This window comes from Parasedimentitalea maritima (assembly GCF_005771405.1).
In the GTDB taxonomy this organism is placed as follows: Bacteria; Pseudomonadota; Alphaproteobacteria; order Rhodobacterales; family Rhodobacteraceae; genus Parasedimentitalea; species Parasedimentitalea maritima.
Map to the genome: position 1 here is coordinate 114,974 of NZ_VAUA01000001.1, position 222,720 is coordinate 337,693.

General features: G+C 55.3%; 224 protein-coding genes and 2 tRNA genes (2 of these 226 only partly in view). 118 read left to right on the forward strand and 108 right to left on the reverse strand.

Annotation, left to right across the window (positions count from 1 at the left end):
- The 3 genes in view from FEE96_RS00530 to FEE96_RS00540 are tightly spaced (each overlapping or abutting the next) and all read right to left on the reverse strand, a layout consistent with a single transcriptional unit that may run on beyond the window.
- Positions 1-2,733: the 5' portion of a DUF4159 domain-containing protein gene (locus FEE96_RS00530; RefSeq protein WP_138161040.1), read on the reverse strand. Its footprint begins 39 nt before the window's first position; only the first 2,733 of its 2,772 coding nucleotides appear in the window; the start codon lies at positions 2,731-2,733; its stop codon lies off the left edge, out of view.
- Complete coding sequence (locus tag FEE96_RS00535; RefSeq protein ID WP_138161041.1) at positions 2,730-3,620, reverse strand: DUF58 domain-containing protein; 891 nt, start codon at positions 3,618-3,620, stop codon at positions 2,730-2,732. The genes FEE96_RS00530 and FEE96_RS00535 overlap by 4 nt, the downstream gene beginning before the upstream one ends.
- Positions 3,617-4,624 carry an AAA family ATPase gene (locus tag FEE96_RS00540; protein WP_138161042.1) on the reverse strand — a complete coding sequence of 336 codons (1,008 nt, stop codon included), beginning with the start codon at positions 4,622-4,624 and terminating at the stop codon, positions 3,617-3,619. The genes FEE96_RS00535 and FEE96_RS00540 overlap by 4 nt, the downstream gene beginning before the upstream one ends.
- Before the next feature lie 64 nt (positions 4,625-4,688).
- Between FEE96_RS00540 and FEE96_RS00545 the strand changes: the two genes are divergently transcribed.
- The 3 genes from FEE96_RS00545 (at position 4,689) to FEE96_RS00555 (ending at position 6,479) form a co-directional block, all read left to right on the forward strand.
- Entirely contained in the window at positions 4,689-5,270 is a 582-nt protein-coding gene (locus tag FEE96_RS00545) for a DUF1285 domain-containing protein (RefSeq protein ID WP_138161043.1), read from the forward strand.
- A 126-nt stretch (positions 5,271-5,396) separates the two neighbouring features.
- Positions 5,397-6,149 carry a hydroxypyruvate isomerase family protein gene (locus tag FEE96_RS00550; RefSeq protein WP_138161044.1) on the forward strand — a complete coding sequence of 251 codons (753 nt, stop codon included), beginning with the start codon at positions 5,397-5,399 and terminating at the stop codon, positions 6,147-6,149.
- A gap of 93 nt (positions 6,150-6,242) precedes the next feature.
- The gene (locus tag FEE96_RS00555; RefSeq protein WP_138161045.1) at positions 6,243-6,479 is read left to right on the forward strand and encodes a DUF2798 domain-containing protein; all 237 of its coding nucleotides are present in this window, start codon (positions 6,243-6,245) and stop codon (positions 6,477-6,479) included.
- Between the two features lie 32 nt (positions 6,480-6,511).
- Here the strand turns inward: FEE96_RS00555 and FEE96_RS00560 are convergent, their stop codons facing one another.
- Both FEE96_RS00560 and polA read right to left on the reverse strand, forming a co-directional pair.
- Positions 6,512-6,883 (reverse strand): hypothetical protein, encoded by a 372-nt coding sequence (locus FEE96_RS00560; RefSeq protein ID WP_138161046.1) that lies wholly within the window; start codon positions 6,881-6,883, stop codon positions 6,512-6,514.
- 570 nt (positions 6,884-7,453) lie between these two features.
- On the reverse strand, positions 7,454-10,258 hold the full coding sequence (polA, locus tag FEE96_RS00565) for a DNA polymerase I (protein WP_138161047.1): 2,805 nt from the start codon (positions 10,256-10,258) through the stop codon (positions 7,454-7,456).
- On the opposite strand from polA, the gene FEE96_RS23650 reads away from it, so the two are divergent.
- On the forward strand, positions 10,226-10,795 hold the full coding sequence (locus FEE96_RS23650) for a hypothetical protein (protein WP_212744719.1): 570 nt from the start codon (positions 10,226-10,228) through the stop codon (positions 10,793-10,795). The genes polA and FEE96_RS23650 overlap by 33 nt on opposite strands.
- A 225-nt stretch (positions 10,796-11,020) precedes the next feature.
- Here the strand turns inward: FEE96_RS23650 and FEE96_RS00570 are convergent, their stop codons facing one another.
- Both FEE96_RS00570 and FEE96_RS00575 read right to left on the reverse strand, forming a co-directional pair.
- The gene (locus FEE96_RS00570; protein ID WP_246079237.1) at positions 11,021-11,698 is read right to left on the reverse strand and encodes a TIGR02117 family protein; all 678 of its coding nucleotides are present in this window, start codon (positions 11,696-11,698) and stop codon (positions 11,021-11,023) included.
- Positions 11,695-11,871: a zinc-finger domain-containing protein gene (locus tag FEE96_RS00575; RefSeq protein WP_138161048.1), complete on the reverse strand. Its 177-nt coding sequence runs from the start codon at positions 11,869-11,871 to the stop codon at positions 11,695-11,697. Before FEE96_RS00575 ends, FEE96_RS00570 begins: the two co-directional genes overlap by 4 nt.
- Before the next feature lie 71 nt (positions 11,872-11,942).
- On the opposite strand from FEE96_RS00575, the gene FEE96_RS00580 reads away from it, so the two are divergent.
- On the forward strand, positions 11,943-12,872 hold the full coding sequence (locus tag FEE96_RS00580) for an ABC transporter ATP-binding protein (RefSeq protein ID WP_138161049.1): 930 nt from the start codon (positions 11,943-11,945) through the stop codon (positions 12,870-12,872).
- Positions 12,873-12,909: 37 nt separating this feature from the next.
- On the opposite strand, the gene FEE96_RS00585 is transcribed toward FEE96_RS00580, so the two are convergent.
- Positions 12,910-13,236: an ArsR/SmtB family transcription factor gene (locus tag FEE96_RS00585; RefSeq protein ID WP_138161050.1), complete on the reverse strand. Its 327-nt coding sequence runs from the start codon at positions 13,234-13,236 to the stop codon at positions 12,910-12,912.
- An 84-nt stretch (positions 13,237-13,320) separates the two neighbouring features.
- Between FEE96_RS00585 and FEE96_RS00590 the strand changes: the two genes are divergently transcribed.
- Entirely contained in the window at positions 13,321-13,812 is a 492-nt protein-coding gene (locus FEE96_RS00590) for a DUF6428 family protein (RefSeq protein WP_138161051.1), read from the forward strand.
- 900 nt (positions 13,813-14,712) lie between these two features.
- On the opposite strand, the gene FEE96_RS00595 is transcribed toward FEE96_RS00590, so the two are convergent.
- Positions 14,713-15,177: a DUF1203 domain-containing protein gene (locus FEE96_RS00595; protein ID WP_138161052.1), complete on the reverse strand. Its 465-nt coding sequence runs from the start codon at positions 15,175-15,177 to the stop codon at positions 14,713-14,715.
- 269 nt (positions 15,178-15,446) lie between these two features.
- Between FEE96_RS00595 and gpmI the strand changes: the two genes are divergently transcribed.
- The 5 genes from gpmI (at position 15,447) to FEE96_RS00620 (ending at position 21,381) form a co-directional block, all read left to right on the forward strand.
- On the forward strand, positions 15,447-16,964 hold the full coding sequence (gene gpmI / locus FEE96_RS00600; RefSeq protein WP_138161053.1) for a 2,3-bisphosphoglycerate-independent phosphoglycerate mutase: 1,518 nt from the start codon (positions 15,447-15,449) through the stop codon (positions 16,962-16,964).
- On the forward strand, positions 16,961-18,094 hold the full coding sequence (locus FEE96_RS00605) for a murein hydrolase activator EnvC family protein (protein WP_138161054.1): 1,134 nt from the start codon (positions 16,961-16,963) through the stop codon (positions 18,092-18,094). The genes gpmI and FEE96_RS00605 overlap by 4 nt, the downstream gene beginning before the upstream one ends.
- A gap of 6 nt (positions 18,095-18,100) precedes the next feature.
- Positions 18,101-19,432, forward strand: a complete 1,332-nt coding sequence (locus tag FEE96_RS00610) for a S41 family peptidase (protein WP_138161055.1) — start codon at positions 18,101-18,103, stop codon at positions 19,430-19,432.
- A 141-nt stretch (positions 19,433-19,573) separates the two neighbouring features.
- Positions 19,574-20,632, forward strand: a complete 1,059-nt coding sequence (locus tag FEE96_RS00615) for a bifunctional transcriptional activator/DNA repair enzyme AdaA (RefSeq protein WP_138161056.1) — start codon at positions 19,574-19,576, stop codon at positions 20,630-20,632.
- Positions 20,629-21,381, forward strand: a complete 753-nt coding sequence (locus tag FEE96_RS00620) for an isocitrate lyase/PEP mutase family protein (RefSeq protein WP_138161057.1) — start codon at positions 20,629-20,631, stop codon at positions 21,379-21,381. The genes FEE96_RS00615 and FEE96_RS00620 overlap by 4 nt, the downstream gene beginning before the upstream one ends.
- Before the next feature lie 86 nt (positions 21,382-21,467).
- Here FEE96_RS00620 and FEE96_RS00625 read toward each other — a convergent pair whose 3' ends face one another.
- The gene (locus FEE96_RS00625; RefSeq protein ID WP_138161058.1) at positions 21,468-21,845 is read right to left on the reverse strand and encodes a hypothetical protein; all 378 of its coding nucleotides are present in this window, start codon (positions 21,843-21,845) and stop codon (positions 21,468-21,470) included.
- An 11-nt stretch (positions 21,846-21,856) separates the two neighbouring features.
- Positions 21,857-22,618: a DUF6478 family protein gene (locus FEE96_RS00630; protein ID WP_138161059.1), complete on the reverse strand. Its 762-nt coding sequence runs from the start codon at positions 22,616-22,618 to the stop codon at positions 21,857-21,859.
- Between the two features lie 314 nt (positions 22,619-22,932).
- Between FEE96_RS00630 and FEE96_RS00635 the strand changes: the two genes are divergently transcribed.
- The 4 genes from FEE96_RS00635 to FEE96_RS00650 all read left to right on the forward strand — a co-directional run bounded on the left by FEE96_RS00635 (position 22,933) and on the right by FEE96_RS00650 (position 26,963).
- Complete coding sequence (locus FEE96_RS00635; protein WP_138161060.1) at positions 22,933-23,823, forward strand: CPBP family intramembrane glutamic endopeptidase; 891 nt, start codon at positions 22,933-22,935, stop codon at positions 23,821-23,823.
- A gap of 62 nt (positions 23,824-23,885) precedes the next feature.
- The gene (gene accD / locus FEE96_RS00640; protein WP_138161061.1) at positions 23,886-24,842 is read left to right on the forward strand and encodes an acetyl-CoA carboxylase, carboxyltransferase subunit beta; all 957 of its coding nucleotides are present in this window, start codon (positions 23,886-23,888) and stop codon (positions 24,840-24,842) included.
- 106 nt (positions 24,843-24,948) lie between these two features.
- On the forward strand, positions 24,949-26,223 hold the full coding sequence (locus tag FEE96_RS00645) for a bifunctional folylpolyglutamate synthase/dihydrofolate synthase (protein WP_138161062.1): 1,275 nt from the start codon (positions 24,949-24,951) through the stop codon (positions 26,221-26,223).
- 56 nt (positions 26,224-26,279) lie between these two features.
- A complete protein-coding gene (locus FEE96_RS00650; RefSeq protein ID WP_281278348.1) occupies positions 26,280-26,963 on the forward strand; it encodes a peptidoglycan-binding domain-containing protein in 684 nt (227 codons plus the stop codon).
- A gap of 5 nt (positions 26,964-26,968) precedes the next feature.
- Here FEE96_RS00650 and zapE read toward each other — a convergent pair whose 3' ends face one another.
- The gene (zapE, locus tag FEE96_RS00655; RefSeq protein ID WP_138161638.1) at positions 26,969-28,036 is read right to left on the reverse strand and encodes a cell division protein ZapE; all 1,068 of its coding nucleotides are present in this window, start codon (positions 28,034-28,036) and stop codon (positions 26,969-26,971) included.
- A gap of 158 nt (positions 28,037-28,194) precedes the next feature.
- On the opposite strand from zapE, the gene FEE96_RS00660 reads away from it, so the two are divergent.
- Positions 28,195-29,442, forward strand: a complete 1,248-nt coding sequence (locus FEE96_RS00660; RefSeq protein WP_138161064.1) for an MFS transporter — start codon at positions 28,195-28,197, stop codon at positions 29,440-29,442.
- Between the two features lie 117 nt (positions 29,443-29,559).
- Here FEE96_RS00660 and FEE96_RS00665 read toward each other — a convergent pair whose 3' ends face one another.
- Genes FEE96_RS00665 through FEE96_RS00675 form a run of 3 tightly spaced genes read right to left on the reverse strand, consistent with a single transcriptional unit; the run spans position 29,560 to position 32,071 of the window.
- Positions 29,560-30,477 carry an ornithine cyclodeaminase family protein gene (locus FEE96_RS00665; protein WP_138161065.1) on the reverse strand — a complete coding sequence of 306 codons (918 nt, stop codon included), beginning with the start codon at positions 30,475-30,477 and terminating at the stop codon, positions 29,560-29,562.
- Positions 30,474-31,094, reverse strand: coding sequence for an HAD family hydrolase (locus FEE96_RS00670; RefSeq protein ID WP_138161066.1), 621 nt, complete (start codon positions 31,092-31,094; stop codon positions 30,474-30,476). Before FEE96_RS00670 ends, FEE96_RS00665 begins: the two co-directional genes overlap by 4 nt.
- 14 nt (positions 31,095-31,108) lie before the next feature.
- Entirely contained in the window at positions 31,109-32,071 is a 963-nt protein-coding gene (locus FEE96_RS00675) for a DMT family transporter (RefSeq protein ID WP_138161067.1), read from the reverse strand.
- A 194-nt stretch (positions 32,072-32,265) separates the two neighbouring features.
- Between FEE96_RS00675 and FEE96_RS00680 the strand changes: the two genes are divergently transcribed.
- A complete protein-coding gene (locus FEE96_RS00680; RefSeq protein WP_138161068.1) occupies positions 32,266-33,504 on the forward strand; it encodes a lytic murein transglycosylase in 1,239 nt (412 codons plus the stop codon).
- An 89-nt stretch (positions 33,505-33,593) separates the two neighbouring features.
- Here FEE96_RS00680 and FEE96_RS00685 read toward each other — a convergent pair whose 3' ends face one another.
- From FEE96_RS00685 to mbfA, 6 genes are all read right to left on the reverse strand, one after another.
- Positions 33,594-33,992, reverse strand: coding sequence for a RidA family protein (locus FEE96_RS00685; protein ID WP_138161069.1), 399 nt, complete (start codon positions 33,990-33,992; stop codon positions 33,594-33,596).
- 88 nt (positions 33,993-34,080) lie between these two features.
- On the reverse strand, positions 34,081-34,536 hold the full coding sequence (locus FEE96_RS00690) for a YaiI/YqxD family protein (protein WP_138161070.1): 456 nt from the start codon (positions 34,534-34,536) through the stop codon (positions 34,081-34,083).
- A complete protein-coding gene (gene sthA / locus FEE96_RS00695; protein WP_138161071.1) occupies positions 34,536-36,005 on the reverse strand; it encodes a Si-specific NAD(P)(+) transhydrogenase in 1,470 nt (489 codons plus the stop codon). Before sthA ends, FEE96_RS00690 begins: the two co-directional genes overlap by 1 nt.
- A 3-nt stretch (positions 36,006-36,008) precedes the next feature.
- The gene (gene fghA / locus FEE96_RS00700) at positions 36,009-36,842 is read right to left on the reverse strand and encodes an S-formylglutathione hydrolase (RefSeq protein ID WP_138161072.1); all 834 of its coding nucleotides are present in this window, start codon (positions 36,840-36,842) and stop codon (positions 36,009-36,011) included.
- A 100-nt stretch (positions 36,843-36,942) separates the two neighbouring features.
- A complete protein-coding gene (locus tag FEE96_RS00705) occupies positions 36,943-37,884 on the reverse strand; it encodes an AEC family transporter (protein WP_138161073.1) in 942 nt (313 codons plus the stop codon).
- A gap of 65 nt (positions 37,885-37,949) precedes the next feature.
- Positions 37,950-38,924 carry an iron exporter MbfA gene (gene mbfA / locus FEE96_RS00710; RefSeq protein WP_138161074.1) on the reverse strand — a complete coding sequence of 325 codons (975 nt, stop codon included), beginning with the start codon at positions 38,922-38,924 and terminating at the stop codon, positions 37,950-37,952.
- A gap of 140 nt (positions 38,925-39,064) precedes the next feature.
- On the opposite strand from mbfA, the gene FEE96_RS00715 reads away from it, so the two are divergent.
- The gene (locus FEE96_RS00715; protein ID WP_138161076.1) at positions 39,065-39,682 is read left to right on the forward strand and encodes a TetR/AcrR family transcriptional regulator; all 618 of its coding nucleotides are present in this window, start codon (positions 39,065-39,067) and stop codon (positions 39,680-39,682) included.
- A 75-nt stretch (positions 39,683-39,757) separates the two neighbouring features.
- Here FEE96_RS00715 and FEE96_RS00720 read toward each other — a convergent pair whose 3' ends face one another.
- Positions 39,758-40,234, reverse strand: coding sequence for a c-type cytochrome (locus FEE96_RS00720; RefSeq protein WP_138161077.1), 477 nt, complete (start codon positions 40,232-40,234; stop codon positions 39,758-39,760).
- 250 nt (positions 40,235-40,484) lie between these two features.
- Here FEE96_RS00720 and FEE96_RS00725 point away from each other — a divergent pair, with 250 nt between their 5' ends.
- On the forward strand, positions 40,485-41,174 hold the full coding sequence (locus tag FEE96_RS00725) for an ArsR/SmtB family transcription factor (protein WP_138161078.1): 690 nt from the start codon (positions 40,485-40,487) through the stop codon (positions 41,172-41,174).
- Between the two features lie 133 nt (positions 41,175-41,307).
- Positions 41,308-41,652 (forward strand): DUF2794 domain-containing protein, encoded by a 345-nt coding sequence (locus FEE96_RS00730; protein WP_138161079.1) that lies wholly within the window; start codon positions 41,308-41,310, stop codon positions 41,650-41,652.
- Positions 41,653-41,723: 71 nt separating this feature from the next.
- On the opposite strand, the gene FEE96_RS00735 is transcribed toward FEE96_RS00730, so the two are convergent.
- The 3 genes from FEE96_RS00735 to FEE96_RS00745 form a co-directional block, all read right to left on the reverse strand.
- On the reverse strand, positions 41,724-42,464 hold the full coding sequence (locus FEE96_RS00735) for a C40 family peptidase (protein WP_138161081.1): 741 nt from the start codon (positions 42,462-42,464) through the stop codon (positions 41,724-41,726).
- Positions 42,461-43,843: a leucyl aminopeptidase family protein gene (locus FEE96_RS00740; RefSeq protein ID WP_138161082.1), complete on the reverse strand. Its 1,383-nt coding sequence runs from the start codon at positions 43,841-43,843 to the stop codon at positions 42,461-42,463. The genes FEE96_RS00735 and FEE96_RS00740 overlap by 4 nt, the downstream gene beginning before the upstream one ends.
- Before the next feature lie 93 nt (positions 43,844-43,936).
- On the reverse strand, positions 43,937-44,317 hold the full coding sequence (locus FEE96_RS00745) for a hypothetical protein (protein WP_245226965.1): 381 nt from the start codon (positions 44,315-44,317) through the stop codon (positions 43,937-43,939).
- 154 nt (positions 44,318-44,471) lie between these two features.
- Between FEE96_RS00745 and FEE96_RS00750 the strand changes: the two genes are divergently transcribed.
- Complete coding sequence (locus FEE96_RS00750) at positions 44,472-45,122, forward strand: carbonic anhydrase (RefSeq protein ID WP_138161084.1); 651 nt, start codon at positions 44,472-44,474, stop codon at positions 45,120-45,122.
- Here the strand turns inward: FEE96_RS00750 and FEE96_RS00755 are convergent.
- A complete protein-coding gene (locus FEE96_RS00755) occupies positions 45,112-46,266 on the reverse strand; it encodes a DUF3095 domain-containing protein (RefSeq protein WP_138161085.1) in 1,155 nt (384 codons plus the stop codon). The genes FEE96_RS00750 and FEE96_RS00755 overlap by 11 nt on opposite strands.
- A 224-nt stretch (positions 46,267-46,490) precedes the next feature.
- On the opposite strand from FEE96_RS00755, the gene FEE96_RS00760 reads away from it, so the two are divergent.
- Positions 46,491-47,513 carry an aspartate-semialdehyde dehydrogenase gene (locus tag FEE96_RS00760; RefSeq protein ID WP_138161086.1) on the forward strand — a complete coding sequence of 341 codons (1,023 nt, stop codon included), beginning with the start codon at positions 46,491-46,493 and terminating at the stop codon, positions 47,511-47,513.
- Between the two features lie 828 nt (positions 47,514-48,341).
- Positions 48,342-49,970: a DUF4139 domain-containing protein gene (locus tag FEE96_RS00770; RefSeq protein ID WP_138161088.1), complete on the forward strand. Its 1,629-nt coding sequence runs from the start codon at positions 48,342-48,344 to the stop codon at positions 49,968-49,970.
- A 43-nt stretch (positions 49,971-50,013) separates the two neighbouring features.
- Here FEE96_RS00770 and FEE96_RS00775 read toward each other — a convergent pair whose 3' ends face one another.
- The 7 genes from FEE96_RS00775 to FEE96_RS00805 form a co-directional block, all read right to left on the reverse strand.
- The gene (locus FEE96_RS00775; protein WP_138161089.1) at positions 50,014-50,784 is read right to left on the reverse strand and encodes an aldolase/citrate lyase family protein; all 771 of its coding nucleotides are present in this window, start codon (positions 50,782-50,784) and stop codon (positions 50,014-50,016) included.
- Between the two features lie 11 nt (positions 50,785-50,795).
- On the reverse strand, positions 50,796-51,596 hold the full coding sequence (gene hpaH, locus FEE96_RS00780; protein WP_138161090.1) for a 2-oxo-hept-4-ene-1,7-dioate hydratase: 801 nt from the start codon (positions 51,594-51,596) through the stop codon (positions 50,796-50,798).
- The gene (locus tag FEE96_RS00785) at positions 51,593-52,450 is read right to left on the reverse strand and encodes a fumarylacetoacetate hydrolase family protein (protein ID WP_138161091.1); all 858 of its coding nucleotides are present in this window, start codon (positions 52,448-52,450) and stop codon (positions 51,593-51,595) included. The genes hpaH and FEE96_RS00785 overlap by 4 nt, the downstream gene beginning before the upstream one ends.
- Before the next feature lie 2 nt (positions 52,451-52,452).
- Positions 52,453-53,862: a pyridoxal phosphate-dependent decarboxylase family protein gene (locus FEE96_RS00790; protein ID WP_138161092.1), complete on the reverse strand. Its 1,410-nt coding sequence runs from the start codon at positions 53,860-53,862 to the stop codon at positions 52,453-52,455.
- A 107-nt stretch (positions 53,863-53,969) separates the two neighbouring features.
- Positions 53,970-54,950, reverse strand: coding sequence for a 3,4-dihydroxyphenylacetate 2,3-dioxygenase (hpaD, locus tag FEE96_RS00795; protein WP_138161093.1), 981 nt, complete (start codon positions 54,948-54,950; stop codon positions 53,970-53,972).
- A 38-nt stretch (positions 54,951-54,988) separates the two neighbouring features.
- Complete coding sequence (gene hpaE, locus FEE96_RS00800) at positions 54,989-56,500, reverse strand: 5-carboxymethyl-2-hydroxymuconate semialdehyde dehydrogenase (protein ID WP_138161094.1); 1,512 nt, start codon at positions 56,498-56,500, stop codon at positions 54,989-54,991.
- Complete coding sequence (locus FEE96_RS00805) at positions 56,493-56,891, reverse strand: 5-carboxymethyl-2-hydroxymuconate Delta-isomerase (RefSeq protein WP_138161095.1); 399 nt, start codon at positions 56,889-56,891, stop codon at positions 56,493-56,495. The genes hpaE and FEE96_RS00805 overlap by 8 nt, the downstream gene beginning before the upstream one ends.
- Before the next feature lie 127 nt (positions 56,892-57,018).
- Between FEE96_RS00805 and hpaR the strand changes: the two genes are divergently transcribed.
- A complete protein-coding gene (gene hpaR / locus FEE96_RS00810) occupies positions 57,019-57,453 on the forward strand; it encodes a homoprotocatechuate degradation operon regulator HpaR (RefSeq protein ID WP_138161096.1) in 435 nt (144 codons plus the stop codon).
- A 144-nt stretch (positions 57,454-57,597) separates the two neighbouring features.
- Here hpaR and FEE96_RS00815 read toward each other — a convergent pair whose 3' ends face one another.
- Together FEE96_RS00815 and FEE96_RS00820 are read right to left on the reverse strand one after the other, a co-directional pair.
- Positions 57,598-58,857: a glycerate kinase type-2 family protein gene (locus FEE96_RS00815; protein ID WP_138161097.1), complete on the reverse strand. Its 1,260-nt coding sequence runs from the start codon at positions 58,855-58,857 to the stop codon at positions 57,598-57,600.
- Between the two features lie 151 nt (positions 58,858-59,008).
- A complete protein-coding gene (locus tag FEE96_RS00820) occupies positions 59,009-60,544 on the reverse strand; it encodes a sulfatase-like hydrolase/transferase (RefSeq protein WP_138161098.1) in 1,536 nt (511 codons plus the stop codon).
- A gap of 183 nt (positions 60,545-60,727) precedes the next feature.
- Here FEE96_RS00820 and FEE96_RS00825 point away from each other — a divergent pair, with 183 nt between their 5' ends.
- The 7 genes from FEE96_RS00825 to FEE96_RS00855 all read left to right on the forward strand — a co-directional run bounded on the left by FEE96_RS00825 (position 60,728) and on the right by FEE96_RS00855 (position 69,196).
- A complete protein-coding gene (locus FEE96_RS00825; protein ID WP_138161099.1) occupies positions 60,728-61,528 on the forward strand; it encodes a DeoR/GlpR family DNA-binding transcription regulator in 801 nt (266 codons plus the stop codon).
- Between the two features lie 48 nt (positions 61,529-61,576).
- Positions 61,577-63,262 (forward strand): Na/Pi cotransporter family protein, encoded by a 1,686-nt coding sequence (locus FEE96_RS00830; protein ID WP_138161100.1) that lies wholly within the window; start codon positions 61,577-61,579, stop codon positions 63,260-63,262.
- A 318-nt stretch (positions 63,263-63,580) separates the two neighbouring features.
- Positions 63,581-64,705: an extracellular solute-binding protein gene (locus FEE96_RS00835; RefSeq protein WP_138161101.1), complete on the forward strand. Its 1,125-nt coding sequence runs from the start codon at positions 63,581-63,583 to the stop codon at positions 64,703-64,705.
- A 145-nt stretch (positions 64,706-64,850) separates the two neighbouring features.
- The gene (locus tag FEE96_RS00840; RefSeq protein ID WP_138161102.1) at positions 64,851-65,963 is read left to right on the forward strand and encodes an ABC transporter ATP-binding protein; all 1,113 of its coding nucleotides are present in this window, start codon (positions 64,851-64,853) and stop codon (positions 65,961-65,963) included.
- Positions 65,964-65,977: 14 nt separating this feature from the next.
- A complete protein-coding gene (locus FEE96_RS00845) occupies positions 65,978-66,898 on the forward strand; it encodes an ABC transporter permease (protein WP_138161103.1) in 921 nt (306 codons plus the stop codon).
- Positions 66,895-68,160 (forward strand): ABC transporter permease, encoded by a 1,266-nt coding sequence (locus FEE96_RS00850; protein WP_138161104.1) that lies wholly within the window; start codon positions 66,895-66,897, stop codon positions 68,158-68,160. The genes FEE96_RS00845 and FEE96_RS00850 overlap by 4 nt, the downstream gene beginning before the upstream one ends.
- A 493-nt stretch (positions 68,161-68,653) precedes the next feature.
- Entirely contained in the window at positions 68,654-69,196 is a 543-nt protein-coding gene (locus tag FEE96_RS00855; RefSeq protein WP_138161105.1) for an Imm26 family immunity protein, read from the forward strand.
- Between the two features lie 41 nt (positions 69,197-69,237).
- Here FEE96_RS00855 and FEE96_RS00860 read toward each other — a convergent pair whose 3' ends face one another.
- The 7 genes from FEE96_RS00860 to ugpB all read right to left on the reverse strand — a co-directional run bounded on the left by FEE96_RS00860 (position 69,238) and on the right by ugpB (position 76,073).
- Entirely contained in the window at positions 69,238-70,017 is a 780-nt protein-coding gene (locus tag FEE96_RS00860; RefSeq protein WP_138161106.1) for a DeoR/GlpR family DNA-binding transcription regulator, read from the reverse strand.
- Between the two features lie 30 nt (positions 70,018-70,047).
- Positions 70,048-70,941 carry an HAD-IIA family hydrolase gene (locus FEE96_RS00865; RefSeq protein ID WP_138161107.1) on the reverse strand — a complete coding sequence of 298 codons (894 nt, stop codon included), beginning with the start codon at positions 70,939-70,941 and terminating at the stop codon, positions 70,048-70,050.
- The gene (locus FEE96_RS00870) at positions 70,938-71,864 is read right to left on the reverse strand and encodes a glycerophosphodiester phosphodiesterase family protein (protein WP_138161108.1); all 927 of its coding nucleotides are present in this window, start codon (positions 71,862-71,864) and stop codon (positions 70,938-70,940) included. The genes FEE96_RS00865 and FEE96_RS00870 overlap by 4 nt, the downstream gene beginning before the upstream one ends.
- Positions 71,861-72,952, reverse strand: a complete 1,092-nt coding sequence (locus FEE96_RS00875) for an ABC transporter ATP-binding protein (protein WP_138161109.1) — start codon at positions 72,950-72,952, stop codon at positions 71,861-71,863. The genes FEE96_RS00870 and FEE96_RS00875 overlap by 4 nt, the downstream gene beginning before the upstream one ends.
- Positions 72,953-73,801 carry a sn-glycerol-3-phosphate ABC transporter permease UgpE gene (ugpE, locus tag FEE96_RS00880; protein ID WP_138161110.1) on the reverse strand — a complete coding sequence of 283 codons (849 nt, stop codon included), beginning with the start codon at positions 73,799-73,801 and terminating at the stop codon, positions 72,953-72,955.
- Entirely contained in the window at positions 73,801-74,682 is an 882-nt protein-coding gene (gene ugpA, locus FEE96_RS00885) for a sn-glycerol-3-phosphate ABC transporter permease UgpA (RefSeq protein WP_138161111.1), read from the reverse strand. Before ugpA ends, ugpE begins: the two co-directional genes overlap by 1 nt.
- A 77-nt stretch (positions 74,683-74,759) precedes the next feature.
- Positions 74,760-76,073 carry a sn-glycerol-3-phosphate ABC transporter substrate-binding protein UgpB gene (ugpB, locus tag FEE96_RS00890; RefSeq protein ID WP_138161112.1) on the reverse strand — a complete coding sequence of 438 codons (1,314 nt, stop codon included), beginning with the start codon at positions 76,071-76,073 and terminating at the stop codon, positions 74,760-74,762.
- Between the two features lie 489 nt (positions 76,074-76,562).
- Between ugpB and dctP the strand changes: the two genes are divergently transcribed.
- From dctP to FEE96_RS00910, 4 genes are all read left to right on the forward strand, one after another.
- On the forward strand, positions 76,563-77,552 hold the full coding sequence (gene dctP / locus FEE96_RS00895; protein WP_138161113.1) for a TRAP transporter substrate-binding protein DctP: 990 nt from the start codon (positions 76,563-76,565) through the stop codon (positions 77,550-77,552).
- 76 nt (positions 77,553-77,628) lie between these two features.
- Positions 77,629-78,117: a TRAP transporter small permease gene (locus tag FEE96_RS00900; RefSeq protein WP_138161114.1), complete on the forward strand. Its 489-nt coding sequence runs from the start codon at positions 77,629-77,631 to the stop codon at positions 78,115-78,117.
- Positions 78,117-79,388: a TRAP transporter large permease gene (locus FEE96_RS00905; RefSeq protein ID WP_138161640.1), complete on the forward strand. Its 1,272-nt coding sequence runs from the start codon at positions 78,117-78,119 to the stop codon at positions 79,386-79,388. The genes FEE96_RS00900 and FEE96_RS00905 overlap by 1 nt, the downstream gene beginning before the upstream one ends.
- Positions 79,389-79,393: 5 nt before the next feature.
- Positions 79,394-80,278, forward strand: coding sequence for an isocitrate lyase/PEP mutase family protein (locus FEE96_RS00910; RefSeq protein ID WP_138161115.1), 885 nt, complete (start codon positions 79,394-79,396; stop codon positions 80,276-80,278).
- A 167-nt stretch (positions 80,279-80,445) separates the two neighbouring features.
- Here FEE96_RS00910 and FEE96_RS00915 read toward each other — a convergent pair.
- The 4 genes from FEE96_RS00915 to FEE96_RS00930 all read right to left on the reverse strand — a co-directional run bounded on the left by FEE96_RS00915 (position 80,446) and on the right by FEE96_RS00930 (position 84,208).
- Positions 80,446-80,522 (reverse strand) — tRNA-Pro (locus FEE96_RS00915).
- A 56-nt stretch (positions 80,523-80,578) separates the two neighbouring features.
- Positions 80,579-81,523, reverse strand: a complete 945-nt coding sequence (locus FEE96_RS00920; protein WP_138161116.1) for a DMT family transporter — start codon at positions 81,521-81,523, stop codon at positions 80,579-80,581.
- A gap of 595 nt (positions 81,524-82,118) precedes the next feature.
- Positions 82,119-83,222 (reverse strand): 3-isopropylmalate dehydrogenase, encoded by a 1,104-nt coding sequence (gene leuB, locus FEE96_RS00925; RefSeq protein ID WP_138161117.1) that lies wholly within the window; start codon positions 83,220-83,222, stop codon positions 82,119-82,121.
- Between the two features lie 83 nt (positions 83,223-83,305).
- On the reverse strand, positions 83,306-84,208 hold the full coding sequence (locus tag FEE96_RS00930) for a LysR family transcriptional regulator (RefSeq protein ID WP_138161118.1): 903 nt from the start codon (positions 84,206-84,208) through the stop codon (positions 83,306-83,308).
- 93 nt (positions 84,209-84,301) lie between these two features.
- On the opposite strand from FEE96_RS00930, the gene FEE96_RS00935 reads away from it, so the two are divergent.
- Positions 84,302-85,225, forward strand: a complete 924-nt coding sequence (locus tag FEE96_RS00935) for a sugar nucleotide-binding protein (RefSeq protein ID WP_138161119.1) — start codon at positions 84,302-84,304, stop codon at positions 85,223-85,225.
- Here FEE96_RS00935 and FEE96_RS00940 read toward each other — a convergent pair.
- From FEE96_RS00940 to FEE96_RS00950, 3 genes are all read right to left on the reverse strand, one after another.
- Positions 85,154-86,194: an endonuclease/exonuclease/phosphatase family protein gene (locus tag FEE96_RS00940; RefSeq protein WP_138161120.1), complete on the reverse strand. Its 1,041-nt coding sequence runs from the start codon at positions 86,192-86,194 to the stop codon at positions 85,154-85,156. The two genes, FEE96_RS00935 and FEE96_RS00940, sit on opposite strands and share 72 nt — an antisense overlap.
- A complete protein-coding gene (locus tag FEE96_RS00945) occupies positions 86,191-87,024 on the reverse strand; it encodes a hypothetical protein (protein ID WP_138161121.1) in 834 nt (277 codons plus the stop codon). Before FEE96_RS00945 ends, FEE96_RS00940 begins: the two co-directional genes overlap by 4 nt.
- Before the next feature lie 332 nt (positions 87,025-87,356).
- Complete coding sequence (locus FEE96_RS00950; RefSeq protein WP_138161122.1) at positions 87,357-87,878, reverse strand: HdeD family acid-resistance protein; 522 nt, start codon at positions 87,876-87,878, stop codon at positions 87,357-87,359.
- 225 nt (positions 87,879-88,103) lie between these two features.
- Between FEE96_RS00950 and FEE96_RS00955 the strand changes: the two genes are divergently transcribed.
- Positions 88,104-88,388: a hypothetical protein gene (locus tag FEE96_RS00955; protein WP_138161123.1), complete on the forward strand. Its 285-nt coding sequence runs from the start codon at positions 88,104-88,106 to the stop codon at positions 88,386-88,388.
- Between the two features lie 73 nt (positions 88,389-88,461).
- Here the strand turns inward: FEE96_RS00955 and leuD are convergent, their stop codons facing one another.
- Together leuD and leuC are read right to left on the reverse strand one after the other, a co-directional pair.
- Positions 88,462-89,067, reverse strand: coding sequence for a 3-isopropylmalate dehydratase small subunit (gene leuD / locus FEE96_RS00960; RefSeq protein ID WP_138161124.1), 606 nt, complete (start codon positions 89,065-89,067; stop codon positions 88,462-88,464).
- An 11-nt stretch (positions 89,068-89,078) separates the two neighbouring features.
- Positions 89,079-90,482: a 3-isopropylmalate dehydratase large subunit gene (leuC, locus tag FEE96_RS00965; RefSeq protein WP_138161125.1), complete on the reverse strand. Its 1,404-nt coding sequence runs from the start codon at positions 90,480-90,482 to the stop codon at positions 89,079-89,081.
- Between the two features lie 481 nt (positions 90,483-90,963).
- Here leuC and rsfS point away from each other — a divergent pair, with 481 nt between their 5' ends.
- Both rsfS and rlmH read left to right on the forward strand, forming a co-directional pair.
- Complete coding sequence (gene rsfS, locus FEE96_RS00975) at positions 90,964-91,311, forward strand: ribosome silencing factor (RefSeq protein ID WP_138161126.1); 348 nt, start codon at positions 90,964-90,966, stop codon at positions 91,309-91,311.
- Positions 91,312-91,375: 64 nt separating this feature from the next.
- The gene (rlmH, locus tag FEE96_RS00980) at positions 91,376-91,846 is read left to right on the forward strand and encodes a 23S rRNA (pseudouridine(1915)-N(3))-methyltransferase RlmH (protein WP_138161127.1); all 471 of its coding nucleotides are present in this window, start codon (positions 91,376-91,378) and stop codon (positions 91,844-91,846) included.
- Between the two features lie 47 nt (positions 91,847-91,893).
- Here the strand turns inward: rlmH and FEE96_RS00985 are convergent, their stop codons facing one another.
- Positions 91,894-92,247, reverse strand: coding sequence for a hypothetical protein (locus FEE96_RS00985; protein WP_138161128.1), 354 nt, complete (start codon positions 92,245-92,247; stop codon positions 91,894-91,896).
- A gap of 35 nt (positions 92,248-92,282) precedes the next feature.
- Positions 92,283-92,993, reverse strand: a complete 711-nt coding sequence (locus FEE96_RS00990; protein ID WP_138161129.1) for a DUF599 domain-containing protein — start codon at positions 92,991-92,993, stop codon at positions 92,283-92,285.
- 79 nt (positions 92,994-93,072) lie between these two features.
- On the opposite strand from FEE96_RS00990, the gene FEE96_RS00995 reads away from it, so the two are divergent.
- The 5 genes from FEE96_RS00995 (at position 93,073) to FEE96_RS01015 (ending at position 98,547) form a co-directional block, all read left to right on the forward strand.
- Positions 93,073-94,518 (forward strand): FAD-linked oxidase C-terminal domain-containing protein, encoded by a 1,446-nt coding sequence (locus FEE96_RS00995; protein WP_138161130.1) that lies wholly within the window; start codon positions 93,073-93,075, stop codon positions 94,516-94,518.
- A 41-nt stretch (positions 94,519-94,559) separates the two neighbouring features.
- A complete protein-coding gene (locus tag FEE96_RS01000) occupies positions 94,560-95,672 on the forward strand; it encodes an FAD-binding protein (RefSeq protein ID WP_138161131.1) in 1,113 nt (370 codons plus the stop codon).
- A gap of 4 nt (positions 95,673-95,676) precedes the next feature.
- Positions 95,677-96,999, forward strand: coding sequence for a glycolate oxidase subunit GlcF (glcF, locus tag FEE96_RS01005; RefSeq protein WP_138161132.1), 1,323 nt, complete (start codon positions 95,677-95,679; stop codon positions 96,997-96,999).
- Between the two features lie 136 nt (positions 97,000-97,135).
- A complete protein-coding gene (locus FEE96_RS01010; protein WP_138161133.1) occupies positions 97,136-97,918 on the forward strand; it encodes a trypsin-like serine peptidase in 783 nt (260 codons plus the stop codon).
- 164 nt (positions 97,919-98,082) lie between these two features.
- On the forward strand, positions 98,083-98,547 hold the full coding sequence (locus FEE96_RS01015) for an Hsp20 family protein (RefSeq protein ID WP_138161134.1): 465 nt from the start codon (positions 98,083-98,085) through the stop codon (positions 98,545-98,547).
- 121 nt (positions 98,548-98,668) lie between these two features.
- On the opposite strand, the gene FEE96_RS01020 is transcribed toward FEE96_RS01015, so the two are convergent.
- The 3 genes from FEE96_RS01020 to FEE96_RS01030 all read right to left on the reverse strand — a co-directional run bounded on the left by FEE96_RS01020 (position 98,669) and on the right by FEE96_RS01030 (position 103,504).
- Complete coding sequence (locus tag FEE96_RS01020) at positions 98,669-100,597, reverse strand: vWA domain-containing protein (protein WP_425467293.1); 1,929 nt, start codon at positions 100,595-100,597, stop codon at positions 98,669-98,671.
- A gap of 38 nt (positions 100,598-100,635) precedes the next feature.
- Positions 100,636-101,172, reverse strand: coding sequence for an RNA polymerase sigma factor (locus FEE96_RS01025; RefSeq protein WP_138161641.1), 537 nt, complete (start codon positions 101,170-101,172; stop codon positions 100,636-100,638).
- A gap of 148 nt (positions 101,173-101,320) precedes the next feature.
- Positions 101,321-103,504, reverse strand: coding sequence for an esterase-like activity of phytase family protein (locus FEE96_RS01030; RefSeq protein WP_138161136.1), 2,184 nt, complete (start codon positions 103,502-103,504; stop codon positions 101,321-101,323).
- Positions 103,505-103,700: 196 nt separating this feature from the next.
- Here FEE96_RS01030 and FEE96_RS01035 point away from each other — a divergent pair, with 196 nt between their 5' ends.
- The gene (locus tag FEE96_RS01035; RefSeq protein WP_138161137.1) at positions 103,701-104,105 is read left to right on the forward strand and encodes a globin; all 405 of its coding nucleotides are present in this window, start codon (positions 103,701-103,703) and stop codon (positions 104,103-104,105) included.
- A gap of 19 nt (positions 104,106-104,124) precedes the next feature.
- On the opposite strand, the gene FEE96_RS01040 is transcribed toward FEE96_RS01035, so the two are convergent.
- Positions 104,125-105,597 (reverse strand): NAD-dependent succinate-semialdehyde dehydrogenase, encoded by a 1,473-nt coding sequence (locus tag FEE96_RS01040; protein WP_138161138.1) that lies wholly within the window; start codon positions 105,595-105,597, stop codon positions 104,125-104,127.
- A 186-nt stretch (positions 105,598-105,783) separates the two neighbouring features.
- Here FEE96_RS01040 and FEE96_RS01045 point away from each other — a divergent pair, with 186 nt between their 5' ends.
- From FEE96_RS01045 to FEE96_RS01060, 4 genes are all read left to right on the forward strand, one after another.
- Positions 105,784-106,569 (forward strand): alpha/beta hydrolase, encoded by a 786-nt coding sequence (locus tag FEE96_RS01045; RefSeq protein WP_138161139.1) that lies wholly within the window; start codon positions 105,784-105,786, stop codon positions 106,567-106,569.
- Positions 106,570-106,709: 140 nt separating this feature from the next.
- Positions 106,710-107,918, forward strand: coding sequence for an aminopeptidase P family protein (locus tag FEE96_RS01050; RefSeq protein ID WP_138161140.1), 1,209 nt, complete (start codon positions 106,710-106,712; stop codon positions 107,916-107,918).
- Positions 107,919-108,236: 318 nt separating this feature from the next.
- Entirely contained in the window at positions 108,237-108,614 is a 378-nt protein-coding gene (locus FEE96_RS01055; protein ID WP_138161141.1) for a DUF6258 family protein, read from the forward strand.
- 98 nt (positions 108,615-108,712) lie between these two features.
- Positions 108,713-109,477 (forward strand): nuclear transport factor 2 family protein, encoded by a 765-nt coding sequence (locus tag FEE96_RS01060; protein WP_138161142.1) that lies wholly within the window; start codon positions 108,713-108,715, stop codon positions 109,475-109,477.
- A 42-nt stretch (positions 109,478-109,519) separates the two neighbouring features.
- Here FEE96_RS01060 and FEE96_RS01065 read toward each other — a convergent pair whose 3' ends face one another.
- Complete coding sequence (locus FEE96_RS01065) at positions 109,520-109,888, reverse strand: winged helix-turn-helix transcriptional regulator (RefSeq protein WP_138161143.1); 369 nt, start codon at positions 109,886-109,888, stop codon at positions 109,520-109,522.
- A gap of 120 nt (positions 109,889-110,008) precedes the next feature.
- Here FEE96_RS01065 and FEE96_RS01070 point away from each other — a divergent pair, with 120 nt between their 5' ends.
- From FEE96_RS01070 to FEE96_RS01115, 10 genes are all read left to right on the forward strand, one after another.
- Complete coding sequence (locus FEE96_RS01070) at positions 110,009-110,626, forward strand: NAD(P)-dependent oxidoreductase (RefSeq protein WP_138161144.1); 618 nt, start codon at positions 110,009-110,011, stop codon at positions 110,624-110,626.
- Positions 110,627-110,851: 225 nt separating this feature from the next.
- A complete protein-coding gene (locus tag FEE96_RS01075; protein ID WP_138161145.1) occupies positions 110,852-111,934 on the forward strand; it encodes a coiled-coil domain-containing protein in 1,083 nt (360 codons plus the stop codon).
- A 614-nt stretch (positions 111,935-112,548) separates the two neighbouring features.
- Positions 112,549-113,670 carry a hypothetical protein gene (locus FEE96_RS01080; protein ID WP_138161146.1) on the forward strand — a complete coding sequence of 374 codons (1,122 nt, stop codon included), beginning with the start codon at positions 112,549-112,551 and terminating at the stop codon, positions 113,668-113,670.
- A gap of 479 nt (positions 113,671-114,149) precedes the next feature.
- Complete coding sequence (locus FEE96_RS01085; protein WP_138161147.1) at positions 114,150-116,087, forward strand: AAA family ATPase; 1,938 nt, start codon at positions 114,150-114,152, stop codon at positions 116,085-116,087.
- Positions 116,084-116,434, forward strand: a complete 351-nt coding sequence (locus FEE96_RS01090) for a hypothetical protein (protein WP_138161148.1) — start codon at positions 116,084-116,086, stop codon at positions 116,432-116,434. The genes FEE96_RS01085 and FEE96_RS01090 overlap by 4 nt, the downstream gene beginning before the upstream one ends.
- 139 nt (positions 116,435-116,573) lie before the next feature.
- The gene (locus FEE96_RS01095; protein ID WP_138161149.1) at positions 116,574-116,939 is read left to right on the forward strand and encodes a hypothetical protein; all 366 of its coding nucleotides are present in this window, start codon (positions 116,574-116,576) and stop codon (positions 116,937-116,939) included.
- A 549-nt stretch (positions 116,940-117,488) separates the two neighbouring features.
- On the forward strand, positions 117,489-118,871 hold the full coding sequence (locus tag FEE96_RS01100) for a DUF6638 family protein (protein ID WP_138161150.1): 1,383 nt from the start codon (positions 117,489-117,491) through the stop codon (positions 118,869-118,871).
- Complete coding sequence (locus tag FEE96_RS01105) at positions 118,872-119,138, forward strand: hypothetical protein (protein ID WP_138161151.1); 267 nt, start codon at positions 118,872-118,874, stop codon at positions 119,136-119,138.
- Positions 119,139-119,148: 10 nt separating this feature from the next.
- Positions 119,149-119,796 (forward strand): DUF1523 family protein, encoded by a 648-nt coding sequence (locus FEE96_RS01110; RefSeq protein WP_138161152.1) that lies wholly within the window; start codon positions 119,149-119,151, stop codon positions 119,794-119,796.
- Between the two features lie 149 nt (positions 119,797-119,945).
- Positions 119,946-120,311 (forward strand): hypothetical protein, encoded by a 366-nt coding sequence (locus tag FEE96_RS01115; RefSeq protein ID WP_138161153.1) that lies wholly within the window; start codon positions 119,946-119,948, stop codon positions 120,309-120,311.
- 73 nt (positions 120,312-120,384) lie between these two features.
- Here FEE96_RS01115 and FEE96_RS01120 read toward each other — a convergent pair whose 3' ends face one another.
- On the reverse strand, positions 120,385-121,962 hold the full coding sequence (locus tag FEE96_RS01120; RefSeq protein WP_138161154.1) for a DUF5928 domain-containing protein: 1,578 nt from the start codon (positions 121,960-121,962) through the stop codon (positions 120,385-120,387).
- Positions 121,963-122,113: 151 nt separating this feature from the next.
- Between FEE96_RS01120 and FEE96_RS01125 the strand changes: the two genes are divergently transcribed.
- The 3 genes from FEE96_RS01125 to FEE96_RS23945 are packed head-to-tail and all read left to right on the forward strand — an operon-like array spanning position 122,114 to position 123,724.
- Positions 122,114-122,932, forward strand: a complete 819-nt coding sequence (locus tag FEE96_RS01125; protein WP_138161155.1) for a sulfotransferase family protein — start codon at positions 122,114-122,116, stop codon at positions 122,930-122,932.
- A 40-nt stretch (positions 122,933-122,972) separates the two neighbouring features.
- Positions 122,973-123,443, forward strand: coding sequence for a TSUP family transporter (locus FEE96_RS23940; RefSeq protein WP_212744721.1), 471 nt, complete (start codon positions 122,973-122,975; stop codon positions 123,441-123,443).
- Positions 123,425-123,724, forward strand: coding sequence for a TSUP family transporter (locus tag FEE96_RS23945; RefSeq protein WP_212744728.1), 300 nt, complete (start codon positions 123,425-123,427; stop codon positions 123,722-123,724). Before FEE96_RS23940 ends, FEE96_RS23945 begins: the two co-directional genes overlap by 19 nt.
- Here the strand turns inward: FEE96_RS23945 and FEE96_RS01135 are convergent.
- The 4 genes from FEE96_RS01135 to FEE96_RS01150 form a co-directional block, all read right to left on the reverse strand.
- On the reverse strand, positions 123,705-124,181 hold the full coding sequence (locus FEE96_RS01135) for an NUDIX hydrolase (protein ID WP_138161156.1): 477 nt from the start codon (positions 124,179-124,181) through the stop codon (positions 123,705-123,707). The two genes, FEE96_RS23945 and FEE96_RS01135, sit on opposite strands and share 20 nt — an antisense overlap.
- A complete protein-coding gene (locus FEE96_RS01140) occupies positions 124,178-125,107 on the reverse strand; it encodes a DMT family transporter (protein ID WP_246079238.1) in 930 nt (309 codons plus the stop codon). The genes FEE96_RS01135 and FEE96_RS01140 overlap by 4 nt, the downstream gene beginning before the upstream one ends.
- 69 nt (positions 125,108-125,176) lie before the next feature.
- The gene (gene ilvD, locus FEE96_RS01145) at positions 125,177-127,009 is read right to left on the reverse strand and encodes a dihydroxy-acid dehydratase (protein ID WP_138161157.1); all 1,833 of its coding nucleotides are present in this window, start codon (positions 127,007-127,009) and stop codon (positions 125,177-125,179) included.
- Positions 127,010-127,107: 98 nt separating this feature from the next.
- A complete protein-coding gene (locus FEE96_RS01150; RefSeq protein WP_138161158.1) occupies positions 127,108-128,304 on the reverse strand; it encodes a benzoate/H(+) symporter BenE family transporter in 1,197 nt (398 codons plus the stop codon).
- Positions 128,305-128,406: 102 nt separating this feature from the next.
- Between FEE96_RS01150 and FEE96_RS01155 the strand changes: the two genes are divergently transcribed.
- The 6 genes from FEE96_RS01155 (at position 128,407) to FEE96_RS01180 (ending at position 133,517) form a co-directional block, all read left to right on the forward strand.
- On the forward strand, positions 128,407-128,973 hold the full coding sequence (locus FEE96_RS01155; RefSeq protein ID WP_138161159.1) for a helix-turn-helix domain-containing protein: 567 nt from the start codon (positions 128,407-128,409) through the stop codon (positions 128,971-128,973).
- An 83-nt stretch (positions 128,974-129,056) separates the two neighbouring features.
- Complete coding sequence (locus FEE96_RS01160) at positions 129,057-129,914, forward strand: DMT family transporter (protein WP_138161160.1); 858 nt, start codon at positions 129,057-129,059, stop codon at positions 129,912-129,914.
- A 446-nt stretch (positions 129,915-130,360) separates the two neighbouring features.
- Positions 130,361-130,837 (forward strand): SsrA-binding protein SmpB, encoded by a 477-nt coding sequence (smpB, locus tag FEE96_RS01165; protein ID WP_138161161.1) that lies wholly within the window; start codon positions 130,361-130,363, stop codon positions 130,835-130,837.
- Positions 130,838-130,874: 37 nt separating this feature from the next.
- The gene (locus FEE96_RS01170) at positions 130,875-131,363 is read left to right on the forward strand and encodes a GNAT family N-acetyltransferase (protein WP_138161162.1); all 489 of its coding nucleotides are present in this window, start codon (positions 130,875-130,877) and stop codon (positions 131,361-131,363) included.
- A gap of 115 nt (positions 131,364-131,478) precedes the next feature.
- Positions 131,479-132,333, forward strand: coding sequence for a 3-mercaptopyruvate sulfurtransferase (sseA, locus tag FEE96_RS01175; RefSeq protein WP_138161163.1), 855 nt, complete (start codon positions 131,479-131,481; stop codon positions 132,331-132,333).
- Positions 132,333-133,517 (forward strand): amino acid aminotransferase, encoded by a 1,185-nt coding sequence (locus FEE96_RS01180; RefSeq protein WP_138161164.1) that lies wholly within the window; start codon positions 132,333-132,335, stop codon positions 133,515-133,517. The genes sseA and FEE96_RS01180 overlap by 1 nt, the downstream gene beginning before the upstream one ends.
- A 196-nt stretch (positions 133,518-133,713) precedes the next feature.
- On the opposite strand, the gene FEE96_RS01185 is transcribed toward FEE96_RS01180, so the two are convergent.
- Both FEE96_RS01185 and FEE96_RS01190 read right to left on the reverse strand, forming a co-directional pair.
- Positions 133,714-135,036 (reverse strand): ammonium transporter family protein, encoded by a 1,323-nt coding sequence (locus FEE96_RS01185; protein ID WP_138161165.1) that lies wholly within the window; start codon positions 135,034-135,036, stop codon positions 133,714-133,716.
- A 25-nt stretch (positions 135,037-135,061) separates the two neighbouring features.
- Positions 135,062-135,400, reverse strand: a complete 339-nt coding sequence (locus FEE96_RS01190; protein ID WP_138161166.1) for a P-II family nitrogen regulator — start codon at positions 135,398-135,400, stop codon at positions 135,062-135,064.
- 257 nt (positions 135,401-135,657) lie between these two features.
- On the opposite strand from FEE96_RS01190, the gene FEE96_RS01195 reads away from it, so the two are divergent.
- Complete coding sequence (locus FEE96_RS01195; protein WP_138161167.1) at positions 135,658-137,931, forward strand: transglycosylase domain-containing protein; 2,274 nt, start codon at positions 135,658-135,660, stop codon at positions 137,929-137,931.
- Positions 137,932-138,127: 196 nt separating this feature from the next.
- Here FEE96_RS01195 and FEE96_RS01200 read toward each other — a convergent pair whose 3' ends face one another.
- Positions 138,128-138,736, reverse strand: coding sequence for an MlaC/ttg2D family ABC transporter substrate-binding protein (locus tag FEE96_RS01200; protein WP_138161168.1), 609 nt, complete (start codon positions 138,734-138,736; stop codon positions 138,128-138,130).
- Positions 138,726-139,499, reverse strand: a complete 774-nt coding sequence (locus FEE96_RS01205) for an MlaA family lipoprotein (RefSeq protein ID WP_138161169.1) — start codon at positions 139,497-139,499, stop codon at positions 138,726-138,728. The genes FEE96_RS01200 and FEE96_RS01205 overlap by 11 nt, the downstream gene beginning before the upstream one ends.
- A 198-nt stretch (positions 139,500-139,697) precedes the next feature.
- On the opposite strand from FEE96_RS01205, the gene FEE96_RS01210 reads away from it, so the two are divergent.
- The 6 genes from FEE96_RS01210 (at position 139,698) to FEE96_RS01235 (ending at position 145,566) form a co-directional block, all read left to right on the forward strand.
- Positions 139,698-141,431: a type I secretion system permease/ATPase gene (locus FEE96_RS01210; protein WP_138161170.1), complete on the forward strand. Its 1,734-nt coding sequence runs from the start codon at positions 139,698-139,700 to the stop codon at positions 141,429-141,431.
- The gene (locus FEE96_RS01215; protein ID WP_171021576.1) at positions 141,428-142,732 is read left to right on the forward strand and encodes an HlyD family type I secretion periplasmic adaptor subunit; all 1,305 of its coding nucleotides are present in this window, start codon (positions 141,428-141,430) and stop codon (positions 142,730-142,732) included. The genes FEE96_RS01210 and FEE96_RS01215 overlap by 4 nt, the downstream gene beginning before the upstream one ends.
- Before the next feature lie 83 nt (positions 142,733-142,815).
- Positions 142,816-143,274 (forward strand): RidA family protein, encoded by a 459-nt coding sequence (locus FEE96_RS01220; RefSeq protein WP_138161172.1) that lies wholly within the window; start codon positions 142,816-142,818, stop codon positions 143,272-143,274.
- On the forward strand, positions 143,271-144,044 hold the full coding sequence (locus FEE96_RS01225) for a glycerophosphodiester phosphodiesterase family protein (protein WP_138161173.1): 774 nt from the start codon (positions 143,271-143,273) through the stop codon (positions 144,042-144,044). The genes FEE96_RS01220 and FEE96_RS01225 overlap by 4 nt, the downstream gene beginning before the upstream one ends.
- 44 nt (positions 144,045-144,088) lie before the next feature.
- Positions 144,089-145,276 (forward strand): GNAT family N-acetyltransferase, encoded by a 1,188-nt coding sequence (locus FEE96_RS01230; RefSeq protein WP_138161174.1) that lies wholly within the window; start codon positions 144,089-144,091, stop codon positions 145,274-145,276.
- Positions 145,273-145,566, forward strand: coding sequence for a 4a-hydroxytetrahydrobiopterin dehydratase (locus tag FEE96_RS01235; protein WP_138161175.1), 294 nt, complete (start codon positions 145,273-145,275; stop codon positions 145,564-145,566). Before FEE96_RS01230 ends, FEE96_RS01235 begins: the two co-directional genes overlap by 4 nt.
- Here the strand turns inward: FEE96_RS01235 and FEE96_RS01240 are convergent.
- On the reverse strand, positions 145,563-146,051 hold the full coding sequence (locus FEE96_RS01240; RefSeq protein ID WP_138161176.1) for a peroxiredoxin: 489 nt from the start codon (positions 146,049-146,051) through the stop codon (positions 145,563-145,565). The two genes, FEE96_RS01235 and FEE96_RS01240, sit on opposite strands and share 4 nt — an antisense overlap.
- Before the next feature lie 95 nt (positions 146,052-146,146).
- Between FEE96_RS01240 and FEE96_RS01245 the strand changes: the two genes are divergently transcribed.
- The 3 genes from FEE96_RS01245 to FEE96_RS01255 are packed head-to-tail and all read left to right on the forward strand — an operon-like array spanning position 146,147 to position 148,637.
- Complete coding sequence (locus FEE96_RS01245; RefSeq protein ID WP_138161177.1) at positions 146,147-147,358, forward strand: NAD(P)/FAD-dependent oxidoreductase; 1,212 nt, start codon at positions 146,147-146,149, stop codon at positions 147,356-147,358.
- Positions 147,355-147,909: a 16S rRNA (guanine(966)-N(2))-methyltransferase RsmD gene (rsmD, locus tag FEE96_RS01250; RefSeq protein WP_138161178.1), complete on the forward strand. Its 555-nt coding sequence runs from the start codon at positions 147,355-147,357 to the stop codon at positions 147,907-147,909. The genes FEE96_RS01245 and rsmD overlap by 4 nt, the downstream gene beginning before the upstream one ends.
- Before the next feature lie 56 nt (positions 147,910-147,965).
- Positions 147,966-148,637, forward strand: a complete 672-nt coding sequence (locus tag FEE96_RS01255; protein WP_138161179.1) for an HAD family hydrolase — start codon at positions 147,966-147,968, stop codon at positions 148,635-148,637.
- A 123-nt stretch (positions 148,638-148,760) separates the two neighbouring features.
- On the opposite strand, the gene FEE96_RS01260 is transcribed toward FEE96_RS01255, so the two are convergent.
- The 4 genes from FEE96_RS01260 to FEE96_RS01275 form a co-directional block, all read right to left on the reverse strand.
- Positions 148,761-149,435 carry a hypothetical protein gene (locus FEE96_RS01260; protein WP_138161180.1) on the reverse strand — a complete coding sequence of 225 codons (675 nt, stop codon included), beginning with the start codon at positions 149,433-149,435 and terminating at the stop codon, positions 148,761-148,763.
- 115 nt (positions 149,436-149,550) lie between these two features.
- Complete coding sequence (gene map / locus FEE96_RS01265; RefSeq protein WP_138161181.1) at positions 149,551-150,360, reverse strand: type I methionyl aminopeptidase; 810 nt, start codon at positions 150,358-150,360, stop codon at positions 149,551-149,553.
- Between the two features lie 84 nt (positions 150,361-150,444).
- Entirely contained in the window at positions 150,445-151,146 is a 702-nt protein-coding gene (gene sfsA, locus FEE96_RS01270) for a DNA/RNA nuclease SfsA (RefSeq protein ID WP_138161182.1), read from the reverse strand.
- A 38-nt stretch (positions 151,147-151,184) separates the two neighbouring features.
- Complete coding sequence (locus FEE96_RS01275; RefSeq protein ID WP_138161183.1) at positions 151,185-151,940, reverse strand: SDR family NAD(P)-dependent oxidoreductase; 756 nt, start codon at positions 151,938-151,940, stop codon at positions 151,185-151,187.
- 102 nt (positions 151,941-152,042) lie between these two features.
- On the opposite strand from FEE96_RS01275, the gene FEE96_RS01280 reads away from it, so the two are divergent.
- The 5 genes from FEE96_RS01280 to FEE96_RS01300 all read left to right on the forward strand — a co-directional run bounded on the left by FEE96_RS01280 (position 152,043) and on the right by FEE96_RS01300 (position 155,608).
- A complete protein-coding gene (locus tag FEE96_RS01280) occupies positions 152,043-152,579 on the forward strand; it encodes a TetR/AcrR family transcriptional regulator (RefSeq protein ID WP_138161184.1) in 537 nt (178 codons plus the stop codon).
- A gap of 73 nt (positions 152,580-152,652) precedes the next feature.
- A complete protein-coding gene (locus FEE96_RS01285; RefSeq protein ID WP_138161185.1) occupies positions 152,653-153,375 on the forward strand; it encodes a competence/damage-inducible protein A in 723 nt (240 codons plus the stop codon).
- Positions 153,372-154,097: a GNAT family N-acetyltransferase gene (locus FEE96_RS01290; protein WP_138161186.1), complete on the forward strand. Its 726-nt coding sequence runs from the start codon at positions 153,372-153,374 to the stop codon at positions 154,095-154,097. Before FEE96_RS01285 ends, FEE96_RS01290 begins: the two co-directional genes overlap by 4 nt.
- Positions 154,098-154,103: 6 nt before the next feature.
- Positions 154,104-154,676 (forward strand): peroxidase-related enzyme, encoded by a 573-nt coding sequence (locus FEE96_RS01295; protein WP_138161187.1) that lies wholly within the window; start codon positions 154,104-154,106, stop codon positions 154,674-154,676.
- Entirely contained in the window at positions 154,673-155,608 is a 936-nt protein-coding gene (locus tag FEE96_RS01300) for an OmpA family protein (RefSeq protein ID WP_138161188.1), read from the forward strand. The genes FEE96_RS01295 and FEE96_RS01300 overlap by 4 nt, the downstream gene beginning before the upstream one ends.
- Before the next feature lie 17 nt (positions 155,609-155,625).
- On the opposite strand, the gene FEE96_RS01305 is transcribed toward FEE96_RS01300, so the two are convergent.
- Positions 155,626-157,191 carry a hypothetical protein gene (locus FEE96_RS01305; RefSeq protein ID WP_138161189.1) on the reverse strand — a complete coding sequence of 522 codons (1,566 nt, stop codon included), beginning with the start codon at positions 157,189-157,191 and terminating at the stop codon, positions 155,626-155,628.
- A gap of 154 nt (positions 157,192-157,345) precedes the next feature.
- Positions 157,346-158,251: a LysR family transcriptional regulator gene (locus FEE96_RS01310; RefSeq protein WP_138161190.1), complete on the reverse strand. Its 906-nt coding sequence runs from the start codon at positions 158,249-158,251 to the stop codon at positions 157,346-157,348.
- Positions 158,252-158,536: 285 nt separating this feature from the next.
- On the opposite strand from FEE96_RS01310, the gene FEE96_RS01315 reads away from it, so the two are divergent.
- The 3 genes from FEE96_RS01315 (at position 158,537) to FEE96_RS01325 (ending at position 159,762) form a co-directional block, all read left to right on the forward strand.
- Positions 158,537-158,977, forward strand: coding sequence for a DUF4399 domain-containing protein (locus tag FEE96_RS01315; RefSeq protein ID WP_138161191.1), 441 nt, complete (start codon positions 158,537-158,539; stop codon positions 158,975-158,977).
- Between the two features lie 120 nt (positions 158,978-159,097).
- The gene (locus FEE96_RS01320) at positions 159,098-159,421 is read left to right on the forward strand and encodes an NIPSNAP family protein (protein ID WP_138161192.1); all 324 of its coding nucleotides are present in this window, start codon (positions 159,098-159,100) and stop codon (positions 159,419-159,421) included.
- Positions 159,418-159,762: an antibiotic biosynthesis monooxygenase family protein gene (locus FEE96_RS01325; RefSeq protein ID WP_138161193.1), complete on the forward strand. Its 345-nt coding sequence runs from the start codon at positions 159,418-159,420 to the stop codon at positions 159,760-159,762. The genes FEE96_RS01320 and FEE96_RS01325 overlap by 4 nt, the downstream gene beginning before the upstream one ends.
- A gap of 51 nt (positions 159,763-159,813) precedes the next feature.
- Here FEE96_RS01325 and FEE96_RS01330 read toward each other — a convergent pair whose 3' ends face one another.
- Positions 159,814-161,841 carry an NADPH-dependent 2,4-dienoyl-CoA reductase gene (locus tag FEE96_RS01330; RefSeq protein ID WP_138161194.1) on the reverse strand — a complete coding sequence of 676 codons (2,028 nt, stop codon included), beginning with the start codon at positions 161,839-161,841 and terminating at the stop codon, positions 159,814-159,816.
- Positions 161,842-161,971: 130 nt separating this feature from the next.
- On the opposite strand from FEE96_RS01330, the gene FEE96_RS01335 reads away from it, so the two are divergent.
- Positions 161,972-162,454, forward strand: coding sequence for an RNA pyrophosphohydrolase (locus tag FEE96_RS01335; protein WP_138161195.1), 483 nt, complete (start codon positions 161,972-161,974; stop codon positions 162,452-162,454).
- 88 nt (positions 162,455-162,542) lie between these two features.
- Complete coding sequence (locus tag FEE96_RS01340; RefSeq protein ID WP_138161196.1) at positions 162,543-162,935, forward strand: hypothetical protein; 393 nt, start codon at positions 162,543-162,545, stop codon at positions 162,933-162,935.
- Between the two features lie 111 nt (positions 162,936-163,046).
- Here FEE96_RS01340 and FEE96_RS01345 read toward each other — a convergent pair whose 3' ends face one another.
- The gene (locus FEE96_RS01345) at positions 163,047-163,931 is read right to left on the reverse strand and encodes an EamA family transporter (protein WP_138161197.1); all 885 of its coding nucleotides are present in this window, start codon (positions 163,929-163,931) and stop codon (positions 163,047-163,049) included.
- 76 nt (positions 163,932-164,007) lie between these two features.
- Here FEE96_RS01345 and FEE96_RS01350 point away from each other — a divergent pair, with 76 nt between their 5' ends.
- A complete protein-coding gene (locus FEE96_RS01350; protein WP_138161643.1) occupies positions 164,008-164,496 on the forward strand; it encodes a MarR family winged helix-turn-helix transcriptional regulator in 489 nt (162 codons plus the stop codon).
- Positions 164,497-164,570: 74 nt separating this feature from the next.
- Here FEE96_RS01350 and FEE96_RS01355 read toward each other — a convergent pair whose 3' ends face one another.
- The 3 genes from FEE96_RS01355 to FEE96_RS01365 all read right to left on the reverse strand — a co-directional run bounded on the left by FEE96_RS01355 (position 164,571) and on the right by FEE96_RS01365 (position 166,790).
- Positions 164,571-165,560: an adenosine kinase gene (locus tag FEE96_RS01355; RefSeq protein ID WP_138161198.1), complete on the reverse strand. Its 990-nt coding sequence runs from the start codon at positions 165,558-165,560 to the stop codon at positions 164,571-164,573.
- A complete protein-coding gene (nth, locus tag FEE96_RS01360; RefSeq protein WP_138161199.1) occupies positions 165,557-166,201 on the reverse strand; it encodes an endonuclease III in 645 nt (214 codons plus the stop codon). The genes FEE96_RS01355 and nth overlap by 4 nt, the downstream gene beginning before the upstream one ends.
- A 211-nt stretch (positions 166,202-166,412) precedes the next feature.
- Positions 166,413-166,790 (reverse strand): VOC family protein, encoded by a 378-nt coding sequence (locus tag FEE96_RS01365; RefSeq protein ID WP_138161200.1) that lies wholly within the window; start codon positions 166,788-166,790, stop codon positions 166,413-166,415.
- Positions 166,791-166,829: 39 nt separating this feature from the next.
- Between FEE96_RS01365 and FEE96_RS01370 the strand changes: the two genes are divergently transcribed.
- From FEE96_RS01370 to FEE96_RS01380, 3 genes are all read left to right on the forward strand, one after another.
- On the forward strand, positions 166,830-167,372 hold the full coding sequence (locus FEE96_RS01370; protein ID WP_138161201.1) for a winged helix-turn-helix transcriptional regulator: 543 nt from the start codon (positions 166,830-166,832) through the stop codon (positions 167,370-167,372).
- Between the two features lie 131 nt (positions 167,373-167,503).
- Positions 167,504-168,343: a methylated-DNA--[protein]-cysteine S-methyltransferase gene (locus FEE96_RS01375; RefSeq protein ID WP_138161202.1), complete on the forward strand. Its 840-nt coding sequence runs from the start codon at positions 167,504-167,506 to the stop codon at positions 168,341-168,343.
- 126 nt (positions 168,344-168,469) lie between these two features.
- Positions 168,470-169,141, forward strand: coding sequence for a YiaD family glycine zipper/OmpA-like lipoprotein (locus tag FEE96_RS01380; RefSeq protein WP_138161644.1), 672 nt, complete (start codon positions 168,470-168,472; stop codon positions 169,139-169,141).
- A gap of 33 nt (positions 169,142-169,174) precedes the next feature.
- On the opposite strand, the gene FEE96_RS01385 is transcribed toward FEE96_RS01380, so the two are convergent.
- Complete coding sequence (locus FEE96_RS01385; RefSeq protein WP_171021577.1) at positions 169,175-169,696, reverse strand: YkgJ family cysteine cluster protein; 522 nt, start codon at positions 169,694-169,696, stop codon at positions 169,175-169,177.
- A 180-nt stretch (positions 169,697-169,876) separates the two neighbouring features.
- Here FEE96_RS01385 and FEE96_RS01390 point away from each other — a divergent pair, with 180 nt between their 5' ends.
- On the forward strand, positions 169,877-170,419 hold the full coding sequence (locus tag FEE96_RS01390; RefSeq protein ID WP_138161204.1) for an NADPH-dependent FMN reductase: 543 nt from the start codon (positions 169,877-169,879) through the stop codon (positions 170,417-170,419).
- 8 nt (positions 170,420-170,427) lie between these two features.
- On the forward strand, positions 170,428-171,237 hold the full coding sequence (locus tag FEE96_RS01395; RefSeq protein ID WP_138161205.1) for an HTD2 family dehydratase: 810 nt from the start codon (positions 170,428-170,430) through the stop codon (positions 171,235-171,237).
- Between the two features lie 9 nt (positions 171,238-171,246).
- On the opposite strand, the gene FEE96_RS01400 is transcribed toward FEE96_RS01395, so the two are convergent.
- Positions 171,247-172,287, reverse strand: coding sequence for an NAD(P)/FAD-dependent oxidoreductase (locus tag FEE96_RS01400; protein ID WP_138161206.1), 1,041 nt, complete (start codon positions 172,285-172,287; stop codon positions 171,247-171,249).
- A 58-nt stretch (positions 172,288-172,345) separates the two neighbouring features.
- On the opposite strand from FEE96_RS01400, the gene mnmC2 reads away from it, so the two are divergent.
- Both mnmC2 and FEE96_RS01410 read left to right on the forward strand, forming a co-directional pair.
- Positions 172,346-173,014, forward strand: coding sequence for a tRNA (5-methylaminomethyl-2-thiouridine)(34)-methyltransferase MnmC2 (gene mnmC2 / locus FEE96_RS01405; protein WP_138161207.1), 669 nt, complete (start codon positions 172,346-172,348; stop codon positions 173,012-173,014).
- Entirely contained in the window at positions 173,011-173,901 is an 891-nt protein-coding gene (locus FEE96_RS01410; RefSeq protein ID WP_138161208.1) for a DMT family transporter, read from the forward strand. The genes mnmC2 and FEE96_RS01410 overlap by 4 nt, the downstream gene beginning before the upstream one ends.
- Here FEE96_RS01410 and FEE96_RS01415 read toward each other — a convergent pair.
- Positions 173,875-175,839 (reverse strand): lytic transglycosylase domain-containing protein, encoded by a 1,965-nt coding sequence (locus FEE96_RS01415; RefSeq protein ID WP_138161209.1) that lies wholly within the window; start codon positions 175,837-175,839, stop codon positions 173,875-173,877. The genes FEE96_RS01410 and FEE96_RS01415 overlap by 27 nt on opposite strands.
- 140 nt (positions 175,840-175,979) lie before the next feature.
- On the opposite strand from FEE96_RS01415, the gene dapA reads away from it, so the two are divergent.
- Both dapA and FEE96_RS01425 read left to right on the forward strand, forming a co-directional pair.
- Entirely contained in the window at positions 175,980-176,852 is an 873-nt protein-coding gene (dapA, locus tag FEE96_RS01420) for a 4-hydroxy-tetrahydrodipicolinate synthase (protein WP_138161210.1), read from the forward strand.
- A 169-nt stretch (positions 176,853-177,021) separates the two neighbouring features.
- A complete protein-coding gene (locus FEE96_RS01425; RefSeq protein ID WP_212744722.1) occupies positions 177,022-177,462 on the forward strand; it encodes an SRPBCC family protein in 441 nt (146 codons plus the stop codon).
- A 112-nt stretch (positions 177,463-177,574) separates the two neighbouring features.
- On the opposite strand, the gene FEE96_RS01430 is transcribed toward FEE96_RS01425, so the two are convergent.
- The 3 genes from FEE96_RS01430 to FEE96_RS01440 are packed head-to-tail and all read right to left on the reverse strand — an operon-like array spanning position 177,575 to position 178,969.
- Positions 177,575-178,168, reverse strand: a complete 594-nt coding sequence (locus tag FEE96_RS01430; protein ID WP_138161212.1) for an outer membrane beta-barrel protein — start codon at positions 178,166-178,168, stop codon at positions 177,575-177,577.
- A gap of 41 nt (positions 178,169-178,209) precedes the next feature.
- The gene (locus FEE96_RS01435) at positions 178,210-178,428 is read right to left on the reverse strand and encodes a helix-turn-helix domain-containing protein (protein ID WP_138161213.1); all 219 of its coding nucleotides are present in this window, start codon (positions 178,426-178,428) and stop codon (positions 178,210-178,212) included.
- Between the two features lie 16 nt (positions 178,429-178,444).
- On the reverse strand, positions 178,445-178,969 hold the full coding sequence (locus FEE96_RS01440; RefSeq protein WP_138161214.1) for a DUF2975 domain-containing protein: 525 nt from the start codon (positions 178,967-178,969) through the stop codon (positions 178,445-178,447).
- A gap of 511 nt (positions 178,970-179,480) precedes the next feature.
- Here FEE96_RS01440 and FEE96_RS01445 point away from each other — a divergent pair.
- Positions 179,481-180,659, forward strand: coding sequence for an ammonium transporter (locus FEE96_RS01445; RefSeq protein ID WP_138161215.1), 1,179 nt, complete (start codon positions 179,481-179,483; stop codon positions 180,657-180,659).
- A gap of 15 nt (positions 180,660-180,674) precedes the next feature.
- On the opposite strand, the gene FEE96_RS01450 is transcribed toward FEE96_RS01445, so the two are convergent.
- The 9 genes from FEE96_RS01450 to pdxR all read right to left on the reverse strand — a co-directional run bounded on the left by FEE96_RS01450 (position 180,675) and on the right by pdxR (position 191,947).
- Positions 180,675-181,565 carry a sigma-70 family RNA polymerase sigma factor gene (locus FEE96_RS01450; protein WP_138161645.1) on the reverse strand — a complete coding sequence of 297 codons (891 nt, stop codon included), beginning with the start codon at positions 181,563-181,565 and terminating at the stop codon, positions 180,675-180,677.
- Between the two features lie 5 nt (positions 181,566-181,570).
- Positions 181,571-182,032: a carboxymuconolactone decarboxylase family protein gene (locus tag FEE96_RS01455; RefSeq protein WP_138161216.1), complete on the reverse strand. Its 462-nt coding sequence runs from the start codon at positions 182,030-182,032 to the stop codon at positions 181,571-181,573.
- A gap of 106 nt (positions 182,033-182,138) precedes the next feature.
- Positions 182,139-183,026, reverse strand: a complete 888-nt coding sequence (locus FEE96_RS01460; protein ID WP_138161217.1) for a dimethyl sulfoxide reductase anchor subunit family protein — start codon at positions 183,024-183,026, stop codon at positions 182,139-182,141.
- The gene (locus FEE96_RS01465; protein ID WP_138161218.1) at positions 183,026-183,820 is read right to left on the reverse strand and encodes a 4Fe-4S dicluster domain-containing protein; all 795 of its coding nucleotides are present in this window, start codon (positions 183,818-183,820) and stop codon (positions 183,026-183,028) included. Before FEE96_RS01465 ends, FEE96_RS01460 begins: the two co-directional genes overlap by 1 nt.
- An 85-nt stretch (positions 183,821-183,905) precedes the next feature.
- Entirely contained in the window at positions 183,906-186,731 is a 2,826-nt protein-coding gene (locus tag FEE96_RS01470; RefSeq protein ID WP_138161219.1) for a molybdopterin oxidoreductase family protein, read from the reverse strand.
- A gap of 88 nt (positions 186,732-186,819) precedes the next feature.
- Complete coding sequence (gene pta / locus FEE96_RS01475) at positions 186,820-187,845, reverse strand: phosphate acetyltransferase (RefSeq protein ID WP_138161220.1); 1,026 nt, start codon at positions 187,843-187,845, stop codon at positions 186,820-186,822.
- The gene (locus FEE96_RS01480; RefSeq protein ID WP_138161221.1) at positions 187,842-188,588 is read right to left on the reverse strand and encodes a TSUP family transporter; all 747 of its coding nucleotides are present in this window, start codon (positions 188,586-188,588) and stop codon (positions 187,842-187,844) included. The genes pta and FEE96_RS01480 overlap by 4 nt, the downstream gene beginning before the upstream one ends.
- 4 nt (positions 188,589-188,592) lie before the next feature.
- A complete protein-coding gene (gene xsc / locus FEE96_RS01485; RefSeq protein ID WP_138161222.1) occupies positions 188,593-190,368 on the reverse strand; it encodes a sulfoacetaldehyde acetyltransferase in 1,776 nt (591 codons plus the stop codon).
- Between the two features lie 118 nt (positions 190,369-190,486).
- A complete protein-coding gene (pdxR, locus tag FEE96_RS01490; RefSeq protein ID WP_138161223.1) occupies positions 190,487-191,947 on the reverse strand; it encodes a MocR-like pyridoxine biosynthesis transcription factor PdxR in 1,461 nt (486 codons plus the stop codon).
- A 130-nt stretch (positions 191,948-192,077) separates the two neighbouring features.
- Here pdxR and FEE96_RS01495 point away from each other — a divergent pair, with 130 nt between their 5' ends.
- Positions 192,078-192,389, forward strand: a complete 312-nt coding sequence (locus FEE96_RS01495) for an ArsR/SmtB family transcription factor (protein ID WP_138161646.1) — start codon at positions 192,078-192,080, stop codon at positions 192,387-192,389.
- Positions 192,382-193,410, forward strand: coding sequence for a permease (locus FEE96_RS01500; protein WP_138161224.1), 1,029 nt, complete (start codon positions 192,382-192,384; stop codon positions 193,408-193,410). The genes FEE96_RS01495 and FEE96_RS01500 overlap by 8 nt, the downstream gene beginning before the upstream one ends.
- A 96-nt stretch (positions 193,411-193,506) precedes the next feature.
- Here the strand turns inward: FEE96_RS01500 and FEE96_RS01505 are convergent, their stop codons facing one another.
- The 3 genes from FEE96_RS01505 to FEE96_RS01515 all read right to left on the reverse strand — a co-directional run bounded on the left by FEE96_RS01505 (position 193,507) and on the right by FEE96_RS01515 (position 197,380).
- Positions 193,507-194,100 carry a GNAT family N-acetyltransferase gene (locus FEE96_RS01505; RefSeq protein ID WP_138161225.1) on the reverse strand — a complete coding sequence of 198 codons (594 nt, stop codon included), beginning with the start codon at positions 194,098-194,100 and terminating at the stop codon, positions 193,507-193,509.
- 95 nt (positions 194,101-194,195) lie between these two features.
- The gene (locus FEE96_RS01510) at positions 194,196-195,788 is read right to left on the reverse strand and encodes a methyltransferase regulatory domain-containing protein (RefSeq protein WP_138161226.1); all 1,593 of its coding nucleotides are present in this window, start codon (positions 195,786-195,788) and stop codon (positions 194,196-194,198) included.
- Positions 195,789-195,982: 194 nt separating this feature from the next.
- Positions 195,983-197,380, reverse strand: coding sequence for an aminotransferase family protein (locus FEE96_RS01515; protein WP_138161227.1), 1,398 nt, complete (start codon positions 197,378-197,380; stop codon positions 195,983-195,985).
- Positions 197,381-197,683: 303 nt separating this feature from the next.
- On the opposite strand from FEE96_RS01515, the gene FEE96_RS01520 reads away from it, so the two are divergent.
- Positions 197,684-198,460: a beta-keto acid cleavage family enzyme gene (locus FEE96_RS01520; RefSeq protein ID WP_138161228.1), complete on the forward strand. Its 777-nt coding sequence runs from the start codon at positions 197,684-197,686 to the stop codon at positions 198,458-198,460.
- A gap of 2 nt (positions 198,461-198,462) precedes the next feature.
- The gene (locus tag FEE96_RS01525) at positions 198,463-199,785 is read left to right on the forward strand and encodes an aspartate aminotransferase family protein (protein ID WP_138161229.1); all 1,323 of its coding nucleotides are present in this window, start codon (positions 198,463-198,465) and stop codon (positions 199,783-199,785) included.
- Positions 199,786-199,787: 2 nt separating this feature from the next.
- On the opposite strand, the gene FEE96_RS01530 is transcribed toward FEE96_RS01525, so the two are convergent.
- From FEE96_RS01530 to FEE96_RS01540, 3 genes are all read right to left on the reverse strand, one after another.
- Positions 199,788-200,696 (reverse strand): PhzF family phenazine biosynthesis isomerase, encoded by a 909-nt coding sequence (locus FEE96_RS01530; RefSeq protein WP_138161230.1) that lies wholly within the window; start codon positions 200,694-200,696, stop codon positions 199,788-199,790.
- A gap of 138 nt (positions 200,697-200,834) precedes the next feature.
- Positions 200,835-200,910, reverse strand: a tRNA-Ala gene (locus FEE96_RS01535).
- Positions 200,911-201,072: 162 nt separating this feature from the next.
- Positions 201,073-201,399 carry a TIGR02300 family protein gene (locus tag FEE96_RS01540; protein ID WP_138161231.1) on the reverse strand — a complete coding sequence of 109 codons (327 nt, stop codon included), beginning with the start codon at positions 201,397-201,399 and terminating at the stop codon, positions 201,073-201,075.
- 100 nt (positions 201,400-201,499) lie between these two features.
- On the opposite strand from FEE96_RS01540, the gene FEE96_RS01545 reads away from it, so the two are divergent.
- The 4 genes from FEE96_RS01545 to FEE96_RS01560 all read left to right on the forward strand — a co-directional run bounded on the left by FEE96_RS01545 (position 201,500) and on the right by FEE96_RS01560 (position 206,047).
- On the forward strand, positions 201,500-202,183 hold the full coding sequence (locus tag FEE96_RS01545) for a M48 family metallopeptidase (RefSeq protein ID WP_138161232.1): 684 nt from the start codon (positions 201,500-201,502) through the stop codon (positions 202,181-202,183).
- Positions 202,184-202,325: 142 nt separating this feature from the next.
- Positions 202,326-204,173, forward strand: coding sequence for an adenylate/guanylate cyclase domain-containing protein (locus tag FEE96_RS01550; protein ID WP_138161233.1), 1,848 nt, complete (start codon positions 202,326-202,328; stop codon positions 204,171-204,173).
- Between the two features lie 47 nt (positions 204,174-204,220).
- Positions 204,221-204,868, forward strand: a complete 648-nt coding sequence (locus FEE96_RS01555) for a GntR family transcriptional regulator (RefSeq protein WP_425467294.1) — start codon at positions 204,221-204,223, stop codon at positions 204,866-204,868.
- Between the two features lie 441 nt (positions 204,869-205,309).
- Positions 205,310-206,047 carry a helix-turn-helix transcriptional regulator gene (locus FEE96_RS01560; protein WP_138161235.1) on the forward strand — a complete coding sequence of 246 codons (738 nt, stop codon included), beginning with the start codon at positions 205,310-205,312 and terminating at the stop codon, positions 206,045-206,047.
- A gap of 97 nt (positions 206,048-206,144) precedes the next feature.
- On the opposite strand, the gene FEE96_RS01565 is transcribed toward FEE96_RS01560, so the two are convergent.
- The 4 genes from FEE96_RS01565 to FEE96_RS01580 all read right to left on the reverse strand — a co-directional run bounded on the left by FEE96_RS01565 (position 206,145) and on the right by FEE96_RS01580 (position 210,033).
- The gene (locus FEE96_RS01565) at positions 206,145-206,633 is read right to left on the reverse strand and encodes a PAAR-like domain-containing protein (RefSeq protein WP_138161236.1); all 489 of its coding nucleotides are present in this window, start codon (positions 206,631-206,633) and stop codon (positions 206,145-206,147) included.
- A 193-nt stretch (positions 206,634-206,826) separates the two neighbouring features.
- The gene (locus tag FEE96_RS01570; RefSeq protein WP_138161237.1) at positions 206,827-208,299 is read right to left on the reverse strand and encodes an NAD-dependent succinate-semialdehyde dehydrogenase; all 1,473 of its coding nucleotides are present in this window, start codon (positions 208,297-208,299) and stop codon (positions 206,827-206,829) included.
- A 107-nt stretch (positions 208,300-208,406) separates the two neighbouring features.
- On the reverse strand, positions 208,407-208,892 hold the full coding sequence (locus tag FEE96_RS01575; RefSeq protein WP_138161238.1) for an Lrp/AsnC family transcriptional regulator: 486 nt from the start codon (positions 208,890-208,892) through the stop codon (positions 208,407-208,409).
- A gap of 178 nt (positions 208,893-209,070) precedes the next feature.
- Positions 209,071-210,033, reverse strand: coding sequence for an acetyl-CoA carboxylase carboxyltransferase subunit alpha (locus FEE96_RS01580; RefSeq protein WP_138161239.1), 963 nt, complete (start codon positions 210,031-210,033; stop codon positions 209,071-209,073).
- Between the two features lie 200 nt (positions 210,034-210,233).
- Between FEE96_RS01580 and FEE96_RS01585 the strand changes: the two genes are divergently transcribed.
- Together FEE96_RS01585 and FEE96_RS01590 are read left to right on the forward strand one after the other, a co-directional pair.
- Positions 210,234-211,076 carry an AraC family transcriptional regulator gene (locus tag FEE96_RS01585; RefSeq protein ID WP_138161240.1) on the forward strand — a complete coding sequence of 281 codons (843 nt, stop codon included), beginning with the start codon at positions 210,234-210,236 and terminating at the stop codon, positions 211,074-211,076.
- Positions 211,073-211,711 carry a GyrI-like domain-containing protein gene (locus tag FEE96_RS01590; protein ID WP_212744723.1) on the forward strand — a complete coding sequence of 213 codons (639 nt, stop codon included), beginning with the start codon at positions 211,073-211,075 and terminating at the stop codon, positions 211,709-211,711. Before FEE96_RS01585 ends, FEE96_RS01590 begins: the two co-directional genes overlap by 4 nt.
- Before the next feature lie 55 nt (positions 211,712-211,766).
- Here the strand turns inward: FEE96_RS01590 and FEE96_RS01595 are convergent, their stop codons facing one another.
- A complete protein-coding gene (locus tag FEE96_RS01595) occupies positions 211,767-212,363 on the reverse strand; it encodes a LysE family translocator (protein ID WP_138161241.1) in 597 nt (198 codons plus the stop codon).
- A gap of 72 nt (positions 212,364-212,435) precedes the next feature.
- Here FEE96_RS01595 and FEE96_RS01600 point away from each other — a divergent pair, with 72 nt between their 5' ends.
- Positions 212,436-212,888, forward strand: a complete 453-nt coding sequence (locus FEE96_RS01600; RefSeq protein WP_138161648.1) for an Lrp/AsnC family transcriptional regulator — start codon at positions 212,436-212,438, stop codon at positions 212,886-212,888.
- A gap of 424 nt (positions 212,889-213,312) precedes the next feature.
- On the opposite strand, the gene FEE96_RS01605 is transcribed toward FEE96_RS01600, so the two are convergent.
- From FEE96_RS01605 to FEE96_RS01615, 3 genes are all read right to left on the reverse strand, one after another.
- Entirely contained in the window at positions 213,313-213,726 is a 414-nt protein-coding gene (locus tag FEE96_RS01605) for a hypothetical protein (RefSeq protein WP_138161242.1), read from the reverse strand.
- Positions 213,727-213,879: 153 nt separating this feature from the next.
- Positions 213,880-214,482: a hypothetical protein gene (locus tag FEE96_RS01610; protein WP_138161243.1), complete on the reverse strand. Its 603-nt coding sequence runs from the start codon at positions 214,480-214,482 to the stop codon at positions 213,880-213,882.
- A 64-nt stretch (positions 214,483-214,546) separates the two neighbouring features.
- Positions 214,547-215,506: an L-malyl-CoA/beta-methylmalyl-CoA lyase gene (locus FEE96_RS01615; RefSeq protein ID WP_138161244.1), complete on the reverse strand. Its 960-nt coding sequence runs from the start codon at positions 215,504-215,506 to the stop codon at positions 214,547-214,549.
- 306 nt (positions 215,507-215,812) lie between these two features.
- Between FEE96_RS01615 and dgcN the strand changes: the two genes are divergently transcribed.
- The 8 genes from dgcN to FEE96_RS01655 form a co-directional block, all read left to right on the forward strand.
- Positions 215,813-216,814, forward strand: a complete 1,002-nt coding sequence (gene dgcN, locus FEE96_RS01620) for an N-acetyltransferase DgcN (RefSeq protein WP_138161245.1) — start codon at positions 215,813-215,815, stop codon at positions 216,812-216,814.
- A gap of 54 nt (positions 216,815-216,868) precedes the next feature.
- Positions 216,869-217,834 carry an N-acetyl-D-Glu racemase DgcA gene (gene dgcA / locus FEE96_RS01625; RefSeq protein WP_138161246.1) on the forward strand — a complete coding sequence of 322 codons (966 nt, stop codon included), beginning with the start codon at positions 216,869-216,871 and terminating at the stop codon, positions 217,832-217,834.
- Positions 217,835-217,896: 62 nt separating this feature from the next.
- On the forward strand, positions 217,897-218,577 hold the full coding sequence (locus FEE96_RS01630) for a hypothetical protein (RefSeq protein WP_138161247.1): 681 nt from the start codon (positions 217,897-217,899) through the stop codon (positions 218,575-218,577).
- A gap of 51 nt (positions 218,578-218,628) precedes the next feature.
- Positions 218,629-219,489 (forward strand): D-amino-acid transaminase, encoded by an 861-nt coding sequence (locus FEE96_RS01635; RefSeq protein ID WP_138161248.1) that lies wholly within the window; start codon positions 218,629-218,631, stop codon positions 219,487-219,489.
- Between the two features lie 46 nt (positions 219,490-219,535).
- Positions 219,536-220,693 (forward strand): MFS transporter, encoded by a 1,158-nt coding sequence (locus FEE96_RS01640; protein WP_171021580.1) that lies wholly within the window; start codon positions 219,536-219,538, stop codon positions 220,691-220,693.
- Positions 220,694-220,902: 209 nt separating this feature from the next.
- Complete coding sequence (locus tag FEE96_RS01645; RefSeq protein ID WP_138161249.1) at positions 220,903-221,538, forward strand: MarC family protein; 636 nt, start codon at positions 220,903-220,905, stop codon at positions 221,536-221,538.
- Positions 221,539-221,670: 132 nt separating this feature from the next.
- Positions 221,671-222,486, forward strand: a complete 816-nt coding sequence (locus tag FEE96_RS01650) for an RNA polymerase sigma factor (protein ID WP_138161250.1) — start codon at positions 221,671-221,673, stop codon at positions 222,484-222,486.
- A 37-nt stretch (positions 222,487-222,523) separates the two neighbouring features.
- A protein-coding gene (locus FEE96_RS01655) for a YybH family protein (protein ID WP_138161251.1) crosses the window boundary here: on the forward strand, positions 222,524-222,720 show its 5' portion. The gene runs 280 nt beyond the window's last position; the window shows 197 of its 477 coding nt (coding positions 1-197); it begins with the start codon at positions 222,524-222,526; its stop codon lies beyond the right edge, outside the window.

Genomic DNA, 222,720 nt, shown 5'->3' on the forward strand with positions numbered 1-222,720 from the left:
CTGATCGGATTTATAGTTGCCGGTCAGCACATGCATCACCAGATTGACACCAAAGCGATAGGCCAGCTCGCGCTGACGTTCACCGGCAAAACCACGTCCCACCGGCAACAGTGGTCGCCCGTTACCGTCTACCGCCCAGGCCGCACCCCAGTCATTGCCGCCGATCACTACCGGTGTCACCCCGTCGTTAAGATTGCGAAATGGCATGCCTTCTATCTGTTCCGCATCAGCTGGTGCAGCTTCGACCCAAAGCTCGCCCCGCTGGTGACGGCCGGGAAAGTCCTGCAGTAGATAAAAGGCGCGGGTCAGCACATGATCTGCCGGCAAAGGTTCCAGAGGCGGAATATCCAATGGGCGTGCCAGTTGTTGCAGTTTGCGGGCGTTGGGGCTGTTGGCACCTGATCCGGCAAGGTTTGCATCCCGCGTGTCGAACAACACCATACCGCCGGCGCGAAGGTAAGCGTTCAGCTTGGCATAGGCCTCGACGGAGGGGATTGGCTGATCGGTAGTGATTGGCCAATACAGTAACGGATAGTAGGCAAGCTCGTCGCGTTCCAGATTTACCCCTACCGGTTCTGAAGGTTCGATTGATGTCCGAAATCTCAATGTGCTGGACAGCCCGCGTAACCCGTCGTGGGCAATTCCATCCACCTGATCAACTCCGGTCAACACATGTGCCAGTGCAAGCTCAGAGCTGAGGCCTAGCAGACCCTGATCCTGTTGTGCCTGTGCCTGATACGCTGGAAGGCCCAGTCCGCCAGCTAGGACAAGGACTAAGATCATGGCGGCGCTGCGCGATCGATGCAACAGGCCGGAAACCAACAATGATGCCGCCACATCCAGCGCCAGAAAAACCAATGCCAAGCTTAGCAATATTCCACCCAAAGCCCGTTCCGGAGCCGCAACTGTTCCGATAACCGGCACACCTGCGGGCCAGGCCGAAGGACGCAAAACATCATCGGATCGTAGCACATTCCGCGCCAGTTTCCGGCTACCGCTGTCATAAAGCCCTGGACGCAGATCAGGACCGACAAGCTCAGTCATCAATTTTGGTCCGTCCACCCCTGACAGGGTACCTGCGTCGCTGAGACGGCCAAATCCATCCAGAATACCAATTGGCGTCCAGGTTGTTCCTTCCATCTCAGCAAGGCTTGGGGGTTTCGCAGCGGTTGAAACAGCCAGCCGTTCCAACATGTCAACAAATAAGCCTGAGAGAGGCAGGGTGGTCCATTCGGCATTGGCCGTGACGTGGAACAGGACAATCTGACCTTGTCCCAGTGTCTTGCGGGTGACCAACGGGGTGCCATCACCCAATTCGGCAATCACCCGTGCTGCCAGATTCGGGTCCGGTTGGGCCATGACCTGAGCGCTGACTGTAACTTCGTCGGGGATGGCCAAACCATGAAAAGGAGAATCCTCGACGAAGGGAGCCAAGGTTTTGGGTTCGCCCCAACTCATTGCGCCACCGAGGCTGCGGCCACCGCTACGCAGCCGTACGGGCATCAGAGGGTGCTCTTCCGAGCGAGAAATGTCGCTGGCCGCAAGCCGAGGTCCGGCAAACCGCAACAGCATGCCGCCCTGTTCAACCCAGTCAGTGAGTTTTTGTTCTTCATCCGACGCCAGCTGTGCCACATCTGCTAATATGATTACATCAGGGTTGGCGGGCAGCAGATCGCCCAATGCGCCTTCGTACAGTTCAGAAGTGGGGGCCAGAGCCTGACGCAGGTAATGCAGCGGTGACAGTAATACCAATCCCTCGTTGTCAGTCTGCGACGAAATCAGTGCAACTTCGCGTCGGCGCAGGCTGTCGTCGGTCAGGGCGACCATACCAGCGGATCGCGCGCCTTTCAGTTCAAACCGGGTAATGCGGGCGCGTAGCTCTGAGGGCAGGATCAACTTGGCCGAGGCAGTTTCTGCGTCCGGGGAAAACTCTGCGGTGGCAGAGGCGAGTACTCTCTTGGTTCCGCCGGGATCACGCCCCTGAGCTAGAACCGTGATTTGCTCAGCCGAGCCGGGTGTACTGCGGATAACCTGCAATTCGATGGCGCCATCGGCAAATTTTGCAGGCAGCAGCCCCAGTGTATTTATGGCGGTTTGATATATCTTCAGCTCGCCACGATCGCGCAGGGTTGCTGTCAGTTGGTCGCGATTGGAGTAGTCTAACCCGTCGCTAAACCACAGGGTGTCAAATTCAACCTCGCTCGCGACGATGTAATCCAGTGTAGCAGTGATCTGGTCTGGACTTGGCTGCCAGGGTTGCGGCAACAGACCTGCCACCTGCTTGCGCCAGACATCAGCTGACAGGAACTGCAGCGGCTCAGGCATCGTCAGCCGTATCACTGCCACGGTGCGCCCGGCACGGCCTGCTTCGTTTAGCTGCGCAGTAATCTGGTCACTGGTCTGGGTCCAGTGATCGGCGCCTGCCCAGCTGGCATCTAACACCAGCAACAGTGGTCCGTTACCCGTATTGCCCTGTGTGGGGTTCAACACAGGTCCTGACAACCCGATGATAGCTGCCGCAACCGCCAGCAAACGCAAAAGTAACAACCACCAGGGAGTGCGGTCTGACAGGCTGTCGTCATCATTCAGCCCCAACAAAAGCGTCACAGCCGGGAATACCCGACGCACTGGTGTAGGTGGCACGGCCCGTAGCAACAACCACAAGATAGGCAGTGCTAGCAATCCCAGCAAAAGCCAGGGCGTGGTAAATCCAATGCCTGCCAATGTGGTCATGAGGTTGAGTTCTCCAGTGCATGATACAGCCATAGCAGCGCTGTCTGAGCGCTGTCGCCGGTGTGATGCAGCCCCATCCGCCATCCAGTAGCCCGGCACAGTTGATCGAGTGCATCGCGACGTTCTGCCAGGCGTTCAAGATAACGATCCCGCAATGCCGAGGCCTTGAGCGTTTCATGTCGCAGCTGACCTGTGACGCTTTCAAAAACTGTGCGACCGGTGAAGGGAAACTGCTCTTCACTGGGGTCTAATATCTGCAGCAATACCCCGCGCAATCCGCGATCTGCTGCCTTGGTAAGGGCCAGTTGCAATTCGTCAAAGGGGCCAAGAAAATCAGAGATGAACAATCCGCGTGCATGTGGGATCATCGCGTGGTGCTCAGGCGGGGCGTAATCGGTACTGTCGTCGTGGCTTAGGGCCTCAGCCAGACGCAGGATCTGCATATTACCACTGCGCGGCGGCAGCGTGGTCCCCGTCAACCCAACCCGTTCACCTGCGCGCACCATCAGGATAGACGCGGCCAGCGCCAGCTTGCGGGCCCGGTCAATTTTCTGTGGCAGATCGGGGTTTGATGCAAAGCGCATTGAACCACCCTGATCCACCCAGATGTGTACGGTCTGGGCGATCTGCCATTCGCGTTCACGGATGAATTGCTGATCACCCCGTGCCGAACGGCGGTGGTCGACCAGACGACGGCTGTCGCCCGGCTGGGCTGGGCGGTATTGCCAGAAGTCATCACCCATTCCAGCGCGCCTGCGACCATGTTCGCCCAATAGCACCGATCCAGCCAACTGTTCAGCCTGCACCAACAAAGGTGGCAAGCTGTCGGCTTCGACCTCAGCGCGATGTCTGAGGTCGGTGGCGTTGGAGGCGGCGGTGGTGGTCACGCTGCCGCCTTGGCCCGGGTCAGTGAGGTGACAGTGTCTTTGATCAGGTCGGCCAAACTGTCACCGCGTGCACGGGCGGCAAAATTCAGCGCCATCCGATGGCTGAGAACGGGGTGTGCCATGTCAATTACATCTTCGGCGCTGGGCACCAGATGGCCCTGCAAAACAGCGCGTGCGCGCACTGCCAGCATCAACGCCTGTGCTGCGCGTGGTCCCGGCCCCCAAGCAACAGTCTGTGCGACCTGTTCCGAGGCGCCGGGTTCGTCCGGGCGGAAGGCACGAACAAGATCAAGGATCAGTTCAACAATTGACTCGCCCACAGGCATCCTGCGCAGCAGGGTTTGTGCGGCAATCAGTTCATCCCCTGTGAACACCTGCACCGCCTTGGTGTCGATGGTGCCGGTGGTAGCCAACAGGATTTCACGTTCGGTATCTCGGTTGGGGTAATCCACGTCGATCTTTAGCAAGAACCGGTCCAGCTGGGCCTCGGGCAGGGGATAGGTGCCCTCTTGTTCAATTGGGTTTTGGGTGGCCAACACATGGAAAGGTGCGCCAAGAGGCCGGTCTTCACCAGCGACAGTGACGGTTTTCTCCTGCATTGCCTGTAACAATGCCGACTGGGTGCGCGGGCTGGCGCGGTTAATCTCGTCCGCCATCAGCAACTGACAAAACACCGGGCCGGGCACAAATCGGAACGACCGGTGGCCATCTGTGTCGGTATCCAGCACCTCAGAGCCAAGGATGTCGGCGGGCATCAGGTCAGGTGTGAATTGAATGCGGTTGCCATCCAGACCCATCACTGTGGACAAAGTTTCCACCAGTAAAGTCTTGCCCAGACCGGGCAATCCGATCAGCAGGCCATGGCCACCGCAGAGCAATGTGCTGAGCGTCAGATCCACCACCCGTTCCTGGCCTATGAATTGCCGGGTGATCGAATCCCGTGCCTGTTGCAGCTTCTTTTGCAGAGCTTCAATTTCGATCAGCAGGTCATCGGGTTCGGACATGACATTCCCCTTGTCGCGGATATATGGTGTCACTGTATCGTGCTGAGGGGAAATGGCAAAAGTAATGAGCAAACAAAAAGACGTGAGTCCATCCGCCGAAGGCATCGCCGCATCGGTTAAAGCTGTCAAGAATGGTGGATTACCGCCTGTGCACCTGTGGAATCCGCCGTTTTGCGGCGATCTGGACATGCGGATTGCGCGCGATGGCACTTGGTTTTACCTTGGTACTCCGATCGGTCGCTTCGAATTGGTCAAACTGTTCTCGTCGATTCTAAAACGTGAAGACGGCAAATACTTCCTTGTCACTCCGGTTGAGAAGGTCGGCATCACCGTTGATGACGCCCCATTTGTAGCTGTGGATTTCGAAAGCAGTGGCAATGGTGATCAGCAGGTTTTGACATTCGAAACTCATGTTGGTGACAGAGCTGTCGCAGGGGCAGATCACCCGATCCGCGTAGTGCGTGATTCTGAAACTGGTGAACCGTCACCATATGTGTTGATCCGCGCAGACCTTGAGGCGTTGATAGATCGCAAAAGTTTTTACCGGTTGGTGGATCTAGGCGCACATCATGAAGGCTGGTTTGGGCTCTGGTCTTCAGGAGAGTTTTTCCCGGTGATTCCTTCAGCAGACCTGGAAGGCATTTAGCGGCCCGGTCAGATATGCAAAATTTGAACCAATACTCACACTACATTTTCACACTGGTATGGCAGTTATTGATCAATTCGGTCGCTGAATTCCGGATGAGCCAACCGTAACCGCGAAAGATTTCTGATGCCCAAATTCGCAGCCAACATCTCGCTCTTGTTTTCTGAATTGCCCTATCTGGATCGATTTCAGGCCGCCGCCGCCGCTGGGTTCGAAGCTGTAGAAATATTGTTTCCCTACGAAACTGCGGCGAAGGAGACACAGCGAGCACTGTTGGCCAATGGTTTGGAACTGCTGCTTATCAATGCGCCGCCTCCGAACTATACGGGTGGTGAACCGGGATACGCTGCCATTCCAGGTGGTGAAGATCGGTTCCAGCGCGATATTCGACGAGTGTTGCGGTACGCAGACGTCCTGCGGCCAGGAATTATCCATGTGATGGCAGGATATGAAAAGGGCGAAGCGGCCCAGCAGACTTTTGTCCGCAATCTGAAGTGGGCTGCGGATCAAGCCCCACAGCAGCAGTTCACCATCGAACCGCTAAATAGCGGGGACCAGCCTGGATATTTTCTGGATGACTATAATCTGGCGCGCGAAGTTTTAGCTGCTGTGGATCGGCCTAATGTGGGGCTGCAATATGATGCTTATCATGCCCAGTTGATCCACGGTGACGCGGCCAAGGTTTGGGACGAATTTTCTGCCAGCGCTGTACATGTGCAAATTGGCGCGGCCCCATCCCGAAGTGAGCCGGGCAGCGGTCCGGTTGATTTTGACGCGCTGTTCGCGGCTATCGACGCAAGTGCCTATGACGGATGGGTCAGTGCAGAATATAACCCATCAACGGCGCGCACCGAGGACAGTCTGGGCTGGATGTCGTAGCGGCATTCACATGGGCTGTGCAGCAACGCACTGGTCTTTTCATTCCATTTATCGCATATGAAAATACATCACAGATAACCATGAGACGTTGACATGATCCCAGCTCGTTTTGCTCCCATTCTGTTTGGCCTTATCCTGTCTGGAATTATGTCTTGTATCGTGACGCTGGTGGTTTCGATCAAGAATTTCGGTTTTGAGGCCCCGATGTTTTCATCTTGGGTCGCATCGTGGAGCTTTAGCTGGCCAATTGCATTTGCAGTGGTGTTGGTCGTGGCGCCACTGGTGCGGCGGCTGGTGGGGAAATTGGTGAAACAACCCATCGAAAGTTAGGTTTGCAGGTTATATGGGACTTGCACTCTTGATCACATAGCGCAGCGAAGACCATTATTGGCATCGATCTCCTGGCGTGGAAAACCAATTCTACCCGCGTCCAACTCCACAACAAAGCCGCCATTTGCCCAAGACCATGTCCCGCTACCAAGCACTTTGGCAAAGGCGTCACAATCGCGCCCAAGATACAGCGTTTCGATGCCAGTGATGACCTGTGTCATTGCCCCGGTGCCAGTAAAACGTGCCACCGGATACAGCGATTCCAGTACGACACCATCTGAGTTATTGCTGAATCTGTACTGATGACCTTCGGATGAAACATAGATCAGTTCCATCTGAGCCAATGCCATAATTGGTTGGTTTGTGGTCAGAATGACAGCGGCAACTGCAAACAGGTTTTTCATGATTCAAGCCCCCCAACTTTATAGTTTCGCAGCGGTTGTGTTCACGCAAGGTGTTTAAAATGGGACAACGGTGGTCTCCCGCCCGTCATCGACCTCTTGGCAGAGGCACTCTTTCCGTTGGGCGTAGCCTGTGCCGCCTACGGCACAGGTGGGTGAATCACGAAGGTCGAAACCCTTTCGTTAACGATAGTGCTTTTAAGGAATGCTGCAAAAAACTGGTTGCGAGACACGGTACCGCGCAGATGGGCTGGGCAGTGGGTAGTGTTTCTCGATAGCGCCCCGGTCCAATAGAGCCCTGATGCTTCTGAAGTCAGATCCAGCGGGGAATTGCGGTTAGGACCCACAATGGTAGGCAAATTGCAAACCTGGTGAACGGGTCGGGAACTGGCTGTGCAACAGGTCAGGAAATGGATCCCGAGCGAAGCGAAACACCAATGTGCTGGCCTGGTCTCGCAACAGCACCGCGCAAGGCGCGGTGCCTGGCCCAAGACTGTTTTGGTGTGAGCGGCGCAGTCGGTTCACCAATCAGGCGCGGGAGTGTTTGGTGGTCCCCGAGGGCCATGCCAGTGTCTAGTGCGCCTCGGCCCAGTTGGCCCCACGACCTGCGTCAACGATCAGCTTCACGTCCAGATGTACCGCTGGATCAGCGGCGTTCTCCATAACCGATTTTGCGGTGGCGATGGTGTCATCGACAGCATTCTCGGGAACTTCGAACAGCAGTTCATCATGTACCTGCAACAACATGCGAGCTGGTAGGTGGGCGATGGCATCCGGCATCCGGATCATCGCGCGGCGGATCACGTCAGCTGCAGTGCCCTGGATCGGTGCGTTGATCGCGGCGCGTTTGGCAAATCCGGCACGGGGACCTTTGGCGGCAATTTCCGGCGTGTGGATCTTGCGGCCAAACAGCGTTTGCACATAGCCGTGTTCTTTGGCGAACTCGACGGTGTTGTCCATGTATTTGCGGATGCCGGGGAAGCGTTCGAAATAACGGTCGATAAAGCCCTGCGCCTCGGCCCTTGGAATACGCAGGTTGCGGGCCAGACCAAAGCCCGAAATGCCGTAGATGACGCCAAAGTTGATACCCTTGGCTTGGCGACGAATGTCAGGTGTCATTTCGTCCAGTGGCACACCGAACATTTCCGAGGCGGTCATCGCGTGAATGTCTATACCATCCGCAAAGGCCTGTTTCAGCGCATCGATGCCTGCGATATGGGCCAGAATGCGCAATTCGATCTGGCTGTAGTCGAGCGACAACAGCACATTGCCGTCTTCGGGAATAAAGGCCTCACGGATGCGGCGCCCTTCCTCGGACCGCACCGGGATGTTTTGCAGGTTGGGATCGGACGAGGCCATGCGGCCGGTGTTGGCGCCGGTCTGAATGTACGAGGTATGCACACGACCAGTGTCGGCGTTGATGTGGTCCTGTAGCGCGTCTGTATAGGTCGACTTCAACTTCGACAGCTGCCTCCAGTCCAACACTCGCGCTGGCAAGTCGTGTTCGGTGGCCAGATCTTCCAAAATATCGGCCCCAGTGGCGTAGGCGCCAGTCTTACCTTTTTTACCACCGGGTAGCTCCAGCTTGCCAAACAGGATCTCACCCAACTGTTTGGGTGATCCGACGTTGAAGGTTTCGCCAGCCAGCTCATAGATCTCGGCCTCAAGCCCCGCCATCTTCTGGGCAAAGGCGTTGGACATGCGGCTCAGCGTATCGCGGTCGACTTTGATGCCGTCCATTTCCATCTTGGTCAGAACCGGAACAAGCGGACGTTCCAGCGTTTCATAAACGGTGGTGACTTTTTCCTGATGCAGCTGTGGTTTGAACAGTTGCCACAGGCGCAGGGTGATATCGGCATCCTCGGCCGCATAAGGCACTGCATCGCTGATCGGAACCTTGTCAAAGGTGATCGCGGACTTACCCGTGCCCAGCAGCGGTTTGATCGGGATTGGGGTGTGATCCAGATAGCGTTCAGACAGGGTGTCCATGCCGTGATTATGTTTGCCGCCGTTCAACGCGTAGGACATCAGCATGGTGTCATCAATCGGCGCTACTGCGATGTCTTGGCGAGCGAAAATCTTGGCGTCGTATTTCATGTTCTGGCCGATCTTCATGATCGCTGGATCTTCCAGAACGGGCTTTAACATCGCTAGAGCTTGCACAATTGGCATCTGATCCTTGGCCAGCTCGTCGCTGCCAAACAGATCATCTGCCGCAGCCTCGCGGTGCGTCAGCGGAATATAGCAGGCCTGGCCCGGTTCCACGCAAAGCGAGATGCCAACGAGATCCACAACCATTGAATCGAGACCTGTGGTTTCGGTATCTACAGCTACCCAGCCGCGCTGATGGATCTGGTCGATCCAAGGCTGCAACTCTTCGGCACTGGTCACGCAGGTGTATGCATCACGATCAAACGGAACCGCTTCGGGGGCTGCAACTTCGGCTGCCTGAGGTGAGGCTTCGGGGATGACCGGAGCCTCTTGCCCTAGCTGATCCGCCATCCGCTTGGTCAGAGTGCGGAATTCCATTTCCGCAAGGAAAGCCAGCAGCACCTCAGGGTCCGGGTCCAGAACCTCAAGATCTTCGATGGTGAAGTCCAGCTCCATGTTGCAGTCCAGCTGTACCAGCGTTTTGGACATTTCGATCTGCTCACGCTTGTCGATCAGGGTCTGTCGGCGCTTGGGCTGTTTGATCTCTTCGGCGCGATCCAACAGGCTTTCCAGATCACCAAATTCGTTGATCAGGAGAGCGGCAGTCTTGATACCAATTCCGGGCGCTCCGGGAACGTTGTCGACGCTATCGCCAGCCAGCGCTTGCACATCCACAACGCGTTCCGGGCCAACACCGAACTTTTCGATCACGCCGTCGCGGTCGATGCGTTTGTTCTTCATCGCATCCAGCATTTCAACGCCGCCGCCAACCAGCTGCATCAGGTCTTTGTCCGAACTGATGATGGTGCAGCGCCCACCGGCGTCCCGGGCCTGGCAGGCTAGCGTCGCCATGATGTCGTCGGCCTCAAACCCTTCGACCTCTTTGCAAGCGATGTTGAAGGCGCGGGTGGCGTCGCGGGTCAGCGGAAACTGCGGGCGCAGGTCTTCGGGCGCAGGGGGGCGGTTAGCCTTGTAGAGGTCATACAGGTCGTTGCGGAATGTCTTGCCCGAGTGGTCAAAAATCACCGCCACATGGGTTGGTGCATCTGGGCCAGTGTTGCCCTCGACATAGCGCTGCAGCATGTTGCAGAACCCCGCAACCGCGCCAATCGGCAACCCGTCGGATTTACGCGTCAGCGGCGGCAACGCGTGATAGGCGCGAAAGATAAAGGCAGAGCCGTCGATCAGATGCAGATGGCATCCCTTGCCGAATTCACTGTTGCTCATGTCATTTATCTCCAACCCGTTTCTGAAAGAGTTAGTGCCATGTTCCGATTTGTTCTTCCAGTCGCAGTTTGCCTATTTGGGCAATCTTCTGTTGCTCAAGAGGTTAGTGACGCGCCTTTGGTTGCGTCAGAAAACGTTGGATCTGAGTGTGTAAATATCGTTGGGTCTCAAAAAAACTGCGTGCGGGTCTTGGCCTGTATTGGCGAATCTGGGCTGTATTTTGATGGTGTCGCACTAGGTTGGGATGCTGGTCGGTTAAAGGGACTTACCAGCGCAGGTGCCCAGTGTGATGGATGGTGGACCACTGGAGGAATTCTTGGGACGGGCACCGCAAAACTGCGATGCACGGATGGTATGATTGCAGATGTCTTTTTTTACAGTCAAGATAATTTGACAGGTACCGTAATAGGCCGAGGCAAGGATAGTGAAAACCGAATCCTGCACGTTTGGTCTGGCAAAAACGTACTGCAGTTTTTGACGGGCCCAAATGGACAACCGCGTATGGAATGCGGAGCTGTCGAAGTATTGATTGGTTGACCGAAGATCAGGCAGCTTCTTCGAAGCTGTATCCACCGAATTTCGGGCATGGACGGGTCCCAATCTCGCGCGCTTCATAGGCTAAAAGAAGAGCGGTATCCAAACGTTTTGCGCACAGAGTGGTTAGGGTAACAGGCGTTTCCCACAGTGTTTCCCCTAGCTTGGCTACAATTAGGGACGGGGGGATCTTCCTGCCCCTTTTACGTGTTGGTGGTTCCACTGAATCTACCAGTGTAGCCATCTCGACAGGGTGACCGAATAGGGTAGCGGCGTCCAAGCGCCAAATCTGCGTCCGCTAGCGCGTAGCATTCGGCCCACCCATGTGTTGCAGGTGCGCAGGATGTTGAACCGGCCTTTGGCTTCGTAGAACTGATCGGTGTCATTGAAACCGGCAAAGTCGATAGGCTGGGGCTCTCCGTTTGGGTCTTGGCTAAAGCTATCGGCAATGGCATCTGTCAAAGCAGCGTATTCTCCGCTGTGCAGAGTGAACCCTGGCAGGTTCAGGTCGTCTCTAAGAGCGCCAATAACGTCCACCCTCATGACCGATCGATCACCAAAGATACCCTTGAGAACCGCCGTTGTGGAAATCTGATTATAACTTCCGACAGTTGTGTAGAAGTCGTATGCGCCCCAGCCGACAACCAGCCATCGCGCATTTGGGTGCTGCAAAGGCAGGCCTGTGTCGTTCAAAAATGAAAAACGCGCCCGGGTGGACGCGTTGAGTGGCAGCAGGAAATCATAGTGAATTGGGCCTGCGACCAGCAGGATCTCGGTGTCAGGCCCATCCTGTTGTGCTGCGGAGATCAAGGAGCCGGGAACAATCGCACCAATCAGAGCTGCCGACAAATAAAGTGCAACGGCAGCCAGCGGCCAGGTCAGCAGTCGCCTGACCCAGTGCCTCACTTTTCAGCGTGATCCTTGTGCACAAATTTGCAATCACAGTAGCCACATTCGACCCAACCCTGATCCTCGGGGATCTGGAGATAGACGCGGGGATGACCCAATGCGCCTTCGCTGCCGTCACAGACAACTTTATAGCTGTCGACGATTTTGGTTTCCGGCGCTTGGATGGTCATCGCTGGCAGTCCTCTTGCTAATCCATTAGGGGCTTTTATGAGCTAAGGCAAAACTGGGGGCAAGAGCTGCGATGACACAGGATGCAATCCGATTGACAGGTTTGAGCAAAACCTATCGCGGTAAACGTGGTCAGCCTGAAAAACACGCGTTGAAAAACGTCGATTTGACGGTGCCACGTGGGTCGGTGTTTGGATTGCTGGGCCCCAACGGTGCGGGCAAATCGACGATGATCAACATTCTGGCCGGTCTGGTGCTCAAGACCGCTGGCAAGGTTGATATATGGGGCTTTGATCAGGACACCAATCCGCGCCAATCACGGGCGGCTATCGGTGTAATGCCACAAGAGTTGAACCTTGACCCATTCTTCACACCCCGTGGGGCGCTGGAGGTGCAGGCCGGGTTGTATGGCGTGCCTAAATCGGAACGTCGCAGTGATGAGATTTTGGCGATGATCGGGTTAGAGGACAAAGCTGAGGCCTATGCTCGTACCCTGTCTGGCGGGATGCAGCGGCGGTTACTGCTGGGCAAGGCACTGGTGCATCGTCCTAATATTTTGGTGCTGGACGAACCAACCGCCGGTGTTGATATCGAGCTGCGGCAGATGTTGTGGACCAATATCCGCAAGCTGAATGAGCAGGGAATGACCATCATCCTGACCACTCATTACCTGGAAGAAGCCGAAGAGATGTGTGACGAGATCGCCATCATCAACCAAGGTGAAGTGGTTGTACGCGACAGCACGGCCAATCTATTGGGACGACTGGATGCCAAAGCCATGGTTGTGCACCCAGATTCACCTGTGTCTGCCTTGCCTGACGCAGAAGGGATCGCTGCTGAGCTGCGCGGCGATGGCGCCGTTGTACTGCGTTATCACACCAATTCCACCAGCGCCGAACAAGTTCTGGCGGCTGTTCGGTCAGCCGGGATCACCATTCGTGATGTCAAAACGGAAGAGGCCGATCTGGAAGATGTGTTCTTGTCGCTGACATCATCCCGTTAATGCATATTGCGAAGGCGCCACGGCACAGTTCGCCGGGTTAACACTTGTCGGGGGTTGGACAACACGCGATCACATCTTGATGATTGCCACAGCAATCATTGATCAGATAGCCAATCATGCTCCCCATAGCATCAAAATTGACGCGATAGATGATGTGGCGTGACTTACGCTCTGCCGTCACCAGCCCGGCATTGGCAAGGGTAGACAGGTGAAAAGAGGCCCGCGACGAGGCAGCATCAACGGCTTCGCCGATCTCTCCGGCTGAAGCGCCATCGCTGCCTTTGGTAACTAGAAACCTTAGAATGCGCAGCCGTGTTTCCTGCGCAAGCGCGCCTAACGCGTCTATCACTTGGCTCTCATCCATATTTCAACTCCTATTGAAGTACTCGTTGACTCTCTATTATTTCAATAATACTTGAAACGTTGAGATATCATGGAGAAGTACACGATGACACATGAAACAACAACGCTGAACAGCGTGGTGACTCTGCTTAAGCTACAGGATGCAGATGCGCCGCTGGTGTTTGAAACCAATGAGGGTGAGATAGGCGGTGGCTATCACGTGACCGAACTGAAACAGTCGTTCATCACGAGTATCGATTGTGGTGGAAACATCGATGACTGGCGTGAAACGCATGTCCAACTGTTAGATGGGCAAACCGGAGAGCATATGAATGTCGGTAAGTTTGCTGCCATAGCGGACAAAAGCATGGCCAAGGTACAACATCTGGGTGAGGCGCCTTTGTATTTTGAATTTGCACTAAAAAACAAAGGGCTTCGGCGCTACCAGATAGAGGCGCTGACACCCGACGCATCAAAGATCAAAGTTTTGCTTACTGAAGGGCAGGCTATGTGTAAGCCCGCTGCTGCGGGCAAAGCGGTGGAAACTGCCAACGGGTGTTGCAGTTCAAATAGCTCCAAATCGGCCTGCTGTACATAAACGGGTCATGCCTCCACTTGGCTGCGTCTTTTCGCCAAGTGGAGGCATTGGCTACCCTTAAAAGCGTGCAGGTGAGAGCCGCATACACTTAAATATGTTCTGCTGATGCTTGCTGGCAGGCAAATGTGCGGGCACATAGGGTGAGACGCATCCCATCAAGGGAGTCCGGCAGATCGGAGGCCACATGAAAGCACTTTGCATTGTTCCAGTATTCTTTGCCGTCGCAGCTTGCGACGTCCCAAACAATTCCACACGCGCAGACGCAAGCGGCAGTGCCCAAATCCAACTTCAGGATGGCCGGAATTGTTGGGACAACCAATGTATGCGGTTTAATTCGCGTAATGGGTCATTTTACATATCAGGACGTGTGCCGGTACGCCCTCCGGCGGGGTCTATTCAAAGCGGCGGCTATATATCTGTTGCGGCGTTCCAGCAGACATTTCACACAGCGATGCGAGCAGAATCACCTGGTGACCTGGACAGATAAGATCAAGCCTTTGGATCTGTGAGTCCTTAGATCCTGATCAGGGTGTCCATATGTGAAGCAATAATAGTGGCACATTCTTGAGCATGAGTTGAAATCAAGAAATGCCCGGCCTCTTTTACAACGTGTTGGAACCGCTATCTGGCGGCAGTACTATTGAACCTGCTCGGGCAAAGATTGAAAGAAACCGGGTTGGCTGGTCGAGATCAGGCGATAATTCCCCTTAAGTGAGTGGTGAACACCCTTCCAAGCCGCGAGTGTACTGTACCAACCTAGGAGAAAAAGCAGAACAGGTCCGGTGCCGGTGTCATCAAAATCAAAACTCAGGATGAGACGCGAGCACCGGAAAGAATGTAGCCAAAGAGAAATTCTCTCCAGCTAGATACCTGCGATTTGGGTCTGATAATGGCAGCGTTTTACGCTCGGTCGATCCGCGCTTGGTAGCAATTGTTCCGGGAAGACCGGATATGGATGTAGGCCACTCGATCATCGTTAAAAATGTCACCAGCTCGACTTAACATGTCTACCTTGGAAATCACGACACCCGTGCCATAAACGATGCGGTCCTCATGATTGTAACCTTTGATCAGGTAGTCAGGTGACCGTTCAAAAATCTCGGGGGTTTGGTCGCCCTGGTGCTTTTTGCACTGATCCGCACAGAGGAAAATAGGGCCAGTTTCTGCATAGGGTTGTTGGGTTGGAAAAGGGCGATGGGCCAGTATCAGCATCTCCGCATCCTTTGGGATATACTGAAGGCAGTGGCGACAGGGGTTGCCACCACCATCGGACAGGGTGCGCTCTGGTGTTTGTCCGTGGGCATCCGGCCCACCATTTTGCAGGGCGCGGACGAGCGATGTTGGCAAAGCGTTGAACTTGGTCATGATATGTCTCCTTTGGTTGCCCTGACACTGGCGCATTCGTGTGGTCCCAAGCGACCCGTTTGTTGCGCATCCGACAGAGGCTCCCGCCGGTTATCGGCCCCTGATGGGGGTCTGGCCCGTTGGGCATGGCACCTGGCTTGGGCCAGGTGTAGGTTGCGTTGAACCGCGAACGAAACACAGTGTGGAGGCGGGAGGCACATAAGGGCTGTTCACCATCCCGGGGATAGGTTGTAAAAGGCTGACAAACATCCAAACTCCGGAGCTTTGATATGCCCACGCCGAAACCTGTTGTCCTGTGTATTCTTGATGGCTGGGGCAGTGGTGAGCCGGGCGTCGCGAATGCACCGCATCTCGCCAAGACACCAACCTTTGATGCAATTATGGCCAGTGGACCACAGGCGCGGTTGATTACCCATGGGCCCGATGTCGGGTTGCCTAGCGGACAGATGGGCAACTCGGAAGTTGGACACACCAACATCGGCGCCGGCCGGGTTGTGGCGATGGATCTGGGGCAGATAGATCTGGCGATCGAGGATGGCTCTTTCTTCGAAAATGCTGCCTTGCAGGACTTTATCACCAAGCTGAAATCCACTGGCGGTGCAGCGCACTTGATGGGGCTGGTGTCCGATGGTGGAGTGCACGGGCACATCAACCATATTTTGGCTGCGGTGAAAGCAGTGACTGATGCCGGTGTGCCAGTCTGGTTGCATGCGATCACCGATGGGCGCGATGTGGCCCCAAAGTCAGCGTTGGAGTACTTTGAAACACTGCAAGCAGCGCTGCCAGACGGAGCAGATATCGCCAGTGTGACCGGCCGCTACTTTGCGATGGATCGCGACAACCGCTGGAACCGGGTTAGTCAGGCTTATACTGCAATGATCAACGGCGGAGGCCGCGTAGCGATGGACGCCAAGGCGGCGGTTGAACAAGCTTATGCACGATCGGAGACAGATGAATTCATCAGTGCCACGGTAATTGGTGAATATCCCGGGATGCGCGACAGTGACGGATTTTTCTGTCTGAACTTCCGCGCTGATCGCGCACGAGAGATCCTTGCGGCTATTGGTCAGCCGGGCTTTGAAGCGTTTGAAGTTGGGAAACGGCCAAAGCTGGCAGCTTTCCTTGGCATGGTTGGGTATTCGGACGACCACAACACTTATATGACGACCGCCTATCCCAAGGCTGAAATCGTCAATACGCTGGGCGCATGGGTTGCCAAACAGGGGTTGCGTCAGTTTCGACTAGCTGAGACTGAAAAATACCCACATGTGACGTTCTTCCTGAACGGTGGTAAAGAAGCACCCGAGGTGGGCGAAGACCGGTTTATGCCTAAATCACCGGATGTGGCGACTTATGACCTGCAGCCCGAAATGTCGGCACCCGAAGTGACTGCTAAGTTTGTTGAGGCGATTGAAGCGGGTTATGATCTTATTGTGACCAATTACGCTAACCCGGATATGGTGGGTCACACGGGTGATCTGGCGGCAGCTATGGCGGCGTGCGAGGCGGTGGATCAGGGATTGGCGCAGATCGTTGAGGCGCTGAACAAGGTGGGTGGTGCTATGTTGTTGACTGCGGATCATGGCAATTGCGAAGTGATGGTGGACCCGGTAACCGGTGAACCGCATACCGCGCATACGCTAAACTTGGTGCCTTTGGCCTTGGTTGGTGGACCTCAGGATGCAACACTGCGCGACGGTCGATTGGCTGACCTTGCTCCAACTTTGCTTGAACTCATGGGGCTGGAAAAACCTGTTGAGATGACTGGAAAGAGCCTGTTGGCATGATGAAACGCATTGCGGTCTTGCTTTTATGCCTGGCGAGCGGTGCTGCGGCTGCTGCCGAGGACCCGGCGAGCGCAGCTCGCGCTGCAAGTGATCAGTTGGAAGCGGCGACGGTACAGCTGCAAGCAGCCGAAAGTGCCCGTGACAGGGTCAAAGCGCTAACAGACACAGTACAGGCCTATGAGGCCGGGCTGGGTGCAATGCGCGATGGTTTGCGCCGAGTGGCGCGCCGCGAAACACAGCTGATTGCTCAGTTGCGGTCACGCGAGGATGAGGTGGCAGATCTGTTGGGTATCCTGCAGACCATTGAAACCTCAGCGCCGCCGGTTTTGTTGCTGCATCCTTCGGGGCCATTGGGATCGGCGCGCTCTGCAATGATGCTGGCCGAAGTGACTCCTGGGCTGCAGGCGCGGGTCGAAGCGTTGAAACGGGACCTGGAAGAAGTGCAGACACTGCGCTTGTTACAGCAAAACGCTGCTGGAACCTTGCATACTGGTCTGGCAGGTATTCAGCAGGCCCGTGCGGCATTATCTACTGCAATTGCTGACCGCACAGATTTGCCCCGTCGGTTTACCTACGATCCCGTACGCACATCAATTCTGATTTCTTCAATCGAAACATTGGAGGGGTTTGCCAGCGGGCTGGCGAACATTGTTGAAGGAGAGATTGCCCAGTCCAGTGCGGACATAACTGCCCAACGTGGAGAGATCGCCCTGCCGGTACAGGGTTTGGTACTGCGTGGGTACGGTGCACAGGACGCGGCCGGCATTTCGCGACCCGGTTTGCTCATTGCAGCACGACCGCGGGCAATGGTTGCGTCGCCCACTGCGGCAACGATTCGCTATCGCGGCCCCTTGCTGGATCTTGGCAATGTGGTGATTCTGGAGCCGCAGCCGGACATGCTGTTTGTACTGTCCGGGCTGGCTGAGGTGTTTGGCGAGGCAGGGCAGGTGATCCCAAAAGGCACTCCGGTGGGATTAATGGGCGGTGTAACCCCAGAAGTTGGTGCGATATTGTCACTAAGCGGTGAAGGGGCTGGAACTGACCGGACAGAAACGCTCTATATAGAAGTTAGATTGAATGACAGCCCCGTGGACCCGGAGATCTGGTTCCGCACCGACAAGGATGGATAGAGGCATATGAGAAAGTTTGCGATGGCAGCCGTCGGCGGAACGCTGGCGGGAATCCTTGCGACCACCTATGTGGCGGGACCACTTCTGGCGCAGGAAAACGCCCGCTCGGCGACGGTTTATGAACAGCTGGATCTGTTTGGTGATATTTTTGAGCGTATTCGCGTGCAATATGTTGAAGAGGTCGATGAAACCGATCTGATCGAAGCGGCCATTGGCGGCATGTTGGCTTCGCTTGATCCACACTCAAGCTATCTGTCACCTGATGATGCAACGCAGATGCGAGTGCAGACTCGTGGCGAGTTTGGCGGTCTGGGCATCGAGGTCACGCAGGAAGAAGGCTTTGTAAAAGTCGTCTCGCCAATGGATGGCACTCCTGCGGATGAAGCCGGCATGGAAGCGGGTGACTTCATCACCCACGTGGATGGTGAAAGCATGCTGGGCCTGTCGCTGGACGAAGCGGTTGATATGATGCGTGGGCCAGTGGGGTCTGAAATCATCATTACTGTTGTCCGCGAAGGTGAGGACGAGCCGTTTGACGTCTCGATTATCCGTGACACCATCAAACTGACTGCAGTGCGCGCTCGCACTGAAGGATCGTCTGTTGTTCTGCGGATTTCGACTTTTAATGATCAGACGACGCCGAACCTGATTTCAGGCCTGAAGGAACAGGTTGAAGCTGCAGGTGGCATAGAAAATGTTAATGGTGTGATCCTGGATCTGCGCAACAATCCGGGTGGGTTGCTGAATCAAGCAATCCGGGTTTCGGATGAATTCCTGGAAAGCGGCGAGATCGTTTCCACGCGTGGTCGTAACCCTGAGGATGGCGAGCGTTTCAACGCCACACCGGGCGATTTGGCCGAGGGCTTGCCAGTTGTGGTGCTGATCAACGGCGGTTCCGCGTCGGCCTCTGAAATTGTTGCTGGTGCGTTGCAGGATCATCGCCGGGCCATCGTGGTAGGAACCAAGAGCTTTGGTAAAGGCTTGGTGCAGACGGTAATGCCATTGCGCGGCGATGGTGCGATGCGCCTGACCACAGCGCGGTATTACACCCCGTCGGGTCGATCGATCCAAGCACTTGGTGTCTCGCCTGACATTATTGTCGAGCAGCCACGCCGTGTTGCCGCCAGCGAAGAGGACGAGGCCGAGAATGCTCGCCGTACCCGTTCAGAGGCGGATCTGCGTGGAAGCCTGAACAACGACAGCCTGTCCGAGGATGAGATTCGTCAGATCGAGGAAGATCGCGCCAAAGCAGAAGCCGCGGCTGATCTGCGCGAAGACGATTATCAGTTGGCCTACGCCATCGATATTTTGACCGGCATGTCTGCACTGGCCAAATAAGTAGGTTACGTTTTTACAATTAAGGGGTCGTCCTGATCGGGGCGGCCCTTTTTGTTTTTCTGGCCATCACAAACAATCACAATTTACATTCACGCCCGATTTCCGGCGACGGAGTGGGACTGCATTGGTTATCACTGTGTCATGATGTTTGATTTACCCGATGCCAACACCCTGTATGACGCGCTCGTGGCGCGCGATGCCCGTTATGATGGGCAGGCTTATGTGGGCGTGACCTCTACCGGAATTTTTTGCCGACTGACCTGTCCCGCGCGTAAGCCCAAATCAGAGAATTGCCAGTTCTATAGTTCGGTTGGGGCCTGCATTGATGCTGGGTTTAGGCCTTGCAAACGGTGCCACCCGCTGGCGCCTATGGCTGCAGCAGATCCCGTTGTCGACCTGTTGCTGCAAGCCCTCGAAGAACGTCCCGGCTATCGCTGGTCTGAAGGCGACATGGCGGCAATGGGGCTGGATGCTTCAACTGTGAGACGTAGTTTCAAACGCCATTTTGGCATGACCTTCCTAGAGATGGCGCGTCAGCGCCGTCTACGCGATGGCTTTACCGCGCTCAGTGCCGGGGATCCCGTGATTGCCGCGCAAATAGATGCTGGGTTTGAATCATCCAGTGCTTTTCGTGCGGCCTTTTCCCGTTTGATCGGAAAGCCACCGGGGCAATTTAGCCGTGATGCACTGTTACAGGCAGATTGGATCGAAACGCCGCTGGGATCCTTGATCGCAGTCAGTTGCCAACACGCGCTGCACCTGTTGGAGTTTATTGACCGCAAGGCATTGCCATGCGAGTTGGCAAAACTGCAAAAGAGTTCAAGCTGTGGCATTGGCTTTGGGCGTCCCGAACCAACTGAACAAGTTGCCGAGGAACTGGGTCAGTTTTTTGCAGGTAAGGACGCATCGTTTTCAACGCCACTGGCGCTACACGGAACTGAATTTGAACAGCAGGTTTGGCGGGCTTTGCAGGAAATTCCTGCAGGGGAGACACGGAGCTATTCGCAACTGGCACAAGACATCGGGCGGCCCTCGGCGGTGCGGGCGGTGGCGCGGGCCAATGGAACCAACCAATTGGCGCTGATCGTGCCCTGTCACAGGGTGCTGGGGGCCGATGGATCGCTGACCGGATATGGCGGCGGGCTGTGGCGCAAGCAACGGTTGATTGAGATAGAGCAGAGCTATAGGAGAGCAATATGACAACCCAATCGCAAAAGGCGCAGGATTTTGCCGCCCTACATGTATCAGGAAACCCTCTGGTTTTATACAATATTTGGGATGCAGGCAGTGCCATGGCTGTGGCCAAAGCGGGCGCAGCAGCGGTTGCCACAGGCAGTTGGTCAGTGGCCGGAGCGCAGGGCTATGGGGATGGCGAACAAATTCCACTGTCTCTGCTTGTGCAGATCGCCACGCGCATTTCACAAAGCGTCGATGTGCCACTAAGCGTAGATTTCGAAGGAGGCTATGCTGCCGGTGGCGCGGAACTCACGGCCAATGTTGCACAAGTGATTGGCACCGGCGCAGTTGGCATCAATTTCGAGGATCAGATTGTTGGTGGTGCAGGGTTGTACAGCATCGAAGAACAGTCCCAACGCTTGCGTGCCGTTCGTTCGGCTGGTGCGGATCTGTTTATTAACGCTCGCACCGATCTGTTTCTGAAAGAGCGTGACAGCAGCAGGCATGGAGGTTTGCTGGACGAGGCGGTGCAGCGATCACAGGCCTTTGCCGCAGCTGGCGCCAGTGGTTTCTTTGTGCCGGGGCTGTCGGATCTGGATCTGATCGCGCAGTTTTGTGAGGCCAGTCCGCTGCCGGTCAATGTGATGATGCGCGGTGATACAATGACACGGCAAGCAGTCGCAAAAGCAGGGGTTGCCCGTGCCAGCTATGGCCCACAGCCGTTTGTTGACGCAATGCAGGCGATCACAGACAGGTTTCAAGCGTTAGACTAAATTGGCCTGCGGGTCCGCCGATCTGCCTCGAGAGTACAGGGCAGATCGGCTGCCGTTAAAGAGGGGATGTTCTGCGAATTGTGCTGCTAAGTGGTTTCCAGACAATGGCGACGAAAGGCGCGTTTCAGCATATCGAGTTCGGCACGCAACAGCTCAACCTCGGCGAGCAAGTTGTCAGTAGCGGTTTCACCGGCAATCAAGGTGAAATTGCCCAGCTTCGTATCTGTTGCACCGTCTTGGATCAGAAAACTATGCACGCCGTCTGCCACAGCATGGCTAGGTACCGGTACTTGTAAATCCCATTCAGTACCGCTGCTACCTTCTTTAACAGTCACGCCCTCCACCAGTTGGTCCAGATATCGCACCTGAATGTCGGGCTTTGCGCCGGTGTCAGGCACATTGCTAATTTTGCCCTCCCACAGGCCATTGCCAAAGTGAATTTTAGTTAGGATCAGCTCACTCATATTTGGACTCCTCAGATGGCGGCGCGGAGATGACGCGAGAAGGTAAGGTCGCGCAGGATCACCTGATTCATATCGGGAGATTCAAAAATCAGATCGAGCCAGATTTTTTCGATCCGCTTTTCGTTGAGACGTGAATAGGCAAGATCGAACTCGACCATGACGCTTTGTTCGTTTAACGGCAATTCTCTAACCAGCTGTTCCGTGTTTGGTCCATGCTTGATGTTCAGGCGGGCAAATATTTCTTGCTTTTTTTCGGTCTCGATTATGGTGTCGATACGTAGCAGATGCTGGCGGGTCATGTCCGCAGCAGCTTCAGGCGGCAATTCGATGACCAGTGACAGAAACGATCCGTCAAATTGAAACACATCCATGCGCAGGCCGAAGGGGGCCAGATCTTGTTCGCGGGTGTTGCGCAACTGGCGCAGGGTTAGTTCGGAATAGGTGCAATCATGGAACAACTGCACCTCATCGCCCAACTTGGATTTAGAGGGAACAGATGAAATACCGGGTTCGGGCAATGGGCCTCGCCATAAGGCAGGCCGCCAGGACCAGTCAGTGCCTTGAGGCTTGGAAAAGTAAGATGATCCGATTTGTGGCAGCGCCAGCCGACCTTCGGCCACATGCAGCAGCTGATTTAGATGAGCACGCAATTGATGGGCGCGGTTGCGTTGATTTCGCAAGTCACTCAATGGGGCGTGATCGGCCAGATGTGCATCCCGACGCCAATGGCGCAAGGCACGTCGGTGTAACAGCCGGTCCAGTATCCTGCCCATGATGCCCTCAAATTGTTCAGCGGGCGATTTTGCCCTGCATTTACTTGCAATGTAACGTTTGTAACCCAAACCGGCAATTCGCTTTTGTTGCAATGTTTTGCTTCGCAATTGGGGCCCTCTATGTTTGTGGACAGGAAGAGGGGCACTGTCTTGAATTTGTACCTGTAGGTGCATACCGTCAACAAAACGGTCGCTGTTTCAATTGGACGACTTTTTCTACAGGGGTAGATCATGACTTCACTTCCGCGAGTGCATCAACCGAGATACCCGACTTTTTCGAAGATCGTACTGAGTCTAGTTCCGAGTGACCTGTAATGCGGCCTAGTCTTCGCTACGCAGCACATGAGGCTCTTGTTTTCAATGCGCGGACCCATCCACAACTGTGGCGGCTAATCGCAGGTTTGGTTGTGGTGGTGATCGTCGGGTATTTGCTGTCGTCAGCGATGTACTCGGTGCTGTTGGGGACTTTTTCAGGCGATTGGGTGACCGGCTTGCAAGATGGGTCCAACCCGGCTGCCATGTTAGCATTGCTGGGGGGATTTGGCTTTATCACTGTTGGAGTGGCGGTAGCGGCGCGATTGCTGCAATACCGTTCGTTGACGAGCATCACCGGAGTGCCGCGTCTGCTGATCTCTCAATTTGTTCGGGTTAGTCTTTTTCTCTTGGCGTTGTTTGTGGTCCTGATGCTGTTGCCGCCGTATCAAATGGATGCCCCTATGGTGTCCAACTTACCGACCTTGACCTGGCTTGCCCTGCTGCCCCTGTCATTGTTGGCATTACTAATCCAGACAAGTGCCGAAGAAATTTTGTTTCGAGGATATATCCAGCAAGCCGTGGCCGCGCGGTTTAGTCATCCTATGATTTGGCTGGTTCTGCCGTCGGCATTGTTTGCCTTAGGTCACTATTTGCCCGCCGAAGCAGGTGAAAATGCACTAATAATTGCAGTTTGGGCTGGGTTGTTTGGCCTCCTCATGGCTGATCTTACTGCTCGTTCCGGGACACTCGGACCGGCAATAGCCGTACATTTTTTCAATAACCTAACAGCTCTTGTCCTGTTTGCCTCGCCAACTAGCCTGAATGGGCTGGCCCTATACCTACTGCCCTACGAGATGTCAGATGTTCAGGCGCTCAGGCCTTGGATGGTCGTTGACTTTGCACTGATGCTCATTGGGTGGCTGGTTGCGCGACTTGCGATACGCCGCTGATTGCATTTACCGGCAAGGGGCCTTATCTGAGTGCACAAATCGTCCCAGCAGAGGCCTGGATCATGAACTGGATTACCAATTACGTCCGGCCGCGGATCAATTCGATCTTTTCGCGCCGTGAAGTCCCCGAGAACTTGTGGCAGAAATGCTCTGAGTGCGGCACCATGTTGTTTCACCGTGAGCTAAGCGACAATCTGAATGTCTGCACCAACTGCGATCATCACATGGCGATCACTCCGCGTGCGCGTTTTGATGCGTTGTTTGATGGCGGCATTTTTGTTGAAATTGATGTGCCCGAACCGGTGGCAGACCCGCTAAAGTTCCGCGACCAGAAACGCTATCCAGACCGGATGAAAGCGGCACAGAAAAAGACCGGCGAAAAAGAAGCCATGCTGGTGGTTGAAGGTGAAATTGGTCGCACTCCAATTGTTGCCGCAGCCCAGGATTTTTCGTTCATGGGTGGATCCATGAGCATGTACGTCGGAAACGCCATTCTGGCTGCTGCCGAACGCGCGGTGGAACTCAAACGCCCCTTAGTTCTGTTTTCTGCTGCAGGCGGAGCGCGAATGCAGGAAGGCATTCTGGGCCTGATGCAAATGCCACGTACCACCATTGCGGTGCAGATGCTGAAGCAGGCGGGCTTGCCGTATATCGTGGTGCTGACCCATCCGACCACCGGTGGTGTAACGGCGTCTTATGCGATGTTGGGCGATGTCCATATTGCCGAACCCAACGCTTTGATTGGTTTCGCCGGGGCACGTGTGATTGAACAGACCATCCGTGAAAAGCTGCCTGAAGGCTTCCAGCGCGCTGAATATCTGTTGGATCATGGTATCTTGGATCGGGTGACCAAACGCACCGAAATGCGCAAGGAACTGGTGACGATCATTCGCATGTTGATGGGGCAATCGCCGCAGGTTGTTGGCGACCTTCCGGCACCGGAACAGTTGGACGATGCGGTTGCAGATGCCGAAAATGATGTGCAGGACGCCGCAGAAGACAAAGCTGACGCAACCTAAATAGGTTAGCCAGCACTATCTGCGGGACATAGCACCTGCAATTGCCGCCTGCCTGAAATGGCGGGCGGTTTTTACATAAGTGACCTGTCTCAGGGAATAGACTCCGATGCCACATACTTCTTCCGACACCATCCTGACACGTATGATGGCGCTGCATCCCAAGCTGATGGATCTTACACTAGGTCGGGTTTGGCGGTTGCTAGAGGCATTGGATAATCCTCAGGAGAAGCTTCCTCCCGTCATTCATCTGGCAGGTACCAATGGCAAAGGCTCAACTCAGGCGATGATCCGCGCCGGGCTAGAGGGAAGCGGTAAATCTGTTCACGCCTATACCTCGCCGCATCTTGCACGGTTTCACGAGCGTATCCGTTTGGCAGGCGAGCTGATCAGCGAAGAGCACCTGACCGAAATATTAGATGAGTGTTATGAGAAGAACGGTGGTGAAACCATCACCTATTTTGAGATCACAACGGTTGCGGGGCTGTTGGCCTTCACCCGAACTCCAGCGGATTACACCCTGCTTGAAGTGGGGCTGGGCGGGCGGTTGGATGCCACCAATGTCATCGACAAACCCGAGCTGACCGTCATCACCCCGATCTCGTTCGATCATGAACAGTTCCTGGGTGATACGCTGGCCAAGATTGCCGCTGAAAAGGCGGGTATTATCAAGCGAGGAGTGCCCTGTGTGGTTGGCCCGCAACCCGAAGAAGTTATGGATGTCATCGAGGCCACGGCATCCCGTCTTGGCGCGCCATTGATTGCCCATGGTCAACACTGGCACGTATACGAAGAACACGGACGTCTGGTCTTCCAAGATGAAAACGGGTTACTGGATCTACCAATGCCTGCGTTGCTTGGGGCCCACCAGGTTCAGAACGCCGGCGCGGCACTGGCAGCCCTACGTCACCTAGGCGCGGACGAGGTGGCCTGTGAGGCCGCAATGACAGATGCCAATTGGCCCGCCCGTATGCAGCTGTTAAAATCCGGACCACTTGTCGAGTCAGCGCCACAGGCCGAGATTTGGCTTGACGGAGGCCATAACGCCGCCGCTGGTCTGGCGTTGGCAGAGGTGCTCGCCAACCTGCCCAAGCGTCCAACACATTTGATCTGCGGTATGCTGAACACCAAAGATGTGACCGGCTATATGCGCCCGCTTGCTGACCATGCTGACAGCCTCACAGCAATCACGATCCCGGATGAAGCTAACACATTGTCCGCAGAAGACACAGCCGCAGCCGCTGTGAAGGTTGGGCTGACAACAGCAACGGCTGAACACGCTGTCGCTGCGCTGGCCACCATCATCGCCAATGACCCACAAGCCCGAGTACTGATTTGTGGTTCGTTGTATCTGGCAGGCGCAATCTTGCGCGAAAATGGCTGACACATGGCGTTTCTTGAACGAATCGAGATCTCCCCGCACTCTCCCTCCAATTGAATTTGTGGTATTGGAGGGAAAATGGCCAGTTTGAAAAAGGCTCCAAGGGGAGTGGTGTTAAGGACTTACAGACCAACTTGAACAAGGCAGGCGCAAAGCCAAAGCTCGCGGTGGATGGGATATTTGGCCCCATCACAGAAAAAGCGGTCACGGTCTTTCAAAAGAAATATGGATTAAAGGCGGATGGGAAAGCTGGCAGCTATACGTTGGCTTCGATCAAATTCGGTGGAAAACTGCCCGAAATGACGGTTCCAGATTTCACCCAGAAAAAGAAACATTTCAAAGAGGTAACTGATCTAAACAGGCAAAATGTAGCCAGCTACGAAAAGATGCAGGAAGCTATCGCCAACTTGGCAAAAGTCGCATCGAAAGAGGTCGCCATTGCGAGTAAATCCATTCGTGACAACCGAAAACTTTGGGTTGAAATTGATGGTTACGTTGATGCGGTGATTGATCGGCAAGCAGAGTTCGACGCAGAGTTGCTTAAAAACCCAAAAAATGCAGCTAAACTAGTCAAGGAATGCGAGAAAATACACAAGCAAGTCATTTCCTTTGGTAGTTCCAACATTTCGCCAAATGTTCATAAGGCTCTTGCCAGTATGGATGCAGTCGAAAAAAAATTGAGTTCCACGACCGCGTTTCTAAAGTCAGAGCGGAAAGCGATCAACAAACGTAAAGAGGAATGATTGGTTTATGCCCCCCAGTCTTCTCCCTGCATTTCGCGCAATCGGCTGGCGGTGCGTTCAAATTCAAATGTACCTTCGCCTTCGACATAAAGTATTTCTGGCGCAGAGGCGGCTGAGCAGATCAGTCGCACCTGTGCCTCGTACAGTGCATCAATCAGGGTGACAAAGCGTTTGGCTTCGTTGAAATTGCTGCGCGAAAGGTTGGGAATGTCTTCCAGAATCAACACCTTCACCTCAGCCGCAATGGCCAGGTAGTCGCCAGGGCCAAGCATCTTGCCGCAGAGGTCATAAAATGTTGCCTTTGCTACGCCGTTGCGAAAGGCAGGGAGTACCAGATCGCGGCCTTTTACTTTTAGTACGAGTGGGCCCGCGGTTCCACCGCTCAAATCCTGCCAGATTGCCTGGATTGCGGTGCTGGCGTCAGGTCCGGTAGGGGTGAAATAGACCTGCGACCCCTGCAACCGGTCCTGCCTGTAGTCGGTCGGGCTGACCATTTCCCAGGGTTCCATCTTTTCGTTGATCAGTGCGATAAACGGAAGGAACAATTGGCGGTTCAATCCGTCCTTGTACAAATCATCCGGCACTCTGTTTGATGTGGTGACAACAACCACACCCGCGGCAAATAGTGCCTCGAACAGACGTCCAACAATCATTGCATCGGTGATGTCACTGATCTGCATTTCGTCAAAGGCCAGCACACGGACGCTGGCGACCACGTCAGCAGCAACTGGGGCCAAGGCATCTTCGACCCCGTTTTGGCGCGCTTCGTGCATAGCTGCATGAATTTCCTGCATGAAGGCATGGAAATGCACCCGCCGCACCGGAATGTCGCCCAGACTATCGACAAACAGATCCATCAGCATTGACTTGCCGCGACCTACGCCGCCCCACAGATACAGCCCTTTGGGAGGAGGGGGCGGTGTCGCACGTCGGAACAACCCGCGTTTGATCGGTTCCGCCTGTAGCCCGTCACTGATCCGGTCGAATTGTGGCAGCACAGCCTCTTGCGCGGGATCCGGGCGCAATTCACCCTTGGCAATCTTATCGGTATAGAGCGTGGTCAAATTTGTCATCAGCCAGCCATAGCGCGCCTCGGAAACCTTGAAAAGCACTGAGACTTTATCCACCACCTCTGTCACATCAGTTATTCTAATACATGACCGCAAAAAACCTGATTTGAGTAGACGGGCTGGCTTCGATAGGGTCGCCGGACGCTTAACAGGAGAATCCCATGCAGCGGCAGGCCCCTCTATTTACACCGGTTTTGATTGTCGGCTGCGTGATTATCATGGTCAGCTTTGCTGTGCGTGCGTCTTTTGGGGTGTTCCAGATTCCAATCGCCGAAGAATTCAACTGGGCGCGCAGTGAATTTTCGCTGGCAATTGCGATCCAAAACTTGGCTTGGGGGATTGGCCAACCGCTGTTTGGCGCTGTTGCCGAGAAAATCGGTGACCGGAAAGCCATCGTATTGGGTGCACTGATCTATGCCGCTGGTTTGGTGTTGAGTGCCGGGGCGACCACAGCCTTTGAAATGCAAAGCTATGAGTGGCTGGTTGGATTTGGCATTGCCGGTACGGGCTTTGGCGTGATTTTGGCAGTGGTGGGACGGGCCAGTTCTGACGATAATCGTTCGATGTCGCTGGCAATTGTTACCGCTGCAGGCTCGGCAGGGCAGATTTTTGGTGCGCCAACCGCCGAATGGCTGCTGGGGTTTATCAGCTGGCAGCAGGTGTTTTTGGTTTTCTCTGGGGTGATTTTGGCTTTGATCCTGACCTTGCCTTTGATGCGGGCGCCAGAGGTGGCGTCAAAGGCTGAACTGGAAGAAAGCATGGGGGCAATTCTGCTCAAGGCTTTTAAGGATCCTTCGTATACGATGATTTTTCTGGGTTTTTTCAGCTGCGGCTACCAACTGGCCTTTGTCACCGCGCATTTTCCCGCCTTTATCACTGAAATGTGCGGCCCAATCCTTCCCGGAGGGGCGCTTCACAGTCTGGGTATCACAACAACCTCTTCGCTGGGCGCGATTGCAATCTCGCTGATTGGTGCGGCCAATGTTGGTGGCACATTGTTGGCCGGCTGGGCTGGTAAACGTTACTCCAAGAAATACCTGTTGGCTGGGATTTACACTGGCCGGACGATTGCAGCCGCTGTTTTCATCATGATGCCTATCACGCCAATGTCGGTGATCATATTCTCGGTGGCAATGGGGGCGATGTGGTTGGCGACTGTGCCACTGACGTCAGGGCTGGTCGCGCATCTTTATGGGCTGCGTTACATGGGGACGTTGTATGGCATCGTGTTCTTCAGCCACCAGCTGGGCAGCTTTCTGGGTGTATGGTTGGGTGGCCGGATGTATGACATCTATGGTGATTATACTATGGTTTGGTGGATTGGCGTGGGTATCGGTGCATTCAGTGCGATCGTGCATTTGCCGATCCGGGAAAACCCAAAACAAGAGGTTGCGGCAGCGGCTGCCTGATTGGGTTGGATTGTTTCAATTTTTCGCGTCAGGCCGGGGCCAGCCCCGGACCCCGGGATATTTGTGGCTAGATGAAGAAACGGATCAGGTGTCGCGTAATTGGTCGCTGTTCCCAGATTACGCTTTGACCTTCCATTTTTGTAAAACATGATGGCTTGTCATCAGGTCAAGATGTGCACCACCGCCATTCTTGAACAGGGTAATCTGGGACGGATCGTAGGCTGAGAAGCGATCCAGCTGGTAAAAATCGGCCAGCACATCCTCTCGTTTGATCACGCCCGCGGCCAGCGGGATCATGAATTCACCTATATGGTCCAGAGTGGTGTCAAAACTGTCGGTATAGATCTGCGCACGGGTCAGGGCGACGTCGTCTGCTTCGCGCATGTCAGGGCGGTAGGCGCCGATCATGTTCAGGTGCTGGCCAGGCCTGAGCCAGTCGCCATTGATCACCGGAGATGACGACATGGTAGCAGTGACAATGATATCAGCAGCCCGTACTGCGGATTCCAAATCAGGGGCCGTCAGGGTGCCAGGCCGACTGGCAGCCAGGTCACTTGCTTTGGGGGAGGTCCGGTTCCAGACACGAATTTGGGCTTGAGGAAAGCCAGCGGCAAAAGCGTCAATCAGAGATCCGCCAACGGTTCCTGCCCCGACGATCAAAATTTCTACGGCATTGGGGTTCGCCAATCGCAGCGCGCCCAGCAGGCTGTCACCGGCGGTCTTCCATTTGGTGACCAGATGGAAATCGACCAAAGCCTCCAGTGAACCGTCACTGTCAGAATACAAACTGACCGACCCGTTGATCATCGGTTTACCAGCCTTGGGGTTGCCGGGGAAGATATTGGCGGTTTTAACGGCCAGTCCCATACCATCAATCCAGGCCGAACGGGTCAAGAGCGTGTCAGGCTTGCGGTATAAAAATGTGTCCCCAATTTCTGCCTTGGGCAGGCTGTGTCCTTTGGCCAGTGCCTCGGTGAACTCAACCCAATCCAGCAGGGCATTGCCTTCGTCGAAAGAAATGATGGGGATATTCATGCGGCCTGTTCCTTGGTTAGTAACCCCTCAGAGACAAGCCGTTCGGCCCAACCCTCTGGTGAGGTGAAAAGATGTGTCTGCCAGCCGCGATCAGATGCGGTTTCGACATTTTCTGGCCTGTCATCGGCAAACAGCAAATGAGCAGCGGGGATGCCGCAATCAGATTCCAGTTGGGCATAAATTTCTGTGTCGGGTTTGATCACCTGCATATAGCCCGAGACATAGCTGCGGTCGAATTCAGTCAGGACCGGATAGGCCTTGCACGCCAGTTCAAAAGTCCCAACACCAAAGTTGCTGAGTGCAAACACCGGGTGACCGTTGGACTTCAGGGCTCGCAGTAACCGGGTGGAATGTGGGATTTCAGGTGTTGCCATGGCGAGCCAACTGTCGTGCCACAGCCGGATTTCATCCTGCCATTTTGGGTGTTGCTCGGCCAGACTGTAGACAGAGGTATAAAAGTCGTGGCCGCGGTCCACGTTCAGGTTCATGCCATGTAGGTCGACTTCGGCAAACAGGGCGCGACGGCGTTCAGCGCCGATCTGAGCGTCATAAAATCGCTCAGGGTGCCATTCTAGCAAGACATTTCCGATATCAAATACAATAGCTTGGATGGGCATAATTGATGTCCTCTTTATCCGTTGGAACGGGGTCTGGGGCGACTTGTAGGGCTATGGTTGCGGGTCTCGCGCCAAACCGAAACAAGGCCTGATCCAATGATTAAACCACTGCCGATCCAAACGGGCGTGTCGGGCCATTCATTGAAGACCAATACGCCCCATAAAACGGCCATTGGCATGGCGATATATTCAAACGGGGCGACCAATCCAGCCTCGCATAACCGATAAGCCTGACCCACAAGGTAACCACCAAAGGATCCTGCAATGCCGACACCAATGAACAGTGGCCAATCTTGTGGCGCGGGCCAGACCCAAGCCCGCAGGATGAAATCAATCGCTGGGCTGTTGCCGTCAGAAAACCGGCCATCGCCCAGTGTGAGCCCTACAAGCGCGCTGACAACCAGAAAACCCAACATCGGATAGAACGCCAGGGTCGAACCAGATTCAGAACCCCCAGCGCGGCGGGTCAGAACATGCAGGGTGGCATAGCCACAGGCCCCTAGAAACGGCAGCATTGCGATGGGCTGAAATGCGTCACTGCCGGGCCGGATAATCACCAGTACACCTAAGAACCCAACGGCTACGGCCCCCCAGCGCCACGGCCCAACGTGTTCCTTCAGGAAGATGACGGACAGGGTGGTGACAATCAACGGTGTGGCAAAGGCAATGGCCACGGCTTCCGCCAGCGGCATTAGCGCCAGACCGGTGAAAAAGCACAGGTTGGCAAATAGCACCGCCAGGCAACGCAACACATGCAGACGTGGTTGATGGGTGCGGAGTAGGTGAAAGCCACCTTCCAATGGAACGATCACCGCCAGTAAAACTGCCAGCGCAACGATCGATCGAAACAATACCACTTCGTAAAGCGGGTAGTCGCCGGACAGAAATTTGAAAATGGTATCGATAATCGAAAAGGCGACACCCGCCCCAAGGGCAGCCAAAATGCCCCAGATATTGACCTTTGCCTGTGCGCTCATCATCGGCCTCGCGTAGTGATTGGTTGATCAGTGGCGCAAACTTTGGGGCAGGGCAATGGGGGGTGAATCGAATGTGTGTTTTTCAACCGTTGATTTATGTTCTGCTCATACCTGAGTAACGGAACTGGTGTTGCAGTTACACATAAGCGTACAGTGGACATACCGGTGACAGTTCGATCAGGAGCCCATTTAATATGTTTCGCGCAATCTTCATTTTTGCCACGCTGGTTGTTCTCTCTGGGTCGGCTTTTGCGCAGGATCGCGCCAGTGTTGAACGGCAATTCCAAGGCTGGCTGAAGCAAACAATTTGGCCTCAGGCTAAGGCCAAAGGTGTTTCCCGCAGGACGTTCGATAAGGCGTTCAAAGGCGTAACATTAAACTGGAAATTGCCGGATCTGGTGCCCCCGGGGACCCAACCGCAGACACCAAAACGTCAGCGCCAGGCGGAGTTTGGCTCACCGGGTAAATACTTCAACCGAGGCTCAATCGACGGCGCGACTTCGGTTGGACGGCAGATGATGCAGCGTCACGCATCCGCGTTGGCTAAGGTTGAACAGGACACAGGTGTGCCGGGTCGGATCATTTTGGCGATTTGGGGACGTGAAAGCGGCTATGGGCGGGTCTCAATTCCGCATGATGTTTTTCAAGTTCTGGGCACCAAAGGCTTTATGAGCACGCGAGCGGACTATTTCACCAAGGAACTGGTGGCGGCGCTGATGATTGCGCAGGCGGGTCATGCGCCCGAGAGCGCCATGAAAAGCAGCTGGGCTGGGGCACTGGGACAACCGCAATTTATGCCGACAAATTTCTTGGAATATGCCGCGGATGGCGATGGCGATGGCCGTGCTGATATCTGGGGATCCGAGGACGATACAATTGCGTCAATCGGAACCTACCTTGACCGCCACGGCTGGGTCAGTGGCCGCGATTGGGGGTTTGAGGTCACTGTACCGTCCTCGGTGTCCTGTACGCTGGAAGGCCCGGATCAGGGGCAGTCCATTGCCAAATGGGAGAAGATGGGGATCACACGTGTGTCAGGGCGACCGTTTCCCAAGCATGAGTTGAAGGGTGAGGGGTACCTTTTGATGCCAGCAGGACGCAGCGGTCCAGCCTTTATCGTCACGCCAAATTTCTATGTTCTGAAAGAGTACAACAAAAGCGATCTGTATGCTTTGTTTGTGGGCCACGTTGGAGATCGCATCCAATACGGTGTCGGTGATTTCTCGGCTCGCTGGGGGGCTGTCGGTGGGTTGTACCGCTCGGATGTAGCCGTCATGCAGCGCGCACTTGAAGGGCAGGGACACGATGTTGGTGGGGCTGACGGCTTACCGGGCTTTAAAACCCGTCGGTCCATTGGCCGCTGGCAAGAGGGAACAGGCCGCGCCGCCACCTGTTTCCCTGAGGCCAGCATGAAATCCGCGTTGACACCGTAGGTTGCGCTATTGAAGAGAGCTAGGGCGAGAGAATTGCTGGAACCCATTCATGCCCCGTCCGAGTCGATATTGCCGTCCACAGAAAAGGGTTAGGGGTTGGCTTCAGTGCTCGCAATTATGCGTATTTCAATAACTGCACCTTCGCGACGTAAGCCGGCGACTTCTACGGCGGTCCAGGCTGGGTAGGGGGCGTCAAAACATTCCTGTCGAATCTTGTCGAATAGATCAAAGTGCGATCGTAGGCCGATGTGATACGTTGTCATTTCGACGACCGATTGAAAGGTCAAACCTTCCTCTCGCAAAATGAGTTCAATTTTGTCAAAGGCATTCCTGAACTGTGCTTCGGCGTCCGATGGCATCTTCCCATTCATATCCCCCCCGGTGGAGCCGGTGAGAAAAACGTGATTGCCGGAAACAATTGCGGGCGAGAATTTGAGCTGTTCAGTTGCTGTACGAAGCTTAGAGGGAATAACTGCACGTATAACCATGGAAATATCCTGTCAAAATAAACTACAGGAATACTGCCGCTTGGCCGACAAAGTCACAAGGTGCGGGCTTTAGTGCTGCCAGTTTGATCTAGATCTGCCGTGCCGCCGCCCGGATTTCCCGCTCCAGCGCCTCTAGGAACCGCGACCGGTCGGTCTTGGTGAACCCCTTGCCACTACCGCCAGCCCCCAGTGGGTTGGCAGCACGCAGGTCGGCCATCAGATCGCGCATTGCCAGTTGCTGGCCGATATTGGCCTCTGAAAACGCCTCGCCGTTGTGGCGCAGCACACGTGCACCAGTCGCGATGCATTTCGCAGCCAAGGGGATGTCCCCGGTGACCACCACATCGCCCTTACCGCAACGATCTGCAATCCACATGTCCGCCACATCGGCACCGGCATCCACAATGATATTTTCCACATATGGATTGCGCGAGGGGCGCAATCCACCGTTAGATACCACAAACATCTTCAGCTTATGGCGGGTGGTGACCCGTTCAGCCTCCTCCTTGACCGGGCAGGCATCCGCATCGATGTAGAGTACCATTACTTACTGGCCTTGGTTGATTTAGCCGCAGGCTTTTTACCAGTTTTCGGTTCTTTCGGTACTTTGAACTCCTCCGGGATTGGCATCCGGTTGAAGGCATCCAGACCAGCGATCTTGTAGGCTTCGGCCAGAGTTGGGTAATTGAAGGTGTTCTGGACAAAGTAGTCCACTGTGCCTTGCAGGTTCATCACCGCCTGACCAATGTGGATCAGCTCGGTGGCGCCTTCACCGACAATCTGAACGCCCAGAACCCGGCGGGTTTTCAGGCTGATCAGCATCTTCAGCATGCCGTGTTCCAGCCCCATGATATGCCCGCGCGAGGTTTCGCGGAACCGGGCCACACCAACCTCATAGGGAATGCCGCGCTCTTGCAGCTCTTCCTCGGACATGCCGCAGGTGGACATTTCTGGCACCGAATAAATACCGTAGGGGTACCAGGGGCTTTCTGGCAGGGTAGGGGTTTCCAGCGCATGGCAGGCGGCAACGCGGCCCTGCTGCAATGATGTCGAGGCCAGCGACGGGTGGCCGATCACGTCACCGGTGGCATAGATATGTGGCACAGCAGTTTGATAGGTTTTGCGCTCGACGCTCAACCGTCCGCGGTGGTCTGTTTCCAGTCCCACTGCCTTGAGGTTCAGGCCTCCGGTATTGCCCATGCGGCCCGCTGCAAACAACAGCATTTCGCTGCGTACGTGCCGACCGTTGTCCAGTGTGACCTCGACATGGCTGCCTGCATCTTCGACCGTTTCAATGGCCGCACCAAGGCGCAGATCAACGCCGTTTTCACGGATCTGGTGGGTGAATTCTTGAATCAGTGTGGTGTCGATGAAATCGAGGAAGGTATCACGTGGTTCGATCAGGGTGACACGTACATCCAGGGTCGAGAACATAGTGGCATATTCGACACCAATCACGCCCGCACCAACCACAATCAGGGAACGTGGAATTTCCGCCATTTCAATGAATTCGTCGCCATCGACAATGGTTTTGCCGTTGAACGGCACGGTGTCAGGGCGATAGGTGCGGGTGCCCGTGGCGATCAGGAAATTCTTGCCCGTTACCCGGCTGGTGTCGCCCGCTTCGGTTGCTACCTCTACCTCATTTGGTCCAACGAATTTTGCCAGCCCCGGCAGCCAGTCCACATGGTTGCGGTTGAACTGGTGCTCCAGCACATCCACCTCGTGATCCAACGTCATGTGCAGACGGGCCTTGAGGTCCTCGGCACCAATCTGATCTTTCACTCGGTAAGAACGGCCATAAAAACTACGCTCTCGCCAACCGCTAAGGTTCAGCACCGTTTCGCGTAGGGTTTTGGAAGGCACTGTGCCGGTGTGAACGGAAACACCGCCAAGACGATCCTGACGATCGATTACCAGCACCTTGCGTTTCAGCTTACCAGCTTGGATGGCGGCAGTCCGGCCGGAGGGGCCGGAGCCAATAATGACGAGGTCATAGTCGTATTCAGTCATGGCTTAGTCCCGGTAAAGCGCGTCAGCGTGAAAGGCGATATGCTCTTCTATAAAGGAGGAAACAAAGAAGTAGCTGTGGTCATAGCCTGGCTGCAAACGCAGGGTCGCTTCTTGGCGTTTTTTGGCAATAGCTTGGGCCAGTGCTTCGGGTTGCAGCAGGTCGATGAATTGATCGCTGGTTCCTGTGTCGATCAGGACTGGGCCATCAAACCCCGTTTCGCGCATCATAAGCGTCGCGTCGTGGGGCGCCCAAGCGGCTTCATCTTCGCCAAGATAGGCGGTCAGTTGTTTGCGACCCCAATCGCTGGCACTTGGGTTGCAAATCGGCGCAAAGGCCGAGACCGAGCGAAAGCGTCCCGGTAGCCCCATAGCAAGTGTCAGCGCGCCATGGCCGCCCATCGAATGCCCGGTGATCGCCTGGCGATCTAAATCTATAGCAAACTTTTCGCCCAGCAGTGCAGGCAGTTCCTCGGCCAGATAGTCCCACATTTTGAAATGAGGTGCCCATGGTGCCTGTGTTGCATTGACGTAGAACCCCGCGCCCTGACCCAGATCATAGACATCATCATCTGCAACGCCCTCGCCCCGTGGGCTTGTGTCAGGAAACACCAAAGCGATGCCTTGTTCGGCGGCCCAAGTCTGCGCACCGGCCTTGGTCATGGCATTATCGTGGGTGCAAGTCAGGCCGGACAGGTACCATAACACAGGCACAGGTCCATCGCGGGCTTCTTCGGGCAGGAACAGGCCAAAGGTCATATCGCATTGGGTTGTTGTGCTGGCGTGCTTATAAACACCTTGCGTGCCGCCAAAAGCTCGGTTTTCCGACAAAGTTTCCATCGATAGTCTCCAAAATGGTTATGCATCGCTACCCGGCGGCGGGCCAATCGTCCAGAGGATGCAATGTAGCAGAACTGTTTTTGTGGCATATCCACCCTTGCTAGGGGATGGTCACCAGCGCACCAACCCAGGTGATCACCAGTGGCACCGTTAATATTGAGGCCAGTGTTGAAAACAGGATCGTTGCCGAGACCCGCTGAGGCGCCACGCCATAGTGTTGCGCAAGCATATAGACATTGCCCGCTACGGGCAGCGCAGCGGCGGAAATCACTACGATGGCGGAATAGCCGTCCAATGGCAAAAGCAGCAAGACTGCGATCGCAACCAGCAACGGGTGGAGCACCAGTTTGGCAAAACTGAGCCAGAGAGCGACATGAACCCGCTCTGCGGCTTTGGTGGCCAGAGAGGCACCAATGGCAAACAGGGCCCCCGGTGTGGCAGCGCCACCCAAAATTGTTAGAAACTCGTTTGCGGGGGCCGGGATTGGCAGTGCCAGCGCGGACCAGATCAGCCCAGCACAGATAGACACGATCATTGGGTTCTTGATCAATCCGTTTGCCACCAATCGCAGGGTTGCCAGCCCCACTCCTGCACCGCGTCCGACGTTGATTAGAATGACGATCAGCGAAGAAAACACGACCAGATCAACGCTGAGCACCAGCATCATTGGGCCAATGGACGCTTCGCCAAATAGAATCACCATCATTGGTAGCCCAAGAAAGCCAACATTGCCGATGGCCGCACATTGCGCCTCAACAGCTGCGGTTTGCATGTCTAAGCCACGGCTGGCGGCGATCAGTGTCACCAGCAGATAAACAGCCATTGTGCCCGCCAGATACCCAAGGATCAGCCGCAGGTCGAAAATTTCGGCAAATGACAGATTGGCAGAAAACCGAAAAATCATTGCCGAAAGGGCAAAGAAGAAAACAAACTTGGTCAGATAAGCTGTGGCCTCGGCGCTAAAGAACCGCGTTCGTCCGGCCCAATAACCAAGGCCAATAATGGCGAAAAAGGGTAGCGTTCTGAGGAAGATATCAACCATGGATGACTTGCTACTCTGATCGGGCCTAAACGCAAAGACCTATTGAACAGCTTTTCTTTTTGTTCCTAGCCGCTGCCAATCAGAATGCCGGCACCCAACACCAACGCGCCCCCCAGAACGACTTGCATTGCGGCGCGCCAAAAGGGCGTCTCCATGTATCTGTTCTGTATCCATGCGATGGCCCATAGCTCGATAAACACCACAACCATGGCTAGGGCGGTGGCAGTCCAGAAGTCGGGAATCAGATAGGGCAATGCATGACCCAAACCGCCAACTGTAGTCATTACCCCAGACGCAATACCGCGTTTGATTGGTGATCCACGTCCAGAGAGCGCGCCATCATCCGACGCGGCTTCGGTAAAGCCCATCGATATTCCGGCACCAACGGAAGCGGCAATGCCAACCAGAAACGTCGTCCAGGTGTCTTGCGTGGCAAAGGCGGTGGCAAAGATTGGGGCCAGCGTTGATACTGATCCATCCATCAATCCCGCCAGCCCAGGTTGCACCCAGGTCAGGATAAATTGGCGCTGGGCGCTATCGTCCTCCTGCGCCAGGGTATCCTTAGTCAGGTGGGCCTGCTCCAACCCTTCGGCCGAAACCTGATGACCTGCTTCTTCAGCGGCGAGGTCCCCCAGCAATTTACGTGTGGCTGCGTCCGGGCTTTGGGCGGCGGCGGCCAGATAAAAGCGCTCGGCGTTGCGCTCCATCATCTTGGCCTCGCCACGAATTCGCTCAAGGCTCAATGTGTTTTGCAGCCAAACCGGACGGCGGGCATAAGATCCAGCAACATGCTCGCGGCGAATCAGGGGAATGGTGGGGCCAAATCTGCTCTGGTGTAACGCAATCAGCCTGGACCGGTGTTCATCCTCTTCATGAGCCATGCCATCCAGCACTTTGGCGGTTGCAGGAAACTCTCCGCGCAATCGCTCGGCAAAGCCACGATAGATACGCGCGTCGTCTTCTTCAGATGAAATGGCTAGTGCAATGACTTCCTGTTCACTCAGGTCTGAAAAATGCTTGCGGTGCGAAAAGAAGCGCATATTTGACCTCGATATTAGAATGATTCTAAGATAACTAAATTCGAGCAGTGTACAAGTCTTCGCGAGAATGGTTGTTGAAGATAGGGTTGGCACGCTAAGTTGACTCACACAGCAATTGCCAGTTTTTTGAAGGGATCTCGATGAACCAGCCAGCCACCATTCTGCGGACCGGCCGCAAATTTGATCAGGTGCTGGAAGGCGCACGCGACGTGTTTATGGCAGATGGGTTTGAGGGGGCGAGTGTCGATGACATTGCCCGCGCAGCTGGCGTGTCCAAGGCCACATTGTATAGCTATTTTCCCGACAAGCGCTTGTTGTTCATGGAAGTGGCCCGGAATGAATGCGCCCGCCAAGCCTGTGATGCCGTTGATATGGTCGAAACATGCTGTACGCCTCCAGAAGCTTTAACAGTGGCGGCGCGGCAGATCTTGTCGGTGATTCTTTCTGACTTTGGCCAGAAAATGTTCCGGATTTGTGTGGCCGAGGCCGACCGTTTTCCAGATTTGGGACGGCAGTTCTACGAAAGCGGCCCGATGGTTGTGCGCGCGCGGGTCAAAGAATATCTAGAGCAGGCAACCGCACGGGGCGAACTAAGGATTGAAGACTTTGACTTGGCCGCGGACCAACTGGCCGAACTGTGCAAAGCAGATCTGTTTCCACGGCTTGTGTTCAATATAGACATCGAATTCACCGAGGCTGAACGTGAACGGGTAATCAAGGGTGCTGTAGAAACTTTTCTGGCACGGTATGGGGCATGAACCCAAGGCTGCGTTCAGTTTTGAATTCGAGGCACCTTTAGGTTTTAGAAGGCATGCTGGGCAAACCACTGGATCCTAGTGCGTTGTAAATTCGTTGGGTTCGACCCGGTAGCTATCATGGCAGCTCAGACAACTTTGCAGCACATTAGGCAGGGTGCGGCGAAGCCCGGCTAAAGAATTTACGTTCAGCTGTCTGGCGGCGTCGTCCGCGACCTCTGCCTTGGCTTTGAAATCGCTCCAATAGGTCCAGATTTCAGGCCGGGCGTTCGACAATGGGTCGCTATGTGGTTTTTTGAACCGTTTGATAATGTTGCGGCTGGTTTGCATCAAAGTGCGCCGTGCCGCCCGGGCTCTGGCAGGGTGAAACACCACCCGTCCGGCCATCATATCGGTGAGCGTGGCAACGGAAGCTTGGGCCGTCAACATCAGGGCTACCCTCTTTTTTACGCCTTTGTTTGTAATTTGTTCCTGCGCCATCAAGTGAGGTGTCGATAGGGCAAGAGTCATGACAAGTAAGACAAGTACTGGAAGGCGATAAAGCGAGTAGGCCATATATTGGATCCCCGTTTGAGCAGCCACAATGGCCGAAATTTTGACTTAACATACATGGGTCGCACAGCGTCGTAGCTGCGGTCGTGATAGCGGAACTATCCAATAGGTAGGTTATTTCCGCGTTAAATGGCCTGTTCCTCTTCTGGAACTGTCTATTCGCTGGTTATTTTCGGACGCTTGGATCGACACTTCGCTCTATGACGAAGTGATTTTCGTAGGGCTTTGATAGCGTGCGCAGTATGCTTGAAGTATGACAACACCCCGTTTTGATATTCTAGGCCAGGCCATCAGCGATGCAAGTCGCACCCGTATGTTATGCGAACTGCTGGATGGCCGTGCCTTTACCAATAAAGAGCTGGCGAGCGCAGCTGGTGTCACACCGCAAACGGCCACGGCGCATTTACGTATTTTGAAAGAAGCCGGTCTGGTGCTGGCGGAAAAAAGCGGCCGCTGTGTCTATCACCGTCTCGCAGGTCCAGAAGTTGCGCAAGCGTTGGAACAGCTTGCAGCGATTGCCCCTGCTGACAGCCTATACCGTGCCCAGCAGCGCAAGGCTGGCGGGTTGGCGACGGTTCGCAGTTGCTATGACCACCTTGCGGGACCACTTGCGGTGGCCATGGCCAAAGCTTTTTTGTCCCGAGGGATGTTGATTGATGAGAACGGCGGGTATCGCGCTATACCGTCGGATCTATGGCAACGAATTGGGGTGTTGCTTCCCGACAGATTGGGTCGTCAGCCCTTTGTTCGGCCATGTTTGGATTGGACTGAACGTCAACCCCATGTGGCAGGGCCTTTGGGGCGGCAGATTTTAACCCATGGGTTAGATGTTGGATGGCTACAGCGCCACAAGCATAAGCGAGGATTGGTTGTGACGGCGCCGGGACGTGTAGCGTATGACCAAATTTTGGATGTAAGGCCCGAGGTGGCAGCCTCTGCATAACGTGATGCCGGACGTTTATGACCGAGGCTCGACCCGTGTTGCGCAGGAATTTATCGTATGACACGGTAGGTTCTATCGGCCCGATTGTGCAAAGAGACTTGATTTGTTGCAGGATTAGGGCGAGTCTTGCGTTATGAGCTTTCAAAACTCCCAATCGTTTCCAAGCCCATCTGCTCCTCTTCAGGTTGCTTTCAATAGATCTGAGCTTTCGCTAATTCTGGCCCTGTATGGCCGTATGGTCGCCGCAGGAGAGTGGCGCGATTATGGTATTTCCTGCCAGCGTGAACTGGCGGTGTTTTCGGTGTTCAAACGCACGGCAGAAACCCCGCTGTACCGGATAGAAAAGCGTCCCAAGTTAAGGCAACGCCAAGGGATGTATTCTGTGGTCAGCATGGATCAGCAAATCCTGAAGCGGGGCCATGAACTAAAAGCCGTTCTTCGCGTGCTGGAACGAAAACTGATCCGTGCAGTGAAATAGCTGCGCATATGTAAAGACCATGACGACAGCCCTGCATTCACCCATGTTTGGTTCATTGCAGTTGTGAAGCGTTAGGTCAGCCGTTTGTGCGCTGTCACCGGGCCATCGCCTTGGGCTTGAATCCGATCAATAGCAGCCTGCAGCGGTTCCAGAGCAACCGCCATATCATGTGCATTGGCATGAATTATGGTTTCAGGGTCGTAGACAAATGCAACATGGCCTTTCCAGAACAGTAGATCTCCACGCTGATAGGTGCTGCCAGGGGGAAGAGTATGGCCCACAGATGATTCTTGCGGACCGGTGTCGCCAGGGCAGGGGATACCGCAAGCCAGCAAGGCAGCTTGAACCAAACCAGAGCAATCAATGCCAAAACGGCTGTTGCCACCCCATAGATAAGGCGTGCCCAAAAACAGCCCTGCAAGTGCAACAGGATCTGCGTCTGTAGTGTCAGCAGGTTTCAAATGTGGTGTAGGGATAAAGCCATTTGGGGTTTCGCAGAAACGATCACCATGCGTCAGCACCTGAACGCGACTGCCAAAACTGAGGCTGCAAAGATCACGGGATTTAAAATCCGGTTGCACATAGATGTGGGACGAGGCGGCGGAGATTCTATGGGTCGCCTTGGTTTGAGCGCCCAGCGCGATACTGGGCAAATACCCCTGATACCCATCTTTGATTGACAGTATCTGTGCCCACCCGTTTTCCTCGGCCTCAACGGTGATTAGGTCGCCATAGATCATTTGGCGATCACGCGCGCCATAAGGTGAGCGCAACAAATCAGTGACGGGCTGGATGATTTGTTTAGTTTTCATAGGTTCAACAGTTCAGGCAGGGCGGCAAAGAGGGCACGGGTTCCTTGGCCCGCACCACCCTTGGGGCGGGCCGCGGCGGGCGTCGGGTTCCAGCCGTAAATGTCGAAATGCACATAGCGGCTGTCCCCGGCAAAGCGGCGGAGGAACAGCGCTGCGGTGATCGATCCGGCAAACCCTCCTGCAGGCGCATTGTCGAGATCTGCAATGCCAGGTTCGATCTTGGTCTCGTAGGGCGTGTGAAACGGCAGCCGCCAAACAGGGTCAGCGCTGGGCCCCGCGTTTGTCGCAAGTGCAGTTGCGACCTGTTCGTCGTCGGTAAAGAACGGCGCCAGATCCGGCCCGACCGCCACCCGCGCCGCACCGGTTAATGTGGCAATCGAAATTAGCAAATCCGGCTTGTCTTCATCTGCCAATGCCAAAGCATCAGCCAGCACAAGCCGACCTTCGGCGTCAGTATTGTTGATCTCGACGGTCAGCCCTTTGCGTGATGTTAGGATGTCGCCAGGACGAAACGCCGACCCAGATACCGAGTTTTCGACCGCAGGGATCAGTACCCGCAGTTGCAGAGGGAGATTGGCGGCCATGATGGCCTTAGCCAACCCCAGCACTGCAGCTGCGCCCCCCATATCCTTTTTCATCAACCCCATACTGGCGCCGGGTTTTAGATTCAGCCCTCCGGTGTCGAAACAGACACCTTTGCCGACCAGTGTTAACTTGGGGCCGGAAGCCCCCCAGTTCATATCGATCAAGCGCGGGCGGCGGTCTGAGGCACGGCCAACTGCATGGATCATTGGAAGATTTTGCGCCAAAAGCGCATCATCCTGAATTGTTGTAATCGAGGCGTCGAACGCTTCTGCCAAAGTTTCAGCGGCACGTTGTAATTCATCCGGGCCCATGTCCGACGCAGGTGTGTTGATCAAATCACGGGTCAGGCTTTCGGCAGCAACCAATGATTCGATTGCTGCAGCATCAACCCCCGCAGGGGCAATAAGATTTGCTTTGAATGCGCTTTGCTCGCGATAACGATCAAAGCGATACCCGCAAAGAAGCCAGCCAAAACACTCGATGTTCAGCGCGTCATGAGACAATCCTGATGCAATGGCGTATGTGCCTTGCGGCAGTTTTTCAGCGGCTGCGGCTAGCACATACCGGCGCCGAGCCCGTTGGGCCCCTGTTCCATATCCAGCCAGCGCCAGCGCTGGTTTTCCGTCAGTATTTGGAATCAACAGCGCCTGACCGCAAGCACCGGTAAACCCGTTTGCCTGCGCCCAGTGAGAAATGTGTTGCGGTTGTTGCTCTAGCCAATCGGCGCAGCTGTCCTGATCTAGAACATGCAGCGGTACAGCGGCATCGTTAGGCAGGGCAAAGACAGGCGGCATCAGGATACTCCGGATGTGGGGACAATATTGTCCCAGAGTATCCGGCACCGCGCTATCTGCAAGCCCTGCTTAAAGGTGTGTGCTTGTCAGCGATCAAACCGATAGGTCTTGCTGATCCCAAACTGCAGTTAAGGAGCGTTCACCTACGCGCAGCAGTCGAAACAACGTCGCTGCTGTTGCGGCGTGATCTTCGTCATCAATCACGCAGGTTACATCGCGTGCAATACCAGCCATGGCACTCATGCCAATCTGGTCAGCAATAGCGATCAATGACCGTGCGCTCTTGCGCAAATTCGGCATATCGTTTTGCCGCCAGAGCCGCTCGCAATGTGACAATCGTACCGCAAGCTCTTCAATCGCGCGACAGATCACATCTTCGGCGCCGACCTCGCCCAGTTGGGCATAGAGCTCGCTGAGTTTTCCCGGATCAAGCCGGACCGTTTCGTTGTGTATAACGTTAAGAATATTAGCCACCACATATCACCCTAAATTTCAGTGCCCCCACGGCACGGGACCAACATTGGCTGTTAGTGGTTTTCAAAAGGTTTCTTCGGGATGATCATATCTCTCGAATTTGCTATCAATGCATTGTATCAGCCCAGCGAACTGTCAACACAGGGATCGACAAATGGAATTTGCCAAGCCTCTGCCTAATTATCTGGTGACCCGTTATCACGGATGGAAAGCCACTTCTTATCAGGAAAATAAGGGGTGGTATCGACGTTTGGCCACCGAAGGACAACGCCCACGTGCGATGGTTATCTCCTGTTGTGACAGCCGGGTTCATGTAACTTCGATCTTCGGCGCCGACCAAGGCGAGTTCTTTATACATAGAAATATCGCTAATTTGGTTCCACCTTATCAGCCCGATGGCGACCACCATGGCACCAGTGCAACAGTCGAATACGCTGTTACAGCGTTACAGGTCTCGCATCTGATCGTTTTAGGGCACTCGCAATGTGGTGGCGTTCAGGGCTGCATCGATATGTGCAAAGGTCATGCACCGCAGTTGGAAGAAAAAACCAGCTTCGTTGGTCGCTGGATGGATATTCTGAAGCCAAAGTACCAACTGGTGCAAGATATCGAAGATGAAGAACAGCAAGCGCGTCAGCTGGAGCGACAGTCTGTTGTTGCCTCTCTGGAAAACCTGATGACCTTTCCTTTTGTTGACGAAAAGGTACGGGATGGTTCGCTGAGCCTGCATGGGTTGTGGACTGATATCGGTGAAGGTGGATTGGAATGTTATGATCCAAAGCTGGAGCTTTTTACTAAGGTGTGATCGCTTCCTCAGCTTTTATGCGTGCGGCGGCGCTGGTATAACCACCCGCCGCGCCATCGACAAAGTGAACATGGTCATCGCGTAAAGCAGATGGAACAATGCAGGTGACCATGGCCTCGTCCTGTTCATGTAGCCCGTAACGGATGTGGCCAGCTGTTTTTGCGCTTTGCAGCAGTTCGGTCAGCTGATTGCGGGTGTCGGTGTCACAGTCCAGTGTCATCTTTAGTCCATCGTCGAACTTTTGAAAGTCGGCATTGGCGCTTAGGGTTCTACGGTAGTGATTGGGATCAAATCCGCCAAAGGTCCGACCACTCCAAAACATCAATCCAGCCACTGCCGTGTTTAACAGTAAGCGAAGTTTACGCAGTACCAATGGCACGCTGCCGCGTGAAACCTGGGCTTCAAGTGTCAAACCCGGTGGCGGGTAGCCCAGTGGCGGGCCGTTCTGTGGCACTGGGTGGCCGTTGCGCTCCAACTTTGCTGCAAGCACCAAGATTTTGCTGATAACATCTGTGTAGGCACGGCTTTCGCCGCCCTTGGCCGGTAGTAAGACCAAAGAAACAATGGTGCCGTTTCTCGCTTTGATGTTGCTCCAGCGGCAGGACAACCCTGTCAGATCTGGTGGAATGACGTGTTCAGCCGGGGACACAGAAAAGCCGCCCAGCTTCATTTGTTTGTCGACCCAGGCCAGACCTCCGCCGCTAAACATTGCGTAATCCACGCCAGCAGAGACGGCGTGGCGGGCTACTCTTACGTCCAGATCCTCGGCACGGACCCACTGCAACGGCAACAAGGCAGCGCGCAACTCGACGTCAAATTCGATAGCAACCCAGCTGCGCAGGTTGGCTAGAACCGTTTGGCAGGACTCCTTTTCGGAGGGGGGGATGGCAAAGGACGCGCCGTCGCCTCCAAATACATAGGGGAAGGCACGTCCCTGCATCGCATTGGTTAGCGCCGAAATCACCGAGGCACCGATCATGTTGACGGTCTTGTAGCGACCCGCTGCAATCAGTCCGGTTGAGTCGACAATGTCGCAGCACCCAATAAACCAATCATCGGGCAATGGGGTGAAATTTTCAGCTCGGGCAAGGTCCGAAAAGTTAGTTGTGCGTGGTAAGCTGTCATAGAAGTTGAGTTTTACCATTGCTGACCCATGCGACCTGATACCGTACCAGACTAGCTGAAAACACTGGCTGGTCCATAACTTGCTGACAGGAGCCGATCGGGAACTGCGCAATTATTAGGCATAAATGCACATATCTGCACCATAGCGGTACCCTGCGACGGTTCTGACCTTTCCGGCGGGGCCGTTTCCAGATATGAGACCGCAGCCGGTCATAGGATCGGCATTATTTTTGGAGAGACACTATGGGTTATCGCGTCGCCGTCGTCGGCGCCACGGGCAACGTGGGCCGTGAAATGCTAAATATCCTGGCTGAACGCCAGTTTCCAGTTGATGAACTTGCCGTATTGGCAAGCCGCCGATCATTGGGAACTGAAGTCAGCTTTGGTGAGCGAACTTTGAAAACCCTGGATCTGGATACGTTTGATTTCACGGGCTGGGATATTGCATTGTTTGCTGTTGGCTCGGATGCGACCAAGATCTATGCTCCTAAGGCTGCAAAAGTCGGCTGTGTGGTGATCGATAACTCGTCACTATACCGTTATGATCCGGACATTCCGTTGATCGTGCCCGAGGTGAACCCCGAGGCCGTGCACGACTATGCCAAGAAAAACATCATCGCTAACCCCAACTGTTCGACTGCCCAGATGGTTGTAGCGCTGAAGCCATTGCATGACCGTGCCAAGGTTAAGCGGGTGGTGGTTTCAACTTATCAGTCGGTATCCGGTTCCGGAGCCAAAGGCATAGATGAGTTGTGGGATCAAACCAAAGCGATCTACAATCCAACCGACGATAAGCCACCTAAGACATTCACCAAGCAAATCGCGTTCAACGTGATTCCGCATATTGATGTGTTCCTGGATGATGGCTCCACCAAAGAAGAGTGGAAGATGGTCGCCGAGACGAAGAAAATCGTCGACAAAAGCATCAAGGTCACTGCGACCTGTGTGCGTGTTCCGGTCTTTGTGGGCCATGCGGAATCGATCAATATCGAGTTCGAAGATTTCCTGGACGAAGACGAAGCCCGCGACATCCTGCGTGAGTCGCCCGGCATCATGGTGATCGATAAACGTGAAGACGGTGGCTATGTAACACCAGTGGAATGTGTCGGCGATTTTGCGACCTTTATCAGCCGGATTCGTCAGGACAGCACAATCGATAACGGTTTGAATCTATGGTGTGTTTCCGACAATTTGCGCAAAGGCGCTGCGTTGAATGCGGTACAGATTGCTGAATTGCTAGGGCGCGAAATTCTGAAAAAGGGCTAAGCCGTACTAACCTTTAGGATAGGGGGTATCTCGAAAGAGGTGCCCCCTTTTCTTTTGCACCAATAGACAGCCTGTGGATAAAATGCGTAATCTAAATACACAATATCAACAGGCAGACGGGCAAATAGAAACACAAATACGGAGGCCGGGACAGTGTTCGCCAGACACAGCATAGAGCAGGAAAAGCAAGACGTAGCATTCAGGCAATCCGCATGGGCCAGCGCTCGGGAGACCAACCGCTGGGACACAGAAATGGCAGTTTCTTTGCGGACCTACGTTTATGACGAGTTTTCAAAAGCACGCAGCTGGCTAGATCTGCGTCGACGCCTTATCAGCAAAGGCTTCTACCTCAAGCAAGGCAAAGATAGCGTCCGCCTAAGAGACGCCTACAGCAACGTAGATATCTGTTCTTGCCGCTTCCTTGGGTTTCCTTCGGCCCAACTTACGACCAGGTTTGCAGAAATGCGGGCAGCATCAGCAGGCTAACTAACTTCCTAAGTCGAACACGCAAAAATGCGGTAGGCAATAGGAAATGGGACAGACCAATTCTTGAACGAGCCGATCAAAAAAGCAGGCTAATAAAAACAATGAGCAGGTAGGCTAAGTTCAAGCTATCAAGCCCAAGGAAGCTTTCGGGTTGCTTCCTTGGGCTTAAACTTGTGCGGTTATAGGTTTTTGTTTCAAACCAGTTCTTTTGTGGCCAATGACCGCTCGAGCAATTGGACCGCCACGTAAGTCCTCAATTGCCTCAGGCGCACGCCTCTCCGGTTCTTGCCATTTACCGATCTATTCAGCAGATTAGACCCAATGTCATTTGAGGTCATATTTATGCGTTTTTGCTTTTCACTGCTCGCCCTACTGTCTGCTTCCGCAGCCTGGGCCGATACCATCCCCGTTTCCTGCAAGGTGACCGAGGTTACCATGTACCCAGACAGCGCAGCCATTACGCGGACCGCTGAATTCCAGATCCCGGCGGGCAAACACCGGTTGGTGCTGCAGGGGGTGCCGGATACCGTCTTGTTAGAAACGTTGCGATTCGATCTGACCGGAGCGCGCCAGATCGGCACTGTGTTTCGCGATGAATACGCGCCACCGCGCGAATTCAATGATCCCAGAATCGAAGAGGCGGAGGCGCGTATTGACGAAATCGAACAGCGCATTCAGGCGGTCAAGGATGATGCCAGGCGGGCAGGCCTAAAAGGTGCGGCCGCCGAGGTCTCGATCGGGTTCCTGCAACAATTGGGTGAGAACGAAGGCTTGGCCGATGCCACCCCCGACACCCTGCGTGACATTGCCCGGATGATTTCTCAAGAAGCCGAGACCGCAGGGCAAACTGCATTGGACGCCGAGATCGAAGCACGCCGAATCGAGCGCCAGTTGCAAGAGTTAGAGGATGAATTGGAGACAGGTGAACAGGCGCTTGAAGCAATCGACCTAGAGAGCGAAGAGCGCCTTTATATCGCGGTCGAGGTGGAGGCCGATGAAGCGGGGAACGGGCAAATCATTCTAAACTACCTTGACGAGGATGGTAGCTCTTGGTCGCCGGTCTATGATTTCAAATTGGCAACAGGTGACAGCCCGACCCTGACGATTGAACGTGGTGTATTTCTGCAGCAAGAAACGGGCGAGAATTGGGAAAATGTTACCCTGCATCTGTCAACATTAAAACCGATTGGGCGCGTGGAGCCTCTACCGCTATATACGTCTCACCGACAAATTGCGGAGCCCGAGCCAGTTGACCCGTTATTTGATGAGTCCAGGGCAGGCGGTTATGGCGAGCCGGTCGTCGAACCACCAGTAATAATGGGAGCTGCAGGAATGTGGGGTGTCCGGTCGGACGGTCCGGGCGTGACGTATTCTTTTGCCAAACCTATGTCTATTGCCTCTGGGGCGGATTTACTGCGCCTTGAGTTGGATGTCTTGACTGAACCAGTCAAGCTTATGGCTCGCGCTGTGCCCATGCGAAATAGTACAGCTTTTCGAATCGCGAGTTTTACCAACACATCCGGGGAAGAGCTGCTGCAGTCGACTTTTGCTGCGCGTTATGTAGACGGAGAGTTGGTCGGAGCAGAGACTTTCAAGGGTATTTCCGCAGGTGAAGAGGGTGAAATCGGCTTTGGCCCCATCGAAGGATTGCAAATTCGCCGGGATACGCTGGACCAAAGCGAAGGCGGTCGCGGTCTTATCTCGCGCAGCAACCAGCAGGTCCAACAGGTCGAGATTGAAATCGAAAACCTGACCGGAGAAACTTGGCCGCTGCAACTCCGGGATCGGGTGCCCTATTCCGAGCAGGAGGATCTGCAAATCACTTGGACGGCCACGCCGCGCCCCAGTGTAGAAGATCTCGACAAACGCCGCGGTATTCTGGCCTGGGATCTGGAAATCTCTTCCGGAGAAAGCCGTAAGATTGAGCTAGAAACCAGCCTCAGTTGGCCCGAAGGCATGGAGTTACGGTAACTTACACCTAAGTCGCGCCCGGCAGATCCGCCGGGCGCGGCTCTTACTTAGCTTTCCAGTGTTTTGCCAGTGCGCGGGCGGTTTGGGCCAGAATCAGCACATCAATTCCCACCGCCAGAAACTGCGCGCCCATATCCAGATAGCCCTGCGTGGCCTGTTCAGTGACACCCAGAATGCCGGGTGCCTTACCTGCTGCTTTGATTCGGGCCAGCGCATCTGCAATCACTGCCTGTACTTCAGGGGCGCCGGCGTTGCCTCCGTATCCCAGATCGGCGGCCAGATCTGCCGGGCCAATGAAGACACCATCCACACCATCGATCGCAAGAATATCGTCCAAGGCCGCAATGCCAGCCCGGTTTTCCACCTGCACCAATAGGCAGATCTGAGCGTCGGCAGTGGGAATATAATCGCTGACGGATGAATACTGCGTCGCCCGGGCCAACGCCGCCCCAACACCGCGCGTTCCGTGTGGGGGATAAGTGCAGGCGCGCACCAGTTCGGTGGCTTGTTCGGCGCTTTCTACCATAGGCACAAGAATGGTCTGGGCACCGATATCCAGTGCTTGTTTGACCATCCAGGTTTCACCCACGGGCAGGCGGATAACCGGGTGGCTGTCGCTTGCCTGTAGTGCAATCAATTGGTCGCGCAGGGATCGGATATCGTTGGGTGCGTGTTCCCCGTCGATCACCAGCCAGTCAAACCCAGCGGTGCCCATGATTTCAGCGGCGTACCCGTCTGCCAGACCGACCCAGCAGCCAATCTGGCGTTCTCCGTCTGCAAGAGCCTGCTTGAACGAATTGTGTGGTGTAGCCATGGGGGTACCTCTTAGGCAAAAGAAATGTCTACCGACCCAAATGGGCCAAAATCAGCGGTTATTTTGCTGCCCGATGGGCATTCAATGGGTCGGATGAATGACCCCGACAGAACGATATCTCCGGCTTCGATCTGTTGTCCATAGCTGGCCATACGTTGCGCCAACCATAGAACAGAGGTGACCGGATCATTGAGGACGCCAGCGCCAAGGCCGGTTTCCTCTACGGTGTCATTCCGGCTTACAATGGCGCCAGTCCAACGCAGGTCGTGGGTATCAATGCTATGGCGCTCAGCCCCCAGAACGATGCCGGCATTGGCTGCGTTGTCGCTGATGGTATCTGTGATGATCCGGGCCTGTCCGGTGGCAGCGTCCGCCCGCTGGATGCGGGTATCTAGGATCTCCAGCGATGGCGCCACATAGTCGGTTGCCATCAAAACATCCGCGCGCGTGCAGTCTTCTCCAGCCAGCGGAGCTTTCATGACAAAGGCGATTTCGGCCTCGATCCGCGGTTGGATGAACCTCCCCGCAGGCACGGTTGCGCCGCTTTCAAACAGCATATCATCCAGCAACACACCGCTGTCTGGGGTGTCAATTTTCAGCGCATCCTGCATGGCACGACTGGTCAGGCCGATCTTCCAGCCAATTTTCTGTCGTCCCGAGGCCAATTTGAGGGACACCAGTGCTTTTTGTACAGCATAGGCGTCGTCCAGTGTCATGCCGGGATATTGCAGAGACAACAATCCACATTGCTGACCTGTCTCTTCCGCCCGAAACAGAGATTCGGCAGCTTCAGTATGTTGGTCGGGGGTCATGCCTCGTCCTCAACTGTGTTGCGCAGGGTACCGATCCCTTCGACTTCGACCTCTACGATGTCGCCGGGTACCAGGTATTTCGGCGGGTCAAACCGCGCGCCTGCGCCGGTGGGGGTGCCGGTGATGATAATGTCGCCGGGTTCCAACGTGGTGAAGGTCGAGATATAGGCAATCTCTTCGCGGATTGGGAACATCATACGGTGCAGGGTATCGTCTTGGCGGATTTCACCATTTACGCGCGTGATAATCCTGGCGCTGTCCAACTGTGCAGCGTGGGTAAAGGGCACGAGCCAAGGGCCAATGGAGCCAGAGTTGTCCCAATTCTTACCCTGGGTCACATTGAACTTGGCATGGCGGACCCAGTCGCGAATGGTCCCTTCGTTGCACAGGGACAGGGCCGCAATGTGATCATAGGCGTCTTCGGCTTTGATGCGGCGTCCACCCTTGCCAATGACCACCACCACTTCACCTTCGTAGTCCAGCGTGTGGTTTTCAGGCGGGCGGATCAATGGCGTTTCAGCGCCGGTAAAGGAGGACGGAAATCGCGGGAACAGTGACATGTGTTTTGGCTGATTGGAGCCGTCTTTGTATTCGGCGTTGCGGTCCGGAAAATTCACCCCCACGCAGAGGATGCGCTGCGGGTTGGGGACCGGGATTTGATAGGTGAAGCTACCGTTGGGGTGGGTCACTTCCTGACCTTTGGCGGCAACTGCCAGTTGGTGCAAGCCGTCGGCTGCGATGACCTCGCGCAGCGTTGGCCAATCTGGAAACTGTGGTGACAGGGCAATCATGCCTGCATCGGTGGCGGCCCCATAAAATGTTTCACCGTCTGCTGTGTAAGTGGCAAAGCGCATAGTCACAGGCCTTTCGCAATCTCGGTGATGACATCATAGGCAGCCATCACGTCGGTTTCGGTTGTTTCAAACTGTCCGGCCTGGAACCGGATCACCAGGTCGCCATCCACGCGGGTCTGGGTCAGATAGATGCGGCCATCGTCGTTGATGGCATTGACCAAGCGCAGGTTTAAATCATCCAAATTGCTGGCCCCGGCAGGCGCATAGCGGAACGTCCAGAGTGACCACATCGGCGCAGTGATGATTTCAAACGCATCTGTTTCAGCCAGCTTGTCATGCAGCTGGTTTGACCAGTTGACGTGATTGCGCAGCCGTTGCCGCAATCCTTCCAGCCCATAGGTTCGGATTACAAACCAGATCTTGAGCGCGCGGAACCGTCGGCCCAGCGGCACTGACCATTCCGAGTAGTTGATGATGCCATCCTTACCGTGTGTCTTCAGGTATTCGGGGCTGATCGCCAGCGTCTGCACCAGATCATCCGGATTCTTCAGGAAATGCGCCGAGCAGTCAAACTGCACGCCCAGCCATTTATGTGGGTTGAACACGATGCTGTCGGCACGCTCAACACCCGGCCAGTAATGGCGGTATTCGGGGCAGATCATTGCCGACCCTGCCCAGGCCGCGTCGATATGCGAATACAATTCGTATTTTTCAGCGATATCAAGGCATTGCTCTACCGGATCAGTTGCGCCTGTTCCGGTGCCACCAACACAAAGGATTAGGCCTGCTGGTTGCAATCCGGCTGCAATATCAGCCTCGATCGCGGCCTCTAATGCGTCCGGATCCATGCCGCGCCAATCACCTTTGACCGGGATGCGGACAAGGTTCTGTTGGCCAATACCCGACACCCAGATTGCTCGATCGATCGAGGTATGCACTTCGGATGAACAGTAAACTCGCAGCGGTTTTTGCTTGAACAACCCTTGTTGATTGCCCTGCCAATTCAGCGCCTTTTCCCGCATGGTCAACACCGCGGCGAGCGTTGCTGATGACGCGCTATCCTGAATGACGCCTTGAAACGGTTCGGGCAAATCTAGTGCCTGCCGCAGCCAGTCCATCATCCGGGTTTCCATCTCGGTTGCGGCGGGCGAAGTCTGCCACAGCATGCATTGCGGCGCGATGGCGCTGCTCAGGAATTCAGCCAGCACCGATGGGGCTGAGGCGTTTGAGGTGAAATAGGCAAAGAACCGGGGATGCTGCCAATGGGTGATGCCGGGCATCACAATGTCTTCGAAATCGCTGAAGATCGCCTCCATCCCTTCGCCGGTTTCTGGCGGGGTGGCGGGCAGGGCGTTCAGCACATCTCCCGGTTCAGTCATCGCCCGGACCGGTTTATCCCCCACGGTTTGGTGGTAGTCTTGTGTCCAGTCAGCGACCCGGCGGCCCCATTCGGAAAATTCATCCCATTTCATCATCTTATCCTTTGGTCCGCGCCTATGGCACGGGCCGCGCCCAGACCTTCCTACGGGGAGGGCGCTCTACGCCCACCCGCCGGTCCGGGCACTGCCCTTATGTTTCGCTACGGTGCAATAATCGGCTGTGCGGTCAAGGCACTTGGTTTCGTTTCAGCCCCGGCAAAGGTCGACCCCTCCTCGAACCAGCTGCGCGGTGCGGCTGCGCCCCACAGGGTTTGCCGTTGCGGATCGGTCAGCGACCATTTGATTGGCTCAAGATCCGGGTCACAGGTTTGGTAATCCGAGCAGTAAATCTCAATCCGGTGGCCATCCGGGTCACGCACATACAGAAAGAAAGCGTTAGAAATCCCGTGTCGACCGGGGCCGCGCTCGATGTTGTCGATGTAACCAGTCGTCGACATCAGATCCAACAGGTCGATGATGTTCAGCGGTGTTGGCACCCAGAATGCCGTGTGATGCAGCCGGGGACCTAACCCATTGGTAAAGGCCACGTCATGGACGCCACCCTTGCGGTGCATCCATGCCGCCCAGGTTTTCCCGCTCTCGTCGTCCGCCGTGTACTCGGTCACCCGGAACCCGATGTCGTTGTAAAACGCAACAGAAGCATCCACATCGGCACTGAACATGTTGAAGTGATCAATACGCAGCGGTTTCACGCCATTGTATAGTTTGTATTTTTGGTGGATGGGGTCCAGCCGGTCCATTTTGACGTAGAATTCTAATGGAATACCCCAAGGATCACGGGTGCGCAGACAGCGACCCATGTGCGGGCGGTCGACCCATTCAACCGGCAGATCACGCGAGGCAAAGAAGTCAGCAGCTTTGTCCAGATCAGGCTCGTCGTACAGCTTGAACCCCAACACACCGACCTCGGCCTTGTCAGCCTGGACCAGCACGATGCAGTGATGGCCGCGCTCTTCCATGGCGCGCAGGTAGATGCGCTGGTCATCCTCGTGGGTCACTTGCAGCCCAAGTGTATCTACATAAAAGGCGCGCGAGGCAGAAAGGTCGGTGACCATGTATTCAACATGGGACAGCCGTACGATGTTGAACGGCGGATATAGGTTAGCGGCGGGAATAGGCATGAAAGTCTCCTCCAGAGGTGCGCGTTTCCGGGAAAGGGTCAGGCGCCAAGGCGCGGGATGTTGTGGTGACCAAGAGCAAAGCCGATGTGCTTTTGCTCCATGTAAAAATCGAAACTCCAGTCGCCGCCATCACGACCAATGCCGCTGGCTTTGACGCCGCCAAACGGGGTTGGCAGGTGACGCACGTTTTCCGAGTTCACCCAGATCATCCCGGCTTCCAGATGATTGGTGAACCGCAACGCGCGGCTCAGGTCGTTGGTCCAGACATAGCCGGTCAACCCGTATTGGGTGTCATTGGCCATTTCCAGCGCCTCTTCTTCGGTTTCAAAAGTGATCGCCGTCAGCACTGGCCCAAAGATTTCTTCTTGCGCGATGCGCATCTTGTTGTTGGCATTGGTGAATAGGGTGGGGCGTACGAAATAGCCTTCGTCACCCACTACCTCACCACCGGCGGCAATAGTGGCGCCGTCCTGTTTGGCGATCTCAAAATACGAGGTCACCTTGTCGAAATGTTCCTGTGCAACCAGCGGCCCAACCTCGGTTTTGGGGTCCAGCGGATGGCCGACGCGGATATTGTTGACCCGCTCCACCAGCTTTGCCTGAAACTCTTCGGCGATGCTGTCTTGTACCAATAGACGCGAGGACGAGGTGCAGCGCTCGCCGTTGATCGAATAGATCATGAAGATCACCGCATCCAGCGCGCGGTCCAGATCAGCGTCATCAAAGACCACCACCGGGTTCTTGCCGCCCAGCTCCAGATGCATCCGTTTCAGGGTATCGGCACCCTGTTTGGTGATCAGGGAACCTGTGCGGCTTTCACCAACAAAGGCAATCGCCTTGATTGCGGGATGTTCGGTCAACCGTTTGCCGGCCTCTTCGCCAAAGCCGTTTACCAGGTTCCACACCCCGGCAGGCAATCCGGCCTCATGGGCGATCTCGGCCAGTATGCGCGCGGTTAGCGGGCTCAGTTCGGCCGGCTTGTGCACCACTGTGCAGCCTGAGGCCAGCGCCGGCGCGATCTTCCAGGTGGACAACATAAATGGCGTATTCCACGGGGTGATCACCCCAACCGGACCAATCGGCACCCGCGTGGTGACATTCATCAGGGTGGGCGATTGCAGGTTTTTACCATCGCGGGCCGCTGTCACCTGATCGGCGAAATAGCGGAAGTTCTCGGCTCCGCGCAGCGCCGCCTTGGACATAAAACGCAGCGCCTGACCCGTGTCCCAGCATTCGCAAAACGCGATCTCTTCGGCGCGCGCCTCGATACCTTCGGCAATGCGGATCAGGATTTTCTTGCGCTGCAGCGCCGGCATGTCGCGCCAAGCCGGAAAGGCATCCTTGGCGGCTTGGGCGGCGGCGTCAATATCAGCGGCGCCGCCATGCGACACCTGGCAGATCACGCTCTTGTCGGTGGGTGAGACCGTCTCAAATGTCTTACCTGACAGCGCAGCCCTGCTTTCGCCGCCAATCAGGTTTTGAATGCCATTTTTGCGAAACCGCTCAAGATAACCATTCAGCTTTGCGATATTGGAGGTGAGTTCAGTCATTGGTGTCAACCTTTGTCAGGTGATCGCGGATGGTGCCGCATTTTGGCGAAAGCTCGGGGTCGATGTCGCGCATTTCAAATGACAGCGCGAGAGAGAGGGTTTGCATAGTCGGTTCAAGGTATCTTCTTGCCGCTTCAAATATGTGAGCTGTGGCCCGTTTGCGGGTGTCCAGATCCCGCCCCGCACGCAGGCGAACCGATATGTCGATATAACTGTGATTGTCAGAGCCATCTGCGATAGATACGTGCGTGGCGGCAAAAGCGCGGACCCGGACGCCGGCCAGCGGCAATACGCCGGTGTCGATCGCTGCTCGGCGAAGGGTGTCGCACAAGTCAGCGATATCGACATGCGGCTCTAGATTAGCCGAATAGTCCAGGGTGATGTGTGGCATGGCTTGTGATCCGATAATTACTTAACTTGTGTAGCAATTTGAGGATTTGGGGTCAAGTTTTGAATTGGCCCTGAACTTCCTTCATTCGGGCAATTGCCTTTGCGGGCATGTAAGGTGATAATTAGCCATGACAAAAGCTCTTCCCACCACCGACCGATCCTTGCCTATTGCACTGCTGCGTGCCCGTGAGAGGGTGATGGGACCTATTCGAGCCCTTCTCAGCGACGTGGATCTGACTGAGCAGCAGTGGCGGGTTTTGCGGGTGGTGCAGGAAAGCGGGTCCATCGATCCGACACAGATCGCTGAACAGGCTTGTTTGTTGCTGCCCAGCTTGACGCGCATTCTGCAAAAACTGGAAGACAAGCAGATGATTGGTCGCGCGCGAGATCAACAGGATCGCCGTAAGCAGGTGATTACCATCACAGCCGCAGGAGAGGCTGTGATTGCTGCCAATTTGGAAGCAAGTCTGGCACTGGTCGCTGAAACCCGCGCAAAAATGGGCGTAGACCGCTATGAGGCGCTCTTGGATCTCCTGAACGAGCTGGACCGGATCGAGTTGTAGTACGCCCGTCTTGCAGTCGTAACGTGAAAACTCTCGGTTGACGCCCTGCGTGTCAGTGTTGAAATGGGTACCATTCAGCAAATGAATCCTGGTCCCGCTTACCGTTGAGCGCGACTTGGCAAGGCAGGTACTACGCGGATCGTTTTATGATGGGCGTCGCAAGAAAATTTGCACATCTGCCACATTGGTGCCGGTAGCGCCGGTGACCAGCAAGGCGTCAGCCGCTGCGAGGGCTGCGTTGCTGTCGTTATTGGCCAGTAAGGCATCAGGGTTGGCACCGCTCTTGCGAATTTGGTTCCAGGTTTTGGCAGTGACTATCCCGCCGGCGGCCTGTGTCGGGCCGTCGCGGCCATCGGTTCCGCCAGACAGGAAAAGCCAGTCTCCGGTGAGGTGCTCGGCACCCAGTTTCGCCAGCCAAAGCGCCAGTTCTTGATTGCGACCACCCAAGCCTGTTCCCTTGATTTGCACCGTTGTCTCTCCGCCAAAGATCAAGGCTACTGGCCTGTCGGTTGGGGCCGCGAGCGCAGCATCAAGAATGGTTTGCGTGGCGGCTTCGACATCTCCGGTTAGATGGTCGCTGATCAGTTGGGCATCCCAGTCTGACGCCGCATCGAGCATAGATTGCAGGCTATGGCGGTTTGATCCAATCAGGGTGTTGGATGCCTCAGGAAGAGAGGCGTATTGGTTGGGTGTTGCGTCAAGGTGTGCTTGGACCGATGCAGGAGCTGCGTCCCATATTTCGGCCTGTTGCATGACATCGCGCGCCTGTGCCGGAGTCCCAATGGGGGCTACGCTGGGGCCAGAGGCGATGGCCCGCAGATCATCGCCGATTACGTCGGATAGAATGTAAGCGGTGACCGGGGCTGGGGCAGCATGACGCAGTAAACCGCCACCTTTGATTGCGGACAGTTGTTGGCGGATCAGGTTCATGTCGTTGATTTCAAGACCTGAGGCCAGCAGCAGTTCATTGACGGCTGCCTTGTCGTCCAGCGTCAGGCCGACAGCTGGAGCAACCACGAGAGCGGATCCGCCGCCCGAGATCAGGGCGATGACCCGATCGTTGTCAGTAGCGGAGGCCAGCAGGTCAATAACTGCACGTCCTGCAGCGGCACTGGCTTCGTCCGGAACCGGGTGTGAACCGCTGAGAGTGGTGGCGCCGGGAATGTCGCACAGGTTTTCTGGGTTGGTCACCGACAATGCAACACGTGGTTCTGGGATCAGATCCAAGGCTTCTTTCATCATTGGAGAAGCGGCCTTGCCAATGGCGATTACAATATTGCGACCGCCATCTTGTAGGGCAGGCAGCGGTTGATCGGCCAACTGCCTGCGAAGAGCCGCGGCGGGATCTGCGCGTTTCACTGCTGCGTCAAAGAGAGAAAGAGCAGTGGTGCGAAGATCTGACATAAAAGTCCCGTCCGTGAATTATACCCAATCCTGACGCCCACTGTGCTGGAGCACCTTACCTGATGGCAGGGATGGGAATGTTAACGCTAAATGCTGGGCAGGTTGTGCCCGAAAAAGGTCGGGCAGGTCAATCCGTAGCTCAGGGGTTGGGTCAAGAACGCCGTTTATACATTTGCGGGCCATCTGCGGTGATCGAATGTAAAGAGAGAGTGTGATCCATATTTTGCATCCGATGTTTCAGCATTCCCCGCAAAAGCCGGGTTAGGTCTTTCTGGTATTCGGGCTTTTCTGCGACGTTTTCGAATTCACCCGCGGCTCGGTGATCGAGCAGCATCGGGGCCAGATCAGCAGCAAATTCCACCAGTGTAAATCGTTCATCACGTAAGATGCCAAGCGATGAATTACTGGGGGTGGTGCCCAAGGCTTGCTCCCATTCTGAGGGCGAGCCTGGTTTGGCAAAGTCGAGTTCGGAGAAAGAGTATTGCCGCCAATCCGCTGGGGTCTCACCATGCAGCAAAGGCAGCAGCGAACGCCCATCCATAGCATTTGGAATGTCTTGCCCGACCCAGTCCAGAATTGTTGGTGTCAAATCGATGGATTCGGTGATTTGGGTCACGACAGATCCGGCGCGAGCCTCATTGCCCGGTTGGCGAATGATCAGTGGAGTGTGATAGGCTGCGTCATAAACCGAGAACTTGCCCCAGCTGTGGCGGTCACCCAGCATCTCACCGTGATCTGCTGAAATAACCACCAGTGTGTCATCCTCCTGACCGCTGTCTTTCAGAAACTGCAGGACGCGTCCAATATGGTTGTCGACTTCTGTTGCCAGCCCAAGGTAGAGCGCGCGCAAGGTTTGGATGTTGTCATCCGTCGGCTGCAAGTCGGGAAAGCCCATGACGAAATCTGCAGGCGTGTAGGCTTGTTGGGTTGGGGCAAAGAACGGGTGGAGTGCGGTTTCTGCATCTGGTGTATCAAGGCGTTCCGGTAGCGGGAGCGCGGCGGGATCATACATATCGTTATAGGGCGCCGGTGCCACCAGTGGTGGGTGAGGGCGTATATAGGTGAGATGCGCAAACCAACTTTGATCCGCATAGGCGGGCATGGTGGCCAGAAAACGGTCGGTTAGAAATGCGGTGTCACTGTGTTCAGCGCTGTAAAGAGCAGGATCGTTCAGTCGGGGCGTGCCACCTGTCGGTGAAACAGGTTTGTAAACGTCCGGGTAGTGGTCAAACTGATACCCTTGATTGAGCAAGTGCGAGCGCCACGGATAAGACATCTCCATCCGCATCTCCAGCATCTCCTGAAAACCATTCATTTGGTATTCATAGGAGCGAACGGCAGGGTCATTGGCATGATGAGCACGCGGATCTTGCGAGGTATCGGTATAGCCAAATAGCATCGGCAGGTATCCGGCCTTACGCATTTCTGTCGCTATGTTTGGCGTGTCGTGGCGCAAAGGGGTCCCATTGCGAACCGAACGATGGTTCATCGCATATTGCCCGGTTAGCAATGATGCGCGCGACGGGCCGCAGGGGTTTACCACTGTATAATTGCGTTCAAATGTCACTGCTTGCTGCATAAAGGAGCGCAGGTTTGGCAGTTCTACATGGTCTGCCATGGCGCCAAACAGGCAGTCAGCCCGCATTTGATCGATCAGGATGAACAAAACATTTTTGGGATTGGCCATGGTGCATCTCCTTCACCGAGTCTGAATGCCAGATAAACGTGGAATGCGGTCGGAGAAAAGAGGATATTTGTGGGTAATGTAGGAAATTTTGGAGTAATGTGGGTATTGTGAGGAAATTTCCTTGATGGTTGTGGGTTTTTGTGTATTTTTGAGGCTAACTTTGACTGCGCGAGAGAGCCACCTTTGTCTGGCACACAATCCCTTTCCCACCGTGAACTGGAACTACTAGGGGCTTTGCGCCGCTTGGGTGGGTCTGCTCGAAGTGCAGATTTGGCCAAAGCGCTGGATGTATCTGAGGAAACTGTACGCCGCACCGTTAAGGCCTTGTCCAAGGCTGGAGCAGTGTTGCGGGTGCATGGCGGTGCACATTTGGTTGGTGCGCAAAGTGAGCCCAGTTTTTATCACCGGTTTGGTCAGGATTCCGCAGTTAAGCAACGGATCGCAGCGCAGGTGTCTCGGATCGTTCGGGATGGAATGACGGTTTTTCTGGATGTTGGCTCTACCACCGCCTACGTCGCCGAGGCATTGCAGCGAAAATCCAACTTAACCGTTGTTACCAATTCGATAGGCGTGGCCCAGGCGCTGGCCAGTCACAACGGCAACCGCGTGCATTTGTTGGGCGGGGAAATGCAAAGCAATGAACGCGGGACATTTGGCTATGTGGCGGAACACCAGGCGCGCAGATTTGTGTTTGATGTTGCGGTGTTGTCAGCGGATGCCCTGACCGCCAAGCACGGTGTTCTGTATCAGAACGCCGGCGAGGCCCAGTTGGCGACTGTGGTCGCAGACTGCGCTGAATGTACCGTGTTGGCGCTGGCCCATCCCAAGTTTGATGAGACTGCTCCGCATCGTGGACCCTTGCTCGGAAATCTGGATCGAGTTGTCAGCGATAAGGCGCCGGGAAAGAAGTTGACGGCGGCATTGGCGGGCCACGGGATCGGCATTGATATTGCCAAAGACGGAAGCGGCGAAGATGGCAAGTAGTATTGGCAAAGGCTGTTGGTATCAGGTCGCCGCAAAGAGGAGCCTAACATGGCGATCGTAAGCTTTTTAGTCAGTTTGATGGGGGCCACCATGTTATTGCTGTTCGCGGTGCGGATGGTGCGAACGGGAATCGAACGGAGCTATGGCGCCTCATTTCAACGGGTGCTGACCGGGCAGCGCAGCCTGTCCCAGGCAAGCCTGGTTGGTGTGGCACTGGCAATCGTGCTGCAGAGTTCGGCTGCGGTGGCGCTACTGACCTCGGGATTTGCCGCCAGTGGAATGCTTAGCTTTCCAATCGGGCTGGCGATTGTGCTGGGCGGCGACTTGGGTTCAGCGCTGATCATTCAGATACTGTCCTTCAAGCTGGATTGGCTGGTGCCGCTGCTGTTGGCTGTGGGCGGTTACATGTTTGTCAAAACCGAAGCTAGAAAAGTACGACAGTTGGGTCGAATCCTAATGGGCGTGGCGTTTATCCTGATTTCGCTGCGTTTCCTACGCGAGGCGATGGATCCGATTCGTGACAGTGCTTTTTTGCCTGCGGTCGCCGAATACCTTGCGCGGGACTATATGACAGCCTTTTTGGTAGGCGCGGCGCTGGCCTTTGTGATGCACTCATCGGTGGCGGCGATTTTGATGTGCGTGACCCTCGTTCAGATTGATGCGATTCCTTTCGCGGCGGGCCTGTCACTGGTGCTGGGCGCGAATTTTGGATCGGCATTTATCCCGGTCTGGTTAAGCCGGGGTATGACATTATCGGCGCGCCGAATTCCTTTTGCCAATTTGATCCTGCGCGGAACTTGGGCTGTAATCACGCTGTTTGCCGCCAATCTGGCGTTACGATCCGGTGCACTGGGAGATCCGCAAGGTGGACAGATGTTGGTCTACGCCCATCTTGCATTTAATGCGTCGCTATTGGTGTTGGCGCTGCCTGTGTGCATGTCCTTTCAGCGCATTATGGAAGGCCTGATGCCCGATCCGGCCATTAAGGAAAATGCCGAGGTAGCAACCGGCCTGCCCGCAAGCACGTTAGATCTCGCTAACATTGGCCCACCAACGCAGGCTCTTTCTAGTCTCAAGCGCGAATTGTTGCGAATGTCGGGATTGGTCGAGGCAATGTTTCGACCCGTGCTGGGGCTGTATAAATCGGGCGACAAAGACCAGATTAGGGCGATCCAGGATCTTGATGTTGAGGTCAACGCCTGCCTGTCTGGTATTCGTTCATTTGTCGCGGCTATTCCGCCCGAAGAATTTGGCAAGGCCAACGCCAAAGTGGCGCGGGATATGGTCGAATATGCGATTCGATTAGAAACCGCGGGCGATGTTGTGGCCAAGAGACTAAGTGTGCTGGCCGGTGAAATGGGTGCAAATGGGGCTGATTTCTCAAATGAAGGTTGGATGGAGCTGACGCGCATGCATGAAAGCATTCTGGCCAACCTGTGTCTGGCATCGAATGTTCTAATTTCAGATGACTTGGAAAGCGCCCGCTTGCTCAGCTTGGAAAAGACAGAGCTGAAACGTGCCGAACGTGACAGTCGCAAACGCCATCTGAAACGGTTGCAGAGTGGCAGTACCGACAGTTTTGAAACCTCAGATATCCATCTGGAAACCCTAAGAGCCCTGCGTGAATTTAACAGCCATATTGCCGCTATTGCTTACCCGATCCTGTATTTGAATGGGCAGCTGCTTGAGACACGCCTGATCGAGGATATGCCGCAGGAACAATTAGAAACTTGAAAAGTTTTTGTTTTCGTTTGGAATTGAACGTCTCAGAGACTGGGCGCTTAATTTGTGAACGTCATACTGAAGTTACGCCGTTGACGTAGGGCTGCATGCAAGCGCAAGCTGCAAGGTAGGTTATAATGCCGCAGGCCTTTACCTAGGTTTCCCAACCCTGAGGCATTGCGCAAACTGGACCGATTTGAGTTTGGAATATTCGATTCTGGTCTTATCAATTATTGAAACTGTCACTGTAGGAGAGCCGCAACCATCCGCAAAACTACCGAGTAATAAACAGCAAGAAAAACAATACAATCTTCCAACGGGGAAAACACTATGACTATCAAAACATCTGTAACCCGCCGCTCGCTGCTGAAAACAGCAGGCGCAGCAGCACTGGCAGCACCACTTTATTCCAAGAGTGCGCTGGCATCGTCGGGTGAAATCAACATCCTGATGTGGTCGGACTATCTGCCACCAGCATTCCTTGAGGCCTTTGAGTTCGAGACCGGCATCAAAGTGAACTACACTGGTATTGGTTCAAACGAAGAAATCATCAACAAGATGAAGGCCACCAAAGGCCAGGGCTTCGACATCGTATCGCCAACCAACAACCGTTCGCTACAGTGGGGTCCGCTGGAGCTGCTTCAGCCGTTTGATCTGAACAAGGTGAACATGGACGCAGTGAACCCATCGATGGCCAAAATCGGCACCGATGCGTGGAACTTTGGCGAAGCAGGCGCACATTGGCTGCCGCACATCTGGGGCACCGAAGGTATCGCATACCGTACCGACAAATGGCTGCCAGCTGGTGATGCACCATCTTATGGTGACGTTTGGTCCGAAGAAAATGCAGGCAAGACCATGGGTCGCGCACACTCGATGATGCTGGGTGCCGGTCTGTACATGGAAGCCTCCGGTGAAATGGATGCTGGCTCTGTTTGGGCTGCCTACAACGACGAAGACACCATGCGAAAAGTCTGGGGTCAGATCGCTGACTGGTGTGTTGAGCGCAAGTCGCGCATCAAACTGATCTGGAACGATGCTGATACTCAGAAAAACGGTCTTCTGAACGAAGGTGTTGTTGTTGGCCAGACTTGGGATGGTCCACCGCTGGCCCTGAAATCTGCTGGTGAGCCTGTTCACTACCAGGCACCTGTCGAAGGTGCGATGGCTTGGGTTGACGGCATGTCCATGCCTGTTGGCGCGAAAAACATCGAACAGATCTACGCCTTTATCGACTTTGCTTATGGCAAAGAAGCTGCTGGCGTTGCGATTGATAGCCATGGCTACAACTCGCCAGTTCTGGGCGCGGACACCTTCTCGGGTGACGTCTACAAGAAGAACTTTGCCGAAGCTTATCCTGGCAGCAGCTTGGCCAATCTGAACCCATGGCCTGCTGAAGCTCCATGGTATGCAGACGTACGGACCGAGTTCGTGAACAAATTCAAGAGCGCCTAAGCTTTTGAACGTTTGGCCCCCTCTGACTAGAGGGGGCCATTTTCGCGCCAATGGCGCAAAATCAAATATGTGAAACTGGATGCAGCCTGATTAGACCGGTGGAAACCGCCGGGTCTGTGCTGTGCTGCACCGAGGGGGAAGCCACATGAGTGCTGGGGTTGGCGTAAATCTTGAAAATCTCTGGATCCGATTTGGAGATTTTGTCGCGGTTCGCGACGCAAACGTGAACATTAACGGGGGCGATTTCTTTTCGTTCCTAGGTCCGTCGGGTTGCGGGAAAACAACCATTCTGAGAGCTGTTTCAGGCTTTCTTGAGCCCAGCGAAGGCAACGTGCTGATCGGTGGCAATAACATGAAGGGCATTGGCCCGAACAAACGCCCCACTGCGCTGATCTTTCAGAACCTGGCGTTGTTTCCCTTGATGAAAGTCTGGGAAAACATCACCTTCTCGATGGAGATCAAAGGTGCCTCGGCCAAAGAGCGCCGCAAGCGTGCGGATGAGCTGCTGGATATGATCGCATTGACTGGTCAGGGCGACAAGCTGCCGGCCGAACTGTCTGGTGGTCAAAAGCAACGTGTTGCCATTGCCCGCGCGCTTTGTGCTGAACCAGACGTTTTGTTGTTGGATGAACCGCTGTCAGCGCTCGATCTTAAGCTGCGCCAACACATGCGGTCTGAATTGCGTGAAATTCAGAAACGGGTTGGCATTACCTTTATTTATATCACCCACGACCAAGGCGAAGCCTTGACCATGTCGGACAACGTTGCCGTGATGCGCGCAGGGGTGATTGACCAGATTGGCGATGGCAAAACCATCTACAACGATCCAAACACCGCCTTTGCAGCCTCGTTTGTTGGTGAAAACAACGTTTTCCGCGGCACAGTCAAAAAGGTCATCGGCAACGAAGTTATGGTCAGCACCAACCGGTCTGGTGACCTGATGGCGCGGATCTCATCCAACAATGTGGGCAAAATGAAAGAGGGCGACGACGCCATGCTCTTCATTCGCCCAGAGGCCTTTGCTCTGGCTCCGGTTGGGACGCAGGGCGACCACTTTGTGACGGCGCAGGTCACCAAAGAAGAGTTTGAAGGCAATGTCTTCAACATCTTCATGGAAGGCGAAGGCGGCAAGGAAATGAAGGTGTCACTGCCTAACCTTGGTCAGTCATTCGAGAGCCACAAGGGTGAACCAATGACCCTTGAGTATGATGTTCATAACGCTGTAGCACTGCCTGCCGGCGTGCTGGCAACGGAATAGGGGGGCTTGGACAGATGCCCCGTTTCCTAAGGGAATACTTTAACCGCAACGGCGTTGGGCTTGGCTCGGTCATGTTGGGTCTGGTCCTGTTCTGGACCATTGGCCTGATCATCCTGCCCCAGCTGTCGATGCTCGACTTTTCATTCCGGCCGAACCTGCCGCCGCCTGAGATCGGTGGTCCAAAGGATCTGTATACGCTGGAGAACTATAAGTACCTGATTTTTGGCCCCGAAGGTGGCAGTCAGGACTATAACGCGGTTGATCTGAAAGTGTTTTACCGCACTCTGATTGCAGCGGTTCTTGTGACGCTGTTCAATCTGATGCTGTGCTATCCAATCGCCTACTATCTGGCGCAGACCAACGGCAATCACATCCGCATTCTGGCGCTGATGTTGATCATCCCCTACTGGATCAACGAAATTCTGCGGGCCTTTGCTTTGCGGATTATCTTTGGCGAAAGTGGTGTGCTGAACAACCTATTGGTGGGCGCGGGAGTGTTTGACACGCCGTTCGACTTTATCCGCAATGACATCGCGCTGTATGCAGGTCTGGGCTATGCCTATATCCTGCTGATGATCTTCCCGATCTACAACGTGATCGAAAGCCTGGATCGTAACCAGATTGAGGCCGCACGAGATATGGGCGCCAGCTGGACCCGTATTCACCGTCGGGTGGTTATTCCTTATGCCAAGCCTGGGATCAGTTCGGGTTGTACCATGGTGTTTATGTTGTCAGCCGGCGCGCTGGCTGCGCCACAAATTCTGGGCGGCCCAAGCAGCCTGTGGTTTACGCAGCTGATTTACCAGCAATTCAATGACAACAGCGACTGGCCACAGGGCGCTGCCTATGCGGTTGTTCTGCTTGTCACCTGTATCTTGCTGGTTCTGGCATTGATGCGCGTGTTCAAGGTGAACATGGGGGATATTGGCAAATGAAGAACTTCTCCTTTATGCGCCTAAGCATCTGGTTCTATCTGGTGATCTTCTTCGCCTATTTGCTGGGACCACTGGTGATCATGTCGATCACCGCCTTCAACTCGCCCGGCTTTCCGCGGGCGGCTCCGTGGGAATGTCTGACCTTTGAATGGTTCTCGGCTCTGTTTCAGGACGAACGTATCCTGAACGGGATCTGGAACTCGGTCTTGGTTGGCACGGGTACGGTGATCCTGTCGGTGGCGATGGGTCTGGCTGGGGCGCTGATGCTGACTCAGATCTGGCCCAAGCTGCGAGCGACCTATTACACCATCATCATTGCGCCCATCCTGGTGCCCGGTGTTGTCATTGGTATCTCGACACTGGTGTTCTGGGATCGCGTCAATCGGATGCTGGGCTTGGATGCTGACAGCTTCCTGAGCAGTGGTTTGTTCCTGACCATCATCGGCCAGTCCACCTTTATTGCCAGTTACTGCATGCTGGTGCTGGTGGCGCGTCTGCAGCGGTATGACAATGCCCTGACCGAAGCGGCACTGGATCTGGGCGCAAGCCATGCTCAGACCTTCCGCAAGGTTCTGCTGCCGTTCATGCGTCCGGCGATTGCTTCAGCTGCGGTGCTGGCGTTCTTGGCTTCGTTCGAGAACTATAACACCACTACCTTTACCTTTGGCGAATACCCAACTCTGACCATCGAGCTGGCACAAAAGGTACGTTACGGCATCACACCAGCGATTTCGGCCTTGGCCTTTATCATCGTGTTGCTGACAGTGTTTGCAGCCCTGTTCAACGAGGCGAAAATTCGTCGTCAGGAACTGGTTGCAGCGGCTCGTAAAACCGCCACCGTGGAAGAGCTGGAAACTGGTAAGTTCCGTCTGCCTGGGTTCCTGAGCTCAAACACAGCGGCAGTGTTGCTGGTTGTTGTTGCTATGGCCACGATCGCGGTTGTGGGCACAGCAACGGTTTACAGCCCGGCACAGTGTATCGCGGATGTTAAAGAGACGAAGCGATTGGAAACTGAGCTGCGTATTCAGGAGTTGCTTCAGCGTCGTGCTGACGAAGCCGCCCGTCGGGCAGCCGAAGAAGGCGAACAGTCTGATCAGGCCCCTGCTACAGATGCGACACCAAAGCCGTCCAACGATTCCGGTTTTGGCAATGTCTTCAATCCTGGCACATTGCAGGATGGCGGCACCGAGACACCAGAAGAGGAGCCAGAGAACTCAGGGTCTGGCGGTGTCTTTGATCCCGGAAATCTGCAAAGCAACTAAAACACCGGAGGCGGCCTTAGGGCCGCCTCTTTTCTTTCCGGCATACGAAAACCCCGCCCTGGGGTTCTCCCCAACCGGTTGCGATCTTTCCAATACTGTTTGTCGTCTGTGCAGTGATAAGAGAGGCGGTACCGCCAAAGCGGATGCGGACGGGGTTCAAACCCCGCGTGCTAAACGTTGTCTCTGCGCGCCCCTATCGTGATGGGGCCCTGTTCCAAGTGCCGGGGTTGATAGGCCCAGCGGTATTCGCGAATGGCTGCACTCTGCAACACCTGTTCTGATAAGTGGTAACCAGACTGAACGCTGGATGCGCAACACCTTTGGGGTGAGGCGGGTGGGAATGAAAAGGAGGTGCACGGTGTAGAGCTATACAATAGAATCTGCATGCCATCGGACAGCAGTCTGATTGGGAGCGCCACACCTGAAGTGAAAGTCAGTTTTTGGCCACTCGTTCAACATTGAGAAAACTTGTTCCACATGCGATGCATAAGGTATGGATAAGAAAATAAATTTAAGGGCTCAAAGAGGGCTACCCACCAAGCGACAGCGATGGCAGGCTGGTGCGCTGGTTGAGATTCCACTAGGTGAAAATTGCTGGGCCTATGGGCAATTAGGCGAAGAGTATGTCGTTGCGGTTTTTGAAGGATGCTTCTCGGTCCCCCCATCAATAGAGGACATCATTCACCTGCCGATTTTGTTCAAATCCTTTGTCTATCAAGATGTTATTAGCAAAGGGTACTGGCTGAAAATCGGCCGGGTTGAGCCTCGGAGCGATGTGCTCCATGAAGAATACCGTTTTATGCAGGACACAATTACCGGTGCTCTATCTCTTTATCATTCAGAATTTGAGGATCAGAACTGGAAACAGCCAGCGCTTTTAAGTGAGTGTCTTGGATTGGAATGCGTAGCTGTTTGGGAGGCAGGTCACGTTGAAGACCGGATCATCGCAACGCGTGATGGTCGGAAATGTAAGTGGGCAAGTTCTTTAGCAATAGATTTGTTTAGAGTCCCTGCGCACCAGAATAACGTTCACTAGAGGTGATTGCGCGACCGAAGGCTTCTTTTGGCCTAAAATACTCAAAATCCAGACGGAGCGAGGTGGAGTTCGACATTGGGAGCAGTGCGGGCCAGATCGAAGTCTTCCGGGAGTCTGTCAGTGACAAACTCATCGATCTGCGAAAACGTGGCCACCCGATGTGATGCTCCGCGGTTCCACTTGCTGTGATCAGCGACGCATATCACTTGGCGAGCGTTGGTTTGAATTACATTACTAACCTCGGCATCGAACTGCTTGAAGTCCAGCAAACCAAACTCTGCATCGAGAGAGCCCGCGCCAATTACACCATAATCCGCAGCAAAACGGCTATAGCCGTTCAAAACCGAGCTACCAACAAGGTCGCGATCCTCTGGGCGCAGCATCCCGGCAACCATATGCACCTCGCAGGAGGGGGCGTTGCAGAGTAGACGGGTCACCTCGAGGTTATTAGTGACAATGGTGGTATCTGGCGTCTGTGCCAGAGCCTCGGCCACATATTGTATGGTTGTGCCAATGCCCAACAATACGGTTGATCCAGGTGGTATCCGGTCGGCCGCGGTGCGTGCGATGGCGCGTTTGGTCTGTTCATTCAGGATTGCACGTGACCGAAAGTTGAGATTCACAGGGTTTGACGGAGGGGCAACGCCACCGTGAACGCGCCGCGCCAGCCCCTGATCGCAAAGATCATTGATATCGCGCCGAATGGTTTGAGTAGCGACCGAAAAAAACTCGGCCAGGTCATTAATCGACAGCAAGCCTTCGCCACGCAATTGTTCAACGATTTGGCGCTGACGGTCGTTAAGATCGGTAAGAGTGTCCATGACTTTGCATTGCCTAGATAAAATGTCTTGTCAAATGGAGGGCGCAATCCAATCCGGTGAAATTCCGCTGGAGGTGATGAACTTTTTCACATCCAGACCTGCAAACAGCCCGTGATCGCTAATAAGAGCCGCACTCCAACCACGCGCCCGCGCACCTAAGACATCGGTGTGCAAAGTGTCGCCAACCATTGCGATACGCTTGCGTTCGATTGTTGGAAGGCGCCGTTCAATGGTCTCGTAAACTGAGGCAAAGGGCTTGCCGTGGAAAATCACCTCGACGCCTAAACGGTCCTGCAAATCATGGGCGAAATAACCGGGTTCAAGCGACAGGCCATTTTCGCGAGGGGCCACCAAGTCAGGGTTTGCAACAACTAAGGGTCGTGGCGTCCGGCGCAAGCTGTCATGAAGTAAGGCCTGACGTTCAGCGCTCCAATCAGCGGCGCTGAGCATCAGGAAGGCCTGAACGCGATCGTAAGCGCGCGGGTCATCCAACAGCGCTTGTGCGTCGACGTTCAGATCTTCGGCTTTGAAGGCCGCTGGGGCGATCACGCCCCAAGGCCCATGAGGGTTGACGATGTTGAGATGTGCCTCGCAAACATCACGGCTCGAGATGATCTCTTCTGGTGCAAAATCAAACCCCAACCGGACAAATTTGGCCTGAGTTTGGGCACGGGTATAACTGGCAGCATTGGTCAGCACCAACACCTGTTTTCCCATGTCGCGCAACTGCTGCACCCGATCATGGGCGCCTGCAATGGGGGTTTCTCCAACGTTTAGAACACCAAATGCATCAAACACAAAAACGTCTACTTGATCATCCAACTCATGCAGGCCTGCGATCTTCTTACAGGCCCCGGCGTTTGACGCGGCGGGTAAGCGGCAGCGAATTTCCTCGTAGCGATCAAAAGCCTGATCCGGTGTCATTGCAACTGGTCCTCAAGAGTGTGGGTGTGACCCTGTGCTGACGTCACTTCGTCGCGCAATGCCAGCGCCAGTTTGGGGTCGTCAGTGATGATGCCATCAACGCCCGACTGTAGCTCAGCACGCAGGAGATCCATGTCGTTGATCGTCCATGTCATTACTTTTAGCCCCTGTTCCTGCGCTTGCACTAGGCATTCGCGGTCAAGGTCTCGAAAGTGAGGGCTCCAGATCGCCGCGCCTGATTGGCTCAGAAGCTCTGGAAGAGCTGCAAACTCAGGATCAAGACCATCCAGCCAGGGTGAGCCGGGGAACAGGGTACCATCCGCGTGCGTGCTGCGGTTGAGAGACAGATGAGAACGGCGCAGCTGCGGATAGTTGCGCGCGGCGGCTGACAGAATCTGCCAGTTAAAGGCATGCAGATAGCTTTGTTCGACCATGTCATGGCGCTGCAATTCATCAGCAACAATCTGGACAAAGGTATCCGCAGAGACTTGGTCACTCGCAGTGGGGCTGTGTTTCAGCTCAACCAGCAACTCGACCTCAGGAGAGTGGTCTTTCACAAGCAACAGGAATTCGGTCAGGGTTGGAATGCGGCAGTTGGGTAGGACCGCCTGATGTGGAGTCTTTCGGGCGCTATCACTGCCGGGGCGAATGCCGCCCACATCAAACTGTCGCAATTCCTCAAGCGTGAGCGCGCTGATAGCCGGGCCCTCATCCTGCAGCCATTCACCTGCACTGTTGCGGGTGGTGTCACCTGACAGGCGAGGGTTGTGAGTGACCACTGGAATGCCGTCACGGGTCAGCAGCAAATCAAGCTCCAGACCATCGGCCCCTGTGTCTATTGCATACTGAAAACCTTCTAGGGTGTTTTCGGGCAGGGCAACCGGGGCACCTCGGTGACCAAAAACTTTTGGCATTGCGGTCATTGGTTGTCCCAGTTCAATCGCTGACCGGTGGTGCCGTCAAATAGATGGATCTGATCCCGACCACAGCTAAGTGCAATACTGTCGCCGCTGTCACGTGCCTGCACGCCGTTTAGGCGAACTGCCAGTGGTGATTGCGAACCGGCAAGGGTTCCATGAACCACAGTATCAGCCCCTAATTGTTCGATGAACCCAACCGAGAGTTCAATCCGTGTCTCTCCGGCTGTGTTTTGATGCAGATGCTCGGGGCGGATGCCGATGGCGATTTGGTTGCCCGCTGCAGCAGGCAATTCGGCCCCAAAGTCAATCTGGTGACTGCCATTCAGCTGCAAACTGCGGCGGTCAGAGCTGACGGTGCCATCCAAAACGTTCATTGATGGGCTGCCGATGAAGTCCGCAACAAAGCGAGAGGCGGGGCGCAGGTAAAGATCCATCGGCGTGCCGATTTGTTCAACCTTGCCGTTGCTCATGATGATAATCCGATCCGCCAGGCTCATGGCTTCGACTTGATCATGCGTAACGTAAACAAACGTGGCGCCCAGTCGTTTGTGCAGTGCTTTTAGTTCGGCGCGTAGCTGGGTGCGGAGTTTTGCATCAAGGTTCGACAGAGGTTCGTCGAACAGAAAAACCTTAGGATCGCGAACAATGGCACGACCCATGGCAACCCGCTGGCGTTGGCCACCAGACAGATTGGCGGGCTTACGATCCAGAAATTCTTCAAGTCGCAGGGTGCGGGCTGCTTCAGCAATGCGTTCTGCGATTTGCGCTTTGGGTAGGCCTTCGTTTTTCAGGCCATATTCCATGTTTCCGCGGACCGACATATGCGGGTAAAGCGCGTAGTTCTGGAACACCATGGCGATGTCACGTTCGCCGGGTTCCAGGTCATTTACGCGACGGTCGTCGATTTGTAGATCGCCCGAAGTGATGCCTTCCAGACCGGCGATCATGCGCAGGATTGTGGACTTGCCACAACCGGATGGACCGACCAGTACGATGAACTCGCCATCGGCAATATCGACGTTGACGTCGGAAACTGCAGTCACACCGCCCGGGTACACTTTGCCCAGAGAATTGATGCTTAGAGTGGCCATTTATTTCTCACTTTCCACCAGCCCTTTGACAAAGAGCTTTTGCATTGCAACGACAACGATAACCGGGGGGATCATGGCCAGCACGGCGGTGCCCATGATGTAATGCCAGACCGGCAGGCTTTCGCCCGAGTTCACCATGCGCTGGATGCCCATGACGACGGTATAAAGGCTTTCGTCGGTTGTGATCAGAAGGGGCCAGAGGTATTGATTCCAGCCGTAGATAAACAGAATGATGAACAAAGCCGCGATATTAGTACGGCTGAGTGGTAGCAGGATATCCCAGAAAAACCGCAAAGGGCCTGCACGGTCGATACGCGCAGCCTCGACCAGCTCATCCGGGATCGTCAGGAAAAACTGACGGAACAGGAAGGTGGCGGTTGCCGACGCGATCAGTGGTACGGTTAGACCTGCATAGGTGTTCAGCATCCCCATTTTCACCACCACATCAAATGTCGGCAGAATGCGGACCTCAACCGGCAGCATCAAAGTGATGAAGATCATCCAGAAGAAACCCATGCGGAATGGGAACTGAAAATACACGATGGCATAGGCCGAGATGATAGAGATGGCGATTTTACCGAATGTGATGACCAGCGCCATAATCAGGCTGTTGAACATCATCGAACCGATCGGTACACCGCCGGCTTCGGGCAGGCCTCCAACCAAGAGTTGGCTGTAGTTTTCCCAAGCACGATCACCAAACCACAGCGGGATCGGAGAACTGCTCAATGCCTCGGGGCCATGGGTTGATGCAACCAATGCCATCCAGACGGGGAAGCACAGGAACAAGACGCCAATGATCAGCACCGCATGGGTGAGAAAGGTCAGGAAGGGGCGATTTTCAACCATCAGTACTGCACCTTACGTTCGACAAATCGGAATTGGACAAAGGTCATCATGATCACCAGACCCATCAGGATGACCGACTGAGCAGCTGAAGAGCCGTAATCCTGGCCGATAAAGCCTGTGTTGTAGACCCGGAACACCAGGATCGATGTTGCATCAACTGGGCCGCCTTCGGTGGTGGCGTGGACCAGCGCAAAAGTGTCAAAGAATGCGTAAACCAAATTGACCACCAGCAAGAAAAACGTGGTTGGCGTTAGCAGCGGGAAAACAATGGTCCAGAACCGGCGTACAGGTCCGGCACGGTCAATGGCTGCGGCCTCAATCAAGGATTTTGGGATCGATTGCAGCCCGGCGAGGAAGAACAGGAAGTTATAGCTCACCTGCTTCCATGCGGCGGCGACGATCACCAGCAATAGCGCCTGATCCCCATTCAAGTAGTGGTTCCAGTCGACACCAACATTTTTCAGCCAATAGGCCACAATGCCCAAGGACGGATTCATCAGGAAGTACCAGATCACACCAGCCAGGGCAGGGGCCACCGCATAGGGCCAGATCAGCATGGTCCGGTATCCGGTCGCGGCCTTAACCACCCGGTTTGCCGCCACGGCCAGCCCTAGTGAAATCGACATCGCCATCACGGCAACCGAGACACCAAAGATCAGTGTGGTTTTGAACGAGCGAAGATAGCTAGGGTCCTCGAACAGTTCGACATAGTTCTGCATCGCAACCCATTGACGTGAAAAGCCAAACGCATCTTCGATGAAGAAGGAGCTTTCCAGCGCCTGATAGGCTGGCCAGAAGAAGAAAATGAGGGTGATCGCGATCTGCGGCAGGACCAGTAGATAGGGCAGCAGCCGAGAGCGAAAGACGACACGCTTTTGCATGCGGGGGAACCTTTGGGGGAAGTCTTGAAAAATGGGAGGCCCTGCGTGGGGCCTCCCGAGCCTGATAATTTAGGCTATCACTTGTTGGCAGCTTCGAACTTGCGCAGTAGCTTATTGCCACGCGCAACCGCTTCGTCCAACGCAGTCTGAGCGTCTTTCTGACCCGACCAGACAGCCTCCAACTCTTCATTGATGATGTCACGGACCTGCACAAAGTTACCAAAGCGCACACCCTTTGACGCTGGGGTCGGGGTGTTCAGGCTTAGCTGCTTGATGGCTGTGTCAGTCATAGGATCTGATTCATAGAACTTCTGTTCTTGAGACAGGTCATAGGCAGCGTTGGTGATCGGCACATAACCGGTTTCCTGGTGCCAATATGCCTGCTGCTCGGCAGCGGACACAAACTGGAAGAAGTCAGCAACGCAGGCGTATTCGGGTGACTCGTGACCTTGCAGAACCCACAGGGTTGCGCCGCCAATGATCGAGTTTTGCGGTGCGTCTGCTACAGCTGTATCCAGTGGCAACATGGCCTGACCAAATTCAAACTCGGTGATGTCTTTCTTGAAGCCACCATAATAGGCCGAGGAGTTGATCCACAGGGCTGTTTCACCGTTCACAAACTGGGCGCGGCTGTCACCACGGCGTCCGCCGTAGACAAATGTGCCTTCTTCACCCATGTCAGCAATACGCTGAATGTGGTTTACAACAGCTTCGTTGTTGAAGGTGAATTCGGTTTTCAACGAGGCAAAACCGTTCTCTTCGGACCCAACCGGAAGGTTGTGCCAGGCCGAGTAGTTTTCGATGTTGGACCAGGACTGCCAGCCAAACGAGAATGGCTTGGTTACGCCGCTTTCTTTTAGTGCGCGGGCCGCAACTTCGACTTCATCCCATGTGGTAGGAACGGCAACACCAGCAGCGTCCAGGGCGGTTTTGTTGTACCACAGAACCGGAGTTGACGAGTTGAACGGCATCGACAGAAGCTTGTTATCAGTGTCGGTATAGTAGGACACAACGGCGGGCAGGTAGGCCGACTGGTCAAAGTCAACGCCGGCGTCTGCCATCAGTTCGTGGACAGGATAAATCGCGCCCTTTTCACCAGCGGCCATCATAGTCGCTGTGCCAACTTCGAACACCTGCACGATGTGCGGCTGTTCACCGGCGCGGAAGGCCGCGATGGCAGCTGTCATGTTTTCTGTGTAGTTGCCTTTGTAGACAGCGTTGATCTGGCAGCTATCGGAGCCACCGTTATAGTCTGCAGCAAATTTATCGACGATCTCACCCAGTTGGCCGCCCATGGCATGCCAGAACTGTACTTCGGCCTTGTCAGCCGCAGCAGTGGTAGCAGCCATGGCAAGAACCGTGGTTGCCGAAAGAATTGATTTCAGTTTCATTTCGATCTCCTACGACCGGTACCACGTTCATCTGAACCGCGGTCTGGTCCCCTGAATTGTAATATGTGTGGGTTCATGTGCCCACTTAAAGCAGCATAGAGCGCTTATGTAACGCTCATATGAATTCACATTGCGTTCAAATGAACTTTTGAGTCAACAACGAAGGTGAGGGAGGTCTTGTTTTTTGGTTTGGACTTTTACGGTAAATTGATATTGGTTAATGGCTGTACTTTGATTTGATTCGGTACAATCTACGGATGAGTTGACTCAATAGAGTTACCATGCAGAGCAATGTATTCGTCATATGCGGTACAAGTGCGCCCCTTCTTGATACAATGATGACTGATACATTGGTACAATGTGTACCTGTATGGAAAAAGGCTTGGAAGAAACCAATTTTGCGTGCGCTATTCGACCGTTTTGTCAGGGTGCTTGACGGCTAATAGACGATTGATAATCATGCCTCCTAATTTACGGGGAGGAAATTTTATGAAACTGACATCAACACTTACGGGTATCGCGCTGGCATTGGGCACTGCGGTGCCAGGTTTTGCAGCGGATGTGACCGCACGCATTTCACTGCAGCTGCCGCTGAAAAGTCATTTGGGTCAAAACCTTGCGCTGTTCAAGTCCGAGGTCGAAGCAAATTCCAATGGTGAAATCGCGGTCGAGATTTATGACAGTGCGCAACTATACAAAGACAAAGAAGTTCCGGCCGCTGTTGGATCTGGTGCAATTGAAATGGGCGTTGCCTCACTGACTCGTTACGTTGGCGATGTACCTGCAGTGGACGTGTTTTACATGCCGTTCCTGTTCAATTCTGAAGAAAAAGTACGCAAAGCCACCGCGCCGGGTAGTGATGTGCGTGGGCCAATTGATGCAGCCATTGCAGAAACAGGGTCTACAGTGATGTGGTGGCAGGCCTATGGTGGGGCGATTATGTTGTCCAAGGATGGCCCAGTCAAAACACCCGCTGACATGGTTGGAAAGAAAGCGCGCGTATTTGGCAAAACCTTAGGTGATTTTGTCACCTCAACTGGTGGCGCACCGACGCTGATTTCGGGTTCAGAGCAGTACCTCGCCTATCAGCGCGGTACAGTCGACATTGGTATGACAGGTGTATCTGGTGTTAAATCCCGCAAGCTGTGGGAGGTTATGGGCACTATCACCGTGACCAATCATGCAGACATTGAATTCATCGTTGTAGCCAATACTGACTGGTGGAATGGTCTGTCTGCAGAGCACCAGAAGGTCATGAGTGACGCGGCGCTGATGGCAGAACTGACCGTGCGCAACAAGGTGACTGAAATTGAAGCTGGCGCCTATGCCGCAGCTGAGGAAGCAGGCATGAATGTCTATCATCCAACAGCTGATGAGATCGACGCATGGAAAGCAGCCTCGGCTTCGGTATATGACGGGTATCGCGCCAAAACTGGCGACCTGGGCGCCCAGATCCTGTCGGCAGCAGAACAGTACTAAGCTTGAACTAAAGATCAGGCCGGACTTAAACATTGGTCCGGCCTTTTGCTGTTCAAAATCCGAAAGTTAAAAGACTATGTTCAACCGGTTTGTCACCATGCTTGCCTGGCTGGCTGCGATTCTGTTTGTCGTCGCCGGGATCATGCTCACCTACGAAGTTGCGGCACGTTATTTCTTTGTTAACCCAACGATTTGGGCTGCGGAGTTAAGCCAAGGTTGTTTGATCTGGGGCGCTTTGATCGCCTCCCCTTGGTGCCTGCGGGAGCGGCGACATATCCGAATTACCGCTGTGATTGGTCATTTGCCACGATCTGGCCGCATCGTTGCGGATGTTTTTGCTATGGCAGCGGTTGCGGTATTTTCTTCAATTGTAGGGGCTTACGGCTGGAAGATCTTCCATGAAAGTTTCGTGAGAGGCCGCACTACAGGCTCTATGCTGGACCTGCCGATCTGGATTGTAGAACTGGCCGTGCCTTTTGGTTTTGCCGTGTTGTTTATTCAGTCTCTAATTGAAGTTTTACGCGCTGCACGAGGAGAAATTGTGGCCGAAGGAGAACATGAATGATTACCGTATTCCTGATTCTTCTGGTGCTGTTCTCGCTGCTTCTGTTGGGTGTTCCTGTGGCCTTTGCATTGGGAGGCTTGGGCCTGTCGATGTTGGTCGTTGGTGGGTTTTCGCCGCTGATGGCGCCGCAGGCCATACTCTCTACGCTGGATGGGTTTATCCTGCTGGCGGTGCCGCTGTTCCTGTTGATGTCAAACGTCTTGCTAAAAGGTGGAGTGGGGAGAGACCTATACGCGGCAGTACAGGCTTGGGTTGGCCACTGGCCCGGTGGGCTCGCTGTTGCGACCGTGATTTCCTGCGGGTTGTTTGCGGCTATTTCGGGGTCATCAGTGGCCACTGCAGCCACCATCGGCACCGTAGCTATTCCCGAGATGCTGAAGCGTGGCTACGAAAAGCGCTTTGTTTTTGGCTTGCTCGCGGCGGGCGGTACTCTGGGCATTCTCATCCCGCCATCGATCCCGATGATCGTTTATGGCTTTGTAACTGAAGAATCGGTGATTGCGCTGTTCCTGGCTGGTGTCGGGCCAGGCTTGCTGCTGCTGGTGCTGTTTGGCGGCTACGCTATGGTCTATGCGTCAATGCGGGGCATGGGGCGGTCAGAGAAGGCAAGCTGGCCAGAACGCCGTCACGCGACGCTGCGCGCCTTTCCGTCTATGGCGCTGGCGGCGGTTGTTGTCGCCGGTATCTATGGCGGTGCTTTTACCCCAACCGAGGCAGCGGCAATTGGCTTTGCTGGCGCTGTGGTGATTACCGTGCTGGTGCTGCGCACACTCTCTTGGCTACAGTTTTGGGAAGCAACCAAAGATGCTATGGCCACCACAGTTGCGATCTTGATGATCGTCGCCGGGGCCAAAGTGTTTGGCAAAGCCATCACCCTGTACCGCATTCCTCAGGACATTAGCGCCTTTCTGTCCGATGCGGTCAGCAGCCCGGTCGGATTCGTGGTGCTGGTGGCGCTGATTCTGCTGGTGATGGGGCTGGTTCTTGAGGCGCTGTCGATGGTGCTGATCATGACGCCAGTCCTGTTGCCCGCCGCCATGGGGCTGGGTTTTGACCCGATCTGGTTTGGTATCTTTATGGTGCTGATGGTCGAAGCGGCGTTGATTACTCCTCCGGTCGGCCTGAACCTCTACGTGATCCAATCGGTAGCCCGTGCAACGCTGGGAGATGTGGCACGCGGTGCGGTACCATTCCTGCTGCTGATGTTCCTCTGTGTTGTGATCCTGTATTTGGTTCCTGACCTCGCCCTCTACATTCCTTTCAAACTGTGATTGCCATGACAACTCCTGCTGACCAACTGCGTGCCCTTCTGGCTCAACCTCGCTTGCACACCATGCCCTGTGCCTATGATGCACTCTCAGCCAAGCTGGTTGAGCAGGCCGGATTTCCGCTGACCTTCATGACCGGGTTTGGGGCTTCGGCCAGTCGCATTGGCGCACCCGACTTGGGTTTGATGAGCTATGGGGAAGTGGTGGATCATGCGCGTAACATTGCTGGCGCGGTGTCGATCCCAACGATTGGGGATGGCGACACCGGGTATGGCAATGCGATGAATGTGCGGCGCACGGTGGCAGGCATGGCCTCAGCGGGCTGCGCAGCAGTCATGATCGAAGACCAACTGGCGCCCAAACGCTGCGGCCATACGCCGGGTAAGGCAGTGGTCGGACGAGAGGAGGCCTATGACCGGATCCGCGCCGCAGTGGATGCGCGCGAAGCAGGGGCGGATATCCTGATCCTGGCTCGCACTGATGCACGTCATGAGCATGGTCTGGCTGAGGCCCTGACACGGGCCCAAAGGTTTCGTGAACTGGGGGCGGATATTCTATTTGTCGAGGCACCAAGGTCCGAAGCTGAAATGCGCGAGATCTGTGCAGCCACGGATGCCCCCAATATGGCGAATATCGTCGAAGGCGGCGAAACACCTGATCTGTCGCGCGAGGTGTTGCAGGATATCGGGTATCGCATCGCGGCCTATCCGCTGACGCTGATGTCAGCAGCAATGCGGGCGATGGTTCAGACGCTGGAACAGCTGGCGAAAGACCAACCACGCGACGGCTTGATGGATTTTGGAGATTTGCGAAAGCGAATTGGGTTTGATGACTATTACGCAGCGTCGGAAATCTACACCAGTTCAGCCCGCACTGTGAAAGAGCCGCACTAGGTCATTTTCTGGTCGATGACGTAAGGCTGACAGGTTCCAAACGTCTTTCCGTGGATCGTCCAGCAATGCAATGAATGTATATTCCGGTTCTCGTAACACCGAGCAGCATCCGGGATTCCGGATGCCGTGAGTGAGTGCCAGTACATACTGGCCTTTGTAGGGAAAATTGGTCGGGCTAAGAAGATTCGAACTTCTGACCCCCTGTACCCAAAACAGGTGCGCTACCAGACTGCGCCATAGCCCGACCGTGAGGGCGGAATAGATGCTTCGAAGCGGATATGCAAGCCCAATATCGAGAGTTTATTTGTTCGACTTCCGTTTTAGCAGCAGCGAGATATTGACGCCCCCAGAGGTGTAGCCACGGGTCCGGGTTTGCAGCACCGGGGTATTGCGTGACTGGCCGCCCGAGGCCTCGCGGATGACGATGAAAATACCACTGCCGATAATGATTCCCGCTCCCAGAAGGGTGCTGGGATCGATGGCCTCTCCGAACAGAAAAAATCCAAACAGGGTGGCCCAGATGATCTGTGAATATTGCATCGGCGCGACGATCGCGGCCTCGCCGAGGGTATAGGCGCTAACCATCAATAGGGTGGCGCAAAAGCCAAATATGGCAACAACTACAAGGCCGCCCAGTGCCGATGCTTCAAGCGGCACATAAACGAAGGGCAAAGCGATTCCCATCGCCACAAAGGTGGTCATAAGCGGGTAGATCATCAGGACCACCCGGCGTTCATGGGTACCAATCTTGCGTAAGATCACAGATTGCAGAGCGTTTCCGAATGCGGCCAAAAGCGCTGCGGCATGGCCCCAGCCGAATTCGGTACCGCCGGGACGCAGAACGACCATGACACCTATGAACCCAAGAACAACAGCTAACATCCGGGGCAGTCCAACTTGTTCCTTTAGAACAGGAATGGACAGCAGGGTTACTAACAGGGGCGTAACAAATAATAGAGCATAGGCCTGCGCCAGTGGCAGTTGAGAAAACGCGTAGAAGGCGCTGGCAGGTACCAGGGACACCGCTATAGACCGAAGGGCCATCCACCAGGGATGCTGCGGCCGCAGGTTGCCGTGTGCCGGATCTCTGATCAACATCAGCGTAACCAGAGGAAACGACAGCAGGCTGCTAAAAAACACCAGCTGAAAAGGGGACATGCTGGCCCCCAAATATTTGACCACCACGTCGTGGGTCGAGAAAATGGCATAGCCCAGCAGAGCCAGCACAGCAGCTTTCAGGTTCATGGGTCACCAGAATGAAGGTTTTGGAATGTGTTTCTTGGCCATGTATAGCGCTAACATGAACTTGGGAATATGAAATTTTTTGTATAGGTGAAATGATGCTGACCGAGGTGATTAGTCATCACATGTAGCAAGCCGATCAGGCGAAGGGCCCATGGCTGAGCCAGTGGCGCTAGCCGAGGGAGTAGGAGGCTCAATTGACATAGATCTGTTGAGCTGCGCCCAAGTTCCGGCCTCAAACCGTTCCGGCCATTCTATATCCCACAGCATTGCCAGTTTGCGCGCGCGTGGAAGGTAGGCCGCGGCCGAGCGCTGAATGGATCGAGGTGCGAAGCTGCAAGGTGAATGCATGTAGATTGCTTATTAAGGTGCCGAACACCGATAGAGCACAATCAAGCCCGCTAAAAGTAATACCGCCAACCTTTCGAAAAAATATTCAAAATAGCGGCCGGTTATATTCCCAACAAACGACAGTTTCATTGGTTGAAATACCGAATACTTCTTTGAAGAAACATAAGCCTATGGCTGTGCTGCGTCGACAAGACCCAGCCCTGCGCTGATGAGCAGGCGGGGCTGGGTCTGTATTCTTAGTCGACTATTACAGGCTGGCGTCCAGTGCAGCCAGAACAGCGTCGCCCATTTCACTGGTCGAGACGGGCGTTACGCCCTCTTCGCCCAGCAGGTCAGCAGTGCGGACACCGTCTGCCAGCACGGCCTCAACAGCGGCCTCTAGGCGGTCAGCCTCGGCGCCTTCGGCAAAGCTGTAGCGCAGGGCCATGGCAAAGCTGAGGATACAGGCGATTGGGTTGGCCTTGGCCTGACCGGTGATGTCCGGGGCAGAGCCGTGTACGGGCTCGTACATGGCGCGTGGGCGACCATTGTCCATAGGGGCACCAAGCGAGGCAGAAGGCAGCATGCCCAGTGAACCGGTCAGCATGGCAGCGCAGTCGGACAGGATGTCGCCGAACAGGTTGTCGGTGACGATCACGTCGAACTGTTTCGGTGCGCGGACGAGCTGCATGGCGCCATTGTCGGCGTACATGTGCGACAGCTCAACCTCGGGGTAGTCAGCGTGCACACGCGTGACAACTTCGCGCCACAGGATGCCACTCTCCATCACGTTGGCTTTTTCCATCGAGCAGAGTTTCTTGTTCCGCACCATGGCCAGATCAAAAGCAGAACGGGCTGCGCGTTCAATTTCAGACTCGGTGTAGCGCTGGGTGTTGATGCCGACGCGCTCGTTACCTTCGTTGAAGATGCCGCGGGGTTCGCCAAAATAGACGCCCGAGGTCAGTTCGCGTACGATCATGATGTCCAGACCGGCGACGAGTTCCTTCTTCAGCGAGGAGAAATCAGCCAGGGCGTCAAAGCACTGGGCGGGGCGCAGGTTGGAAAACAGATCCATTTCCTTGCGCAGGCGCAGAAGGCCGCGTTCGGGCTTCACCGAGAAGTCCAGATCGTCGTATTTCGGGCCACCAACAGCACCGAGCAGAACGGCGTCAACTTCCATGGCTTTGGCCATTGTGTCGTCGTGCAACGGAACACCGTGGGCGTCATAGGCGGCGCCGCCAACAAGGTCGGTGCTGACATCGAACGCCAGGTTCCGCTTTTCGCCATACCAGTCGATGATCCGGGTGACTTGCGCCATGACTTCGGGGCCAATGCCGTCGCCGGGCAGAATCAGAATCGAAGGGTTGGACATGCGGATACTCCTTGAAATCGGTTGTACCGGAGGTACCCGCTAGGGTCCGCAGGGTCAATAACGCGCGAAGGCCAACGGGGGGGCTAGGGCAAAGGTGTAGCCTGTTGCAGGCCTTTGGCCAGCAGTGACCAGACACGGGTGATCCGAGGGGTTTGCCGCATGGCTTGATGTGCTGCGAGCCAGACTGGTAGTGGGGGGATCTCAATTCCCAGATCTAGCTCTCTTACCAGCGGATCTGCGCGACCAACGTTACATTGAGAAAACCCAATGCCGCAGCCAGCCCGGACCAACTGCCAGTAGGTTGCCTGATTATCGCAGCGTGTCGCAAAATTGCTGCGCTCCATCGACCAGCCAAGTGCGCGGGTGGTGTGCAGGATCAGCTCGTTTGAATCATAACCAACCAGATCATGCTCGCGCAATTGGTCGGGTGTATTGGGGGAACCTCTGCGCGACAGGTAGCTCTGTGCGGCAAATATACCCAGCGGTAGGTCGCAAACGTGGCGGGTTACAATATCGAGTTGGCTGGGCCGGTACATTCTCACCGCGATATCAGCAGCACGAAAAAGCAGGTTTTCGCTGCTGTCAGAGGGGACCAGTTCCAGCTCGATCAGCGGTTCTTCTTTTCGGATCCCGGCCAGAATTGGCGGCAGCAGGTAATGGGAGGCAAATACACTGGCGGTAATGCGTACCGTTCCTTGCAGTTGTTGGGACTGCCCCGCAACGTTTAGCGCAATCGCATTCATCTGCGCATTCATCTGTTGCGCCATAGGCAGCAACCGGGTGCCATCAGCGGACAAGCGCAAGCCGCGGGCATGGCGTTCGAACAACTGACTGCCAAGATCCTGCTCAAGGCTCTGAATATGGCGACCCAAAGTGGGTTGGCTACGGTTTAACCGTCGCGCCGCACCGGAAAGCGAGCCTGTTTCCGCGACAGCAAGAAAGCTTTGGATCAACGACCAATCGGGGAGAGGAGATATTTGACTCATTCATTTATGAATACATAACCTGCACATTTCGGCAATGCCCCTGCGTATATTGAATGGATAATGTGTCACCAATAGTAATTTGGAGACTGAGTTATGACCCGTAGTGTTTTGATACTTGGCGCGAGTGGCCGATTTGGCCGGGCCTGTTCGACCGCATTTTCTGAAGCAGGCTGGCAGGTCCAGCATTTTGACCGCACCCATGGCAATCTGATGGATGCTGCATCTGGTGTGCAGGTGATCGTAAACGGGTGGAACCCGGCTTATCCTGACTGGGCGAAACAGGTTCCCGATTTGCATGCGCAGGTCATTGCAGCAGCGCGGGCGAATGGGGCAACAGTTGTTGTGCCGGGCAATGTTTATGTGTTTGGCGAAGACACGCCCAGCCCCTGGTCGGAAAATACCTCGCATCGCGCGAAAAACCCATTGGGTCGCATTCGTGTTGAAATGGAGGCTGCGTATAAACGCTCTGGCGTCTCTACAATTGTGGTGCGGTCAGGTGATTTTCTCGACACTGAGGCCTCGGGCAATTGGTTTGATCTGATCCTGACCAAGGATTTGGCTAAGGGTCGTTTTACCTATCCGGGGAAAACCGATGTGCCACATGCTTGGGCCTATTTGCCGGACTTGGCGCGCGCTGTGGTGGGCTTGGTTGAGAAACGTGACGTGTTGCCGGTCTATGCTGATATTCCCTTTTCCGGGTATACGTTGACCGGACAGCAAATGTTTGACGCGGTGAATCGCGCAGTCGCGCGATCTGTGCAACTGAAGCCTATGTCTTGGTGGCCATTGCAACTGGCACGACCGTTTTGGCCCATGGGTCGGTGTCTGCTGGAGATGCGCTACCTATGGGATACGGCCCACCGTCTGGATGGGGCCTTGCTTGAGAGCTTATTGCCTGATTTGCCGCAAACCCCACTCGATGTCGCGCTTGTGGAGGCTCTGCCCTCAGGGTTGGTTGAGCGCAATGTCCACCCAAACCAGGTGATGACGACTGGACGCAACCCTAGCTTGACCTGAAACAGGCGGCCAGACCACCCCAGCATCAAGTACCTTCAGGTCTGCAGAGGGTAAAACATAGTCCACCCGCATCCGGCCAGCGTTCTTCCATTGCACAGTGTTGATGTCTGCTTCGGTGCTGGAGGGACGTGGGTCTTGTAGTCTTGGGTCGGCGAGCAATGACCGAATGGCTTCGCGCCGCCCATCCCCACGGTTTGGGTCCAGATTGGCGCCACCAGCAATTACAAGGGGCGATCCGGGCACTGCGCCCAGGTCACCGTTGAGCAGTAGTTGCCAAAGGTGGATTTCATCGTGGTTGCGCCGACCGTTGCGATCTTCGGGCCCGTCAAAGAGAGGAGGTCCAGCCTGAAATGTCAGCAGGTTCAACCGTTCTCCATTAGGCAGGGCCAGTGGCACCACCCAGTGGCCTGTATTGGAAAGGCGCTGTGCAGCCTGAGCCTGCGCTGATGGAAACGGGGTCCCATCGGGGTGTTGCGGGAGTAGGGCACCGGGCAAATCACGCCACAGCAGCGAACTGAAGTCCTGCACCAAAGCGTGGCCTATGGGCAGGCGTGACAGTACTGCGATGCCATCTTGGCCAGTAAATGTGCCATAGCCCTGCGAATCTCGAGGTTCGCCAAACTGGTTATTGCCGTCCAGATCAAGGCCGCTGGCCAGCCCCGAGTTGGGTTGTAGGGCGAGAAAATACGGATAATACGCACCGTGTTTTTGCAATTGGTTTTGCAGCGCATTCAGCGCCCGGCCTTCATAGTCCCAGTCTATGCCTTGTAGGGCTAGTACGTCTGGATGCGCGCTGGCAATTGTCTGTACAACTGCGTTGATGTAGGGGTCGTCACCGCGCTCTATGTCACGGAAAAGCAAACCAGGACCGTCGCGGGACAATTCGGTGTTGAAACTGGCAATGCGTAGGGTGTCGGCATGGCTTGGCGTGGTAAGTGACAGCAGCAGAAGTGCGGCCAGCCACCTCATGCTGTTTGTATTGCCTCAGCGTTTGCATAAGCACGGCGGCGCTTCTGTTCGATCAGCTCTGCCACCCGCAACATTGCCATGCCGCGCATCAGCAGGGATGTGGGCAGGAACCCCCATGCGCCGATCATCCAGACCAGAGTTTGGGGATGACTTAGGACAGCTGGATCGAACACTGCTGACAGTGCGGATACGGCTGCAGGAATTGCAAAGGGGAGCAATACGCCGAATATCAAATTGATCCGGCCATCACGTTGCAGGCGGTGTACGACATCGCCACCAGTGGTTGGATCAAACAACGGCAAGTTTACCCAAACGTTGAAGGCGCCATTGGCGACGGGCCAATTGCGGATGTGGATCGTGAAGAAGAAGACCGCAACACTGATCAGTCCGATCACATAGGCAAGGCTCGCTGCGGCCCGGACCATACTCACTGTTTCGGCTGATGCATGTGGCGGCATAACCAGAGTGACCAGGTGTACCGGTGAATATGAGAAATCGAGCGCGTTACCAAGTTTACTACCCATGCCGTGGATAAGGGTTGTGAGGCCCGTAGGCTCAAATGGGTGACGTGCCATCAGGCTCAGAACTCCGATGGTCACCAGCAAGGATATGAACCGCATCCGGTTTAGCGGCGGTGCTTCGCGAAATTCGATGAAGCTGGGGAAGTTGGAATAGTACTCGGCAAAGGTCAAAATGCCCCCGAGCAGGGCCACTAAGGCCACGATCTCAGCAGAGTCCGTTGCGAAATTTGGCAGTAGCAATGACGGCATGGCAATAAGAAATGCCACAAGTATACCGCGCATAGCTGCGCCTGTTATGCGTGCTAACACTGTTCGTTCCCTTCAAACTGGACAGGTCGATACGTTGCCGAGCCTTTGTTCCACTTTGACGCAACCCCGATGGTCTGGGATCGCTGTGCCTCATTTGCGCCCTATTTGTGCCTTGTTTCACGATTCCCCTCAAGATCTGAGCAGCAAATCCGCCGTTGGTAGAGTTTATCGTGGGAGTAGTGGTGCGAGAATGCATCATGAAAACCCCAGCATCTAGGGGCATTTGGCTTTGTACACTATATGTTGTGGTGATCCTGAGTGTCCCCATAGGGCCTACCGGGCTGTCAGTCGGACTGACGGCCCGGTAGGCTGTGTGGACTCAATTGGCTGGTTCAGTCTCTCTGACTGCGGCTTGAGAGCCCGATGACAATTAGGCTGAACCCGTTCATCATCAATTCGATGCCCAACATTATGCCCAGAAAAGTCAAAGAGGCGGCTGCAAAATTGGTCCAGATATAGCCGGCCAGCAGTACGGAAATTGCACCAGACAGGATCATTGGCCAAAAATATACGGTGCTGCGCATCTTCCATGCAAAGATCAATCGGACAATACCGCTAGAGATCAAAAGGATGAGTATTAGCATGGTCAGCGAGATGGCTCCTTGCAGTGGGTTGAACAGAAAGTTGGTGCCGAGAAAACCCATCAAAAGCCCCATCAGGATGCCAAATATCTTGCTGCCTGTCGATTCGGTGCTGGAAAAGCCACCGATGACCTGGAACACACCAGACACCATCAACATCGCACCTGTCAGGGTGGTGACTGCCATGGTTGCAATGACGGTATTGCCCAAAACCAGAATGCTAAAGAACAGTGATAGAGCGCCTAGCAACATCCATTTCACCGAGTCTGACATTATACTTCTCCTGAAAATCAAAAAACTTTTAAACGGACCCTGCATTTCTATTGGGATCAAGACCCTGGGTGGGCTGACATTACCCATAGTGGCAGGGGGAAAGCTACCGAAGGTTTTTGCATAACGGCGAAGGTGTTCTGCTTGGCGGTCGGGCAGGTTCTGTGAATGTGTTAAGGTCGGCCATTCAGCGATTCTGTTTCGCTGTGTTTTTAGGGAGTACGAGTATTGGCTTACGTTACTTTGACCCTTTGGTCTGCCGAAGAAATGTCAGACGAAATGATCGCTACTGCAAATGAAAAATACGTTCCGCTGGTTATGTCAGTTGGGGCAACAGGTGTGCAAATGGTGCGCACCGGTGATTTAACTATGTGTGTGATTACCCAGTATACAGATGCTGCAACCGCTGCCGCTGCTCAGGAAAAGATTGCTGAGGTTCGAAAACAGGCTGCGGGTGAATTTACAATGACCATGGAAGGTGTTCACGCCGGGGAAGTCTTCGCCGGTAGTTGATCTTCGTAAAAATGGTACAAAAAAGGCCGCCCATTTTGAGCGGCCTTTCGTTTGTCCAAAGCAAATCGCCAGGTCAGACCCAAGGGCGTGACTGAGCGGCCTTTTCCTCGAAAGTGTCGATCGAAGCCGCTTTTTCCATGGTCAGGCCGATGTCATCCAAACCTTCCAGCAAACAGTGTTTTTTGAACGCATCAACGTCAAACTTGATCACGTCACCGTCGGAGGTGGTGATTTCCTGGGCAACCAGGTCCACAGTCATCCGCGCGTTGGCGCCTTTTTCAGCGTCAGCCATCAGTAGGTCGACCTGCTCTTGCGGCAGGACGATTGGCAGGATGCCGTTCTTGAAGCAGTTGTTGAAGAAGATGTCAGCAAATGAGGTCGAGATCACACATTTGATGCCAAAATCAGCAATCGCCCACGGTGCGTGTTCGCGGGATGAGCCACAGCCAAAGTTATCACCGGCTACCAGAATATCAGCATCCCGGTACTGCGGTTTGTTCAGCACGAAATCAGCGATCTCGGTGCCGTCGCGATTGAACCGCATCTCGTCAAACAGGTTCTTGCCAAAGCCGGTCCGTTTGATCGATTTCAGGTGGACCTTTGGGATGATCATATCGGTATCGATATTGACCAGCGGCATAGGGGCAGCGACGCCCTGGAGTTTTTCAAACTTTTCCATGTTCGTATTCCTTATACCAGCTCGCGTACGTCGGTCAGCTTGCCAGTCAGGGCAGCTGCGGCGGCCATGGCTGGGGACACCAGGTGGGTGCGGCCCTTGTAGCCTTGGCGACCTTCGAAATTACGGTTCGAAGTCGACGCGCAGCGCTCGTGCTCGGACAGCTGATCGGGGTTCATCGCCAGACACATGGAGCAACCGGCCAGACGCCATTCAAAGCCAGCCTCGACAAAGATATCGCCCAGACCTTCTTCTTCGGCCTGTGCCCGAACAAGGCCAGAACCAGGAACGATCATGGCACGCATGCCGTCCTTGATCTTTTTGCCTTTGACCACGTCAGCCACGGCGCGCAGATCTTCGATGCGGCCGTTGGTGCAAGAGCCGATGAAAACAGTGTCGATTTCGATGTCGGTCAGGTTGGTGCCGGATTCGAGGCCCATGTAGTCAAGCGCACGTTTGACAGCATCAACCTTGCCGCCGGTAAAGTCCTCGGGGAACGGGACCTTGGCGGTGATGGGCAGAACGTCCTCGGGCGAGGTGCCCCAGGTGACAACCGGCTGGATGTCTTCACCTTTCAGGGTGACGACCAGATCAAACTCAGCACCTTCGTCGGTGAACAGGGTTTTCCACCAGTCCATCGCAGCTTCCCACTGGGCACCCTTGGGGGCGTGGGCGCGGCCGTTGACGTATTTAAAAGTGGTCTCGTCCGGAGCAATCAGGCCAGCGCGGGCGCCGCCTTCGATGGCCATGTTGCAGACGGTCATGCGACCTTCCATCGACAGATCACGGATCGCTTCGCCGCAATATTCGATGACATATCCGGTGCCGCCGGCGGTGCCGGTTTCACCGATCACGGCCAGCGTGATGTCTTTGGCGGTCACACCCGGCTGCAATTTACCAGTGATCTCGACCTTCATGTTTTTGGACTTTTTCTGGATCAGCGTCTGGGTGGCCAGAACGTGCTCAACTTCGGACGTGCCGATGCCGTGGGCCAGCGCACCAAAGGCACCGTGAGTCGCGGTGTGGCTGTCGCCGCAAACCACGGTCATGCCGGGCAGGGTCCAGCCCTGTTCCGGACCAACAATGTGCACGATGCCCTGACGGATGTCATTCATGGGATAGTAGTGAATGCCAAATTCCTTGGCATTGGTATCCAGCGCGGCGACCTGAATGCGGCCTTCTTCGTTTTCGATGCCGTTGACGCGGTCTGGCGTTGTGGGCACGTTGTGGTCTGGCACAGCGATGGTTTTATCAGGTGCGCGTACCGTGCGGCCGGTCATGCGCAGACCTTCGAACGCCTGGGCGCTGGTTACTTCGTGAACCAGGTGGCGGTCGATATACAGCAGGGTGGTGCCGTCTTCTGCTTCATGCGCAACATGCGCATCCCAGATTTTGTCATAGAGCGTTTTGGGGGACATGGGGTCCTCTCCCGTTTTGTATTTTCAATAAGCTGGCTGAGGGGCGGGCAGGCGTTATAGCCGGGCCAAAACCGAGCGGGCAGCGCCAAAGAATCGCTCACGCAGGCGGGTGCGATCTTGCAGTTCGATTTTTTGCGCCAATACGGGTATCATGGCTGTCAGATACAGGCGGAGGCCTAGGCAATCAAGGGTTCGCCAGGCCCAACCGTGGTAAAGACGGGCCCAACTGCGGCAAACAAGGCAAACATTGCGCGTTTTCCCGCTATGCATGGCTGCTACCCTCTTCACTAAGCCGTGCAGATCGGGCACAGAGACGTCTTGATTCGCCTCAAATCTTACCGGCTGCGTTGAAAACTGGTCTGAGGCTTGCTATTTTTGCCATATCCCCAGCGCCGGGGGGCGGACGGCGCCCAAAAAGGAGGACGATGTCCTGTCACCCGAATCCGAAGCGGTTGAGTCCGCTGACAGTGGGGCACCCGTAATGGCTGCTCAAACTCGACCAGGTAGCGAAGAGTTGCTGGCTCGCATTCTTGCATCGCTAGATGAAGATAAAGCTGAAGATGTGGTGCAGATCGATCTGCGCGGTAAAACGGCGATTGGCGACTACATGGTCGTTGCAACAGGTCGCTCGACCCGACAAGTGTCTGCTTTGTCGCAAAAGCTGGCTGAGCGGATCAAGCAGGACTATGGCTTTACCTGCAAAACAGAAGGCCGTGACACGGGTGATTGGGTGCTGATTGATACGGGCGATGTTATCGTTCATGTCTTCCGGCCCGAAGTTCGCGAGTTCTATCAGCTTGAAAAGATGTGGCTTGGCGAAGACAGCTAATAGCTGACTTCGAAAAAGGTAATGGCCCGCGCATTTGCTCGGGCCGCTGCTGGGGTATCTCCGCATGCGTGTACATCTCTGTGTTGTTGGCCGCCTGCGAGCTGGCCCCGAAAAAACCTTGATCGATGATTATCTGACCCGGTTTGACCGCAGTGGCCGTGCCCTGGGGTTGGGGCCCGCGCGGGTGGTCGAGGTCGAAGACAAGAAAAACGCCGGCATGGGCGCCGAGGCGGCACTGCTGCGTAAGGCCCTGCCCAAGGGTGCAGTGATCTGTACGCTGGATGAGCGTGGCAAGGTGCTGTCCTCGCCGGATTTTGCGCAAAAGATGGCCGGATGGCGCGACACTGGCCGACAGGATTTGGCGTTGATCATAGGCGGTGCCGATGGGATTGATCCTAGTCTGCGGGCCGAGGCCGATTTCTCGATATCCTTTGGCAAAATGGTTTGGCCGCATATGCTGGTGCGGGTGATGCTCGCTGAGCAGATCTATCGCGCAGCGACCATTTTAGCTGGTAGCCCCTACCATCGGGTTTGAGGGTCGCTATACGCTCCCGCGACGCAGGTATCTTGAACAAAAGAAAATCAGGGCAGGGTGACAATTGTCATCTCAGGTGCCCAGCCGTCGACTAGGCAACGGGCTTGGATTTGTACCTGTTTGGTGCCTTTGGGAATTTGGACGCCACTTAGAGAACGGGTAAAAGGTTGTTCCTGCTCATGGGGGTGGCCGAGGACTCGCATTCCCAACTCGGTGCCATTCATATCCAGCACGCGCCAACCGTCAGCATAGTGATCCCAGCCGGTGTCAGGATGGGACAGAGTGACGTGAAATTGCAAACCGCTGCTGGAGTGTTGCGCCCTGACATTTTCGACTAAGGGAGCATCTGCCATAGCTGGTAGAGCGGCGGTGGCGAAGATCAGGGCGAGAATCTGTTTCATGTCACCACCCTAGCGGGGGCCTGCAAAATGCGGTTTCACATTGTTGTGTCAGGCGGAATGCGCAACAGGGTTTCGCGCGATTGCGATGCAAACTCGCGGCGGTAAAGCATGGCCAACGTGACCACGGTTGCGCAGATCAGGGCAAAGGCGCCGGCCAGCCAGGCGACGGCCGCCAGTGCAAAGTAGGTGGACCGCATACCCCGGTTGAAACTGCGGGCGGCATTGATGCAGATTTCCGCAGCTTGGGCTGCGCGCGGGTAGGCCTGGTCGCCATCCGGTTTGTTTGGAACCGCGGCCATCAGGACCGAACAATACCCAAACAGACGGTGGGCCCAGACGTATTTCAAAAATGCATTGGCAAGGAACATCAAAACCAAAAGCAGTTTGACCTCCCAAACAAAGGCAGGGGTTTTGCCAAGGGTGAGATCGCTGACCACGCCTTCAAGCTGTTCGGTGTTACCGATCAGGGCGAGACCGCCACCGATGGCAATCATCGCAGCTGAGGCAAAGAACGTGGCCCCCTGGCGCAGACTGCCAATCAGTTGGGCGTCAAACACCCTTGGTTCGCGTGTAACCATCTGGTGCATCCAGCCGCGGCGGAAGTCCTCCATCAGGATCGAGACAGAGGGGCGCGTAGGGGCCGTGTTTTCAATACGCCATCCGATCCAGAACCAGCCCCCTATCAAAAGGCATAAGGCGACCAAATCAAAGGAAGAAAATAGGCTAAGGCGTTCGGTCCAATTCATGTGGCCAACCTAACGTGTCAATATGGTTCTTGCCAGCGGGTATAAATTGGTAATATTAGTTTACCAAAGGAGAGCCCGTATGCAAATGCCATCCCCGAATACAGCGATTCTGGCGCGTAAGGCTGAGCTGGCCGCCAAGCTGTCCACTGTTTTACCCCAGGATGCGTTGATTCAGGATGAGGCTGAAACGCGGGCTTATGAATGTGATGCTTTGACAGCATACCGGTGTCCTCCGATGTTGGTGGTTTTGCCGCGGACAACACAGGAAGTCTCGGATGTTCTGCGGGTCTGTCACCAGATGGGCGTGCCGGTGGTGCCGCGCGGGGCGGGGACATCATTGGCCGGTGGAGCACTGCCCACGGCGGACTGTGTGATACTGGGTGTGGCCCGAATGAATGATGTGCTGGAAACGGATTACGACAACCGCATCATCCGCGTGCAGACTGGGCGGACAAACCTGAGTGTATCGGGGGCGGTGGAAGAAGAGGACTTCTTTTACGCGCCGGACCCGTCATCGCAACTTGCCTGTGCTATTGCCGGCAATATTGCGATGAACTCAGGTGGGGCGCATTGCCTGAAATACGGGGTGACCACCAACAACTTGATGGGCGTGACCCTGGTGATGATGGATGGCACCGTGGTTGAGATTGGGGGTGCGCATCTGGATGCCGGTGGATTGGACCTGCTGGGGGTGATCTGTGGCAGCGAGGGCCAGTTGGGTGTCGTAACCGAGGCCACCTTGCGGATTTTGCGCAAGCCCGAGGGCGCGCGGCCAGTGCTGATCGGCTATGACAGCAACGAAGTGGCCGGCGCCTGTGTGAGTGACATCATCAAAGCGGGCGTGCTGCCGGTGGCGATCGAGTTCATGGACCGCCCCTGTATCGAGGCCTGCGAGGCCTTTGCCAAGGCGGGCTACCCGATGTGCGAGGCGCTGTTGATCATTGAGGTCGAGGGCAGCCCGGAAGAGATCGATCATCAGTTGGGGCTGATTATCGAGATTGCCCGGTCTCATAATCCCGTGGAGCTGCGCGAGGCGCAGGATGCGGATGAGGCCGGGCGGATCTGGTTGGGCCGCAAGTCGGCGTTTGGCGCGATGGGGCAGATCAACGACTACATGTGTCTGGATGGAACGATCCCAGTGACAGAACTGCCCTATGTGCTGCGGCGGATTGGTGAGTTGTCCAAGCAGTACGGGCTGGGGGTGGCGAATGTGTTCCATGCCGGGGATGGCAATATGCATCCGTTGATCCTGTTTGATGCCAACAAGCCGGGGGATCTGGAACTCTGTGAGGATATGGGTGCCGAGATCCTGAAACTTTGTGTTGAGGTTGGCGGATGCCTAACCGGTGAACATGGTGTGGGTGTTGAGAAACGGGATCTGATGCTGCATCAGTACTCACCCGAGGATCTGGAAGCGCAGTTGAAGGTCAAGGATGTGTTTGACCCGCAGTGGTTGTTGAACCCGGCCAAGGTGTTTCCGCTGTCAGTGACCGAGGGTCGTCGGGCCGTGGAACTGATCAAGTGATGGGGGCTTTGCCCCCAAACCCCCAGGATATTTAGGGCTAGATGAAGAAGATGATGTTGAAGCCGAGAACCGAGACAGAATTGGCAGAAATGATTGCTGGTGCAACCGGGCCGCTGGCCTTTTGTGGTGGTGGAACTCGTGGATTTGACGTGGCGGGCGAAGCCCTGACGACCAGCGGCTTGAGTGGCGTTGAACTGTATGAGCCGGGTGCTTTGACGATGGTGGCGCGGGCGGGAACACCCGTGGCCGAGATTGAGGCGCTTTTGGCCGAGAATGGTCAGCGGTTGGCGTTTGAGCCGATGGATCATCGCGGACTGTTGGGAACCGAAGGCGTGCCGACAATTGGCGGGGTGTTTGCAGCGAATATCTCGGGGCCTCGGCGAATACAGGTGGGTGCAGCGCGGGATTTTTTGCTGGGGGTACGGTTTGTCGATGGCACGGGCCAAGTGGTCAAGAACGGTGGCCGGGTGATGAAGAACGTCACCGGCTATGATCTGGTGAAACTGATGTCCGGGGCGCATGGTACGTTGGGCGTGCTGAGTGAGGTGTCGTTCAAGGTGCTGCCAAGGCCCGAGGTCGCGGCAACAGTAGTCGTGCAGGATGTTGATCTTGAGGTTGCGGTCCAAGTGATGTCGGCGGCCTTGGGTTCCCCGTTTGACGTGACGGGAGCAGCGTATGATCCGGTAGAACGGCGTGCCTATGTTCGCATCGAAGGGTTTGCTGGGTCGGTAGACTATCGGGTGGGTCGGCTGGTGGCGGATCTGGCGCGGTTTGGTGCAGTGCAGCAAGTCAATGATAGTGAAAATCTGTGGCGCGGTATTCGCGACGTCAGTGCATTTCATGGCAACGCGGGCGATGTCTGGCGTATCTCGGTCAAGCCATCAGATGCGGTCGAGTTGGCGGAGCAGCTGCAGGCAGAGGCGCTCCAGTTTGATTGGGGCGGTGGGCTTATTTGGGCACTGGTGCCAGCGGGCACTGATTTGCGCGCTCGTATAGCAGTGCCGGGGCATGCGACGCTGATGCGGGCGGGCGCTGAGACGCGCGGCCGTTTGGGGCAGTTTCAGCCTGAGCCTGCACCATTGGCGGCGATTTCAGCTGAATTGCGGGCGAAGTTCGACCCTCGTGGGATCCTGAATACCGGGTTGATGGGATAATCAGATGCAAACGACATTTACCAAAGAGCAGCTGAGCGACCCAGCCATTGAACGCTCAAACGAGATTCTGCGGTCCTGTGTGCATTGTGGGTTCTGCACGGCGACATGCCCGACCTATCAGGTGTTGGGCGATGAGTTGGACAGCCCGCGTGGGCGGATTTATCTGATCAAGGATATGCTGGAAAACAACCGCGTACCGGATGAGAAGACGGTGAAGCATATTGATCGCTGTCTGTCTTGTCTGGCCTGTATGACCACCTGCCCATCGGGGGTGCATTACATGCATCTGGTGGATCATGCGCGCGCCTATATCGAGACGAATTACAAACGGCCATTCATGGATCGGGCCTTGCGTTGGATATTGTCGCGAATCCTGCCTTATCCGGGACGGTTTCGACTGGCATTGTTGGGGGCCAAGATTGCGCGGCCGCTGCGCAACCTGATGCCTGATCCACGGCTAAAGGCGATGTTGGAGATGGCGCCGAAACATATCCCTCCGGTCAGTCGCAATGATGATCCGCAGAGCTTTGCCGCTGAGGAACCACGCAAGAAACGTGTGGCACTGATGACGGGCTGTGCGCAGAAGGCGCTGAATACGGATATCAACGATGCCACCATTCGGTTGCTGACTCGGTTGGGTTGCGAGGTCGTGGTGGCTAAGGGCGCGGGCTGCTGTGGGGCATTGACCCATCACATGGGTCGTGAGGATGAGAGCCACTCCACAGCGGCGAAGAACATTCGGGCTTGGGCGGTTGAGATGGACCGTGACGGGTTGGATGCCATCGTCATCAACACCAGCGGATGCGGCACCACGGTCAAGGATTATGGCCATATGTTCCGCAATGATGCGCTGGCGGCGGATGCGGCGCGGGTGTCCGAGCGGGCGATGGATATATCTGAGCTGCTGATGCAGTTGGACCTGCCCGTGGGTACAGACAAGGGGCTAACCGTCGCCTATCACGCAGCCTGTTCCTTGCAGCATGGCCAGCAGATAAAGACCCACCCCAAGACCCTGTTGAAACGGGCAGGTTTTAAGGTGGTGGAACCGGCGGACAGTCACCTGTGTTGTGGATCAGCCGGGACCTACAACCTGATGCAGCCTGAGATTTCAGGGCAGTTGAAGGCGCGTAAGGTCAAAACACTGGAAGCCAAGTCGCCGGATCTGATTGCGGCGGGGAACATTGGTTGCATGATGCAGATTGGTTCGGGAACCAAACTGCCGATCATGCATACGGTTGAATTGCTGGACTGGGCCACGGGCGGGCCGCAACCGCCTGCGCTAGCAGCGCCGGGCAAACTCCCGTCCGATGTGCCTGTGTTACGCTGATCACGTCTCAACAAATTTCCTGCCGGGGGCTGCACTGGTTTGCAGTTTGCCGTAATTTCGCCCTGTGGCGCCTCTACCTTGCGATTCACAGGCACGTTGGAGGCAGATCTTGCGATATTGGATAGTGGTATGTGTGATGGCCCTGATGCCATGGGCTGCGATCGCGCAGGACAGTGGTCTGTTGCGGATGGATACCCTTGATGCTGGGCGCGAGTGGCAAGCTGTTGGGCGGTTGGATGTCAATGGTGATGGGTTTTGCACCGGGGCGCTGATTGCGCCTGATTTGGTGCTAACGGCGGCGCATTGTCTGTTTGATAGTGAAACCAAAAACCCGATACGTCCTGATACCATCGAGTTTCTGGCGGGCTGGCGCAATGGCAGGGCCTCGGCCTATCGTACAGTACGCCGGGCTGTGGTGCATCCAGAATACATCTACGACGGTCGGGTTTCGACGGACCGTGTGCGCAACGATATCGCTTTGTTGCAATTGCAGCGGCCAATTCGCAATACAACAGTCACGCCATTTGAAACCGATGTGCGACCTCGCAAAGGGGCTCGTATTGGGATCGTTTCATATGCGCATGACCGATCCGAGGCGCCGTCCTTGCAGGAAGTTTGCTCGGTGATGTCAAGACAGCAGGGCGTGCTGGTGATGTCCTGTGATGTAGATTTTGGCTCCTCCGGGGCACCAGTATTTGCCTTTGATGGAGACACCCCGCGCATTGTGTCAGTGGTTTCTGCCAAGGCTGAGGTCGATGGAGAACAGGTGTCTTTGGGCTCTGCACTGGCGGAGGAACTGGAATTGTTGCAGGCACAAATGACCGGGGTTGCTACAGCAGGTCGCCTGCCACCTGGCGTTGGCCGGGTTAAGGTGGGTGACGTGCGCAACGACACAGGCGCTAAGTTCATCAAAAACTAAGCGGCATGTGATTAGGAGCAATCCTTTCACTGTGCGTCTTGAAACCAGAAACTATGTGCATACCTCTTTGCCATCGGATCGCCGCTGATGGGGTCCGGTGACGAATTGCCTGTCCCCTGTGTGGGAGGGCTCAACACCTATCGCTCTGAAAGAGGATGATATTTATGCGTAGTTTTGATTTTGCACCGCTGCACCGGGCTTCTATTGGCTTTGACCAGATCGCAGATCTGATGGATCGGGCCCTGACCTCGGATGTGGCGCAACCCAGTTACCCCCCTTACAACATCGAGAAAACAGCAGCTGACAGCTATCGTATTTCAATCGCCGTGGCGGGGTTTTCCGAGGCAGACCTGAACGTGGAAGTGAAGGAAAACGGGTTGATTGTAACTGCCAAGAAGGCGCCGGACGAAGGTGAACGCAGTTATCTGCATCGCGGAATTGCCACACGTGCCTTTGAACGCCGCTTTACTTTGGCCGACCATGTGCGGGTGAGTGGCGCCAGCCACGCGGATGGGATGTTGCATATCGATTTGCAGCGTGAAGTGCCTGAAGCTCTGAAACCGCGTCGGATTGAAATTTCCACAAAGAGCTCTAATTCCAAGATGGTAGAGGCAAAGCCAGTCAACTGATCGATCTTCTGCCAGAGATCGTGTTAGACCGGGGCAACGTCTTTCCCTAGTTATTCCGGTCTAGACCCCCTTGGTTGCCCACCAAGGGGGTTTTGCGTTGTTATAGAAAAGTTTGTGCCGGTTATTGGCTCAGACTATCGGCCAGGCGCATCAGCTGCACTGCTTGGGCACGATAGCCAAACGCATCTTCACCTTTGGCTGTGTTGGCCAGATCAATTGCTTGGGTGTAGGACCAGTTGCCAAGGTAGGGGCTGTTTTGTAGCAGCTGGCCAAAGCCCGCGATGGCTGCAGCAAACTGCATGTCAGTTGTTGCATCACCGCCCGGCAAGATCGGAGTTTCGATCAGCGCGCTGGTCTCTTCTCCGGGTCGTTTATACCGCAGCCGCAGGAAACCGTATTCTTTGCTGGTGGCGGTCACTTCCGCGGCTTGATAGCGCAAGGGGTCACTCAACCGGGCAGGGCTGCCAACCGGTGTGACTTCATAAAGAGCGGTCACCGCGTGGCCGGCGCCGATTTCGCCGGCATCAACGCGATCATTGTTGAAGTCTTCGCGGTTCAGAGCCCGTGTTTCATAGCCAATCAACCGGTACTCAGCAATTTGTGCCGGATTGAATTCGACCTGAATTTTCACATCGTTGGCAATTGGAAACAAGGCGCCGCTTAGTTGGTCAACGAGTGTTTTTTGCGCTTCGGACAGGGTGTCGATATAAGCCGCCTGCCCATTGCCGTTCTGCGCCAGCGCCTGCATCGTTGCATCGTCAAGGTTGCCGCGGCCAAAACCTAGAACCGAGAGATAAGTCCCTGTCTGGCGTTTTCTTGCGATGAAATCCTCCAGCTCGTCCGGGTCATCGATGCCGACGTTGAAATCACCATCAGTGGCCAGAATGATCCGGCTGACATCGCCTTCTTCTGTCATGGCCTCGGCTGTTGCATAGGCCTGTTGCAGCCCGGCCTGACCGGCAGTAGAGCCGCCTGCATCCAGTTTATCGAGGGCTGCCATGATGGTGGCCCGATCACTTGCCGGGGTTGGGTCCAGCACCTGTCCCGCAGACCCGGCATAGGTAACGATAGCGACCTTATCTTCGGGGCGAAGCTGAGCCAGCATCAGCTGAAAACTTTGTTTCAGAAGTGGCAGTTTATTGCGTTCATCCATACTGCCAGATGTGTCGATCAGGAAAACCAAGTTCAGCGGAGGGCGCGCATCAAGCGCGGGTTTCTGGCCCTGTAGCGCGATGTGAACCAGTTGTGTTTCTGAGTTCCAAGGCGTGTCGATCACGGTCGCGCGGGTCGAAAACGGCAGTTCATCCAGAGGCGCGGTGTAGTCATAAGGGAAATAGTTCACCATTTCCTCGATCCGGACTTGCTCTGGATTGGGGAGCTGACCGGCATTCAGACTAGAGCGCAGGATCGCATAAGAAGCCGTGTCAACGTCGATTGAAAACGTCGAAACCGACTCTTCTGTGGTTATCTTCAACGCGTTTGGCTCGGCTTCGGGGTAGGCTTCGGTGTCCACCTCGGGGAGTGCGAATTGATCACGATTGTCATACCCGGGAGGAGGGGGGGCGAGCATGCGTTTGGCCGCAGATGGTGGTGCAAGAACACCTGCCATTGGCTCCATGGCTGCGGGTCTTGTTGCTGCTATGTCAGCCATGGGGCTTGCCGCAATTTCAGCAAGGGGCTCAACCAGCTGACCACTTAGTGCATCGGTTTCTTCAGCCTCCTGCTGAGCCGCCTGGGCGATTTGATCGTCGACTTCTAAACGACTGCGCGTTTCGGCTTCGGTCAGCGTCACAGGCGTTGGGCCTTGCTGCAGAGTGGGAAGGTAAACAAAAAGACCAATCGCCACTATTGCGGTTGTTGCAGTAAGGGCGTGGCGTGTGGAAATGGAACTCAACATAGAAATTACTCCTCGGAACAAGCCCTGTTTTGGGCGATCAGAGGTGAAACGGGGCTGCGTGGCCGTTTCTTGGCGCGTGGCGAAGTTTTTTTCTGCTAAGGCGATGTTTTCCGCTTTACGCGCAACATTTGGGGCCGGGGTGGCGGCCTGCATCGCAGCTTTCAGATCTTCAAAATCGTCAAAGGGGTCGCTCATGATGCGTCCTCCTGTTGTTTTAAGGCGCGCAGGTGTTTTTTTGCTTCAGATACCCGCCAACTGATGGTGCCTGGTGAAACGCCAAGGATTTCTGACGCATCGGCGTGGGTCACGTCGTCCAGTATCAGTGCCAGTGTATCGCGCAGGTCGTCAGGCAGGGCGCGCATGGCACGGGTGAGCCAGTCGAGCTGATCATTGGTTTCGGCGATGGCAGCCTGACGATCTACCTCCCAATCCCCCCAACCGCTGGCGGCCTTGGTCCGGGTGGCGGCACGGCGTCGGCGATCATGGGCGGCATTGACCACGACGCGATACAGCCAAGTGGTGAAGCGGGCGCTGGGCTGGTAGTGCGCCATTTTATCAGGCAGAGCGGCGCAGATGTCCTGTGTCAGATCCTCGGCTTCGGCGCGCTGGCCCGTCAGGCGAAAGGCCAGCGCAAAGACACGATCATAGTGACGACCGAGCAGGGCCGAAAAAGCCTCTGAATCGCCATGGGCCGCTGCCACCGCCAAGTGCTGATCATCTACCGCCATACGCATTACATATCCTGTAACGTATCCAGATAGCGAGTTCTTGGTCTGTATGGAAAATAAAAAGAGGTGCCCGGGGGAGTGGGCACCTCGAATTGACTAAAATGTATTGGGGTTAATAGGTTGGATTATTGCCAACAATGCATTGGGTTTAATGCGTGGGCTTGGTGACATTTCCGATCGAGAAGAACATTGTCTCGCCCGAGTGGTCGTCCACACCGTCGTTGTCGGTCGAGATAAAGGCTTCGCCGTCGGCCAAGATGGCCATGCCTTCGACCTTGTCCAAAACGTAACCGCCGGTTGAAGTCAGGTCTGGCAGCAGGTCGCGGACCAGTTCCTTGGACACAACGGGCAGCTCGCCGCCCAATGGTGCGGGGACCATTTCGGACAATGGGATGCGGTACACCTTCTTTGTGACGGCGCGGTAATCGTGCTGGTTGTCACGTTCGATTACATAGGCATAGTCACCGTGAGCAACGATCTCGCTCATGCCGACCCAACCAGTTGCTGGCTCGGCTTTTTGATAATGAACAGCGCCCCATTCTTTGGTTTCCAGATTGTAGGCAACCAGTTTGATGTGGTTCTTGGGATCGTCTTTCCATTCACGCTGAACCACCATCCACAGGGTATCGCCAATCTTGGTGATGCCTTCAAAGCCAAAGCGCTTTTCCACGGCCATCAGCTCGGCAGGCAGACCGATCTCACCTTTTTTGGCTTTGATCGAGCCGTCAGGCTGAACGTGGTAAATCGCGTGTGGGATCACCCGGTCAGTCCGGCCTTCGGAGGAAACGTAGAAGCCACCGTTGCCGTCCAGAGTGATGCCTTCCAGGTCTAGTTTCTGCGCAGGCTGCCCGTCGCGGGTGATGCGGATCACATCGGTGATACGGGCCGGTGTCTGGGAGGCGTCGATCTTGAAGATTGAAGGTTGGAAGCCGTAGAAACTGTCGTTCACAGCCCAGATGGTGCCGTATTCATCAGCGACCATACCGGAAATCGCACCCCAACCAATCAGCTCGTCTGTTCCTTCAGACGTCAGGTGTGGGTAGGCCGCCGGGGCGTCCTGCAACTCGTACATCATGACGTGGGCGCGGGCCCCTTTGTCTTCGATCAGGTCCTTTTCATTGGCCGAGATCAGCAGGTTGCGCGACGGGATAGTCACATATCCTTCGGGACCAACACCCGATGGCAGCAGCTGGGTCAGCACCGGAGCAGCGGGATCGGTGACGTCATAGACGCCCACAATCGAGGCGCGTTCAGCACCGACGAAAACATAGGGTGTGTCGCCGAATTGGCCAAAGGTCACCGATTCAGGCTCGACCCCTTTGCTATCCGAACGTTTGTCAGGGTAATGGCCAATCTGCACGATGGCATGTTCAAAGCTGGTGCCGCTGTCATAGACCACTGTGCCGTCTTTGCTGAAGATGGTCCAACCGCGCGATCCGCCTTCGTAATCGCCTTCGTTGGCGGTGGCGAAATGGGTGTTGTCGATCCAGGTTACGGCATCGGGTTCACGCTTGCGACCCTGCTGGCTTTCGGTGAAGACCAGCTTGCCGCGCTCATCCGTGGCGTCGATACCGTCCAGATCCACAGCGCCAGCCGAGAAATGGCTGACGATGGATCCATCACGACCGACAACAACCATGTGGTTGTTTTCCTGTAGAGTTACGACAGTTTCGCCCAAGTTGTTGATCGAGACATATTCGGGTTCTGGGTCAGTTGGCGCAATCTCGGCCAGGCCGGTCAGGTCGACCATCTGCATGGATGCACAGTCCAGCGTTCCGACGTTCAGGCCAACTATCACCAGGTTACCGGCGGGTAGCTGAGGGATCACACCGTCGTTCAGGTCCTCGTCACGCTCGTTTTCAATGGCGATCGAGATAAAAGAGGCATCGGGGGCGACGGCGATGCTGTCAGGCTGACCACCCAGATCACAGCGGGCTAGCTCGGTTTTGGTTGCCAGGTCGATGGCGGCCAGATGGCCGGATGGAGCGGTGTAGCTTTCTGATGTATTCACACCGACGAAAGCAGTGTTGCCGATAATGCCCACGGATGTTGGTTCACCGCCCAGATCGATATTGCCCAATGGCTGTGGTTTGGCGGGGTCGGTAATGTCGACCAGCCCCAGCGCGCCGAGCGGGCTGTCGGTATAGGCCAACGTCGTGCCATCGGCTGTTGCGGCGATGATCTCAGGTGAGGTTTCGCGCTTGGTGTCTTCGCCTTCGGCCATGTTTTTGACCACAGGGAAAGACGCAATACGGTTGAAATTCATCTCCGCCGAAGCCTGAACTGCGCTCAGGGCTAGGACGGATGTCAGGCAGATAAATCGTGCAGACATCAGGGGGCTCCCAGTTATATTCATGGGCGGAGCAAACCAGCGATCCACAACAGAGACGTGACATTATCGTGAATTATTTCTGACGTTTCTAGTGCACCGAACTTTATCTGCTTGGGAATTAGGAAATATGCTTTTAATATGTATCTTTAGAACGCCATTCTGCCGAGAGGCACTTACTATTGCGAGAATATGATACTTGGAACGTGACGACAGAAAAATAGTTACATCTTGTTTTAGTAAGGTTTTTCAGAAGAAGGCTCTGCTTTCCACGAAGATTTATGCTGAAATATTCGACCAAATTCCGGAAGCCCGTGAATTCATGCAGGGAGACGTGTCGCAACAAAAAGAGGGGTTTGTTTCGGTCCTGATTGAAGCGATGAAGATGCCTCAAACGGGAGAGGCCGCCGAACGTCGCATGGCGGAGCTCAGGCAATTGCATGTGACGCTGGGGGTCACAGCTCAGCAAGTTGAGCGCGCGCTGAACATCATTCTAGAGGTTCTGAGAGAGGGGCTTGCGGCCGATCTGACAGCGGAAGAACAAAAGGCGTGGGACCGCGTGATCCGGACGTTTGGTTTGGATCTTGCGGCGGGGCTGAGCTAGCCCCGCCAAAACTGTCGTATTAGACCGACATGCAGATGTATTTCATCTCCAGATAGTCTTCGATGCCGTGGTGGCTGCCTTCACGGCCAAGCCCGGACTGTTTGACACCACCAAATGGGGCCAGCTCGGTTGAGATGATACCGGTGTTGACGCCAACGATGCCATATTCCAGCTCTTCGGCCACTTTGTATACGCGGCTCAGGTCCTTGGCGTAGAAATAGGATGCCAAGCCAAAGATGGTGTCATTTGCCAGAGCGATGACTTCGTCCTCGTCTTCAAACTTGAACAACGGCGCCAGTGGGCCGAATGTTTCATCGGTGCTGAACAGCATGTCCTTGGTGGCACCGGTGACGATGGTCGGCTGGAAGAAGGTGCCGCCCAGTTCAGAGGGGTTGCCGCCAAGAATGACTTCGGCGCCTTTGGCGGTGGCGTCGGCAATGTGGTCCTGCACCTTGGTCACCGCCTTGGCGTTGATCAGAGGGCCAAACTGGATGCCATCGTCCAGGCCATCTCCGACATTCATATTTTCAACTGCGGCTTTCAGTTTGGCAGCGAATTCATCATAAACGCCCGACTGCACATAGATCCGGTTGGCACAAACACAGGTCTGGCCGTTGTTGCGGAACTTGCACATGATCGCGCCTTCGACAGCGGCGTCGATGTCAGCGTCGTCAAACACGATGAACGGAGCGTTGCCGCCCAGCTCCATCGAGCATTTCATGACGGTGTCTGCCGCCTGACGCATCAGAATACGGCCGACCTCGGTTGAACCGGTGAAGGTCAGTTTGCGCACTGCGTTGTTTTCGCAAAATTCTAACCCGGTTTCCGAAGCATTGGAGGAGGGCACCACATTGAATATACCGGCAGGGATGCCAGCGCGGTCGGCCAGAACGGCAATCGCCGTAGCCGACAGTGGCGTCAACTCGGCAGGGCGGGCGACAAAGGCACAGCCCGCAGCCAGCGCAGGGCCCGCTTTGCGGGTGATCATTGCGTTGGGGAAGTTCCACGGCGTGATCGAAGCGGCTACGCCGATGGGTTGCTTCAGCACGGTGATGCGTTTGTCGCGCTGGTGGCCGGGGATGGTCTCGCCGTAGATGCGTTTGGCTTCTTCAGCAAAGAATTCGATGAACGAGGCACCATAGGCGATCTCGCCACGGGATTCGGCCAGCGGCTTGCCCATTTCGGCAGTCAGGATCACGGCCAAGTCTTCCTGGTTCGCCATCATCAGATCATACCACTTACGTAATACGTTGGCGCGTTCTTTGCCGGTCCACTTGGCCCAGTCCTTCTGTGCGGCCTCCGCCTGAGCAATGGTACCAGCGACCTGTGGGCGTTTGATGTCAGCAACCTGGGCGATAACATCGCCACGGGCAGGGTTGGTGACGTCAAAGGTGCCGTCGCCATCGACAAATTGGCCGCCAATATAGGCGCGGTGTTCCAGCAGGCTGGGGTCTTTCAAAAGGGAACGAAGGTCGGTGATAGTGTCGAGCATAGGGGCCTCCCGGAATTGATTTGTCCGATGCAAAGCAGTTGCGCTCAGATATGTCCAGAAAGATCCATAAGTCCAGAATTTGATCAAATGATCTTTGTCCACTGGAGGATCTCGGGCCAGCGACCAATTGACATTTGGGCTGCGGAAATATCCTTTAGGCTTAAATGAATTTGTGGGAGAGCTGGGATGGAATTGGACGACGCGTACAGCAACGGTGCTTACATCGATGGGGCCGAAGAATTCCCACCGCGCTGGGCGGCCGAGGCAGAGGCATTTCGGGTATCGTTAGGAGATCGTGCCAAATTGAATATTGCCTATGCCCCGGGGGAACGGAACAGGCTTGATCTGTTCCTGCCTGAGGGTAAGGCTAAGGGATTGTTTGTCTTTGTTCATGGCGGTTATTGGCTGTTGTTCGACAAAAGCAGCTGGTCCCACTTGGCCGCCGGGGCCCTGGCGAAGGGATGGGCTGTGGCGATGCCGTCATACGATCTGTGTCCGGACGTTTCGATTGCCGATATTACCAATCAGATCGCAGCAGCGGTCACGAAAGCTGCTAGGGAGGTTGAGGGCCCGATTTCTTTGGCGGGACATTCTGCTGGTGGTCATCTGGTCGCGCGCATGCTCGACAAGGACCTGCTTGCACCAGAGGTCGGGAATAGGTTGCGTACTGCGGTACCGATTTCGCCTCTATCGGACCTGCGCCCGCTGATGCGGACGTCGATGAACGAGAAGTTCAAGCTGGATGAGGCGGCTGCTGAGGCCGAGAGCCCGATTCTGATGCAAGAGCGGTATGATGCAGAGGTCACCGTTTGGGTCGGTGCGGATGAGCGTCCTTCGTTCCTAGATCAGGCCCAATGGCTGGCAGTTGCCTGGAGCTGCGATCAGAAAATTGACCCCGGAAAGCACCATTTCGACATAATAGATGCCCTTAGCGACATGGACGGTGAGATGGTGGCAATTCTCACAAAATAAAACTTGCGCGGCGGAGAAATCCGCCGCAATTTCCAGCCAAGGGCCGGGCGATGGCGTCGCCGCATAACCACATGCTGCCCAAATATCTTATAAACCGTCCTGAACGCCGGGACCTTTCTTGTAAGAAGGAAGGGTCGAATATGACTTCACGTCCTGAAATGTATCGTTTTCACAATGGTGAAAAAGCGCCTTTGCAGTTTGCCGAGGCTGAGTATGCCAACCGCGTGGCGGGTCTGCGCAAAATTATGGTGGACAAAGGCGTTACCGCCGCTGTCTTCACCTCGATGCACAACATCTCATACTACTCTGGCTTTACTTACTGCGCCTTTGGCCGCCCATATGGGTTGGTTGTCACCGCTGATGAATGCGTGACGATTTCCGCCGGGATTGATGCCGGTCAGCCTTGGCGTCGCTGCTATGGTGATAACATCACCTACACCGATTGGCAGCGAGACAACTACTGGCGGGCGATTCTGTCTGTCTGTGGGCCAGACGCGGTTGTGGGTTATGAAAGCGACCACCTGTCGTTGTTGCAAAAGGGTAAGCTGGAGCATTACCTGAACCCGAAATCCACCGTGGACCTGTACGAGGCGACCATGGTGCAGCGGATGGCTAAGTCCGAGGCCGAGATCGAGATGATCCGCCAGGGCGCTGCGGTTGCTGACGTAGGTGGCTTTGCCATTCGCGATGCAGTCAAGGAAGGCGTGCGCGAGATCGATGTGGCAATGGCGGGTCGTGATGCGATGGAGCTGGAAATTGCCAAGCGATTCCCGGATGCCGAATACCGCGACAGCTGGGTCTGGTTCCAGTCGGGTATCAACACCGACGGCGCCCATAACCCAGTAACAGCCCGCAAGTTGCAGCGTGGCGATATCCTGTCGCTGAACACTTTTCCGATGATTTCCGGCTATTACACCGCGCTGGAACGGACCATGTTCGTGAAAGAGGTGGATGCCGAGAGCCTACGCATTTGGGAAGCCAATGTGGCGGCCCATGAATACGGCATTTCACTGTTGAAGCCGGGTGCGAGCTGTGCCGAGATTACCCACAAGATCAATGCCTTCTTTGAAGAGCGGGATCTGCTGCAATACCGCACCTTTGGCTATGGCCACTCGTTTGGTGTGCTGTCGCATTACTATGGGCGTGAGGCAGGTCTGGAACTGCGCGAGGACATCGATACCGTGCTGGAACCGGGCATGGTGATTTCGATGGAGCCGATGCTGACCATCGCCGACGGTCAGCCCGGTGCCGGTGGTTATCGCGAGCACGATATTCTGGTGATCCATGAGGACGACAACGAGAACGTCACCAAGTATCCATACGGGCCTGAGTTCAACGTTGTCGGGTGAGCAGGCTTCCCGGAAACGGTCAGCGGGACCGTTTGCCTGTGAACGGGCGGAGCCCCGGCGGCGGTGAGCTCCCGCCCGTCGATCACGCATCTAAGATGCGTTCCTCCCGTTGGGCTTGGCACTGCGCGTGGCGCAGTGCCAAAGAAAGAGTTTGCTGAGAAGCGCCTTAGGGGCAGGTCTGTCCCTAAGGTCGCCAATTCGAGTTTGTCTTGAGTATTCGCGTCAAGGGCAAGCCGCTGCGCGGGCGCTGACGCGCCCCTTGACCCGACGCTGTTGGGGCGCATGATGTTGTTGAATTTGTTATTAGGAATTTGCGCTATGGACGTTCAGCAATTTGTTTCGAGCATTTATCTGGGAGATAGGGGGTGCATGGGGGTGGTTTTTGACAAAGAGGCCAACGAAGTCCGGATCGAGGTGGATTGCATTTCCCGCTTAGCTCCGGGAACCAAAACCTGGAACTTTTACAATGATGAAAATGTGGAAAATGGGGCGATTGTGTTTCGTGGCGTCACCCAGTTTTTTCGTCCGGAGAATGGGTGGTTGCCCAATGACTACATTAACTATCTTGAATTGGTGAGTGAACAGGATGGCGTTTATCACTTCAGGTTTTCGGGAGATTTGGTTGCTGATGAGGGTGAAACGCGCGCTGAAGTGGTCTTGGATATCTATGCGCGATCTATCGATATCGAAGGCTAGCGCTGTTTGAGGGGATTTCGCGACCTTACAGAGCCACTGGAGGCCAATGGTAAAGATGAAATATTGTAACCTGATCAGTTGAACAGGAGCGCACATCAGTGGCTGAGAGCAAGATAGACCAAATCCGAGACCTGTTGAAAAGCATCGAGACCGGAAATCCCGATCCTATCGCTGTGGTCAATGAGGCCAGGTACATTCAGCACAACCCGCAGACCCATGAGGGCAGCGAGGGTTTGGCGCAATTGTTCCAACGGCTGTCCAAAACCAAACCTCGGGTCAATATGGTGCGTGGGTTCGAAGATGACGACTATGTGTTTGCCCATATGGAATACGACTTTGCCAGCCGGAAGATCTGTTTCGAAGTTTTTCGGTTCGAGGATGGTCAGGCCGTTGAACACTGGGACAACATTCAGGAACGACAGGATCTAAACCGATCGGGCCACAGCATGGTGGATGGGCCAGTACAGGCGACAGATCCGGAGCGGACCGAAGAAAACCGCGCGCTGGTACAGCGCTTCGTGGAAACTGTTCTGGTCGCCGGACAGATTGAGCGCCTGAGCGAATTTGTCGATGAGGTGTCTTACATCGAGCATAATCCGGACATTTCTGACGGTGGGACGAACCTCCGCTCAGCTTTGAGCACCAGCGACAGTGGCCAAAAGCATATCAACTACCAGCAGGTGCACCGTGTTCTTGCAGAAGGTAGTTTTGTCCTGAGCGTCAGCGAGGGGTTGAAGAGCGGTGTCCACTCGGCATTCTATGATCTGTTTCGTGTCGAAAATGGAAAAGTGGTTGAACACTGGGACACCACAGAAAAGGTGGCTCCACAGGACCAGTGGAAGAATAACAACGGCAAATTCTAGCGGCTCGTATGGGCGGCGCCAAAGAAAGCACCCATTGCGGTGCTAGGCGACATCAGGCCTGTCATCATACTCAGCCCGATCCGCACGAATGCCGGGCTGATGTTCCACAGCCCAACTGTTTAATTGACCAATTGCCGCGTGCAGCGACTGCCCTCTATCGGTCAGCGCGTATTCCACTTGCGGCGGTGCCGTTGGTAGAACTCTGCGGCTGATCAATCCGTCTCTCTCCAGGTGGCGCAGAGTGACGGCAAGCATGCGTTGCGAAATCCCATCGATCACTCGGCGCAGCGCGTTGAATCGGCAGGGGCCCTTGGACAGTTCCAGTATGGTCAGTACCGACCAGGCATCGCCAACACGGTCCAATACGTCCCGTATCGGGCAATCATAGTCCAGTTTGCGACGGGCTCCCATGAGGTTCTCCTGTGGCGGTTCCCTGAAGGTAACTATGAGACCAAAACATGCGTATTCCGTTGTTAGGTTCGCATGCGTATCTGGTTACTAGTCGTAACCACTACCTTAAAGGGAACTTACATGAAACTCTTAATTATTGGTGCCACCGGAATGATCGGCAATCGTCTAGTGGCTGAGGCATTGACGCGCGGACATCAGGTCACTGCAGCGTCTCGCAAAGGCACAGTGGTTGAGGGAACAACCGCGCTGGCGCTGGACGTGGCGCAAGCCGAAGCAGTCGCGACTGCGGCGAAGGATGTCGATGTTGTGATTTCCTCCGTCAGTCCCCGGTCAACCGCCAATCCTGCAGATGAGGCCGCGAGTTATGGGCAGGCGCTGATTGCCGCTTCCCAGTCCAGCGGCAAACGTCTGGTCATGGTGGGCGGGGCTGGCACACTGAACCTGCCTGATGGCACCCCTGTGGCCGAAGTTGTACCCGAGATGTACCGGGCCGAGGCGAAGGCGATGCGGGGCGTCTACGAAATGCTTGCGGATAGTGACATCGACTTTACGTTCCTGGCGCCGGCCGGATTGATAGAACCGGGTGACCGCACCGGTGAATTTCGACTGGGGGGCCGTGAGTTCATGACCGATGCCGAGGGCAACAGCCGGATCAGTGCTGAGGATTACGCCGTCGCACTTCTGGATGAGGTTGAGACTCCGGCGCATCCGCGTCAGGTGTTCTCGGTCGCCTATTAAACCAACGAAGGTCACCGTGTAGGGTGTGTGCTTGCACGCACCGTTGGAGGCCATATAGGTCGCGCCAACTGGCGCGGCCTTTCCAACTGTACCCAAGGCTTTCCTTTGGCGACCTTGTCTGCGAAACTCCGCTTGAATTTATCGATTAAGGACGCCCCAGGGGATGTAAATTGAATTTACATACCTATGTAGGGGGCAAAGAATTTTGTGGAAGGAACAGGGATTATGTCGTTTTCGAATTTTGAAAGCATGGTCGAAGACACTCAGAGCAAGGTGAAAGAGTCGCAAAGCAAGATTGCGGAGCTGACCTCTCGGATCGAAACCGCGCGCGACAAGATCTCTGCGGGGGAGGCGGCTGACATTGATATCGAAAACGCCACGCTTGAGGACGTGCATGCCCATACCGAAGTGATGAACAGCAATATTGCTGAGCTGATCATGGGTCTGGATGACGTGACCTCGGCGTTTTCCCAGGATTTCGACGAGATGCGCAACAAGACCGGCTGGGAAAGCTTTGTCGGTGTTTTCAGTGCCGGTAAATCGGATTCGATGCGGCAGGAACGCATGCGCACCGCCAGTATTGACGACAAGCTGCAAGATTTGATCGCCAAATCTGACACCATTGTTCAGCTGCTAGAGGGCCAGTTGGCTGTTCTGGATGAGCAGAAGGAAAAGGTTCAGGTGAACCTGACCGAGACGCTGGATGATCGTGAAGCGACTGTGCAGGAACTAGAGAACGTGCGGGCCGAAATTCTGGCGCTGGACCCCAAGATCATTGCGCTGGAAGGCAAGATCTCGGTTGAGCAGGACGCGGCGGCTCGGACCAAGCTAGAGACCGAGCTTGCCGACCTGAACTCCGAGTACAACGCCATGGTGCAGGACGAGCAGGTCAAGCTGGCCAAATCTCAGACGCTGGAGCGGTATATCGAGAAGGGTAAGACCTGGGTTGATTCACTGCAAAATCAGGCGGCGACGCAGATGGTGCTGATCAACAAACTGCAGACAGACACCCAGCAGCGGGTGGTGCTCTATGATGCGCTGACCAAATCGTTGAAGACCGCGCAACAGCAGGACGTGGCGCACCGGATCAACGAGATTGGTGTGAAGACGGACCAAGAGGCGCAGACTGCCATGGCCTCGATCGGCACAGCGACCAACAAGAAGATGGCCGACATGCTGGACGCACACGAGGATCACATGGTGTTTGCCCGCGACGTGCTGGAGAAGAAGGCAAAGGCGGATGAGCGCTTTGCCCGCCGCTTTGCCAAGATCGTCGAGAAGCATGACAAGAATCTGTATGGGGGATAGTGGCTCATATCGGCCTGCATTCACTTTACTGAAGTTCGCAGTTGGAATTTCAGCCGTTGCGATCGCATTTCCTATTCTCTCGAGTATTCTTCTTCAGGTTCAGATTGAGTGGGTGAGGGCGATAGGAATTGGTTTCGGGGTGGCGTTCTATTTTGTCAGCTTCATAATGTTGCTGGTTTCAGCAGCATTGGCTGTCTGGGCGTTAGTTTGGCTGGGGTTGTCTCTCGTTCTTAATGTTTTTTGTCGGGGGTGCGATGTTAGTCATCGTTAGTTCTGGACAAAGCCAGTCCGCGGGTGGAAGCGAAGCGCCCGCCGTTTTGCCAGAGGCAAACCTGCGGTTTGACGGGGGCGGACGGGCGCTGTCCGTGCCGCGGGCGACACGGATGATACGAACATGGCTTACGTCAACACTCGGGGGACAAGGATGGAGCTCTTAGAAATTCTTAGTTTCGGAGTGTACACGGAAAATTGGTTCTGGTGGTTCGTCTTGGGAGGTTTTTGGGTGCTGTTCTCAGTGATTTATTTGGTGCTCGGTGGACCTTGGGGATGGACCTTGTTTGGGGTCGTATGTGTGTGCCTAACATACAATGCCTATGAATTATGGGGCGCGCGCGATGACTGACCCAGCAAAAGACCACACCGGCCTAAGCGACACCTTCGCCTCGCGTCGGTATTTCAAGAAGTTTGAGATCATCACCGAGCACCTGACTCGGGTGGCGGGCACGATGCAGGCCGAGGGCGCGTTGGACAAACACGACGTCAAGGCGCTGACCGGCTATCTGATGCGGCTGAACTTCACCTTTCGGGCGCTCTCCATGAAATACCTGCTGGTTGGGCGCGACACGGGGCGGTTCTTTGGCTCGCTGGCGATGGATAAACGTGACAGCGGTTTCCCGGTGGCGGCGGAGCTGATGACCATGGCCAATGACGCACAGCAGGCCGAAGGGCATCTGGCCAATATGCCGTCCGAGGACCAGTTAAAAGATGACATGGTGCGCCGGATCATCGCCGATCAAGAGGTGCCGACCAAGCTGCAATTCGCGCTGTCGCAACGGCTGTATTATCAGGAGCTGCTAAAGGGTGATCTGTTCTGGACCCAGAACGACCCCGAATGCCAGTGGCTGGGCAAAGCTGACGGCGAGCGGCGCAAGTTTCTGGTGCACTGGGCCGCCTATGACAGTCAGGTAAACCTGCCGGTGATCTACCTGATGGAGCTGGAAGACAGCGGTAAGAGATCCTTGCCCAAGGACCAGTATCGCTGGCCCGAGGTGCAGGCGCATTTGATGGCGCAAGGGTTGGCGGGGCTGAAGCTGCTGACCATCGCCAAGGGCTTTGACGAGGATTTTGACGACCTGCACCCCAAACGGCTGCGGAGGTATCACGTGGGGCCGATGTATTCCTCGGCTTACACCGAACAATCCGGCCCGTTGCGGCGAGTGTTGGAAGAAGCGGAAGCTCCGACCGGACAGGACTGGGCAATGGCCTGGACCATGGAGGAATTAACCAGCGAGGATGTGCGGCAGGAGCGGTCAGGCTGGTTTGGCAAGGTGGACCGCGAGGTCTTTGCGCTGGATCCCTTTGGCGGGCGCGGCGCGGATACCGGCGCAACCCAGACGCAGCGGTCGATCATCTTGCCGCAACGCCCGTTTCAGGTGCTGGCCGAGCAGGACCCACCTGGGTTTGGAGATGTTCGCAAATTTGTGGTCAGCGATAGCGGGCAGGTGTTGCGGTATTAGATTTTAGGCCTCCGGCGGGAGCGTATTTTGCAAAAAGAAGTTGGGAATTTGAGTGCCGTGAATAGGAAGCGAACAGGCTTAGCAGTGTGCGTTGCGCTGGTCGGTGCAGTCTCTGGCTGTGTGCAAAACGTAAATCCTTCGGCCGAGGTTGTTGGCATGAGGTTTGCGAACACTGCCGAAAGCCCAAATGATTTGGTTTCTTGGTTGGAACGCAGAGGCTTTGAAAAACTGGAAAGACACCGGTTTGGCGGTCCATGGCCCAATGGGGGGCCATGCTATGAAAAGGCTAGGGGCGGGCCGCTATTTGGGGTCGATATTGTTCGGGTTTGCTACATTAATGACGATAGTCCCGTCGTTTTTGCTCGCCAAACACATGGGCGCCCTTGGACTGAAATGTATCCCACTGACATGAAGGGTGTAGAGCTACCAGATTTAGCGATTTGGGGAATTTCAGACGCAGTTTTGGAGACAATGACACAATGAGCCTAACAAGCGATCAGATGGAACTGCGTGAGGATGAGATCCAGAAGCATTACAGCGCTGCGGCAGCGATGCTGAATGGGTTTGACCACACGCCACGAATTGCCAAGGCCAAGGTTGAGGCCGCAGCGCCTGAGCGTTCACCGGGTGTTGCGCGCACACGGCGGTTTCGGTCAACCACTCCGGGCTTGGTGACACGCTCTACCGCGCGGCCCGAAGGCGTGCATCTGGTGGCGCGGATCGAGGCGGCGGATGATGATGACCCGCTGACCTCGCCACTACAAGCGACAGCGCAGCAAGTGTTGCGGCGCGCGCTGGCGGTTTCTTTGGCGGTGGGTGAGGCGTACTCGGAAGCGTCTGGGCTGAGTGAGCTGAAACGGGCCAATCTGGCGGGGTCTTTGGATGCGGGTCGCAAGGGGGAATTTGGTGAGTTGCTGGCAGCCGAGGCGCTGGCAGTGGCGCATGTGTTTGCCAATGCCACGGCTTATCTGCTGGCGCCGCATGCCAGCGAGGCTCAGGTCGAAGTTGGCGATGCTGAGGAGCTGCTGACGGATCATGCGCAGTTGGCCCTACATGGCGCGTTGTGGGAGCTGGACCAGAAACTGGCGCAGTTTGCGCCGGATGATGCGGCCCTGATTGCAGCCATCGCGGCCTATGCTGAGCAGTTGATGGAGAAGGCGGCGTTGCGGGCGCAGAACGCGCCGAGGCTGGCTCCGTTCACCGATGCGGCCTGGCATATCGAGGCGGACGACCTGACCATTCGCGGGTTTGAGCCTGCGGCCAAGGCCAAGTCGACCACCCTGACCATGACTTTCAAGAAACCGCACGAGGTGGTGGGCAACCATATCGCCAAGTATCAGGCGATGAAGCTGTCAAAAATGCTGATGGCCTATGACTTTGATCGCCGTCTTAACCCCTTTGCTGAACTCGGTGGGTTCATCTTTACATTCATGGGCGATGGCAAGCCGGGCACCGGTAAGACCACGCTGATCCAGATGATGGCGGGGTTGGTCAATGACTACTGCCAGGTGGCGGGCTATCCGTTCCGCTATCAGAACCTGAGCACCGATAATATCGACAGCTATCAGGGTAAATCCGGGCAGAACGCCCAGACGTTCATCAACTCGATCATCGACCCCAGTGTGATTGGCTTTGGTACCATTGATGACATTGACCAACTGGCGGGCAAACGCGGCGACCGGCAGTCCTCGGCGGGGCAGCTAGAGATCACGGCGGTGCTGATGGAGAGCTTTGCCGGGGCCAATACGGTGGTGCGGGGCAATTGCACCTTTGGCATGTTCTCGAACTATCCGGAAAACGTCGATGATGCGCTGCGCCAGCGGGCTGGGGCGCGGTTCCTGGTGGATGGGCCACAGACGCGCGAGGATTATGTGGACATCCTGAACCTGTTGATGGGCAAGAACCACAATATCCCGCTGGGTGAGCATGAGCCGTTTGCCGCGCAGGAGATCAAGAAGGCGGTCGCCAAGTCGTTTGAGAAACACGCCAAGCCGCAGGAACCGGGGTTGATGAACGTGTTTGACCGCGCCGAGAGCCAGATCGGCGGCCTTGATACCATCGCCAAGCTGGGCAGCTATCTGAAGATGATCCAGCAGGCGGATGAGCGGTTCACAGGCCGCGCGATCAAGAACATCACCGACGCGGTCAAGGTGCGGGCGATGGATTTTGAGCTACCGGATGAATGGATGGAAAACCCCGAGCTGTTCCTGTTCCGCGATTACGACTCCAAGAAAGCGATGATCGAGGATCTGCGGGTGCCGATCACCGTCGACATGGTGATCCAGGAGATCAACCGCTACGCCGATAGCGAGTTCCGGTATGCCGACAAATCGGACGAGGTGGCGATTGACGGCATGGTGCGCGACTTTGGCCGTCAGGAAGAAGCCAAGCGACGGTATCTGGAGGGGAAGGGGTGAGCGTAGATTTCTACGAGGGAATGTATATTGCAATTGCTGTAGTCATGATTATCGTAGCCATGCTTGCAGTCAGGGTCATAGTGCGCTCAACGGCAGCACTTTTGTCCAAGCTGTCACCAGTTCATCGTAGTGGAGCCTTTTTGTTGGAAGGTTTGCTTACGATTGTTGCACTTTATATTTTCTACAGTTTTCTAGTGGTGTTCTTGCTGATCTTTACAGGGGCAGCAGCTCCCACAGCTCCAGACATTCCAGAGGCTTTTGGTATTGCGTCAATGCTTTGGCTGCCGGTTACTGTGATTGCATTTGTTTGGGAAGTGTATTCACAGCGAAAAAGGTTAGTGAAATGACTGCAGCATTAGCATCACGATATGACCTGCCAAGTGTCACCCAAGCCCCCTCCCCATGGGGGGAAGGGAGGGGGCTGCGCGGCAAAGCCGCGCTGGTTTGTGGGATTGAGATGGGTGTGTACATAAGGAGCCGTTCCTGATGCCTGACGGTATTGCTATTTTCGCAGGTGGAATACTTAGCCTAATCACCATGGCGACCCTTATTCTGGGTCCAATGATGTACCTACCATTGTACCTAATCGAAGGGACAACGAAACCGGCATTGGGATATGTGCTTGCATTTTTCTATCTGACATTCAGAACTTTAGCTATCGCGGCGACTTTCTTGGTGATCACTGTTGTTGTATTTGTTGAAGGTCCGGCAGATTTGTTCAAAAGCGAGTTTTTCAGTAATGATTTTGGGGAGGTCCTATGGTTAGTAGTGAAAATCCCCGCATTTTTTTCCATAGTTGCACTGGTCGCCTACCGGCTCCGAAATAACCTTCCTGAAGAGGGGGAAGTATGAGCTCTCAAATGCTAGCTCGCTGGTGGTTGTGGAATGTGCAGGTGTCTTTTGTCGCTGGAACAATCAGGCACTTGAAATGGCAACTGTCAGGTCAGATTGAAGGAGAGTTAGGGTACTCATCTCTGCTCTCACACTTGGGCCGGGCGCATCGCTTGTGGTGTGGCGAAATGGTAATAAAACAATGAATGATACCTCTGTTACCATGTTCAACACCGGGTTGCCCTTGATAATTATCGGGGTTCTCGCCCTTGCAATACCCCGATTGCTTGTCCGAAAAACAACACGGTTGCATAGGGTCGCCGCTGTCGGCATAGCGGGCGCAAGTTTGTTATTGGTTATTTTGTCGGCAGGCGTATTTTTCCTTTTCGACAACCGCAGTTACGAAGCGCTTGTTGTGGCCGGGGGATATTCCCTAGCATTGCAATTTCTGTTTGAGGCATCGTGGAAAGCTGTCATCTTGTGGGGGCCTCTGGTGTTGCTAAATTGGTTGAGTTTGGCACAGAGAGTTGAGCGGTTGCGCGGGCAAGATTTGGCAGAAGGAAGCAGTCATTGAAACGTCTCATCCAACAAGGGCTGATGTTCGGCAACCTGTTCCATGTGGCCTCGCCTGCCTTGGTAGAGCGCTATAACCGTGCCCTGCAGCATCTGACCGGCAGGACCACGGCGCTGACGGATTTCCATGTGGACATCTCGGGCTACTCGCCTGAAATTGGCGATGAACTGGGGGATGATCTGTATCTGAACCATGCGGGCGTGAACCGGCAGTTTATCTTGCTGAGCACCGAGCAGAAACGCTCGCCCTTGCTGAACGAAAAATTTTCGGTCAATCGCGATATTCTGCGGCGCTTTATCACTGATAACGAACGCCAACTGTTTGCCCTGACCGCGACGGATGCGGTGGCGGGTGAGTTGGTGAACTCGGTCTTTGAAATCGACACCCCGGCGCGGTTGTTTGACATTCATAAGATCGAGATCGAGGCGGACACCACCAAGGGCACCCTGCGCCATGCCGAGCATCTGAGCGAGCTGGTGGACCGGTTCAAAGGCGAGGATGACGCCTGGTTTGACGATGTGCTGATCGCCGAGATGATCAGTACCGCCAAGCAGACCGGCGATATCACCCGCAACCCGGTCAAGCTAAAGCATGAGGCGTTTCAGCAGGACAATTACTGGACCGCGCATTTTGGTGGGCTGTATCTGTTTCAGGGGGTTGAGCACCCGGCGATGATTGCCAGTGGCGACAAACCGACGGGTGAGCTGCCGATCAAATATGTGTTTGATCTGGCCGAGCGGAACCGGATTGCCAAGTTTCTGGATTACAACGGTTTGACCGAACCGGTGGTCAAGGCGCGTGGCGTGGATGGCGCGGCGATCTTGCGGCAGAAGATGGACTTTATCGCCGCCGATGCGCTGGCCGCCAAAGGGCATGACTTGACCGGGATGCACCGATCAAAACTGCGGCGGCTGACGGCGAAACATGCCAATGACCTGCCCGAAGAATACGAAGGGCTGGCAGCGATGGTGCGCTGGGCCGAGAGCGGCGGCCGTTGGCCCCGGATCAGCTCGGATCATCCGGCCTATTTCTATTCGCTACGGGCGGCGGACACGCCGGATCGGAACTTGGTGAATATGCTGCTGGCGGAACTGAGCCCGCTGGATGTGCGTCAATTGTTCATCTGTCACAAGACGCTGTTCTATCAGCAGTACCGTAGCTGGCCTGAGGAAAAGAAGGCCTATGTGGTGCACTTCCTGGCCAATGAATACGCGGTGGACAAGGCCGGTGCGCGGGACGCGCTTTTTGGCCATGAACCTGATATGTCTGGGGGTGACGTCCCGGAACTACCGCGTGCAATGCCCAAGGTCCGGTCGCGGGAACGGATGATCGACCGGGTTGGCCCCTGGGGGGCTGTGGCCCGTGAAAGGAAACGCTAGATGTTGCCACTCTTACGTCTGTTGTTTGTTCTGTTGATCGTGCAGACGGTTGTCTATGTATTGATCTCGCTTTATTCGCGGGCCGTGCGCAAATCCAAGTTAAAACGGCACTGGAAGAAAAAGGGTCTGACGACGGACCGGGACGCTTATGTCCGGCGCGGATTGAAGCAGTATGATGGCTCGATCCGGCGCAAGCTGATCCTGCTGGTTTACATCATTCCACTGGGGGCGATTGCGCTGCTGGTTTACGTTATGAATTTCATGTGAGGGGACCATGATGGTCTATGTCAAATGGGTGTTTACGATCACCTTCTGGGTGCTGTTTGCATCCGTATTGCATTATACATTGCCGCAACACGATGTGGTCCGGGTTGTGAGCACTGATGTGCGCCGGGTTGATTTTGGCGCGAATTCAATGTTCTGGGCACAGCAGGATACCGCACAAGAAGGTGCGACAAGGATCAATCGCGACGTTCGGTTTGTTGAGGCCTTTTACGAAAACGGTAAACCGATGGTGTTTCGGAACGAAGACACAGGCTGGAGCTGGCCGCCGTATTTCAAGCTCGACAGCTCTAACCTGCAAGCGGAACTGACCGATCTGGTGTCGACCAAGGCCAGCCCGCAGTGGGTGGTTTTACGCCACTATGGCTGGCGAAATGAGTTCTACTCTATCTATCCAAATGCCGTGGCAGTGAAACCGGTGGACGGGCCTGACTACTCCGCCATCAACTGGTTCAATATCGTGTTCCTGACCATGCTGGCGGCGCTGTTTTGGGCGGTTTATGTGCGCTGGCGCCGGTTCCGCCGGGCGCGTATCGATCCGGTGCTCGAAGACATGGAAGACAGCCTATACGCAGCTGGTGATGCCATATCAGAAAAGCGCAGTGGCATGCGGCGCTGGTTGGATACCTGGAAGAAAAAGTGATCGGAGGCGGCGGGTAGGTGCTTGTGTGCAGTGGACCCCGTGAGATCGGATTCCACGCAAACACCGGCCCTCTATTTTGGAGTGAGGCAAAGGTAAGCTAGGGCGAACAAAGGTAAATAGTGGAATTATAGATTATCGGGAGTTTGACGATGAAACGTTTGATGATGACTAGTCTGGTTACGGCTGTAAGCGTATTTGCGTTTGGTGCCGCAGAACTGGCTGAGGCGAAAAATGCCAATAATGGCCGTGGCAAGCCGGGCACGAATATTTCGATTGGGGCGGGGAATGGAAATGCCGCCAAAGCCGTGCCTCCGGGGCAGATCAAACGTTATACCCGTGGCGCAAAGCTGCCAGGAGATGTGCAGTTCGATTCCATTTCTGATCTATCCAAATGGAAACTCAAGCCACTTTCTGGTGGTGAGAAGTACATCAAAGTTGACAACGAGATACTCAGGGTGTCGGACACGATGAAGGTGCTTGCGGTGATGGGACTGATTAGCGAGTTGTCAAACTAGGTCGCCAATTGAAATTGCAGAGAAGTGTTGTTGGATAGAAGTCACTGTCCGGCAGTGAACCAAATGGTTTATCTCAGTCGTCAAACAACTGGCGAGTCTGGGCAAGTTTCAAAGCCACTTCATATGGAAGGCTGAGGAATTCCACCAGTTTGGCGGCGTTTGTCTCGGCGTTGTCTGACTGGCGAATTCGAAAATGCCGACTGAAACCAGCATCGCGAATGCGATCTGCTTCGTGATTGATGTCGTTACGAATGGTTGGCAGTAACCGTTCCAATGTGAGCTGGGACGTCCGATCCCCAGCTAAACCTATCCGGCGCGCGTGGCCAATCAGATAGTCATCAGTAAAATCGCACTCGATTTGCAGCAGCCGCGTCATCGACCGGTCGGAAAAGAAATCGTGCATCAAGTCCAGGTTAGAAGGGTCCATGCAGACGACCATTCGATCACTTTCAAAATACTCAAACAGCATTCGCATCAGCGCACGGCGGTGACGCGCACGTTTTGCCAGTGAGGATTGAATGCCGCCAAGGTCAGGTAAGGGAGTGTTATCCTCGTCGAAAACGTAATCGATGGCCGGAATTTCAGTCTCTTGGCGTGTTTGATCCATCAGTCGCTTGGCCACGTGCCACTTTTTGCAGACTACGATCATCAGTTCACGCTCGCGCCCTAACGTGCTTTCGGTCTCCCAGAACCGCATCCCGAACCGGCGGCCGGCTCGGCCTTGGGTCGTGAGGAATTTATATAGGCTACGGCCTTCATTAGAGATCTGAAAGTTGATCCCGCGAGACGCATAGAGTTTGCCCAAACGAGATTTCAGCGTCTTGGCGTCTGGGCTGATTTTACGGGCGAACAAAAAATTCTGACTTAGCAGTAAGTCATAGTGATCATTATGAAATGTCACCGGCATTCCGTAATCCGTGAACATCAAAAAGGTTAGAGTTCGGGTGTCGATCTCGTTTTCGGGCACCAAGTGGCGCACAAGCGTCTGAAAAAAGGTTTCATCAGGAATCCAGGTGGTGCGGAAAAACCGCAACACATCCTTACGGTTGCGAAGGAAGTCGAGTATCCCCTCAACGGTGCGGCGGCGCAGACACCACCATTGGCTGCCAATCTGAACCTGGACATCGCCTGGGATGCGCCGTTTGATTCCAAGTCGTTTTTGAAGCTCAATGGCCCAGTAAAATAGTGATTTATGGGTGCGTTCGTTGAAGTAGTGGCGGTAGATCAACCGCTCTTCGTTCATTCCTGTTTTGATCCAGTCACTGTCAAAGAAGTCAAAGCTTTCGATGAAATCGGTCTCGTTGTCATCGAGAAACTGATGTGCGTATTCAGCGGTTTTAACCGCCATGCAATCGCCGGAAAGCATGTAAAAATGGGTGGCGCGGGGAAAACCGTCGATGGCAGCTTCGATGGCGTACAAGGTTGCCTGCACCAGTGACCATTCCCCCCAGCCACATTTGATGCGCTTGTGGGCAAAGGTGACATTGGGATTGTCCTCCAATGCATCGCGGATCATCGTAAAGGACTCTGACTTGGCGCTTGCGTCAAAGTGGATGGACATGAAATCGCCTGCTGCAGTCAGCTGTTCAGCCTGCTGTATGATTGCCTCGGGATCTTTATGGCAGAGCAGAATATATGCGATTTTTGCCATAATGGAGACAGTACACCTGATTTCTTTGCATTGTAGTCCTTGATAAGGGTGAAGTCTGATTGAATAAACCAGTTAGTTCTGGTTTTTGCATATAGATGTCTGCAATCGTCAGGAACCGCGATAATGCAGCACGGGGTGGAGGTAAGAGTATATGGGATTTCCGGGCACTTGGATGACCGAAAGTGAAAGCGTTGTGTACCGTGTGGTGCCCAAATGCGCCTGCTCGACCATCGGTCAGATCATGTATTACTCCGATCATGGCGAATTCTTTGATGGCGATATTCATGATGCCAAAACCGGGCTGCACAAATGGGCGATGGAGGACAGCCAGGGGCCGATCACCCGTAATGTGCAGGGGCACCGCTCATATTCCTTTACCTGCGTGCGCAACCCATACACGCGGGTTCTCAGCTCTTTCTTTGACAAAATCTGCGGCATTCAGCGCAATGGGCGGCGTTATCGCGGCAATCTGGTGCCAAAACTGATCTATGACTATGGGATCGAAGTTGGTGGTGAGGACGGCAAACAAGAGTTTGACCAGATCCGCAGCTTTCGCCGGTTCCTGCTGTTCGTGCGGGACACCATTCGGTTTCGCCGCCCGATGGATCCGGATATTCATTGGTCTGCGATGTCGGGCCATGTGTCGACCTTCATCTGGAATGGTGGAAAATACGACAAGATTTTATGGACCGAGGCGTTTAACGACGGCATAGCCGATGTACTGGGGGCCATCGAAACACCTCAAGCCGTGGATCTGAGTGCGATCCCAAGGTTCAACGAAAGCGAAGGCCACGGCCCCAAACGGGCACACCCGGTTGAGGATTATTTTGACGATTTGTCGATGCATCTGATCTACGAAATTTACAAACGCGATTTCGAGCTGTTCAAATACGACTTCGAAGACCCATCGAACAAGATGCCGATTGGCGAGATCGATTTGGATGAGGTGCACGCCAAGCTGGGGGAATAACCCCCGCTATCCGAAGCTCGTAGAGTAGGCTCTCCATAAAATGCTTGATGCAGGAACCATCCTCCTGACCCTGTCGGGGGTTTTTGTCATTGCCTTTATGAAGGGCGGCTTTGGCGGAGGGTTTGCAATCGTTGGCATCCCTTTGTTGGCGCTGGTCATGGATCCGTTTCAAGCCGGTGCTTTGCTGGCGCCGTTGTTTGTGGTGATGGATCTGGTTGCGTTGCGATATTGGAGTCCGGCAACCTGGTCAAAAGTGGATCTAAAGCTGCTATTGCCCAGCCTTTTGGTTGGGATCGCCATTGGCACCGCCGTTCTGGACCATTTGGATGCGCGTGCAGTTTCCATTGCAATGGCTCTGATTACATTGGCGTTTGCTGCAATGTGGTTTCGTGGTGGAACAAAGCGTTCAACGACCCGGAGACTCCTAAAGCCGTCGCCGCAGGTATCGGATCGGGCATCACAACTATGGTTGCGCACTCCGGTGGGCCACCGTTGGCCTTGTACCTGTTAGGATTAGGGCTGCCCAAGGCCATCTATGCCGGAACAACAAGCCTGTTTTTTACGGCCGGAAATCTGGTCAAGGTGGTGCCCTGGCTGTGGGTGGCGCAACCTTCTGTCGACACTTGGGTGCTCATGGGGCTGGCACTGCCGGTTATTCCCTTTGGCGTCTGGCTGGGATGGCGGCTGCACGAACGTCTGGATCAAGTTCAGCTATACCGACTGTGCTATATGCTTCTTTGTGTTACCGCCCTGAAGCTGCTGTGGGACGGGGTTACTGGCTATCTGGGATAACCAAGTCCGAAGAGTTTTGCAGGAGGTTTTTTAGACCTGTAGGGTAAAGTTCGGGCCCACCGATATCGAGGGCTTCGAGGTCAAACCAACGAGCGATGCATTCGACGCCGTTGTCTTCCTTAAAAGTCACGACATCCCTGTTCAGGTCGAAACTATCAGGAAGCTGTATTTCGGCGGCAAAAATGACCTCGTGGCCTGGGTGGCCTTCATGTTGGTATATATTCTCAAGAACAATTGGAGTGCCGGTTATTTGGATGGTTACGTCGAGCTCTTCAAGAAACTCTCTCTTTAAAGCCTCTTGCCATGTTTCGCCAAACTCAATTGTGCCGCCTATTGGTCGTACTCCTTTGAGATGGTCCAGATCATTATAAACTTCAGCTGCCAAGAATTTTCCAGCTCGCCAGTGAAGGCCGATTGCTTTTATCCGAATGCCAGCATGTGGACGCCATGGGGTCATTTCAGAGCTCCTAGAGTGATTGCTTTTTCAATTTTTGGCTTGGACCGGATCGAGGCAAAAGTCACCAACAAGGCTGCACCGGTGATTATTGCGGCACCAAGCAGACTGGTTGTGCTGGGCCATGCGGTAAATAGCAGGATGTCAAATCCGAGTGCCCAGATCAGTCCGGTGAAATCGTAAGGGGCCAGGGTTGAAACCGGAGCGCGGGCTACAGCTTCGTTTGAGGCAATGTGGCCGATACCACCGATTAGCCCGGCCAGGATCAGCAGTGCCCAATCCGCGCTGGTCAGGACTGACCAACCAAATGGCAAGGTCGCCAATCCCACCAGTGAGGCGACTAGGGCAAAGTAGAAAGCTATAGTGGATGAGCTTTCAGTGGCCGTCATCGTTTTGGTGTGGACCCGGACAAAGGACATGGTCAGTGCAAAGCCAAGTCCGGCCAACACGCCCACAACGGCGTCAGTGGATGGGCTCTGTAGGGCATCCCAGAGTAGGATGATGACGCCTACAAAGCCTATGATCGTAGCGAGGATGACTGATCGGGGCAGGTGCTCGCCCAATAACATTGCTGCCAGAGGCAAGGACAACACGGGGGCAAGGAATGACAGCGATTGAGCATTGGCAACCGGTAAGTAGGCCAAGGATAAGAACGAGAGGCCCATAGAGAATGCGCCAAGCAGGCTGCGGGTGACGTGCAAACCGGGACGTTGGGTGCGCAGGGCGGTTGGCCACTCTTGCCGGATCAACATGTACAGGCAAATTGGAATGAGTGCGAAGGCTGAGCGATAGAAGATGATCTGGCCGAGTTCTGCCGAGCTACTGACCGCATGAATGCAGGCAGCCATCGCGGTGATCAGAAATGTTGTGAAGAGCCTGAGGCCGATGCCCCAAAGCAGTTGGTGGCTGTCAGCATGCTGTGACTTCAAAACAAAAACACCTATTACACAAAAGAGCTCTGCCCGCCGTAATGAATGGCGGGCAGAGGATGTTTTGCCTTAAACTTGGCGTACAGCACCTTTGGCGGCACTGGTGGTCAGTTTGGCATAAGCCTTGAGTGCGGTGGACACTTTCCGCTTACGTGGAGCGGCAGGTTGCCAGCCTTTTTCATCTTGAGCCGTGCGACGCGCGGCCAGCACCTCGTCGGAAACAGCGAGATGTATAGACCGGTTCGGAATGTCGATCTCGATCTTGTCGCCGTGCTCCACCAAACCGATGGTGCCGCCCTCGGCTGCCTCGGGCGAGACGTGACCGATGGAGAGACCCGAAGTGCCACCCGAAAAGCGACCGTCCGTCAGTAGGGCGCAAGCCTTACCCAGGCCTTTGGATTTCAGGTAGCTGGTTGGATAGAGCATTTCCTGCATACCAGGGCCGCCGCGTGGGCCCTCATAGCGGATGACCACGACGTCGCCCTCTTTGACCTTGCCGGTTAGGATGTCGCTGACCGCCTGATCCTGGCTTTCACAGACATAAGCAGAGCCGGTGAATTGCAAGATGCTGGCATCCACGCCAGCGGTTTTCACAATGCAACCGTCCAGTGCGATATTGCCGAACAACACGGCAAGACCACCGTCCTGGCTGAAAGCGTGTTCCTTGGAACGGATAACGCCGCCTTCGCGGTCAGTGTCCAGCTCTTTGTAACGGTTTTCAGTCGAGAACGCCTGCGTGGTGCGTACGCCGCCCGGTGCTGCCTTGAACAGTTCTTCGGCTTCAGGGTTGTTGGCGACTTTGATGTCCCACTTGGCAATCGCTTCACCCATGGTGCTGGAGTGCACGGTCGAGACATCGTTATGCAGCAGGCCTGCGCGGGATAGTTCGCCAAGGATCGAGAAGATGCCACCGGCGCGGTGGATGTCTTCCATGTGGACGTTTTCGATATTGGGCGCGACTTTGCATAGACATGGTACCTGACGGCTGAGCCGGTCCATATCGGTCATGGTAAAGTCAACTTCGCCCTCGCTGGCGATGGCCAGTAAGTGCAGCACCGTATTGGTCGACCCGCCCATTGCGATGTCCAGTGACATGGCGTTTTCAAAGGCGTCGAATGTTGCGATGTCGCGCGGCAGCAGCCCTTTTTCTTCGCCTTCATAGTGGCGCTTGGTGATGTCGACGATTTTGCGGCCGGCCTCAAGGAACAGGTGCTTGCGGTCAGCATGGGTGGCCAGAGTGGATCCATTGCCCGGCAGCGCCAGACCCAGAGCCTCGGCCAGGCAGTTCATCGAGTTAGCAGTGAACATACCAGAACACGACCCGCAGGTTGGGCAGGCGTTTTCTTCGATGTGCTGAACCTGCGCGTCCGTCAGGGTTTCGCTGGCGGCAGCAACCATGGCGTCGACCAGATCGATCTTTGTCATGTCCAGGTCTTCGATGTCGATCTTGCCGGCCTCCATCGGACCACCAGAGACAAAGATCACCGGGATGTTCAAGCGCATGGCGGCCATCATCATGCCGGGCGTGATCTTGTCACAGTTGGAGATACAGACCATGGCATCGGCACAGTGGGCGTTGACCATATATTCGACCGAGTCGGCGATGATTTCGCGCGATGGTAGTGAGTAGAGCATGCCGTCGTGACCCATGGCGATGCCGTCATCGACCGCGATGGTGTTGAACTCCTTGGCGACACCGCCTGCGACTTCGACCTCACGGGCGACCATCTGGCCAAGGTCTTTGAGGTGGACGTGGCCAGGTACAAACTGGGTGAATGAATTGACGATGGCGATGATCGGTTTGCCGAAATCGCTGTCAGTCATGCCTGTGGCGCGCCAAAGGCCGCGGGCACCCGCCATGTTGCGGCCGTGGGTGGAGGTTCTGGATCGGTAAAATGGCATTGTGCTGTTTCCCTATGTTTGCCCTCAGGGACACGATTTGCGCAACAAACGCAATATGTCGAGGCGGTCTTTGGTTGTTTTGTGTCCTTTGACCCGATCTAGCGGACCTGAGGAGCCGATGCCGGCGCATTTGTTTCGGTTCGATTGGTCAGGAACTGGTTGACGACCAAGCCTATCACCAGTGCCCAAAAGGCGGCGCCAATGCCAAAGAAACTGATGCCGGAAACGGTGACCATGAAGGTAATCAGCGCGGCTTCGCGATTTTGGCTGTTGGACAGAGCATGTGACAGGCTGTTGCCAATGGTTGAGAGCAGGGCCAGGCCGGCAATGGTGGCCACCAGGGCTTTGGGCGCGATCAGGAATAGGCTGATCACAGTCGCGCCGCCCAGACCGACACAGCAATACAGGACACCAGCGGTGGCGCTGGCAAGGTAACGGGTTTTGGGGTCGTCATCGGCTTCGGGGCCAGCACAGATGGCGGCGGTGATGGCGGCAAGGTTAAAGGCGTAACCGCCAAACGGGGCCAGCAGTATCGAGGCAATGCCGGTCACTGTCAGGCTGGCTGAGACAGGTGGCTTGTATCCCGCCGAGCGCAGGGTGACGACGCCGGGCATGTTTTGCGAGCACATGGTGACGAAATACAGCGGCAGACCAACGCCGATCAGAACGGGAACTGAAAACTCTGGCATGACTGGCACGGGCAAGCTGAGGCTGAGGTCCAACTGTTGCAGGTCGCCAAAGGATCCGGACAGCCCGGCCCAGAGGCAGCCTGCTAACAGGACAACAGGTATGTTGTAGCGGGGGAACCAAAGTCGGCCGATAAGGAAACTAACACCCATCAGTGCTACAAGAGTTGTATCATCGTTGAGGGCCGTAAAGGCGGACAGTCCAAACTGGAACAAAATGCCAGCGAGCAAGGCGTTGGCAAGCCTGTCCGGGATCAGTTGCGACAGACGTTCGAACCAGCCCGTGAGGCCCGTCAGAGTGAGCAGGGCGCCACAGAATAGAAAAGCGCCTATGGCTTGCTCAATTGGTACATCTTTTAGTCCAACTACCAAGAGAGCAGCGCCGGGGGTGGACCAGGCGGTGAGGATTGGCATGCGAAACCAGAGGGAAAGTCCCAGACTTGTCAATCCCATACCCAGACCAAGGGCAATAAGCCAACTGTTGGCTTGGGCCTGTGTTGCGCCAACCGCCTCGATGGCTTGAAAAATGATGGCAACCGAACTGGTATAGCCCACCAACACGGCAATTGCCCCGGCGGCGAGATGGGAAAGTTTCAAACTTTTCAGCATGTGGGTTTTCCTGCGCTAGCTGGTCGGGTAGGGTTGCGTGCGTTATAGCGCACAATAGCCACCGTGCGCTATAACGCACAAGTCTTTTTATGGGCGGATTAGATGAGCGACGACACCATTACCCTTAACCTACGTAACATCCGGGCTGAATCGGGCTTGAGCCTGACCAAAGTTGCGGAGCTGACAGGGGTGAGTAAGGCGATGCTGGGCCAGATAGAGCGTGGCGAATCGAGTCCGACCATTGCAACGCTTTGGAAAATCGCCAAGGGGTTTCACCTGCCTCTTTCAGCTCTGATTGATGAGCCAACCCGAGATAAACCTGCAGGGGACAGGACATTCAAAACGGTACAGTTTCCAGGCAGCATCGCAATAGAGATCGTCTTTCCCTATGACCCGAGTTTTGGCGGCGAGACATTTCGGATCAGTCTGACTCCGGGGCAAACCCATGTCTCACAGCCGCATGAAGCGGGAATGATCGAAGAGGTCTTTGTGCTGGCCGGGGAGATGGAAGTCCTGCGAGAGGAGCAGTGGGTGCCGTTGAAGACGGGCGAGGGGATACGGTTTCGGGCTGACCAAGAACATGGCTATCGTGGCGGGCCTGAGGGAGCTGTCTATCTCAATATGCACCACTACAGGCACGCAGTTTTGTCGCAGGGAAAATCGCAATAAACTCAGTTGCTTCACTTGTGAATGACATAGGCCATGCCTACAAATTGCGATTGCAGATTGGGCAATTTCGGAAAGCAATCAATATGGAAACAGTTCGCGGCAGCTTGCTGATGGTGCTGGCAATGGCGGCTTTTGCGCTGGAAGACATGTTCATCAAGTCCGCCACCCGAAGTTTGCCGGTGGGGCAGGTCCTTATTCTGTTTGGCCTGGGGGGGATGGTGATTTTCATGATCCTGGCGCGTGCGCAGGGGCAGCGCTTGTTGCATCCGGCGATTTGCACGCGCCCGCTGTTGTTGCGTTCGGTTTCAGAGGTGATAGGGCGTCTCGGCTTCACGCTGGCCATTGCGCTGACACCCCTGTCTTCCGCCTCGGCCATCTTGCAGGCAACACCGCTGGTGGTGGCTGCTGGCGCGGTGGCGTTCTTTAACGAGAAAGTTGGTTGGCGACGCTGGGTGGCGATTGCGGTGGGTTTCTGCGGTGTGCTGATGATCTTACGCCCTGGCCTCAATGGCTTTGAACCTGCATCGATGTTTGCCGTGATTGGAACGCTGGGGTTTGCGGGCCGTGATCTGGCAACGCGAGCAGCGCCGCAATCGATGTCTAACCACCAATTGGGTATCTATGGATTTGCCATGTTGGTCGTTGCTGGAGGGGTCGCGCTGGGCTGGACAGGTGGTGCCAGCTGGCCAAGCCTGCAGCTTTGGGGGCAACTTGCTGCAGCAACCGTGATAGGTGTCATCGCTTACAACGCGCTCACCGGTGCTATGCGGCACGGTGAAATTTCGGTGGTAGCCCCGTTTCGCTATGTAAGGCTAATTTTTGCCATGGTCCTTGGCGTGCTGGTGTTTGGTGAGCAACCGGACACGCTGACCCTGCTTGGCAGCGCAGTGATTATTGGCAGCGGGTTGTTTACCGTACTGCGAGAACGTCAGTCAAAATAAGACGCTCGGGTCCTTTGATCAGAATCGTCAATGAATCCCGCCCAGATGGATTGTCGATCTGGAGCGAAATACCGGAGGCCGATGTGCCGTTTTTGACCTGGGGGATGACGCACTTGATTGCGCCTCGCTAGTACGACAAACGCCTAGGCGGGTTTTGCCCCACATGAGGGCTCCGCGAGAACGAAGAATACAGAAGCTAACCTTCGAAATTATAGGGATTGGGTTGGTATCACCGCTTTATGTCGGTTTAGTTGACGCGCCTGTTGCCAACAGTGCTCTACTCATTGCACTGCTGTCCGTGGTGCTTTTGCTTGGTCCCTGCTGCCCGGTCGGTGCTAAGATCGCACCTGGTTCCCGGCAAGATCCACGGATTTCAGGGGGCTAAGTTGTAAAGGCCGTCTCGCGCTGCCTTGCACCCGCGCGCTTGCCCGCTTACATCTGCCTTTATGGCCCAGAAAAAATCAGATCCGAATTACAAAGTTATCGCTGAAAACCGCCGCGCGCGGTATGATTACGCGATTGATGATGATCTGGAGTGTGGCATCATTCTGGAAGGCTCGGAGGTCAAAAGCACCCGAATCGGCGGAACAAACATCTCTGAAAGCTATGCTGCGGTTGAGGATGGCGAGTTGTGGTTGGTGAACTCTTACATCGCGCCATACGAACGGGCCAAAACGTTTAAGCATCTAGAGCGTCGTCGCCGCAAATTGCTGGTGTCGCGCAAGCAGATGTCTAACCTGTGGAATGCGACCCAGCGCAAGGGCATGACACTGGTGCCGCTGGTGATGTACTTCAATCACAAGGGGCTGGTGAAGGTAAAGATCGGCATCGCCAAAGGTAAGCAGAACCACGACAAACGCGCATCGGAAGCCAAGCGTGACTGGTCGCGGCAGAAATCACGGTTGATGAAAGATCACAGCTAAAGGCAAGACGTCCTTTTTTGTTTGCATGGGGATAGAAATGATACGTCTTCGCAAGATGCAGGCTGGCGAGTTTCAGGACTATCTTGCCTATTTCATCCCCGACTATGCGGCCGAAATCTCAGCCAACTACGATGTCGATCTTCAGGCAGCCCGTTTTCGGGCTGAACAGGAGGTCGAAGCGGATCTGGGGCAGGGCGTAGACAGCCCGGGGCAGGACCTGTTTTGTATCGCGATCGACGGGGCCAAGGATGCCCCGGTTGTTGGGTATTTTTGGTGCAAGCCGGGGGGCAACGGCGGAGCAGTCTTCATCAGTGACTTTTGTATTCTGCCTCCTTTTCGCGGAAAAGGTTATGCCAAGCAGGCGCTCGCGGCGCTTGAGGCTGAATATGCGGGCGCAGGGCATCGTGACATTAGGCTGCGTGTGGCTGCAGACAATGACCGGGCGCAGCATCTGTACCAAGCTGCAGGGTTTCAGGTGACTGGTATCAACATGAGGAAACCCCTTGCTGAAGAGCGAAGTGAATAACTTCACCGAAGTTTCAGTTAAAACCAAACACCAAGGGTCCGTTTCCCCCTGTCTTTTCCTTGCGACTTCCTGCTGCCGATAGTAGGCCTTGGACAACGCGCCTAGGGAGAAATTCATGCAGGACGATCCAAAGACACTTGTTTCCACTGATTGGCTGGCGGCTCATCTGAAAGATCCGGATTTGCGGCTGCTGGACGCCTCGTGGGTTTTGCCCGCGATGAAGCGTGATGCGCGAGCGGAATATGAGGCGGGCCACATTCCTGGGGCTCGGTTCTTTGACATTGATGACATTTCGGACCATCGGTCAGAGCTGCCTCATATGGTGCCACCGGTTGAAAAATTCATGTCGCGGCTTCGCGCCATGGGTGTTGGCGATGGTCACCAGGTTGTTGTTTATGACGGCCTTGGGCTCTTTTCAGCGGCCCGTGTGTGGTGGATGTTCCGGCTGATGGGGCAATCCAATATCGCGGTGCTGGACGGCGGATTACCCAAGTGGAAAGCCGAAGGTCGTGAGATCGAAGACATGCCACCAGTCATCCGTGACCGCCACATGACGGTTCGGGTGCAAAATCATATGGTGCGCGATGTGACCCAGGTTTCGGCGGCTGCCAAGTTGGGCGACCACGAAATTATCGATGCCCGGGCCGCCGAACGCTTCCGGGGTGAGGTTCCCGAACCTCGACAAGGGCTGCGCGCTGGTCACATTCCGAGTTCTAAAAACGTACCCTTCACAATGCTGCTGAACGCAAATGGCACAATGAAGCCCGTGGAAAACCTCCGCACTATTTTCGAGGCTGCCGGGGTTGATCTGAATAAGCCCGCGATCACCACCTGTGGTTCTGGTGTGACCGCTGCGGTCCTCAGCCTTGCACTGGAACGCATCGGCAAAAGCGATCATGCGCTGTATGATGGCTCTTGGACCGAATGGGGTGCCTTTCCAACTTTACCCGTTGCAACCGGAGAGAACTGATGTTCGAAACCCTAAAAACGCAGCCCGCCGACAAAATTCTGGCGCTGATGCAGAAGTTCCGTGAGGACCCTCGCGAGAGCAAGATTGATCTTGGTGTTGGCGTCTACAAAAATGCTCAGGGCGTAACGCCGGTGATGCGCGCCATCAAGGCCGCCGAGCATAAGCTGTGGGAAGAACAGACCAGTAAGTCTTATGTCGGCTTGGTTGGTGATCCGGCCTATTCCGATGCGATGATCAAGTTGATTTTGGGTGGTGCGGTAGAGCGCGGCAATATCGCTGCTGCGGCCACTCCGGGCGGCACTGGCGCGGTGCGTCAGGCGTTTGAACTGATCAAGATGGCCAACCCGTCGGCGCGTGTCTTTGTGTCTGATCCGACATGGCCCAACCACATTTCAATTCTGAACTACGTTGGGGTGGAAACCGTTACTTACCGGTACTTCGACCGTGAAACCCGTGGTGTGAACTTTGACGGTATGGTCGAAGATTTGAAAACTGCGGTTAAAGGTGATGTGGTTCTGCTGCATGGCTGCTGTCACAACCCCACTGGTGCCAACTTGAATGAAGTGCAGTGGAAAGAAATCATCGCACTGATGAACGAGCGTGGTTTGGTTCCGATGATCGACATTGCCTATCAGGGCTTTGGCGATGGTCTGGAAGAAGACGCAGTGGGTGTTCGGCTGGTAGCTGCCGGGACACCAGAATGCCTGATCGCAGCAAGTTGCTCCAAGAACTTTGGCATCTACCGCGAACGTACCGGTCTTCTGATGATGGTATCTAACGATACCGCAGCACAAAAACTGAATCAGGGTACACTGGCCTTCCTGAACCGTCAGAACTATTCGTTCCCGCCGGATCACGGTGCACGACTGGTGACAATGATTCTGAACGACGATGCCCTGCGGGCTGATTGGGCTGCAGAGCTGGAAGAAACCCGTCTGGGTATGTTGGGTCTGCGCCAGCAGCTGGCGGATGAGCTACAGCGCTTGTCCGGCTCCGATCGGTTTGGTTTTCTTGCCCAGCATCGCGGTATGTTCTCACTCTTGGGAACGTCCCCTGATCTGGTGGAGAAGATGCGTTCGGACGATGGTATCTACATGGTAGGTGACAGCCGGATGAATATCGCCGGACTGAATGCGGATACCGTGCCTATTCTGGCTAAAGCGATCATCGACGCTGGCGTCTAAGAAGCGCATCTAAGTAAAACAAAAGAGCGCGCCCCATTTGGTGGCGCGCTTTTTTTGTGCAAATCTGATGCTTTATCTTGGCCTGCACTCCCACACCTTCTTTTTGCTGAAAATACTCACATTCCAACACTTGCCCCAAAACGCAAAACGCGGCCCCCATAAGGGCCGCGCCAACTGTATCAATGTGGGGGTAGAATTAGAGCTTGGAAAACTCTGGGTAGGCTTCCATGCCCAGCTCGGCCATGTCCAATCCGTTGATTTCGTCTTCTTCCGAAACCCGAATGCCGACGGTGGCTTTCAGTGCCAACCAAACGATGGTCGAAACAACCGTCACAAAGATGCCAACAATCACAATAGACTTCAGCTGAACAAAGAACGATGCATCAGCGTTACTGAGTGGGACAACCAGAGTACCGAAGATACCAGCACCAAGGTGAACCGGGATGGCACCAACAACATCGTCGATTTTGAACTTGTCGAGAACCGGAACAACCAGAACAACGATTACACCGCCTGCAGCACCAATCAGCGTGGCCAGGCCCAGCGAAGGTGCCAGAGGCTCGGCGGTAATTGAAACCAGGCCCGCCAGCGCACCGTTCAGGATCATGGTCAGGTCAGGCTTTTTGTACAAGAACTGTGTCAGCAACATTGCAGCCACCGCACCGCCAGCAGCAGCGGCGTTGGTGTTTGCGAAGATGCGGCTGATGTCAGCAACATTGGCGGCAGTGTCCATGTAAAGTTGCGAACCACCATTAAATCCAAACCAGCCCATCCACAGGATGAAGGTACCCAGAGTAGCCAGTGGCAGGTTGGACCCCGGCATTGGAATGGTACGGTCGCCTTTGTACTTACCGATACGTGGGCCCAGGATCAGCGCACCAACTAAGGCAGCCCAGCCACCAACAGAGTGCACAACAGTTGAACCAGCAAAATCTTGGAAACCCATTTCCTGCAGAAATCCACCGCCCCATTTCCAGGAGGCCTGGATCGGGTAGATGAAGGCGGTCAGGATGATCACGAAGATCAGGAATGGCCACAGCTTGATACGTTCGGCCATAGTGCCGGACACGATCGACGCGGTTGCGGCACAGAACATCAGCTGAAAGAAGTAATCAGAACCAACGGACGCATAGGTCAGGTCAGTTTCGGTGTCGGCCAGACCAACGGGTTCCAGTGAGGTCATCGAGAAGGCACCCAAGATGCCGTTAATAGACCAACCATCACCCGGATACATCAGGTTATACCCAACCGCATAATAGGCAATGCCAGCCAGCGAAAACAGACCCATGTTTTTGGTCAGCTGCATGGTCACGTTTTTACCGCGCACCAGACCAACTTCGAGCATGGTAAAGCCAGCCGCCATCCAGAACACCAGAACGCCTGCGAACAGGAACATAAAGGTTGTGAGGATGTAGCCGATTTCGCTGTTCGGTGGGGTGACATCTGCGTCTTGCGCAAATCCAATCGCGGGAAGCGCGATCAACGCTGCAACGGCGAGTGGGAGTTTCAGGATTTTCATTTTATGTTCCTTCTTGTGCCGTTATTCACAGTGCGTCCAGATTGGTCTCGCCAGTGCGCACCCGCACCGCCTGAGCCACATCCAGAACAAAGATTTTGCCGTCGCCGATTTTGCCGGTGCGGGCGGTTTTGGTGATGGTTTCGACGACCTGGTCGGCCTGATCGGCAGCAACCACGATTTCTAGTTTCATCTTGGGTATAAAATTTACTTCGTATTCTGCACCGCGGTAGATTTCTGTATGGCCCGCCTGTGCGCCGAACCCCTTGATTTCAGTAACCATCAGGCCTGCAATGCCGATGTCAGTCAGCGCTTCGCGGACTTCTTCCAGCTTAAATGGCTTGATGGCGGCAATGATCATTTTCATGTCAGCATCCTTTTCCCAGGCGACCAGCCCAATTGTTCTGCACCTGCAAACAAGCGGCTGCAGTGAGTCTTGGGAATGATTTTGGAGCAGAGTTCGCCTTTGCCGGGTGTGTCGGCTCAAAATAGTTGCTCAAATAATAATCGTTGCCTGTTTTTTAGACGATCAAAGAAGGCGCACCCGCAGAAAAACTTCCCCTCAACAAAGCCTGCCGGAGTGGTTATGCTATGCAAAACGGGCGAACCGGGCAGGACATTGGCATGGCAAAACGATCAGGGCATAAGCCTCTGGTGGCAGATAAGCGCTACTCGGCGGGGTCTCGAAAGGCACCCGCTCGCAAAAGTGCACGCAAGTCTAAGCCAAAGAGCAAGGGTTGGTTCAGCTTTCTGTTTGGTGGCGGCAAAACGGCAAAACCAAAACCGACAAAGCGTAAACCAACTCCACGCAAGGTTGCCGCCCGAAAGTCCAGCCCACGTAAGCGCAAACCAAAGGGATTTTTTGGACGTATTCGCTATGCAATAGCTGGACTGTTTCGTTGGGTGTTTGGCCTGTTCTGGGGCTTTACTTGGCGGATAGGGATGGTGGTGTGCACTTTGACGGCTCTGGCTGTCGGGTATCACTACCTGCAGCTGCCAGACGTCAGTGCTCTGCTGGATGGTCGTGCGCGTGGTTCGGTAACGATGCTGGACCGGAATGGTCAGGTGTATGCATGGCGTGGAGATCAGTTTGGTGGCGTGGTCACCACACAGACTGTGTCACCACATCTGAAAAACGCCATTATCGCCACCGAGGACAAGCGGTTCTATGGTCACTTTGGGATCTCACCAAGAGGCGTAGCCAGTGCCATACGTATTAACATGCGGGCAGGGCGTAGCCCATTGTCAGGCAATGGGGGCTCCACCATCACCCAACAAACAGCCAAGCTGCTGTGTTTAGGGGTGCCCTATGATACGGATGTCTGGGAAAGCGAAAAGGCTTATGAGGCAGATTGCCGACAAGGTTCTCTGTGGCGCAAAGTCAAAGAAGCGATTTATGCGCTGGCGATGGAGAGCAAATACTCCAAGGACGAGATTCTGACGATCTATATGAACCGGGCCTTTCTGGGGGCTGGAGCACGTGGGTTTGAGGCCGCAAGTCAGCGTTATTTTGGAATATCCGCCGCTGAGGTCGACCCTGCAGAGGCTGCCATGTTGGCCGGGCTGCTGAAAGCGCCAACGCGATATGCGCCAACCAATAACCTGCAACGCTCACAGGACCGGGCGCAGGTGATCGTTGGATTGATGCATGATCAGGGGTATTTGACCGTCGCGCAGGCACAGGATGCCCGGAACAACCCTGCCCAATTGAGCAAAGCCGCAGCTGCGAGGGCGGGTGGATATTTTGCGGATTGGGTCATGGACAAGATCCCCAGTTTCTTTGGTGATCAGACAACCGAGGACGTGGTCATTCGCACCACGCTTGACCAACGACTGCAGACTGCGGCTGAAGAGGCGTTGACCTATATTTTTGAGAATAAGGTACGCGAAGGGTCAAAGGCACAGGCGGCGATTGTCGTAATGAGCGCGGATGGCGCTGTGCGGGCGATGGTTGGTGGGCGGCAATCCCGTGTATCCGGCGTATTCAACCGTGCAACGCAGGCGCAACGTCAAACTGGCTCTGCGTTCAAACCTTTTGTCTATGCGACAGCGCTGGAATTAGGCTACTCACCGCTGGATCTGGTGCTGGATGCTGAATACTGCCTGAATATCGCAGGTTCGGGGCAATGGTGCCCCAAGAACTATACGCATAAATTCTATGGAGAAGTGACCCTCGCACGGGCACTGCGAGATTCATTGAACATCCCTGCGGTAAAAATCTCTGAGGCGGTTGGGCGCGATTTAGTGCGCCAGGTGGCAGGCGATTTTGGTCTGTCCAGTGATTTGGCTGATGGCCCGGCGCTTGCGCTTGGCGCTTCGGAAAGCACTTTGATCGAAATGACCGGCGCCTATGCGGGAATTCTGAATGGCGGGTCGTCAGTCACCCCCTATGGATTGGTCGAGTTGCGGTTGATGGATGATGATGAAGCTATGATTGGCACCAGTGGTGGCATGGGAGAGCGGGTGATCCAGACAAGTGCTGCGCACCAGCTGACTTGGATGATGGAGAAAGTGATTTCTGAGGGCACCGGCCGCCGGGCACAATTGCCAGGTTGGCAGGTCGCGGGCAAAACAGGCACAACCCAGGCTGCCCGGGATGCATGGTTCATCGGCTTCACGGCTGAATATGTTGCCGGTGTCTGGATGGGTTACGATGACAATACACCTCTGTCAGGCGTTACCGGTGGCGGTCTTCCTGCTGAAATCTGGCGCGAAACAATGATCCGGGTGCATGATGGGCTGGCACCCGTAGCACTGCCAATGCAGGCTCCTGCTCCATTGGTTGTTCCGACACCACAACCCAACCCGGAACGCCGAAATAATGGCAATGGACCTAAACTGGGTCGGGAGCTGGGACGCGCGGTGGATGGGTTGCTGAAGGATATATTTGGCAACTGACGCGTGTTGCAGACGGGACCTCCCGCCCATCGCCGACCTCCTGATGGAGGTGGCTTCCGTTGGGCGTAGCGCCGCGCAGGCGCGGCGCCCAAGATCACATAACTATCAGCATCGCTGATGGTTCACATGAACGCGGGGGCTTTTGTCAGATTGCGCAAGACACATGAGTGCCGCCCAATTGCCCACACATTTAAGGCTAGCTCAGCGTTTTTAGATCTTTGATCAGCAAGTCGAGATCACCTTTGCGACGATCCAGCATGGCGCCAATTTCGGTGCGTTCAGTCAGCAGTAAGTTCACCCCTTCGATGAACATGTTGAAAAACTTATTTTTGCCGGACTTGTCTGACACCAGGAATGTCACTTCAAACGGCGCCTGCCCCTGCAGCGTTGCGATCGACTTAACCTCGTAGCCAGCGCGGATCTTCCGGGTCGACTTTACTTCGATACCGCCGCCGATGAATTCACGGAACCGCTTGCCGTACTTACGTGCAATGTACCCCTGGAACGCTTTGGTGAAGGACCGCATTTGACCCTTCGAGGCGCTGCGACCGTCAACGCCCAGCGCATATTGGGCCATGATGGGCACGTCAGCATAACGTACGAATATTTTCTCAAAATCCCGAACCATTGCCGATTCGGGTTTGCCTGAGGCGATCACCTTGTTGATGTCGCTCACTACGTTGTCGACTAAGCTGCGGGCACTATTTTCACTGATTGCAAAGGCAGGGAACGGCAGGGCAGCTAAGCCAAGCCCAGAAACCGTGGTTGCCAAAAAGGAGCGACGGCTAAACAGATTAATCGGCATAGATATCCTCGTAGGGGTCAGAGTAGGGATCCCCAAAGACCCCATCATAGGCATCTTGATCACCGCCCAATTCAAAGCGGCGGTTTTGCATGTAGATAAGCCGTGCTTGAGCATAGCTGTCGGCGCTCTCGTACAAAATCGAATCAACTGTAGCAGAATAATTGCCACGATCGCCCATCCGGCGCACGATTTCAGCGTAAACTCCGATGTTATCGGCGGGGTTTTGCCGGGCAAAAGTGATTGGGTTGGTGAAAAAATCAGCGATTACGCCGATGGCATCGCGCGAAGTCGATGGACCGTACAAAGGGAGCTCCACATAAGCGCCCTCACCAAAGCCCCAAACATGTAGGGTTTCACCAAAGTCAGTATTGACCCTGGGTACATTGAAATCCGAGGCGGGGTCACCCATGCCTAAGATGCCAAACACCGAGTTAATGAAGAACCGAGACACTGCGATTCCAGATTCCTTCAAGTTACCTTGCAGAAGCGCATTCACGGCCTGGCCGGGCATCGACAGATTTTCAGCAAACAGGCCGAAACTGGTGACCATATCGGGTGGGATGACGCTTACGTAGCCTTTGGAGGCAGGGCGAAAGAGAAACCGGTCCACATCAAGGTTGAAGCCGTGTGTGGCACGGTTGACGCCCTCGTATGGGTCAAAAACTTCACCAGAAGCACGGGCTTCAGGGCTTTGGCCTGAGCAGCCAGCTGTCAAGCCTGCGAGCAATAGCGAAACAAGAATAAAAATTGATCGTAGCGTCAAAACCGTTGGCCTTTGTGTCCGTTCATTTGCAACATGAGCGCAATATCAGTGTGATTTATAGGTATTCATTCTGGTTCCCAGTAGTAGCTCGTATTGTTTGTCTGGTTGTGACAGATTTGGAACAAATTTCAAGTTAACCTTCTGAGCGTAAGAGTTGCGTTTAAACCGACGCAACAAGCGACTATTTTTGGGCACATTATGGCAACTAAAATATTTCAAAGTGGGTTAGATGAACTGCGTTTGGCCCGCAGCCGCAGCCGCGGTCTCTATTGGTCGGTCGGCGTTTTTAGCTTCTTTGCGAATATGCTGATGCTAACTGGGCCGATGTACATGATGCAGGTCTATGACAGGGTCCTGGGCAGCCGATCAGAGCAGACGCTGGTGGCTCTGACACTTCTGGTCGTCTTCCTATATGGCATAATGGGTATATTGGACTATGCGCGTGGCCGGATCATGGCGCGTGTTGGAGCGAGATTTCAGGCCAATCTGGACAAGCGGGTATTTAACGCAATGATCCGACGCTCTGCTGTTGCCCCCGATCCAGTGGCTCAAACCGGACTAAGCGACCTAGAATCGGTGCAGCGTCTGATGTCATCGCCTGTGTTGATGGCGGCATTTGATCTGCCTTGGACCCCGGTCTTTTTGGCGGGGATCGCGTTGTTTCACCCCTGGTTGGGTATGCTGGCCTTGGTTGGTGGCGCAGTTCTGGTCTGTCTTGCGTTGATGAACCAGTTCTTTTCACGGGCACCTTTGCACAAAGCTATGGTTGCTTCTCACCGTGGAAACCTGATGTCCGAAGAAATTCGAACTGAATCAGAAATGATCCAATCGATGGGGATGCGTGGCGCTGCATTTGGGCGCTGGAAGGTCGCGCGTGACGAGGCATTGGTAGATAATGTTTCGGCCAATGATATTGGCGGTCGGTTCACCACAATGACCAAGACGCTGCGATTGTTCCTACAGTCCGCGATGTTGGGCCTCGGGGCCTATCTTGCATTGCAGGGGGAGGTGTCGCCGGGAGCGATGATTGCGGGATCGATCCTGATGGGGCGAGCTCTGGCTCCTATTGAGCTGGGTCTGGGACAGTGGGCGCTGGTCCAGCGTGCCATCAAGGGATGGGGAAATCTAAGCGAGTTGCTGACCAAGGTTCCCGAAGAAAAGGATCGTTTGTCTTTGCCTAAGCCGAAAGCGAAGCTGGAGGTGCAGGCCGTGACCATTGTGCCTCCGGGTGACCAAACACCGCTGTTACGCAATGTATCGTTTCAACTGGCTCCTGGGCAGGCACTTGGCGTGATTGGTCCATCTGGGTCCGGGAAATCAACGTTGGCCCGGGCGCTAACCGGGGTGTGGCGGGCCGCAGCTGGAACTGTTCGGCTGGATGGCGCTGCATTGGACCAATATGCACCCGACGTACTGGGGCAGCATATCGGGTACTTGCCACAGCGGGTTCAATTGTTTGAAGGCACAATAGCGCAGAATATTGCGCGGCTGGCGGAGGCCCCGGATGCGGAAAAGGTGGTTGCAGCCGCCAAGAAAGCAGCAGCGCATGAGATGATTACGAAACTACCAGACGGCTATGACACCCGGGTCAGCGCAGGTGGTGGCCGGTTGTCCGGTGGGCAGATGCAACGTATCGCCCTAGCGCGGGCGCTGTATGATGACCCGGTAATTGTGATTTTGGATGAGCCTAATTCGAACCTGGATAATGAGGGGTCGATGGCCCTGAACGCGGCGATTAAATCTTTGAAATCAGAAGGCAACTCTGTGTTGATTATGGCGCACCGTCCTGCGGCGATTCAGGAGTGTGATTTGCTGCTGGTTGTGGATCAGGGTAACCAGACGGCCTTTGGTCCGAAAGAACAGGTATTGCGCCAAATGGTGGCGAACCATCAGGATATCAAAAAGTCTGCAACCGCAGGATCAGTATCATGAAGCAGGAAAATACATGGTCTGCCCGTGGTCCGTTGATCATCGGGGGGCTGGGTTTGATGGTGTTGATCGGTGGTTTCGGTGCCTGGGCGGTGCTGTCATCGATTGCCGGTGCGGTGGTTGCAAGCGGCCGTATCGAAGTGGATCAAAACAGACAAGTGGTACAGCATCTGGATGGCGGGATCGTCTCTGAAATCCTAATCGAGGAAGGCGATAGTGTGGTTGAGGGGGCAATGTTGCTCCGATTGGACGCCAATCGACTGCGCTCTCAACTTGTGATCACCGAAGGCCAGCTTTTTGAACTTGTCGCCCGCCGAGGGCGTCTAGAGGCAGAACGCGACGGCGCCGATGAAATTGAATTTGATGCTGAACTTGTTGAGCTATCAGGTGGGCGGATCGAGATCGAGGACCTGATAGCTGGCCAGAAGCGGCTATTCCATGCACGTCGTGAATCGATTGCGCGAGAAACAGAGCAACTGGCAAAGCGCAGAGCACAGATTACCAACCAAATTACCGGAGTGAAAGCGCAGCAGGATTCGATGACGCTCCAGCTGGAGCTGATTGGGCAAGAGTTGACCAACCAGCAGACGCTGCTGGACAGAGGATTGGCACAGGCGAGCACCGTGCTGAACCTGCGTCGCACGTCCGCTGATTTACAAGGTTCTTTAGGGGAGCTGATTGCGAGTGAGGCCCAGGCTGAAGGGCGGATCACCGAAATTGAAATTGAGGTGCTTAAACTTGGCACTGGCCGACGCGAGGCAGCCATCACGCAGTTGCGCGATTTGCGATACCAGGAATTGGAGCTGGCAGAAACCAGGCGTTCCCTGTTGGAGCAATTGCAGCGGTTGGATATCCGGGCGCCCGTCTCGGGGATTGTTTATGGATTACAGGTGCACACTCCACGATCGGTAATCCGCGCGGCGGAACCTGTGTTGTATCTGGTGCCACAGGACCGGCCATTGGTTGTTGCGGCACAGGTAGACCCTATTCATGTCGACGAGGTCTATGTTGGGCAGCCTGTGACGCTACGGTTCTCGACGCTGGATCAACGTGAAACGCCGGATCTGTTTGGCACCGTTATGTTGCTGTCAGCAGATGCGTTTGAGGATGAGGCCAGCCGCATGTCTTATTATCGTGCTGAAATCACGCTAAATGACGGAGAACTCGAAAAGCTGCCGGAAGGTATCGTTTTGCTCCCCGGTATGCCTGTCGAAAGCTATATTCGCACTGCTGACCACTCGCCGCTATCATATCTGGTCAAGCCACTTGCCGCCTATTTCCTCAAGGCCTTCCGCGAGAGCTAAGGCTTGTTTGCATTTTTGCTCTTTTCGCTGTTGGGCATCCCGGCTAGCGTCGCCACGCAAACGCATCCTGGAGGAATGATGACATGGGTTTTGAAGCGAAATTGAACGAACTGGGTGTAACGCTCCCTGACGCTCCGGCACCGGCGGCCAACTATGTGCCCTATGTCGTGGCAGGCGATATGGTCTATGTCTCTGGCCAAATTTCAGCTGACGAGTCTGGGTTGATCACCGGTACATTGGGTGCGGATATGGATGTTGAAGCTGGCGTCGCTGCAGCCAAGCGCTGTGCCATTGCTTTGCTCGCACAGGTGAAAGCGGCCTGTGGTGGTGATCTGGACCGTCTGGTCAAAGTGGTGAAACTGGGCGCATTTGTGAATTCCACAGATGAGTTCACCCAGCAGCCAATGGTCGTGAACGGGGCCTCTGACTTTTTGGTCGCCGCCCTGGGTGACGCTGGTCGCCATGCGCGATCAGCTGTCAGCGCACCGTCGTTGCCACTTGGCGTTGCGGTTGAGATTGACGGAGTCTTTCAAATCAAATGAGACCACCTCTGCCTGCTGCATTCTTGAACATTCCTATTGCGCATCGTGCTCTGCATGATGTCGCGGACGGCCGTCCCGAAAACAGTCGGGCGGCCATCCATGCGGCAATTGCAGCGGGCTATGGCATCGAAATCGATCTGCAGCTGACCTCGGATGGTCAGGCAATGGTATTTCACGACGATATTCTTGATCGGCTGACCGGGGCCAGTGGTCCGGTCAAAGCCTTGAGCCACAGTCAGGCTCGGGCAATTCCGCTGAGAGGTGGCGTTGATGAAGGTATTCCGGATCTGGCTGAAGTATTGGAGTTGGTCGACGGTCAAGTACCGCTGCTGATTGAGGTTAAGGACCAGGATGGGCTGATGGGTCCCGATGTCGGCGCATTGGAACAGGCTGCTGTGGATGCCTTGCGCAGCTACGGTGGTTTGGTGGCCTTAATGTCGTTTAATCCCCATTCGGTTGCCGAACTGGCACGACTGGCCCCACATTTACCGCGCGGCATTACGACCAGCGCCTATGATCCGACTGAGTGGCCGGAGCTAACCCCAGCAATCTGCGATCATTTGCGTGACATACCAGATTTTGAAGGCGCTCAGGCCTGTTTTATCAGCCATGAGGCTTATGACCTGACCCGACCCCGTGTGCAGTCCCTGCGGGATAGCGGTGTTCCGGTGCTTAGCTGGACCATCACCTCTGCGGCTGAAGAAGCGGCAGCACGGGCATTTGCCGATAATGTGACCTTCGAAGGCTACCTTTCAAACCTGCCGGGTTGATCGCGGACCGTCTCTACCCAAGTATGCAGACACAAGGGGGCACCATGGATCAGGCGCAAATCGAAATACAGTTGCTGGGTTCACTGTCGCAGATCGAGGCCGGGGACTGGGATGCCTGCGCCTGTCCCGAAGTGGTTGATGGAGGGCGTCCAAATGATCCCTTTACCACCCATCGGTTTCTCACGGCACTGGAAGACAGCGGTTCGGTTGGGCGCGGGACTGGCTGGCAGCCGCAGTACTTGACGGCCTATCGGGAAGGAGAGTTGATCGCTTGCGCCCCGATGTATGCAAAGTCGCATAGCCAGGGTGAATACATTTTTGATCACAACTGGGCCCATGCGTTTGAGCAGGCCGGCGGGCGCTATTATCCAAAGCTCCAGATGGCGGTACCGTTTACACCTGTGACAGGGCGGCGATTGCTTGTGCGGCCGGAGTATGAAGGCATTGGCCACTCGGCGCTGATACAGGGAGCTGTGCAATTGGCGGCGAATAATCAGCTGTCGTCATTGCATGTTACGTTTTGTACGGAGTTTGAGGCCAAGGCAGGCGAACAAATGGGCCTGATGCCAAGACTGACGCAGCAGTTTCACTGGCTTAATCACGGTTACAAGAATTTCGACAGCTTTCTTGCCAGCCTGTCGTCTCGTAAAAGAAAGAACATCCGCAAGGAACGCGCACAGGCGCAGGGGTTTGGCGGCGAGATTGAAACGTTCACCGGGAACGAATTGAAGCCCGAGCACTGGGATGCGTTCTGGGAGTTTTATCAGGACACCGGAGCGCGTAAATGGGGGTCGCCCTATCTGTCACGCAGCTTCTTTGATATTGCCCAAGACACAATGACCGATGACATGGCGCTGATACTTGCCCGTCGTGACGGCGAGTATGTGGCCGGGGCGCTGAATTTTATTGGTCGTGACACGCTCTATGGTCGCTATTGGGGCTGTACGGAACATCATCCATGCCTGCATTTCGAACTGTGCTATTATCAGGCGATGGATCTGGCGATCTCAATGGGATTGGCAACAATCGAAGCCGGAGCCCAGGGTGAACACAAGCTGGCGCGCGGATATCTGCCGACGCAGACACACTCCTTGCATTGGTTAGGTGATCCCGGGTTTTCTGATGCGGTGGCCAGATATCTTGAAGCCGAACGCGCTGCGATCGAGGAAGAGATTGAAATCTTGACGGATTACGGCCCGTTCAAAAAATTGCAAGTGGAGGAACAGCAATGACTGAGAAACTGTCAGATGCAACCCGCGGGCCTTTGCTGGACCCGCTGTTCCAAACCGGCTGGACGCTGATGGAGGGCCGGGATGCCATCGCCAAAACCTACAAGTTCAGCAGTTTTGTTGACGCGTTCGGCTGGATGACGCGCGCCGCGATCTGGGCTGAAAAATGGGATCATCACCCCGAGTGGAGCAATGTCTACAATAAGGTAACCGTTGTGCTGACCACACATGATGTGGGTGGGGTCAGCACACAGGATGCCAAACTGGCTCGTAAGCTGGACAGCCTGGTTTAAGCCATGGCGTCTAGCAGACCCTCTCCGGCGGTGAGGTCACAAACGCCAGGGCCTTGTTCCATCTGCAAAATTTTGACTACACCATCTTCAACCAGCATGGCGTAGCGCAGTGAGCGGGCGACCAAGCCTGCCGGGGGCGCATCAAAACGCATCCCGATGGCTTCGGTCAGGTTGCATTCGGCGTCGGCCAGCATGGTTATGCCTGCCTCGGTTGCGCCTGTTTCGGCGCCCCATGCAGCCATGACAAACGGGTCATTGACAGAAATGCAGATGATTTCGTCAACGCCCTTGGCCGTAAACTGGTCTTTAGTACGAATGAAGCTGGGTACATGCGCCGAGCTGCAGGTTGGCGTATAGGCGCCAGGTACAGCAAACATCGCAACTGTGCGGCCATTTGTCTTATCGGCAATTGAAATCGATTCAGGACCATCAGGTCCCATTTGTACCAGGTTTGCCTTTGGCAGTTTTTCACCAACTGAAATCATCTAAGCCTCATCACTTCTAATTGCGTTTTGGTTCAACCCACATATAGGGTCCGGCAACAGACGTGACCGGAACAGTGTTGGGAGGCAAGTGGAACATGAGCCACATAGTCGTGATAGGGGCAGGGCAGGCGGGTTCTTCGTTGGTGGCCAAGCTGCGTAAAGATGGGTTTGACGGTGAGATCACGTTGATCGGGTCTGAGCCGAACCTGCCTTATCAGCGCCCTCCGCTGTCCAAGGGGTATCTGTTGGGTGAAATGGTGCTGGAGCGATTGTTCCTACGACCCGAGAGTTTTTATGCGGACAACAACATCACTCTGAAACTGGGGCAGCCGGTCACAGCAATTGATGCTGCAATCAAAACAGTCACACTGGCGGATGAGGTGATTTCTTATGATCATCTGGCGCTGACCACCGGGTCGGACCCGCGTCGCCTGCCAGCTTCAATTGGTGGCGATCTTGACGGCGTGTTTGTCGTACGCGGGTTAGCGGATGTCGATGCGATGGCCCCTATGGTGACCGAAGGGGCCCGCACGTTGATAGTCGGTGGCGGTTACATCGGGCTAGAGGCCGCCGCTGTCTGCGCCAAACGCGGTGTACAGGTGACATTGGTGGAAATGGCTGATCGGATTTTGCAACGGGTCGCGGCCCCTGAGACCTCGGACTATTTCCGCACGCTGCATGGTGGGCACGGGGTAGATATCCGCGAAGGCGTTGGCCTGGACCGGCTGGTTGGTGAGAACGGTAAAGTCACCGGCGCAGTATTGACCGATGGTTCAGAAGTCACAGTAGGTTTTGTGGTGGTTGGAGTTGGCATCGCACCAGCGACTCATCTCGCAGAGATGGCCGGAGTGACGTTGAACAATGGCATTGAGACCAATGCTCAGGGTGGCACATCAGATCCTGCGATTTGGGCGGCAGGCGATTGTGCCTCCTTTCCCTATAAGGGCGGCCGGATCAGGTTGGAAAGCGTACCCAATGCCATTGATCAGGCAGAATTGGTGGCACAGAATATTATGGGTGCTGGCAAAGAATACGTGGCCAAGCCATGGTTCTGGTCGGACCAATATGATGTAAAACTGCAAATTGCAGGGCTGAATACCGGCTACACCCATGTTGTTACGCGACCCGGCGAAGGGCAGTCAGTGTCGTATTGGTACTTCAAAGATGCTCAGCTTTTGGCGGTAGATGCGATGAACGATCCTCGCGCCTATATGGTGGGTAAGCGGTTGATTGATATGGGAAAAACCTGTGATTCGCAGGCCGTGGCTGATCCCGAAACTGAATTGAAAAGTCTGTTGAAGGCGTGAGGATCATTGCCGGAGATTTTCGCGGTCGGGCACTGGCTGCCGTGGGTAAGGGGGATGCGGGGGCGCAATTGCGCCCCACCACCGACCGGGTCCGTGAAAGCCTGTTCAATGTGTTGACCCATACCGGCGCCATTCCCGGCGCGCGGGTTTTGGACCTGTTTGCAGGGACCGGCGCACTGGGGCTTGAGGCGCTGTCGCGCGGGGCGGAGTGTGTTACTTTTGTTGATGATGGTCGGGTGTCATCAAATCTGATCCGCAAGAATATCGAGATCACACGCAGTGAGGAAAACACCAACCTGATCAAACGCGATGCGCTGAAGTTGGGCCCCAATCCGGATGCAGCTTATGACCTGATTTTCCTGGATCCACCTTATGGTCGCGCATTGGGGGAAAAGGCACTGGCGGCGGTGGCCGCTGGCGGCTGGATTGATGATGAGGCGCTGATTGTGTGGGAGGAAAACGCCCCGATGCCCGCGCCCGAAGGCTATCAGCTGCGCGATAGCCGGAAATATGGTGATACCTATATTACTTTGATGTGGCGGGATATTTAGAGCTCACCCGACCATCAGCTCGATTTTTGACTTATTTTGAAAGTGGAATTTGATAGATGCCAACAACCTTTCCAACTCCAAAGCTGGTGATTTTTGATTGTGATGGAGTGCTGGTCGACAGCGAAGTGGTTTCAAATCAGGTGGTTGCAGACAACCTGGCCAAGTTTGGCCTGCATCTGACACTGTCTGAATGCATGAATTTGTTTGTTGGAGCCACAATGGACGATGTTTTGCAGATCGCCCTGGAAAGGGGCGCAGAGTTGCCACCGACGTGGGTCGATGATGTTTATCAGGAAACCTACGAGTGTTTGCAACAAGGCGTCCCGCTTGTGCAGGGTATTCCAGAGCTGCTGGAGCTGTTGGACCGGCAGGGGATTCAATACTGCGTAGCCTCAAACGGCAGTGAAGACAAAATGCGGATTACTCTTGGTCAGAATGGCCTATGGGATCGGTTTCATCCCAATGCAATGTTTTCGGCCCATTCATTGGGGGTGGCCAAACCGGAACCGGGATTATTTCTGGCCGCCGCAAGTCATTTTGATGTGCAGGCGCGTGATTGTCTGGTGATTGAAGATAGCACTACGGGAGCAACTGCGGCGGCACGGGCAGGGATGCGTTGTCTGGGTTATGTACCCGAAGGGGATGGTGCTGACTTGTCCGACCAGGGGGCAGAGCTGTTCAACGCCATGGCGCAGGTGCCGAGGTTGATTGGTTTAACTGAGGATTAAGCCCGGAGTGCAGATCCAGGCTTGAGTTCAAGATGGGGCGCTGCCCCCTCTTGCCGCTATTGCGGCAATTCACCCCCGGGATACTTTTGGCTAGATGAAGACGATCCGGTTCTGCTTTGGACATTAGTCGTAGGTGAAACTGTCCAAAACCCGGCCACCCAGTGTTTCGGACAGCTGTTCCGGGCCACTCATCGGAACCATGGTGCGGCTGATGTTGTGAACGATGAAATAGCTCTCGGCACGGTTGGGATGTGGGACGGCGACCAGTTGCAACACCATCGGACCATTGGCGGGGTCGGTATAGGTGCCCAGAAGCTCAACCGCGCGCAGGCCATTGACGGTAATTTCGAGGGTGCTGATAATTTTGGCATCTGTGAAGCCTTGGACCGCCGAAGGGTAGGCCGACTGTGTCAGGGCTTTGGCGGCGCTGCGCAACCGGATGGGCATTGGGTCGGTACTATCCTGTGGGATCGGGAAGCTTGCATCGACCACATGGAAGTTCTCAATGAATTTTCGCCCGGAAGGGTCTTTAGTGGCGAAGGTAAATTTGACAATACCGCCGCTGGGGCGCCCGTCTGCGATGAGTTCGACATCACTGCGTATCGGGATTTGTAGGGCAAAGGGCACCTCGATTGGGATGTTGTATTTGGCAGTGTAATCGGCGTTAAACCGGAAAATTCGGTTAAGATAGGCACCCTCATAACTGAACAGATTAAAGCTAATGTTGGCATCTTGCGCCGGCGCGGGTTGCGCAAGGCCCAGTATAAACACCAATCCAACGATAGACCTAAACGGCATAACCACCCCCAATAGACGTTATGGGGATCAGGTTAGGGCATTCTGGGTGTTGGTCAAACGGTTGATGAAACCCCTCTGTGCCCGTCAGCTGGACCGACGCAGAGGGGTTTGCGGGTCAGCCGTAGGTTGGATGAAACCTGCCAGCAGGGGAAAGGGTGAAAATCTCAACACCGTCAGCGGTCACCGCAACTGAGTGTTCAAATTGAGCGGTCAGAGACTTGTCGCGGGTTACCGCTGTCCAATCATCGGCAAGGATTTTGGTTTCGGGGCGGCCCAGATTGATCATTGGCTCAATCGTGAAGAACATGCCTTCTTCGAGTGTGGCACCGGTGCCAGGGCGGCCATAGTGTAACACATTAGGCGGTGCGTGGAAAACCTCGCCCAGACCGTGACCGCAGAAATCGCGTACAACGCTCATCCGCTGGCTTTCGGCATAGACCTGAATGGCATGACCGATGTCGCCAAAAGTATTGCCGGGTTTGACCGCTTCGATACCCTTCATCAGGGCATCATGAGTCACCTGGATCAGCCGTTCAGCTTTGCGCGGTAGCTTGCCTGCGACAAACATCCGGCTGGTATCGCCGAACCAGCCATCAACAATCACGGTGACATCAATGTTGAGGATGTCACCATCTTTCAGCTTTTTGTCACCGGGGATGCCATGGCAGACCACATGGTTCACTGAAATACAGCTGGCATGTTGATAGCCTTTGTAGCCGATGGTGGCTGATTTGGCGCCAGCGTCATCGACCATCTGGGTGATCACCCGATCAATTTCACCAGTCGTTTGGCCGACAAAGACATGTGCGGCGATGTCGTCCAGAATACGCGCCGCCAGTTTCCCGGCCACATGCATGCCGGCATAGTCGGCCTGTTGGTAAATGCGAATGCCGTCCTTGGTTGTCCGGCCACCGTTTTTTCTCATCAAGATGGGCTCCATCGCTGCAATCTTGGATCGCTATTTAAGGGTATTGGCACAAAAGGACCATAGGCTGTGATGCCGCGCTGTTCAGGCCGCGGGAATAGCCGCGCCCAAGGTAATCTCCTCAGGTGAAATATTGGTTGAATAGATCAGTCTTTCAACACCAGCGGCCTGTGCCTGGTCAAAAGCTGCAGCGTAAGCCGAGTCGATATCAGCCGCTAGCTGGAAGCGCTGGCAATCGGTCCGCTGCACCAGATAGAGCATCACAGCCCGGTGGCCTTGCTGTACCATTTTGGTCAACTCACCCAAATGTTTGGTGCCGCGCCTGGTCACACTGTCAGGAAACTCGGCGAGTCCCGGCTGACGCATCAGGGTGACGCTTTTGACCTCGACGTAACAATCGGGCAGGCCGGACTGGGTCAACAGGAAATCAATACGGCTGTTTTCACCATATTTTACCTCGGGGCGCAGGGTTTCATAATCCGCCAGTTCAATGATTTCCCCAGCCTCAAGGGAAGCCCGCAGAGCGCGATTGGGGACTGAGGTATCAACTCCGGTAAAGTGGCCGTTCTCGTGGTCAACAAGCCTCCAGCCATAGCCGAGCTTTTTCTTCGGATCGTCGTTTGGTTCCAACCATACGCGCATTCCCGGTTCGGCCAACCCCATCATTGAGCCAGGGTTGGCGCAATGTGCGGTGATCTCGCGACCATCTGGTAGCTGGCAATCGGCCAGAAACCGTTTGTAGCGGCGGATCAGGGTGGCGGGGATGAGGGGCGTGGCAAAGTTCATGCCTTCTGCCTATCGCACCCCCGCCTGCTGTTAAAGTATCAGTTGCGGCCGGCCATAACGCCGCCGTCTACATCCCAGATGGCGCCGGTGACCCAGCTCGCTTGATCTGACAACAAATGCGCAACCGTCGCTGCAACATCCGAGGTGCGGCCCACACGTCCAACGGGGTGGAATGCATCAAAGGCCCCTGTCAGGGTGTTTTCGATCTGGTCCGGGTCAATAAATGCGCCATAGATGGGCGTGATCACAACGGCGGGAGAGACCGCATTGACCCGGATGCCGTGCTCGCCCAATTCCATCGCCAGATGTTGGGTCAGAGAATGTAGGCCAGCCTTCGCCATGGAATAGGCGGATGAAGGTGTCGCTTTGACCGCCTGCTTGCCCCACATCGAACCGATGTTCACGATGGACCCGCCGCCATTAGCTTTCATGTTTTCTGCAACCGCCTGGGTGATGAAGAAGGTCGCCCGGTTCAGCCCCATGTAAGCATCGTAGTCTTCACCGGTGTGCTCCAGAAATGGCTTGGGCGCAAAAATGCCTGCTGCGTTCACCAGTTGGTTGATGTGACGCTTGCTGGTCTTCAGTTCAGCTGCAAATGCATTTGTCGCTTCTGTGTCGGACAGGTCCAGCTGCGTTGTCTCAGCCAAAAAACCCAATTCTGCTTTGGCTGCTGCCAGTTTTTCAGCTGAACGGCCAACCAGAGTAACATGCTGGCCCTGTGCTGTCAGGTTGCGGGCTGTTTCCAGACCCATGCCGCTGGAACCGCCGATGATGAGTGTTGTTGGAGTGGTCATGTCGTCATTCCTTTTGTCTACCTATCGATAGGTAGCTATATTGAGATTGCAGAGTGAGTCGTCAATCCCTATCTGTAGGTAGGTAGATAAAAGAGTGTACAAATGACCTATTCAGAAACCGCCAGCCGTATCCTGGACAGCGCCGAGCGGATGGCGCGGCAGGGCGGCTACAACAGTTTTTCCTTTCGCGAGATCGCAGCTGAGATCGGCATTAAGTCGGCCAGCGTGCACTATCATTTTGCCAATAAGGAAATTTTGGGGGCGGCGCTGGCGGAACGGTATACCAACCGGTTCCTTGCTGCGCTGGGCGAGCCAGCCGATGAAGGCGCAGATGAAATGCTGCGGCGCTATGCGGCCAGCTATCGCAAAGCCCTGATCGAGGATGGTCAAATGTGTCTCTGCGGCATGTTTGGTGCCGAGATCCGCGACTTGCCAGATCCAGTGGCCCGCCAAACCCGCGCTTTCTTTGTTCGGAATATCCAGTGGCTGGGACAGATTTTTCAAGCCAAAGGACTAGGAGCGGAGGAGGCCGAAACCAAGGCGGCCCGCATGATAGCGGCGCTTGAAGGAGCGATGATCCTGTCGCGGAGCCTTCAGGATGACACTCTGTTTGATCGGATCATTGAAGGTTACAGTTGAAAAAGAAACTGTCTGCTTGCCCTTACGGCGGGTGGGGGTATCTTGCGGGCAAAACCGCCAAAGGAGTGAGACGATGCCAAACCCCACCGCAGCCATGCTGGTCATTGGCGACGAGATCCTTTCGGGGCGCACACGCGACGCCAATATGTATTTTTTGGCCGGTGAGCTGACCAAACACGGTGTAGATTTGGCCGAGGTTCGTATTGTCAGTGATGATGCAGCTGCAATCGTTTCAGCGGTTCGGGCACTATCTGACAGCTTTGATAATGTGTTCACCAGCGGTGGAATTGGCCCCACGCATGATGACATTACTGCCGACTGCATTGCGCAGGCCTTTGATGCTCACATTGACGTACGCGACGATGCGCGGGCACTGCTGGCAGAGCACTACAAAAAATCCGGTAGTGAGCTGAACGAGGCCCGTCTACGCATGGCGCGTATTCCTGATGGGGCAACACTGATTGACAATCCGGTCTCAGTTGCGCCGGGATTTACCCTTGGCAATGTACATGTGATGGCCGGGGTGCCACTGGTCTTTCAGGCGATGGTAGCTTCGGTCCTACCAACGATTACCGGCGGCCAGCCGATGCTCTCGCAAACCCTGCGCGTTTTGCGCGGAGAGGGGGACATTGCGCCCACTTTAAGTGCACTGGCCGAGAAGTATGATGACCTGTCAATTGGCTGCTATCCGTTTCAAAAGGATGGCGCATTTGGCGCTAATATCGTGATCCGTGGCACTATCGGCACCCGCATTGATGCGGCGATGACGCAATTGGCCAAGGAGCTTGAGCTGTGAGCACAGATCCGCGTTACTACGCTGTATCAGAAGCAACTTGGCCGGCTGCGACCAGAACGAACCTAGGCCCTGTCACTTTGCGCCAGGGACTTGGCGGCGGAAGCCGGGTGTCAGCGGCGACAGTGTCAGGTGTGGTCACAGATGCAGATATAGTCGCAGCCGAGTCGGCAATGCGCGAAATGGGCCAGAAGCCGTTGTTCATGGTGCATGAAGGCGAAGATCCCCTGGATGCTTTGCTTGCGACACGTGGCTATGAGGTGATGGACCCGGTTAATATTTGGGCCTGTCCTGCGACCCTTTTAGGCGATGTCGCGATCCCGCGGGTTACCACTTTTTGTGTTTGGGAGCCCCTGGCAATCCAAAAGGAGATATGGTCTTCGGGTGGTATAGGACCACATCGCTGGGCGGTGATGGATCGTGTGGCAGGCGCTAAAACCGCATTGTTAAGTCGCAACGATGATAAACCTGCTGGTGCAGCGTTTTGTGCCATCCATGATGGCGTTGCCATGATACACGCGTTAGAGATTTTACCGCATCAGCGTCGCAAAGGAATGGGCGTTTGGATGATGCGTCAGGCGGCACTTTGGGCGCTGGACAACGGTGCTGATACGCTGGCGGTGATATGTACCAAACGTAACAAAGGCGCAAACGGGCTCTATGCTTCCCTCGGCATGACCACTGTGGGACAGTATCATTACCGCATTTTGCCGAACGGAGATTGAACCAGAATGACTGATCAGACCATGCCCACCGCGCTGGACCTGCCGATGGTGGATCCTCTGCCACCTGAGACCCAGAAGTACTTTGATATCTGTGTTGAAAAACTGGGCATGATCCCCAATGTTCTTAAGGCCAACGCCTTTGATATCGCGAAGCTCAACGCTTTTACCGGTATGTATAACGACGTGATGTTGGCAGAAAGTGGCCTGAGTAAGCTGGAGCGCGAGATGATCGCGGTGGTGGTCTCGTCGATCAACAAGTGTTTCTATTGTCTGGTTGCCCACGGTGCCGCCGTGCGGCAACTGTCCGGTGATCCAAAATTGGGTGAAGTTCTGGTGATGAACTACCGGATGGCATCTCTGGATCCACGTCAAAGCGCAATGCTGGATTTTGCTGCCAAAATGACCACTGCCAGTGCTGAAATATCAGAAAGTGACAGGCAGGGCCTGCGCGACGCTGGGTTTAGCGATCGCGATATCTGGGACATTGCCAATGTGACCGGGTTTTTCAACATGTCCAACAGGATTGCCAGCGCGACCGCGATGCAGCCCAATGACGAATACCACAGCCAGTTCCGGTGATCCGCGCACTGGTCATATTTTGCGTTTCGGCGCTGGCACTACCTGCGCTGGCAAGTGATTTGACCTTGCCAAACGGGGCCAAGACCCTGGCGCAGCGGCACAGTCCGCTAGCGCGCTATGCGTTGCCGCTGGGGCCAGCGGCTGACGATAGTGTTCCTGTCCGGCATTTCGAGGGCCAGGTGCTGCGACGCACTTGGCGGGCAGGGGGGGACGCCACTTCGCTTCAATTGTTTGCTCCGATGCGACAGCAATTGGAGGACGCAGGCTATGACATTTTGTTCCAGTGTCAGGCACAAGACTGCGGCGGCTTTGATTTCCGCTTTGGTATCGAGGTGGTTCCTGCGCCGGATATGACGGTAGCAATCGGCGATTACTTGTTTTTGTCCGCTCTAAAAGGGGATGAACAGGCCTTGTCGCTGTTGGTATCCCGATCTCGTGGCGCCAGCTATATTCAGGTGATTGAAGTGACCCCACCTGAAACCAATCCCATTGATGTTACGCCACCCAAACCTACGATACCGGTGACCGAACCTGATCAAACGGTAGAACCGGAAGAGAGGGGGCTGCTCACTGTACTGACAAACAATGGCCGCGTGGTTTTGGAGAACCTGGAGTTTGACAGCGGGTCTGCTCGCTTGGGTTCTGGTCCGTTTGAAAGCCTTGTGCGACTGGCTGAAGTTCTGCGTGATAACCCAGAGATGCATATTTCATTGGTGGGCCACACCGACAACGTTGGAGCACAAGACAAAAACATCTCTCTATCTCGTCGACGTGCTGCGGCGGTCCGAGAACGTCTGCACGAGACCTACGACATTGATGTAAACCGGATCGACGTTGCTGGTGTTGGTTATATGGCCCCGTTGACCAGCAATCTGACACCCCAAGGGCGAGAAGCCAACCGCCGGGTTGAAGCGGTACTATTGAACCGGTAACTCACAGTAAAGTTGGGCTATTTCGCCTCGATCCCGTGCTTTTTCATCGCTTTCAACATTTCACGGTCGATGATTTTTTGGAGCGATTTGTCTTTAAGCATAGCCTTGGCAGCCATATCGGTTAGCTGCTTTTCGCTCTCTTTGCCGGTGGCGCGTGCATAAATCTCGTGGTGACCAGCCTTTAGCCCCTCGTTCGAGACTTTGTTCATTACGTCCGCCCATAACTTGGCCTGCAGTGTCTTGGGAATTGTGTTGCTTTTGGCAAGTTTGGAAAACCGATCAGGCAGAATGGTTCCGGTCAGCATGTCTTTGTTTTTATACGCCCATTTCTTTTGGAACCCGCCAAGGTTTTTAACCATACCGCCCAGAAGTGCGGAGTATAAGACGCTCTCTACTGCTGCGTCGAAATCCTTCTCCGAAGGAATCTTGCCCTTCTTCATCCAGATTCCGACCAGCTTTATCGACTCTCCGATGGCACCCTTGATGACTTCCTGGCCTGAACCGGCCAGATAATTGGCGATGAACTTCTCCAGCTGCGCACTGGACATGAAGGCCACTTTTGACCCCAGTTTGGAGGCCATGGCCTTGCCCATCTTGTCGCAGAACTTCAGCGGGATCTTGTTGCCAATACCAGCTGTCAGACCGCCGATGGTCCCGTCAATGACAATGGATTGGACTGATCCCCATACCGTTACCTTCATGCCACTGGCGTGTTTGCCCAATTCCTGCGACGCGCTTTGCAAAACACCGACGCTGGCGCCCGAAGTCACGGCTGCTGCTGTTGCGCTCATCCCTGCTCCGGTGACTAGAACCGGCGCGGCCAAGGCACCAACAACGGCAAAACAGGTGGCCGAAGTAATGGTTAGTACCGTGGCAGTGGTCTGTGCCGACCCGGTGAAATCCTTCAGGAAACGTTGTATTTCGGCGTTGAAAGCATTGATCGCCGCTTCGGCCTCGGGGAGGGCCTTATCCAGCTTGGTCAGATCTTTTGAAGCAATCGCCCGCTCCAGACCGCCAGTTGCCTTGATCGAGCGGCTGATGATTTTCATATCGGGCATGTTGACGGAACCGGCCGTAATAATGATGGCCTGTGCAACCGCATTCATAACGCCGTCTTTCAACATCGCCGTATCCAGATAATCCTGATGCGTATCGATGCAGCTTTTGTGGTTTTTGATCAGCGAGGTCATATAGCCGTCGAGTTTAGCAAAGACCTCTTTGACCATCTTTTCATGGTCTTTCTCGGTGAGTTGCAGAATTTTTCCGCGATACTTGACCTCGACCATGACGACCTTGGCCGCCTCACGCTTTTGCGCTTCAAACTTGGGCTTTAGCGCCTTTTCAGTTTTGCCGCCGGGATCGACCACTTGATCAGGGTTCTTGAAACCGATTTTTTTCTGAAACGTCTTCAGGGACTTCAAAAGGCCTGAATCCATCTTTTTGGATTCTCCCATTGGCCCAATACCGTTGGCAGACAACATCGCACGAACCAGCATGACGTCAGCAGCTTTGTTCTTTACGGGTTTGCCCTGACTTTCGCGGGGAGAAAGGCCAACCGGGGCCGTGAGACTGGATCCTGCCATGGTAAATACTCAACTTGGTTAAAACCCAAGTATTCCGCGCAAACCGCCAATGCGTCAAGAAAAGGCAACTCGCTGAGCTGAACACAGCAGAAAAAAACCCCACACCGTTGGGGTATGGGGTAGTTTGAGGCACTGAAGGATGTTTGAAGAGTGGTTACCAGTCACCGGGGCCTTTGTCGGCAAAGGCGTGGACAAGGAAATCGATAAAGGCGCGGACCTTGGGCTGGGTAAATCGACCCGGCGGGTAGACTGCATAGATGCCTTGGGTTTCACGAGGTAGCGTTGGCATAACGTCTTGAACCAGACCATCAGCCATCGCTTGTGAATACAAATAGCTTGGCAAGTAGGCGATGCCGAGCCCGGAAATTGCGGCATTCAGCAGCGATTGACCATCGTTGACACTCAGCCAGCCGGCGGTGCGCACCTGACGTTTTTCGCCAGAGGGTGCCGTCAGTTTCCACATGTTGCCACTGGATTGGTTCGAATAGTGCAGCAGCTTATGTTCGTTCAGATCATCAATTTTCTGAGGATGTCCGAATTTTTCCAAATACTCGGGCGAAGCAATCATTCGCTTGGTTGTTTCGGTCAGTTTACGGGCCCGCAAGGTGCTGTCTTCCAGCTCACCAATACGCAGAGCCATGTCGAACCCTTCTGAGATCAGCTCAACAAAGCGGTTGTTTAGCACCATGTTGACGGTGATGTCCGGAAAGTCACTTAGGAATTCGGATAGCACCGGTGACAGGTGATTGACGCCAAAATCTGTAGCGACCGAAATCCGCAACAGTCCAGAGGGGGCCGATTGCATCGAGGTAACCAAGGCATCAGCTTCACCGGCGTCATTCAGTACGCGGCGTGCGCGGTCGTAATAGGCTAGGCCAATTTCGGTTGGCGATACCCGGCGGGTCGTGCGGTTCAGAAGGCGTGCACCCAGCCGCGCTTCGAGGCTGGATACGTGTTTTGAAACCGCGGACTTGGAGATGCCCATTTTACGTGCGGCATCGGTGAAACCACCCTGGTCCACGACGTTGGCAAACGCTTCCATTTCAGTCAGTCGGTCCATTTTGATCCCCTCGATCATATCTTGCTTGGGGATGTGAATGGCGGTCAATTCAGGCAACTTCGGGGCGCTGGTGGGATAATACCGGGGTTTTCCTTGGATCGTTCGGTATGTGGAAACGATCGCGTGATGTCGGCAGAGATGGATAAAATGTGAACAACGAATTTCGTCGCCAGTGACTAGTGTGTCCGAGTTTAGGAACAATGGGATCTTCCGGACGCGAGTCGCAATCTCAGCGGACGAGCGATAAGGTGTCTTCATTGTAGGTGTTTTAAAAAGGTTAGACAGATGAAGAAAATTGCAGCGGCACTAATTGCAGTCTCTTTAGCAATGCCCGCTTGGGCCGGAGGCGAGACCGCCTCTAATCCCGATGCTCAGGTCTATTTTGTGAATATTGAAGATGGAGACACCTTTGTCTCTCCGGTGACAGTTATCTTTGGCCTGTCTGGCATGGGTGTTGCTCCGGCGGGGACAGAGAAAGACAATACCGGTCACCACCATTTGCTGATCGACCGTCCGCCGCTGGGCGAGGGTGAAGATGGGGCTGATGAGCTGTCGTATGGGTTACCCGCCGACGAGCACCATGTGCATTTTGGCGGCGGGCAAACCGAAACCAAGATTGATCTGGAACCCGGTCAGCACACACTGCAACTGGTAATGGGGGATCTTGGTCATGTGCCGCATTCCACCCCAATTGTCTCAGACGTGATTACCATCGTAATTGAATGATAGAATGGGCGGCGGTTCATCCGTCGCCCAGGTCACGCGATAGCTCCACACTTCGATGCGGAGCGAAGCATTTGCTCGCGGATCGCCCCTAGAAGCAGGTCATCAAAATCGGAGTTATCAATGCTGACCTGCATCATTCGCTATCAAATCGACCCAACAAAGAAATCCCAGTTTGAGCAATACGCGCGCAATTGGGGGCAGGCGATACCGCGCTGTGGGGCAGACTTGATCGGTTACTACGCCCCGCACGAAGGCTCATCGACGCTGGCCTATGGCATCTATAACGTGGCCAGCCTGGCGGATTATGAATCCTACCGCGCACGTTTGTCGGCAGATCCCTTGGGGCGCGAAAACTATGAGTTCGCTCAGAAAGAAAAGTTCCTGTTGCGCGAGGACCGGACCTGGCTAAAACTGGCTTCTTCCCCACATGGAGCCTCAAAATGATAGCCGTCCTGTTCGAAGTTCAGATCGCTGAAGGCCGCAAGCCCGACTATCTAAAGGTCGCCGCCGATCTGTTGCCCCTGTTGCAACAGGTTGACGGGTTTATCTCGGTGGAGCGGTTCCAAAGTCTGACGAATGCAGACAAGCTTTTGTCGCTGTCCTTTTTTCGCGACGAAGAGGCCGTGGCTAACTGGCGGGCGCTGACTGAACATCGTGCCGGGCAGGACAGTGGCCGTAGCGGTATCTTTGCCGATTATCGCCTGCGTGTTGCCAGTGTCATTCGTGACTACGGAATGGAGGACCGGACAGAGGCCCCCACTGATAGTCGCAACATCCACGGTTAATGCGTAGGGTGCGTGGTTCCGCGCAGATGCGCGGGTTCACGCACCTCTCTTTTAGAACGTCGCAGCCAGCCGGGTGCCCTGATTGATGGCTCGTTTTGCATCCAGTTCCGCTGCTACGTCCGCGCCTCCGATCACGTGACAAGAGATGCCCCGCTCGGACAACGCATCGGCCAGTGATCGCTGCGAGATCTGCCCCGAGCACAGGACAATGGTATCTGCTGGAATGACTGTCGGGTTCTCGCGTGCTTCACCAAATGAGACATGTAGCCCAGCGTCATCAATATGTTCATAGTTTACACCACCAATCATCTCGACATTTTTCATTCTCAGTGTAGCCCGGTGGATCCAACCAGTGGTTTTGCCCAATCCTTTGCCGAGTGCCTTTGCCTTGCGCTGCAGCAGCGTCACCTTGCGGACCGGTGCAGCAGGCTGAGGCCCTTCGGGAGCTAGTCCAGCGCGATGTTCTGCAGGATCGGCGACGCCCCATTCTTTCATCCACAACGGTAAATCTGTGGTGGGGCTGTGGCCTTCCTCTAGCAGGAATTCGGACACGTCAAACCCGATGCCTCCAGCGCCGATCACTGCAACATGTTTGCCAACCGGCGCCTTGCCGCGCAGCACGTCGATATAGGTCAGAACATTGTCGCGGTCCTGTCCGGGGATCTGCGGATCACGTGGAATGACACCGGTAGCGATCACCACCTCGTCAAATTCGGCGAGGTCATCTGCTCCAACCTCAACCCCCAGTTTCACGGTAATCCCTGCCTCAGCGACCATGGTCCGGTACCAGTCCACCAATCCCCAGAACTCTTCCTTGCCCGGAACCTGTTTGGCCATGTTCAACTGGCCACCAATCTCATCCGACTTATCAAACAGGGTCACGGCATGGCCGCGTTGTGCTGCGGTCAGCGCCGTAGATAACCCAGCCGGTCCCGCGCCAACAATGGCAACACTTTTGGCAATTGGGGAGGGTTCGATCAGCAACTCGGTTTCGTGACAGGCCCGTGGGTTCACCAGACAGGAGGTCAACTTGCCACCAAATGTGTGGTCCAAGCAGGCCTGATTGCAGGCAATGCAGGGGGCGATCTGGTCACTCGCGCCTGTCATAGCCTTAGTCACAAACTCCGCATCTGCCAGCATCGGGCGGGCCATCGACACCATGTCGGCACAGCCCGTAGCCAGAACCTCTTCACCCACTTCGGGGGAGTTGATCCGGTTCGAGGTGATCAGGGGAATGCCCACCTTGCCCATCAGCTTTTTGGTGACCCAGGCAAAAGCCGCGCGGGGGACACTGGTGGCGATGGTGGGAATGCGGGCTTCGTGCCAGCCGATGCCGGTGTTGATTATTGTGGCGCCTGCTTTTTCAACCTCGACGGCCAGCTGCACCACCTCGTCATGGGTCGATCCATTGGGCACCAAATCAATCATCGACAGGCGGAAGATGATGATGAAGTTGGTCCCAACAGCTTCGCGCGTACGTCGGACCACTTCAATCGCCAACCGCATCCGGTTCTCATAAGACCCACCCCAGCGGTCAGTGCGTTTGTTGGTGTGGGTGACCAGAAACTGGTTGAGGAAATACCCCTCGGAGCCCATGATCTCGACCCCGTCATAACCGGCCTTTTGCGCCAGACACGCGGCATTGACGATATCGCCGATCTGCTTCTCGATCCCGTCCTCGTCCAGCTCAGTCGGCGGAAAGGGCGAGATCGGCGATTTCACCGCGCTGGGGGCAACACATTTCGGACCATAAGAATAGCGTCCGGCGTGCAGGATCTGCATCGCGATCTTGCCGCCTGCCTGATGGACCCGGTTAGTGACAATCGCGTGGTTTTTCACGTCGTCGTCACAGGTCATCATTGCCGCGCCAGGCAGAACAGAACCCTCCAGATTAGGACCAATGCCTCCGGTGACCATCAAGCCAACATTGCCCCGCGCACGCGCGGCATAAAACTCTGCGACCCGGTTCCAGTCGCGGGTCTCTTCGAGGCCAGTGTGCATCGACCCCATCAGCACGCGGTTCTTTAGGGTGGTAAAGCCCAGGTCCAACGGTGCCAGCAGGTTTGGGTACTCAGTCATAACACTCTCCCTCAGGTTTGCCGGACAGATTTACGGCCTTGGCTCGGCTTGTCACCCGAAACGCGGCGTCACCCTCTTGTGCGACGCGGGGGCACCTGTACACAGTAGCGCGACTGATCAGGAGAACACGATGACCCCGAGTGAGATTGCCAAGCTGCCCTACCGCCCCAATGTGGGTGTGATGATGATCAACGCGGATGGCGACGTCTTTGTTGGACAGCGCAAGGATCGGTTCAAAGATGCTTGGCAAATGCCTCAGGGCGGGATTGATGAGGGTGAGGACCCCCGCGCGGCTGTCCTGCGCGAGCTTGAGGAAGAAACCGGTGTAACGCCTGAACTGGTCGAGATCATCGCCGAAAGTAACGGCTGGTTGCCCTATGACCTGCCGCACGACGTGGTGCCCAAATTCTGGGGTGGCAAGTATCGCGGCCAAGAGCAAAAGTGGTATCTGATGCGGTTCACTGGGACAGATGATCAGGTCAATATCGATACCGATCACCCCGAGTTTTCAGCCTGGTGTTGGCAGCCGGTGGATCAGCTGGTTGAGAAGATCGTGCCGTTCAAGCGCGAGGTTTATGCTCGGGTCATTGAGGAGTTTAAGGGGCACTTGTGAGATGCGGCTTTTAGCTTTCACTTTCATATGCTTGAGCTTTTTGGGAGGCTCAGTGTCAGCTTATTCCTGCTTCTCGTCGAGCATCTCAATGGCTTACACGGACGCTGCAGTTTCTGAAGATGAGTACAGAGTTTTCAAAGGTCGGCTGACTTTTGATCGGGAGAAACTGTATGAAAACTTGGACGCGCTAGATGGGCGTACTCGTGTTCTAGCAACCTTTGATGGGGTTGTTCTAGGGCGACGAAGTTTTTCTGAAGAGGTTCAAGAAAGCATCATTTTGGAAGTTTATTGCCATGCGGGCATTTGTTCGGGCGTTTCCAGCGGTAAGGATTACATCTTGTTTGCTCGTGTAGAAGGCGAAGATCTCGTGTCACAATTTGATCCTTGCGGTGGGGATGGATACGATTTGGATGCTGAAACCGAGAAAGCACTGCTCTCGTGCCATCAGGGCCGAAAATGTAAGACGTTCTACGAAGAATAAGAGCCTATGCCGGAAGAGTTTAAAGCCGCAAGAAACTAGTTTTCTCGCGGCTTGGATCTAGCCAATAGGATTTGATTTGAGGCATTCCTCAAAACGGTCATCGCATAGCGTTCAAGAGATCGGTTTCACGGGTAGTTTGCGAGAACGAATTAGCTTCCATTTGTTTTGCCCCAACCAGACACTAAACAGTGCCAAGAATGCCCCAGCCCCCTGACTTGGCGACAATGTCTCCCCCATGAACACCCAGCCAAGGACAACGGCCGACAGCGGGCTGAATACACCAAGAATAGACACTGATGCTGGATCAATCCGGGCGATGCCACGGAACCACAACACATAGGTCAACGCGCCACCGATCAGGCCAAGGTAGGCTAGGCCCAGCAGATTGGCCGGGGTGAAACTGGGGACCTCGGGTGTGACCCACAAGGCCACTGGCAGCAATAACAGCCCACCAGCCGTCATCTGCCATGCGGTGAAAGTTAGCGGCGGAACCGGGGGCTGCCATTTGCGGGTCAAGACTACGCCTGCCGCCATGGATGCCGCGCCGCCCAGACCGGCCAAAATTCCAACCGTATCCAATTGGGCTGCAGGTGTCAGAAGCAGCAGTGCAACGCCTGCTATGCCCAACAGCGCGGCGAGAATCTGACCGCCGCGAATTTGGGTTTGCAGTACAAACCCAGCCAGGAAAATCACGATCAATGGCTGAACGGCCCCCAGCGTTGCGGCGACGCCACCCGGCAAGCGATAGGCGGAAATGAACAGCATGGCCCAGAAGATCGAGAAATTCAGCGCGCCTAGAATGAAAATTTTGCCGACCCAGTTCAATGGCGGCAACTGACGCACAATCAGCAACAACAGCAATCCAGCGGGCAGGGCACGCAGAAACGCCACGGTCATGGCCGAATGCTCAGGCAGCAGCTGTGTGGTCACAATGTAGCTGCTCCCCCAAATGGCTGGGGCAAGGGCAGTGAGCAGCAGATCTAAACGTCTGGACATGGGAAACTCCTTTTCTCTTGATGTCGAGATAATTGATTCAATCTTGACGTCAAGAGAAAATGTGCGACAAGAGTTTATGGACCACGTAGATTTTATCACCCGACAATGGGAAAAAGAGCGGCCAGATCTGGATGTGACGGCCATGGGCATTATCGGTCGCGTTGCGCGGCTGTATCTGACCTATCAAAAGGAAATGCATAAGACGTTTGCCAAGCACGGGTTGAACGCCGCCAAGTTCGATGTGCTGGCGACCCTGCGCCGGGCAGGGGCCCCTTATACCCTGTCGCCGGGTGTCTTGCTGGAAAGGACCATGGTGGCGTCGGGGACGATGACCAATCGGATAGATCGGCTCGAATCCGACGGGCTGGTAAAGCGGAGCGTGAATCCTGCTGACAGCCGCAGCTTTTTGGTCGGTCTCACCGACAGCGGTTTTGCCCTGATTGACAAGGTAGTGACGGAACACGTCCAAACCCAGACATCCTTGATCGCTGATCTGGATGTGGCGGATGTTGAAACCTTCCGAGCCCTTCTCGGCAAGGCGCTTGTCGCGGCAGAACTGGAATAGGTATTCCCAACAAAAAAGCCGCCCAGTACGGGCGGCTTTCTAACTACATTAAAAAACTTGAAAGTCAGATCAGATCAAACCAGACCTTCGGCCTTGAGCAGCGCCAGCATATTGGCTTCGGGGCGTGGGCCAATGTGGCTGATCACCTCGCCGGCGCAAACGCAGCCCATTTTAGCGCAAGTTTCCAGATCACGACCAGTGGCCAGACCAAACAAGAAACCCGCAGCAAATTGATCACCTGCACCGGTCGCATCTACCGGAACAACTTTGGTCACAGGGACTTCGATGTGTTTGCCTTCGGAAACAACTGTCACGCCGTCGCCAGAGCGGGTGCAAACCACCAGCGGGCAGATTGCGGCAGTTTTGGCCAGCGCCTCATCCAGATCATCAGTTTCGAACAGCGACTTGATTTCGTCCTCGTTGCCGATCACGTAGTCCAGTTCGTTTTCGATCAGTGATAGAAAATCAGCGCGGTGACGTTCCACGCAGAACGGATCGGAAATTGCGATGCCAGCCTTGCCGCCGCCTTCGTGGCAGCTGCGCGCTGCCTCCAGGAATGCTGTTTTGCCTTTGTCCTTGTCGAACAAATAGCCTTCAAGGAACATGATCTTGGCTTGACCCGCCACGTCCTTGGACACATCGGCCGAGCTCAGCTCGGACGAAATACCCAAATAGGTGTTCATCGACCGCTCACCATCGGGCGACACAAAAATCATCGAGCGCGAGGTCGGCAGCTCGCCGCCAGGCACGGGTGGGTTCACAAAATCTACGCCATCGTCGCTCATCGATTTTGCATAGAATTGTCCCAGCGCATCATCGTGCACGCGGCCAATAAATGCCGCGTCCAGCCCCAGAGCACCGGCGCCGGCAATGGTGTTGGCCACGGAACCGCCGGGCGTCTGCACTCGGCCTTGCATCGCTGCATACAACACTTCACCGCGATCACGTTCGATCAGTTGCATGATGCCTTTCTCGATCCCCATAAGATCAAGAAAGCTGTCATCGCTTTGGCTGATGACATCCACAACGGCATTGCCGATGCCAACAATCTGGTAAGTTCTCATAGGTTTTTGTCCTCAAACATGCACAGGTCGCGGATCAGGCAGGTGCCACAGAGCGGTTTGCGTGCTTTACAGTGATAGCGGCCGTGTAAGATCAGCCAGTGATGGGCGTGAAGCTGGAAATCAGCGGGAATATTGTCTTCGACAGCGCGTTCAACCGCATCGACATCCTTGCCCGGCGCAATACCGGACCGGTTGCCAACGCGGTAGATATGAGTGTCGACGGCCTGTGCCGGTTGCTGCCACCACATGTTCAGAACCACATTGGCGGTCTTGCGCCCGACACCCGGTAATGATTGCAGCGCAGCGCGGGAATTCGGGACCACGCCATTGTAGTCCTCAACCAGAATGCGGCTCATCTTGATCACATTCTTGGCCTTTTGGCGAAACAGCCCGATTGTCTTGATGTGCTCGGTCAGCCCCGCTTCGCCCAAGTCGAGCATCTTCTGCGGCGTATCCGCAATTTGGAACAATGCGCGCGTTGCTTTGTTCACTCCGGCATCGGTGGCTTGCGCCGATAGGGCGACCGCCACCGTAAGGGTATAAACATTAACATGCTCCAGCTCCCCTTTGGGTTCTGGTTCAGCTGCCTGAAATCGCGAAAATATCTCGCGGAGGGTATGATAATCGAGTTGCTTTGCCATCGCGGGCCTTAATGACGTGACAGGCAACGCATCGCAACGGGAAACCGGAGAATTGGCTCAGGCAGGGTTAACCCTGTGCTGTTTCGCAACAGCCTCCGCGCCATATTTTAACCGCGCCCCCTTGTAACCGCCCTTTAATAGACGTGCGTCAGACGGCAATTAGGTGGAACATTGCCGTCCTTCACGTGGTTGGTTCAGCTGGTGCGATAAATCATGACCCGCCTGTCAAATCTTCTGCGAGCATGAGCGCGTTGCCATCAGGATCATAAAAAGTCGCTGTTTTGACCATGCCTTCGACTACATCCGTTTCACCGTCAAATTTAACTTTGGCTAGCTCCAACTTCTGCCTCGCGGCGTCCAAGTCAGCGATTCCAAACACGGGTACACAGTTGCCCGGGGCGGGTTTGGTATGCTCGCCTAGGCCAATTGTTACTCCGCCTGTATTCGTCTGAAGTTCTGACCAGCCTGCGTCGTCGGCGTGGTAGATTGTCTCAAACCCCAACATACTGCTGTACCACTCAGCACTTACATGGCGATCCGTGACTGACAGAGAAATAGTTATGGTTTCATCGAGCGAAATTAGAGACATAGTCTTTCCTCTTGACCTTAAATGTATTAGCTATACTTTATGTACATTGAATTGTTTGTCAACATTACTTCAAGAGCTTGGGCGTTACCCATACTATCAAACATGCATGCAGGCATCGCCGGACGCCAGGCACCCCTGCTGGTGGCAACTGGCGCGAGTAGGACTGCTTTCGCACAGAGCATGGATCATCTGATCAAGATGGGGTTGGTAGAACGAAATCCCGGTTACGGTCATCCACTGCGTCCAGAGTTTCGGCTTACACTGCTAGGGACTGCTGCTGCTGCAATCGCCAACAAAATTCAAAACGTTTCCGCTGATGAAGATCAAGATTTGCTCCGCCGGTCGTGGACACTACCGGTGCTGACGTCGCTCCACTCATCAAGTCACTTCAATGATATCAAACGAAAATTGCCGAGAATTACAGATCGAGCACTATCGCAATCACTGAAGTCGATGGAGGTCAGAAGCTGGGTTCGCCGTAGCGTTGATGAGACTGCTCGCCCGCCCAAATCAATTTACGAGGCTGTAAATACGGGCGCAGTGATCAGTAAGGTAATGGCACCTGAAATCAGGTTCCTCTAGCAAAAACCGACGTTCGTTTGGAAGTGGTGAATGTCGGGAACCCCATAAATCATCTCAAGGCGCAGGTTTCGGGTCGTATGATCGCCAGTCAATCCTTAGTCTAATTTCAGACGACCACAGGAGATGCGCGGATGAATATTCAGACGAATGAGCAAAGCTATCATTATGGCGTTATGCGCCGCGCAATCGAGCTGATCGATGAAGGGGGCGAGAACCTGTCTCTGGAGGAGCTTGCGAAAAAGATGGATATGAGCCCGGCACATTTCCAGCGTCTGTTTTCGGCCTGGGTTGGGGTCTCGCCCAAACGCTATCAGCAATATTTGCGACTGGGACACGCCAAGGCCTTGTTGCACGACAATTTCACCACATTGGGAGCGTCTCACGCAATTGGATTGTCCGGGTCTGGTCGCCTGCATGACCTGTTCCTTCGCTGGGAAGCAATGAGCCCTGGTGAATACGCCCGCAAAGGGAATGACCTGCAAATTTTCTGGGGTTGGTTTGATAGTCCCTTTGGGCAGGCTCTGGCGATGGGCACGGCCAAGGGTATTTGTGGGCTGGGTTTTGCTGCTGAAACAGGAGTTGAAGCGACCATGGCTGATATGCAGTCGCGTTGGCCCAAAGCGACTTTCATCGAAGACCCGGCGATGTTGGCCCCGCTGGTCAGCGCAGCCTTTGACCGACGCGGTGAAACCGCATTGCACATGATTGGCGCTCCACTACAGATCAAGGTTTGGGAAGCATTGTTGCGGATCCCATCAGGTCAGGTCACGACCTACTCCGAGATCGCCCAGTCGATTGGTGAACCTCGCGCACAACGTGCAGTGGGAACCGCTGTGGGGCGTAATCCGGTGTCATGGCTGATTCCCTGCCACCGCGCTTTGCGCAAATCGGGGGCCTTAGGTGGATACCATTGGGGGTTGCCAGTGAAACGGGCAATGCTGGCCTATGAGGCCGCACGCAGCGAGGCCTGAGGAACGGTTGTTGCGCGGGGAATTGCCGACCCGGAGGTCACCGGGGTTGAGCCTTTTGCCATGAAGCATGATATATTGGGCAAAAGACGCGCGACAGGCGCGGTTCCGAGCAGCAAAGGCCAGACCATGACCATCGTAAAATTCTCGACAGCAACCGTTCTGGTTGCCGCCCTGGGCCTGAGTGCCTGTACCGATCCAGCCTCCTTGGGAACGTATAATGGCGATCCCAATCAAAACACCAAAGGTGGGGCTGCTATTGGGGCGCTGGTCGGCGCTGGCATCGGTGCACTGTCCAATAGCAGCAACAAAACTGCGGCGGTTCTGGGTGGAGCAGCGATTGGGGCCGTGGCTGGTGGCGCGATTGGCGCTACGCTGGACAAACAGGCCGCTGAACTGCGCGACGAGCTGGCCAATGAAGACATCACAATCGTCAACACGGGCGACCGGCTGATTGTATCTCTGCCGAACGACCTGACCTTTGCAACCGACAGCTATACAGTCAGCTCGGCAGTACAGTCAGATCTGCAAAAAGTTGCGAACAGCTTGCTGCGCTATCCAGATAGCTCGGTGCAGGTGATCGGCCACACGGATAGTGACGGTGAGGCTGCGTATAACCAAGGCCTGTCAGTGCGCCGTGCCAATGCGGTGGCAGATCAAATTCAGGCCGGTGGTGTGCCCTACAACCGGGTGCAGACAATTGGCCGAGGCGAAGACCAGCCGGTGGCCAGCAATCTGACACCTGAAGGTAAGGCGCAGAACCGCCGCGTTGAAATTGTGGTCATCCCACAAGCGAGCTGATGCTTTGACAAGGGGTCGCCACGGATGCGACCCCTATTTTTCCTTGCGAAAATTGGGCTGTAGATGCAGTCGGACATATCGCACGAAGGTTTCGAAATGAAACTCGGCGTTTTGAAACAGGTATTTGTCTATCTCTTCCGGATGCTTTGATCTGGCGGTCTTCAACGCACGCATCGCTTGTGCGGCGTTGGTGTTACCTTTGCGACGCTCAGGTCCGGGCGTTGCATCGATGGCCGCTGATTTGGCTTTGTCCTGCATTGCATGCAGGTCTTTCACGATTGCCAGAGCATCTGCATTGGGGATGGCACCCCGTTCATTGCGTTTCAGAAGTTGGCAACGATAAGTGCGACAGGTTTTAGGCCGCTGCAGGTAACAGCCACACGCCCCGTCGTTACCCAGCTGTGGACAGGGAAGGCGCATGCGCAGTTTCTCATTGCGGGTGAAAACCTCGATATCGCCTTCTAACCGATCCGCCTCTTGCTGGCTGATAGCCAAGCGGGAGAACAGGGTGCCATTGCAGCACAAGGAACAGGACACACACAGGCCGTCGCTCAAAATAAACCTCACCGTAAAAGACATTGCTGAGGATCAGAATGAGCCAAAGCTGGGGTAGGGTGCAAGTAAACACGATTTGGGTAAAGCAACGATGCACAGGAGCTGCGCAGCTATTGGGCTTTTGTACTCGCTGATCGGGGTTAGGTTAATCCGTACACCACATGTAGAGAGGACCACAACATGCCCGAGACCGTTATCCTGACCCTTTCTGGTTCGCTGCGCCGCGAGGCCACCAACCGCAAACTGCTGCTTGAAGCGGTAAGGTTGCTTGGTGACGTAAGTCATGTTGAGGCGGACCTCGATCTGCCACTTTATGATGGAGATGCGGAAAGCCGTGATGGCGTTCCGGCTGCGGTTCAGCAGTTGGCGGATCAGATTGCAGCGGCAGATGCTGTACTGATTTCCACACCTGAGTATAACAAGGGCCCTTCAGGGGTTCTAAAGAACGCCCTCGATTGGATCAGCCGCACCGACGGTCGCCCTTGGGTAGATAAACCCGTCGCCCTGATGTCGGCTGCTGCCGGTCGGACAGGTGGTGAACAGGCACAGATGGTCTTGCGCTCCTTTATGGTGCCGTTCCAACCTCGCATAATTGCGGGACCTCCAGTGCATCTGGCGGGATCGGGTGGCCAGTTCGACGATGCAGGTCATCTGACCAGCGATCAGTATTTGACGACCTTGTCGGCCTTGATGCAAAATCTGCAAACCGAGATTCAACGCTGAGAAGAAATATGAATGCCAAAGCCCAAGACCTGATCGTGCAATCAGATATGATGGACCCGGACCGTGCTGCCGCTTTGCAAGTTGCGCTAGGGCAGGGGCCGTCTCTTCGGGCTGGCAGAGACTTACCGCCATTTTTTCATCAGCTGTATTTCTGGACGCCACAACCGACCAGTAATTTGGGGCGTGACGGGCACCCGAAAACCGGCGGTGGGCTAGTGCCTGATCTGGGCCTGCCGCGTCGAATGTGGGCTGGTGGCCGATTGAGGTTTAGCGAGCCGCTACGCGCTGGTCTGGTGGCTGAAAAACGATCTGTATTGGAAACGGCAACACAAAAGAGCGGACGCAGTGGGCCGCTGGGTTTTGTGACGCTCAGACATGAAATCTGGCAGCAAGACCAGCTGTGCCTGACCGAATGGCAGGATCTGGTCTACCGCGAGGACCCAGATCCAAAGGCACCTTTGCCAATCGCGCCTGAAGCAAGGTTGGATGAAACCGATGCCCAAGAGGTTGAGTTCAGTTCAACCCTGCTGTTTCGTTATTCGGCGCTGACCTTCAACGGGCATCGCATCCATTATGATCTGGATTACGCACGCGATGTCGAAGGGTATACAGGGCTGGTGGTGCACGGTCCGCTACTGGCGCAGCAGCTGATGCTCATGGCAACTGCGCAGATCGGACCACTTGCAGAATTTAGCTTCCGAGCCTCCTCGCCACTCATGCATTTTGAAACAGCAACTCTGTGCCGCAAGGGCAATGACCTGTGGGTGCGAGGTCCGGACGGGCGACAATGTATGAGTGCGGTTGCTTTGCCAAAATAGGGCAGAAGCTTACAGGTTATCCTCTACCCGGAACCCGTCGGGAATGGCATCCACCCCATTCAGCAACAGATCCGCCATCACATGCGCCACCTTGGGGGCCATGCCAAAACCGATCTTGAAACCGCCGTTGGCGATGAAATGTCCGGGGCGGTTGGGATAGGCACCCAACATGGGCGCGCGGGACTTAGATCGCGGCCGCACCCCAGCCCAGCGATCGATCACTTCAGCACCATGCAGAACGGGCATCAGCGTGCGGATACGGTCGATTACGTCCTCAAGAAGGTCGTCAGTCTCGTCCGGGTTATCGAACTCACGTTCACTGGTGGACCCGATGGCCAATGTCCCATCTGCATGTGGAATCATGTAGAGGTTGTCCGCAAAAATCTGCGGCACCTCTCCAGCGTCAAAACGCAGTACCGCCGACTGGCCTTTTATACCGCTGCCGATCGTCTTTCCCAGTTCGGCGTTCAACTCCTGCAGCCCAGCAAAGCCTTTGGCATGCACCACCAATCCCTGATCCGGGGCCTCGGGTACCACATCTATCCCCATCACAGCCAACCCGGCGATCAGACTGGCCCCGGCGCGGCGTGGTGACATGCGGGCGGTCAAGGTGTCGTGGATGACATAGCCGGTGGCGCTGGGCGGGGTCCATGATCCGAGATCGGAAGTCTTGCAGACTGACCACTCAGCCTCGCCCTGCCACAACTCGCGCGCTGTTTCCGCCCGTCGACGGGCCATTCCCAAGGCCTTGTCGTCCTTGATGGGTTGCAATCGCCCAGTCCGGCCATAGCCCGAAGAGACACCTCCGGCCTCTTCCACCTCAGACCAGAATTTCTCCGCCATCAGCAGGCTGTCGAGCTGGAAGGCTTTCTTGGGGTTCCAGTTTTCAGGCACATGGGGGGCCAGCGCCCCGACCAATCCGCCGCTGGACCCCGAACCCGCACCATTTGGATCGACCACTTGGACCCGCGCACCACGTTGGGCACAGACCCAGGCGATTGTCAGTCCAAACGCCCCCGCGCCACGCACCGTTATGTCAGCCATTGCCATTTGTTTGCCCTTTCGACAGTGTCGCGCCGTTCCAGCTACTCATTTAGGGGATAATCACATGGTAGACCAGCAGGCCCGCCTCAGTTGGCGCGACGACGTTGTGCCGGTGTCAGATAAGTTTGATGATCCCTACTTTTCACTTCAGGGCGGACTGGCTGAAACTGAATTTGTGTTTCTTGCAGGCAACGACCTGCCAAAGCGGTTTGTGCCTGGGTTTCAAATCGCCGAACTGGGGTTTGGGACGGGCCTTGGCATGCTGACCGCCTGGAAGGCCTGGGAAGAGGCGGGGATGACCACGCCTCTATGCTTTACCAGTTTCGAGGCCTTTCCAATGTTGCCCGCAGATATGGCAAAAGCGCTGGCTGCTTTTCCCGCCATAACACCCTGGGCCGAGAGGTTTCTACAGCTCTGGAAGGGAACCGGTTGCTGTGATTTGGGCACGTTGCAGCTGAATGTGGTCATAGGCGACGCGCGCGTGTCGCTGCCAGAGTGGACGGGGCAGGCGGATGCTTGGTTTCTGGATGGGTTCTCTCCCGCCAAAAATCCCGAACTATGGCAGGCTGATTTGATGCAGCAAGTGGCGCGCCACACCAAACAGGGTGGTAGTGCGGCGACCTACACGGCAGCCGGTTTTGTTAGGCGCGGGTTGGAAGAGGCAGGATTCGAAGTAACGCGCGTGCCGGGTTTTGGGCGCAAGCGGCATATGACAAAGGCAAAGATGGTATGACACAGGTCAGTACTGAACAGACGCAAACCAACAATGTGCCTTTGGGCATTTTACTTATGATTGGTGCGACTGTGGTTTTTGCCCTTCAGGACGGGATCTCCCGGCACTTAGCCGGAACCTATAACACCTACATGGTGGTGATGGTGCGCTACTGGTTTTTCGCCGCGTTTGTGGTGTTTCTGGCGACCCGAGCCCCCGGCGGCATCCGCGCAACTGCAAAAACGGATCAACTGGGATTACAGATATTTCGAGGCGCCTTGCTGGTTGCTGAAATATGTGTCGCCGTCTACGGCTTTACCATTCTCGGCCTGATCGAAAGCCAGGCGGTCTTTATCTCTTATCCTCTGTTGGTGGCTGCTTTGAGTGGTCCGGTCTTGGGAGAAAGCGTTGGCTGGCGACGTTGGTCAGCGATTGGCGTAGGCTTGATCGGGGTGCTAGTTATTCTGCAGCCGGGCATGGGCGTGTTTAACCCCGCAGCTGTTATCCCCTTCTTCTCGGCATTGATGTTTGCGGTTTATGGGTTGCTGACACGGTACGCGGCCCGCAAAGACACCACCGCAACCAGCTTTTTTTGGACCGGCATTGCTGGCGCAGTTTGCATGACGGTTGTTGGCATCTGGTTCTGGGAGCCAATGGTTGGCAGCGACTGGCTTTGGATGGCGTTGCTTTGTGTGTCTGGCGTCGCGGGGCATTGGCTGTTGATCAAGTGTTATGAAATGGCCGAAGCCAGCGCCGTGCAACCCTTTGCCTACTTCCATCTTATTTGGACCGCCATATTGGGCATCGCAGTGTTCAGCGAGGTTATCCGTACCAATGTGGCCATTGGTGCCGGCATCATTATCGCAGCTGGGTTGTTTACCCTATGGCGCGAACGCGCGAAGGGTTGACCCAGCCAGTTCTTGAGTGAACGGCACGGGCAACGGTTTTTTACCCAATCGGGCGCGGTAAACAGGCAGGCTCTCAGAAACCCGCATGACGTAATTGCGGGTTTCGTTGAATGGGATGTGCTCAATCCAGTCCACGATATCCGGGGTGCCGTCACGCGGATCGCCGTAGCGTTCCATCCAGGCAATCGGACGTCGCGGCCCGGCATTATATCCGGCTGCCATCATAACAATATTGCCGTCGAACGTACCCGCCAACCCCGCCAGATAGTTGGCCCCCAGTTTGGCGTTATAATCCCACTCGCCGGTTAGGCGTGCGGTTGAATGCTTGGCCAGTATACCTAGTTCTTTGGCCACCAATTTTGCCGTTGCTGGCATCACCTGCATCAGCCCGCGTGCGCCCGCACCACTGACCACTTGATGATCGAACTCGCTTTCGCGTCGTGAAATTGCCAATACCATTTCCTTGGCCATTGGCAGCTTTTCCTTTGCAACGGCATGTAATGGAAAATAGGCCCCCTCTAGCTCCATACTCTGACGCGCGGCTCGTTTTGAAATCATTACAGCCAGATGCGCATGACCCATTTCAACCGCCATCAGACCCAATTGCCGTGCCTGAACTTCGTCCAGCCCTTCGACCAGATGGGTCAGGAAGCGTTCGGCCAGATCCAACTCATCCGCATCAATCATCATCAGCGCCGCCTTGGTCACCGATGATGAAGCAAACTCAGCCTGTTTCCAGGATGGGACTGCAGGTGGATTTTCCAACGCCGGATCAAACGGGCGGCCAATCTCTTCAGCGGCCAGCAGGCCATAGTAGGAGGTTTGATAATTTGCGCCCAAGGCATAGGCCTCATGGGCTTTGTCCGGTTCATCCATCGCCGCAAAGGCACGTCCCAACCAATACCCGCCCCGCCCGATAGAGATAGGTGTCTCGATGGAATCCAAAAAGCGGTCAAAGTGCTGCACAGCCGTTGCGGGATCATTTAGTTTTCGCAGCGCAATATACCCGGCGAGCCACTCGAGGTCGGAATAATTATAACCTGCTTCTGGGGTGGTGTGATGGCGCGCAGCCAGCTGATAGGCCCGCTGGTTGTTGCCATCGCGCATATCCTGACGCACTAGATCGCGGCGGCGACGCGCCCATTGTTCAGGTTCGCCCAGGCTCTCGGCACTTTCGCTCCGCTCTAACATCAAAGTGATCGCATCCTCGCGCCGCTTCTTGCGGTCGCGCCAGTTAAACCGGTCATGCGCCAATCCTGGTGCATCTTGCAAACGGGCCGGAATGGCTTCGATTTTGGCGTCGACTCCTGGCGTTCTTTCTTGCAAGGCAATACGCGCTTCTGCGAGCCTGCGATCCCCATCAGGGGCCAGTGACAACATTCGTTTTGAGCTGACCAGGTGGTTATCCCACAACAGCCGGTCCAGTCTTGCGGCATGGTGAGGTTTTAGCAGCTTGGCAAAATCTTTCAGATAAGCTGTCTGAATGGCCGAGCCCATCGGCATGGTCCGCCAAGCGACAACCAGATTGGCTTCGCCGTCCCCTCGTTTCCCGGTGGCAATCAGCGCCCGGGCATAGCTCAATACACCTTCGGCAGTTTGCGGCGCTTCAGTAGAATAAAACTTCAAAACAGCTTCAGTTCCGGCAGCAGCAATTGAAGGTTCGATTTTGCGGCGGAGATAGGCAAGCCCCGGCCAATCCGAACGCCGGGACAAAAAGGCTAGCGCATCATCTGCTGAACCCATTCCTGCGCGCAGCCGGTGCCATTCAATTACATCAGCGGCCACATCTCCTGACTTGGCCGCAGTATTGGCGGCCTCGCTCCATTTTTCGGACCGCATCGAATTCAAGGCGCTTCCTAAATGACGGCCTTGCTGGGCAACCAGAGGATGCACCCAAAGTGCGGAAATCAGAACAAGTAGGGTTAGAATGCGTGTCATCGCTTGCATTTTCCAATGAACCAAGGCTAGAGTCAATAACGATAATCCGTGACCTGCTGGGTTCAACTCAATTTATCGGCAGATCAACAATGTCGGCGGGCCATCGCCCGTCTGAAATACACTGCTAAGGGAGCGTGTCCATGTTTAAAGGCTCTATGCCAGCCCTCGTCACCCCGTTTAACAACGGCGAGTTGGATCTGGATGCACTCAAACACCTTGTAGAATGGCATATCAGCGAGGGATCAACCGGCTTGGTCCCCGTCGGTACCACTGGTGAAAGCCCCACCCTGACACATGACGAGCATGAGACCGTCATCGCAGAAGTTGTGAAAGCGGCGGCTGGCCGGGTGCCGGTGATTGCTGGGGCAGGGTCCAACAACACTGTTGAAACGATTCGTTTTGTCGAATTTGCCAAAAGTGCGGGCGCTGATGCGGCCTTGGTGGTGACACCCTATTACAACAAGCCGACTCAGCGCGGCCTGGTGGCACATTTCACCGCTGCGCATGATTGCGCAAATATACCGATCGTTATCTACAACATCCCCGGTCGCTCGATTGTTGACATGACACCCGAGACGATGGGCGAGCTGGCCAAGCTGCCAAACATCATCGGTGTTAAAGACGCGACAGGAGACATCGCGCGGGTCAGCCAACAGCGCATGACCTGTGGTGCCGATTTTGTGCAACTGTCCGGCGAAGACGCAACGGCGCTGGGTTTCAACGCCCATGGCGGTACAGGCTGCATCTCGGTGACAGCGAATGTCGCGCCAAAACTCTGTGCTGAATTCCAGGCTGCAACGCTGGCTGGCGATTACGCCAAGGCGCTGGAACTACAAGATAAGTTGATGCCTTTGCACGAAGCGATCTTTATCGAACCCGGATTGGTTGGTGCCAAATACGGTCTGTCGAAACTGGGCCTGTGCAGCGAAGAAGTTCGCTCGCCTTTGACCGGTTTGGAAGCCAGCACCAAGGCTGCAATTGACGCTGCAATGGCCCACGCTGGCTTGCTGTAAACCGCAACAAATCAACTACTGACCAAGGCGGCCTCCGGATGGAGCGCCGCCTTTTTCACGCCGGCCCAACAAAAAGTTTTCCGGAACCGACGGTTTTGCTCTGATGATGACAGAAACTGTCATCAGGCATCCATTATAAAGAACTCAAATTTGGATCAGGATGGACGACATGATACACTATGAACGAGCACTCGAAATTGACGCCACACCCGAAGCCGTGTGGGCTGTTTTAAGTCGCTATATGCACGTTGACGAATTTGCACCGCTGGTGAAATCTGTTGATGCACTGACCAGCGGTGAAGATGGGGTTGGATCAAAACGCCGCTGTCATTTCGATAACGGCACCTCGGTCGTCGAGGAAGTTACCGCTTGGGTTCCAAATAGAAAATGTCGGGTCCAGCTGTCGGAAATGTCAGCGATGCCACTGCACGAAGCACATGCAGAACTAAATGTAGTGCCACTTAAAAACGGCAGGTCGAACGTGAAGTGGGGTATGAGTTATCGCGTCAAGTTTGGCCCGTTTGGCTGGTTGCTTGGGCAGACCATGATGAAAATGATGATGGGGAAAGTTCTGGACGGAAACCTGAAAGGGCTTGCCAGCAAGGTTTAGCCGGAATTGGGCAGGTCTGCTACAGGCTAGATCGCTCTATATGATCAAGGCGGCCTCCAGTCGGAGCGCCGCCTTTTTCGTGCATAACTAGTGTGCGTTTATGTCTGCCGCATTAGAAATGGTACGCAAGACCAAGGCGGACTACACCAAGACCAACACCCCTGTCCGACTTGCCAGCAATATTGATGCTATCACCGGTGCCAATGTATTCTAGGTTGGCAGAGACCTTTTCATTGATCTGATAGCTGGTTCCCAAGCCGAAGATCGGGGAAATACCGCTCTCGCTTACCGTTGATCCGTTTAGCGTGACATCATAGTCTAGGTTGGCTGCGCCCAGGATCGCATAGACGGACCCCCAGTTCGCTTCATATCCCAGGTGTGCTTTCACGCCATATTGGGTTCCGAACGAGAGTCTGTCACCATTCGAATAGGTTCTGTCCTGAGAAGTGTCGTTGATAAACGCTTCCCCGGCGATAAAATAGTTCGAATAGACTTTCTGTTTGTACCCAGCAAAAGCCCCGATTGAAGTCTTTGAATTGTCCCGTTGCTGGACGCCAGCGCCTTCCTCGGTTGCGACACCTGATCCAGCAATTGCCAGACCGGCATAAAAACCGTCTCTGCTATCGTCAGCATATGCATGTGAAGTTGTCGTCAGCACGGCAATAGCTACCGCACCAAACAACGCGAAGTGCGTTTGTTTGCTCATTGTATTTTCCACAGATTTTGAGGGTGTTGTTCTAAAGAGGTTTATTCAGAAGGTTTGTCAGGCTTGTATTCTATGAGGTCCCCTGGCTGGCAGTCGAGTTCCCGGCATATGGCTTCTAGGGTTGAAAAGCGGACTGCCTTTGCTTTCCCTGTTTTCAAAACTGAAAGGTTGGCAATGGTAATACCGACACGCTCAGACAGCTCAGAAAGCTTCATTTTGCGAGTAGCCAACATAACATCCAGATGAATGATCAACGCCATAATTCAGTGTACCAATCTATATCGTCATATCTGCTTCCTCCCTAAGAGTACTCGCTTTTTCCATGATCATCCCGATCAAAAAGAAGAATAATCCGGCTGTCAGTAAGTCGGTGTCAGCTAAGATCAGGGTCACGTCCATATCAGGCATGCCATCAAGGATGCCGCGATAATAGAAGTAGCCACCAATGACGGGTGCGATCAGAGTATCCAAAATCGACATCGCAATCAGAGCGTAGGCAATTCCAACAAAACACCGACTGTTTTGGGGCGTGAAATACTGACCGTCTCGATACAGCTTTGCCAAGCGCCACATCATGAAGAGTGCCCAATACCAAGGCAATGTTGTGAACTCGAGCATCGAGAAGATCGCAACTCGGTCGGATATGGAAAACTCAGAAATTTTCCGGATCCAAACTTCTCCGTCGACCTGCAGGGCTAGCGGGAAATCACTTTGGAAAACAAAGATGGTATCCGTCAGGGATAAGATTGCCGTGACTGCAATCAGGACGAATAGTAAATTAGTCAATCGCGACATCTTCATTGCCACAGTTCCTTTGCGTAGTGCGTCCCCACAGGGGGCGTTTAGCCTGTGGTTTTGCTATAGCGGGTAGAAACGAAGGTCAAATCATTTATCGAAAAACGATAAAAAATTTCCTATTAACGGTATCTCTGGAACGTAAGTGCAACGGCCAAGCTAGGGATCTTCCAACTCGATTGAAAATATTTTACTTACTTTCCAGCGTGTTACCTTCACTAGATGCAGATGAAAGCCGCTGCTGAACTGAGCGTCGAACATGTGATTTCTGAGATCTCTTCCTTATTTTGTTCATCGTGTTTTGGCTGGCTGGTGAAGATGACGTTGGGAAAGGCTGCGGACCCTTTTCACAACGTGGCGCATTTTTGGGCGCACTGCGAACATTGCGCACAAATTCCAGTCAGTCCCTGAACTGCTGCAGATTTGACCGGCTCGTTGCGGCTCTGCCTCTTTCTTTTGCGTGTTCAAAACGGTTCATCGCAGTGACGTCAGAGTCCAAACGCGAACGGAGAGTACTATGAACGGGGCAGATACAGCTTGGATAATGGTCGCAACGGCATTGGTGTTATTCATGACACTACCGGGGCTGGCCCTTTTTTATGGCGGGCTGGTGCGGGCGCGAAATGTGCTCAGTGTGTTCATGCATTGCTATGCCATTGCCTGCTTGATGAGCGTACTCTGGTTCGCCGTTGGCTATTCAATCGCATTTGGTGATGGCAATGCCTACTGGGGGGGGCTTGGTAAGATGTTCCTTGATGGTGTGACTGTCGATAGCCTGACAGGCACCCTGCCTGAGATCCTGTTTTTTGCCTTCCAGATGACCTTTGCGATCATCACCCCAGCCTTGATCGTCGGCGCCTATGTGGAACGCATCCACTTTGGGTTTGTTATGGTGTTTTCCGGGCTGTGGATGTTGTTGTGTTATGCGCCCGTTGTGCACTGGATCTGGGGCGGCGGTTTTCTGGCGGACGGCGGCATCTTTGGGGATGTGGGCGTCAAGGATTTTGCCGGAGGCATTGTGGTCCATGAAACCGCTGGTATCGCGGCCTTGGTTCTGGCGGTCATGCTGGGCGCACGCAAGGTATCGACTAAACCTCCGCATTCACCTCCCTTTGTGATGTTGGGCGCCGCAATGCTGTGGGTTGGCTGGTATGGCTTTAATGGCGGATCGCAACTGGCAGCCGATGGCGGCGCGGCGATGGCGATTACCGTGACGCATATCTCGGCCGCGACGGCTTCTCTGACCTGGGCCCTGTGGGAACGTATCAAATACGGCAAAGCCAGCCTGGTTGGCATCGTGACAGGCACTATTGCAGGTCTGGCATCGATCACCCCGGCGTCAGGCTTTGTTGGCCCGGTCGAGGCGATGATTATCGGTGCGATTGCTGGGGTCCTGTGCCAGGAAGCCGTGAATTTCATCCGTAACAAAGTCAAAATTGACGACACGCTGGATGTATTTGCCGTTCACGGTGTTGGCGGCATCTTTGGCACCATTATGATCGCGGTGTTTGGTGAAGGCACATGGGTTGCACAACTGGGTGCGCTGGCGATTGTGGGTGTTTTCACCTTTGTGGTGTCCGTGGTTTTGGTCAAGATAACCGCCCTGATCACGCCATTTCGTGTCTCAGAAGAGATGGAATCCAATGGTTTGGATCTCGAGGAACATGGCGAACGGGCTTACGAGTTCCATTCGTAATACCTCAGGGTCGCGTCATAGACGCGGCCCTTCATTACCATTCAAGGTCTCAACCAGATGCTGTGTCTTGTCCGGATTGCGAACCACGTAGATCCTGTGGATCTTGCCGCCCACAATTTCCAAAGCAGTGGTCTGAACAATCCCATCAATCTCGCCGCTAACGATGGCTGGCAGACCATTTAGCTGACAGAGTTTCCAGTGTTTTGGAATAAATCCATCCAGCTTGCGCGACAGCCCCTCGAAGAACCGCACCACGTGATCCTGACCAACAATTGGATTGAGCGCCGCAATCGCCTTGCCGCCACCGTCCGAGATCAGTTGCACATCTTTGGTCAGCAGCTTTGCCAATACAGAGGTGTCACCCGACTTGGAGGCCATGAAAAAGGCTTCGACCATCGCCGCACCTTGTTCATCATCTACTGCTGCCCTTGGCTTGGATTCCTGCACATGCCGACGGGCGCGCGTAGTGAGTTGTCGACAACTGGCTTCGCTACGCCCAAGCGTCAGGGCCACCTCGTCGTAATCACAGTCAAACACATCATGTAGCAAAAACGCCACTCGTTCGAGCGGCGTTAGCCGTTCCAGTGCGAGCAACAATGCTACCGACACATCGTGATCCAGCGCCTCAACCGAGCCACCGGTCAACACGGGTTCGGGGAGCCATTCGCCGGGATAAACTTCGCGTTTCACCCGCGCTGATTTCAGCCGATCAAGACAAAGACGGGTGGTGATCCGCATGAGATATCCAACCGGATCGCGCACCGTATCCATAGCGACAGTTTGCCAGCGCAAATACGCTTCTTGCAGTATATCCTCAGCATCACTGACGGTGCCCAACATACGATAGGCAGCCGCGAATAATCGCGGCCGCGCATCCAGAAACATATTTGCTTCAGGGGAGTTCATAGGTGTCACGCAGCATTTGCCTCCTGCGCGGCAGGATGTGGGGTAGAAAATGCGATTGCAAGTCGGTTCCACGAGTTGATTGCGGTGATGGCCAGCGTGACGGCCACTTGTTCGTGTGGTGTAAAATGCTCAGTCAGGGTTTTGTAATGCGCGTCAGGCGCTCCCTGTGTTTCTACGCGGGTCAGGGTTTCAGTCCAGGCCAGCGCCGCGCGTTCGCGATCCGAATACAGCGAGGATTCCCTCCAGGCGTTCAGCAGGTGCAGTCGATCCTCACTTACACCACCCGCGCGGGCATCATTTGTGTGCATGTGAATGCAATAGGCGCAACCGTTGATCTGCGATGCGCGCAGCTTGATCAGTTCTTTCAAACTGAATTCCAGCTCTGTTCCATCCAATGCTTTTTCCATTTCAAGCAGCGGTTTAATCAGTTCTGGAGCGGTGGAATATTGGTCAAGACGTTGAGACATAATCTGTTCCTTTTTGATGGCTCAGGAACAGGACGAAGCAGCAACACGGTTTGTGACATGCGATCTGAAATAAATTGGGGCACCCGGTTTGGGTGCCCCTGAATTTCTAGCGTTTACCGTAGTACAAGCCGACCACATGCTCAGCCTCGGCAAAGAACAGCCACCGCGAGCAGGCTATTCCAACCAGATGCGACAGGACGGCAATAGCGGCCATTGTGTGTTTCAGCATCAGACCTTCGAATGGGATCAGCAGCAACAGGATCGGTAGCGCAAAGCCCAAACCGAACCCGATCATCCGCAATTTCTGACTGTGTTTGCGGCCCACCACATGTACAAATTCGCGCAACAGATAGTTTGATCCAGTATGCGGTGGCTCAAACGCACGCACGGCGCCACGATCACCCAAACCGGTGGCCGTCCCCATTGTGGTGCCCGACTCGGCAAAGGCTTTGTCGCCGTAGGACCAATAACCCAGCTGCACCAATCCTGCGATGATCAGCAGGGCGGTTGCCATGGTCTCTTGTCCCGCCAGTAATGCGCCGCCAGCAAGCGAAAAACTGATGAACATCGCTGGGGTGAGCGGCATGTTCCAGCGCGGAATAGTCTTTAACTGGGCGTAGATCATCGACGTTGTGAAAACTGTCGCCAAGCTAAGAACCGCGCCGATCACGCCGAACAGGGTCCACTGGGTGTCCAGAAACACAGTACCAATAGCGTAGAGCCCCATCACCAACAGAGCACCAACCGCACAGCAGCCCTCGCGGCTCAGCCAGCTGGTTTTCCACTGGCTGAATGCCTTCATGGCGCGTTCTGGGTGGCCAAGGTGAAAGGTCGAGGCCAAGAGCCCGCCGACTGCCAGCGCATAGGCAATGGCAAAGAACACAAAAGACACCATGCCGGTCACATCGGGCATGCCAAGACCAAGGAAGAACAACAACCCAAAGCCAAGCCCGGACAGGGTGGTGAAGAGAATAACAGAAGGGGCCGGATGCATCAGTTTGCTCCTTCGGTGGAGTTGCCGGGTAGCTTGTCGAGCGCCTTATCCAGCCAGCCCAAAAAGCCGCCTGCTTCTTCGGCAACCGGGGCCAGTAAGGGAGCTAAGATATCAATCTGGTCTTCCATCTGATCCTTAGGGCGCGGTGGTAGGTATTTGTTCACCGGCTTGGTGCCCATTTCAGGCATCAGGTCCATGCCTTCACGCTCGGCCACCAGTTTGGACACATCACTGTCCGGATCACCCAGATCACCAAAGTGTCGCGCGCCCGCGGGGCAAGTCCGTACGCAGGATGGAATGCGGTCTTCTTCGGGCAGGTTCTCGTTATAAATCCGATCTACACAGAGCGTACATTTCTTCATCACCCCCGCAGCCAGATCCAATTCGCGTGCGCCGTAGGGGCAGGACCAGGCGCACAGCCCACAGCCAATACAGTCACTTTCGTTGACCAAGACGATACCGTCCTCGACACGTTTATAGCTGGCCCCAGTTGGGCAAACGGTGACGCAGGGCGCATCTTCGCAGTGCAGGCAGGATTTTGGGAAGTGGATCAGCTGCGCGGCTGGGGCAGGTTCAGATCCACAGGCCGATGGTTGGACCTCAAACGAATGCACGCGGTTTAGAAAGGTGCCCGACGGGTCACTGCCATAAGGGTCCTGATCGGACAGCGGCGCTCCATAGTTTTCGGTGTTCCAGCCCTTGCAGGAAATCACACAGGCGTGGCAGCCAACACAGGTGTCCAGGTCAATGACCAGCCCCATCTTGCGGTCGGTGGCGTTTGGTAGCTCGGTCATGTCAGCGGACCCCTGCGGTTGGCTTGAGCGAAGGCTGGGGCGCTGCCCCAGCCCCCGGGATATTTGTGGCTAGATGAAGTTCGGATCATTTCCCCACCTTCCATTTGAGTTCTTCAGGCCCTGTCCCTACAGGAGATTTTATCGCTGAAAACACCGGTTGGCTTTCCTCGAGATCCGCAGGGGTACCGGCTTTTTCGATCTTCACTTTCAGGTCGAACCAGGCGGCTTGCCCGGTGATTGGATCCGAGTTTGCCCATCGCATGCCGTCGCCTTTGGATGGCAACAACTCGTGGATCAGATGGTTCAGCAGGAAGCCCTTTGTGGCCTCTGGTGCGTCTTCTTCCAGTGCCCAGGCGCCCTTGCGTTTGCCGATGGCATTCCAGGTCCAGACCGTATTGTCGTTCAGCGCTGCCATTTCCATCACTGGGACGGTGATTTCACCGTGGGGCGAGGATACCTTGGCCCAGTCGCCATCCTGCAACTGATTTTCGCGCATCAGTTTGGTCGGCACATAGAGCGGGTTGCGGCCGTGTAGCTGACGCAGCCAGGCGTTCTGGGTGCCCCATGAATGATACATCGCCATCGGGCGCTGGGTCAGAGCGTTGACAGTATAGCCTTCGTTGCCGGTTTGGTCTGTCTCGTACCAGATTGGCAGCGGGTCCATTGTGTCCTTGATCCGCTCGCGCAGGTGCTCGGGTGGTTGCCGCTCGCCATGGCCCTCGGCGGCCAGCTGGAATTTGCGCATGGGTTCAACATAGAGCTGGAACAGGTAGGGTTGCGGGCTGTCAAAGATGCCCATGCCAACAGCCCAATCCTGATAGGCCATATTCCAAGGTTTGTAATAGCTGGCCTCGGTCGGGATGTGTTCGACAAAGAAACCACCGTTTTCGATGTACTTGTCCAGCTGATCCGGGTTCACCTCACCGCGGCCAACCTTGTCACCATCTTTACCCCGGAACCCAGCCAATGGCCCAATGCCCGGTTTGCGTTCGTGATTGACGATATAGTCGGCGTAGTCCTGCCATTTGGCGTTGCCGTTTTCATCGGTAAAGCCGGGCAGCTTCATCTTGTTGGCCAGTTGCACCAGTACTGTCTGGAACCCGCGCACATCACGGTCAGGTTCAATCACCGGCCAGCGGATCGCATCCGCCGCGCCATCCGCTTCGCAGATCGGGCGATCCAGTAGACTGATGCAATCGTGCCGCTCCAGATAGGTGGTGTCTGGCAGAACCAGATCGGCATAAGCCACCATTTCTGATGAATAGGCATCCGAATAGATAATGTTGGGGATCACGTAATCGCCGTTCTCATCTTTGTCCGTCAGCATCTCCATGACGCCACGGGTGTTCATGGAGGAGTTCCATGACATGTTGGCCATATACATGAACAGCGTATCGATTTTGTACGGGTCGCCCGCATGGGCATTAGAAATCACCATATGCATCAGCCCGTGGCTAGACATGGGGTTTTCCCAGGTGAACGCCTTGTCGATTCGCGCAGCAGTGCCGTCGTTCTTGAGCGCCAGATGTTCCGGGCCGTGGACAAAGCCAAGGTGCGGGCCATCCAGCGGTTTGTTTGGGGCGACACGGCAGTGCGGGGCAGGGTGTGCTTCAACCGGCTTGGGGTAGGGGGGCTTGAACCGGAACCCTCCGGGCACTTCGACCGTGCCAAGAATGATTTGCAGGACATGCAATGCGCGACAGGTCTGGAAGCCGTTGGCATGGGCCGAAACCCCGCGCATCGAGTGCATGGCCACGGGGCGGCCAATCATCTTGTCGTGTTTTTCACCGCGAAAATCGGTCCACTCCTGATCCAACTCAAACGCTTCGTCAAAGGCGACGCGGGCCAGTTCGGCCGCAATGGCGCGAATGCGTTTTGCCGGAATGCCGCAACGCTCGGCCACGGCCTCGGGCGCATAGTCATCCGACAGATAGCGTTGGGCCATCAGTTGGAAGACGGAGACATGGGTGATGCCATCCAGCTCAAACGACCCGCCCAGATCCGGGCGCACACCATGCATGTCAAACGGAGCCAGCTTGCCGGTTTTGCGGTTGATCACCAGTGGGGCGCCGTGATCGTCGCGCAGGAACAGCCCATGGTCAGGGCTATCAGGGTCCTGATTGACCAGCACTGGCGCGTTGGTGAACTGGCCAAGATATTCGAGGTCAATTTTGCCCGCCTTCATCAGACAGTGCACCATTGACAGGATAAACAGCCCATCGGTGCCGGGTGTGATGCCAACCCATTCGTCGGCAATCGCGTTGTAGCCAGAGCGGATCGGGTTGACGCCAATCACCTTGGCCCCACGCGCCTTGATCTTACCGAGACCTGCTTTGATCGGGTTGCTGTCGTGGTCTTCGGCCACTCCAAACAGCATGAACAGCTTGGTATAGTCCCAGTCCGGTTGGCCAAACTCCCAGAAGGCGCCGCCCATGGTGTAGATGCCCGCGGTGGCCATGTTGACCGAGCAGAACCCGCCATGTGCCGCGTAGTTGCAGGTGCCGAAGTTCTGCGCCCAGAAGCTGGTAAAGCTTTGCGACTGATCACGCCCAGTGAAAAACGCCAGTTTTTCAGGGTTGTCTTTGCGGATCGGCTCTAACCGGCTAGCGGCAATCTCCAGCGCTTCGTCCCAGCTGATTTCCTCAAACTCACCCGACCCGCGCGGCCCGACCCGCTTTAATGGTGCCTTTAGCCGCGAAGGCGCGTTGACCTGCATGATACCGGCCGATCCCTTGGCACAGAGCACACCTTTGTTGACCGGGTGGTCGCGGTTGCCTTCGATATAGGCGACCTTGCCGTCCTTCATATGGACGTTGATGCCGCAACGGCAGGCACACATATAGCAGGTGGTCTGGCGCACCTCGTCCGAAACCTTGGGCGAGGTATCAATGATCGGCTGTTGGTGCGTCATGATGGATCCTGTTTGGGTTTTTCTTGCTGCACTGCGATAAATTTCGCAATTGTTGGCTGAAATTGGGAAGGTTTTCCAGTCCCGGTTGTTAATCGCCGTCGTCCGTTCTTTGGGATTGCAGCACGGTCACGGCAATCATCTGGGTAACATCTTCGGCGCTGCACCCACGCGACAGATCATTGGCGGGTTGTGCCAGACCCTGCAGGACAGGGCCAATGGCGGCATATCCACCCAGGCGTTGGGTCAGCTTGTAGCCGATATTGCCGGCGTCAAGATTGGGGAAAATCATTACATTGGCTTGTCCAGCCACTTGCGATCCGGGCGCTTTGCTTTCACCAACTGACGGCACAAAGGCGGCGTCGAACTGCATCTCGCCGTCAACACTCAGGTCTGGATAGGCCGCGCGTAGAGCTGCGGTTGCGGTTGTTACTTTGTCGATAGCCGCGTGGCTGGCGCTGCCCATGGTGGAAAACGACAGCATGGCGATCTTGGGTTCGCTGCGTAGTAGGGTCCGGCAACTTTGGGCCGAGGCCCCGGCGATTGCCGCCAGTTCCGTGGCTGACGGATCAATCACCAACCCGCAGTCCGAGTACAGCATCGCCCGACCGCTTTCGGTGCTTTTGGGCGGGTACATCAGGAAAAAGCTGGACACCATGGCAGCATCCGGGGCCATGCCAATGACCTGAATTGCGGTGCGTACGACATCCGATGTGGTGGCCACTGCGCCGCCAACGGTACCGGTTGCGTGTCCGCAGCGGACTAACATGGCAGCATAAACCAGCGGAGTTTTCACCGCCTTGCGGGCGGCTTCTTGATCAATGCCCTTGTGCTTGCGTAGTTCATAGAACGCTGTCGCAAATTCATCCGAGAGCTCTGAAATCTCAGGATCGTGAACGGAAAGACCGCTTGCAACAACACGTCCGCCAACAGCCTCTAGCGCGGCTTCAACTTCGGCGGTTGGGCCTATCAGAATGATATTGGCCAATTCAGCCTCGATGGCTGCAAGTGCGCCTGCAACGACACGAGGGTCGCTACCCTCGCTAAGTGCGATAACAGGCTGATCGTTTGATGGCGTTGCCTTCAGCAACTCCACAGGGTCCAAAATTGTGGTCATACAATCACCCTCACGATGTTGAGAATGGAAAATCCGGTCAGCAGCAGAACCACCACCTTGCGGAATTGATCTTGCGAGGTGGCCGAGAACTTCAGGCTACCAGCCCAGATGCCTAGTCCAAGGATGGGAAAGCCCAGTGCGATGCCAGTCACAGTGCCTGCACCAACCAACCCATGTGACGCCATTACTGGCAGGGTCATCAGGTCAATACCGGTCAGAAAGACGATCATGGTGGCACGGAAAACGGCAGGCGGGACAGGCTGTGTGGATAGAAAAGCAGCAACGGGCAGGCCACCGACGCCAGCGCTGTTGGCGATGCCGGACACCATCCCAACAGCAACATTGCCCTTGGGGCCAATCTGGCGTTCCAGCCGCCAGCCACTCAGAAGGATCAGGCTCAGTGCAAGGATCAGGGCGGAGATGGCTATGCGGGCCTCTTGCTCACCCAGACGGGCCATGATGGCCACAGCGGGAACAACAGCCACAGCAGCGCCGCCCAGCAATGCGATGGTTCGCTTCCAGTCAATATGCGCTCGAATGCCACGCGCCTGAAACAGTGTCATCGCGATTTCGCAGCTGAATACGACCGGGATCAGGGGCAGCGGGTTGGTCACCAGCGCTGCAAGAATGATAAAAATGGCAGAAAATCCAAAGCCGGAAAAACCTCGGATATAGGCCGCCACAAACAGTGCGGCGGCCAAAAAGGCCCCTTGGCCGGTGGTCAGGTCAAAGGGCAGTGTCATAGGCTCAGGCGCCTTTTTGTGGGCGCATGTCGTCAGCCGAGATGCCAGCAACCTCAACCGGGTTCTTCATCGCATCGCGACGGAAGGGCTCACCCAATTCCTGGTTGATCATCGCTTCGATCAGAGTGGTGATCCCCTGTTTCTGATCTTCACAAGCCTGACGCAGCGCATCGGTCAGCTCGTCCATGGTGCGGGCGACAACGCCTTTCAGGCCACATGCATTGGCGATACCTGCATAGGACACTTTGGTGTCCAGCTCGGTGCCGACAAAGTTGTCGTCGAACCACAGAGTCGAGTTACGCTTTTCAGCACCCCACTGGTAGTTGCGGAACACAACCTGGGTCACTCCAGGCCACTCTTCGCGGCCAATGGCCGTCAACTCAGTTACGGCGATACCAAATGCGCCGTCACCCGAGAAACCAACAACTGGAACATCAGGGCGACCGATTTTCGCGCCAACAACCGCTGGCAGACCGTAACCACAGGGGCCAAACAGGCCAGGTGCCAGATACTTGCGGCCTTCTTCGAACGAAGGATAGGCGTTGCCGATGGCACAGTTGTTGCCGATGTCGGACGAGATGATCGCATCTGCAGGTAGGGCTGCCTGAATGGCACGCCATGCTTTACGTGGGCTCAACCAGTCTGGCTTGGCCGCACGGGCACGCTGGTTCCAAGTGGTGCCGGGATCGTCCTGCTCGTCATCCATTGACGACAGTTCCTGCGCCCATCCTGATTTGGTGGTGGCGATCAGGTCTTTGCGCGATGCGCGACCTTCGTCACCGGCAGTGCCCGACAGCTTGTCGAGGATCGTGGTTGCTACAGTTTTGGCGTCGCCTACGATGCCAACGGTAACTTTTTTGGTCAGGCCGATGCGGTCCGGGTTGATATCAACCTGGATGATTTTGGCTTCGGTTGGCCAGTAGTCAATGCCATAACCAGGCAGTGTCGAGAACGGGTTCAGGCGGGTGCCGAGGGCCAGAACAACGTCAGCCTTCGAGATCAGCTCCATAGCGGCCTTGGAGCCGTTATAGCCGAGGGGACCAGCATGCAGCGGGTGTGAGCCGGGGAAGGCGTCGTTGTGCTGGTAGCCACAGCAAACCGGGGCGTCCAGACGCTCGGCCAGTGCGATGGAGGCTGGGATAGCACCGCCGATGACAACACCAGCACCGTTCAGGATAACCGGGAACTTGGCGCCGGACAGCAATTCAGCAGCCTGATCCAGTGCCGCGGCACCACCCTGTGGGCGCTCAAAGTCGACGATGGCTGGCAGCTCGATGTCGACAACCTGAGTGAAGTAATCGCGTGGAACGTTGATCTGGGCCGGTGCACTCTGGCGCTTGGCTTGCATGATCACGCGGTTCAGGACTTCGGCCATACGGGTCGGGTCACGAACTTCTTCCTGATAGCAAACGCAATCAGCAAAGGCGTTCATCTGTTCCATTTCCTGGAAACCGCCCTGACCCATGGTCTTGTTTGCGGCCTGTGGTGTCACCAGCAGCAGCGGGGTGTGGTTCCAGTATGCGGTTTTCACAGCGGTCACAAAGTTGGTGATGCCGGGGCCGTTTTGCGCGATCATCATCGACATTTTGCCGGTGGCGCGGGTGTAACCGTCAGCCATCATGCCGCCGGATCCTTCGTGGGCGCAGTCCCAGAACTGGATGCCAGCTGGCTCAAAGATGTCGGAGATCGGCATCATGGCCGAACCGATGATACCAAATGCATGTTCGATGCCGTGCATCTGAAGTGTTTTTACAAAGGCTTCTTCGGTGGTCATTTTCATGTGGGGTGCTCCTGATGAGACGCCGAAAGGGCCGACAAGATGTCGGGGATTGTCTTTGGTCTAAATTGTGGGGCAGTCCGCAGTTAGGGCCAGTTGTGGCGGCGGATTAGGGCCAGTCTCAGCCGGACTGCAGCGCCTTGGCCAGAAGGGCCAAACCAGGCTCGATGCGACTCTCCGCAATCGAGGAATAGCCAAGCCGATAATAGTTCTGCTGCCGGTTGTTTTGGGCGAAAAATGGCGCCCCCGGTTCGACAAGGACGCTTTGCGGCATAAGGCTACGGGCCACTGCCGCCATGTCGATGCCTGGCTCGGCCTGCATCCACATAGATGACCCCCCATAAACGCCACTGCCAGCAATGGTTAGCCCATGTTCTGAGATGGCCTCTTCCATCACTGTGCGACGTCGATGCAGGGTCTTGGCTGTGCGGCGTATCTGGGCGTCGTAATGACCCAGGGACAGGAAGTAGGCCACGGTGCGCTGGATATGGCCGGGCGCGTGGCGCAGCACAGTGGCCCGCAGCGCGCGGGCCTGACGAATGAAGGGTTCAGACCCAACCAGATAACCTAGCCTTAAACCCGGAAACAGAGATTTTGAGAAACTGCCGACGTAGACAACGCGACCATCGCTATCCAGCGACTTCAGGGCCGGGGAGGGGGGGGCGAGGAAAGACATTTCAAACTCATAGTCATCTTCAACGATGATCGCATCGATATCGCGGGCCCGGTCCAGTAGGGCACGGCGGCGTTCCATCGGCATGGTGGCTGTTGTCGGGCTCTGGTGGCTGGGGGTGGTAAATATGACATCGGTGTCGTCCGTGATCAGGTCCGGCGGCAGCCCATCTCGGTCTACTGGAATGGCATCAACCTGGCACAGGCTGTGGGTCAGTTGATCGCGCAACGTGTAGTAACAGGGATCTTCGATGGTGGCATTGCGGCGGCTGTTCAACAGGATCTGAGTTACCAGCCAAAGCGCGTTCTGCGCGCCCAGCGTAATCAGAATTTCCTCGGGGCGGGCTGTGATGCCACGGCGCGGCAGAGTGTGGCGGGCGATGTATTCGATCAGTAATGGGTCGTCCTGATCAAAATAGTCGGTGGTCAGGGCGGCAAAATCCTTTTGTCCCAGGGCCCGCAGCGCGCAGAGGCGCCAGTTGGCATGGTCAAACAGGGTCGGGTCGGCCTGACCATAGATAAATGGAAATTTGTAATCCCGCCAATCCTGCGGCTTGCGCGGGGTGTCCCCCCCGGTGAACTGCCGTGCCAAAGCCCGCGACCAATCCACGGTTTCTTCGGATTTTTCAGGTGGCGTGTAACTGGGGGGGACCGGTGCATTTTCCGACACAAAGTACCCAGACCGGCCGCGCGAAGTCAGATAATCATTCGCCAGCAACTCGGTATAGGCCAATGTCACCGTGATCCGGCTGATACCTAGATGGGTTGCCAGCTTGCGCGAAGAAGGCAGTTTTTCCCCGACATGGAAGCGTCCCGACAGAATGCCTTCCGCGATCATCTGCTGGATCTGCGCCTGCAGTGTGCCGTGCGCCTTGGGGCTGAGGAAGAAAGTGTCGACGGAAATAGCCATGCGGGAAACCTTGGGTTGGACCTAACCTGGGTGCGATCTGGACTTAACTTGTCGGGCAAAAAAAGATGGATTGCTAGAGTGAAAATAAAACTATAAAACTAGTTTTATCGAATCAATTGGAGCTCTGATGATGTTATGGGAAGAAGCAGCGCAGGGTTTTGCTGCAATGGGATCCGAATCGCGACTGCAGGTTCTGCGCTGTCTGATCCGGGCTGGCCACGGCGGGTTGCTGGTGCATGAGATCCAGCAACGCAGCGGTATCGCGCCTTCGACACTGGCGCATCATCTAAAATTCCTTACCGGCGCCGGCGTGGTCGAACAGGAACGCAGTGGCCGTTCAACCGTCAATCGCGCCAACTTTGATCAATTGGAACAGCTGGCAAATTTCATCCTCAGCGAATGCTGTGCGGATTCACCAAGCGAGGCAAAGAGCAATGACTGACGCAACACAGATTTCAGGCCGGGGTCGCGATCTGGCCAGATGGCTTAAAACACCCTGGGCCCTGATCGTCGTGATCCTGGCCCTCGTTGCCGTGCTGGATCCCGGTAACTTCATGGCCGTTTTGCAGTTCGCTGCAACTGCGCTGGTCAGTACAGGCCGCTATATCCTGTTTGCGGTGTTGCTGCTGGCTTACCTCAAAGCCACAGGGGCAGAGGTGATGGTGGCGCGCGCCTTTGAAGGGCGCGAAGTCCGGATGATCTTCATGGCAGCTCTGTTTGGTGGATTGGCGCCGTTTTGCTCCTGCGAAGTGATTCCCTTTATCGCCGGGCTGCTGGCACTGGGTGCACCCCTGTCTGCCGTAATGGCATTCTGGTTGTCCTCACCCCTGATAGATCCACCGACTCTGTTGATTACAGCAGGCGCACTCGGTTGGCCCTTTGCCATTGGTAAGGCCATTGTAGCGGTTGCCCTTGGCCTGTTTGGTGGCTTTACGATTAAGGCCCTGATGAAGGGCGGATTGTTTGTCTCTCCCCTGCGCAAAGCGCCGAGCACCGGTTGCGGCTGTGGTGGCCCAAAACTGGACACAAAACCAGTTTGGAAGTTCTGGCAGGAACAGCCCCGCCGCAATCACTTCAAAGCCGAGTTTGTCTCAAACGGAAGCTTCCTGTTGAAATGGCTAGCGCTGGCCTATGTGCTCGAAGCGCTGCTGGTCCACTATGTTCCTGCAGATCTGATTGCCACTCTGGTTGGTGGTGAGGGCGTGGTGCCAATTGCCATCGCAGCTCTGGTTGGGATGCCTGCCTATCTCAACTCTTATGTCGCGCCGCCCCTGCTGGCTGGATTGATTGATCAGGGTATGAGCAACGGTGCGGCAATGTCGTTTATGGTTGCTGGCGCAGTCAGTTCTATCCCGGCGATGTTGGCTGTCTGGTCACTGGTCAAGCCACAGGTCTTTGCCACTTATCTGGCTTTGGGTGTCAGCGGCGCCATTGTGTCGGGAGTTGTGTTTCAGTTGATTTGAGAGTGGTGTGGTGAAGGTGGGGGCTTTGCCCCCGCCGCGGCAGGCCGCGGCTCCCCCAGGATATTTTTGGCTAGATGAATGCGGATAGAACTAGCGTTATGAGCTGGCGTGCCGCTGCATTTGAAACTCCAGATGTGCCTTGGTGGTGGGCCATTCAGCGGCGGTGATGGAATAGACGGCAGTGTCGCGAATGGTGCCATTCGCCATGATCATATGGGCCCGCAGGATGCCATCGGGTTTGGCGCCCAGCCGTTCAATTGCGCGTCGACTTTGGTGATTGATAACATGGGTGCGGAATTCGACGGCGATGGCATTCAGTGCTTCAAAAGCATGCCTTAACATCAGTAGCTTACATTCGGTATTCATCCCGGTCCGCTGTACTGATTTGCGGTACCAGGTCGAGCCAATTTCCAACCTGTGATTGATGTGGTCGATGTTCATATAGGTGGTCATGCCAACAGCGCGATCATCTGCATCAAGAATGGCAAAGGGCACCATGCTGCCGCTTTCACACAGGGCGAGGCGTCGGTCGATCTCAGCTGCTACACCATCGGGGGACGGTATGGCCGTGTACCACAGCTTATGTAGATCTCCGTCGGCGCTGGCCTCAGCCAGGTCTGCTGCGTGGTCATGCGTTAGGGGGGCAAGGCAAACTGAGTCGCCTTTTAGTGTGACTGGGGTCGCCCACATTTGGATCGGTCCTTTTCCAGAGGTGTCGCCTTACCAATGGAGCAAAAACGGATCTTGAAAAAGATCCGCTTTTGTCAATTTTGTTCAGACCAATTTTAGGCGGCAGCTTTGCCCTGCCGAGGTGTAGCCAGGGCCGATGTCGGTTCGAGTGTAAGGCCCAGGGTTTCACACAGCGGCAGGCGGCGGGCGGCAAAAACATTGGCACGCGCGCGCAACACAGAGAGGTTTTCCTCTGCGGTCTCCAGCACGCGTCCATCTTTCTGCAGCCGTTGCCCCTGAGGGGCCAGAATTTGCCAGGCCAGATTGGCCCAGTCGGCGGGGGTTTCCTTGCCTTCGCTGCGGGCTAGCAGAAACAGCTGTTCAAAACGGTCCAGCGCAATACCGCCCCCTGTGACCGGGGAAGCAAAGAACTGCAGGGTTTCACTTTCTTCGGATCGCTTAGCAACCGCGGCGTTAAAGATTCGACAGCGTTCGCGGCGGTCTTCCAGGCCCTCATTCGACAGGCTGGGGGCAAGATATCCATCGCCGATCAGCAGGGTCAGCATGCGGGTGATTTCGCCCCAGGGCATCTGTCCAAACACGCCAAGTTCCAGCAGTTCGCGCGTGGTCATCGGCCCCTGTGCCAGCGCGGTTAGAACCGGACCATACTGCTCCTGATCCATCGGAATTTCGCCCCGCCGCCAAGTCAGTTTGACGGTGCCGCCGCCGTAATGCCGGGTCAGCGCCAGAGGTGTTTTGAACCAGGCTGCGACCGACCCTCGTTCGGTCATTGGCAGCTTGCCCTTTACAAAGAGATCGGTGCGGAACTGTTCGTTCAGCAAAATGTCACGCAGGCTTTCGCGGTGCACCGGGTCACTTTCCATCTTCAGCAAGGTCTGTTGCTCGTCTGAGAACGAAATGTCGTCCACATGGTCCCGCGGCTCTGCTGCGCCAAGGAATTTGAGCTTGGCCTGCGACATATCACTGGCGATGTCTTCAAAATGAAACGGTGTCCAGTCCTTGTTGAAATATTCATGTGCCAGATAGCTGGCGGGCATGGATTTCATCTTGCTAAGTCGTTTGGTCAGCGCGGGATTTCCAGTAAAGTAATCCGCCCCGTTTTGTTCCAGCTGATGGGCAAATTCGACGGCCTCGGCAATGCGTTCGCTCAGCGGGCCCGAGCCCTGTTCAGCCCGGTTGGTCAGGATGCGGCGCAGCGGTAGGGCGGGGGCCCAACCGGGTAGGGCATTGTAGCTGAGGTAGACAAGCCCGCCGGACTTCAACCGTTGGGAAATGAAGCTGGTGATGTGCTGCTGGTGTTCTTTGGACACCCAGCTGTAGACACCATGCAGCGCAATAACGTCGAAGTCCTGTGGCAGGCCGGGTGCGTTGCCAAAATCGTCAAATGAGCGTTCATAGAAATGCACGTTGTCCAGTTCAGCGTCGCGGGCCAGATTAGCCGCGCCAGCCATATGGGCCGGGTTGAAATCCATAGCGTGGAACTGAATGTGTGGGTTGGCGGCTGCCAGCAGGTTGGCAGAAAACCCCTGGCCGCAGCCCAGTTCACAATAGGTCAGATTGGGTCGATCCAGGGCGTGATCATGTCCCTTGGAATGGGCGCAAAAACCAAGGTGGCTTGGCGTTAGCTCGCGAAAGAAATCATACGTATAGTCGATGTCGGCCACGTAGCCAGAGGTCCAGTCGTTCATGAAATGCCTTGTCGCTCAGGGATTGGGTACAGTCTCGAGGCAAATTTTATAAAAAAAGTTGAGGATCACGTTAACGCGGGGCGGATTGTGATCCTGTGGCTTGCAACGATTGAATTTTGAACAAAAAAACGCCCCGTCAAAGACGGAGCGTTAGGTGGTTCTTGCCAGCCCACGCGGGGTTGGCGAGGAGAATTTTAGCCAAAGACCTTGGTCAGGGCTTTGTCGACGCTGTCGGTGATCAGGTCGATGTCATCCGCCGTGACGATCAGTGCAGGCGAGAAGCACAGCACATTGTTGCGGCCGGGAACGGACTTGTTCGACATGCCGATGATCACGCCCTGCGCACCACATTCAGCGGCCACTTGCGCTACCTGCGCTTCGGCGACCGGTTCCTTGGAGGTACGGTCTGCAACCAGTTCCACGCCTAGGAACAGGCCCTTGCCGCGCACATCGCCGATAACCTCGTGCTTTTCCATCAACGCCTGAAGGTTGCCCATCATGCGTTCACCCATCTTGGTGCAGTTTTCCAGCAGGTTCTCTTCTTCGATGATGCGCATGTTTTCCAGCGCCGCAGCTGGGCCAGCCGTACAACCACCAAATGTCGAGATATCGCGGAAGAAGCCAAGCGGATCGTTTGGGTCGTCTTTGAACATGTCAAACACGGCCTCAGTAGTGACGCAGAGCGCGATCGCTGCATAGCCCGAGGCAACGCCTTTGGCCATGGTGACGATGTCCGGCTTGATGCCGTACTGCTGATAGCCGAACCAAGTGCCGGTACGGCCGACGCCGCAGACCACTTCGTCGATGTGCAGCAGGATGTCGTACTTTTTGCAGATCTCCTGCACGCGATCCCAATAACCGGGGGGAGGGGTGATAACACCACCGCCAGCAGTCACTGGTTCCAGACACAGCGCACCGATAGTATCTGCACCTTCGCGCAGGATGACCTCTTCGATCAGGTTGGCGGATGCTACGCCGTATTCTTCGCTCGACAGGTGATCCAGGCCTTGCTCGTGGGCGCGGTATTCCATGCAGTGAGGTACACGGACAAAACCGGGGGCCAGAGGGCCGTACTGCATGACGCGCTCGTCCTGACCGCCAGCCGACATGGTGGCCAGGGTGCCGCCGTGATAGTCACGGTCGCGATACAGGATCTTGTGTTTCTTGCCGCCAAAACGTTTGTGCGCAATCTGGCGCACCATCTTGAACGCCTTCTCGTTCGCCTCGGAACCAGAGTTGGTGTAGTAGACGCGGCTCATGCCCGGCATTTTCGAGATCAGTTTTTCTGCATACAGCGAACCGGGGATGGAGCCAGCTGTTTGGGCAAAATAGCACAGCTTCATCAGTTGTGCGTGGACTGCATCGGCGATGCTTTCGCGTCCGTAGCCTACGTTTACCGTCCAGACGCCACCCGAAACGGCATCCAGGAATTCTTTGCCGTTCTGATCCCAGACGCGCATGCCTTTGCCTTCAACAATGATGCGCGGATCCTTGGTTTCAAACTGCTTATGCTGGATCAGGTGGTGCCAGACGTGGGCTTTGTCAGCGTCAACAATGTGGCTGATGTCGTTTTCATTGAAAGTGCCGTCCATGACAAATCCTTTCCGCGATAAGAGTGTTCGTGATTCGCGCGCCACCCACATTTGTGGTCAGAGTCGCTTCTCCTTCCAGAGACGCCAAATTTCGGGATAGCTCTAGGTCCAGATCCTACCCTGTTTTGTATCCAGAACGAAGCTGATCGCACCATCGGCGATGTTCCACCTGCCACAGAAAATGTGGCTGATCTCACACCACAAAATAGTATTTGTAGTTTCAGGGCTTGCGAAATCCGATACATGCGACCATTTGCGCACTTGCAGCTTGCCTGCGGGTAAAAGCCAGCTTGGAGAAGAATGATGGCTGAATATACTCTCACTGTTGCCCCCAATGGGGCACGACGGGGGCGGGATGATCACCCGGAACTGCCTGTGACGCAGGATCAGATTGTCGCAACCGCAGTTGCCTGCAAGGCGGCTGGTGCGCACGGTATTCACCTCCACGTACGGGACGCAGCTGGCGCCCATACTCTGGATGCCGAAACTTATCACGATGCAATGGCGGCAGTTGCTGATGCGGCGCCGGGGCTGGCGATACAAATCACCACTGAGAGTGCTGGATTGTTCAACGTGGCCGAGCAGCTTGACTGCCTAAAGGCCCTGCGCCCTGTCTCTGCCTCCATTGCGCTGCGGGAAATGGCGCGGGACCCGGACATGGCGGCGCAGGCCTATGCGCTGTGTGCTGAGGTGGGAACTCAGGTACAGCATATTTTGTACGGGCCGTCTTGTGTGGAACAATTGCGAAGCTGGTATGCGGATGGCACGGTGCCGAACACAATGCGCGATGTGATTTTTGTGCTGGGCCAGTACGTGCCCGAGGTATTGGCACAGCCGCAGGATCTGCAACCGTTTCTTGCCGCCACAGATAATTTAAACCTGAACTGGACCGTTTGCGCATTTGGCCGACATGAGCAGGCCTGTTTGCTAGCCGCCATCGCGGCAGGCGGCGATGTCCGCATTGGATTTGAAAACAACATAGAGACCCCCAACGGGGATCTGTTGCCTGACAATGCAGCCTCGGTTGCTGCCCTGATCACCGCCGCCACTGCGGCTGGCCATACTCTGAAGGAGAGTTAACAATGAGCCATGTTTTTCCCCGCCACACCAAAGCACAACTGCCCACGGCAGTGGCCGGTGATGGCTGCTATCTGATTGATGCGGATGGCAAACGGTATTTTGACGGCTCCGGCGGTGCGGCTGTGTCCTGCCTTGGGCATTCAGACGCTGATGTGATCAAGGCGGTGCAGGATCAGGTTGGCAAGCTTGCTTTTGCCCACACCAGTTTCCTGACCTCAGATCCCGCCGAAGAGCTGGCAGATCTGTTGATTGCCAATGCACCGGGAGATCTGGATCGGGTCTATTTTGTTTCCGGCGGCTCCGAAGCTACCGAATCGGCGATCAAACTGGCGCGGCAATACTATTTGGAAAAGGGCGAGACAGAGCGCCGCCATGTGATTGCCCGACGTCAAAGCTACCATGGCAACACGCTGGGGGCGCTGGCCGCAGGCGGCAATGAATGGCGCCGCACGCAGTTTGCGCCACTGCTGATCGACATCTCTCACATTGCGCCTTGTTATGAATACGCCGAGCGCTCCGAGGGTGAAACGCCCTATGACTACGGCCAGCGTGTCGCCAACGAACTGGAAGCCGAAATCCTGCGCCTTGGTCCTGAAACGGTAATGGCCTTTATGGCTGAACCTGTGGTTGGGGCCACATCGGGTGCTGTGCCACCGGTTGAGGGCTACTTCAAACGGGTCCGCGAAATCTGTGATCAGTATGGCGTCTTGCTGATTCTGGACGAGGTCATGTGTGGCATGGGTCGTACCGGTCATCTGTTCGCCTGTGACGCAGATGATGTGGCGCCCGATATCCTGTGTATCGCCAAAGGGCTGGGCGCTGGCTATCAGCCCATCGGTGCGATGCTCTGTTCTAAGCAGATCTATCAGGCCATCGAGGCAGGCAGCGGCTTTTTCCAGCACGGCCACACCTATATCGGCCACCCAGTCGCCACAGCCGCCGCATTGGCGGTGGTGCGCGGAATGCTGGATCGCGGTTTAGTGCAGCGTTGCGGTGAGATGGGTGAAAAACTGCAGGCGGCCCTGGTCGAACGCTTTGGTCAGCACCCTCATGTGGGAGATATTCGTGGCCGTGGCTTGTTCCGTGGGATCGAACTGGTCGCGGATCGCGAAACCAAAACCCCCTTTGCGCCTTCACTTGGGCTGGCCAAGAAAATCAAAAAGGCTGCATTTGAGGCGGGACTGATCTGCTACCCGATGTCTGGCACCCGCGATGGCGTCAACGGCGACCATATCTTGTTGGCCCCGCCATTTATCATCACCGATGAGCAGATCATCGAGGTGGTGGACAAGCTGGAGCTGGCGATAGGAAAGTCACTCCCGTAAGCTTAGTGCGGCTGTTCTGCGTTAGGGGGATAACTTAATTCCCCGACGCGAATGGCCCGGCCGGCGATCTGCACGATCAGGTCTTCCCTCTCCAGGGAAAGCGTCACAAAAACGGTTCCGGGTTTACCCATCTTGTGGCCCTGGTGCCCTGGATAGCTAAAGCTATCAGAGAGTTGAATGATGCCGTGCTTCACCAAATAGGCACCGGTTGGACCGTTTGCATTGCCCGTCACCGGGTCTTCTGAAATGCCAATTGCAGGGGCGAACATCCGGCCATAGGTCTCTAGCGCGCCGCCAGACCGATCCAGCACCACCGGAAAGAACCCGTTGCAGCCAATCTTTTTGCTCAACGATGTCAGCAGTTCCGCATCTGGTTTCAGCCCATCCAGAACATCACGCGACTGGATTGGAATGATAACCTTGGAATGTCCGGTTGAAACAATTTGTGCTGGTAACCCGTCGGCAAAATCAGAGTGCTCTAAGCCCAATGCAGCAGCAAGCAGGTCCAACTCCTCTGTGTCCAGAAGTGGCCCATATTCGACCGCCCCTTGGGTCATCGAGACTCGGAACCCTTGATCGTTCTTGCTGACTTCAACTGGTAGTATTCCGGCCCCGGTGAGTACATTCAGTGGGTAGGGCGAGTCGCCCGAAACCGAAGCCCTTAGAAAGTGGGTCGCAATAGTGGCGTGCCCACAAATCGGCACTTCAATCTGCGGGGTGAAGTAGCGGACCTGCAAATCGTGATCCGGCCCCTGCGCAGGCAAAACAAATGCGGTTTCGGAAAACCCTGCAAAAGCCGCAATGTCCTGCATTTCAGTTGCATTCAGCGCGCCCGCATCAAGAACAACGCCTGCGCGGTTTCCTGTTTCCGGAGTGTCAGTAAATGCATCAACAATATGTATCGTTACCATTTTCCCAGAGTATTACTGGCTCTGGGCAATGTAAATCGAAAGGCCATCCGTGCAGGGTTTACTGCGCAAAAGCGCGATACTGCATGGGACACGAACCTCATAGGTGCATGGTATCTCTACGTCGCTTGATAGGGTGGTTGGTGGAGCCTAGGAGGATCGAACTCCTGACCTCCTCGCTGCCAGCGAGGCGCTCTCCCAGCTGAGCTAAGGCCCCAACCTGTTCCGTTCGACGTTGCCGTCTCGCGGTGTGTGGCTGATTTAAGGGACGATGGCGCACTCCGCAAGCGGAAAATGCGCCATCATCTAAGCTTTTTTCCGAGCCGCTGAAAATCAGCCCAACGGGTCGAAAAGCACGCCCTAATTCGTTGTGGAACGATCAGGAATCGTCGTCATTTGCGGCGACATCGGCGATTTCTTCGAGAGGAACAGTATCCTCTTCGTCGTCATCATCCAGTACATCATCACCTAAATCGATGTCAGATGTGTCGTCATCTTCCAGAACCACATCTTCCGATTCGGTGCTTTCATTTGCCTTCTTAGTCACCGCATCTTCTTCATCTGCAGCCATCATCCGGCTTTTGCCGGTTGCCAGTTCCACCGCTTCGCCCGTGTAGGGGCTGATGATGGGAGACTTGTTCAGGTCGTAAAAGCGCTTGCCGGTGGTTGGGCAGATGCGCTTTACACCCCATTCTTCCTTGGGCATGTGTATCCCCTTGATTAATGCATGAGTCGTATCGACGATTCCGGTGACGTGCCATATGAGGTAGGAACTGTCAAAGCCTTTAGTCTTATGAGGGGCGCGTATGGCCGAACATCACCTGCCCGGAAGCCCTCCGGTTCCCCTGGTTTTGCGCCGCTCAGCGCGGGCACGTAGGATTAGCCTGCGCATTTCGGCGCTGGATGGACGGGTGACTCTGACTTTGCCAAAACGGCTGCATGAAAGCGAAGCGCTGGAGTTCGCGGCTGAAAAGGAAGACTGGATCAGAACGCATCTGGCGAAACACTCAGATGTAGTGATTGCGCAAGCTGGCGCTAGTCTGCCGATTGACGGGCGCGATCGCCAAATCGTTATCAGCAACAACAAACGGTTCAAGTTGCTGGATGACGAGATCGAAGTGCCAGCAAAATGGACAGGGCGCGCGTTGCAGCGGTTTCTGCGTGAACTGGCCCGGGACAGACTGGCAGAGGCCTCAGATCATTACGCCGCTGCATTGGGGCGATCTTATAACCGCATCACACTGCGTGACACCCGTTCGCGCTGGGGGTCGTGTTCCTCCGATGGGGCATTGATGTATTCGTGGCGGCTGATCCTTGCGCCCCCTGATGTGCTGACCTATGTCGCTGCGCATGAGGTTGCACATCTTGCTGAAATGAACCACTCGGCCGCGTTCTGGGCGCAGGTCGAAGCCCTGTATGGCGCGTACCAGGCCCCCCGTAACTGGCTGAAAACTCAGGGGGGCAGTCTGCACCGCTACCGGTTTGATTAGGTTTTGACGTTGTATTGGAGCTTACGAGCTCAATGATCAGTCGGTCAAACATCCCTGCAGACTTGGCGGAACGTGCCGTATCAGCTAACAATTGCTTATTAGCACTCACGTTTTTTGCCCAGTCCCTTGCCAGAGGCCCAATGTGACCCTCAAACCGAAACGGCGCCTTGCCGCCATTTTTGTCGCGGATGTCTTCGAATTCAGCCGCATGATGGCCGAAGATGAAGCAGGCACGCTGGAACGTATTCTGGATCAGCAGAAAACCGTGATTGCACCCGAAATTGAACGCCATGACGGGCGGGTAATAAAGCTGATGGGGGATGGGGTTCTGGCGGTGTTCCCCAGCGTCATTTCCGCAGTTGAGGCCGCCGCGGTAATTCAGCGACGGGTAAACAATGTGGCCGCCTCCAAGCGGCTCAAGCTTCGTATCGGTCTCAACCTAGGCGAGGTGATGATTGCTGAGCGTGATATTTACGGCGATGGCGTCAATGTGGCCTCACGTATCGAAGCACTGGCCCCTCCTGGTGGGGTGGCGTTGTCAGCTTCTGCTCATGAACAGGTGCGCAACAAAATACCCTATGCGTTTGAAGACTTTGGCACCCATACGGTCAAAAACATTCCAGACCCTGTTCAGGTCTACCTTCTGGGACAAGAACTGACCTCTATACCAAAGACTCTCCCCCCCAAAGTGGCTAAGTCAGCTCAGGCCACTTTGGTTCAGCGCCCTTTGATCTGGGCCTCCTCTGCGGTGCTTGTTTTAGCGGCTGTTTTAGGTGCCTGGTTGCTCCCCAGCTTGGCACCATGGGGTAATCCGACCGCGGAGAGCGCAGCAACGCAGGTTGAGCTCGGACCCTCGCGGATTGTCGTCCGGGCTTTTACCGACAGTCAGGATACTGGTCTGGCGGTGGGCTTGGCCGAAGGGGTGATTGCTGAATTGGCCCAAAGGCCTGATCTGGTGGTGATAGCGCCACACAGCAGTTTTGCGCGGCCAGAAATTTCGGACCAAAGCATTGCAGCGCAGCTTGGTGCAGACTTTGTGATAAGTGGCAGGGTCGAAGGCCGGACCGGATTGGGGGTTGCTCTTGATATTCTGGACCTAAGCGGCTCTCAACAGGACTACCTCAGGCTTCCAGCCCAACCGCAGCAGGACATGCTGTCACTGCAGGCGGCGGTGGTTCGGGATTTGCTGAAGAATCTCCCGTCCCCCAACAATGACGCATCGTCTGGGGTGCCGATACCCACCACCCAAAACGCCAACGCTTATAAACATTTGATACAGGCGCGTAGCTACCTGTGGGCAGACAACCAGATTGAGGCCAAGCAGGCGTTGCAAAATGCATTGGTGTTGGATCCAGCGATGGGAGAGGCCCGCGGATTGCTGGCGATGGCCCATATGGATTTGTTTTCTGGTGCGTTGTCAGGCCAACAACAGCGTATCACTGAAGCACAGCTTATGCTGAGCAGCCCCCCGTTCAGTCGACAGGAGCAACAGGTCGCCATCGTTGCAGCTTTGAATGATGATGAGGGAGAGACCGCTTTGGCACAGGCGCAGGATATGGTGGCAACATACCCAAACTATGCGGATGGCTACGCGACGCTTGCCTGGGTTCTGACTTTCCGGGGGGAACAGGAACAGGCGACTGAGGCGCTAAAGACAGCCAACCAGTTAAATCCTCTGGCGCCGGCATTTTATCATGCAATTGAGGCCGAGCTGTTGTTTCTTGTTGGCAAGGATGAGGCTGCGTTGACTGCTGCCGACCAAGCTATCGCAATGGATCCCAGTACGCAGAGGGCACGTTTGTTTCGGGTTGCAGCACTGGCCAATGACGGTGCGTTCGATGATGCGGCCGCCGAGCTTCGGATCCTTACAGAACGCGACCGAAATCTTGGGCTGAGCGAAGTTACGGATCTTGTTCCCTATTCGGATCCCGCAGCTGCACAGAGAATTCTGACCGGACTTCGGCTGGCGGGGTTAAACGGCAATCCTTGACCCCAAGGTGTTGACGTCAGGTGTCTATGTGATCACAAAGACGCATGATGGTTTCTCCGCGCCCCTCCGAAATCTCGACCTCGGCCCACGAACGGGTTTATCGCACGCTGCGAACCCGGATCATGCATGGAGAAATCGCACCGGGGCAGGCGCTGACCTTACGGGGTATTGGCCGGGAATTTGAAGTCTCGATGACCCCCGCCCGCGAATCTGTGCGACGGCTGGTGGCCGAAGGCGCATTGTTCCTGTCTTCTTCGGGGCGGGTATCGACGCCTGAACTCAGCAATGAGCGGATTGAGGAGCTGGCTGCCCTGCGCGCCCTGCTAGAAGTGGAGCTGGCCAGCAGGGCCCTGCCACGGGCCCATATGGCGCTGATCGACAGGTTGCAGAACATCAATATGACTGTGGCTGAAATGATTTCGAAACGCGATGCAGTGGGTTATATTCGCTCCAATCTGGAATTCCACCGCGCTCTGTATCTGCGCGCTCAGGCCCCGGCGATGCTGGCGATGGCCGAAACTGTCTGGCTGCAGCTGGGCCCCACCATGCGCGCCTTATACGGTCGCCTGCGCCGGACTGAACCACCACACAATCACAAACTCATCATCGCCGCGCTCAAAGCTGGGGATGAGCCGGGCCTGCGTCTGGCAGTTCGGTCAGACGTGACCCAGGGGCTGCGGATGCTGGCGGGGTAGGGGCTGAGAAAGTCAGTCAAATGTTTGTTCTACAGTCGAAGCCCCCAAGGGAATGACTAGTTTCGGCAATCGACAATCATGTGAGTAAAGGAACCGGGCTACCGACAGTAATATTGCTTCGCTATAGGCACCGAAAAGCCCCAAACAAATTACACAGACATTTGGTTTCCCAAACGTCCAGCCAGGTGAACAAGATAGTCTTGCATCACGCGACCAATAAAGGTTCACTCATCAAAAAATTGTTTTCTGACGGCAACCCGGATGCTGTCAATTCAGATCAGCACGTTTTAATTCTTGATAAATTATTGATAACTACGCAACTATCAACATTGATAGTTGTACTGCTGATCGGTGATTGAGTCGCCAAGGGGTTGCACCCGCCGGGTTTTATTCGATTCAATCAAATGCTGGTAAATTGTTGCGTCAGGTTGGGTTCGGTCAATGAAGAAAAACGAGCTGATTGATAGTTTGAACGCCCTCCTTAGTGCTGACCAGAATAATTCACGCTGGCTGGCAGCAGAGAGAATTGCCGACCAGATGGGTGTCAAAAGCATTTTGGTGGCTGAGGTCGAAGCGTCGCTAAAGGAAGTCGCCTGGATTTCGACAAATATGCCCGCGAGTTGGATGGAGGAATATCTGGGCGAAGACTACCTATCTCATGATCCTCTGGTCGAAGGTCTTTCGCGAGGGCCCGGACGCATACTGCTGCACTGCGGGCAAGCCCGAAAAAGCGAAATGGAAAACCGTAAGGTCTGGGCAATAAACCATGGATTGAAAAGTGTAGGGTATGAAACTCTGCACTGTAGCCGGTTTGGCGAAAGTGGCGGGTTCGGGCGGTTTGTCTCCTTGGCCTTCGAAGATGAACGCCCTGATCAAGTGCAGTCCGATATGGCTAGCAAAGACCTTTTAGCGGCATTGCTAGCATCTACCCTATCCCCGGAAGTGATCCCACACGATCTAACTTATCACACAAAGCAGCGCCCTCCTTTGTCCACTCGACAAAGAGAAGTTCTAAGCCTTTTGGCCGAAGGCATGATGACTTCTCGCATTGCTGAAACACTTGGCATTAGTGAGACGGCCGTGTCGCAACACTTTGCCAAGGCTCGAAAATCTCTGGGCGCGAACACCCGCGAACACGCGCTGGCACTGGCCATGTCTCGTGGTCTGATCTCTTTGTGAGAAAAATGAAACCCGATGCTTCGGACGCGGCAAGACAGGGGACCATCAATTGAGCCACCGGTTTTTGATCATAAGAACCACTGCGCTGCGCAGATTGCTACACGGGATGACCGCGTGCGGCACTTCCAACCATTGATATGAGCGTTTTTGCTAGTTTCTGCTGATCTTTGTCATCCTTACAGGCCTTCAGCAGCTTGCTGCATTCCTTCTTAAGCTGACTTTCGAAGGTCTTTTGTTGTTTCTGCGCCTGTTGAAAAACCTTGGCCGCTTGATTCGGGAACATCAGTTTTGATGCCTTCTTCCCAGTGGCCTTAACCGTGACGGAATGCCTCGCAAAAATGGTCGCCATCTTGGCGATCGATGCTGTTACACCTTTTGCGGTTCCGGCCTCGTCGCCCTTCGTCTTTTTGAAATTTGTCTTGAATTTCTCAATCTTGACCGACGCACTTTTGAAGTTTGACGATGCAATCTGGATGTTGGGGAAAGGAACCGGCACAAATGGGGCTGGTGGGGCCGGGACTTTGCACACATCAGGGAACGCAATTGATGCGCCGCCCTTCTTCTTTTTTGAGGAACCCGGAAACATGACCCCGTCATAATAGCAAATTTGGCCTCAGTTTGCTCCTAAAAAACTGACACGAGCGATTCTTTGCGCAACAGATCACCCCAGCGCAAGGTTTCTCCAGCAGCCCAATGGGGGAATTTACCAGGTGGATTGGCAAGCCGGCCGCGTTACCACCCGATAATTCAATTATTTGCCTATGCTGTTTTTTAGCCTCTCAACTCCAGTCGCGACACACATATTTAAGCTCGGTAAACTCCTCCAAACCATGGCGTGCCCCCTCGCGACCAAGTCCAGATTGTTTCACGCCACCAAACGGAATCGGCGGGCCAGTCACTGACGTGCGGTTGATCGCGACCATGCCAAATTCAAGCGATCTGGACATCCGATAGATGCGCTTGGGGTCCTGCGTATGAACATAAGCCACAAGGCCGTATTCAGTGTCATTTGCCCGAGCAATGACTTCGTCCTCGGTGTCAAATGGCGTCAATGCAGCAACCGGGCCAAATGTCTCGTCGCGCATGATTTCTGCGGTGCTGGGCACATCAACAAGGACCGTCGGTTCAAAGAACAGCGGCCCGGCGCTGTGCACCTTACCTCCCAGAGTTAGCCGCGCGCCCTTCGACACAGCATCAGCAACTTGCTCAGCCTGTTTTTGGACCAAGCGGTCATGCATCAGAGGACCGATATCTGGATCATCTTTTCCCGCCCCGACCGTCAGCTGACGGACTGCCCGCGTGAACCGCTCGCAAAATTCATCATAGATTGCCCGGGCGATAAACATCCGGTTCGCGCCAAGGCAATCCTGGCCACTGGTTGCGAATTTTGCGTTTATTGCCTCGGAAACGGCGCGGTCCAGATCTGCATCCTCAAAGACGATGAACGGCGCATGGCCGCCAAGTTCCAACACCAGCCGCTTAACCGTATTGGCACATTGACGATACAGCAGGCGGCCCACTTCGGTTGACCCCGTGAACGACAAAGCCCGCACACGGGTGTCGTCACACCAAGGGGTGACAATGGTTTTTGCGTCTCCCGGCAACACGTTGAACACACCTGCGGGTACGCCTGCGTCATCAGCCAGTTGGGCCAATGCGAGGGCGGACAATGGTGTCTCAGCAGAAGGATGTGCAACAATTGTACAACCAGCGGCCAAAGCTGCGGCAGCTTTGCGTGTTAGCATTGCCGAAGGAAAATTCCATGGCGTGATCAGCGCCACAACACCAATGGGTTCGCGCCAGAGTTCAACCTCGGCATTGACGAGATGACTGGTGATCCCTTCGACATTGGTGCGCTTGGCCTCTTCTGCATAAAACTCAACAAAACTGGCCGCATAATCAATTTCACCACGGGCCTCTGAAATGGGCTTGCCCTGTTCCGCAACCATGATCCAGGCCAGTTCCTCCCGGTTTTCTATGATCTTTGCGTGCCATTTCTTTAGAACCAAAGCGCGTTGTTGCGGTAAAAGTGCTGCCCAAGGGCCAAACGCATCCTGGGCGATCCGAACAGCATCCGTGGCCGCATTCGCATCCATCGCGGACACCTCAGCGATCTCATCTCCGGTTGCCGGATCCGTGACCCTAAACGTGGCTTTGGCCTGATGCCAGATCCCCCCAATATAGCCCCCGGTTTTCACCAAAGGCATTTGTTTCAGCGATACCGCCTGCGTATTTTCCATCGTGGCCAACATGGCAAAACCCCTTATTTTTCGGGGAGCTTAGGCGCTTGCAACAGATGATGAGGCCGAAAATGCCTGTCAATTCAGATGAAACAACCGTCGAATCGCCATTTGGCAGCTTATTCGCCTGAAGTGCCGGTAAATAGGTGTAGTGGTGGCCCTGGCTGGCGAACGGTTTTTGTCACGACATAGGAGTAATAGCGCGCAATATCACCAGAGGCTTCCAGCACGGATTCAATCAGATCCTGATAGGCTTCAATGGTAGGTGCGACGACTTGAATGAGATAATCATAGCCGCCACCAATTGCCCAGCATCCGGTGATTTCCGGATGGTCGCCGATGGTGCGTTCAAAGGATTGGAACCGGGCCACGGCATGGGAATCCAACTCTACCGTTACAAATACGGTCACGGCCCCGGGTATTTTCCGCAGATTTATCTCTGCCCGATATCCCGAGATCAGGCCGGATTTTTCTAGCCGCCGCAGACGTTCCCAGCATGGCGACGGTGACAGGCCAACTTGTTCAGCCAAAGCAGCCTTGGTGATCCGCCCATTGTTGGACAGAACTCTAAGGATTTGGAAATCGATACGATCAAGCTTGAGCATGCCGCCCTATTTGCTCCACTCAAATTAGGATCAATAGCTGAACCATAATGCACTAGGGTATTTGTGACGTTCAAGTCATGCGTACTGTTGGTGCACCCAAGTTGAAATGTCCATGAATACAAAAAGCCCCAAACCTCTAGGGCCGGGGCTTTCTCAATAGCTAACCAAACAGGAGGATTTAGGCCGCGAGACCCTTGGACCCCAGATCCAGATACTTCTGTTGGCGGTCTTTGATCAGTGCCGGGCCGTCCATGGCTTTCATCTCGTCCAGCAGGTTCTGAATGGCATCACCCACAGCGGCTATAGCGGTCTCTGCGTCACGGTGGGCGCCGCCATTGGGCTCATTCACCACATAGTCAGCGACACCCAGTTCCTGCAGGTCCTGTGCGGTCAGACGTAGTGCCTCGGCGGCTTCGCGCATCTTTTCGGCGTCTTTCCACAGAATCGACGCACAGCCTTCGGGTGAGATTACGGAATAAACCGAATGCTCCAGCATCGCCACACGGTTGGCTGTGGCAAAAGCCACTGCGCCGCCAGAGCCGCCTTCACCGATCACCACCGAAATCAGCGGTACGCCGATTTGCAGGCAGGCCTCAGTTGAACGCGCAATTGCTTCGGACTGGCCACGCTCTTCGGCACCTTTGCCGGGGTAGGCACCGGGGGTGTCGACCAGTGTGATCACCGGCAGGCCAAATTTGTCTGCCATCTGCAACAGGCGAATGGCTTTGCGATAGCCCTCAGGGCGGGCCATGCCAAAGTTGCGCTCGATCCGCGATTTGGTGTCGCTGCCTTTTTCATGGCCAATCACCATCACCGGCTGATCGTTGAACCGCGCTAGGCCACCCATAACCGCATGGTCATCGGCAAAGTTCCGGTCGCCGGCCAGTGGCGTATATTCAGTAAACAGAGCTTTGATGTAATCTTTGCAGTGTGGCCGTTCAGGATGGCGTGCCACCTGACATTTGCGCCATGGGGTCAGGTCTTTATACAGGTCCACCAGCAATTGTTCTGCTTTGGCATCCAGCGCTTCTGCTTCGGCCTCAATGTCCATCTCTTCATTGGCCCGCGCCAGGGCACGCAGCTCTTCCGCTTTGCCTTCGATTTCGGCCAGGGGTTTTTCAAAGTTCAGGTACTGGGTCATATCGCCTCACACGCGCGGAATTTCCCGATATATGACCCTAGGGCGGGTCAGATGCAACTGTTGGCAGGCTTAGGATTAAGCGGTTGGCCAATTTGAAGCAGAGAAAGCTACCAACCTGAGCGAATGTCTGCTTCAACTCAGCAAGATTTGTAACCTGCCGCCATGGCACATCTCCGGCGACTAAGGAGCAGTAAGACTAAATGCCAAACAGTTACGAAGACCGGATCCTGCGGGTGCTGAGCTACATCCATGACAACCCTGCCGGGGACCTGTCACTGGATACCATTGCCGATGTTGCAGCCATGTCGCGGTTTCACTGGCACCGGGTGTTTCGCGCCATGACGGGTGAGACCTGCGCCCAGGCAGTGCGCCGCATCCGTCTGCACCGGGCCTCGATCTGGCTGGTGAACGATGATCGGTCAATCGACCAGATCGCCGCTGATATTGGTTACCCCAACACTGCCAGCTTCGCCCGCGCCTTTGCCGAGATGTTCGGCGCGCGTCCAGCGTCGTTTCGCGCTGCGGGCCGTGCACTGCCTCCTGTGTCGACACTCAAATCAGGAGATTTCAGAATGTACCCCGTTACCATACGCCAAGAACCAAAGCGTCGTCTCGCCTCGATCCGCCACGTTGGGGCCTACTACAAAATCGGTAAGGCGTTCGAAAACCTCGTCGCAATCTGCACTTCGCGCAATCTGTGGCCCGATGTTGGTGGCTTTGTTGGTGTCTATTGTGACAACCCCGAAGTCATCCCAGAGGACAAGCTAAACAGCCGTGCCGGGGTGATCTGGCAGGGGGATGTGATCCCCGAAGGGTTAGAGGAATACAATCTGCCCGGCGGCAAAACCGCGGTGATGACTTACAAGGGACCATATGCCGGGCTGGCCGAAGCTTATCAAACCCTGTTTGGTAACTGGCTGCCCAACTCAGGCGAAGAACCTGCCGATATGCCCTGTTACGAGATCTCGCTGAACTCGCCGCGTGACACCGCGCCCGAGGATCTGCTGACAGAAATCTGTTTGCCATTAAAGTGGACCTCATGATCAAAAAACTTGACTTTAAACGCACCTATAAACCTGAATACACTGGCAAAGTCGGGCGCTGGGATGATCTCGTGATCCCCTCCATGCCCTATGCGATGGTCGACGGGCAGGGCGATCCCGGGGGGGCGGATTTTGGCAAGGCCATCGCAGCACTTTATTCGGTGGCTTACGGGGTGAAATTCAAATGCAAGGCGGCAGAGCAGGATTTCACCGTGCCCCCGTTAGAAGCGCTGTGGATGGCGGATGACCCAACCGCATTTGTGCGCAATGATCGCGCGGCTTGGGTCTGGACTGCTATGATCCGCCTGCCAAAACATGTATTGCCAGATATGCTTGAGCAGGTGCGTGAAACAGCGCTAAGCAAGCTGGCCAAGAAGAAAGACCCGCCAACGGATGCTGACACCTTGGGGCGGGTCTATCACGGCAGGCTGGAAGAGGGTCGCTGCCTGCAAACTCTGCATGTTGGCCCCTATGCCAATGAGGCTGCAACGCTGGCGCATTTGCATGATGAACTGATGCCGGGGCAGGGGCTGACCTTTAACGGGCCACATCATGAGATTTATCTGAGCGATGCGCGGCGTGTTGCTCCTGAAAAGCTAAAAACAATTTTGCGCCAACCAGTTGTGCCAAAATGAAAAAAAGCCCGACGCAGGCGCCGGGCATAGTTCAGGAAATTGTGAGGTAGGTCTTTTAGCTGGGCCAGATCACTGGATATAGCGAGGCCACAAGCAGTACCGCCATAGTCCAGTTGAAGGCGGTCAGGCGGCGTGGGTTCGTCAGCACCCGCGCCATTTGCTGGCCCAGCACGGTCCACGAACTCACCGAGGGCAGATTGACCGCGCCAAACACCACGCCCACCAGCAAGATCGCGGTTAGGGTTTGGTCTGGCGTGTAGGCGCTGATGGCGGTCAGCGCCATCGCCCAGGCCTTGGGATTCACCCACTGAAATGCCGCCGCTTGCAGAAATGTCATCGGGTTGCCACTGGTTTCACCCGCCTCGGCAGGCCCCGCGTTGGCGATCTTCCAGGCGAGGTACAGCAGATAGATCACGGATCCGACTTTCAGCACCGTATAGCTGACCGGATAGGCGTCAAAGACTTGCACCAACCCGGCGCCGACCAGCAGCACCATGAACACAAACCCCAGCGCCACTCCCAGCATATGCGGGATGGTGCGGCGAAAACCAAAGTTGGCCCCCGAGGCCATCAGCATGAGGTTATTTGGTCCCGGCGTGATGGACGAAACAAAGGCGAAGAGCGCAAGCGCAAGGAATATATCATAAGTCATGCGCTAAGGTTTGCGATAAATGCACCAAATGTAATTGCGTTTTGCGGCGTGATTGGTGTATTTCTGCAATATATGGCGAAAATGGACCGCATAAACCAACAGATATTGCACGAGCTGTCATTGGATGGCCGTATCAGCAATCTGGAACTGGCCGACAGGGTGGGCCTGTCCCCTTCGGCCTGTCTGCGTCGCGTGCAGGATCTTGAGCAAAAAGGCATCATCACCGGCTACCGTGCTGTGCTGGACCGCGAGGCAATGGGGACGGGGTTTGTGACCTATATCGCCGTCGGGCTGGGCGATCATACCAAACACGCGCAACACGCGTTTGAACAAGCGATGGATGCAGCATCCGAAGTGGTGGAATGTCACAATATCACTGGCACAATTGAATATCTGTTGCGAGTCGAATGTCCGGACCTGCCCAGCTACAAACGCTTTCACACCGATATCCTCGGCACCTCACCCTATGTAACGGCCATTACCACCTATGTTGTGATGGGGTCGCCCAAGGATCTGCGCGCGTGAGTGTGGCAACTCTGGGATTTGAGTACTTTTAGCAAAAAGAAGCCCAAGACATCGCGCAACACCGATGTTTCTTTTTGCTGAAAATACTCACTGCGAAACCTTTGCGACAGGCGGGCGAAATGAGGCATGGGGTTGCGCACCCGGCGTACGCCTCTGTAACGCGATATTCTCTATCCTGTGGCAAAACCGTGACTGATCGCGATCACCACCGGGCCTAGCACCCCTGGCATCAGGAACAGAGCCCCGATTGGGGATGGGCAGAGACAACGTTTAGCTTGTGGGATTGATCTCCCTCTCATCTCCGCTTTTGGCGGTACCGCCTTTCTTACTTCAGAACAGGACTTAGTGTTCAACCACCCTCATCACCGGTCAGCCCCGCGGCACCGGACCACGGCCCCGTGCCATGGCCCGCCGTTTTGGCGTTCTACAATCCCATCCAATAAACCAGCAGTGCGCCGCTATAGAGTGTGTCCACGGTAAAGCAGCTGAGAGTGTACCAGGAAAAGAACGGGACACCCGCACCGTAGTGTTTGAAGATGTCCCAGACACCATGCCCAAAGATCGCGGCGATGACGAACAAGGGCCAAACCATAGCGCCCAGAACGGACGCAAGGATAAGGACGCAGGCAACCAGAACCTCCAGTTTCAGATACTCCCGCCGCGCATAGGCCTCGGTCATATAGGTGAAGTTCATGGTGATCGAAAAGAACGCCGCGATGAGCCAGACGTGTACCGGCGGCAACTGCCAGTGGAAGAGGATCAGGAGGACCACATAAAGGCTGGCCACCAGGGCCAGCTGTTTTTGTCTGCGTTGAAAGAAGGAATTAGCCTGCGACATTTGGAGTTCCATGATTGCAAAGTAGGGAGTGCAACCCCGGCGACAGGCTAAGGATCGCGCACTTTGCGATACAGGCTACGCTGTTGTTGCGAAAGGTAGAACGCGGGTTGAGGCCTGCGTCATATTGTGACGCTTGAGGGCTGAAAACAGTTCTCAGCCTTCTGGCAACAGATACCGAACCGCAATTTCTGGTGAGGCTAGGATCGGCACATCTGTCACCGCTTGCAGCACCTTCGCCGCACCAGCCATCGAGGCTTGGGCAAGCACAACGCAGCTGAACTGTTGTTGCTCCAGTGCGGCCTCAATGCCAGCTGCAATAGCACTGGCAAAATCGTCAGCCTTACCAGCCTCAAACAGCGGCCAGTGCTGTGCCAGCTTCAGGCAAGTCAGTTGTGGATCCATTTCGCCAAAGGCCCGCCGTAATAACGCTTCGGACGGTTCGGCGGTGCTGTCGAGACAATAGGCCATCAGCACCGGCCCACCGATTTGTGCTGCTTCTTGCATCATTGGCCAATCGATCCGGGTCGCGCCAGCCTGTTCCGCGACTTCGCCAATGGTGGTGCAACTGCACAGAACCGGGCCGTCTGCGGCTTGGATCGCCAATGCAATCTCGGTCGCCAGAACCTCGTCGATACCGTCTTGCGCCCGCGCCAACCAGTCTTCGCGCACTGTGTGGCCCAACTCGGCATCAGGGGCCAGAGTGTTGAACGTATCGGCATGAACATGGGCTGTATGGAACAGGGTCAGTTTGGTCATGATATGTCCTAAACAAAAGGGCGCCCCGCGGGACGCCCCAGATTGCCGCGAAAGTAAAGGCGCGTCAGCTTCCTGCGATCAACTCGGCCTGAGCCACGATCACCTCGGCTTGTTTGATGCTGGCGATATCGACCAGTCGGCCCTTGTAGACGGTCGCCCCTTCGCCATTGGTCTTGGCAGTTTCCATCGCGTCCAGGATCTCGCGCGCTTCGGTCACGGCGGCATCAGACGGGGTGAACACTTCGTTCGCCAATGCGATCTGTTTTGGGTGGATGGCCCATTTGCCGACCATACCCAGTGTCGCTGACCGCAAGGCTTGGGCGCGGAAGCCTTCGTCGTCGGAAAAGTCACCAAACGGCCCATCAACTGGCAGCACACCATGGGTGCGGCAGGCAGCGACAATTGCGGTCTGTGCCCAGTGCCAAGGATCCGACCAATGCTTTTCGTCACCGCGCAGCATGTAATAGTTTTCTTGTGTGCCACCGATACCGGTGGTCTGCATTCCCATAGAGGCGGCAAAATCCGCAGCCCCCAGCGACATCGCCTGCAAGCGAGGAGACGACGCTGCAATCGCCTCGACATGGGCGATGCCCGCAGCCGATTCGATGATGACCTCAAAGCTGATCGGCTTGGTGCGCCCTTTGGCGCGCTCAATCGCGGTGACCAGTGCATCCACAGCATAAACATCTTCGGCACAGCCCACCTTGGGGATCATAATCTGGTCAATCCGATCACCGGCCTGCTCGAGTAGGTCCACCACGTCGCGATACCAATAGGGTGTATCCAGCCCGTTGATCCGCACCGACATGTACTTAGTGCCCCAGTCGATGGTGTTCAGCGCTTCGATCACATTGGCGCGGGCGGTGTCCTTGTCGCTGGGGGCAACGGAATCCTCGAGATCCAGATTGATCACGTCCGCAGCTGAGGCCGCCATCTTGGGGAACAGTTTGGTATTCGATCCAGGGCCAAACAGCTGGCAGCGGTTTGGGCGGGCCGGGGCAGTGGGCTGGATGCGAAAACTCATTTGCGGATCACCTGTCTGAGTAAGGAAGTTACGATTTTGTCTCGATATGTGTTATTAAATTGCGTTGATGTGCGCAAGTCCAATTGTGCGTCTGCAGCATTGCGAACGCAGCAATGGTCGTGGTTGCGCTATCAAGCACAAGGATCAGTGGTGCTAGGCCAATTGTCGGGATAATCTTCGACGTATTTTTGATTTTGCGGGAGTATCGTGCGTATGACGTGGGGCGCGAAAGGTAATTTGGGAACTCATCGCGCTGGGGCTCAATTAGAGTCGCGCGGACAAAGAAATTCCATGGAGTGCCCCAAGATGATCGAGACCCCTTATCTGCTGTTCCTGGGTGACGCACCCGATATGCTTGCTGCCAAAGTTGCCATTGGCATCCGTGACTGGCGTCCTGAAAACGCCGTAGGTCAGTTTCGTCTGCCCGGCTGTGGTGCTGATCTTGGTCTGACCGAGATGTCGCTGGCCGAGGCTCAAGCTGCCGGTGCCAAGACACTGGTGATTGGTGTGGCCAACCGGGGTGGGGTGATCTCATCCGCGTGGAAAGAAGTGCTGATTCAGGCTCTGGAAATGGGCTATGATCTGGCGTCGGGCCTGCACAACCTGCTGCGCGACGAGGGCGATCTGGTCGCTGCGGCACAGACTCATGGCGGCACCCTGCACGATGTGCGCGTTCCAACCGATGGTTACCCAATTGCCAATGGCGTTAAGCGCAGCGGCAAGCGGTGTTTGGCAGTGGGTACCGACTGTTCGGTTGGCAAGATGTACACCGCCCTGTCTGTGGACGCTGAAATGCAGAAACGTGGTATGAAATCCACCTTCCGCGCCACCGGCCAGACCGGTATCCTGATCACTGGCCACGGTGTGCCTTTGGACGCAGTAATTGCTGATTTCATGGCGGGTTCAGTTGAATATCTGACGCCCGACAATGATGCGGATCACTGGGATCACATCGAAGGGCAGGGCAGCTTGTTCCACATCTCCTACTCTGGTGTGACCATGGCTCTGGTGCACGGCGGTCAGCCGGATGCGCTGATCCTGTGTCACGAACCAACCCGTGAGCATATGCGCGGATTGCCGGGCTATGACTTGCCGTCGCTGGAAGAGTTGCGCGATACCGCGCTTCCACTGGCCCGCAAGTCCAATCCTGCCTGTCAGGTTGTTGGCATTTCGGTCAACACCCAGCACCTGAGCGATGATGAGGCTGTCAGCTATTTGGCTGAGGTCGAAGCGCGCATGGGGCTGCCAGCAGTTGACCCATATCGTCACGGTGCAGAACGTCTGGTGGACGCGCTGGCCGCAGTCTGATTTGTAAGGGGCGTTTGGCAACAGACGCCCTTTTTCTGTCAAAAGGATAGAGACATGAAAATCACCGTGACGCCGGACGTCTTCAAACTGGCGCAGGTCTTTACCATCTCGCGCGGGTCCCGGACCGAGGCCAAAGTACTGACCGTCAAAATCGAAAAAGATGGCGTGACTGGTTGGGGCGAATGTGTGCCCTATGCGCGCTATGATGAAACGCTGGATAGCGTGACCGCTGAGATTGCCGGTTTGCCCACTGATTTTACACGGGACGAATTGCAGTCGCTTTTGCCCGCTGGTGCGGCGCGCAATGCAGTGGACTGTGCGCTGTGGGACCTTGAGGCAAAACAAGCTGGTAAACCTGTATGGGAATTGGCAGGTCTGCCAGCGCCGGGACCGGAAATCACCGCTTATACGCTGTCGCTTGATACACCAGAAAAGATGCAGCAACAGGCGGCAGAAAACGCCTTTCGCCCCCTGCTGAAGATCAAGCTGGGCACACCGGATGACATGCCCCGGTTGGAAGCCGTTCGTGCGGGCGCGCCTGAGTCCAAGATCATCATCGACGCCAACGAAGGCTGGAGCGCCGAGGTCTATTCCGACCTTGCGCCGCATCTGGTGCGTTTGGGCGTTGAATTGGTTGAGCAGCCCTTGCCTGCTGGTGAAGATGACGCGCTGATTGGCATGGATCGCCCGGTTCCTGTCTGCGCGGATGAGAGCTGTCACGACCGGACCAGCCTGCCCAAGCTAAAGGGCAAGTATGATGTGGTGAACATCAAGCTGGACAAAACCGGCGGGTTGACCGAGGCGCTGAAGCTGCGCGAAGACGCGCTGGCCGAAGGTTATGATGTCATGGTTGGCTGCATGGTCGGATCCTCGTTGGCAATGGCGCCGGCGACACTGCTTGCGCAGGGTGTGGTGTTTACGGACCTTGACGGGCCACTGCTGTTAGCCGAAGACCGAGACGAACCATTGCATTTTGACGCTGCCGGCGTGCACCCGCCTAGACCGGCACTCTGGGGTTGATCTTGGCCTAGCGCATTGTGTTAGCAACGGCCGACATTTGATTTTTGCGATTGGAGTGTACTATGGGCCTGGCCGTTACCGTTGGAATATTGATCGATCTTTTGTCCTTTGATCCAGAAGGGGCGGATTGGTTTCGAAACGACATGGACGCTGTTAACGCGACCCTCTCAGAGGTGGGGATAGAATCGCATGTTGAACCGACGGAAGGCTCGATTTTTTCGGCGGAGATGTTCGGATACAGCGGATTGCACGCCCTTCGCGAAGTGGCAGGGTTAGTTTGGCAAGGAAAAGCCGTGCCGCAGAATGTGATGTTGGATGGGTCAGACACACATGCGGGAGCCACGCTGTTCTCGGCCATTTTGGATTATTACAATCATCGCAAAGGAGAGCAGCCGCCGTTTGCCCATTTGGTTTTCCACGGCGATGCGGCTGGCTATTATGTGCCTGTTGATTTTCCTCTGCCCGTTGCACCGGAAGTGATGGATGAGGAATTTGCACATCTTTGGCCGGTGGGGTCGGTGCAAGGATTGCAGGCTGAGCTGAATACACTGGCTCAGATACTGCAAGTGCCGGACGAGATGACCAGTGGGGCAGTGCCGCTGGACGATTGGATCGCGGATTGGCCCCCGGAGGGAGACGCGCCAATCTATCTGTTTCAGCCTGTGGCGACCTATAGCCTGTTGGTTTTACGCGACGCCAGCGCCTATTCGCTTAAAACCAACGCCGCTATTGGGTTTGAATGATTGACCCGCAGGCTCAGGCTTTCTAACTGGATCTCAAACAAGGAGACGCAAATGACTCGTACCGTATATGTAAACGGTGAATATCTGCCGGAAAATGAGGCCACAGTCTCGATCTTTGACCGCGGCTTTCTGATGGCGGATGGCGTCTATGAAGTGACCACAGTTCTGGACGGCAAGCTGATCGATTTTGACGGGCACGCTGTGCGCCTTCAGCGTTCGCTGGACGAGCTGGAAATGCAGGCGGCTTGCTCCAAGGATGAATTGCTGGAAATCCATCGCCAGCTGGTTGAACGCAATGGCATTGTCGAGGGTCTGGTCTATCTGCAGGTTACCCGTGGCTCTGACGGCGACCGGGATTTTGTATTCCCATCGGCGGACACCAAGCCGACTATTGTGCTGTTCACTCAGAACAAACCTGGTCTGGCCGACAACCCCGCCGCCAAGAAGGGTGCCAAGATCATCTCGATCGAAGACATCCGCTGGGGCCGTCGCGACATCAAGACGGTGCAGCTGCTGTACCCGTCGATGGGTAAAATGATGGCCAAGAAAGCTGGCTGTGATGATGCTTGGCTGGTCGAAGATGGCCATGTCACGGAAGGCACCAGCAACAACGCCTATCTTGTCAAAGATGGCAAGATCGTAACGCGGCCACTCTCCACCGACATCCTGCACGGCATCACCCGCAAGGCGGTGCTGCGTATGGCTGCTGAGGCACAGATGGAGATCGAGGAACGCCTGTTCACCATCGATGAAGCCAAAGAGGCGGATGAAGCCTTTGTCACCTCCGCTTCTGCCTTTGTGATGCCGGTTGTTGAGATTGACGGTGTTGCGCTGGGCAATGGGACACCGGGCCCAATCGCCACACGTCTGCGCGAGATCTATCTGGACGAAAGCCGCAAAGCAGCGATCTGACCTAACTAAGACTGACCCGCCAATGACCGCCGAGGAGCCATCATAGATGCCTGATCCCCGGACAGCTTGGCGGGTTGTGACCGCCATGTTCATCTTGAATGGCGCATTGTTTGGCATCTGGGCATCGCGCATTCCTGCTGTGGCAGTCCGCTTCAACCTGAGTCCGGCTGATCTGGGTGGGTTGTTGTTGCTACTGGCAGCGGGAGCCATTGCGTCCTTCCCTTTGGCCGGACGGTTCGCGGACAGGGTCGGTGCGGCCAAAGTCACTCGGAAAGTGGCAATAGCTTATGTCGGGGCACTGTTCTTGATCGCTATTGCCCCGACGAATCTGGCACTTGCTGCTGCTCTGTCCCTGTTTGGGGCAACACATGGCGGCATGGATGTGGCGATGAACGTCTGGGCCGCCGAGGCAGAGCGATATATCGGTCGACCGGTGATGTCATCTTTTCATGCGATGTTTAGTCTTGGGGCAGGTTTGGGGGCAGGGTCCGGTTTTGTGGCAGAGACTTTTGACATTGGAATCACCCCTCATTTCATCATCGCAGCGACCGTGGCTGCTGCCATCACCCTGACGTCGGCAAGGGCCGAGTGGACTTCAGATGTTCGGGAAACAGGCCCGGCAGGACCGATTTTCAGACTGCCCAAGGGGCCATTGTTTGCGGTTGGGTTCATCGCGTTTTGCTCATCCTTGGGTGAGGGCGCCATGGCCGACTGGAGCGCTATCTTTCTGGTGCATTCATCCGGTGCAACCGAGGCTCAGGCGGCTCTGGGTTATACTGTATTTTCGATAGCGATGGTTGTGATGCGACTGCTTGGGGATGGCATCACGCTGCGGTTGGGGGCCGTTGGTGCGGCGCGATTGGCTGGATCAGTGGCTACGGTCGGTGTGTTGTGTGCGGTGGGTTTTGGTACCTTCGGTATGGCGTTGACCGGGTTTTTCCTGATGGGAGTTGGCTACGCGATGATCATGCCACTGGCTTTTAGCCGGGCCGCAAATGATCCGCATGTTTCACCGGGAGCTGCACTCGCGGCTGTCTCTACCCTTGGCTATGGCGGGTTGTTACTTGGCCCGCCGGTTATCGGTTTCCTAGCCGAGGTGACATCGCTGAGGGTGGCGTTTTTGTTCCTGGCGGTTTTGGCCGCGATGATCGTGCTGTTGAGTAAAAAGATTTCTATGCAGGACACGCGAAAGACATCCCCTTGAAACAGGTTGTGCCTTCGACATCATTAGGGGGAGGTTCTGCATGTCGAAGGCCTAAGTAGGATTGCCCTGATGTCAGCTCTTATCCGTCGTGTTCTCGTTGAACGAGACTTCGAACTCGGCTTTTTTACATGGGCGAGATCTTGCGGGTAGAGTTAGGAGCTGTGCAATTGGTCGTGCATCGGGCTGACGCATGTGGTTCATGTGCGGCCATGGATTTATTCGAACGTTTTATCACCCTGTGGGTTGTCATCGACCCGATTGGCACCATCCCCGTCTTTATTGCGGTAACGGCTGGCATGGCCGCATCAGATCGGCGCAAAACGGCGTTGCTGGCCACGGTTGTCAGTATTGGCGTGCTGTTGTTCTTCCTGATGCTCGGTCAGATCTTGATTGACGCTTTGGGGATTAGCATGCTGTCGTTCCAGGTGGCGGGTGGTATCGTGCTGTTCCTGTTTGCCCTGACAATGATCTTTGGCGACTCAAAACCCGAAAGCGACAAACGGTCTGTTGAAGGCGAAGAGAAAGAGCAGGACAGTGCTCCATCCCCGGCCATCTTCCCGCTGGCAGTGCCGTCACTGGCCTCTCCCGGTGCGATGCTGGCCATTGTCATGCTAACGGACAACGCTCAATTCAGGGTCAGTGATCAGGCAATAACGGGCGTGGTTATGGCGGGTGTCATGGCTATCGCCTGCCTGTTCATGATGCTGGCTGACCCCATCATTCGGGTGATCGGCAACTCGGGCGCTGCGATTGTTAGCCGGGTCATGGGTATGATCTTGGCCTCTGTTGCCGCAGATACGGTGCTGTCTGCGTTTATCGAAATTATCCGCACGGGTTCACTTTGACCTTTTGACAGGTCTGATGAAGCACTTATTTGGTGCCGAACAACTGAGCATCTGAAAAAAGATTCAAAAATTCTGTCACACATCCGGGCTGCTGATTGTCTAACCTATCAGACAACAGCAAAGGACAGCCGGATGGGTCAGAGTATCAACAGTATCGTCGCCAAGGCACAGCAAGGCGAGGCTGCCGCGCTGGAGCAGTTGGTTCTGCACATTCAGGACAGGGTGCACCGTTTGGCGCTTAGAATGGTGGGGGATCCAAGTCTGGCGCAGGATGCGACGCAGGAGATCCTGATCCGGGTGGTGACAAAACTGTCGACGTTCAAGGGCGACAGCAAGTTTGAAACATGGGTCTACCGGGTCGCCACCAATTACCTATTGACCGCTAAGAAAGTGATGGCGCGCGATCCCGGTCTGACGTTTGAGTTCTTTGCTCAGGACCTGTTGGACGGGTTGGCAGATGACTCTGCCGCTGCCCCTGAGGATCATGTGATGCTGAACGAGTTGCGGGTGCGCTGCACCATGGCGATGCTGCTGTGTCTGGATGCAAACCACCGTGCGGCCTATGTGCTGGGTGAAATCCTTGAAATGGATCACCGAGAGGCGGCGATTGCCTTGGATGTCCCCTCTGCGACTTATCGCCAACGACTATCGCGGGCGCGGTCCAAGGTTCTGACCTTCACCGCCAAAAGCTGCGGTTTGGCCAATTCCGATGCACCTTGTTCTTGTCCGCGCCGCTTGCCAGCAGCGCTGGCATCGGGGCGGATTGGCGACAGCCCCTCCGCGCTGTTGCAGGATGCACCGAGCTATCGGGATGTCCGTCAAGTCGCGGCACAGACCGAGGCCGCTTTGGTGGCACAGAAGTTGCAGCAAGCTACCGGTCCCTTGGTTGCAACGGACAATCTGGCGGCCAAGGTGCTGCAGATCGTGAACCCTCCGGACCCTAACTAACCCCTTAAATCTAAACCCAAACCAAAGGAATACACTTATGAAACATGCATTTGCATGGCTGATGGCGCTTGTCTTGTCGGCCCCAATCACACTGGCAGCAGAAGGAAAGCCAATGACCACTGAACAGCAAGAAGTACTGAAAACCATCACTTCGATGACCACGTCCTTTATGGCCAAGGATATTGACGGGGTGATGGCAACCTACGAGGACACAGCAACGGTGATGTTCGAACC

What these genes read in the sequence shown, in the direction of transcription:
- FEE96_RS01425 (WP_212744722.1), top strand. Translation starts at nt 177,022, where the DNA reads ATGATACACTATGAACGAGCACTCGAAATTGACGCCACACCCGAAGCC.
- mbfA (WP_138161074.1), bottom strand. Translation starts at nt 38,924, where the DNA reads ATGCGCTTCTTTTCGCACCGCAAGCATTTTTCAGACCTGAGTGAACAG.
- FEE96_RS01330 (WP_138161194.1), bottom strand. Translation starts at nt 161,841, where the DNA reads ATGACTGAGTACCCAAACCTGCTGGCACCGTTGGACCTGGGCTTTACC.
- FEE96_RS01400 (WP_138161206.1), bottom strand. Translation starts at nt 172,287, where the DNA reads ATGGCAATGGCTGACATAACGGTGCGTGGCGCGGGGGCGTTTGGACTG.
- FEE96_RS01460 (WP_138161217.1), bottom strand. Translation starts at nt 183,026, where the DNA reads ATGCATCCGGCCCCTTCTGTTATTCTCTTCACCACCCTGTCCGGGCTT.
- FEE96_RS00950 (WP_138161122.1), bottom strand. Translation starts at nt 87,878, where the DNA reads ATGTCAGACTCGGTGAAATGGATGTTGCTAGGCGCTCTATCACTGTTC.
- FEE96_RS01195 (WP_138161167.1), top strand. Translation starts at nt 135,658, where the DNA reads ATGGCAAAACGATCAGGGCATAAGCCTCTGGTGGCAGATAAGCGCTAC.
- nth (WP_138161199.1), bottom strand. Translation starts at nt 166,201, where the DNA reads ATGGCAAAGCAACTCGATTATCATACCCTCCGCGAGATATTTTCGCGA.
- FEE96_RS01030 (WP_138161136.1), bottom strand. Translation starts at nt 103,504, where the DNA reads ATGTCTGCACGATTTATCTGCCTGACATCCGTCCTAGCCCTGAGCGCA.
- FEE96_RS00845 (WP_138161103.1), top strand. Translation starts at nt 65,978, where the DNA reads ATGCCCCGTTTCCTAAGGGAATACTTTAACCGCAACGGCGTTGGGCTT.
- FEE96_RS00550 (WP_138161044.1), top strand. Translation starts at nt 5,397, where the DNA reads ATGCCCAAATTCGCAGCCAACATCTCGCTCTTGTTTTCTGAATTGCCC.
- dapA (WP_138161210.1), top strand. Translation starts at nt 175,980, where the DNA reads ATGTTTAAAGGCTCTATGCCAGCCCTCGTCACCCCGTTTAACAACGGC.
- FEE96_RS00585 (WP_138161050.1), bottom strand. Translation starts at nt 13,236, where the DNA reads ATGGATGAGAGCCAAGTGATAGACGCGTTAGGCGCGCTTGCGCAGGAA.
- map (WP_138161181.1), bottom strand. Translation starts at nt 150,360, where the DNA reads ATGAGAAAAAACGGTGGCCGGACAACCAAGGACGGCATTCGCATTTAC.
- FEE96_RS01545 (WP_138161232.1), top strand. Translation starts at nt 201,500, where the DNA reads ATGGCCGAACATCACCTGCCCGGAAGCCCTCCGGTTCCCCTGGTTTTG.
- FEE96_RS00720 (WP_138161077.1), bottom strand. Translation starts at nt 40,234, where the DNA reads ATGGCCTACTCGCTTTATCGCCTTCCAGTACTTGTCTTACTTGTCATG.
- FEE96_RS01410 (WP_138161208.1), top strand. Translation starts at nt 173,011, where the DNA reads ATGACACAGGTCAGTACTGAACAGACGCAAACCAACAATGTGCCTTTG.
- FEE96_RS00870 (WP_138161108.1), bottom strand. Translation starts at nt 71,864, where the DNA reads ATGACCGCAATGCCAAAAGTTTTTGGTCACCGAGGTGCCCCGGTTGCC.
- FEE96_RS01215 (WP_171021576.1), top strand. Translation starts at nt 141,428, where the DNA reads ATGAAGCAGGAAAATACATGGTCTGCCCGTGGTCCGTTGATCATCGGG.
- FEE96_RS01310 (WP_138161190.1), bottom strand. Translation starts at nt 158,251, where the DNA reads ATGGACCGACTGACTGAAATGGAAGCGTTTGCCAACGTCGTGGACCAG.
- FEE96_RS00715 (WP_138161076.1), top strand. Translation starts at nt 39,065, where the DNA reads ATGAACCAGCCAGCCACCATTCTGCGGACCGGCCGCAAATTTGATCAG.
- FEE96_RS01075 (WP_138161145.1), top strand. Translation starts at nt 110,852, where the DNA reads ATGTCGTTTTCGAATTTTGAAAGCATGGTCGAAGACACTCAGAGCAAG.
- FEE96_RS01480 (WP_138161221.1), bottom strand. Translation starts at nt 188,588, where the DNA reads ATGACACTGCCCTTTGACCTGACCACCGGCCAAGGGGCCTTTTTGGCC.
- FEE96_RS01125 (WP_138161155.1), top strand. Translation starts at nt 122,114, where the DNA reads ATGGGATTTCCGGGCACTTGGATGACCGAAAGTGAAAGCGTTGTGTAC.
- FEE96_RS00785 (WP_138161091.1), bottom strand. Translation starts at nt 52,450, where the DNA reads ATGCGCTTTGCCACTTACACAGCAGACGGTGAAACATTTTATGGGGCC.
- hpaE (WP_138161094.1), bottom strand. Translation starts at nt 56,500, where the DNA reads ATGACTGAACTCACCTCCAATATCGCAAAGCTGAATGGTTATCTTGAG.
- FEE96_RS01515 (WP_138161227.1), bottom strand. Translation starts at nt 197,380, where the DNA reads ATGGACGGCACTTTCAATGAAAACGACATCAGCCACATTGTTGACGCT.
- FEE96_RS00540 (WP_138161042.1), bottom strand. Translation starts at nt 4,624, where the DNA reads ATGTCCGAACCCGATGACCTGCTGATCGAAATTGAAGCTCTGCAAAAG.
- FEE96_RS00545 (WP_138161043.1), top strand. Translation starts at nt 4,689, where the DNA reads ATGAGCAAACAAAAAGACGTGAGTCCATCCGCCGAAGGCATCGCCGCA.
- FEE96_RS01435 (WP_138161213.1), bottom strand. Translation starts at nt 178,428, where the DNA reads ATGGCGTTGATCATTCATCTGGATGTTATGTTGGCTACTCGCAAAATG.
- FEE96_RS00805 (WP_138161095.1), bottom strand. Translation starts at nt 56,891, where the DNA reads ATGCCACACATCACCCTGGACTATTCGGCTAATCTAGAGCCGCATGTC.
- FEE96_RS01155 (WP_138161159.1), top strand. Translation starts at nt 128,407, where the DNA reads ATGAGCGACGACACCATTACCCTTAACCTACGTAACATCCGGGCTGAA.
- FEE96_RS01315 (WP_138161191.1), top strand. Translation starts at nt 158,537, where the DNA reads ATGAAGAAAATTGCAGCGGCACTAATTGCAGTCTCTTTAGCAATGCCC.
- FEE96_RS00755 (WP_138161085.1), bottom strand. Translation starts at nt 46,266, where the DNA reads ATGGTAAAACTCAACTTCTATGACAGCTTACCACGCACAACTAACTTT.
- FEE96_RS01640 (WP_171021580.1), top strand. Translation starts at nt 219,536, where the DNA reads ATGCCTGATCCCCGGACAGCTTGGCGGGTTGTGACCGCCATGTTCATC.
- FEE96_RS01465 (WP_138161218.1), bottom strand. Translation starts at nt 183,820, where the DNA reads ATGACCGAGCTACCAAACGCCACCGACCGCAAGATGGGGCTGGTCATT.
- leuB (WP_138161117.1), bottom strand. Translation starts at nt 83,222, where the DNA reads ATGTCCAACCCTTCGATTCTGATTCTGCCCGGCGACGGCATTGGCCCC.
- FEE96_RS01160 (WP_138161160.1), top strand. Translation starts at nt 129,057, where the DNA reads ATGGAAACAGTTCGCGGCAGCTTGCTGATGGTGCTGGCAATGGCGGCT.
- FEE96_RS01645 (WP_138161249.1), top strand. Translation starts at nt 220,903, where the DNA reads ATGGATTTATTCGAACGTTTTATCACCCTGTGGGTTGTCATCGACCCG.
- FEE96_RS00875 (WP_138161109.1), bottom strand. Translation starts at nt 72,952, where the DNA reads ATGGCCACTCTAAGCATCAATTCTCTGGGCAAAGTGTACCCGGGCGGT.
- mnmC2 (WP_138161207.1), top strand. Translation starts at nt 172,346, where the DNA reads ATGGTAGACCAGCAGGCCCGCCTCAGTTGGCGCGACGACGTTGTGCCG.
- FEE96_RS01440 (WP_138161214.1), bottom strand. Translation starts at nt 178,969, where the DNA reads ATGAAGATGTCGCGATTGACTAATTTACTATTCGTCCTGATTGCAGTC.
- FEE96_RS01220 (WP_138161172.1), top strand. Translation starts at nt 142,816, where the DNA reads ATGGGTTTTGAAGCGAAATTGAACGAACTGGGTGTAACGCTCCCTGAC.
- FEE96_RS01520 (WP_138161228.1), top strand. Translation starts at nt 197,684, where the DNA reads ATGGCTGAATATACTCTCACTGTTGCCCCCAATGGGGCACGACGGGGG.
- hpaD (WP_138161093.1), bottom strand. Translation starts at nt 54,950, where the DNA reads ATGCCTATTCCCGCCGCTAACCTATATCCGCCGTTCAACATCGTACGG.
- FEE96_RS00835 (WP_138161101.1), top strand. Translation starts at nt 63,581, where the DNA reads ATGACTATCAAAACATCTGTAACCCGCCGCTCGCTGCTGAAAACAGCA.
- FEE96_RS00625 (WP_138161058.1), bottom strand. Translation starts at nt 21,845, where the DNA reads ATGAGTGAGCTGATCCTAACTAAAATTCACTTTGGCAATGGCCTGTGG.
- leuC (WP_138161125.1), bottom strand. Translation starts at nt 90,482, where the DNA reads ATGTCCCCCAAAACGCTCTATGACAAAATCTGGGATGCGCATGTTGCG.
- FEE96_RS01000 (WP_138161131.1), top strand. Translation starts at nt 94,560, where the DNA reads ATGAAGAAGATGATGTTGAAGCCGAGAACCGAGACAGAATTGGCAGAA.
- FEE96_RS00590 (WP_138161051.1), top strand. Translation starts at nt 13,321, where the DNA reads ATGACACATGAAACAACAACGCTGAACAGCGTGGTGACTCTGCTTAAG.
- FEE96_RS01080 (WP_138161146.1), top strand. Translation starts at nt 112,549, where the DNA reads ATGACTGACCCAGCAAAAGACCACACCGGCCTAAGCGACACCTTCGCC.
- FEE96_RS01605 (WP_138161242.1), bottom strand. Translation starts at nt 213,726, where the DNA reads ATGTCGCAGGCTAATTCCTTCTTTCAACGCAGACAAAAACAGCTGGCC.
- FEE96_RS00660 (WP_138161064.1), top strand. Translation starts at nt 28,195, where the DNA reads ATGCAGCGGCAGGCCCCTCTATTTACACCGGTTTTGATTGTCGGCTGC.
- FEE96_RS01050 (WP_138161140.1), top strand. Translation starts at nt 106,710, where the DNA reads ATGACTTCACGTCCTGAAATGTATCGTTTTCACAATGGTGAAAAAGCG.
- ilvD (WP_138161157.1), bottom strand. Translation starts at nt 127,009, where the DNA reads ATGCCATTTTACCGATCCAGAACCTCCACCCACGGCCGCAACATGGCG.
- FEE96_RS01450 (WP_138161645.1), bottom strand. Translation starts at nt 181,565, where the DNA reads ATGAACTCCCCTGAAGCAAATATGTTTCTGGATGCGCGGCCGCGATTA.
- FEE96_RS00770 (WP_138161088.1), top strand. Translation starts at nt 48,342, where the DNA reads ATGCGTTTTTGCTTTTCACTGCTCGCCCTACTGTCTGCTTCCGCAGCC.
- FEE96_RS01350 (WP_138161643.1), top strand. Translation starts at nt 164,008, where the DNA reads ATGGACCACGTAGATTTTATCACCCGACAATGGGAAAAAGAGCGGCCA.
- gpmI (WP_138161053.1), top strand. Translation starts at nt 15,447, where the DNA reads ATGCCCACGCCGAAACCTGTTGTCCTGTGTATTCTTGATGGCTGGGGC.
- FEE96_RS01390 (WP_138161204.1), top strand. Translation starts at nt 169,877, where the DNA reads ATGCCCGAGACCGTTATCCTGACCCTTTCTGGTTCGCTGCGCCGCGAG.
- FEE96_RS01635 (WP_138161248.1), top strand. Translation starts at nt 218,629, where the DNA reads ATGACTCGTACCGTATATGTAAACGGTGAATATCTGCCGGAAAATGAG.
- FEE96_RS01595 (WP_138161241.1), bottom strand. Translation starts at nt 212,363, where the DNA reads ATGACTTATGATATATTCCTTGCGCTTGCGCTCTTCGCCTTTGTTTCG.
- dctP (WP_138161113.1), top strand. Translation starts at nt 76,563, where the DNA reads ATGAAACTGACATCAACACTTACGGGTATCGCGCTGGCATTGGGCACT.
- FEE96_RS01575 (WP_138161238.1), bottom strand. Translation starts at nt 208,892, where the DNA reads ATGCTCAAGCTTGATCGTATCGATTTCCAAATCCTTAGAGTTCTGTCC.
- FEE96_RS01015 (WP_138161134.1), top strand. Translation starts at nt 98,083, where the DNA reads ATGCGTAGTTTTGATTTTGCACCGCTGCACCGGGCTTCTATTGGCTTT.
- FEE96_RS01180 (WP_138161164.1), top strand. Translation starts at nt 132,333, where the DNA reads ATGTTCGAAACCCTAAAAACGCAGCCCGCCGACAAAATTCTGGCGCTG.
- FEE96_RS01600 (WP_138161648.1), top strand. Translation starts at nt 212,436, where the DNA reads ATGGCGAAAATGGACCGCATAAACCAACAGATATTGCACGAGCTGTCA.
- rlmH (WP_138161127.1), top strand. Translation starts at nt 91,376, where the DNA reads ATGCGTGTACATCTCTGTGTTGTTGGCCGCCTGCGAGCTGGCCCCGAA.
- FEE96_RS01025 (WP_138161641.1), bottom strand. Translation starts at nt 101,172, where the DNA reads ATGGCGGTAGATGATCAGCACTTGGCGGTGGCAGCGGCCCATGGCGAT.
- FEE96_RS00680 (WP_138161068.1), top strand. Translation starts at nt 32,266, where the DNA reads ATGTTTCGCGCAATCTTCATTTTTGCCACGCTGGTTGTTCTCTCTGGG.
- FEE96_RS01650 (WP_138161250.1), top strand. Translation starts at nt 221,671, where the DNA reads ATGGGTCAGAGTATCAACAGTATCGTCGCCAAGGCACAGCAAGGCGAG.
- FEE96_RS01370 (WP_138161201.1), top strand. Translation starts at nt 166,830, where the DNA reads ATGTACATTGAATTGTTTGTCAACATTACTTCAAGAGCTTGGGCGTTA.
- FEE96_RS01495 (WP_138161646.1), top strand. Translation starts at nt 192,078, where the DNA reads ATGTTATGGGAAGAAGCAGCGCAGGGTTTTGCTGCAATGGGATCCGAA.
- glcF (WP_138161132.1), top strand. Translation starts at nt 95,677, where the DNA reads ATGCAAACGACATTTACCAAAGAGCAGCTGAGCGACCCAGCCATTGAA.
- FEE96_RS00635 (WP_138161060.1), top strand. Translation starts at nt 22,933, where the DNA reads ATGCGGCCTAGTCTTCGCTACGCAGCACATGAGGCTCTTGTTTTCAAT.
- FEE96_RS00620 (WP_138161057.1), top strand. Translation starts at nt 20,629, where the DNA reads ATGACAACCCAATCGCAAAAGGCGCAGGATTTTGCCGCCCTACATGTA.
- FEE96_RS00860 (WP_138161106.1), bottom strand. Translation starts at nt 70,017, where the DNA reads ATGGACACTCTTACCGATCTTAACGACCGTCAGCGCCAAATCGTTGAA.
- FEE96_RS01110 (WP_138161152.1), top strand. Translation starts at nt 119,149, where the DNA reads ATGGTCTATGTCAAATGGGTGTTTACGATCACCTTCTGGGTGCTGTTT.
- FEE96_RS01565 (WP_138161236.1), bottom strand. Translation starts at nt 206,633, where the DNA reads ATGTTTCCGGGTTCCTCAAAAAAGAAGAAGGGCGGCGCATCAATTGCG.
- FEE96_RS01500 (WP_138161224.1), top strand. Translation starts at nt 192,382, where the DNA reads ATGACTGACGCAACACAGATTTCAGGCCGGGGTCGCGATCTGGCCAGA.
- FEE96_RS01430 (WP_138161212.1), bottom strand. Translation starts at nt 178,168, where the DNA reads ATGAGCAAACAAACGCACTTCGCGTTGTTTGGTGCGGTAGCTATTGCC.
- FEE96_RS00615 (WP_138161056.1), top strand. Translation starts at nt 19,574, where the DNA reads ATGATGTTTGATTTACCCGATGCCAACACCCTGTATGACGCGCTCGTG.
- FEE96_RS01085 (WP_138161147.1), top strand. Translation starts at nt 114,150, where the DNA reads ATGAGCCTAACAAGCGATCAGATGGAACTGCGTGAGGATGAGATCCAG.
- FEE96_RS01040 (WP_138161138.1), bottom strand. Translation starts at nt 105,597, where the DNA reads ATGCTCGACACTATCACCGACCTTCGTTCCCTTTTGAAAGACCCCAGC.
- FEE96_RS01285 (WP_138161185.1), top strand. Translation starts at nt 152,653, where the DNA reads ATGCCAAACCCCACCGCAGCCATGCTGGTCATTGGCGACGAGATCCTT.
- FEE96_RS00630 (WP_138161059.1), bottom strand. Translation starts at nt 22,618, where the DNA reads ATGGGCAGGATACTGGACCGGCTGTTACACCGACGTGCCTTGCGCCAT.
- FEE96_RS01325 (WP_138161193.1), top strand. Translation starts at nt 159,418, where the DNA reads ATGATAGCCGTCCTGTTCGAAGTTCAGATCGCTGAAGGCCGCAAGCCC.
- FEE96_RS00760 (WP_138161086.1), top strand. Translation starts at nt 46,491, where the DNA reads ATGGGTTATCGCGTCGCCGTCGTCGGCGCCACGGGCAACGTGGGCCGT.
- FEE96_RS01280 (WP_138161184.1), top strand. Translation starts at nt 152,043, where the DNA reads ATGACCTATTCAGAAACCGCCAGCCGTATCCTGGACAGCGCCGAGCGG.
- FEE96_RS01045 (WP_138161139.1), top strand. Translation starts at nt 105,784, where the DNA reads ATGGAATTGGACGACGCGTACAGCAACGGTGCTTACATCGATGGGGCC.
- sseA (WP_138161163.1), top strand. Translation starts at nt 131,479, where the DNA reads ATGCAGGACGATCCAAAGACACTTGTTTCCACTGATTGGCTGGCGGCT.
- FEE96_RS01020 (WP_425467293.1), bottom strand. Translation starts at nt 100,597, where the DNA reads ATGCAGGCCGCCACCCCGGCCCCAAATGTTGCGCGTAAAGCGGAAAAC.
- FEE96_RS00675 (WP_138161067.1), bottom strand. Translation starts at nt 32,071, where the DNA reads ATGAGCGCACAGGCAAAGGTCAATATCTGGGGCATTTTGGCTGCCCTT.
- FEE96_RS01305 (WP_138161189.1), bottom strand. Translation starts at nt 157,191, where the DNA reads ATGGCAGGATCCAGTCTCACGGCCCCGGTTGGCCTTTCTCCCCGCGAA.
- FEE96_RS00820 (WP_138161098.1), bottom strand. Translation starts at nt 60,544, where the DNA reads ATGGCCAATCCCAAAAATGTTTTGTTCATCCTGATCGATCAAATGCGG.
- FEE96_RS00995 (WP_138161130.1), top strand. Translation starts at nt 93,073, where the DNA reads ATGCAAATGCCATCCCCGAATACAGCGATTCTGGCGCGTAAGGCTGAG.
- FEE96_RS00575 (WP_138161048.1), bottom strand. Translation starts at nt 11,871, where the DNA reads ATGACCATCCAAGCGCCGGAAACCAAAATCGTCGACAGCTATAAAGTT.
- FEE96_RS01010 (WP_138161133.1), top strand. Translation starts at nt 97,136, where the DNA reads ATGGCCCTGATGCCATGGGCTGCGATCGCGCAGGACAGTGGTCTGTTG.
- FEE96_RS00855 (WP_138161105.1), top strand. Translation starts at nt 68,654, where the DNA reads ATGGATAAGAAAATAAATTTAAGGGCTCAAAGAGGGCTACCCACCAAG.
- ugpE (WP_138161110.1), bottom strand. Translation starts at nt 73,801, where the DNA reads ATGGTTGAAAATCGCCCCTTCCTGACCTTTCTCACCCATGCGGTGCTG.
- FEE96_RS00595 (WP_138161052.1), bottom strand. Translation starts at nt 15,177, where the DNA reads ATGACCAAGTTCAACGCTTTGCCAACATCGCTCGTCCGCGCCCTGCAA.
- fghA (WP_138161072.1), bottom strand. Translation starts at nt 36,842, where the DNA reads ATGGAAACTTTGTCGGAAAACCGAGCTTTTGGCGGCACGCAAGGTGTT.
- xsc (WP_138161222.1), bottom strand. Translation starts at nt 190,368, where the DNA reads ATGAAAATGACCACCGAAGAAGCCTTTGTAAAAACACTTCAGATGCAC.
- FEE96_RS01345 (WP_138161197.1), bottom strand. Translation starts at nt 163,931, where the DNA reads ATGTCCAGACGTTTAGATCTGCTGCTCACTGCCCTTGCCCCAGCCATT.
- FEE96_RS00910 (WP_138161115.1), top strand. Translation starts at nt 79,394, where the DNA reads ATGACAACTCCTGCTGACCAACTGCGTGCCCTTCTGGCTCAACCTCGC.
- FEE96_RS01105 (WP_138161151.1), top strand. Translation starts at nt 118,872, where the DNA reads ATGTTGCCACTCTTACGTCTGTTGTTTGTTCTGTTGATCGTGCAGACG.
- FEE96_RS00865 (WP_138161107.1), bottom strand. Translation starts at nt 70,941, where the DNA reads ATGACACCGGATCAGGCTTTTGATCGCTACGAGGAAATTCGCTGCCGC.
- FEE96_RS01260 (WP_138161180.1), bottom strand. Translation starts at nt 149,435, where the DNA reads ATGCCGTTTAGGTCTATCGTTGGATTGGTGTTTATACTGGGCCTTGCG.
- pdxR (WP_138161223.1), bottom strand. Translation starts at nt 191,947, where the DNA reads ATGGCTATTTCCGTCGACACTTTCTTCCTCAGCCCCAAGGCGCACGGC.
- FEE96_RS01245 (WP_138161177.1), top strand. Translation starts at nt 146,147, where the DNA reads ATGAGCCACATAGTCGTGATAGGGGCAGGGCAGGCGGGTTCTTCGTTG.
- FEE96_RS01335 (WP_138161195.1), top strand. Translation starts at nt 161,972, where the DNA reads ATGACCCCGAGTGAGATTGCCAAGCTGCCCTACCGCCCCAATGTGGGT.
- FEE96_RS01295 (WP_138161187.1), top strand. Translation starts at nt 154,104, where the DNA reads ATGACTGATCAGACCATGCCCACCGCGCTGGACCTGCCGATGGTGGAT.
- FEE96_RS01120 (WP_138161154.1), bottom strand. Translation starts at nt 121,962, where the DNA reads ATGGCAAAAATCGCATATATTCTGCTCTGCCATAAAGATCCCGAGGCA.
- FEE96_RS23650 (WP_212744719.1), top strand. Translation starts at nt 10,226, where the DNA reads ATGGCATCCCTTGCCGAATTCACTGTTGCTCATGTCATTTATCTCCAA.
- FEE96_RS00735 (WP_138161081.1), bottom strand. Translation starts at nt 42,464, where the DNA reads ATGAAAACTAAACAAATCATCCAGCCCGTCACTGATTTGTTGCGCTCA.
- FEE96_RS00605 (WP_138161054.1), top strand. Translation starts at nt 16,961, where the DNA reads ATGATGAAACGCATTGCGGTCTTGCTTTTATGCCTGGCGAGCGGTGCT.
- FEE96_RS00670 (WP_138161066.1), bottom strand. Translation starts at nt 31,094, where the DNA reads ATGCCCATCCAAGCTATTGTATTTGATATCGGAAATGTCTTGCTAGAA.
- FEE96_RS01365 (WP_138161200.1), bottom strand. Translation starts at nt 166,790, where the DNA reads ATGTCTCTAATTTCGCTCGATGAAACCATAACTATTTCTCTGTCAGTC.
- FEE96_RS00940 (WP_138161120.1), bottom strand. Translation starts at nt 86,194, where the DNA reads ATGAGGTGGCTGGCCGCACTTCTGCTGCTGTCACTTACCACGCCAAGC.
- FEE96_RS00705 (WP_138161073.1), bottom strand. Translation starts at nt 37,884, where the DNA reads ATGGTTGATATCTTCCTCAGAACGCTACCCTTTTTCGCCATTATTGGC.
- polA (WP_138161047.1), bottom strand. Translation starts at nt 10,258, where the DNA reads ATGAGCAACAGTGAATTCGGCAAGGGATGCCATCTGCATCTGATCGAC.
- FEE96_RS01115 (WP_138161153.1), top strand. Translation starts at nt 119,946, where the DNA reads ATGAAACGTTTGATGATGACTAGTCTGGTTACGGCTGTAAGCGTATTT.
- FEE96_RS01380 (WP_138161644.1), top strand. Translation starts at nt 168,470, where the DNA reads ATGACCATCGTAAAATTCTCGACAGCAACCGTTCTGGTTGCCGCCCTG.
- FEE96_RS01170 (WP_138161162.1), top strand. Translation starts at nt 130,875, where the DNA reads ATGATACGTCTTCGCAAGATGCAGGCTGGCGAGTTTCAGGACTATCTT.
- FEE96_RS01055 (WP_138161141.1), top strand. Translation starts at nt 108,237, where the DNA reads ATGGACGTTCAGCAATTTGTTTCGAGCATTTATCTGGGAGATAGGGGG.
- FEE96_RS01375 (WP_138161202.1), top strand. Translation starts at nt 167,504, where the DNA reads ATGAATATTCAGACGAATGAGCAAAGCTATCATTATGGCGTTATGCGC.
- FEE96_RS01630 (WP_138161247.1), top strand. Translation starts at nt 217,897, where the DNA reads ATGGGCCTGGCCGTTACCGTTGGAATATTGATCGATCTTTTGTCCTTT.
- leuD (WP_138161124.1), bottom strand. Translation starts at nt 89,067, where the DNA reads ATGGAAAAGTTTGAAAAACTCCAGGGCGTCGCTGCCCCTATGCCGCTG.
- FEE96_RS01070 (WP_138161144.1), top strand. Translation starts at nt 110,009, where the DNA reads ATGAAACTCTTAATTATTGGTGCCACCGGAATGATCGGCAATCGTCTA.
- FEE96_RS01615 (WP_138161244.1), bottom strand. Translation starts at nt 215,506, where the DNA reads ATGAGTTTTCGCATCCAGCCCACTGCCCCGGCCCGCCCAAACCGCTGC.
- FEE96_RS01470 (WP_138161219.1), bottom strand. Translation starts at nt 186,731, where the DNA reads ATGACGCACCAACAGCCGATCATTGATACCTCGCCCAAGGTTTCGGAC.
- FEE96_RS00850 (WP_138161104.1), top strand. Translation starts at nt 66,895, where the DNA reads ATGAAGAACTTCTCCTTTATGCGCCTAAGCATCTGGTTCTATCTGGTG.
- FEE96_RS00725 (WP_138161078.1), top strand. Translation starts at nt 40,485, where the DNA reads ATGACAACACCCCGTTTTGATATTCTAGGCCAGGCCATCAGCGATGCA.
- FEE96_RS01445 (WP_138161215.1), top strand. Translation starts at nt 179,481, where the DNA reads ATGAACGGGGCAGATACAGCTTGGATAATGGTCGCAACGGCATTGGTG.
- FEE96_RS00580 (WP_138161049.1), top strand. Translation starts at nt 11,943, where the DNA reads ATGACACAGGATGCAATCCGATTGACAGGTTTGAGCAAAACCTATCGC.
- FEE96_RS01555 (WP_425467294.1), top strand. Translation starts at nt 204,221, where the DNA reads ATGGTTTCTCCGCGCCCCTCCGAAATCTCGACCTCGGCCCACGAACGG.
- hpaH (WP_138161090.1), bottom strand. Translation starts at nt 51,596, where the DNA reads ATGACCCCCGACCAACATACTGAAGCTGCCGAATCTCTGTTTCGGGCG.
- FEE96_RS01065 (WP_138161143.1), bottom strand. Translation starts at nt 109,888, where the DNA reads ATGGGAGCCCGTCGCAAACTGGACTATGATTGCCCGATACGGGACGTA.
- FEE96_RS01585 (WP_138161240.1), top strand. Translation starts at nt 210,234, where the DNA reads ATGCCAAACAGTTACGAAGACCGGATCCTGCGGGTGCTGAGCTACATC.
- ugpB (WP_138161112.1), bottom strand. Translation starts at nt 76,073, where the DNA reads ATGAAACTGAAATCAATTCTTTCGGCAACCACGGTTCTTGCCATGGCT.
- FEE96_RS00685 (WP_138161069.1), bottom strand. Translation starts at nt 33,992, where the DNA reads ATGGTTATACGTGCAGTTATTCCCTCTAAGCTTCGTACAGCAACTGAA.
- FEE96_RS01530 (WP_138161230.1), bottom strand. Translation starts at nt 200,696, where the DNA reads ATGGTAACGATACATATTGTTGATGCATTTACTGACACTCCGGAAACA.
- pta (WP_138161220.1), bottom strand. Translation starts at nt 187,845, where the DNA reads ATGACCACAATTTTGGACCCTGTGGAGTTGCTGAAGGCAACGCCATCA.
- FEE96_RS01095 (WP_138161149.1), top strand. Translation starts at nt 116,574, where the DNA reads ATGCCTGACGGTATTGCTATTTTCGCAGGTGGAATACTTAGCCTAATC.
- FEE96_RS00555 (WP_138161045.1), top strand. Translation starts at nt 6,243, where the DNA reads ATGATCCCAGCTCGTTTTGCTCCCATTCTGTTTGGCCTTATCCTGTCT.
- FEE96_RS00560 (WP_138161046.1), bottom strand. Translation starts at nt 6,883, where the DNA reads ATGAAAAACCTGTTTGCAGTTGCCGCTGTCATTCTGACCACAAACCAA.
- FEE96_RS01340 (WP_138161196.1), top strand. Translation starts at nt 162,543, where the DNA reads ATGGCTTACACGGACGCTGCAGTTTCTGAAGATGAGTACAGAGTTTTC.
- dgcA (WP_138161246.1), top strand. Translation starts at nt 216,869, where the DNA reads ATGAAAATCACCGTGACGCCGGACGTCTTCAAACTGGCGCAGGTCTTT.
- sfsA (WP_138161182.1), bottom strand. Translation starts at nt 151,146, where the DNA reads ATGAACTTTGCCACGCCCCTCATCCCCGCCACCCTGATCCGCCGCTAC.
- hpaR (WP_138161096.1), top strand. Translation starts at nt 57,019, where the DNA reads ATGACAAAAGCTCTTCCCACCACCGACCGATCCTTGCCTATTGCACTG.
- dgcN (WP_138161245.1), top strand. Translation starts at nt 215,813, where the DNA reads ATGATCGAGACCCCTTATCTGCTGTTCCTGGGTGACGCACCCGATATG.
- ugpA (WP_138161111.1), bottom strand. Translation starts at nt 74,682, where the DNA reads ATGCAAAAGCGTGTCGTCTTTCGCTCTCGGCTGCTGCCCTATCTACTG.
- FEE96_RS01540 (WP_138161231.1), bottom strand. Translation starts at nt 201,399, where the DNA reads ATGCCCAAGGAAGAATGGGGTGTAAAGCGCATCTGCCCAACCACCGGC.
- FEE96_RS01505 (WP_138161225.1), bottom strand. Translation starts at nt 194,100, where the DNA reads ATGTGGGCGACCCCAGTCACACTAAAAGGCGACTCAGTTTGCCTTGCC.
- FEE96_RS01225 (WP_138161173.1), top strand. Translation starts at nt 143,271, where the DNA reads ATGAGACCACCTCTGCCTGCTGCATTCTTGAACATTCCTATTGCGCAT.
- FEE96_RS00775 (WP_138161089.1), bottom strand. Translation starts at nt 50,784, where the DNA reads ATGGCTACACCACACAATTCGTTCAAGCAGGCTCTTGCAGACGGAGAA.
- FEE96_RS01190 (WP_138161166.1), bottom strand. Translation starts at nt 135,400, where the DNA reads ATGAAAATGATCATTGCCGCCATCAAGCCATTTAAGCTGGAAGAAGTC.
- FEE96_RS00930 (WP_138161118.1), bottom strand. Translation starts at nt 84,208, where the DNA reads ATGAGTCAAATATCTCCTCTCCCCGATTGGTCGTTGATCCAAAGCTTT.
- FEE96_RS00990 (WP_138161129.1), bottom strand. Translation starts at nt 92,993, where the DNA reads ATGAATTGGACCGAACGCCTTAGCCTATTTTCTTCCTTTGATTTGGTC.
- FEE96_RS01580 (WP_138161239.1), bottom strand. Translation starts at nt 210,033, where the DNA reads ATGACCCAGTACCTGAACTTTGAAAAACCCCTGGCCGAAATCGAAGGC.
- FEE96_RS01135 (WP_138161156.1), bottom strand. Translation starts at nt 124,181, where the DNA reads ATGACCCCATGGCGTCCACATGCTGGCATTCGGATAAAAGCAATCGGC.
- FEE96_RS01255 (WP_138161179.1), top strand. Translation starts at nt 147,966, where the DNA reads ATGCCAACAACCTTTCCAACTCCAAAGCTGGTGATTTTTGATTGTGAT.
- FEE96_RS01275 (WP_138161183.1), bottom strand. Translation starts at nt 151,940, where the DNA reads ATGACCACTCCAACAACACTCATCATCGGCGGTTCCAGCGGCATGGGT.
- FEE96_RS01185 (WP_138161165.1), bottom strand. Translation starts at nt 135,036, where the DNA reads ATGAAAATCCTGAAACTCCCACTCGCCGTTGCAGCGTTGATCGCGCTT.
- FEE96_RS00665 (WP_138161065.1), bottom strand. Translation starts at nt 30,477, where the DNA reads ATGAATATCCCCATCATTTCTTTCGACGAAGGCAATGCCCTGCTGGAT.
- FEE96_RS01560 (WP_138161235.1), top strand. Translation starts at nt 205,310, where the DNA reads ATGAAGAAAAACGAGCTGATTGATAGTTTGAACGCCCTCCTTAGTGCT.
- FEE96_RS01395 (WP_138161205.1), top strand. Translation starts at nt 170,428, where the DNA reads ATGAATGCCAAAGCCCAAGACCTGATCGTGCAATCAGATATGATGGAC.
- FEE96_RS01570 (WP_138161237.1), bottom strand. Translation starts at nt 208,299, where the DNA reads ATGTTGGCCACGATGGAAAATACGCAGGCGGTATCGCTGAAACAAATG.
- FEE96_RS01590 (WP_212744723.1), top strand. Translation starts at nt 211,073, where the DNA reads ATGATCAAAAAACTTGACTTTAAACGCACCTATAAACCTGAATACACT.
- FEE96_RS00900 (WP_138161114.1), top strand. Translation starts at nt 77,629, where the DNA reads ATGTTCAACCGGTTTGTCACCATGCTTGCCTGGCTGGCTGCGATTCTG.
- zapE (WP_138161638.1), bottom strand. Translation starts at nt 28,036, where the DNA reads ATGACAAATTTGACCACGCTCTATACCGATAAGATTGCCAAGGGTGAA.
- FEE96_RS00690 (WP_138161070.1), bottom strand. Translation starts at nt 34,536, where the DNA reads ATGGTACTCTACATCGATGCGGATGCCTGCCCGGTCAAGGAGGAGGCT.
- FEE96_RS00840 (WP_138161102.1), top strand. Translation starts at nt 64,851, where the DNA reads ATGAGTGCTGGGGTTGGCGTAAATCTTGAAAATCTCTGGATCCGATTT.
- FEE96_RS00730 (WP_138161079.1), top strand. Translation starts at nt 41,308, where the DNA reads ATGAGCTTTCAAAACTCCCAATCGTTTCCAAGCCCATCTGCTCCTCTT.
- FEE96_RS01415 (WP_138161209.1), bottom strand. Translation starts at nt 175,839, where the DNA reads ATGACACGCATTCTAACCCTACTTGTTCTGATTTCCGCACTTTGGGTG.
- rsfS (WP_138161126.1), top strand. Translation starts at nt 90,964, where the DNA reads ATGGCTGCTCAAACTCGACCAGGTAGCGAAGAGTTGCTGGCTCGCATT.
- smpB (WP_138161161.1), top strand. Translation starts at nt 130,361, where the DNA reads ATGGCCCAGAAAAAATCAGATCCGAATTACAAAGTTATCGCTGAAAAC.
- FEE96_RS01230 (WP_138161174.1), top strand. Translation starts at nt 144,089, where the DNA reads ATGGATCAGGCGCAAATCGAAATACAGTTGCTGGGTTCACTGTCGCAG.
- FEE96_RS01235 (WP_138161175.1), top strand. Translation starts at nt 145,273, where the DNA reads ATGACTGAGAAACTGTCAGATGCAACCCGCGGGCCTTTGCTGGACCCG.
- FEE96_RS00935 (WP_138161119.1), top strand. Translation starts at nt 84,302, where the DNA reads ATGACCCGTAGTGTTTTGATACTTGGCGCGAGTGGCCGATTTGGCCGG.
- FEE96_RS01455 (WP_138161216.1), bottom strand. Translation starts at nt 182,032, where the DNA reads ATGTCTCAACGTCTTGACCAATATTCCACCGCTCCAGAACTGATTAAA.
- FEE96_RS00985 (WP_138161128.1), bottom strand. Translation starts at nt 92,247, where the DNA reads ATGAAACAGATTCTCGCCCTGATCTTCGCCACCGCCGCTCTACCAGCT.
- FEE96_RS00740 (WP_138161082.1), bottom strand. Translation starts at nt 43,843, where the DNA reads ATGCCGCCTGTCTTTGCCCTGCCTAACGATGCCGCTGTACCGCTGCAT.
- FEE96_RS01610 (WP_138161243.1), bottom strand. Translation starts at nt 214,482, where the DNA reads ATGACCAAACTGACCCTGTTCCATACAGCCCATGTTCATGCCGATACG.
- FEE96_RS01150 (WP_138161158.1), bottom strand. Translation starts at nt 128,304, where the DNA reads ATGCTGAAAAGTTTGAAACTTTCCCATCTCGCCGCCGGGGCAATTGCC.
- FEE96_RS23940 (WP_212744721.1), top strand. Translation starts at nt 122,973, where the DNA reads ATGCTTGATGCAGGAACCATCCTCCTGACCCTGTCGGGGGTTTTTGTC.
- FEE96_RS01210 (WP_138161170.1), top strand. Translation starts at nt 139,698, where the DNA reads ATGGCAACTAAAATATTTCAAAGTGGGTTAGATGAACTGCGTTTGGCC.
- FEE96_RS00645 (WP_138161062.1), top strand. Translation starts at nt 24,949, where the DNA reads ATGCCACATACTTCTTCCGACACCATCCTGACACGTATGATGGCGCTG.
- FEE96_RS00610 (WP_138161055.1), top strand. Translation starts at nt 18,101, where the DNA reads ATGAGAAAGTTTGCGATGGCAGCCGTCGGCGGAACGCTGGCGGGAATC.
- FEE96_RS01240 (WP_138161176.1), bottom strand. Translation starts at nt 146,051, where the DNA reads ATGATTTCAGTTGGTGAAAAACTGCCAAAGGCAAACCTGGTACAAATG.
- FEE96_RS01525 (WP_138161229.1), top strand. Translation starts at nt 198,463, where the DNA reads ATGAGCCATGTTTTTCCCCGCCACACCAAAGCACAACTGCCCACGGCA.
- FEE96_RS00830 (WP_138161100.1), top strand. Translation starts at nt 61,577, where the DNA reads ATGGCGATCGTAAGCTTTTTAGTCAGTTTGATGGGGGCCACCATGTTA.
- FEE96_RS01355 (WP_138161198.1), bottom strand. Translation starts at nt 165,560, where the DNA reads ATGAGAACTTACCAGATTGTTGGCATCGGCAATGCCGTTGTGGATGTC.
- FEE96_RS00920 (WP_138161116.1), bottom strand. Translation starts at nt 81,523, where the DNA reads ATGAACCTGAAAGCTGCTGTGCTGGCTCTGCTGGGCTATGCCATTTTC.
- FEE96_RS00815 (WP_138161097.1), bottom strand. Translation starts at nt 58,857, where the DNA reads ATGTCAGATCTTCGCACCACTGCTCTTTCTCTCTTTGACGCAGCAGTG.
- FEE96_RS01510 (WP_138161226.1), bottom strand. Translation starts at nt 195,788, where the DNA reads ATGAACGACTGGACCTCTGGCTACGTGGCCGACATCGACTATACGTAT.
- sthA (WP_138161071.1), bottom strand. Translation starts at nt 36,005, where the DNA reads ATGACTGAATACGACTATGACCTCGTCATTATTGGCTCCGGCCCCTCC.
- FEE96_RS01200 (WP_138161168.1), bottom strand. Translation starts at nt 138,736, where the DNA reads ATGCCGATTAATCTGTTTAGCCGTCGCTCCTTTTTGGCAACCACGGTT.
- FEE96_RS01320 (WP_138161192.1), top strand. Translation starts at nt 159,098, where the DNA reads ATGCTGACCTGCATCATTCGCTATCAAATCGACCCAACAAAGAAATCC.
- FEE96_RS00750 (WP_138161084.1), top strand. Translation starts at nt 44,472, where the DNA reads ATGGAATTTGCCAAGCCTCTGCCTAATTATCTGGTGACCCGTTATCAC.
- FEE96_RS00790 (WP_138161092.1), bottom strand. Translation starts at nt 53,862, where the DNA reads ATGAAATGGGATGAATTTTCCGAATGGGGCCGCCGGGTCGCTGACTGG.
- accD (WP_138161061.1), top strand. Translation starts at nt 23,886, where the DNA reads ATGAACTGGATTACCAATTACGTCCGGCCGCGGATCAATTCGATCTTT.